General features: G+C 37.2%; 161 protein-coding genes, 1 tRNA gene, 1 pseudogene and 1 riboswitch. Of the genes and pseudogenes, 97 read left to right on the forward strand and 66 right to left on the reverse strand.

What is annotated here, in order from left to right; genetic code table 11:
• Window positions 1-725 (forward strand): HEPN domain-containing protein (locus G7Y57_RS05495; RefSeq protein WP_165021205.1); only part of this gene is annotated, 725 nt, incomplete at its 5' end.
• Window positions 726-741: 16 nt separating this feature from the next.
• On the forward strand, window positions 742-4476 hold the full coding sequence (locus G7Y57_RS05500) for an ATP-binding protein (RefSeq protein WP_165021206.1): 3735 nt from the start codon (window positions 742-744) through the stop codon (window positions 4474-4476).
• 754 nt (window positions 4477-5230) lie between these two features.
• Here the strand turns inward: G7Y57_RS05500 and G7Y57_RS05505 are convergent.
• The 5 genes from G7Y57_RS05505 to G7Y57_RS05525 form a co-directional block, all read right to left on the reverse strand.
• Complete coding sequence (locus tag G7Y57_RS05505) at window positions 5231-6028, reverse strand: hypothetical protein (RefSeq protein WP_165021207.1); 798 nt, start codon at window positions 6026-6028, stop codon at window positions 5231-5233.
• A gap of 6 nt (window positions 6029-6034) precedes the next feature.
• A complete protein-coding gene (locus G7Y57_RS05510) occupies window positions 6035-8083 on the reverse strand; it encodes a DUF3732 domain-containing protein (protein ID WP_165021208.1) in 2049 nt (682 codons plus the stop codon).
• Window positions 8080-8550 carry a three component ABC system middle component gene (locus tag G7Y57_RS05515; RefSeq protein WP_165021209.1) on the reverse strand — a complete coding sequence of 157 codons (471 nt, stop codon included), beginning with the start codon at window positions 8548-8550 and terminating at the stop codon, window positions 8080-8082. Before G7Y57_RS05515 ends, G7Y57_RS05510 begins: the two co-directional genes overlap by 4 nt.
• Window positions 8547-9668, reverse strand: coding sequence for a hypothetical protein (locus G7Y57_RS05520; RefSeq protein ID WP_165021210.1), 1122 nt, complete (start codon window positions 9666-9668; stop codon window positions 8547-8549). Before G7Y57_RS05520 ends, G7Y57_RS05515 begins: the two co-directional genes overlap by 4 nt.
• 597 nt (window positions 9669-10265) lie before the next feature.
• Window positions 10266-11144: a helix-turn-helix domain-containing protein gene (locus G7Y57_RS05525; RefSeq protein WP_165021211.1), complete on the reverse strand. Its 879-nt coding sequence runs from the start codon at window positions 11142-11144 to the stop codon at window positions 10266-10268.
• 200 nt (window positions 11145-11344) lie between these two features.
• Here G7Y57_RS05525 and G7Y57_RS05530 point away from each other — a divergent pair, with 200 nt between their 5' ends.
• The 3 genes from G7Y57_RS05530 (at window position 11345) to G7Y57_RS05540 (ending at window position 15249) form a co-directional block, all read left to right on the forward strand.
• The gene (locus G7Y57_RS05530; RefSeq protein ID WP_165021212.1) at window positions 11345-12649 is read left to right on the forward strand and encodes an FISUMP domain-containing protein; all 1305 of its coding nucleotides are present in this window, start codon (window positions 11345-11347) and stop codon (window positions 12647-12649) included.
• 23 nt (window positions 12650-12672) lie between these two features.
• Window positions 12673-14181: an FISUMP domain-containing protein gene (locus G7Y57_RS05535; RefSeq protein WP_165021213.1), complete on the forward strand. Its 1509-nt coding sequence runs from the start codon at window positions 12673-12675 to the stop codon at window positions 14179-14181.
• A gap of 78 nt (window positions 14182-14259) precedes the next feature.
• Window positions 14260-15249 carry a hypothetical protein gene (locus tag G7Y57_RS05540; protein WP_165021214.1) on the forward strand — a complete coding sequence of 330 codons (990 nt, stop codon included), beginning with the start codon at window positions 14260-14262 and terminating at the stop codon, window positions 15247-15249.
• Window positions 15250-15706: 457 nt separating this feature from the next.
• On the opposite strand, the gene G7Y57_RS05545 is transcribed toward G7Y57_RS05540, so the two are convergent.
• Window positions 15707-16813 carry a transporter substrate-binding domain-containing protein gene (locus G7Y57_RS05545; protein WP_165021215.1) on the reverse strand — a complete coding sequence of 369 codons (1107 nt, stop codon included), beginning with the start codon at window positions 16811-16813 and terminating at the stop codon, window positions 15707-15709.
• Between the two features lie 116 nt (window positions 16814-16929).
• Window positions 16930-17085 (reverse strand): hypothetical protein, encoded by a 156-nt coding sequence (locus G7Y57_RS05550; protein WP_410492639.1) that lies wholly within the window; start codon window positions 17083-17085, stop codon window positions 16930-16932.
• Window positions 17086-17701: 616 nt separating this feature from the next.
• Between G7Y57_RS05550 and G7Y57_RS05555 the strand changes: the two genes are divergently transcribed.
• The 20 genes and pseudogenes from G7Y57_RS05555 to G7Y57_RS05650 all read left to right on the forward strand — a co-directional run bounded on the left by G7Y57_RS05555 (window position 17702) and on the right by G7Y57_RS05650 (window position 39184).
• Window positions 17702-18085: a hypothetical protein gene (locus tag G7Y57_RS05555; protein WP_165021216.1), complete on the forward strand. Its 384-nt coding sequence runs from the start codon at window positions 17702-17704 to the stop codon at window positions 18083-18085.
• 129 nt (window positions 18086-18214) lie between these two features.
• Window positions 18215-18757, forward strand: a complete 543-nt coding sequence (locus G7Y57_RS05560; RefSeq protein WP_165021217.1) for a DUF4255 domain-containing protein — start codon at window positions 18215-18217, stop codon at window positions 18755-18757.
• Entirely contained in the window at window positions 18754-19452 is a 699-nt protein-coding gene (locus G7Y57_RS05565; RefSeq protein WP_165021218.1) for a hypothetical protein, read from the forward strand. The genes G7Y57_RS05560 and G7Y57_RS05565 overlap by 4 nt, the downstream gene beginning before the upstream one ends.
• Window positions 19453-19470: 18 nt before the next feature.
• Window positions 19471-20955 (forward strand): phage tail sheath family protein, encoded by a 1485-nt coding sequence (locus G7Y57_RS05570; RefSeq protein ID WP_165021219.1) that lies wholly within the window; start codon window positions 19471-19473, stop codon window positions 20953-20955.
• Window positions 20956-20984: 29 nt separating this feature from the next.
• Window positions 20985-21437, forward strand: a complete 453-nt coding sequence (locus G7Y57_RS05575; protein WP_165021220.1) for a phage tail protein — start codon at window positions 20985-20987, stop codon at window positions 21435-21437.
• A complete protein-coding gene (locus G7Y57_RS05580; RefSeq protein ID WP_165021221.1) occupies window positions 21430-21957 on the forward strand; it encodes a phage tail protein in 528 nt (175 codons plus the stop codon). The genes G7Y57_RS05575 and G7Y57_RS05580 overlap by 8 nt, the downstream gene beginning before the upstream one ends.
• Before the next feature lie 5 nt (window positions 21958-21962).
• Window positions 21963-22127 carry a DUF5908 family protein gene (locus tag G7Y57_RS05585; protein WP_165021222.1) on the forward strand — a complete coding sequence of 55 codons (165 nt, stop codon included), beginning with the start codon at window positions 21963-21965 and terminating at the stop codon, window positions 22125-22127.
• Entirely contained in the window at window positions 22127-22843 is a 717-nt protein-coding gene (locus G7Y57_RS05590; RefSeq protein ID WP_165021223.1) for a hypothetical protein, read from the forward strand. Before G7Y57_RS05585 ends, G7Y57_RS05590 begins: the two co-directional genes overlap by 1 nt.
• Entirely contained in the window at window positions 22818-24608 is a 1791-nt protein-coding gene (gene vgrG / locus G7Y57_RS05595; RefSeq protein WP_165021224.1) for a type VI secretion system tip protein VgrG, read from the forward strand. The genes G7Y57_RS05590 and vgrG overlap by 26 nt, the downstream gene beginning before the upstream one ends.
• Window positions 24609-24627: 19 nt before the next feature.
• Complete coding sequence (locus G7Y57_RS05600; RefSeq protein WP_165021225.1) at window positions 24628-24930, forward strand: PAAR domain-containing protein; 303 nt, start codon at window positions 24628-24630, stop codon at window positions 24928-24930.
• Window positions 24930-25337, forward strand: coding sequence for a GPW/gp25 family protein (locus G7Y57_RS05605; protein WP_165021226.1), 408 nt, complete (start codon window positions 24930-24932; stop codon window positions 25335-25337). Before G7Y57_RS05600 ends, G7Y57_RS05605 begins: the two co-directional genes overlap by 1 nt.
• Window positions 25338-25343: 6 nt before the next feature.
• Window positions 25344-28433, forward strand: coding sequence for a baseplate J/gp47 family protein (locus tag G7Y57_RS05610; protein WP_165021227.1), 3090 nt, complete (start codon window positions 25344-25346; stop codon window positions 28431-28433).
• A gap of 8 nt (window positions 28434-28441) precedes the next feature.
• Window positions 28442-29164 (forward strand): hypothetical protein, encoded by a 723-nt coding sequence (locus G7Y57_RS05615; protein ID WP_165021228.1) that lies wholly within the window; start codon window positions 28442-28444, stop codon window positions 29162-29164.
• Window positions 29165-29167: 3 nt separating this feature from the next.
• A complete protein-coding gene (locus G7Y57_RS05620) occupies window positions 29168-31003 on the forward strand; it encodes a hypothetical protein (protein ID WP_165021229.1) in 1836 nt (611 codons plus the stop codon).
• 3 nt (window positions 31004-31006) lie between these two features.
• Window positions 31007-33856, forward strand: coding sequence for a contractile injection system tape measure protein (locus G7Y57_RS05625; protein WP_165021230.1), 2850 nt, complete (start codon window positions 31007-31009; stop codon window positions 33854-33856).
• A 41-nt stretch (window positions 33857-33897) separates the two neighbouring features.
• Window positions 33898-34515 (forward strand): annotated as a pseudogene (locus tag G7Y57_RS18175) (DUF4157 domain-containing protein); the annotation flags it as partial.
• An 803-nt stretch (window positions 34516-35318) separates the two neighbouring features.
• Window positions 35319-36614: an AAA family ATPase gene (locus G7Y57_RS05635; RefSeq protein WP_165021232.1), complete on the forward strand. Its 1296-nt coding sequence runs from the start codon at window positions 35319-35321 to the stop codon at window positions 36612-36614.
• 23 nt (window positions 36615-36637) lie between these two features.
• On the forward strand, window positions 36638-37921 hold the full coding sequence (locus G7Y57_RS05640; RefSeq protein WP_165021233.1) for a hypothetical protein: 1284 nt from the start codon (window positions 36638-36640) through the stop codon (window positions 37919-37921).
• Between the two features lie 310 nt (window positions 37922-38231).
• Window positions 38232-38591, forward strand: coding sequence for a hypothetical protein (locus G7Y57_RS05645; protein WP_165021234.1), 360 nt, complete (start codon window positions 38232-38234; stop codon window positions 38589-38591).
• 164 nt (window positions 38592-38755) lie between these two features.
• Complete coding sequence (locus G7Y57_RS05650) at window positions 38756-39184, forward strand: Hsp20/alpha crystallin family protein (RefSeq protein ID WP_165021235.1); 429 nt, start codon at window positions 38756-38758, stop codon at window positions 39182-39184.
• Window positions 39185-39313: 129 nt separating this feature from the next.
• Here G7Y57_RS05650 and G7Y57_RS05655 read toward each other — a convergent pair whose 3' ends face one another.
• Entirely contained in the window at window positions 39314-41755 is a 2442-nt protein-coding gene (locus G7Y57_RS05655; RefSeq protein ID WP_165021236.1) for a glycosyl hydrolase family 95 catalytic domain-containing protein, read from the reverse strand.
• A 213-nt stretch (window positions 41756-41968) separates the two neighbouring features.
• On the opposite strand from G7Y57_RS05655, the gene G7Y57_RS05660 reads away from it, so the two are divergent.
• The gene (locus G7Y57_RS05660) at window positions 41969-45181 is read left to right on the forward strand and encodes a S41 family peptidase (RefSeq protein WP_165021237.1); all 3213 of its coding nucleotides are present in this window, start codon (window positions 41969-41971) and stop codon (window positions 45179-45181) included.
• 91 nt (window positions 45182-45272) lie between these two features.
• On the opposite strand, the gene G7Y57_RS05665 is transcribed toward G7Y57_RS05660, so the two are convergent.
• The 4 genes from G7Y57_RS05665 to G7Y57_RS05680 form a co-directional block, all read right to left on the reverse strand.
• Window positions 45273-47699 carry an AsmA family protein gene (locus G7Y57_RS05665; protein WP_165021238.1) on the reverse strand — a complete coding sequence of 809 codons (2427 nt, stop codon included), beginning with the start codon at window positions 47697-47699 and terminating at the stop codon, window positions 45273-45275.
• Between the two features lie 161 nt (window positions 47700-47860).
• Entirely contained in the window at window positions 47861-49063 is a 1203-nt protein-coding gene (locus G7Y57_RS05670; protein ID WP_165021239.1) for a BamA/TamA family outer membrane protein, read from the reverse strand.
• Between the two features lie 127 nt (window positions 49064-49190).
• Complete coding sequence (locus tag G7Y57_RS05675; RefSeq protein WP_255491348.1) at window positions 49191-50186, reverse strand: DUF5106 domain-containing protein; 996 nt, start codon at window positions 50184-50186, stop codon at window positions 49191-49193.
• 222 nt (window positions 50187-50408) lie between these two features.
• Window positions 50409-50978 (reverse strand): RNA polymerase sigma-70 factor, encoded by a 570-nt coding sequence (locus G7Y57_RS05680; protein ID WP_165021240.1) that lies wholly within the window; start codon window positions 50976-50978, stop codon window positions 50409-50411.
• A gap of 187 nt (window positions 50979-51165) precedes the next feature.
• On the opposite strand from G7Y57_RS05680, the gene G7Y57_RS05685 reads away from it, so the two are divergent.
• The 7 genes from G7Y57_RS05685 (at window position 51166) to G7Y57_RS05715 (ending at window position 65181) form a co-directional block, all read left to right on the forward strand.
• On the forward strand, window positions 51166-52176 hold the full coding sequence (locus tag G7Y57_RS05685; RefSeq protein ID WP_165021241.1) for a FecR family protein: 1011 nt from the start codon (window positions 51166-51168) through the stop codon (window positions 52174-52176).
• A gap of 269 nt (window positions 52177-52445) precedes the next feature.
• Complete coding sequence (locus G7Y57_RS05690; RefSeq protein WP_255491349.1) at window positions 52446-55814, forward strand: SusC/RagA family TonB-linked outer membrane protein; 3369 nt, start codon at window positions 52446-52448, stop codon at window positions 55812-55814.
• Between the two features lie 21 nt (window positions 55815-55835).
• The gene (locus tag G7Y57_RS05695) at window positions 55836-57500 is read left to right on the forward strand and encodes a RagB/SusD family nutrient uptake outer membrane protein (RefSeq protein WP_165021243.1); all 1665 of its coding nucleotides are present in this window, start codon (window positions 55836-55838) and stop codon (window positions 57498-57500) included.
• Between the two features lie 25 nt (window positions 57501-57525).
• On the forward strand, window positions 57526-58881 hold the full coding sequence (locus tag G7Y57_RS05700) for a DUF3863 domain-containing protein (protein ID WP_165021244.1): 1356 nt from the start codon (window positions 57526-57528) through the stop codon (window positions 58879-58881).
• Between the two features lie 116 nt (window positions 58882-58997).
• The gene (locus G7Y57_RS05705) at window positions 58998-60683 is read left to right on the forward strand and encodes a hypothetical protein (RefSeq protein WP_165021245.1); all 1686 of its coding nucleotides are present in this window, start codon (window positions 58998-59000) and stop codon (window positions 60681-60683) included.
• A gap of 11 nt (window positions 60684-60694) precedes the next feature.
• Window positions 60695-62098, forward strand: coding sequence for a DUF3863 domain-containing protein (locus G7Y57_RS05710; protein ID WP_185153923.1), 1404 nt, complete (start codon window positions 60695-60697; stop codon window positions 62096-62098).
• A 383-nt stretch (window positions 62099-62481) separates the two neighbouring features.
• Window positions 62482-65181: a cation-transporting P-type ATPase gene (locus tag G7Y57_RS05715; RefSeq protein WP_165021246.1), complete on the forward strand. Its 2700-nt coding sequence runs from the start codon at window positions 62482-62484 to the stop codon at window positions 65179-65181.
• A gap of 224 nt (window positions 65182-65405) precedes the next feature.
• Here G7Y57_RS05715 and G7Y57_RS05720 read toward each other — a convergent pair whose 3' ends face one another.
• The 10 genes from G7Y57_RS05720 to G7Y57_RS05765 all read right to left on the reverse strand — a co-directional run bounded on the left by G7Y57_RS05720 (window position 65406) and on the right by G7Y57_RS05765 (window position 77879).
• Window positions 65406-66668 (reverse strand): FISUMP domain-containing protein, encoded by a 1263-nt coding sequence (locus tag G7Y57_RS05720; protein ID WP_165021247.1) that lies wholly within the window; start codon window positions 66666-66668, stop codon window positions 65406-65408.
• 492 nt (window positions 66669-67160) lie between these two features.
• On the reverse strand, window positions 67161-68120 hold the full coding sequence (locus G7Y57_RS05725; RefSeq protein ID WP_165021248.1) for a hypothetical protein: 960 nt from the start codon (window positions 68118-68120) through the stop codon (window positions 67161-67163).
• Window positions 68121-68581: 461 nt separating this feature from the next.
• A complete protein-coding gene (locus G7Y57_RS05730; protein ID WP_165021249.1) occupies window positions 68582-69541 on the reverse strand; it encodes a hypothetical protein in 960 nt (319 codons plus the stop codon).
• Window positions 69542-69817: 276 nt separating this feature from the next.
• Window positions 69818-70018 (reverse strand): twin-arginine translocase TatA/TatE family subunit, encoded by a 201-nt coding sequence (tatA, locus tag G7Y57_RS05735; RefSeq protein ID WP_165021250.1) that lies wholly within the window; start codon window positions 70016-70018, stop codon window positions 69818-69820.
• 333 nt (window positions 70019-70351) lie between these two features.
• A complete protein-coding gene (locus tag G7Y57_RS05740; protein ID WP_165021251.1) occupies window positions 70352-71578 on the reverse strand; it encodes an ROK family transcriptional regulator in 1227 nt (408 codons plus the stop codon).
• A 339-nt stretch (window positions 71579-71917) separates the two neighbouring features.
• Window positions 71918-73033 carry an AMP-binding protein gene (locus G7Y57_RS05745; RefSeq protein WP_255491350.1) on the reverse strand — a complete coding sequence of 372 codons (1116 nt, stop codon included), beginning with the start codon at window positions 73031-73033 and terminating at the stop codon, window positions 71918-71920.
• The gene (locus G7Y57_RS05750; protein ID WP_165021252.1) at window positions 73020-74075 is read right to left on the reverse strand and encodes an o-succinylbenzoate synthase; all 1056 of its coding nucleotides are present in this window, start codon (window positions 74073-74075) and stop codon (window positions 73020-73022) included. Before G7Y57_RS05750 ends, G7Y57_RS05745 begins: the two co-directional genes overlap by 14 nt.
• An 11-nt stretch (window positions 74076-74086) precedes the next feature.
• Window positions 74087-74911, reverse strand: coding sequence for a 1,4-dihydroxy-2-naphthoyl-CoA synthase (gene menB / locus G7Y57_RS05755; protein WP_165021253.1), 825 nt, complete (start codon window positions 74909-74911; stop codon window positions 74087-74089).
• Between the two features lie 165 nt (window positions 74912-75076).
• Window positions 75077-76744 (reverse strand): 2-succinyl-5-enolpyruvyl-6-hydroxy-3-cyclohexene-1-carboxylic-acid synthase, encoded by a 1668-nt coding sequence (menD, locus tag G7Y57_RS05760; RefSeq protein WP_165021254.1) that lies wholly within the window; start codon window positions 76742-76744, stop codon window positions 75077-75079.
• Between the two features lie 13 nt (window positions 76745-76757).
• The gene (locus G7Y57_RS05765; RefSeq protein ID WP_165021255.1) at window positions 76758-77879 is read right to left on the reverse strand and encodes an isochorismate synthase; all 1122 of its coding nucleotides are present in this window, start codon (window positions 77877-77879) and stop codon (window positions 76758-76760) included.
• Between the two features lie 420 nt (window positions 77880-78299).
• Between G7Y57_RS05765 and G7Y57_RS05770 the strand changes: the two genes are divergently transcribed.
• From G7Y57_RS05770 to G7Y57_RS05845, 16 genes are all read left to right on the forward strand, one after another.
• A complete protein-coding gene (locus tag G7Y57_RS05770; RefSeq protein WP_165021256.1) occupies window positions 78300-78995 on the forward strand; it encodes an ABC transporter ATP-binding protein in 696 nt (231 codons plus the stop codon).
• Between the two features lie 5 nt (window positions 78996-79000).
• Entirely contained in the window at window positions 79001-80248 is a 1248-nt protein-coding gene (locus G7Y57_RS05775) for an ABC transporter permease (protein WP_165021257.1), read from the forward strand.
• A 30-nt stretch (window positions 80249-80278) separates the two neighbouring features.
• Window positions 80279-81547: an ABC transporter permease gene (locus G7Y57_RS05780; protein ID WP_165021258.1), complete on the forward strand. Its 1269-nt coding sequence runs from the start codon at window positions 80279-80281 to the stop codon at window positions 81545-81547.
• A 42-nt stretch (window positions 81548-81589) separates the two neighbouring features.
• Entirely contained in the window at window positions 81590-82717 is a 1128-nt protein-coding gene (locus tag G7Y57_RS05785; protein WP_165021259.1) for an efflux RND transporter periplasmic adaptor subunit, read from the forward strand.
• 14 nt (window positions 82718-82731) lie between these two features.
• Window positions 82732-84069, forward strand: a complete 1338-nt coding sequence (locus G7Y57_RS05790; RefSeq protein ID WP_165021260.1) for a TolC family protein — start codon at window positions 82732-82734, stop codon at window positions 84067-84069.
• Between the two features lie 353 nt (window positions 84070-84422).
• Complete coding sequence (locus G7Y57_RS05795) at window positions 84423-86582, forward strand: elongation factor G (protein WP_165021261.1); 2160 nt, start codon at window positions 84423-84425, stop codon at window positions 86580-86582.
• Between the two features lie 448 nt (window positions 86583-87030).
• Entirely contained in the window at window positions 87031-88416 is a 1386-nt protein-coding gene (locus G7Y57_RS05800) for an aspartate ammonia-lyase (RefSeq protein WP_165021262.1), read from the forward strand.
• A gap of 119 nt (window positions 88417-88535) precedes the next feature.
• A complete protein-coding gene (locus tag G7Y57_RS18180; protein ID WP_165021263.1) occupies window positions 88536-89012 on the forward strand; it encodes a DUF6769 family protein in 477 nt (158 codons plus the stop codon).
• Window positions 89013-89136: 124 nt separating this feature from the next.
• On the forward strand, window positions 89137-89556 hold the full coding sequence (locus G7Y57_RS05810; RefSeq protein ID WP_165021264.1) for a Fur family transcriptional regulator: 420 nt from the start codon (window positions 89137-89139) through the stop codon (window positions 89554-89556).
• 51 nt (window positions 89557-89607) lie between these two features.
• The gene (locus G7Y57_RS05815; protein WP_165021265.1) at window positions 89608-90837 is read left to right on the forward strand and encodes an efflux RND transporter periplasmic adaptor subunit; all 1230 of its coding nucleotides are present in this window, start codon (window positions 89608-89610) and stop codon (window positions 90835-90837) included.
• A 15-nt stretch (window positions 90838-90852) separates the two neighbouring features.
• Window positions 90853-93969: an efflux RND transporter permease subunit gene (locus G7Y57_RS05820; protein WP_165021266.1), complete on the forward strand. Its 3117-nt coding sequence runs from the start codon at window positions 90853-90855 to the stop codon at window positions 93967-93969.
• Window positions 93970-93974: 5 nt separating this feature from the next.
• Entirely contained in the window at window positions 93975-95153 is a 1179-nt protein-coding gene (locus G7Y57_RS05825; RefSeq protein ID WP_165021267.1) for a TolC family protein, read from the forward strand.
• Between the two features lie 143 nt (window positions 95154-95296).
• Window positions 95297-97276: a DUF3857 domain-containing protein gene (locus G7Y57_RS05830; protein WP_165021268.1), complete on the forward strand. Its 1980-nt coding sequence runs from the start codon at window positions 95297-95299 to the stop codon at window positions 97274-97276.
• 22 nt (window positions 97277-97298) lie between these two features.
• Window positions 97299-99206 (forward strand): DUF3857 domain-containing protein, encoded by a 1908-nt coding sequence (locus tag G7Y57_RS05835; protein ID WP_255491351.1) that lies wholly within the window; start codon window positions 97299-97301, stop codon window positions 99204-99206.
• 238 nt (window positions 99207-99444) lie between these two features.
• A complete protein-coding gene (locus tag G7Y57_RS05840) occupies window positions 99445-100326 on the forward strand; it encodes a DMT family transporter (protein WP_165021269.1) in 882 nt (293 codons plus the stop codon).
• A 118-nt stretch (window positions 100327-100444) separates the two neighbouring features.
• Window positions 100445-103105 (forward strand): glycoside hydrolase family 3 C-terminal domain-containing protein, encoded by a 2661-nt coding sequence (locus G7Y57_RS05845; protein ID WP_165021270.1) that lies wholly within the window; start codon window positions 100445-100447, stop codon window positions 103103-103105.
• Window positions 103106-103170: 65 nt separating this feature from the next.
• On the opposite strand, the gene G7Y57_RS05850 is transcribed toward G7Y57_RS05845, so the two are convergent.
• A complete protein-coding gene (locus G7Y57_RS05850; protein ID WP_165021271.1) occupies window positions 103171-103911 on the reverse strand; it encodes a hypothetical protein in 741 nt (246 codons plus the stop codon).
• A 948-nt stretch (window positions 103912-104859) separates the two neighbouring features.
• Between G7Y57_RS05850 and G7Y57_RS05855 the strand changes: the two genes are divergently transcribed.
• The 17 genes from G7Y57_RS05855 (at window position 104860) to G7Y57_RS05935 (ending at window position 119123) form a co-directional block, all read left to right on the forward strand.
• Window positions 104860-105228, forward strand: coding sequence for an NADH-quinone oxidoreductase subunit A (locus G7Y57_RS05855; protein ID WP_165021272.1), 369 nt, complete (start codon window positions 104860-104862; stop codon window positions 105226-105228).
• Between the two features lie 13 nt (window positions 105229-105241).
• Window positions 105242-105796 carry an NADH-quinone oxidoreductase subunit B gene (locus G7Y57_RS05860; RefSeq protein ID WP_165021273.1) on the forward strand — a complete coding sequence of 185 codons (555 nt, stop codon included), beginning with the start codon at window positions 105242-105244 and terminating at the stop codon, window positions 105794-105796.
• Between the two features lie 8 nt (window positions 105797-105804).
• Entirely contained in the window at window positions 105805-106344 is a 540-nt protein-coding gene (locus G7Y57_RS05865) for an NADH-quinone oxidoreductase subunit C (protein WP_165021274.1), read from the forward strand.
• Between the two features lie 13 nt (window positions 106345-106357).
• On the forward strand, window positions 106358-107593 hold the full coding sequence (gene nuoD / locus G7Y57_RS05870; protein WP_165021275.1) for an NADH dehydrogenase (quinone) subunit D: 1236 nt from the start codon (window positions 106358-106360) through the stop codon (window positions 107591-107593).
• A 6-nt stretch (window positions 107594-107599) separates the two neighbouring features.
• Entirely contained in the window at window positions 107600-108124 is a 525-nt protein-coding gene (nuoE, locus tag G7Y57_RS05875) for a complex I 24 kDa subunit family protein (protein WP_165021276.1), read from the forward strand.
• 6 nt (window positions 108125-108130) lie between these two features.
• Window positions 108131-109489 carry an NADH-quinone oxidoreductase subunit NuoF gene (gene nuoF, locus G7Y57_RS05880; protein WP_165021277.1) on the forward strand — a complete coding sequence of 453 codons (1359 nt, stop codon included), beginning with the start codon at window positions 108131-108133 and terminating at the stop codon, window positions 109487-109489.
• A 19-nt stretch (window positions 109490-109508) separates the two neighbouring features.
• A complete protein-coding gene (locus tag G7Y57_RS05885; protein ID WP_165021278.1) occupies window positions 109509-110555 on the forward strand; it encodes a 2Fe-2S iron-sulfur cluster-binding protein in 1047 nt (348 codons plus the stop codon).
• 8 nt (window positions 110556-110563) lie between these two features.
• Complete coding sequence (nuoH, locus tag G7Y57_RS05890; RefSeq protein WP_165021279.1) at window positions 110564-111595, forward strand: NADH-quinone oxidoreductase subunit NuoH; 1032 nt, start codon at window positions 110564-110566, stop codon at window positions 111593-111595.
• Window positions 111596-111610: 15 nt separating this feature from the next.
• On the forward strand, window positions 111611-112147 hold the full coding sequence (locus G7Y57_RS05895) for a NuoI/complex I 23 kDa subunit family protein (protein WP_165021280.1): 537 nt from the start codon (window positions 111611-111613) through the stop codon (window positions 112145-112147).
• A 19-nt stretch (window positions 112148-112166) separates the two neighbouring features.
• A complete protein-coding gene (locus tag G7Y57_RS05900) occupies window positions 112167-112670 on the forward strand; it encodes an NADH-quinone oxidoreductase subunit J (RefSeq protein WP_165021281.1) in 504 nt (167 codons plus the stop codon).
• Between the two features lie 3 nt (window positions 112671-112673).
• Window positions 112674-112997 carry an NADH-quinone oxidoreductase subunit NuoK gene (gene nuoK / locus G7Y57_RS05905; RefSeq protein WP_165021282.1) on the forward strand — a complete coding sequence of 108 codons (324 nt, stop codon included), beginning with the start codon at window positions 112674-112676 and terminating at the stop codon, window positions 112995-112997.
• A gap of 7 nt (window positions 112998-113004) precedes the next feature.
• Window positions 113005-114891, forward strand: coding sequence for an NADH-quinone oxidoreductase subunit L (gene nuoL / locus G7Y57_RS05910; protein WP_165021283.1), 1887 nt, complete (start codon window positions 113005-113007; stop codon window positions 114889-114891).
• A gap of 16 nt (window positions 114892-114907) precedes the next feature.
• The gene (locus G7Y57_RS05915) at window positions 114908-116341 is read left to right on the forward strand and encodes a NuoM family protein (RefSeq protein WP_165021284.1); all 1434 of its coding nucleotides are present in this window, start codon (window positions 114908-114910) and stop codon (window positions 116339-116341) included.
• 17 nt (window positions 116342-116358) lie between these two features.
• On the forward strand, window positions 116359-117747 hold the full coding sequence (locus G7Y57_RS05920; protein WP_165021285.1) for an NADH-quinone oxidoreductase subunit N: 1389 nt from the start codon (window positions 116359-116361) through the stop codon (window positions 117745-117747).
• A gap of 189 nt (window positions 117748-117936) precedes the next feature.
• Window positions 117937-118329: a hypothetical protein gene (locus tag G7Y57_RS05925; protein ID WP_165021286.1), complete on the forward strand. Its 393-nt coding sequence runs from the start codon at window positions 117937-117939 to the stop codon at window positions 118327-118329.
• A gap of 15 nt (window positions 118330-118344) precedes the next feature.
• The gene (locus G7Y57_RS05930; RefSeq protein WP_165021287.1) at window positions 118345-118488 is read left to right on the forward strand and encodes a hypothetical protein; all 144 of its coding nucleotides are present in this window, start codon (window positions 118345-118347) and stop codon (window positions 118486-118488) included.
• A gap of 110 nt (window positions 118489-118598) precedes the next feature.
• The gene (locus G7Y57_RS05935) at window positions 118599-119123 is read left to right on the forward strand and encodes a hypothetical protein (RefSeq protein WP_165021288.1); all 525 of its coding nucleotides are present in this window, start codon (window positions 118599-118601) and stop codon (window positions 119121-119123) included.
• Window positions 119124-119164: 41 nt separating this feature from the next.
• On the opposite strand, the gene G7Y57_RS05940 is transcribed toward G7Y57_RS05935, so the two are convergent.
• On the reverse strand, window positions 119165-120811 hold the full coding sequence (locus G7Y57_RS05940) for an alkaline phosphatase (RefSeq protein ID WP_165021289.1): 1647 nt from the start codon (window positions 120809-120811) through the stop codon (window positions 119165-119167).
• A gap of 133 nt (window positions 120812-120944) precedes the next feature.
• Here G7Y57_RS05940 and surE point away from each other — a divergent pair, with 133 nt between their 5' ends.
• From surE to G7Y57_RS05960, 4 genes are all read left to right on the forward strand, one after another.
• Window positions 120945-121718, forward strand: coding sequence for a 5'/3'-nucleotidase SurE (surE, locus tag G7Y57_RS05945; protein WP_165021290.1), 774 nt, complete (start codon window positions 120945-120947; stop codon window positions 121716-121718).
• A gap of 34 nt (window positions 121719-121752) precedes the next feature.
• Window positions 121753-122889 carry a lipid-A-disaccharide synthase gene (lpxB, locus tag G7Y57_RS05950; RefSeq protein WP_165021291.1) on the forward strand — a complete coding sequence of 379 codons (1137 nt, stop codon included), beginning with the start codon at window positions 121753-121755 and terminating at the stop codon, window positions 122887-122889.
• A gap of 567 nt (window positions 122890-123456) precedes the next feature.
• Window positions 123457-126444: a SusC/RagA family TonB-linked outer membrane protein gene (locus G7Y57_RS05955; protein ID WP_165021292.1), complete on the forward strand. Its 2988-nt coding sequence runs from the start codon at window positions 123457-123459 to the stop codon at window positions 126442-126444.
• Window positions 126445-126455: 11 nt separating this feature from the next.
• Window positions 126456-128153 carry a RagB/SusD family nutrient uptake outer membrane protein gene (locus tag G7Y57_RS05960; protein ID WP_165021293.1) on the forward strand — a complete coding sequence of 566 codons (1698 nt, stop codon included), beginning with the start codon at window positions 126456-126458 and terminating at the stop codon, window positions 128151-128153.
• 131 nt (window positions 128154-128284) lie between these two features.
• Here G7Y57_RS05960 and G7Y57_RS05965 read toward each other — a convergent pair whose 3' ends face one another.
• From G7Y57_RS05965 to recO, 5 genes are all read right to left on the reverse strand, one after another.
• Window positions 128285-129637 carry an FISUMP domain-containing protein gene (locus G7Y57_RS05965; RefSeq protein ID WP_165021294.1) on the reverse strand — a complete coding sequence of 451 codons (1353 nt, stop codon included), beginning with the start codon at window positions 129635-129637 and terminating at the stop codon, window positions 128285-128287.
• 329 nt (window positions 129638-129966) lie between these two features.
• Window positions 129967-131178, reverse strand: a complete 1212-nt coding sequence (locus G7Y57_RS05970; protein ID WP_165021295.1) for a DUF6051 family protein — start codon at window positions 131176-131178, stop codon at window positions 129967-129969.
• Window positions 131179-131221: 43 nt separating this feature from the next.
• Window positions 131222-132487: a DUF2851 family protein gene (locus G7Y57_RS05975; protein WP_165021296.1), complete on the reverse strand. Its 1266-nt coding sequence runs from the start codon at window positions 132485-132487 to the stop codon at window positions 131222-131224.
• A gap of 45 nt (window positions 132488-132532) precedes the next feature.
• Entirely contained in the window at window positions 132533-134326 is a 1794-nt protein-coding gene (locus tag G7Y57_RS05980) for a MutS-related protein (RefSeq protein WP_165021297.1), read from the reverse strand.
• Between the two features lie 16 nt (window positions 134327-134342).
• Complete coding sequence (gene recO / locus G7Y57_RS05985) at window positions 134343-135065, reverse strand: DNA repair protein RecO (protein WP_165021298.1); 723 nt, start codon at window positions 135063-135065, stop codon at window positions 134343-134345.
• Between the two features lie 106 nt (window positions 135066-135171).
• Between recO and G7Y57_RS05990 the strand changes: the two genes are divergently transcribed.
• The 13 genes from G7Y57_RS05990 to G7Y57_RS06050 all read left to right on the forward strand — a co-directional run bounded on the left by G7Y57_RS05990 (window position 135172) and on the right by G7Y57_RS06050 (window position 150424).
• The gene (locus tag G7Y57_RS05990; RefSeq protein WP_165021299.1) at window positions 135172-135804 is read left to right on the forward strand and encodes an HAD family hydrolase; all 633 of its coding nucleotides are present in this window, start codon (window positions 135172-135174) and stop codon (window positions 135802-135804) included.
• Window positions 135805-135816: 12 nt separating this feature from the next.
• A complete protein-coding gene (gene ribF, locus G7Y57_RS05995; RefSeq protein ID WP_165021300.1) occupies window positions 135817-136752 on the forward strand; it encodes a riboflavin biosynthesis protein RibF in 936 nt (311 codons plus the stop codon).
• Window positions 136753-136989: 237 nt separating this feature from the next.
• Window positions 136990-137310: an RNA recognition motif domain-containing protein gene (locus tag G7Y57_RS06000; RefSeq protein WP_165021301.1), complete on the forward strand. Its 321-nt coding sequence runs from the start codon at window positions 136990-136992 to the stop codon at window positions 137308-137310.
• 295 nt (window positions 137311-137605) lie between these two features.
• Window positions 137606-138181, forward strand: coding sequence for a YceD family protein (locus G7Y57_RS06005; RefSeq protein ID WP_165021302.1), 576 nt, complete (start codon window positions 137606-137608; stop codon window positions 138179-138181).
• A gap of 73 nt (window positions 138182-138254) precedes the next feature.
• A complete protein-coding gene (rpmF, locus tag G7Y57_RS06010; protein WP_165021303.1) occupies window positions 138255-138440 on the forward strand; it encodes a 50S ribosomal protein L32 in 186 nt (61 codons plus the stop codon).
• Window positions 138441-138515: 75 nt separating this feature from the next.
• Window positions 138516-139499, forward strand: coding sequence for a beta-ketoacyl-ACP synthase III (locus G7Y57_RS06015; protein ID WP_165021304.1), 984 nt, complete (start codon window positions 138516-138518; stop codon window positions 139497-139499).
• A 133-nt stretch (window positions 139500-139632) separates the two neighbouring features.
• Entirely contained in the window at window positions 139633-141693 is a 2061-nt protein-coding gene (locus G7Y57_RS06020) for an alpha-L-fucosidase (RefSeq protein ID WP_165021305.1), read from the forward strand.
• Between the two features lie 95 nt (window positions 141694-141788).
• Complete coding sequence (locus G7Y57_RS06025) at window positions 141789-142382, forward strand: hypothetical protein (RefSeq protein WP_165021306.1); 594 nt, start codon at window positions 141789-141791, stop codon at window positions 142380-142382.
• Between the two features lie 111 nt (window positions 142383-142493).
• Complete coding sequence (der, locus tag G7Y57_RS06030; RefSeq protein ID WP_165021307.1) at window positions 142494-143807, forward strand: ribosome biogenesis GTPase Der; 1314 nt, start codon at window positions 142494-142496, stop codon at window positions 143805-143807.
• Between the two features lie 153 nt (window positions 143808-143960).
• Window positions 143961-144413, forward strand: coding sequence for an SsrA-binding protein SmpB (gene smpB / locus G7Y57_RS06035; RefSeq protein WP_165021308.1), 453 nt, complete (start codon window positions 143961-143963; stop codon window positions 144411-144413).
• 61 nt (window positions 144414-144474) lie between these two features.
• The gene (locus G7Y57_RS06040; RefSeq protein WP_221412112.1) at window positions 144475-145866 is read left to right on the forward strand and encodes a DUF6056 family protein; all 1392 of its coding nucleotides are present in this window, start codon (window positions 144475-144477) and stop codon (window positions 145864-145866) included.
• A 24-nt stretch (window positions 145867-145890) separates the two neighbouring features.
• Entirely contained in the window at window positions 145891-149583 is a 3693-nt protein-coding gene (gene metH, locus G7Y57_RS06045) for a methionine synthase (RefSeq protein ID WP_165021310.1), read from the forward strand.
• A 7-nt stretch (window positions 149584-149590) separates the two neighbouring features.
• Complete coding sequence (locus G7Y57_RS06050) at window positions 149591-150424, forward strand: metal ABC transporter permease (protein WP_165021311.1); 834 nt, start codon at window positions 149591-149593, stop codon at window positions 150422-150424.
• An 85-nt stretch (window positions 150425-150509) separates the two neighbouring features.
• On the opposite strand, the gene G7Y57_RS06055 is transcribed toward G7Y57_RS06050, so the two are convergent.
• On the reverse strand, window positions 150510-152357 hold the full coding sequence (locus G7Y57_RS06055) for a DUF349 domain-containing protein (protein WP_165021312.1): 1848 nt from the start codon (window positions 152355-152357) through the stop codon (window positions 150510-150512).
• Between the two features lie 125 nt (window positions 152358-152482).
• Window positions 152483-156061: a tetratricopeptide repeat protein gene (locus G7Y57_RS06060; RefSeq protein ID WP_165021313.1), complete on the reverse strand. Its 3579-nt coding sequence runs from the start codon at window positions 156059-156061 to the stop codon at window positions 152483-152485.
• 374 nt (window positions 156062-156435) lie between these two features.
• Here G7Y57_RS06060 and G7Y57_RS06065 point away from each other — a divergent pair, with 374 nt between their 5' ends.
• From G7Y57_RS06065 to G7Y57_RS06080, 4 genes are all read left to right on the forward strand, one after another.
• Window positions 156436-158091, forward strand: coding sequence for an AMP-binding protein (locus tag G7Y57_RS06065; RefSeq protein ID WP_165021314.1), 1656 nt, complete (start codon window positions 156436-156438; stop codon window positions 158089-158091).
• A gap of 9 nt (window positions 158092-158100) precedes the next feature.
• On the forward strand, window positions 158101-158802 hold the full coding sequence (locus G7Y57_RS06070; RefSeq protein ID WP_165021315.1) for a hypothetical protein: 702 nt from the start codon (window positions 158101-158103) through the stop codon (window positions 158800-158802).
• Window positions 158803-158808: 6 nt separating this feature from the next.
• Window positions 158809-160494: an energy-dependent translational throttle protein EttA gene (ettA, locus tag G7Y57_RS06075; protein ID WP_165021316.1), complete on the forward strand. Its 1686-nt coding sequence runs from the start codon at window positions 158809-158811 to the stop codon at window positions 160492-160494.
• A 115-nt stretch (window positions 160495-160609) separates the two neighbouring features.
• On the forward strand, window positions 160610-163174 hold the full coding sequence (locus G7Y57_RS06080; RefSeq protein WP_165021317.1) for a DUF5686 and carboxypeptidase-like regulatory domain-containing protein: 2565 nt from the start codon (window positions 160610-160612) through the stop codon (window positions 163172-163174).
• 40 nt (window positions 163175-163214) lie between these two features.
• Here the strand turns inward: G7Y57_RS06080 and G7Y57_RS06085 are convergent, their stop codons facing one another.
• A complete protein-coding gene (locus tag G7Y57_RS06085) occupies window positions 163215-164168 on the reverse strand; it encodes a diacylglycerol/lipid kinase family protein (RefSeq protein ID WP_165021318.1) in 954 nt (317 codons plus the stop codon).
• 150 nt (window positions 164169-164318) lie between these two features.
• Here G7Y57_RS06085 and G7Y57_RS06090 point away from each other — a divergent pair, with 150 nt between their 5' ends.
• The 3 genes from G7Y57_RS06090 to G7Y57_RS06100 are packed head-to-tail and all read left to right on the forward strand — an operon-like array spanning window position 164319 to window position 166972.
• Window positions 164319-165602, forward strand: coding sequence for a serine dehydratase subunit alpha family protein (locus G7Y57_RS06090; RefSeq protein WP_165021463.1), 1284 nt, complete (start codon window positions 164319-164321; stop codon window positions 165600-165602).
• Window positions 165603-165652: 50 nt separating this feature from the next.
• On the forward strand, window positions 165653-166459 hold the full coding sequence (locus G7Y57_RS06095) for a threonine/serine exporter ThrE family protein (protein WP_255491352.1): 807 nt from the start codon (window positions 165653-165655) through the stop codon (window positions 166457-166459).
• A 6-nt stretch (window positions 166460-166465) separates the two neighbouring features.
• Window positions 166466-166972 (forward strand): threonine/serine exporter family protein, encoded by a 507-nt coding sequence (locus G7Y57_RS06100; protein ID WP_370457672.1) that lies wholly within the window; start codon window positions 166466-166468, stop codon window positions 166970-166972.
• A 67-nt stretch (window positions 166973-167039) separates the two neighbouring features.
• Here G7Y57_RS06100 and G7Y57_RS06105 read toward each other — a convergent pair whose 3' ends face one another.
• From G7Y57_RS06105 to yaaA, 10 genes are all read right to left on the reverse strand, one after another.
• The gene (locus G7Y57_RS06105; protein ID WP_165021319.1) at window positions 167040-168257 is read right to left on the reverse strand and encodes a 3-phosphoshikimate 1-carboxyvinyltransferase; all 1218 of its coding nucleotides are present in this window, start codon (window positions 168255-168257) and stop codon (window positions 167040-167042) included.
• Window positions 168258-168404: 147 nt separating this feature from the next.
• On the reverse strand, window positions 168405-171044 hold the full coding sequence (ppc, locus tag G7Y57_RS06110; protein WP_165021320.1) for a phosphoenolpyruvate carboxylase: 2640 nt from the start codon (window positions 171042-171044) through the stop codon (window positions 168405-168407).
• A 121-nt stretch (window positions 171045-171165) separates the two neighbouring features.
• Window positions 171166-172896: a phosphoenolpyruvate carboxykinase gene (locus tag G7Y57_RS06115; protein WP_165021321.1), complete on the reverse strand. Its 1731-nt coding sequence runs from the start codon at window positions 172894-172896 to the stop codon at window positions 171166-171168.
• A gap of 258 nt (window positions 172897-173154) precedes the next feature.
• A complete protein-coding gene (locus G7Y57_RS06120) occupies window positions 173155-173385 on the reverse strand; it encodes a cysteine-rich CWC family protein (RefSeq protein WP_165021322.1) in 231 nt (76 codons plus the stop codon).
• 294 nt (window positions 173386-173679) lie between these two features.
• Window positions 173680-173957: riboswitch (cobalamin riboswitch) on the reverse strand.
• A gap of 102 nt (window positions 173958-174059) precedes the next feature.
• Complete coding sequence (locus tag G7Y57_RS06125; protein ID WP_165021323.1) at window positions 174060-174488, reverse strand: RNA-binding S4 domain-containing protein; 429 nt, start codon at window positions 174486-174488, stop codon at window positions 174060-174062.
• A gap of 12 nt (window positions 174489-174500) precedes the next feature.
• Window positions 174501-175064, reverse strand: coding sequence for an aminoacyl-tRNA hydrolase (gene pth, locus G7Y57_RS06130; RefSeq protein WP_165021324.1), 564 nt, complete (start codon window positions 175062-175064; stop codon window positions 174501-174503).
• A gap of 21 nt (window positions 175065-175085) precedes the next feature.
• Window positions 175086-175664, reverse strand: coding sequence for a 50S ribosomal protein L25/general stress protein Ctc (locus tag G7Y57_RS06135; RefSeq protein ID WP_165021325.1), 579 nt, complete (start codon window positions 175662-175664; stop codon window positions 175086-175088).
• Window positions 175665-175774: 110 nt separating this feature from the next.
• Entirely contained in the window at window positions 175775-177544 is a 1770-nt protein-coding gene (locus G7Y57_RS06140; RefSeq protein WP_165021326.1) for an alpha-L-rhamnosidase C-terminal domain-containing protein, read from the reverse strand.
• A gap of 186 nt (window positions 177545-177730) precedes the next feature.
• Window positions 177731-178477, reverse strand: coding sequence for a 2,3-diphosphoglycerate-dependent phosphoglycerate mutase (gene gpmA, locus G7Y57_RS06145; RefSeq protein ID WP_165021327.1), 747 nt, complete (start codon window positions 178475-178477; stop codon window positions 177731-177733).
• A 76-nt stretch (window positions 178478-178553) separates the two neighbouring features.
• The gene (yaaA, locus tag G7Y57_RS06150) at window positions 178554-179315 is read right to left on the reverse strand and encodes a peroxide stress protein YaaA (protein WP_165021328.1); all 762 of its coding nucleotides are present in this window, start codon (window positions 179313-179315) and stop codon (window positions 178554-178556) included.
• A gap of 150 nt (window positions 179316-179465) precedes the next feature.
• Here yaaA and G7Y57_RS06155 point away from each other — a divergent pair, with 150 nt between their 5' ends.
• Window positions 179466-181787, forward strand: a complete 2322-nt coding sequence (locus G7Y57_RS06155) for a TonB-dependent receptor (RefSeq protein ID WP_165021329.1) — start codon at window positions 179466-179468, stop codon at window positions 181785-181787.
• 72 nt (window positions 181788-181859) lie between these two features.
• Here G7Y57_RS06155 and tsf read toward each other — a convergent pair whose 3' ends face one another.
• The 11 genes from tsf to G7Y57_RS06210 form a co-directional block, all read right to left on the reverse strand.
• A complete protein-coding gene (tsf, locus tag G7Y57_RS06160; protein ID WP_165021330.1) occupies window positions 181860-182684 on the reverse strand; it encodes a translation elongation factor Ts in 825 nt (274 codons plus the stop codon).
• A gap of 115 nt (window positions 182685-182799) precedes the next feature.
• On the reverse strand, window positions 182800-183648 hold the full coding sequence (gene rpsB, locus G7Y57_RS06165; RefSeq protein ID WP_165021331.1) for a 30S ribosomal protein S2: 849 nt from the start codon (window positions 183646-183648) through the stop codon (window positions 182800-182802).
• 193 nt (window positions 183649-183841) lie between these two features.
• Entirely contained in the window at window positions 183842-184228 is a 387-nt protein-coding gene (gene rpsI, locus G7Y57_RS06170; protein WP_165021332.1) for a 30S ribosomal protein S9, read from the reverse strand.
• 6 nt (window positions 184229-184234) lie between these two features.
• Window positions 184235-184690 carry a 50S ribosomal protein L13 gene (gene rplM / locus G7Y57_RS06175; protein ID WP_165021333.1) on the reverse strand — a complete coding sequence of 152 codons (456 nt, stop codon included), beginning with the start codon at window positions 184688-184690 and terminating at the stop codon, window positions 184235-184237.
• Window positions 184691-184913: 223 nt separating this feature from the next.
• Window positions 184914-186647, reverse strand: coding sequence for an LIC_10190 family membrane protein (locus tag G7Y57_RS06180; RefSeq protein ID WP_165021334.1), 1734 nt, complete (start codon window positions 186645-186647; stop codon window positions 184914-184916).
• 26 nt (window positions 186648-186673) lie between these two features.
• Window positions 186674-187468 carry a thymidylate synthase gene (locus tag G7Y57_RS06185; RefSeq protein WP_165021335.1) on the reverse strand — a complete coding sequence of 265 codons (795 nt, stop codon included), beginning with the start codon at window positions 187466-187468 and terminating at the stop codon, window positions 186674-186676.
• A 102-nt stretch (window positions 187469-187570) separates the two neighbouring features.
• Complete coding sequence (locus tag G7Y57_RS06190; RefSeq protein WP_165021336.1) at window positions 187571-188287, reverse strand: response regulator transcription factor; 717 nt, start codon at window positions 188285-188287, stop codon at window positions 187571-187573.
• 43 nt (window positions 188288-188330) lie between these two features.
• The gene (locus G7Y57_RS06195; RefSeq protein ID WP_165021337.1) at window positions 188331-189908 is read right to left on the reverse strand and encodes a sensor histidine kinase; all 1578 of its coding nucleotides are present in this window, start codon (window positions 189906-189908) and stop codon (window positions 188331-188333) included.
• A 155-nt stretch (window positions 189909-190063) separates the two neighbouring features.
• Entirely contained in the window at window positions 190064-197506 is a 7443-nt protein-coding gene (sprA, locus tag G7Y57_RS06200) for a cell surface protein SprA (protein ID WP_255491354.1), read from the reverse strand.
• 72 nt (window positions 197507-197578) lie between these two features.
• Window positions 197579-198160: a Holliday junction branch migration protein RuvA gene (gene ruvA, locus G7Y57_RS06205; RefSeq protein WP_165021339.1), complete on the reverse strand. Its 582-nt coding sequence runs from the start codon at window positions 198158-198160 to the stop codon at window positions 197579-197581.
• Between the two features lie 312 nt (window positions 198161-198472).
• Entirely contained in the window at window positions 198473-200065 is a 1593-nt protein-coding gene (locus G7Y57_RS06210; RefSeq protein ID WP_165021340.1) for a 6-pyruvoyl-tetrahydropterin synthase-related protein, read from the reverse strand.
• Window positions 200066-200447: 382 nt separating this feature from the next.
• Between G7Y57_RS06210 and G7Y57_RS06215 the strand changes: the two genes are divergently transcribed.
• The 3 genes from G7Y57_RS06215 (at window position 200448) to G7Y57_RS06225 (ending at window position 204651) form a co-directional block, all read left to right on the forward strand.
• The gene (locus G7Y57_RS06215) at window positions 200448-201626 is read left to right on the forward strand and encodes a glycoside hydrolase family 172 protein (protein WP_165021341.1); all 1179 of its coding nucleotides are present in this window, start codon (window positions 200448-200450) and stop codon (window positions 201624-201626) included.
• A 257-nt stretch (window positions 201627-201883) separates the two neighbouring features.
• Window positions 201884-202522, forward strand: a complete 639-nt coding sequence (locus G7Y57_RS06220; protein WP_165021342.1) for a nitroreductase family protein — start codon at window positions 201884-201886, stop codon at window positions 202520-202522.
• A gap of 32 nt (window positions 202523-202554) precedes the next feature.
• Window positions 202555-204651: a M3 family metallopeptidase gene (locus G7Y57_RS06225; protein ID WP_165021343.1), complete on the forward strand. Its 2097-nt coding sequence runs from the start codon at window positions 202555-202557 to the stop codon at window positions 204649-204651.
• Between the two features lie 76 nt (window positions 204652-204727).
• On the opposite strand, the gene G7Y57_RS06230 is transcribed toward G7Y57_RS06225, so the two are convergent.
• The 3 genes from G7Y57_RS06230 to G7Y57_RS06240 are packed head-to-tail and all read right to left on the reverse strand — an operon-like array spanning window position 204728 to window position 209260.
• Window positions 204728-205921 carry a pyridoxal phosphate-dependent aminotransferase gene (locus G7Y57_RS06230; protein ID WP_165021344.1) on the reverse strand — a complete coding sequence of 398 codons (1194 nt, stop codon included), beginning with the start codon at window positions 205919-205921 and terminating at the stop codon, window positions 204728-204730.
• A 35-nt stretch (window positions 205922-205956) separates the two neighbouring features.
• A complete protein-coding gene (locus G7Y57_RS06235; protein WP_165021345.1) occupies window positions 205957-207174 on the reverse strand; it encodes a bifunctional 3,4-dihydroxy-2-butanone-4-phosphate synthase/GTP cyclohydrolase II in 1218 nt (405 codons plus the stop codon).
• Between the two features lie 34 nt (window positions 207175-207208).
• Complete coding sequence (locus tag G7Y57_RS06240) at window positions 207209-209260, reverse strand: LptF/LptG family permease (RefSeq protein ID WP_165021346.1); 2052 nt, start codon at window positions 209258-209260, stop codon at window positions 207209-207211.
• A gap of 216 nt (window positions 209261-209476) precedes the next feature.
• On the opposite strand from G7Y57_RS06240, the gene G7Y57_RS06245 reads away from it, so the two are divergent.
• Window positions 209477-209550: transfer RNA gene (locus G7Y57_RS06245), tRNA-Met, on the forward strand.
• Window positions 209551-209626: 76 nt separating this feature from the next.
• Here the strand turns inward: G7Y57_RS06245 and ccsA are convergent.
• The 4 genes from ccsA to G7Y57_RS06265 all read right to left on the reverse strand — a co-directional run bounded on the left by ccsA (window position 209627) and on the right by G7Y57_RS06265 (window position 216032).
• The gene (gene ccsA / locus G7Y57_RS06250) at window positions 209627-211966 is read right to left on the reverse strand and encodes a cytochrome c biogenesis protein CcsA (RefSeq protein WP_165021347.1); all 2340 of its coding nucleotides are present in this window, start codon (window positions 211964-211966) and stop codon (window positions 209627-209629) included.
• A gap of 107 nt (window positions 211967-212073) precedes the next feature.
• Complete coding sequence (locus tag G7Y57_RS06255; RefSeq protein ID WP_165021348.1) at window positions 212074-213006, reverse strand: sugar phosphate isomerase/epimerase family protein; 933 nt, start codon at window positions 213004-213006, stop codon at window positions 212074-212076.
• A gap of 8 nt (window positions 213007-213014) precedes the next feature.
• A complete protein-coding gene (locus G7Y57_RS06260; RefSeq protein WP_165021349.1) occupies window positions 213015-214397 on the reverse strand; it encodes a Gfo/Idh/MocA family oxidoreductase in 1383 nt (460 codons plus the stop codon).
• Between the two features lie 51 nt (window positions 214398-214448).
• The gene (locus G7Y57_RS06265) at window positions 214449-216032 is read right to left on the reverse strand and encodes an SUMF1/EgtB/PvdO family nonheme iron enzyme (protein WP_165021350.1); all 1584 of its coding nucleotides are present in this window, start codon (window positions 216030-216032) and stop codon (window positions 214449-214451) included.
• 208 nt (window positions 216033-216240) lie between these two features.
• Between G7Y57_RS06265 and G7Y57_RS06270 the strand changes: the two genes are divergently transcribed.
• Both G7Y57_RS06270 and G7Y57_RS06275 read left to right on the forward strand, forming a co-directional pair.
• On the forward strand, window positions 216241-217230 hold the full coding sequence (locus G7Y57_RS06270; RefSeq protein ID WP_165021351.1) for an FAD:protein FMN transferase: 990 nt from the start codon (window positions 216241-216243) through the stop codon (window positions 217228-217230).
• A 179-nt stretch (window positions 217231-217409) separates the two neighbouring features.
• A complete protein-coding gene (locus G7Y57_RS06275) occupies window positions 217410-218543 on the forward strand; it encodes an ABC transporter substrate-binding protein (protein WP_165021352.1) in 1134 nt (377 codons plus the stop codon).
• Between the two features lie 4 nt (window positions 218544-218547).
• Here G7Y57_RS06275 and G7Y57_RS06280 read toward each other — a convergent pair whose 3' ends face one another.
• The 6 genes from G7Y57_RS06280 to G7Y57_RS06305 all read right to left on the reverse strand — a co-directional run bounded on the left by G7Y57_RS06280 (window position 218548) and on the right by G7Y57_RS06305 (window position 230660).
• Window positions 218548-220740 carry an alpha-galactosidase gene (locus tag G7Y57_RS06280; protein ID WP_185153924.1) on the reverse strand — a complete coding sequence of 731 codons (2193 nt, stop codon included), beginning with the start codon at window positions 220738-220740 and terminating at the stop codon, window positions 218548-218550.
• A 201-nt stretch (window positions 220741-220941) separates the two neighbouring features.
• The gene (locus G7Y57_RS06285; RefSeq protein ID WP_165021353.1) at window positions 220942-223161 is read right to left on the reverse strand and encodes a glycoside hydrolase family 3 C-terminal domain-containing protein; all 2220 of its coding nucleotides are present in this window, start codon (window positions 223159-223161) and stop codon (window positions 220942-220944) included.
• A 171-nt stretch (window positions 223162-223332) separates the two neighbouring features.
• The gene (locus G7Y57_RS06290) at window positions 223333-224658 is read right to left on the reverse strand and encodes a DUF5125 domain-containing protein (protein WP_165021354.1); all 1326 of its coding nucleotides are present in this window, start codon (window positions 224656-224658) and stop codon (window positions 223333-223335) included.
• A 15-nt stretch (window positions 224659-224673) separates the two neighbouring features.
• The gene (locus G7Y57_RS06295; RefSeq protein ID WP_165021355.1) at window positions 224674-226164 is read right to left on the reverse strand and encodes a glycoside hydrolase family 30 protein; all 1491 of its coding nucleotides are present in this window, start codon (window positions 226162-226164) and stop codon (window positions 224674-224676) included.
• Between the two features lie 30 nt (window positions 226165-226194).
• Window positions 226195-227721, reverse strand: a complete 1527-nt coding sequence (locus G7Y57_RS06300; RefSeq protein WP_165021356.1) for a RagB/SusD family nutrient uptake outer membrane protein — start codon at window positions 227719-227721, stop codon at window positions 226195-226197.
• A gap of 11 nt (window positions 227722-227732) precedes the next feature.
• On the reverse strand, window positions 227733-230660 hold the full coding sequence (locus G7Y57_RS06305; RefSeq protein ID WP_410492640.1) for a SusC/RagA family TonB-linked outer membrane protein: 2928 nt from the start codon (window positions 230658-230660) through the stop codon (window positions 227733-227735).
• Between the last annotated feature and the right edge of the window lie 26 nt (window positions 230661-230686).

Here is a 230686-nt window from a genome sequence, read left to right on the forward strand (position 1 = left end):
AACTACAGTTTTATGTAAGCGATTACGATATATTGGTTGTCACAAGCGGAGTATCGGATGGAGGAGCAATCAGGTCACTCAGTAATGTAGAAGATTTGTATTATGACAGGGCAAAAGACCCTGACAGGCAGCCTCCCGTTCAGTTTATCAGCGAAGATATGAAAAAGCTGAACAAGTACCTGAATGAAGGCAGGTATTTCTATACACAAATAAAACAAGAGGGTATTATATTATATGATAGTGGCAAACACAAATTAGCACGAAGACGCAAACTCAGCTTTGAAGAAATAAAGCAACAAGCACAAGAATATTTTGATGATAAGTTTAATTACGCAAACGATTTCTTAGAAGGAGCTAAATTTTATTATGAAAAAGAGAAATATAAATTAGCATCATTCAACTTACATCAAACTTGTGAAAATCTTATCTATGCTATTCGTTTAGTTTTTACATTAGAAAACCCCAAACAACATAATCTCACTAAATTACTGAACTCCGTTAAGAAATATTCTAACGAGTTTATCAAAGTCTTTCCACAGGATACAGCAGAAGAGAAACGTCTTTTTGAACTTATCAAAGCGGCTTATGTAAACGGACGCTACGACCCTGATTTTGTTGTAACAAAAGAGGATATTGATGCGTTGATTCCGAAAGTGGAATTATTGAGGGATATTACGAAGAGGATATGTGAGGAGAAGATCGGGGAATATGGGGAGAGGGAGTGATTAAAAAGATAATACTATGATAAAAATCAGTAAAATAGGGCGTGCTTTAATAGATATAAATGATGCTGTATTTCAAGAACTTTGTAATAAGTTCTTATTTTATAAATATGATTATAAAAATATTAATCAGAAAGGCTCAGTTATTGGAAAAGAGAAAACAAGAAAAGGTACACCAGATACTATTTTCATTGACAAAGAAGACAAATATATTTTTGCTGAATATACTACCAAAGAAAGAATTGGAAAATCGAAATCTTTTTTTGAAAAAATAGAAAGCGATATTAAGGATTGCTTTAACATAGAAAAGGCTAAAATAAGTAATGATAGAGTTTCAAAAGTAATTAGTTGTCACACAGAAAAGCTTGAATTGTCAGAAATTGAGAAGCTCACGCAATTATGTAAATCCTATAATGAAAATTGCGTTTTTGAGCAGTATGGGATTGATGATTTATCAATACAACTAGAAGTATATCCTTCTCTTTTGGAAACATATTTAGATATAAAGGTTGGGACTGGACAAATAATGAAACTTCCTGAATATATTAATTATTATGAAAAACCAGATTTACGTATTGCAACACCTCTTAGCAATACATTTTATGGAAGAGAAAAGGAGTTTGAAGAAGGATTGTCTTTTTTGAATGATAAGAATTTATTGCTTGTGACAGGGGCTTCTGGTATCGGGAAAACAAAATTTGCGATAGAGCTATGTAGAAAGTTTATTTCAAATAATCTTCCATACAGTTTGTTATGTTTTGCCAATAAAAATATAGAGGCTTATGAGGATATACAAACTCATTTATCAGTAGACAAAGACTATATTATTTTAGTAGATGATGCCAATAGAGCGATGGGTAATTATAACTTCATATTGCTTTTATTGAGGTCAGACAGAACAGGTAGAATAAAAATAGTCACAACAGTTAGAGACTATGCAAAAGACATGATTGAAAGGGTATCAGGGGAGTATAATTTCAACACTTTAGCTTTAGATATTGTTTCTAATGAAGATATAACAACGATATTGAAATCTAAAGACTTCAATATACAGAACCAAAATTACTTAGACAAAATCATATTGATTGCAAGAGGAAACTTGAGATTGGCGATTATGTGTGCGATTATTGCTAAAAAAGAAAACACCCTATCTTCATTGGATGATGTTAGTCAGTTATATGAACATTATTTCAATGATATCTACCAAAAGATTATAGCAAAGGATAAATACAATTCATTGAAAGTATTAGGTATTATTTCTTTTTTTAGAATCATATCAAAAGAAAGAACTGAACTAAATAATCGAATATTTGCTACTTTCTCTATTAATGAAGATTTGTTTTGGGAACAATGTCAAGAACTAAACCAACTAGAGATAGTTGATTTGTATGAAAATGAAATAGTCAAAATATCAGACCAAATACTATCTACTTATTTATGTTATAAGATATTTTTTGACGAAAAAATACTAGATTTTGGACTTCTGATTAGAGATTTCATAGATAATGAGACTAAATTTTATGAAGCTATCAATCCTTTGATAGTTGCATTTAACCACAAAAACATAACTGATAGACTAACCTTTATTTTAGAAAGAGACTGGGATATAATTACTAAAGAGAGTAATCACAACCATATAATCAAAATAGGGAAAATATTTTGGTTCTGTTTAGGTAATAGGCTATTATCGCATTTTTATGATTATATAACTCTTATACCAGAACCTGAAAATAGTGAATTTATAGTGGACTATAAGCATAATGATATGGCTTTAAACAGTAGTTCTGATATACTGTCTATTTTATCCAACTTTAAATGTTTTTACGATGATAGAGCTAAGTCCGCACTCGAATTGATGTTTTTCTTTGTAGAAAAGAAGCCTGAACAGTCTCAAAGATTATCTTACTTGTTGAAAGAATATTGGATGATTACTAGATATGATTATGATATTGAATTGTATGCCCAACATCAACTAATAGATTTTCTAATAAGTAAAATAAATGAGAAAAAAGATATTGACCTTTATACTAGATTTTTCTTTAAAATAGCATCAGACTTGTTGGAAACGACATTCCATGAAAATGCTTCTAGAGGAAATCAAATAACAATGTACACAATCAATATATCCTTAACTGATGATATTAAAAGATTAAGAGAAAAGATATGGGAGTTTTTATGGTCTCTTTATCCAAATGAAAAAGAAGCATTTCATAAATTGCTCTATAATTTGGGAAGAGCGAGTCATGGAGAAGCAAATGATGTCTGGGCTTTTGACTATGAGATATTAAGTTCTTATTTGAGTAAGCTAGACTATACTGATTACAGAGCATGTGAAGCTACAGCTTGGCTCTTAAAAGAACTTACATGGAATAACATTGAATATGATAAATCGATTGAAGAAATAGCTACTAATAAGCTGTTTGAATTAAACAAACTACTAACTGAAAGACAGGAAAGGGAAGATTGGCGAGAAGAAGAAGGTATAAAAAGAAAAGAGTTATTAGATTATTTAAAAGACTATAAATACGAAGATTATATTCGCTTGTTTGAGGATGTTGAGATATTAAAATCATTGGATAAGGAGAAGAACAATGATTACTTTTTTCCTTTATCTATCATCTTTTCTGGTATAATAACTAAGGATAATAATTTGTTTGTTGAAGTATTAATCTATTATATAGAGCATTATTCAACAGGTCTGTGGAGTAATAGTTTATTGGAAAATTATTTCGCATCAAAGCCAACAAATAATGATATATTATTTACTTATTTAGCGAGAAGTGATAATGAAAGAGCAAAGATTTGGTTATTAGAATATCATTATGCGATACCTAAAGACTCTTTGAGTAAAACTAGTAATGAATTGCTGATAAACTTGTATACAGTCCTATCTACAGTAAAATCTACAATATCAAATATTGATAAACTTGTTGAAAAATATCAGCTATATGAGCCTAAGAATATGATATGTAATAAAATATTGAATATTCTTATTGATAATCCCTTTCTACAGATAAGAAGAGAAGAATCACTTATTTATTTACTTGATGAAACAAGCGATTATTCAAATTGTCAAACTATCTATATAAGAAATAAAAATGATGATAGATATTTTGATTTCAAACAAGAATTATTTTTAAGACTATTAAAGCAAGATTCAAATTTCTTCATTAAATATTTAGACTCCATATACCATAAAAGTAAAACACGTTATGACTATGCGTCTGAGAGTTTTGAAAAATTATGGCAGTTAGATAATCATGAAGAAATAATTTTACTCGGAATTAATTATTTCAAAACAAAAAATATAGGCTTATTCTCAAGAGATATCCCAACAATGTTTTTTAAACAGTTGGGAGAGTATAATAGTCGTGCAATATCTCTTATTGAAGGAATGATTAATGATTACTATACTGATATTGATTACATGGAAATCATATTTAATATTATATCTCATTCTTTTACTCAATATCGGAATCAATTTTTGAAGCAACTGCTTCAATTAACTCAAGATTATGGGACTTTTAAAGCAATAGACTTATTTCCTCGTAGTATGACTGCTACCGGTAGTTGGATTCCAATATATGAAAGAAGAATGAAAGATTGGGAGGGTATTTTAGTGGCTGTAAAATCATTAGATATGGGTATTAAACTAATAAAGCATATTAAGGATGTTGAAGATGAAATATCTTCTTGTAAGAAGATAATAAAATATGAAGCAAAAAGAGATTTCATGGAACAATTTGACTCTTAAAAGAGATTTTATATATACATAAATACTTTGAAGGATAATAATGTAAAAATCAATTAAGGAAACTCTCTCTATTTTCAATTTGCAACCAAAGTCGAATTGAATACATTGATTTCCTTTTCCCATCCGATATACAAAATAATAATCAACAATAAACCATAAGGCTTATAAGAGAAATCTTCCTTTGTTTATTCTTTCTTTATAAAGGGCGTATATCAGATGTAAAACGAAGAAAATATGAAAGTTTGGCTTATCCTTAATTTAAGTGATAAAAATACAACTATCTTTGATGCTATCAAATGATATTATCAACATGAAGCCACCGTATAAAATAACAGCTTATATTCTGGAGAAGATAGCTTCTATTTCGTAGAAAATAGGAGAAGTAAAAATCGCATCTCTATAATAACACCTCCCGAGCTGAGAAAACTTAACCGTATCAAGGCTATCCAATTTTCTTTAGAAATAGAGGGTAATGCTCTCACGGTTGAACAGGTAACTGCTATAATTCATAATAAAATAGTTGTACCACCAGAAAAAGTTATATCAGAGGTTAAAAAATGCAGTTCACGCATATCAATAGCTGAATATATACAAACCTTATAGTTTGACTTCTCTATGCGAGGTTGGCAACAATATCAAGTATTTGATTGTCTGGCAATCGACACCTTGGTTAAAAATCATAAAACCAGATATTTAAAGCAAGTGACAGAAGGAATATATTAGAGAATATGGGTGAAGGGAGAATGATACAATTTTATTTTAGAACATCTTTAAAACAATAATAATCTCTATATTGATCGGAAGTTTCTTTAAAAAAATTACGTAGATTATACTCTACTTGTGCCCATGTATAATGGGTTTCTCCTTTAATAATGTGATTGAAGAATTGTTCTGTAACTATTTTATTGAAATGTTTAGGATCTCTATCAGGGTTAAATGTAGCATCAAATGTTCGTTCAGCACTAAAGCACCAAAATGTTTTGCTTCCTGAATTTTCCCCATCTATCTCAATATCTAAAGCCTTCATTCCTTCTACAATATCAAGCATATTTGTATAGCTTGAATAAAAAGCACTAAACCCTCTTGCAACCTCATCCTCTGTAATATCTCTATGGGCACCGATGAAAGCTCTGTATGGAGCTCTCTTTTCAGGTTCAATACAACTTAGAATAGCAACGCCTTTACACATTGCCATAACAATAATTAAAAGATGACTCATCTTTATATTAATAGGGCGTATACTATTGAAGAATTGTGTCCATTTTAGACATTCTCCTGAGGCAAGATGGATTCCATCCTCAGAACCATGTGTTTCTAAATGAAGAGTGAATATCTCCCCTTTAGACATTTGTTTTTGTATAAGATTCAGAGTATTTGTAAATTCTCGAATTGTTTTAACATTGTAAAATTTCACAAAAGAATCTGCATGCATATATTTATTATATTGTAAGATATCATTATTCAACTCATCTCCAGTTTTTCTTTCACTATCCTTAAGAGATTGAATAACAATAATTCCTTTAAGAGTTATTTCTGTATCTGGTGCATTCATTTTAAATTATATTTCTTTGTTTTGATGAACATTCTTATCTAATAGCTCTTCTCTTATAAAACCTTCATTCTTTTTCCTCCAACGATGCCTCACATAGTTTTCGAATGAATACCCATCATCTAACGTTAGCTTATCTGCATGATCAGATATAATGATTTGTGGCTTAAAACCGTAATCCTTGTATACTCCTTCGATAAAATAAATTATTTGCTGGAATAAATTGGTTACTGACTGTAAATCAATATCAAGTTTTTCGACTTCCCCTTTCATTTCTTTTAAGGTTTTAGGATCAAATCTTTCTTCACTAATATCAACAATTGAAGGAAAATAAACTTGCGTTGGTTGATCTAGGAATAAAATCGTTGGGACTAAAGCATTATCTCCTAACGAAGAAAAATATTTCAATAAACTCAAGAATAAGCAAATATGCGAATACAACCAATTAGCACCGCTCCCCATCGACCTTAAATAGATTTTCTTTTTCTCTTTTCCTCTTATTCTTAAATGATATAATTCAAAAGTATTTATGTCAAAATGTAAATTAATACGCTGATAGGCTTCTTCAAAGTCTAACTCTAATCCTATTGTATTCATAGAATCATTAATAAATCTTTCAGCCTCTTTTAATTTCTCTTCTACATCATAATCTTTGGTCAACCTATCTTCCAACTCCTGAATATCATTTTTTATTTGTGCAATATTCAGATCAGAGAAAGTAGTCTTTTTGCCTAGAGACCACTTTAATTCATTTTCTATAGCTAATAAAACTCTAAGAGACTGTTCTTCTAGAGATTTATTTTGTTCTAATTCTTTATTGACTTCTAGTATCTTTGCTATTTCCTGTGATACCATTTTTAGCTCTTGGTTCTTTTCTTTTATTTCCTCTTCTAATTTTCTTTTTTCAGGTAAGAAAGAAGCTAACATTTGAGGAGTCTTTCTTAATTCTGTATTTAACCACTCAATAGCATCTGATAGTTTATTAATTTCATTTCCTATTTGAATGTTACTTTGTTGGCAAAAAGGACATAGTGAATCATCTTCAATAGCATCAGACACAGGTTTTAAATTATCTATAGTATGAGTATATCTATTAACATATTCAATCGAAGAGTTTACTTGTTCTAATTTTAAACTAATTTGTCTTCTTTCTGCAATAAGTACATTTTTTCTCTTATCTAGTTTATTAAACTGTCTTTTATACTCTTCGGAGGCTTCATCTACATTGAGGTTACGGTCTTGTAGTTGGTCTAGATAATTTCTAGGAGCATTTAGCATATTTGATGCCGATACGCCTTGGAAAAGTTTAATTCCACTTATCATATGATACTCCTCCAAGAGTTTTTGAAGTTCAGAAGATTTTATACGTTTATCCTCTTCAAATTGACTCAATTGCCTATTTATACGCTCTTCTTCTAATTTCTTTTTTTCTAATTCTTGTTTTAAAATATAGTATTCTTGATCGACAAATCCTGCGAAAATTTTAAATTCATCAATAGTCCTTTCTCGTTTTTCTTTTTCATCAAATCTATAAAATAATGAATGCTTATTAGCAATAAGATTTTGATGTTGAAGCATAAAAGAAACCATATTTCGAAAAGAAGGTCTTCCTTTTCTTGACCTATACTTCAAAGCTTCTTCACTTTCGTCTGTTTCAGAAATATCTATTCCCCAAAAATGTCCAAGAGTTTCTTTAAAGGTATCTTGATGCAAAAAATAGTCATTGCTAAAATACTCTAAAGTGAGTTCTTCTATTTTTGGAAAGTTCGGATCAACTCTATAAAATAGAGATGTACTTTTATCTTCTTGTCTACGAGCTAGTACTAATCCTGTATCTTTTGCCTCAAATACAATAAAATATAATTCTGCATTATCTGTAATTATACCTTCAGGAATTGTATTATCTGAATTTCCTGTACAGTAATCGAATATTTCAATAATAGCACTTTTACCTGTAGAAGAACGACCTGTTATAATATTCAATCCTTCGTCTAGACTAATACTATGACAATTGTTGAATTTGTCTAAAATTCCAATATATTTAATATATCCTTTCATAAGTATTTAATTCCAAATTGTATATAGATATTTAGTACATCTAAAGTGAAAATTTTATGAAGTCTTGATGCCAATCTCATACTATTATTTAAAGATGGATCAATGATATTTGTAGTTTCATTATTTGCGACTTTTACCTTAACACTTAAATCATCATCTATTTCTATAAAATTACAATCTATAGCATATTGTAGACAGTTGTTTGTTATATGCTTATAATATTCAAAGTTTTCTTGAAACCCTGCCATAATTTTTTTGTTCGTTGTAATTCTTGTTAATCTTGAGTTAGAATTGAATTCTAATAACTCCTTTAGGCATTCTTGATTAAAAACGATGGGGAAAATAAGATAAGCCAGAAGTATATTCTTCTCTCTCTTTTTTAGGTTTGTATAAAACGAAAGCAATATTGGAGTTAAGGAAAATACATTATTATGAATAGTTGAAATGCTATCAATAAATTTAATCATACTTCATTCTTTTTTAATAACCAAACAAATTCATCTTCTTCATCTGCAATCATATGTATAACTCCTGTATAAAAGTCTTGTGGAACGGTATTAAAGATGTGAAATTTACCGCTATCTAAAGATGTAATTTCATCATAAAAATCCTTGGACGCTTCTATTTGATTTTCCAATGCAACTTTACGAGATGCTTGCCTATATTTAGTTCCATGCTTTCTTTTAATATCTTCCCCATAATTTTTTAAGGAGTTGCTAATAGTAGGAGAAAAACGAAACTCTTTCAAAACCAACTCTCTTGTTTCTGCAAAATCTGTTATCGCTTCAATCAAGATATCATCATAATTAATTTTTCTTATCTTTTCCACGAAAGGATTTTCTAAATATTCCTCATATTTGATATTATTGAGTTTGACTTTCTCAGGGAATACTTTAGTTGTTTCGGTAAGCACTGACGTAAGATTGATACATTCTTCACGAAAACCTTCATAGCTTATTTCCCATTTATTATCAATAATTTCAGGGCTTAGAATATAGCCAAATAGAGTATGTATATATTGGTCTGCTCTTATTGGTCGAAGATGAGTTGTATTTCTATTTTTTATTTGCTTATAATATTCTTTATCATCAATTGCATTATGATCAATATAAAATCTTTCCAGTATTTTAATAAGCTTTTTACGCCTTGAGTTATCAAATATGAAGTCTAGAAAAGCTTTGGTTTCTTTGGATCGCGTGCTTGTCTTCGAATATTCATTATTAATTTTCAATAATATTGCGAGTTTGTCTGCTCCCTTTTTATTATTCCAAGCGTACCAAACAGAATCAGCCCTAACTTTCTGTGTTGTAAGCAAAATGAGAGATTTAAACTTGTCAATATCAAAATCATCATTGATCCAATTATTTAGAGTTTTCCATATATTATGATCTAACTTGGTTAGGTAACTATTATAAAATTTTGATTCAATTTGCTCAGAACCTTCCCCTAATACTGAAACATCACCATATGTCTCAATATAAACAGATTGTCCTTCTTGAAGCTCAAAGCATTTATCTAGAGCTACGAGAAATTGATATATAATCCCTTTTACTGTTGAGGTTGAATCATTGCTCTGTTTTGCCATAGTTCAAAATACTTATGACTATTTTTGTTAAAATCTGTATAAACAAAGATAATATATTTTTAATCAAATATTTATGAGTTTATTAAAAAAAAATATTGAGTTGGTGGTATTTTGATAAATTCTAGGTACATTTGCATTAATAAGGAATTGAACTTTCGTCCAAAAGGAACTTGAACCTAGCAAGGTGGACAATAGTTGTTAAATGTGTTGACAAGTGCTTAAACGCATTGACATATAAGGGGTTTACTAATCCCTCCAGCTCCACTGAAAGACAATATAAAATGTATCTTACTCCTGTAAACTAGACGTTTACAGGAATATTTTTTTTATATGGTGTTAAAAAAAACATGATTTCAGGCATGTTTAACGTACATAATCGCTGACAAAAATTTCTAGAAGCATCTGTCAGCGATTTGTCAGTCACGATAAATGTATCTTATTGAATATAAGGTAAATGCTGCATGTGTTTTTATATTAATCATTGCGCATTGTTTTACCTTCCCAAAAATGGAGTAAACAAATCAGAAAAGGAGTGGATTTATAATTTTGTTGCTATTGGAGGACAATTCGGGCTTAATAAAGTTATCCATATTTTAATTATAGGCCTCGGTATTCTAAAGGTGTCATTCCTGTTACTTTTTTAAAGAAGCGCCCAAAATAAGTTGGGCTTGCAAAGTTCAACTCTTCAGAAAGTTCCAAAACAGTTAAGCTGGTAGATCTCAATAACATCTTGGCATTAAGGATAAATACTTCTTCAATCCAAGAATTGGCTGTCCGTCCTGTTACCTTTCTCACAACGTCGGACAAGTATTTTGGTGTAATGCACATTTCATTAGCATAAAATGACACGAATCGTTCTTTGCTTTGCCCCCTTAATAGCAGCAGCATGAATTGCTCAGTAACTTCCTCTGCTCTCGATTTCTTACTCCTTGTAGATATATTTTCATCCTCCATATACATAGATGCGAGCTCTACGAGCAGAGCATAAAGAAGCCCTTGTATGGTTTCTTTTAAATAAAGAAGGTTTTGATTGCTGAAAGTCTCAGCTATAAATGAGTGATATCTCAATAAGTTTTGAATATTACTTTCTGATGTATGTAAAACAGGATTTAAAGCAACTTTACGGAGCATATCCATATTTTTCGGAAAAGGGAAATCTGAAATAAAATCAAAAGAAAAGGAAAATACTTCTAATAGTAAGTCGTCGGTATTACTTAAACTTTCAATAATTTGTTTAGGTAGTATCGTCAGAATTGAGTTTTCGTCAACCGTATACTCCTTATAATTAACTCTAACCTGTGTTGTCCCGCGTTTACAAATACAGAAAGTGATTCCATCAATAACAAAAGGTACATTAAATGAAATCATATCATCCATGGGACCTTTTTGGGTGTTAGAAATGATGAAGTCATTAATAATATAAGGAGATTTTAATCTCACATTTTCAATTTCTAATAAGGTTGGTTTCTTATTCATCTTCTCATAATTTAAACTGAATAGTACACTCTGATTTTCGCATAAGCCTCCTCCTTATGCAAAAATAGGAAAAAATGAACATATCTCTAGCTTATAAGATACTATAAGATCGGTTATAATCCAAGATATTTGTGCCGTTAATTGAAAACTGGAATATGAAAAGCCACGAATTTTTATTAACAACTAAAATGTTTAAACTCATGAAAAGAGAATTCATGATCAGCTTATACTTTATTTTAAGCATAAATTTAATGCAGGCTCAAGTAACAATAGGCTCTGGAATCGCTCCGAATAGAGGTGTACTTCTTGACTTAAAAGAAAATGACACAGCAAATGGGGGGACTTCGGCTAGTAAAGGTTTATTATTGCCACGTGTAAGTATAATAAACTTAACCCCGACCAATGATTCTGAATTGGCTAAGTCAATAGGGAATACAACCGATGAGGGCTATGAAATGAATACTCATACTGGGTTAGTAGTGTATAATACCAATACAATAGAAACTACAACAAGACGAATTTGCCCAGGTGTCCATTATTGGAATGGAGAAAAATGGATATCAATTAAAGTATATCCGGAGATGGAAACTAAAAAAGAACTTGAAGGTAAAATAAAAAAGGTTTATAATAAATTCAACGGACCTACTGATCCAATGTGGACTCAACTGGGGAAAAATCCACAAGACTACCCAATAGGAGCTACATCTAGCATAACAATGAAAGATGCCGATCTAAATATCTATAATACACAGCGCTACTATGTAGGATATGTAACAGAAGTTGGTATGTTTAAGACCTCAACCAATGTGTCTTGTACAGATGTTCCCAAATGGATTCTTGTTTCTAAGAAAGAAGAAATTATTAATCCTTCTTTTTTAGATGGTGTGTGGACTGTAAACAACGTATATTCTACCCAAAAAGCCACAGGAGGAGCTTTTTCTTCGGGGCGATTAGCACGGTTGAATCCGGCTTATTACAATAGCACTAATGGAGCTATTGAAGTAAGTCCTAATGCTATGCCATCAGGTACAATTAAGTATGGTGCAAATGTATCAGGAGTAAGTAAGAACATGACATCATCGCCTATTACATTTGCCAAAGAGTTTGGACTAATGTATTCTTGGGCGGATGCGATGGAAGTGTGCTCTTCAGGTTGGCATCTACCAAGTAATTACGAATGGGATGGAGTTGTCTTGGCTCATGGGGGAAATCTAGTTGCCAGTAGTGGTATGCGTAAAAATAGTAAATATTGGTACACATCTACTGATAGTTCTACAATCCAGTGGGGAGCAAATGATTTAGCAGCAGCAAATTTAGGATTTTTGGCTGTACCTTCTGGTTTCATTGATAGTACGGGAAAAGCAGCCAAAGGATTTGGTTATGCAGGGCATTGGTGGGCATCGTCAGATACAGGGAGCACTTGGTATATGCTTTCTGATGAAACTCAAATATTTGGATCTATCAATTCAGGGTACTATCAATCTGTCCGCTGTGTGAAAGACTAATTTTTCAAACAACATTCTTCTACATGATGAAAATTCAAATAATATGCCTCGCATTTTTTCTTATGTTATTCTCTAATATGATTTATGGACAAGTGACCATCGGTTCGGGCGAACCTCCTGCTAGTGGATCACTGCTAGATTTGAAGCAAGAGGGTGAAACAACAAAAGGATTAGGGCTACCTCGTGTAGTATTGACAGAATTGGAACCAGAGCAAGGAAAGCTTTCAGAATCTATAAATGGAGGCACAGGCGATTGGGATGAAGCTGGGCATATAGGCTTATTAGTATATCATGTAACTTCCACAGTTGACATATGTGAAAGTATACCCGCTGGTATATATGTATGGAATGGCAAAAAATGGCAAAAACTAGGTTTGAAAAAAGAAATATTGAGACCAGTAAAAGAGTTGCCTATTACCTCAAAAAAAGGCTTAGATCAGCCTAACTCTTATATTGTAACAGAGCCTAGTATCTTGAGAATACCTATTGATAAAGCGGTAAAGGTTTGGGATGGTTCTTCTTGGAAAACAGCAGGGACTGACAGCCCAGCAAATACACCATTGCTTCCTACAAGGAATTTCTCTTCAAATCTTAGTGCAGAATTGATCTGGACTGATAACCAATGTGGAAGGGTGATTCTCAATGCTCCAAAGCTAGAAGTAAAAGATAATCTGATAGAAGTATGGATAGGAGACGAAAAAGGAAATGCTTTAATAGCATTAAAAGATGGCAACGATATTGTTTGGAGTTGGCATATTTGGGCTACTGATATGCCTACATCTACCGACTATGTACACAACACGGGAAAGCAAACAAATCGATGGATGGATAGAAATCTAGGGGCTACTTCGGCTATGTCACAAGACATCAATAGTCTTGGACTGCTCTATCAATGGGGACGCAAAGACCCTTTTGTAAGTGGTAGAGCTTACGAAGGGAATCAATGGAGGAGTGTTAAAAAGACAATTTATGCAGTTGATGGATCAGTCAAAAATGAAGATACACCACAAGCAGTAGTAAGTTCTGAAACCACAAATTTGACAAGTAGTATCAGCAATCCACTAAGGTTTATAACTGGAGGGTCAATCTCTGGTGACTGGTACTCTACAACAAACCTAAGATGGGATACGCGCTGGGGCAATAAGTCTACAGTTCTCACTACTCAAAAATCGGTGACTGACCCATGTCCTGACGGTTGGCGTGTACCTAGCTTCAACGGATTGAGCGACAGTGACTCTCCATGGACAAAAATTAATATTAATACGACTAAACCAACTGACTATATAGCTACAACCCTTGATAAAGGATATTATTTTATAGAGTCTTCCTACTTTCTTGGTTGGTATCCTATTTCAGGTTATCGAGGGGATAGTGCAGGTTCTTTGCACAATGTGGGTTATGGTGGTTATCATTGGTCTGCTTCTCCTTCCAATAATGGGGCTCGTAGTCTAGGTTTCAATAAAGACAATATTACCCCATGGAATAATAACACTCGTGCCAACGGATTCTCTGTTCGTTGTGTGCAAGAGTAAAAGAAGATTTCTTTGGCCCATTTTGGGTGCTATATTGTTCTACCTACTTTTGTGTGTTTTTTTTAAGATAATATAATAATGACGAATTATAACGATAAGATAATTAGGATAATCAAAGAGATTATTCCAGAAGGTACTAGCATACCTTGCGTTTTGACAGATACTTTATTATTAGGAAAAGAAAGCGTCTATAGGAGAATTAGGGGTGAGGTGTGTTTTACTTTGGAAGAAGTTGTTAAGCTTGCGAATAAATTTCAGTTTTCTCTAGACAAAGCATTAGATATTACTCGGAAAGAAACTTCTTATTTTAGTTTAACTCTACCCAATTCTACTGTCAAAATAGAAGGTTATGGAGATCGATTATCTTCATTTATAAGTTTTTTCAAGAAAATGAAAAAAGACCCTAACTCAATGGCTAGATATGCATCTAACACTTTGCCATATTCTTTCTATTTTACGCATGAGAATTTGGCTAGATTTTTATATTTTAAATGGTTATATCAGTCAGGAGAGGATTTATCACATATGACTGTAAAAGATATTGTTATCCCTAAACATGTACTAGATCTTCAAACACAGTTTGTTGTGGAAACCAAGTGTTTGAGTAATTCTGTTTTCATTCTTGATCGTAATGTTTTTTCTTCCATAAAGTACGATATAGAGTGTTTTTATGGTTTACATTTAATTGACTCGGAAGATATAAAGCTAATTCAGAATGAATTATTTTCAATTTTGGATGATTTGGAATTGATGGCAAATAATGGCGCATATAATACGGGAGCCAAAGTAGAAATATATCTATCAAATATAGACTTAGAAGCAACGTATAGCCATTTTGAATATGTAGATGAACAATGTGCACATTTGATATTGTATGGCATAAGTGGCGTAGATACTGAATCGACTGATGTTTGTGAAAAACAGAAGATTTGGATAGACTCTTTAAAAAAGAATTCAACCTTGATTTCAGAGAGTGGAAAGATGCAAAGATATGGTTATCTCCATAGCCAAAGAAATGAGGTCCATTCTCTCAGCGATTATTTCGTTAAATGTACATCTTCAAACTGAGGTTCGCTAGCTATATGTTTCCAAAAAGAGTTCTCGTATCGACTGCTTTTGTTTTTCTTTATGTCTTTCTCTAATTTTAGTAATATTTTCTGCTGATCTGCCATGTCTGTATCTCTTTTGATGAAATTACAACCCGCAAAGGTAGATACATAGCTGTGCTAAAAAACTGTATTCTTTCTGTTATCAGCTACCGCAATTAATAGCTTCTCTACATCGTTAGCCTTGCAATAGAATGAACCTATAATCATGGAAAAAGACAGCTTTCCGGTATCACGATAGGTTTGTAAAGTACGCTCAGTAATATTCAGATATGATACACAAAACTCTACAAAATTGATATAAGTAAAAATGAAGCCACACTCTGCACCGGAAATATTGCTAATGATTATATTTATGTCGTATTATCATAAAAATGGTACAAAGTTAAGATAATTTTGTGGCATTTGTTAATTAAGATTTACTCATTAATTACCCCCAGATACCGATCTTTCAATTCCTTTATCTTTCCTAAATCATAGAGTTTGATCAACTCTACTGATATACGATCCATTAAGTCGCTATGTTTTTTGTTTGCAGCAAAAGCATATTTGTCGGGATGAAAAAGATTCCCTGCTACTTTTATATTTTTCCCGCCATTTGTATGCACCCAATATTCCAATACAGGGGCATCGCCTACAACAGCATGCACTTTGTCATTGACTAAGCCTTCGGCCGCATCCATAATATTATCATAGGGAAGAGTGCGAATGCTCATGGTTGCCAGATATTGTTCTTCGACTCCTCCAACTTCAACACCAACTAATTTTCCCGGTAAGTCATATAAGGTACTGATTTCGGAGGTGAGAGTTATTTTTGTCATGCTGCTAGTTATAGTAGAAGTAACATAGGCTACTAATCCTATCCCAAAAAGCATCCATATCACAGACATCACATGGCCTATCCAGCCTAACTCTTTGGCTTCTAATGCCCCGGTCTTTACCGCAACCATCAAGGTATAAAGGCTTAAGGCGATTCCATCACTCCATTTTTTCGGATAACTCGGATCCTTGTAACGAAAAAAAACTGTCAGCAAAAAAGTAATAATCACAATTATTAGAATTATCCACAGATAAGAATGCAATTGCCCGTTTCTTTTCATTTCATCCCACAATGTCCCTTTTTGATCATCTTTCACCATAATACGAAGACCGGCGTCGTACCAGGGGAAAGAAAATTTTATGATCTGAGCTCTATCATAAGTAACAGTCAAATTAGTAACAGCAATTTCAATTTCTCCTGATTGTAGCGCTTTGATAAGACTTTCTAACGAATTATACACTACATATTCTGTTGATAAATGCAGTTGATTTTCAACCATTTCCCATAAATCGATAGCCATACCCGAATACCAGCCATCTTCTTCGACCATAACAAAAGGAGGACTTATGAAAATACCCACCCTGACTCGTTGTAAAGTAACTTCATTCAAAACCTGACCTTTAGCTTGTATACCAATAAACAAGAAAATCGTTAGTAGAAATCTTCGGCTGAATCTTCTACATTTTAAATTCCAATACTTATCCATAGCTATTGCATACGTGTTAAATTTTAGTACTAAACCATTTACACGACAGATACGAGATTAAAAATATAAATCAGAGATATACTTTTGACAACACTTTATGACGAAAGATGATCGCTTCACTTTTCATCGATTATCGTACCATACTCTCTTATTTTCCTATTATAAATCTGCTTCGTTATATCTTGTAGTAATTCCACTTTCGGAACCAACGCATCAATATCCTCTTTGGTAACTAGAAAATCGGGATTGTGGCGAGTTTCGACATAAGCCACTTTAATGAGATTGAATAAGCGTTTTTCTTCGGCTTGAGGTAAGCGTTTTTGAATCAGCTTTCCAATGCAATTCAGGTCTGCTTGTTTCTCTTTGGTAAATATGCAATAGACTTTCTCATCGAATATATTTTATCTCACGAAGATATAAAGATAAGTAAAATATAAATTCATTTTTCGTGTTTAATTTTTGCTTTTTATTTTCGTAAATGATTAGGTATAAATAATCTATATGTTATTAATTAATGTTGTTACATCACTCTATTTGTAATAAATCTTATGATTTATTTTAGAGAACCCAAACTGGCCAAAGTGCCGACAGGTTTCCAAGATCCGTGGTGTGATATTTAAAAACAGGCAGTTGTTAGATTATTCTCAGAGGAAATTAAAGATCATAATATTAAATATTGGGGCTGTATATTGTTATGCTTTTTAAATTTTTTTTGTAATAATCTATTAATGATTACAAATACTATTGCTTTTTGATATAATTTTATTAGCTATATTGATACAGATATATTTTGTAAAAATCTCATCATTTACGTAGCGCTATTCTTTACAGAACATATTCTTTTATTAGAACCTGGAAGATTAAATTAATTTCAAAAATAATAAAGATATGCCTCAGAATAAATTCGCTTTAGCTCGTTATTGTATGATTGACAGCCTGCTTAATAAACATGAGTATGTAAAGACTATATATATAGTAGAGATTTGTCGGCGAAAATTGAAGTGTGGTGTCACACAACGTACGATCCAGAAGGATATAGATGCGATGAAAAATGATCCTTTTCTTGGATATTTTGCACCAATAGAATATTGCAGTCGGAGGAAGGCTTACTATTACAAGGAAGCCGATTTTCGACTTTCTCCGCACAGCTTTTCTAATAAAGAAATTTATCTGATGCAAAATCTATTGATATTGATGCAAAATTTTATTTTGGACGATGACTATGAATCGCTTAAAAATATTGTTGCTAAAATAAAAATGTTTAATTGCTAGATTTTATCCGATGGCGAAATAAAATTTCGCTATACCTCTCTATATTTGATTTTTAATAGGGGAAGCTTATACTTTCTTCTATTGCCCTTCTATTGTATCAGGATATAAAATGAAAAACAATACCGGCTTATGATAGCTAGAACATTATCAGCTTTATCTTCTTTCTCGTCAGATTACCTAAAGAGAACTTTCGGCATAGATGAAGATATTGTTTGTTTACAACCATTAGTCAATTTATCCCAATCATCACCGGATAATAGAATTCATCTGTCACTAGTCAATGTCGAGAGAGAGACTGCTGCAGGAATTCAATTTAACAAAACTTCGGTTTCCGGTTCATATACTCAGAAGGGAGCCCCGTCGTGGATGTTGAATCTTTATATAATGTTTGCTGCGGTATTTTCTGAAAAACAATATGAAGAATCATTGCAATTACTATCCGGGTTATTTACTTTTTTGCAGACTAACAGCAAATTCGCTATCCCTCAGACAAATGTTACTTTTAATATAGAACCTGTTAATTTGTCTTTTAACGAATTATCTAATTTATGGAGTATCAATGGCAGCAACTATTTTCCTTCCGTATTGTGTAAAGTGAGAGTATTGGATATCGACTCGGAAGAAATAAAACACTTACAACGCGTTATAAGTCAAAAAGAAGTTAATACATGAATAGCATTGAAAGATATTACATATGGTTCACTATTCATATAACCCATGAATATTATGATAACGAGAATTGTCCGATAGTGTTGGCACCATCTCGGGAAACCATACTTTTTTTCAGACGAAACAGAATAATCTATAAGATGACGGAGCAAAACAAATGGATATTGTTGGCACAATCTGAGGATTTTATTATGGATACTACTGATACATTGTGCTTTGAAATGATCCCTCAGGACAATATATTTTACTATGTAACCGAATTGCCACAGCAAGCAGGAACTGAAAATTATATATTGGAGAAAAATTCAGTTGTGGGGAAATGGATGAATGTACTGATACCATCTGGCAGTATAAACGAAGAAATAGATATAAAGCTGGAATCCAAATTGAAATATTGGGAGTTTATAATCATTCCCCGATATACCGCTAATAATGCAAACCTCAGAATAGAAGAAAAACGTGATAGGATTAAATTTGGAGATATAGAGGAAACTCAGTTCCCTCGTGTGGGAAAGGCTTTCAGAGTATCTACTGTTGAGAAAAATAAGGCAAAGGAGACACAGGATTATGTTATCCGGCTCTATGAAATCAGGAGCAATGGGGAACGCCTCTTAAGCGGAAATATACCCCGACCTCGCCCTGATGAACCCTCCATAACGCAGCCTAGAGACACCGTGACGACATATTTTTATATATAAACCAATAAACTTCAATTTATGAGTGCAATGAAAACACCGGGGGTATATATCGTTGAAAAAAACGCATTCCCCAATTCTGTCGTGGAAGTGGCAACCGCCGTACCTGCTTTTATCGGCTATACCGAAAAAGCAGCCAATGGTAACAAATCTTTGTTGAATAAGCCTTGGAGAGTAACATCCATGGCCGAGTTCAGATCTTATTTCGGAGAGGCTCCCAAACCTAAGTTTGAGCTAGCCGAAGGGATAGGTTCTTCTGTCATTAATTTTAATAGCAAGAGTTACTTGCTGAAAAGAACAGATAGCTATATACTCTATTACAGTATGTTGCTGTTCTACGCAAATGGAGGAGGCCCTTGTTATATCGTGTCGGTTGGTGATTATTCTTCCGACATAGAAAAAGACAAACTTGAACAAGGTATAAATCCGTTGATCAAGGAGCAGGAACCCACGATGGTGGTCATACCTGAAGCCATAGTTTTGCAAGCAGACGATTGCTACGCACTCCAAACTGCAATATTAAGGCATTGCGGATATGAAATGAGAAACCGCTTTGCGGTATTAGATGTACATAATGGATATAAGGACAGGAAAGATCCCGATGGAGATGTAGTTGCAAAATTCAGGGAAAATATAGGAAGTGAGTTTCTTGATTTCGGTGCCGCCTATTACCCGTGGCTGAACACTTCCATAGTACAGGAAAATGAACTTAACTATGAAAACCTCGATATAGCAAATCTGCAAACTTTACTGACTGAAGAACTTGATAATTCGGCTTTCGATGAAGAAAAGAAGAAGCAGATAAAAGAGTATATCGATGGACTGAAAGACGGTCTTACCGATGTGGAACGCAGCACCTTACATAAGATATTGTCGCAGCTAAGTTTCTTATACAGAGATATTATGAAGGAAATGCGAATCTCGTTGAATCTTCTCCCTGTATCAGCAGCCATGGCCGGAACTTATACGATGGTAGACAATACTAAGGGTGTTTGGAAAGCACCTGCCAATGTCGGAATAGCCACAGCAATAAGCCCTACTGTGAATATTTCACACGAAGAACAGGAAGACCTTAATGTTCCTTTGAGCGGTAAGTCTGTAAATGCTATCCGCACCTTCATCGGAGAGGGAATTAAAGTATGGGGCGCAAGGACGCTGGACGGAAATTCTCTCGACTGGAGATATATCAATGTACGCCGTACAATGATAATGTTGCAGGAATCTGTTAAGAATGCCGCGCGTGCGTATGTATTCGACCCCAATGAAGCAAATACATGGATCAATGTGAAAAGCATGATATCAAACTTCCTCAATGGAATATGGAAGCGTGGAGGATTGGCCGGGGCGGTGCCCGATGATGCTTATAGTGTACATATCGGTCTCGGTGATACAATGACTCCGGAAGACATATTGGAAGGCATTATGCGGATTACCGTTCTCGTGGCTATCACACGTCCTGCGGAATTCATAGAAATCACATTCCAACAACAAATGCAAAAAAGTTAATCAGTAAAAACAATTAAAATCAGAATATTATGGCAGGAGAAGCACAAGATAATGTATGGCCTTTACCCAAGTTTTACTTTGCAGTAGAAGTGGCCGATCTACCGGAAGCCTCGTTTCAGGAAGTTTCAGGGTTAGATATAGAAGCACAGATAATCGAATACCGTCATGGAAACAGTCCCGAATTTTCTACAATAAAAATGCCCGGCATTAAAAAATATGGAAATGTGACATTGAAGAAAGGAATATTCAAAGGCGATAATAAGTTCTGGGCTTGGTTCAACAAAATTAAGATGAACACGATAGAACGTCAGCCTGTAACAATAAAACTATTGGATGAAGGCGGTAATCCCACAATGGTCTGGACACTGAAAAATGCCTGGCCAACCAAGATCACGGGAACCGATATGAAATCTGACGGTAACGAAGTAGCAGTAGAAACTTTGGAAATCGCCCATGAAGGCTTAGAAATAGCAAATGGCTGATGCAATTGATGTAAACTGGGCCATTCCGACATCTTTTTATTTTCAGATTACTATCGGCGAAGATGAAATAGCATTTAAGGAAGTATCAGGATTGTCGACGGAAATGGAACTGGAAACTATACAGGAAGGCGGCGTGAATGAATATGAGCACCGCCTTCCGAAACAAATCAAACATGGAAATCTTATTTTGAAAAGAGCCCTTATGCCGATTTCAAATAACACGACAGTAGAATGGATAGGTAAAATTCTGAACGAAGGCTCTTTTTTTGATATTACAGGTAGGACTATTCCTCTGACCAGAACGATTCATGTTAGCTTGTTGTCGGTTGAAAGAGAAGAGGTCAAGAAAGATGGGAAAGTAATTGGGATAAAAGATAAAGCTATCCCTATTTACAAATGGGAATGTGCAAATGCATATCCGATAAAATGGGAAGTGGACGCTCTGGATGCGGAAAAGAATTCTGTCTTGATCGAATCGCTTGAATTTGCATACTCGACTCTTAAACGACTAGATAAATAGATACTATGGCGATTGTAATAAAAGAAATAAATGTGAAAACTACCATAGAACGTAGTCCGAACATAAATAAAGGTGTGGATACGAAGGATATCTACCAGTTGAAACGGGAAATATTGAGGGAAGTAAAAGACATTGTTAAACGGGAAGTAAAACGTAATAATGAACGCTGATGGCTGGACTCGAAAAAATGGTTCTAACAGGCTATGAAAAGTCTGATTATAAGGGAGGTTATAAAGAATTTACCGCTCAGATCAATCCCGCTTCTATCTCTTGGTCAAAAGAGATCGCTTACGAAAAGGATGAAGTCATAGGTTCGGGTAGCAACGAGATTAAGTATAAAGGACATCAGGAAGATAAACTATCATTTAAAATTGTACTTGATAATACCGGTGCTTTGTTTAATCCTAAACAGACGACAGTACAAACAATATTGGGCTCTCTGAAAACAATACCTTTTATGATTAATCAGCTAGAGCACGCCTTGTATACCATCGATTCGGAGAGCCATGAACCCAGATATGTAATAATAATTTGGGGAGCTTTCTGTTTTGAAGGGCGTGCTACCTCATTGAGTTATGATTATACACTTTTCTCTCCCGAAGGAATGCCTTTAAGAGTAACTGCTTCACTTTCCTTCTCGAGCCACCTGAACAAGTCGATCTCGAATAAGAAAGAGAATAAGAAATCTCCGGATCTGACAAGGGTGATAACGCTCAAAGCCGGAGAAAGTATTGCCGGCTGGTGCAATAAAATATACAACGACCCTTCTTTTTGCAGCGATGTAGCAAGATGTAACGGATTAAGTAGTTTCAGAAATATAGAACCCGGGATATCATTGATATTCCCACCACTTAACAGGAATGGCAGAATCACCGATAAAAGATAGTCAAGGACCGGTTTCATTTACCATATACAGTGAAGGTAATAAGATCAGCGATAATTTTGGACTCATATCTATCTGGGTACGGAAAGAAGTTAATAGGATAGGCAAAGCTACACTGGTTTTTGAAGCCGGAAATGTGGCAACCCAGACTATGGAAGAAAGCGAAGACGATACATTTGCTCCGGGAAGTGTTATCCGCATCGAAACGGGATATCAGGGAACAGAGAATATAATATTTGAAGGAATAGTGACCTCACATAATGTTGTGGTAACAAGAAACGAAAGCGCCGTGTTGGAGATAGAATGTCGTGATTTTGCTTTTCCCGCTACACTTGGCAGAAAGAACAGATTGTTCGAGAAGTTGAAAGACAATCAGGTTATTTCTAATATTTTGGCAGAATACTCCACGCTTTCTATGAGCGTAGATTCCACAAATACAAAGCATAACGAGCTTGTACAGTATTATTGTACCGATTGGGATTTTATTTTGTCCCGAGCAGATGCCAATGGCCTTGTCGTTATAACAGAGGGTAAAGATATTTCAGTGAAAAAGCCCAATGTAAGTGGTTCTGCTGTCTTGAAAATTACATACGGTACAGACCTGATTGAGTTTAATGGTCGTTTGCAGACTGTATCTCAAATGACTGGGTTAGCTGCTATGGCATGGGATAGTACAACACAGAAAATAATAAAGGTGAGTGGTACAAGTCCTTCTTTGAATCAGCAGGGAGATAGTACACCCAAAAAACTTGCGGAAGCGGTAGGCATAGAGGATTGGAATTTGCAGACAGGAGGTTGTACGGATGAAAGTGAACTGCAATCGTGGGCTGATGCCCTTTTGCTCAGAACAGGGCTGGCTCGTATACAAGGAGACTTTAAATTTCAGGGAAGTGCGAAAGCTGTCCCGGGATGTATAATAGATATTGACGGATTAGGCAACCGTTTTAATGGTAGTGTCTATGTTGGTTCTGTCGAACATGAAATAAAAGATGGCAATTGGTTTACAAGTGCAGGTATCGGCATTTCTCCCGTGAATATCACTGAAGAAAGTAATGTGGTATCGCCCCTTGTTTCAGGCTTGATGCCGGGAATTAATGGGCTGCATATAGGAAAGGTAACAAAGCTGGATGAAGATCCGACCACGGAAAATAAAATACAGATAGAATTTCCATTATTGAATGGAGAAAAAAACACTATCTGGGCACGTTTATCGAACGTTTGGGCAAGTAATCAGTATGGAACATTCTTTATTCCTGAAATAGGGGATGAGGTAATTCTGGGATTTCTTAACAATGACCCACGTTATCCTGTCGTATTGGGAAGCCTTTACAGTAGCAAACAGCCTCCTCCATATAAGATAGAAGCAGATAATAAAATAAAGGCAATCGTTACCAAGTCTAAATTGAAAATCACATTCGAAGAAGAAAAGAAAATAATTACGATAGAGACACCCGGACAAAATATTATTGAAATCAATGATGATGCGAAAACGATAAAACTGACCGATCAGAACAAGAACAAGATAGAAATGACATCCGATGGTATTTTAATTGATTCGGCAAAAGAGATACAATTGAAGGCCAAAACGAATATAAATATCGAAGCTGGGGGCAATTTGAGTCTGAAAGCAAAATCAAATGCTACAATGGAAGGACTCAAAATAGAAGTTAAGGCGCAGACAGAATTTACAGCTAAAGGAAACGCCAAGGCAGAGTTGTCAGCCTCAGGGCAGACTGTGGTAAAAGGAGCTATGGTGATGATTAATTAACTATAAAAACAAAAAAGATATGCCTCTAGCAGCAAGAATAACAGATATGCACACATGTCCGATGCAAACTCCGGCTTTTCCATCTCCTATTCCTCATGTAGGAGGACCTGTTATCGGTCCGGGTGCGCCGACAGTATTGATAGGAAAACTACCTGCCGCAGTAGTTGGGGATAGTTGTGTTTGCGTGGGACCGCCCGATTCTATAGTAAAAGGATCGTCAACAGTGATGATATGCGGAAAACCCGCTGTGCGTATGGGGGATACTACTGCCCATGGTGGCAGTATAGTTTTAGGTTGTCCTACTGTAATGATAGGTGGATAATGATGAAAGATAAACCATATTTAGGCATAGGGTGGTCTTTTCCTGTTTCTTTCAATAAAAGGGAAGGTGTGTCGATGTCATATGGTGACAGTGACATCAGGGAGAGCCTCAAGATATTGCTGTCAACTATACCCGGCGAACTTATTTTCCGACCCGAATATGGATGCAATATCAGGCAATGGACATTTTCGAGAATGAACCTTTCGGAGAAGACCCGTATTGTTAATACGATCGAAATGGCTATACTAGAGGGCGAACCGAGAATAATGCTAGAGTCAGTAGATGTGAGCATAAAAGACGAACGTGAAGGTATATTGTGGATAAGCATCGATTATCTGGTCAGTCAGACAAACAGCCGAAGCAATATGGTCTACCCCTTCTATATAAAGGAAGGAACCAACTTATAGAATAATATGAGCAGCAGAGACGGTTTGAGTAGAGACGAGAGGATGAGAAGGATAACTTCGGTCAACCCTTTTGCTGTTATTGACAACAGCAAAGATTCTTTGTTGAACCAAACCTTAGAAATAGCCCGTTTTATCAGATACTACGATCCTCAAAATGTACATGCCGGCTATTTTGATGAATTGCTGAATGAAATAAAGATGCTGGCAGAATCGGATAGCAAGCCATACTTCGATGGTAGCATGGAACCGTCACAAGCTTTGCTTTATACTTTTCTCGAACAGCTTCATGGAACGACTGAGCTATTCAATGAAAGGTGGAGCAATCTTGCCCGATGGTATCTGAATGATTTTTTAGGCGTTTTGCCTTTATCTACAACGCCGGATAATGTATGGCTCTCCTTTCTTAAGGACAGTTCTACATCCGTGATTCTGAAAAAAGGTACGGGGTTTAGTTTCAAAAGCAATGATAAGAACTTGTTTACTTATCGGCTAACAGAAGATTTGGAAGTACACGATATCGAACTTGTTAATGCCTATTCATTATTCTTCGAGAGGAATAAGAATATTTTGCCTGCGGCACATCTCGGTTTCATAACCTCACTAAAGATTAAAGACTTGTTGAATGATAAGTCGTCGCGTGAAATGATGTTCGGAGATGATAAAAATCCCGTGTATGCTAAAGCGTTAGGCTTAATAATATCAAGCTCTTCATTATTGCTTAGAGAAGGTAAAAGGTATGTGACCATAACATTCAGTCCTGAGGATGAGAAATGGTTAGAACAACAGGAAAAGATACTAAAGAATCTACAACCTAATCTCGGAGACTGGACAGAAGAAAAAATATTATTTGAGTTATTCAATAATGTCTTTTATGTGACTATCAGCACCGCCGATCGTTGGTTAGAGATAGCAAATTATACAGTGAAGAAAGATGGCAAAAATATAGTATTTAAATTTATTCTGTCGGAAGATTTTCCTGCAACAAAAGGGTGTGAACAGGGCATTCATCACTTTCAATCAAAATATCCCGCGCTAAGGATATATCCAAATTTCGACGCATGGCTTTACCCTTATTCATGGCTCGAGAATTTTTTATTAGACAAGATTATAATAGATACTTCGGTAGAGGGTGCGAGCAATGTTTTGGTTTATAATGAACTAGGACGTGTGGATAACTCCAAGCCTTTTATACCGTTTGGGGTGAATACCGAGCGGGGGGCATGGTTTGTTATAGGGAATTATGAAATGAGTCTGAAAGATGTACAGGCTGTAGATTTACATATAAACTGGCTGCAACTGCCCGAAGATGAGAGAGGGTTGTATGGTTATTACAGAGCTTATGATGATGAGATTGACAATCGTTCTTTCAGATTGAAGGCTGATTATCTTGCCGATTATAAGTGGTATGAAATTCCGGCAACAAGACCATTTTATCTTTTTTCGAGTGTAAAAAGGGATGTGGTTGGTGATCCTTTACCCGATGTTAAGTTATCACTAGAGAATGTGTTGTCCGGGATCGACGTTCAACGAATGCCCATGTCTGTTTATGAAGAAGAAACATATGATTATGATATAAAATCACGGTCGGGTTTTATTCGTTTCGTAATGGATGAGCCTTCAATTGGTTTTGGCGAAAAGCGTTACAGGCACTTGTTTACAGAGCAGATGATAAAAAACGCTCTTCGTAAAAAAAAGGAAGAAACGATAAATCCGCCACTAAATCCATTGATAGAAAAAATAAAACTGGATTATCGTTCTCGGGATGTTATCGATCTCAAGAAGCATAATGCTACCAATAATACTGATGTTTTTCAGCTCTATCCTCTAGGATATATATCTGCATTATCGGATGGCAAGTACCGTTCTGTCCCTTTTGTTTATAATCTGGATACCGATGCGAGTGTATTGCTATCTTTCCGGAATGTAAAGGGAGGAGAGGTTGTCACCATCTTTCTTGACTTCTTGCCTGTCAGTAAAGAATGCACAAGGGAAAATATCCCTCAGATTGTATGGTATTGGGGTAACGGATATAATTGGTACGAAGTTTCTCCCAATACGATATTATCAGACCAGACACAAAATATGTTTACTACCGGACATATAAAGATACGGATGCCGGTTGATGTGGATGACTTTTTGCTTGATAGTAATGACCTTTTGTGGCTAAGAGCGGGTGTAAGAAAATACGAAGAAAATATATCAGAGCTTAGAACGATTCATATTAATGTAGTCAAACTGGAGTTAGATACCAGTCTTGAGGATAAATCAGAAGTAAATGACTACGAGAATGAGGGATATGAATTGGTTCCCGAGGCAAAACTACCGGGAATAAAATCCTTTCAGCAAATCTCTCCCTTTTATAGTGGCAGAGATAAAGAGAATGAAACGGATATGCAGATCCGTATATCGGAATACGTTACCCATCGGGGAAAGGCCGTTACCGCAAGAGATTATGAGCGAATTGTATTACAGGCCTTTCCTGATATAGTGAAAGTCAAATGTCTACCCAACTTTGACTGCAAACATAACCGTAAAGGGGTGGTTACATTAGTTGTCATCCCAAAACTCGAAAAATCCGACAACAGAATATACAAGCCGTTAACTTCATCATATTTTATGCTCGAAATAGAAGAATATATATTAAATCATGTTTCCTCATATGTAAAAGATATTGATGTTGTAAACCCTGTCTATGAGGAACTGATGGTGAGATGCGACATCTCATTTTATGAAGATTACTCGTTGGCTATTTGTCAGACACGGCTGAATGAGATTTTAAACCTTATGATAGCACCGTGGCAGGCGAATAAGGAATTACCAGTGTTCGGATATTCTATCAATATGAAGAAAATGTATGACGATATCAAAGTGCAGGACTTTGTGAAAGATATAAACAGATTGTCAATTTTAAGAATAGTAAACGAAAATGATTCTTATAGTTTATATGAATATGGTAAAGGTAATGATATGGTTGTACCTCAGTTCCCTCATGTAATATTCATTCCTGCGGAGAATCATATAATAGGATCGGGCATGTTACCCGAGTTTGGCATAAACGATATGTCCATAGACAAAACATTTATAATCGGAGTATAAAACAATATATGGCCAGAAGAAACAGACAGACTCTCAAGAAGAGTTTCAGTAACGGACAAAAACCTACAGAAAAGGATTTTGAAAATCTGATAGACTCTACCCTGAATATTCTTGATGACGGATTTTCCAAAAGTCCGGAGTCAGGGATCGAGCTGGCTCCTTTAGTCGGGGAGAAGAGGGTTATCATGTCTGTATTCCGCGAGTCAGGCGATCCTAAGCCTGAGTGGGAATTTTCTGTTGGGATATCGGGTGAGTTGAAAATATGTCGTTATGGAGAAGATTCATCTGTACCTCTTATCATACTCAATACAAACGGGAGTGTAGAGATCGGTCATAAGGAAGATATACACCTGAATGGAATGATTAATATTCCCGGACGGAAGGGTACTTTTGCTCAGGGACATGTTCCTGCTGATGGCAAGTGGCACGACATCACAGAAGATATAGAAGGCGTATGTGCTTTGGAAGTCGTTGCTGCCAGTGGGAGGAGGCATACCGGTAAGCATGCCATACTTGTGGCAATGGCGACCCATTGTTTTGGAAATAAGCCGAAAATTAAAAAGATCAGATCTCATTATGGCATATTCGGTAATAAACTTAATCTGAGATGGGTGAGGAACGAACTGAAAAGTAAATTACAGGTGAAAAGTATATTCTATTATGGGGACGACATTCAGATTTATTATCAGATAAGTAATCTTTGGGATAATCCTTTAATGGAAAACATATAAGTGATGTTTATAGAAAGACGGGATAAGAATACTAATTATTACAAGGTGTTGCAAAGTCGGACATTGGATTTGCTTCAGCACCTGAGTGGTAATGTCTGGACTGATTTCAATGTCCATGATCCCGGTGTTACTATTGCCGACATATTCAATTATGGATTGTATGAGTTGCATTATATGTTTCAATTCCCTTTCGAAACTTATCTGAGTATAGAAGAGAGGAAAGAATTGGCATATCACAGAAAAGGATTTTTTTCCTCCGGATATATTTTTAGCCATAGTATTGTAACAGTTTCAGATTATGAAAGGCTCATAACCGATAGTATAACAGAAGTAGAAGCATGTAGAATTTCTCTGAATGATGATATGTTTTACCATATAGAGGTACAATTGACAGTAGATGCCGATAAGGAGCAAGTCAGTAATAGTATAGAGAGGTTATACCATAGCAACAGAAATTTATGTGAAAATTTGGGTGAAATATTAATTGTTAGCCATATTGGAAGCCCCGAAGCTGATAAATTTGAGAATCATCCTCAAACGTTAGGACTAAGACGACCAGACTCTCATCATCCGAAAATGCCCCAAAACTATTATTCTATTCAGAATCATTTTCCTGAATGTTATGGTATCAGTGAGAGGGGTTTTCCCAGTGGAGTAACAGAGGAGTATAAGGCAAAGGTGTCACAGCTGAAAGCTTACCTGTTGATATTCGATTATCTGTTAGCCGATACAGAAAATCAGGCGAAGAATATCGGTGTATTACTCGATTTGTCAAAGAAAATTCCCGATAAAGAGACTTTGTCAATCAATATAAGGAATGTAGAAGAGCTTGTGGATAAGAAACGTATGGAAGCGAGTAATATACATTCCGATGTATTCTGGCATATTCAGAAATCACGTTTTCTGGATGCTCTTGATTCGATCTACGGAGAAGATACAAGGAAGATTTACAACGACATGGATTTGCCATGTCAAAATGAGAAACGTGCCGATATTATATCTGCTTTTCCCGAACTGAACAAGAACCGCTTCCGGTCATTCAATATATTTGATGGGTCTGATAAGATTACTGGTATAAGACAGACCATTGCGGCAATGTTAGGATATGATGCAAAGGAGGAAATCCCCTTATCCAACTTCTTTGCACATTATCGCCTAAGGTTGCTTGAAGACAGCATATTCTTTACAAAGTATAAATACAAACTAAGTGTAGATATTGTTGAAGAAACTTCTGTAGACGAAATAGAAAAGGTTCAGGAACGAGATATGCTATACAAAGAAGAGGACTATAAAGAACTGTCTATGCGGATAAGTATCTTGTGGCATAATCTTCTTTATGAAGCATTTCTGGTATATGGCTCCAATATAGATAATTACAGATTAGTACATCAGCGAGAAAAAGGCTATCTGTTGATTTTTAAGGTTCCAAAAAAGAATGACTGGTTTGTTATCAGCCCCTTTTATGAAAAAGAGGCCCTTATAAAAACAGCAAATCTTTTTTGTCAGTTTATAAGACATTTGAATGTAAAAAGCCAAACTTTCTACCTGATTGAACATATTCTGTTAAATGATGACATAAAGGGAACTCCTGATTATAACAAGTTGACTATTGTGATCCCTCGTTGGGCGAAAGCCATTTACAGTAAGGCGAAGTACGAAGAACTGTTGAGAAACCGTCTTCCTGCACATATTCAGGTTGAGTTCGGGTGGTTTGCAGTCGGTAAGATGTACAGGTTCGAAGAAGTGTATTATAAATGGCGAAAAGCTATATCCGATAAAAACCAATCGGATATAGTGAGGTTTTCCAAAGTTATAAAGAGTATTCTCGATAAAAAGTAAAATATGAATACCATTGGTACAATAGCATTTGATTTCAGAATGGAGAATGAAGAATTCGCCCGTTCCCTATATGCCAGATGGGATAGTTTTTTTGCTATCAATTTTGAGCAGATTGCCGATAGGTTGCTAATGAAATATGATATGGATGCTACCATAGTTCATATAAATAAACTTGATATAGACTTAGGATGTATAGCGGAAGATGAATTTGAAGAATACTTTCCCCGCATATTGGAAGAAAGGTTAGAGGAAACTTTGATTCAAATGCTGCATGATCCACACCATACGAAAATTTCATCTCTGGCGGAAAAGGATTATCTGTTCGAAATATTGTGTAAGTTTCTGCTTCATGGTTCATTACCGTGGAATGTGGAAAATGAATACAGAGATATAAATCATCTGTTTCTGACCGTATTGCAAAATGAGAGTAAGCGACTGAAAGCCTTTTTGCAGACATATGGACATTATACGAGCTTGCAGGAGCGTTTGGTTTACCAATTGAATGATCCCGGGCTGGAACACGGAGTGAGGTTGTTGGCTCCAGGTGATAGTGTATTTATATGTTCCTATATAAATCTGCTCAAAATCAAATATCGGACATTGGATAATTCTGTCTTGCGTGAATCCGACCACAGAAATGCGACATGGTTAGTTGTTTATGCTTATCTACTTACAAACCGCAGCTCCTATTTCAATAAGAAAAGTTTTATAGTTGCCACAATAGAGCAATTAGCTGCTCGCTTTATCCTGTCGTATGATTATCTTCTTACAGTCGTCGTATCTGAATTGGATATGTGGGCGACAAAGCAATCTATGCCTTCGGGATTGTTTCTGATTTTAGATCAGTTGAGGAAAGAACTTTCAGAAAAGAATTTGGAAAAGTCGCTGATGGATGCCGGCAAACTATATCGGTTGTTATCACTGGAGTTAAGCAATAATAAGAATATCTTGACAGAAGATACCCTGAATATGTTGTTGACGACATTAGCCAATCCGGAGACCTGCCGTCGGTTTTTGCAACAGATGAGAGAAGATCAGATTCTCGGTTTAGTTCCGGTAGTCATACCTGATAACAGTCGATTTGTTATAGAGTATGCGCAATCCTTAGACAGACAACATGAACATGGGGCACTGCAAGGGAGAGCCGGAAGTGAATTTCGTTTGTTGAAATGGCAGATAATCTTCCCTGTATTATTTGAGAACAGGGGAGTTTCGTTTAACCAAAAGTATTTTGTGCGGGGGGTATTAACCCGTGTTGCAGCTCATTACAATATTGAAGTATCAGATATATTAAAATATATATGTTCACATCTTAGCGAATTGGTTTTCAGTACTAACCTCAACACGATTTTTCAAAACCTATTGGCTGAACATCTCATTGGAGAAAATAATAATGAAGTATCTTCTTCTATGGATTCGGTTGTTCGGTCGATAAATGATATTATAAGAAACAGAGTATTAACCAGTGTTATGGCTGTGGCAAATCTGATGTCTCAATTATCAGACTCTAGTAACCGTCGGAAAGTTGTAGAAATATTGTCAGAAGAAGAGCACCATTATCTAGTCTCTCTGATCATTCCTTCCGAAAGTCATTTTATTATACTATATACAATAATATTGGACAGACAGCGGAATAATAATGTGTTGGAAGGTAAGGCGGGTAGCGGATTCAGTAAAATAAAATGGAAATTTATTTATGATGTGCTGATTGCCTCCCGTAATCAGGTTTTTAACAAAAAGTACTTTGTTGACAGGACATTGAATAAGATTGCGGCACATTATAATGTCACTATACGAGATCTGCTAGATTATTTCTATAAGGAGAAAGTGTTGGAAAATATTTCTCTCCCTTTCGATTTAGTCAGGGTTTTTAAAGAGTTGGCGATTGATTATAAGTTAAATGGTTCAGACAATAGAAAAAAGGAGATAAAAGAGAAAGAGAAGAGGAATGCTGAATTTCTGGAAGGCAGAAAGATACTAGAATTATATTTTGGTAGCGACATTTCATATAAAGAAGAGTTGAATGAATTGGCTAAGCAATATGATTTTGTCTTATTCATTCGCAGAGCTTTGCATAGTATTCAAATCTTGCAGCATTATCTGGAATCGGAATTAAATATTTCTGTTGATAGGAGAGACATAATCAGCTATCTAACCGATATATCTAAAAAAAAGGCATCATTGAGTTTAAAAGATATTGTTGCTTATGTTATCAATATTATAATCTGCAAATTGGCTAACAGCCAGCAAGTCTTGCTTATACAAAAAATAGAAAGTTTGGCGAAATCAGATGATTTATTAGCCGGACAATCCGAACTCATTAATTATAAAAATGACATTATGGAAAAGAATGATTTAATCGACGTTAATAATGCGGGTATAGTTATACTGTATCCATACTTGCCCCGTCTTTTTTCAATGCTGTCGCTTACAGAGCAGGGTAATTTTAAAGATAAAAATACCCGTATAAAGGCCATATTCCTCCTGCACTATGCTGTTTGGGAAAGAGAAGAGGCCAGTGAACTAGAACTCGCAATGAATAAGTTATTTGTGGGAATGGAAATCAGTGACCCAGTACCTCAGAAGGTTGAACTGACCGCTCAGGAAAAAGAAACTGTGACATCGATGCTGAACGGAGTATTACAAAATTGGCGGAAACTGCAACATTCATCTATCATGGCATTACGCGAAACCTTTTTAAGGAGAAATGGACGACTGGAAGAAAAAGATGATGTGTTCCATCTTACCGTGGAGGAAAAAGCATACGATATACTTATGGACAGTATACCGTGGAATTTCAGAATGGTTAAAATGCCTTGGATGAAGAAGCCTGTTATAGTAAAATGGAGATAGGTAATGAATGGGGAAAACGATAATATTAAAATCCGATTGACATGAAAACATATTCCAGACAACCAGAAACAAAATCCGATATTGCACAGCCGAAAGCCTCACAACAGGCTTCGGCACATGACGTCTTGCAAGCCTATAAAGGTAAGATCGTGCAACGGCAGGAGATAGATGAAGATGAACTTCTGCAAGGAAAGTTCGGTGATGCCATACAACGAGAAGAGTTTGGCGAAGACGAACTGCTGCAAGGTAAATTCGATACTGCTCAACGTGAAGGAATAGACGAAGACGAGTTGTTGCAGGGAAAGTTTGATGCCTCCTCTACCGTACAGAAGGAGGAGGCTACTCAATCCTCAACTGAAAACAGGACAGGTATGCCCGACAATTTGAAGTCAGGTATCGAATCCCTTTCGGGCTTCAGTATGGATGATGTGCGAGTACATTACAATTCCTCAAAGCCTGCGCAATTGCAAGCTCTCGCCTATGCACAGGGTACGGACATTCACGTAGCACCCGGACAGGAACAACACTTGCCCCATGAGGCATGGCATGTAGTGCAGCAAAAGCAAGGACGTGTAGAGCCTACTATGCAATTGCAAGGGGTGAATGTGAATGATAATGAGGGACTGGAGAAGGAGGCAGATGTGATGGGGGGAAAGGCTGGAGAAAGGAGTGTAGTAGATTCCCAGAGTCATGTATTAAAGAAAGTAACCTCTCATATTGTACAATGTATATCAGAAGAAGAGATAAGAGGGCGTGCATATTATTTGTGGGAAAAAAGGAAAAGAATTAATCCAGATTATAATAATCCTCAAAAAGATTATTATGATGCTAAATATGAACTAGAAACAAAAGATAAATTTAAAGAACTAGTAGACGGAAAAGATTATTTAAAAGCTATCGAGTTATTAAACAACACATATTTTAATGGAGACAAAGATTATAAATTGGAGGTAGAAAATCATATCAAACGAAGTAGGCATGCTGCAACTAGTGGAAAAGGTAATAACGTAAAGATTAAATTTAATATTCCCTATATAGAGCAAATGGCTGATGGTTCACATGAGAAGTTTACTAAAATTATAGGGACTCTTAGGCATGAGCGAGAACATTTTAAACAAAGACAAGATGAAGATTATACTACAAATACGACAAAAGAAGAAAGAGAATTTTTAGCTTATTCCGAGGAGTTATTATTTTCTACTGAATTGCCGGAATTGCATGGAGAGTTACGAAAGAAAACATATAAGAAAGCGAAAAATCAATATGAAAAATTAACTCCAGATTTACAAGCAAAATATACTCTTCGAAAAAATGAAATAGATAGCCTACCTCATTAATTATAGTACAACTTTTTTAATGTAAGTTTTAGTTTGTCAGTAATTTATAAAGAAAAGTATAATGGGCGTAAATTACAGATCTACATAAGAATTAGCGATAATAACAAAAACAAATATGTAAGAAAATGTTTATATATTTCTCCTACCTCCTCCATACCACCCTTTCCCACTTTCTAGGGCAGGAGAGCAACTATACCCATATTCAAGATATACCATTACCGGAAAGCGATTGGTTATCTTCCCTTATCGGTGAGCAGGAGATGTCATTCGATGAGCAAGTAGTGTTATTACTGGCTTTGATGCCGCATACCAGTCCGCAAACGCTTGACCCGCTTTTCTTACAAAATAAAAAGCTGGATCGTCCATATACCGAATTCGGCGGATGGAGAGGCACATCGCATCAGGGATTTTTACCTACAGGCGAAACCGCAGCCTTTATCCTTTCGGTGGATAATACTGATAAACGACAGGATGTTATCAGACTGTTCGAAAGAGATCATTGGTTTCATACAAAGAGCATTCTTCATCTTGAAGGACAAGGCAGAGGTGAACCATTCCTAAGCGGGCGTTTGATAGTATCCGATGAGTTTCTGGCAAAGGTATTACATGACAACAAGTATTGTCCTGATTATAGTTCCGATTTTCCTGCAAAACGGGTAACAACAACATTGGAACGGGGCGATTTGGTCTTGCCTTATAATTTGCAGGAGGATTTGAACGATATATCACTTTGGCTACAAAACGAACAGAAAATCCGTTCACTTTGGCAACTCGATAAGATAATTAAGCAAGGTTATCGCTGTCTATTTTATGGCCCTCCGGGTACAGGAAAGACTCTGACAGCATCGCTCTTAGGTAAACAACATGGTATGGAGGTGTACCGTATCGACTTATCGCAGGTCGTATCTAAATATATAGGCGAAACCGAAAAGAACCTTGCCAATATATTCGACAGGGCGGAACATCAAAACTGGATACTATTCTTCGATGAGGCCGATGCCCTTTTCGGTAAGCGAACCGATACCAATACGTCGAACGATCGTCATGCCAATCAGGAAGTTGCCTATCTGTTGCAGCGGGTAGAGGATTTTCCGGGAATGGTAATACTTGCCACCAATCTGAAAGAAAATATAGATGAGGCCTTCTTCCGACGGTTTCAATCCGTACTGTATTTTCCTATGCCTGACGAAAGATTGCGCTATCAGCTTTGGAAACAAATGATACCTGTTGAATGGCTTAGTGATGATGAGTTGTTGCATGTAGCTGCCGAATATAAATTGTCGGGAGGAAGTATGGTGAATGTAATACAAAATTGTGCCATAAGATTATATAGCATGTTATCGCCACTTTTGACAAAAGAAATTCTGGAACAGGCTATTGCTAAAGAAGAGTCGAAAGACGGTAAAATGATTAACAAATGAGTGAAACTATCAACTGAAATCAAATGTGTAGGAATATTATACTTTTTTCGATAACATTCTTCTTTGTTGTGCAAATACAGTTATTAGCACAGGATTCCTCATATGTAGCTTATGAAGATGATCTCTATAAATTAGAAGTTATTATTCAACACGATACTGTTATCGTTCAGGATACTTTATTCATTTCACACTTAAATGATATTACGCACATCTTCGGTATGTCGTTCGAAGAATATTCTAAACGTTTACTTGAATCGGTGGAACAAAAGGATTCAACCGGCAGATTATCGCTCGAAAGAATTTACCTCAATTATCTTCTCCCGATGTATTACCCAAGCTATATAAAACATAGATATATAGCACGTAATTATTCTGTTGAGATGACAGATAATTATTTGAAAATGGATATAGAGAATTTGTCTAAGCCTTTATTTCCTTTACAAGATTCATTGGAAATGGATGTTATGCTGATGTGCAGAGGGGATGTGAATACCGATAATTTTCTCAAATCACCATATTATAGTTCTTCATGTCTTGAGCAACTGTTTTTGTCCATAAATGAAACAAGATTAACTAACATAAAAGGAGTAACTCTTTATTTCCCCGATTTTTCATTTAAGGAGAAAAGGGCAATGGCTCAATTTATTAAATCGGCAAGCCTCATTATAGATAGTTGTAATGTAAAGTCTATTCGCAACCTTAAGTTATATGCCACATTTGATAAAGATAACGGTAAAGATAATTATACTTATTTATTGGGACTGACTCAAATGGTAGATACTGTATTACTTGTAAATACCAAATCCGTAAATTGGACAAGAGATTCTGTGTTGACTATTAGTAAGATAAATGCAGAAAACGCGTCATGGTGGTCTAAAGTTGAAAACCAGTTTTATTTAGCCCGGTTTAAACTAAAATCGTTTCCTCAAATTAATAAAGATGAAGAGTTAACATCAGAAAATCTTCGTAAGCTTATAAATGCGGATTATCCTCATAATGATTGGGAAAACTATTTTTTTGCGCTCATTGCTATTCTCTTAGTCGTCATTATTGTTTTCATCCTATATCGATTTAATATACGTTTCTCTTATTTTCTGAATAATAACATGACATATTTCTTTTCATTGATAATTATGTTGATTTTAGAAATTTATCTGTTATTTGTATGTATGGTCGAGGCTATGTCGAATGAGAATGTATTTACATTTGGAGGGGACGACAAGAATACATTCCTGCTGCTACCCTTTTTATTTATTTTTATAGTCCCAATGCTAAATATCTTAAGCAAGAGACGGGAGAAACCATAGAGTGATCGCATATTTTTTTTATTGTAAATTAAAAAGGAGAATTACTTAGTATAAAAATAACCGAATGCTGCCGAATCAATTGACAAAGCTACTAGGCTCATTTGATATGTAGGAACCTGATTTTAACGATAAACTTGTATTTTGTTCTGTAAGCTAGATATTTATGATTGACTGCTTGGGGATTTGTCCAAATAAAAGAATTTTAGTCTTATAAATTATATCGATTTCTTTTGTTTTTTAATAAATGAAAAAGTAGTTCTTCCAGTAACTATTCATATATTTGGAGTTCACCATTTATAAAAAAATCAATATGATTTATGCAATAATTTTAATCGTGTTAGGGCTTATAGCTATTATATTCAACAAAAGGCCAATAACTAAAAAGGCAGCCATTGCTAAAGCGTGGTTAGCTCCATTGTTTATCATCTGGGGAACTGTAGGAATTGTAATTCTGAGTACCATACGATATAGTGTAATTTATGAGAATGCCACCTATTGGTATTTCCTTATTTTAGGTAGTTCGATAGAAATACTTATAGCCATGTTCTTTATTTACAGGTATATTAAACTGAAAAAGAATCCTCTACCAGACGATAGATTGTTTTTACTTCAAAGTATCTTAGGTATTGCTGCAATTCTAGTTGGAGTCGCAACTATTCTAGTTAAATAATTATATAGCTAAGTGTTGATTAAAACCAATGCAGCAATGAAAAAATGTCATATTTGATAAGAAAAATTGACAGTGTTTTTTTGCTGATTGGTGTGGCACATTCTTTGAAGTAATGACAGTGTAAGTTTAACTGTTTAATCATTTAATTAATGGAGGATTAGATTATGAATATTATTAGAAGAAACCCAAATTGGTTACCTGATGTGTTCAATGACTTATTCAATAACGATTGGATGCCAAGAACAAATGCTACTGCACCTGCTATTAATATTAGTGAATCGAAAGATGATTACAAAATAGAGGTAGCAGCACCCGGAATGACTAAAGATGATTTCTGTATTCGCTTTGATGAAGAAAATAATCTGGTTATTTCAATGGAGAAGAAAGTAGAACACACAGAAGACAACAAAGAATCTCGTTACCTAAGGCGTGAGTTTTCATATAGTAAGTTTGAACAACGAATGGTTCTTCCAAACAATGTAGAGAAAGATAAGATACACGCTAAAATGGAAAATGGTGTACTGGGCATTTCTATTCCTAAGATTAAGGAAGATAAGATTAAAGACAGTATGAAATTGATTGAAATAGAATAACAGTATTGCCACAGACGAATAATATTAAAATAGAAAAAGCTATCCATTGGATAGCTTTTTCTATTTTAATTAAAAATGTGTATTATCTCTCCTATATTGATTCTCGCTTATCAAGAAGGGTGAGGTTCGTTATCGTTTATCTCTGACAAATGTATATTTCTGCCCTGCCTGAGTCGGCACATCATATTCATATACTTTATTCAAATATGGATGTTGAGGCTTTATTTCTTTAGAGATTAAAGGTTCTTTTATATTCGCTATTGCATATAGGGGATTTGGATTCACTTCTTTTGCATCGATGAGTCCTGCACCTGTTAAAGGTACATATGAACGTAATCGCATATTGCCACCTAACTTGGATAATATACTCACCTTGTCTATTTCTCCGTTATTCCATTCCATAGATATTTCAAAACCTCCGCGTGCCATTATTCCTTTTACACTACCTTGTTTCCATATTTTGGGTAAAGACGGTAACAAGTGAATAGCTCCATCGTGACTTTGTAACAACATTTCGGCTATTCCTGCTGTGAATCCGAAATTTCCATCAATTTGGAAGGGTGGATGTGCATCGAACAGATTAGGATAGGTTCGCCCATTGTCATTTCCGGTTTCCACAAGCGAAAGCATGTTAGCGATTATTTTGTAAGAATGGTTACCATCTAGTAAACGTGCCCAGAAGTTTATTTTCCAACCTATCGACCATCCTGTTGCCATATCACCGCGGTATAGCAACGAGTTCTTAGCTGCCTGAAAGAGTTCGGGGTGCGAGTATGGCGAGATCTGATTGCTCGGATATAAACCATATAAATGTGATACATGGCGATGATCGTTTTTCGGATCGTCCAGATCAGCAAGCCACTCTTGTAATTGGTTGTGTTTCCCTATTTGCATAGGGGCGAGGCGGGCAATCATATCTTCGAGTCGTTTATTGTATGCATCATCATTTGTTTGTAATGCTATGGATGCGTTCAGCGCATTATTCAGCACATCGAATACAATTTGATTATCCATCGTAGAACCTGCCGTTATACTGGTTTCTTTTCCCGGAGGTCCTTGTTCGGGCGATGTAGAAGGAGCTGATACCATCCACCCGTATATAGGGTGTTCTACTAAAAAATCGAGAAAGAAGTCGGCCGAACCTTTCAATACAGGATAGACTTCTTGTAAGAATACTTTATCTCCTGTATATAAATAGTGTTGCCACATATGTTGGCTGAGCCATGCTCCGCCATTAGGCCACATTCCATAGAACGGTCCGTCGACAGGAGCCGTGATACGCCATATATCGGTATTATGATGTGTTACCCATCCATTAGCATTGTACATTGTTTTGGCTGTTTCTTTTCCTGTTTCGGATAATTCTTTCAGCATTTCGAATAAAGGGTAATGTGTTTCGCTGAGGTTGGTTACTTCTGCAGGCCAGTAGTTCATTTCAGTGTTGATATTGATCGTGTATTTGCTATCCCATGGTGGAATAAGCTGATCGTTCCAGATACCTTGCAGAGTAGCGGGCTGACCACCGGGTTGTGATGAACTGATGAGCAGGTAGCGTCCAAATTGAAACAACAGCGTTACAAGGCTCTGATCTTTTCCATCTTTGAAATTCCTGACGCGTACATCAGTTTCTTCGTTCTCTCTTGTAGATGTACCCAGATTAAGTTCTACACGGTTGAATTGCTTTTGATAATAGCTGATGTGTTCAGCCAAGGCCGTTTCGTAACTTTTGGATAATGCTGATTTTAAAATACTTTCGGCTTTCACTGTCTCATTACCACTTACATTGTTATAATTGATAAAGTTAGATGCGATAGATATATAGATTGTAACAGAATTGGCATTCTCTACTGTAAGTGCATCTTCACTTGCTTTGATAGTTCCTCCATCAGCTTTTATACTGGTCTGATTCTCGAAGCGGACAACTCCTTTTATTCCCTCGTGATCACTTCCCATACCTTTTAATATCAGCATATTTTCTTTTGCCGTGAGTGTGTGGTTGGGCATAATTGATTCGTAGGTAGCCGTGAAATTGATACTGTTAGCCTTGTCTGCTGTGATACGCATAATAATCACGTCGTCGGTAAAAGAAGTAAATGTTTCCCTGACGAAGGTGATACCATCTACTATATATGAAGTATTAGCTACAGCTGTTTTCAGATCGAGGCTACGATTGTAGTTCGAATAATTATCATGTCCTTTGAAATCTAAGAAAAGGTTCCCTACAAGCTGATAAGGCATACCATTATGAGGTGTGCGTATATTCTTTTCGAGTATATCTTCGGCTTCTTTTTCTTTTCCGTCGAATATCAGTTTTCGTACCTGAGGAAGGACTTTTAACATGCTGGGACTATCATTGCGATGAGGACCTCCGGCCCATACTGTTTCTTCGTTTAGTTGTATCTGTTCTCTCGACGGATTACCGTAGACCATTGCCCCCAGCCGGGAATTTCCTAGTGGTAATGCTTCTACCCATTCTTTGGCAGGACGCTTGTACCATAATTTCAGATCATCGGCTTTGCATGTGAATATGCTCAGTAAGAGAATAGCAAAGAGTAAAATATATTTTTTCATAGTATATAGTGTATAATGTGTATTTCCTTTTAAGAAAAAGAAATATATGAATGGCAATATTAGTAAAAAAAGTAGTTCAGACGAAGTGAGGCGGATATCTTTATAAAGAATTGTCGGACAATCATTAAAAAGTAGGAAAAATAATCTTTCTTTCGGGTCAAACATTTTAACTTTGTTTTCATCTGAATAATTAACTGTTACCTTTTTATGATTATGAGAAAGAATGTAATCTTATTTCTATTTGCAGCGGTATTTTCTTTGCCGCAGATATTCGCTCAGGAGGCACGGCTACTACGTTTCCCATCTACCAATGGGCAGGAGGTCGTTTTCTCTTATGCAGGCGACTTGTATAAAGTTCCTGTCAGTGGGGGAGAAGCCCAACGTCTGACATCGCATGTCGGTTACGAAATGTTTCCTAAATTCTCGCCCGATGGTAAAACAATTGCTTTCACAGGGCAGTATGATGGTAATACCGAAGTGTTTACAATCCCATCTGTGGGAGGTGAGCCGCTCCGTGTGACGTATACTCCTACAAATAGCAGGGACGATCTTGGCGATAGGATGGGGCCTAACAATATTGTAATGACTTGGACTCCCGATGGTAAGAATATAGTTTACCGTAATCGTATAGGTAGTGGTTTTATCGGACGTTTATATACCGTTAGCAACGAAGGCGGATTGTCTGATGTGATTCCATTGCCCGAAGGAGGCTTTTGCAGCTATTCGCCCGATGGCAAGAAGCTGGCATACAATCGTGTGATGCGTGAGTTCCGTACATGGAAATACTATAAAGGAGGGATGGCCGATGATATCTGGATATACGATCCCGCAAGCAAATCAGTAGAAAATATAACTAATAACGATGCACAGGATATTATGCCGATGTGGATTGGTGATGATATCTATTTCATTTCTGATCGTGACCGTACGATGAATATATTTGCTTATAATACAAAAACGAAGCAAACAATTAAAGTTACTAATTTCACAGATTACGATGTGAAATTTCCGAGCCATCACGGAAATACTATTGTATTCGAGAATGGAGGATATTTATACAAACTGGATGTGGCAAACAAACAACCTGTGAAAATCAATATCTCTTTGACCTCCGACAATATTTATGCACGAAGCGACATCAAAAACGGCGACAAGTATGTTACAAGTGCAAGCGTATCGCCCGATGGTGAACGCCTTGTTATTACAGCTCGTGGTGAAGTGTTCAATCTTCCTGCTGATAAAGGCGTGACTAAAAATATGACACGTTCGCCGGGAGCGCATGATCGTAATGCACAATGGTCGCCCGATGGAAAATCGATTGTTTATATTTCGGATGCCACAGGAGAAACTGAATTGTATATGCAAGATGCAACCGGTTCGGAACCTGTACAACTGACAAAAAATAATGATACTTATATTCGTGGTTTCGAATGGAGTCCCGACTCTAAATCTATTGTCTATACCGATCGTAAAAACAGGATTAATCAATTGAATTTAGCGACTAAGCAAAAAACTGTGCTACTGACTGATCCTGTAGGTGAAATACGAGGTGTAGCTTTTTCGCCCGATAGTAAGTGGTTGACATATAATCGTATGGAGTCGAATAATTTTGACGTAGTGTATGTCTTTAATATTGCAGAGAAAAAAGAGACTGCGATAACTGATAAGTGGTACGAATCGTATAGCCCCGTTTTTAGTAAAGATGGTAAATATTTGATATTTGCTTCTGCTCGCGATTTTAATCCTATATATGGATCGAAAGAATGGAATCATGTTTATCCAAATTCAGGTGGTGTTTATATGGCTCTTTTATCGAAAGCTACACCATCACCATTTTTGGAAAAGGATGCTGAAGTCAAAATAGGAAGTGATGCTAAGAAACCCGAAACAGAGAAGAAAGATTCGACATCTGTTACAAAGATTGATTTTGACGGTATAGGAGATCGAATTATAAAGTTACCGATAGGACAAGCTAATTATTGGAATTTCTATTCGGATGGTGCAAAAATATATTATTCTAAAGGTCAGGATGCTTGTGTGTTTGATTTGAAAACCCAAAAAGAAGAAACTATTGCCGAAGGTGCATCAATGTTTGTAGGTAATAGTGATAAGAAAGCTCTATTTACGAAAAACAAACAATTCTTTGTAGCCAATATTCCGGGAGGAAAAACAGAACTGAAAGATCCTGTTAATCTTTCCAATATGAAAATTACGACTGATTATCCACAGGAATGGACTCAGATATTTAATGAGGCATGGCGTGTATACCGTGATGGATTTTATGTTGAAAACATGCACGGTGTAGATTGGAAAGCAATGAAAGAAAAGTATTCGGTACTTCTTCCATACGTGAAAAACCGTCTCGATCTTAATTATGTGATAGGTGAAATGATTGGTGAACTGAACTGCGGTCATGCTTATGTGAATCCGGGGGAATTAGATCGTCCTGAGCGTATCAATATGGGGCTGCTAGGCGCAGAGGTTTCGAGAGATAAAAGTGGTTTTTTCCGCATAGAAAAGATTCTTCAAGGTGCATCATGGAGCAAGAATCTCCGTTCTCCGCTTACAGATGCAGGTATAGAAGCTAAGGCAGGCGATTTTATTGTCGCTATCGATGGAGTTCCTACCAATACAGTAAAAGATATGTATTCATTGCTGGTAGGTAAAGCGGGAGTACCTACTGAAATATCATTGAATAGCAAAAATCAACTGGCAGGTGCACGCAAAATAGTGATTAGCCCACTGGATGAAGAAGATTCTTTGTATCAATACGAATGGGTACAAAATAATTTGAAGAAGGTTGAGAAAGCATCGAATGGTAAAATAGGCTATATCTATATCCCGGATATGGGTGTTGATGGATTAAATGAATTCGCACGTTATTTCTACCCTCAATTAGATAAAGAGGGGCTGATAATAGATGATAGAGCTAATGGTGGTGGCAATGTTTCACCAATGATATTGGAGCGCCTGTCTCGTGAGCCTTACCGCTTGACTATGCGTCGTGGTTCGACTCGTGTAGGTACTGTTCCCGATGCTGTGCAAGTAGGTCCGAAAGTATGTTTGATTAACAAATATTCTGCATCAGACGGAGACTTGTTCCCTTGGGGATTCCGTGCTTTAGGCTTAGGTAAGCTAATCGGAACACGTACATGGGGTGGAATTGTTGGTATATCGGGTTCCTTGCCGTTTATTGATGGAACGGATATACGTGTGCCTTTCTTCACGAGCTATGATGCTAAAACAGGACAATGGATTATCGAGAATCATGGTGTTGATCCTGATATTGAAATCGATAACGATCCTGTTAAAGAATGGAATGGCGAAGATCAGCAATTAGACAGAGCGATCGAAGAAGTGATGAAAGATCTTAAAAATAGAGAGCCTCTTAAACCTGTTCCTGCTCCTAGAGTTTGGAACAAGTAAAATTATATAAGAGTAAATAAAACAGGGCTTGTGGATTTATTTCCACAAGCCCTGTTTCAAAAAATGCCTTTGAAAAACAATAGTAAGACTTTTATTTTTTCTTCTTTAGCAGGTTCTTTGCTAAACCTGTTCCTGCATTAACTGCTGCTTGACCTAGAATACCTCCGCCTATAAGCTGACCGGGAATAGAGGTTGCAGAATTTACAAGCATCGATTTGGGATCGATCATAAACTTAGGATTATCAGTTGTGCCTTTAACAGTCATAGCTATGTTATTTATTAATCCCACTCTCAATGGTCCGGGAAAATATAACGAAACTTTGTAATCGATACTCTTGTCTAAACCTGTACTTCCTCCAAGATTTAATTTGGTTCCAAGTATTTTAACATCAAAAGGTTTAGTCGTCAATTTGCCATCCTGAACAGTGAATTCCACTATCACATTTTTAGCTATAAAAGAACTGAGGGATTCTAGTTTGACTTTAGCGGCTAATTCATCTAGGATTTTAATACCACCTTTTACTTTTATAACGTCAGTTTTCATTGTGCCACTTCCTTTTATATTAGCCAGTGTTTGATCTTGATTCTGATCTATAATTGTCGTGAAGCTCATCTTCATGGAATAAGTTCCTATTATTTTTTCAAATACAGGAGCAAACTTACCGATAGCTTTTACTGATTGGAATGTCTCAAAGAATGACATCTTATTCATATCCAAGGCCATATTTAATAATGGCTTGGACGGATTTTGTGCCGTATTATACGATCCGTTTGCTTTACAATATCCTCCTAAAGTATTTGCTGTGACATTCTTCATTGTTATTACCCCACTTTTTATTGTAATGTTTCCATCCAGATTGGTGATATCTGTTTTCTCGTATGTGACTTGTTTTAGAGACGCAGTTAAAGCCAAATCTAAATTCTTAGGAACGACAAAGGGTTTTGACGATTTCTTAGACCTATTGCCTGTAAAGTCGTTCACATTGAAATGAGCTGATTTAATATCTAACTGACCTTTCAATGTTTTATCTGCAACAATATAGCCTAAGAGATTCTCTAAACGACCTTTTATCGAAAGATCATTATTGCCGATTCTGATATTGAAAGAGGAGAGATTTACAAGTTGATGATTCAGTTTTGCAGCAGCATTCTTGATTTGGATAGTCGGTTGTTTCTCTCTTTTGAATAATATATTACTCAGATTTAATTGACCTGCTATTTTAATTTTATCATATTCATCTTTTTCTATATTCGATAAGTTAGCTGCCATATCTAAATCAGCATCAATCTTTCCGCCGATTTCTAAACCCTTATCAAGAGGATATATCTCTTTAATCAAATCCAGATCAAGTATACCCTTTAAATATACTTTCATGTGAAGATCGCTAACAGGTGTCTGTACACTCAAGTTCGATTTGAAAGTATTACCTCCTATGTTGAAGTTGAACCTACTAACATTTACTTTTGTGCTATCTAATGAACCACCTTCATTTTCCATTAGAAAATCAATATTAATATTGTCTACCGATTTGGGTAAAGACGAATATTTAAACATACCATTATGGACGAAAAGCTTAAGGCTGAAAGCCGGATATATTTCATCTTGCATCAATCCTTTTACATAGCCATCTATCGATACTGCACCCGATGCTTCCAAATCTTCGAAATCTTTAGTGTAAATTGAAGGTACGACAGATAGTATATCTTTGAAATCGGTATCTAGAGCTGTTAATTTAAAATCGAAGTTTATTCCCTTTTTTTCAACTAAAGTGAATGACCCATCAATATGAGTTTTTACTTCATTCAATTGTACATCACTTTTGGTAAGGGTAAACTTTTTATTCTTAAGATCGGCAGAAAAAGAAGAATTAGTTGTAAACTTTAATTTATCCAGATAAGGAACATCTTTTATGAAAAGTGAAAATTCATCGATTACAGAAGTCGTTTTTATACTGCTCTCATCACCTGCAAAATCGGCAGAAATAGTTCCGTTCCATCCTGTAATGATAGTCTTTACATGTGATATCTGATCTTCGTAAACAGCATTACATCCTGTTAGCAATATGTTTTGTATTTGAAGTTTGAAAGGTTTACTATCATTAGAAATATTTACTTTACTGGAATCTTTCTTGACTATATCCCAATTGCTTTGTCCGCTAGGTAATATTTTAGTATAAACCGAAGAACTATCTAATTTCAGCTGGCTTATATTATATCTGCTGCGAATCAAATTGATAAGACTCATCGATATTTCGACGGATTTTGCTTGAATGAGCGTATCACCTTCAAAATTGTCAATTCCGCTAAGTACAACATCATAGAGGGAAAGTGTAGCATGGGGGAAATTAGAGATGAGGTTCAGTCGTAAGTCCCTTATCTCAAGTTTTGCATTCAATTGCTCATCTGCTTTTTTTATAGCGGCTTTCTTTATTATTCCACTAAATAAAAATGGTAGTGCAATCAATATAACTACAAGAATAAGGATAACAATTCCACTAATTTTTAAGCCCTTTTTCATTGTGATATGAGATTCATTGATGTAATCTTAGATATTGCAACCATCGAAGATTCCATAAAATTATCATTCTATAAATCTATCTAAATTTAAAACGGATTAAGGTGTGAAATGTTCAGTTGAATTAGACTGTTACGGGCAATACTTATATGATAAGTTCAGCATTAAAATGCTTCGTTCAACGATATAAATAATCCTTGCGATCCATTAGTAGCCCATGCATAGTCGAGATTGACATTCGAACGGCTTCTCTTATTGATCATAACACGTAAACCGATGCCATAAGCTAAATTTACATGTTGGAAAAGATCGACATTTTCGGTACGGCTGCTGGCGGTAGCTGTGTTGGCGAAAATGACACCTCCGAGTGTATCACTGTTTTTTTGTAAAGGGAAGCGGTATTCTACTTCAGTATAGACTAAATCCTCTCCTCTGAACCGTCCCGATGTATATCCTCTACCTGAGCGGCTGAATTTATCCCAACCGATAGCCGGTAAGTTCATATAAGGTACATCGCCACTTGTTACAAACCATCCGTAAGTCCAGATACCGATAAGATGTCGTGGACGTTCTTCCGACAGATTGAAATAGTCACGGTATTCTAACCATAATGTACTTGAACTTTTTGTACTTCCTATCATTTTAGGATTTGCTCTCCAACTGGCAAAGGCATATCTGCCGGAATAAGGATTAGCAACATTATCTCGGCTATCGAACATTGCGTTGAGCGATACTCCCGATACGGTATTCCGATCGGGGCTAAAGCCTTTTAACGTATTATATCGATAATGATTTGTTATGTCCTGAGGTTCTTTATCTAAATTGAGTAAATGGTCGTTTATATTATAGATAACATCTAGATGATAGCCCAAACCATAAAAGAAGCGGGTGTCCTCATGTTTTTTCAAAAGGGTGAGGTATGCTCTGATAAAATCGTATTCCATCATTTCTTGTCTTCTGAGATAGTGAGTTTCCGAGAAATCATAATCATCATTATTTACTAGAGGATGAACCGATCTGTTATTTGTACCTAAACCATAAGTCGGTTGCGAAGTAATCTGATATCTCAGATCGGCTAACAGATTCCATTTATCACCTTCGAGAAATGTATTTCCCCGTACGCTGAAGAAGAGCTGTTTATTTGTTGTATACACCAAAGAGGCGACAGCAGACGACATACTCGTATTTTGCCTATCGCCCATGTACCATGTGAAACCGGGTGAGAATCCGAATGCAAAACCCACAGTAGGATTTGTAGCTACGACGGGAAAAGGGATGATATTTATTTTTTTCTCTTGACCCTTGGCGCAAAGAGCTATTAACGAAAATATAACGAGTAGTAAGAGTGCTATTAATATCTTTTTCATTCTATATTGTGTAATACCCCTTGTGATAATTTAGATGAAGGGTCTACTAGAATGTTAACAAAGCTAGTGTTGAATAGTTCATTATTTAAGGAACATAAGAGTAAACAATACTGAGTACTGAAGCAGCTTATTTTAATATATAGGATGGTGTATTGGTCTCATTCAGATATTTCTCAATTTCTTGTATATTAGCATCTTTCAATATGATCTTTTTGTCTTTATCCAGTAAGTAAAGTGTTGGAATAGCTTTTAAGTCATATTGTTTCTTATTCATTACAATTTGCTCTTTATCATAGCTGTTTACCCAATTTGACGGTATGTCATTCAGGTGCTTTTCCCAGATTTCCAAATCCTTATCGGGATAGAGTGCTAAAATTGCTAGTGATTTATCTTCCAATTTATTATTGAGTGTGGGAGATGCTTTTATGTAAGATATAATCTCGGCACAAGCATGGCAATCGGGATTATAGAATAAGACAATCGTATAATTGCCTTCGATGTTGTACAATGTACCCTTCTTCCCTGACTGTAGTGTATAGCTTATATCTGTTGCTTTTTCTCCGATTCTGTTTTTATACATCATATCCAAATCGAACTTTATTCGTTCCTTATCACTATCATTGGTTTTAGAATCTGTCACTATATATTCGGCAACCGGAATATATAGTTCCTCATTCCTCAATGGTGAATTAGGATCGTAGAGATATTTTTCGGATAGCTCTTTGAAATAAGAATACATTCTGCCTGTTTCTTCTTTTTCTGCTTCACCTAATAATTTTTGAATGGATGTGGCAGCGATATTTCTTTCCGTCAGAGGTAATACCTCTATATAATTGACAAATGCCTGTTCTGTAATTTGGGGTAAATTCGTATAAACTGTATCCGAGAAATCGAAATTATCCCAGTAATGAGCCACAAGAAAATCGCCTCTGTCTTTTGGCGTTGTAATATTTGCAGGTATAGAGATCATCACGAACTCTCTTTTCTTCTCTCCTTCGGATGATGCCTCTCCTTCTTTGGTATGTCCGCTACTGCATTTAAAGAAGCAGAAAGTCATAAATAAGAATATTAGTAATGGATAAATTATCCAAATAAGGATGCGCGAAATACTTATATTTTTCATAATTTAAACTATTGAAAACGTATATTTTATATTGTTAATGTCATGATCTCAAAAGCGGGCTATTTTGCTCTTTAATGCAATGCCTTCATATCCATAACAATATCATTTCACTATTTGTTCTCTCGCTAACATTAGAACATGGATGAAAGGGTAACTATATCTAATGAGAAAATGACCAGAATGGATGATGAAAATTGTCATATTTTATATCTCTGCTAGCATTCAGAATATTCCTAGAAACATAATAGGCAAATACTCTTTCAATTCTACTCGGAGTATTTTCAGCGCCTGACCTATACGGTAGGCAACTGTTTTAGTTGACACACCCATTTTTTCTGCAATTTCTTTATATGTTAAATCATGATAGCGATTCATTTCGAAAGCTTCCCTATAATCTTTAGGTAAATTCTTGATTGTTTGATCTAATGTTCTTAATAAATCGGTATGAGTGTAGAAGTCAGGATCTTCGAACTGTTCGATAAATTTAGAATATAAATCACTGTGTACTTGTTGCTTAATTTGCAAGTGGGAAATTCTGTTCAGACATTTATTCTTTACTATTGTGAATAATAAAGACTTCAGTGATTTGTCCGAATCTAAAGAATATCTATTCTCCCATAACCACATCATCGTCTCCTGTATCACATCCTCACATTCATTTATTGGAATAAAATTGGACGCAAAGGCATATAAAGCAGCATAATGCTGTTTAAATACGATATCAAAAGTGGCCTCGTCTCCCGATTTCAGGAGAAGAGTGGTTTCGTTGTACACATCCTGTTTAAGCGACATGGGTGTTTTTCAATTTAGGTAGTACAATAATACTATTTAGCAATGATATTCACAAAATATAGAAGCATCTTAACTAACCAAACTAAGAAAAATGCAAGAAAATTGAATAAATCTTTAGTACATCTTCTTTCTGAAATGTATTATATATAGAATGTGTATAAATGCACAATAATTAAGATAATAAATAATGACCGAAGATACTATAATCCGCTATCTATTGAACGAAACAACCAATGAGGAAAATATCAATACTCAACATTGGATGGAAGAGTCGGATGAAAATAGAAAAACTGTAGAGCAACTTTATTTTGTATTAGAAGCAAATAAAAGGTTGAGAATAATGAATTCTGTCGATACCGATCGGGCACTAGATACATTCAAAAAGAATAGGAAGATAAAGGAGCAAAAGAATAAGAACCAACGCATATTACAGACATTTCAGCGTATAGCTGCCGTCTTGCTATTGCCGATGATATGTCTTTCTTCCTATTTATATTTCTCTCATAGTAAAGTCGCACCATATATTGAAATGGTGGAAATGAAAACGAATGCCGGAATGGTATCTTCATTTAGCTTACCCGATGGTTCTAAAGTCTGGCTCAATTCAAACTCCAGTCTTCGCTATCCATCTACTTTCGATGCTCGGAGCAGGGAAGTGGAAATCGATGGACAAGCATATTTCGAAGTTGTGAAGAACAGCAAGCAACCATTTATTGTAAAAGCTCTCGATAATAATTTAAAAGTGGAGGTACTGGGTACTACATTCGATGTACAGGCTTATAAGAAAGACGGGATAGTAGAAACAACCCTTGTTACAGGTAGTGTTCAGTTGGATATTGCCGGAAGGCGAACGAAAACAGTGATACTCCCTTCCGAAAAAGCCGTTTATTCCCTTCATACGAACCAATTGCATATAACCACAGTCGATACCGATCGTGAGATAGACTGGATGTATAATCGTCTGGTTTTCAAAGAAACGCCAATGGCGGAAGTGTTGGCGCATTTAGCTCGTTTTTACAATATTGAATTTGAAGTTAAAAACAGGATTATCAATACCTATACTTTTACGGGAACATTCGAAGATAAACCTTTATATCAAGTACTCGATTACATGAAAATATCATCTAACATCAATTATAAGATAACATATCCGAAAGATGAGAAGGGAACTAAATCTATTATTGTATTAAGTAAATAGAAACCAAATAAATTATCTGACACATCCGACCTTAAATAAAAAACACTATTAACCTAAATCTAATTACAATGCCTATGAGAAGATAACCGTTCGAAAATCTAATAAAAAACACGGAAGCATGTTACGAGCATGTTTCCGTGCAAAACAAATCGAAAAACAATTTATTTTTTATTTAAAAGCAAAACAAAAATATGAGAAAAATTTATCATCTCCAACAGACTTGGAGGTATTGTCACCTTTCTTGCAAGTTTGATAAAATCCCTCTTACTATGAAATTATTAACTGTTTTACTGATTCTATCGGTGAATGTTGCTTTGGCATCCAGTTCGTATGCACAGCAAGCAACATTATCTCTTGATATTAAAAACCAAAGAGTAGCCGATATTCTGGATGAAATTGAGAAGCAATCCGATTTTCATTTTTATTACAATAGCAGATTAGTTGATGTAGAGCGAAAAGTCTCTATAAAAGCAAATAAAAAAGCTGTGCTCCCCATCTTAAGTGAAATATTCGCTGATTCTGATGTTGATTACAAAGTTTTGGATAAAGATGTAATTCTTACCGAAAAAAATAAATCAACGAATGGAAGTCAGGGTGTTACTCAACAACAAAATACTGTTTCCGGAGTGGTCAGAGATCAGACGGGAGAAACGATACTGGGAGTAAGTGTCGCTCTGAAGGGCACTTCTGTGGGTACGATAACAGATGTCGATGGAGCATATTCTATTAATGTGCCAAATCAGGATGCGATACTGGTTTTTACTTTTATTGGCTATTTGAGGCAAGAAGAAGTAGTGGGTTCCAGAAAGACGCTGAATATATCCATGAAAGAGGATATAAAGGAAATGGATGAAGTAGTTGTTATCGGTTACGGTACAGTGAAAAGAGCAAATCTGGCAGGAGCCGTTTCAACAACAGATTCCAGAACTTTTCAATCGCGACCTGTTCAAAATGCAGCTAATGCCCTTCAGGGCGAAATGCCGGGACTTACAGTTATTCGTACAAGTGGAGCGCCGGGAAGTAGCCCAACTATCCGCATACGTGATATGTCGTCTATCAATGGAGGGTCTCCGTTAATATTGATAGACGGAGCCGAAGGTGACCTGAATATGATAAACGCAGCCGATATCGACAATATATCGGTACTTAAAGACGGTACAGCCGCAATATATGGTGCGCGCGCTGCTGACGGTGTGATCTTGGTAACGACTAAAAATGCAAATAAAAATCAAAAACTGAAAGTTACACTCGACGCATTTTATTCTGTGAAAAAACCGGCTTTGTTGAAAAAGGCGGCCAGTCTTTACCAACATGCAGTTATGGGACTGGAGATTACAGATGGTTCCTTTCCTATAGAGTATACTCAGGACGAACTACAGCTGATACTTGATGGTAGTGACAAAGTACTTCCAACATCCAACTGGGGAAGATGGTCCGGATATCCTAAGTTTTATAAAGACCAGGACTGGAATGATATTATGATAGGAAACGGTAACCTTCAGAACTACAATGTCAGCCTTTCGGGTGGTGGTGAAAAGTACTCATACCTAATCTCTTTAGGACACCAAAACGAAGAAGGTTTACTTAAGTTTGGAACCGACAACGACAAGCGGTACTTTGTCAGAACGAAATCTAATATACAGATAGTTAAAAATTTGGATTATGATCTCAACCTATCGTACGAAGCTAGTAGTAGAAATTACTCATCAGGTATTAGTGAAGGACAAAATATATGGGAGTTAATATATAAAACCCGTAGCTGGGCTCCTTTGTATAATCCGGCAGGAAACTTTTATACATTCGAGGGCTTTGATAATCCCGCACAAGTGTTGGAAGATGGCGGATTATCGAATATAACAACCGGTAATTTTACTATAAACAACCAATTACGCTGGAAGGTTATAGATGGACTTAATCTGATCGGTCGTGCTGTGGTTCGTAAGAATGACTCTGACAAATATTCTGCTATGAAAATGCTTTACAGTTATAATTGGGATGACGTAAACCATAGAACAGCAAGAAAACCGAATAGCGCCGAACGCAGTTACTCAAAGACTTTGTATAAAAACTTCACTTTATATGGAGAATACAAAAAAACACTTGGAAAACATGACCTTGGTGTTATGGTAGGAGCTGCAAATGAATCGTCCGACTTTGATAAATTCTGGGCTAAACGTATCAACTTCGACCAACAGGAATCAATGCCCATAAATCTGGGGAGTCCTGAAGATCAGGATGCTTCGAGTGAAGGAAATGCATGGACTATCAATTCATTCTTTTCGAGGGTAAATTATGGATTTGCCAATAAATATATAATAGAAGGAACCTTGCGTGCCGATGGTTGTTCCCGATTCGATCCGGATTCCCGATGGGGTTATTTTCCCGGAGCAAGTGCAGTTTGGCGTGTCGGAGAAGAATCATTCATGAAAGATCTGAAACTTTTTGATGACTTGAAATTTAGAGCCTCTTATGGAGAAATGGGAAATCAGTCAGGTATAAGTTTTTACGATTATATCGAGCTGATCAATATAAGCAGAAGCTATTACCCGTTCGGTAACGGACAAAGAGGGCAAATGGCGCAACAATCCAATCTGGTTTCAAGTTCACGTACATGGGAAACGATCGCTTCAAAGAATCTGGGTATAGACTTCAGTGTTTTGGATAACAGATTATACGGATCGTTTGATTATTTCTGGAAAAAAAATAAAAACATGCTAATCCCTATAACCTATCCTTCTATGTTAGGAATTTCTGCTCCTGCAACAAATAGCGGAGAACTGAAAATTAACGGTTGGGAAGTTACGTTGGGTTGGAGAGATCAGATAGGTGACTTCAGTTATTCGGTAAGAGCCAATGTGAGTGATGCAAGAAACGAAGTATCGAAAAGGATCGGAAACTCGTTGATCGGACTTGGAATGAATCGTACTCCGGTAGGTTACCCTATGGATTCGTACTTCGGATATGTATTTGATGGGATTATCCAAAATGAACAACAGCTAAATGAATATAAATCACGTTTTCCGAAAAATGACCTTGTACAAAGCAAAATAGCCGTAGGGGATGCGATGTATAAAGATTTGGATGGCGATGGTAATCTTACAGTTCTTGGTGATGGTACAGAAGGAGCAGGCGACATGGTTTATCTGGGAAATACCAATCCAAGATATAATTTCGGTTTCAATCTGAATGCAGAATATAAAGGATTCGATTTCGGAGCATTTATACAAGGAGTTGGAAAACGGACTATGTTTTTGGAAGGTGAAGCCAGCAAGCCTTTTGCTGCACCATGGTATCAGTCGGCAGAGTACTGGTATGGAAAGACTTGGACTTCTGAAAGAACAGATGCCAAATATCCGGCTATAACTAATGATGGTAAAAAAGATTACAATTATTATGTGTCTACCAATACGAAACACAATGTGGCCTATGTGCGCCTGAAAAACTTACAATTCGGCTATACCATTCCTAAGAAGCATCTTCAAAAGTTTAAACTCGAGAAGATCAGGGTCTATTTCAGTGGTGAAGATCTCTTCGAAATTCACAATGCACCCGGCGGATGGGATCCGGAAGAAGGTGGTGGTTATGTGAGTTATCCATTTGCCCGTAACTATTCATTAGGTGTAAATATTGTTTTCTAATTTTTCCTAAAGTATATAAACATGAAAAAATATATATTAACAATTTCTACGATTATTGTCACTCTGTTGACAATATCAAGTTGTCAGGACATTGATTTGTATCCGAAAGATGATTTGACGGATACTCAGTTTTGGAAAACCCCCAACGATTATATGAAAGCTGTAAATCTTTTATATGACAGGATGGAAACTTTCGGTACAAAAGATACCGACAGCGATATTGCTTACGGGCAGTTGGGAAATACGGTGAGTAATGGTACACTGGTAGCTCCCAACTCTGATGGAGATTGGGACGATCGCTTTGTAGATTTACGCAACTGTAATAAAATTATAGAAAAAAGTGAGTCGTACGAAGGTAATTTCTCCGAAATAGAACGCTATGTAGCCGAAGCCCGATTCTTTAGAGCTTATACTCATTGGCGATTGATGAAGAAATTTAACGATGTTCCTATTGTTACAAAAGTTTTGAGTACCGAATCAGCCGAACTGTATGGCACAAGAGAACCACAGGCAAAGGTAGAAGATTTCATACTCTTCGAATTGGAGGAAATTTACACTAAATTGCCACTACAAAGCAAACTTACAGCAGATGAGAACGGACGTATTACGCAAGGTACTGCATTGGCTCTGAAAGCAAGAGTGGCATTGTTTGCAGGTACGTGGGCTAAATATCATAAGCACAGAACCGATTATCAGCAATTGCTCGATCAGGCAATAGCGGCAGCCGAGCTTGTAAGAAAAAGCAATGAATACTCTCTATTCGAAAAAGCAGGAGATGAAAGCTATCGTCGTTTGTTTATTGAGGAGGGAGATAATGCACCCGAAGCGATATTGTCGAGCCGTTATTACAAAGATATCCGTATGCATTCGACAGCACATGGTGTCTACTGGGGACAAAGAGGCACTCCTACCAAAAAACTCGCCGATATGTACCTATGTAAAAGTACCGGCTTACCTATCGACAAGCCAGGTTCGGGATTTCAGGGTTATAAAAAAATGGCTGATGAGTTTGAAAATCGAGATCCACGTATGAGCCAGACATTCTTAATCCCCGGAACAACATATCTAAGCCCTCAGGATGGGCAGTTGGTGAGTGTTCCCCAATTCAATACACGACCTGAAACTCGTACCGGATATAAGCTTTGGAAGTTTATGGGAGAAGAGAGAACAGGTGTAAACGATTCATCTTACGACTATCATATCATTCGCTATCCTGAAGTCTTACTTATTTTAGTAGAAGCAACCTACGAAAGAAATGGGTCTGTCAGTGATGAAATACTGAAAAATACGATTAATGTAATCCGTTCACGGGTGAGTGTCGAAATGCCTCCGTTAACCAATAAATTCGTGCAAGATAACGGGTTGAATATGCAAACAGAAATCCGTAGAGAACGTGCCGTAGAACTTGCTTTCGAAGGATTCAGACGCGACGATATAAGACGTTGGAAAACAGGTGAAGTAGAATTGCCGGGAGCATTGAAAGGTATAAAATATAAAGGAACTGAATATGAAGATCTAAGTGTTTTAGATAAAGAAAATCCGGGCATAGTGGATGAAAATGGCTTTTTAATAATAGAAGCCGAAGCCAACCGCTTCTTCACTGCTCCGAAGCACTATTATTATTCATTGCCGTTAAATGAATTATTCCTTAATCCTAACCTGTTGCCGAATAATCCGGGGTGGTAATTTATATTCATTTTAATATAATGTGATGAGAAAAAAGATTCTTAATGTTATAGTTGCAATACTCTTTGTATCTGGTGGCTTTACCCCATTTATACATGGACAAGGCAATATAAAACCGGCACCTAAAGAGTTGATGGGTAACCGATTTCTGACACTGAATACTGTGATTCGGGTGAATCAGATCGAAGTTGCCAGAGATAAGAGCGTTGGAGAAGATGAACGTTCTATGCATACCCCCGAGCGCGTAGTGGCATTCAGAGAAGCTGTTTCTTCAGAATTTCCTGATGCCAGAATTACATGGTCGTTCAGTTGGTTGGCACTACATGATGATTCTGATAATTATAAGAAGATTCGTGAGTTGGTAGTTGGATATCATCATAAATATGGAGATGACATAACCTTTATTCCCGGAGCTTATTTCGCCAATGCTTATAATACCAGAGAGCAGGTAAATAAAGATTTGCATGAAGGTTTAGCCAAAGTGAGCGAGATGGTCGGCAATGGTTTTCGCCCAAAAAGCATTGTTGCCGGATTTTTGGCCGCCGAGAATCAGCAATATCTGGCCGAAAAGGAAGACATTCATGTGTGTCAGGGAAATATATGGAGCCAGTTTTCTATCGATAATCAGGATGGAGATGGAGCAGTGTCTTACCCGTTTTATCCATCGAAGGAACACTTCTGTAAACCGGCACAAGGTAAGAGCGATTTTATCGATTGTGTAAATCTCGATGGATGGACAATGGATTTCTTATCCGCTCGCAGAGATGGATTTGCCGGAGGTTTTAATAGCCGTATGGGCGTTGGCCCGATCGAAACTATTCATGCCTACGGAAAGTTGGTTGGACTTACAGAAATGATGCATACAACAGCCATGCACTACGATCGGGGATTTGAACTGAATGGCTTTGCATGGGTTACCAACTGTTGGGAATTGTCTCTTCCGTTCAGCGTAGCAGGAATAAGTGACTGGTTGAATGAGATAAAAAGAAGTTGGCCCGATGTGAAATTTATCACACAAGGCGAATTCGGCTTACTGTGGAGAGAACATTACAAGGAAAACTCCTTCGATTATCGTTTCGAACAAAAAGGCTCCGGCATCGGAGGATCGGATGCCAATCTGAAAATACGGTGGTTTATGAATAAAGATTTCCGTCTGGCATTGACCAAAGATTGGCAAAAAAACAGAACCGAAAATGTAATTGATTTTACCCGTTACGATTTGAAGGCAGAAGAGCCTATGGAAATGACGCGTAAATGGAGTTTGTTAGGTGAAATCAATCAAAAACAAACCCGTCCGCAGGATAGGCCTAAACCAATAGATAAACTTTCTCCTGAAGGAATTTTCTTAATTAAAAAACATTACCCATATTTGTTTTACTAAATCAAGAAGCGATTTCTGAGATATAATAAATAATATCAACCGGTTATTTATGTTTCGATGTAAATGACCGGTTATTTTAAATATTAACCGCAATTTTCAACTAATCAATTATTACTATGAATTTATCAAAAATGATGTCTGCCGTACTGCTTTTATGCATAATATGCATAGGGTGTTCAGCTAATTCGAATAAAACAGAAGAAAAAGAGACATCGGACAGCCCACGAATAATTAATATTATCAACTTTATTCGTCAGACAGATTATCGTGTTGAGAATGCCGATAGCCTTCTTTTCGAGACAGTACAAGAGCAAGTGAAACTCTTGAATAGGTACAATTTGCCGGGAACATTCCTATTGCAATACGATGCCTTAATCAATCCTCTATATCAGGATTTGCTTAAAAAAGAATTAAATGCTGATTCTGAAATTGGCGGTTGGTGGGAGATAACTCAGCCACATGTCGAAGCAGCCGGAATAAAATGGCGTGGTGAACACTCGTGGGTGTCTCATGCAAATATTGCTTTCACTACGGGATATAGTCCTCAGGAAAGAGAGAAACTAGTAGATGTGTATATGGCTAAGTTCAAAGAGATATTCGGAAAATACCCGACAGCCGTTGGCTCTTGGTTTATAGATTCCCATACGTTGGCCTATATGCACGATAAATATAAAATTGTAGCGTCATGTAATTGCAAAGACCAGATAGGAACAGACGGATATACCCTTTGGGGTGGTTATTGGAATCAGGCTTATTATCCGAGCAAATTGAATGCTTATATGCCTGCGCAAACAGCCAAAAATCAAATTCCCGTTCCAATATTCCGTATGCTGGGTAGCGATCCTATCTATCAATACGATCAAGGCTTAGGTGGAAACAGACAAGGTGTTATATCGCTGGAACCTGTATATCGCGATTCGGGTATGGATAAAAACTGGGTCGAATATTTCTTAGAATCCATTGTGAATCAACCATCGCTTGCTTTCAACTATGCCCAAGCCGGACAAGAAAATTCTTTCACATGGAAAGGAATGCAAAAAGGTTTGGAAATGCAGATTCCTATATTCGACTCGTTAAGAAAATTGAATAAGATTAAGGTCGAAACTTTAACTCAATCAGGAACTTGGTTTAAAGAGCAATTTGATGTTACGCCTGCAACAGCCGTAACTACACTAACCGATATTCGCAACGAAGGGAATAAGTCGGTGTGGTTCAATAGCCGTTATTATCGTACCAATTTGCTATGGGAGGGTACATCGTTCCGATTCAGAGATATTCACCTCTTTGACGAAAGATTTGAATCTCAATACCTTAACAAAGCAGGAGAAGGCGGACAATTTTTCTATTTTACACTTCCTATTGTCGATGGATTCATGTGGAGTACCAAAGATAAGAAATCAGGGTTGCGAGTTATGCAATTAGAGAAAGATGGCACAAAGAAAGAGGTATTATTCAAAAATCCTATTGTAACGGAATTGGCTAAGGATGTGCTGCAAGTAGAATGTGATGATGCCGGTGGGAACACCTTCAAAATTATATTTTATGAAAATCGGTTCGAAGTCTCTTGCAAACCATCATTAGCAGATTTCTCATGGGTACTTGAACTTACAGCTGCTCCTGGCGCAGAATTACCGTTTCAATCTATCGAAGGAAAACAGATTAAAGCAGAATTTCGTGGTTTTAAATATGGTATAACCTGTAAAGAAGGTAAGGCTGAAAAATCAGATAAAGTATCTGATTATGTTTTCAGGCTAATTCCTGCAAATAATAAATTAGTACTTGATTGTACGAACAGTTTATAAAAGAAAATGATATGTTAAAGAAAATAATTCTTTCTCTGATAATAGCGTTTAGCTCTATGAATTTGCTGAATGCGGCAGAACCTGTTTTGCCGGTTATGGCTGCACCAATCACATTGAATGGCAACAGATTTGTAACTCTATGTATAATGATACGCACCACGCCTTGGGAAGTATCGAGAGATGTGAAAATTCATCCACGTGATGAAGGGGACTGGCATACACTTGATGGAGTACGCTCGTTAAGAGAGGCTTTTGCTAAAAACAATCCTGATGGGCGTCTGACATGGGGATTCACGATGAATGCCTTGGAAGATCAACGCCAAAACTATAAGGAGATTCGTGAGTATGTAGTAGAATGTCAGAAGAAATATGGCGATGAAGTGTCTTATTTTCCCGGCTATTTTCCGGCTATGTATTTGCCTCGCGAAAGGGTAAACAAAGAAATGTCGGAAGCAATACAGATCATATCCAAATTAGTTGGGAATGGTTATCGTCCGCAATCTATAATCGGTGGATTCTTATCGGCTGATAATTTGAAATATCTTGCGGAAAAAGAAAATATACATACCGCTCACGCAGTTATTTGGAGCCAGCACAATATCGATGGAGGAGGGGCAGATGGTTCGCCGTCATATCCTTTCTATCCATCTACGGAGCATTTTTGTAAGCCTGCTCAAGGAAAGGCTGACTTCATCGATTGTGTGAATCTCGATGGATGGACAATGGATTTTCTTTGTGCACGCCGCAGTGGTGCAACAGGTCATGGAATCGAAGGCTTTAATAGTCGTCGTGGAGTTGGTCCTATCGAAACCTATAAAGGTTGGGGGCTCGATTTAGGACATCGCGAAGTGATGCACACGCAGTCCATTCATTTCGACAGAGGATTTGAACTGAACGGCTTTGGATGGGTAACCAATATTTGGGAGGCGCAAATGGTACACGAATTCGGAAAAGAATTTATCTGCAAGGCTCTCGAAATGTGGGTGACTGATACGAAGAAACGTTGGCCCGATACTCATTTTCTGACCTTTGGCGAGTTTGGAACAATCTGGAGAGAGCAAAACAAATCGAATGATGATTGGAATTACAGGTTCGAAGAACGTGGATCGGGATTAGGAGACTCATATAATAATCTCGAAATCAAATGGTTTATGAATAAAGAGTTTCGATTGGCTTTATTGCGTGATTGGCATAGAAGAACGCCAATGCAGGTAATCGATTTCACTCGTTATGATCTTCCTGCAAAAGAACCGGCAGATCCCACACCTCAAAAACCTGCTAAAGATTGGAGCCTGATGAACAGAATAAACCAAAAGGGATTGAGACCACAGGATACTCCGAGAGAACTTAAGGAACTGGATAAAGATGATCAGGATTTGATTCGGAAACATTATCCGGAATTATTTCAAGATTGAAAATAAAATCGACAGTACTTTTTCATATTTAGGTTAAGGTAATTGTATGTATCCGATTACACTGGAATACAATCGTCTTGTTCCGCTTCGAATGGTTAATCGAAGCGGAACTTTTTTTGTTTGTTGATGATTGATTAAATTGTCCGGATTATTAAATAGCATCTCTGTCATCCCGACACGCAGTGAGGGATCTCCTTACGAATAAAACTCTTACTTAACAGATTTCTCACATACGTTCGAAATGACAGAGAGTATATATATGACAAATAAAGATGCTTTCAATCTGATAGTTGAAAAAATAGAATCCATCAGAAAATATTTTAAACAATAGCTATTTTGAATTTGTTGTAATATTAAATTTAACAATTACCGGAAAAAAACTTATGAGGAAAGACTATTTACATACTACAAAAGAATGGTATTCTATCGAAACCGAAAGAGTTTTACAGAAGCTCGAGTCTGATAACACAAAAGGCCTGTCGCAGGATGAGGCTGCACAGCGTCTTACGCAATTTGGTGAGAATATACTTCCCGAAAAGAAAAAAGTGAGTAAACTTATTCGCTTCTTGAAACACTTTAACGATATATTAATCTATATCCTTTTCATTGCAGCTATTGTAACGGCACTGTTGGGTCACTATGTAGATACTGTTGTTATTTTATTGGTTGCCGTGGTAAATGCTTCAATCGGCTATTTTCAGGAAAATAAAGCGGAGAAGGCATTAGAAGATATAAAGAAGATGCTGTCTCTTAAAGCGCAGGTGATTAGAAATGGTACACGTACCGAAATCGATGCTTCTCATTTAACCGTTGGTGATATTGTGTTGCTTGGACCCGGCGATAAAGTTCCGGGTGATTTACGGTTAATTAAAGCCGATAATCTACGAATAGAAGAGTCTCCACTAACAGGTGAATCTGTTCCATCCGAAAAGAAAACAGATGCCTTGCCGCTTGATACGATGCTTGGCGATCGTATTAACATGGCATTCTCGAGTACAACTGTTAGTGCAGGTACAGGTGTCGGTGTGGTCGTAGCTATTGGGCAGGATACCGAGATTGGTAAGATCAATCAGATGATGTCGGATGTTGAAGAAATAACAACTCCGCTGCTTAAGCAAACAGCTAAGTTTGGTAAGACTGTATCTATCGTAATTGTAGTGATTGCCGTTCTTATTTATATATTCGGTCACTTCTTCCGTCATTACGATTCTACTGAATTGCTGATGTCTGTTATCGGACTTGCGGTTGCAGCCATCCCCGAAGGTCTGCCGGCTATTCTTTCTATTATACTTGCCATCGGTGTACAGAATATGGCGAAACGAAATGCTATTGTGCGTACGTTACCATCTGTTGAAACGCTGGGTGCGGTATCGGTGATATGTTCCGATAAAACAGGAACATTGACAAAGAACGAAATGACTGTGAAAACCGTAGAAATACGCGATGGTGATTTTATCGTTACAGGAACAGGATATGCGCCCACAGGCGATGTGTTAAATGGAGATCAGAAAGTAGATTTCAGAACGGAGCCTATTTTGCATGAGCTGATAAACTGTTTCAAAATATGTAACGAAGCATCGTTAGGTCAGGACGAAGAAGATCATTGGTTTGTGAAAGGTGACCCCACAGAAGGCGCTTTAATCACCCTATATGAAAAGGCGGATATAGAGCATATCCCTGTAGAACGTATCTCGACTATTCCGTTCGATTCGGAATATAAATATATGGCTACATTGATAGAAGGAGACAATCATAATATTATTTATATAAAAGGTGCTCCCGATCGTCTGCTCGATATGGCCGAAAAGGAGAAAACGAAAGCAGGAGAAAAAGACTTCGACCGTCACTATTGGGATGGTAAGATAATTGAGCTTGCCCAAAAAGGACAGCGTATAATAGGTGCTGCTTATAAGGTAATAGCCAAAAATATAACTACTATCGAGCACGAAGATATTCAGGATGGTATCGTATTTCTTGGTCTTGCAGGGATAATCGACCCTCCGCGCGAAGAAGCCATCGAAGCTATCAGATTGTGTACGGATGCTGGTATTACTGTCAAAATGATAACCGGTGACCATATAGATACAGCAAAAACTATCGGTCGCGAAATGGGTATCGGTGACGGTACAAAAGCGTTGCAGGGTAAAGACCTCGAAAATATGACCGATGCAGAGCTTGAAGTGGCTTCTCAGGAATACAATATATTTGCCCGTACAAGCCCCGAACATAAATTGAAACTGGTAAAGGCGCTCCAAGCCAGAGGTGTAATCTGTGCCATGACAGGTGATGGTGTAAACGATGCCCCTGCACTTAAGAAAGCCGATGTCGGGATAGCTATGGGTATTAAAGGTACGGAGGTAACTAAAGATGCTGCGGAAATGGTGTTGGCTGACGACAATTTCAGTACAATAGTTGCCGCTGTGGAAGAAGGGCGCAGGGTGTACGACAATCTTAAGAAAACAATTCTGTTTATATTGCCAACCAATGGTGCGGAAAGCTTCCTGATCATTGCCAGTATATTGTTCGGTACACTGATGCCACTGACACCGCTACAAATCTTGTGGGTTAATATGGTGACTTCTGTAACCGTATCGCTGGCTTTGGCATTCGAGAAACTGGAAGCGGGTGCAATGAAACGTCCTCCACGTTCGCCGCAAACGCCATTGCTTAGTGGTTACTTTATCTGGCGGATATTGTTTGTATCTGTTCTGATCGGTGGCGGAACTCTATGGATGAATATAAACCTGTTGGCAAATGGAGTAAGCGAAGAGATGGTGAGAACAATAACATTGCAGACTATCGTTATCTCTCAGATGTTCCACTTATTCAACAGCAGAAGTATCAGAGGGTTTGCATTCAACAAAGATTTCTTTGCAAACAAGGCTGTCTTTGTAGTGTCGGGTTTATTAATTCTTTTGCAATTGGGAATAACTTACCTGCCATTTATGAATAACGTATTTGGAACTACGCCATTAGCATTAGGCGACTGGGTATATCCGTTTATCCTCGGATTCGTTGTATTTGTAGTGGTTGAGATAGAGAAAGGCATAATGAGACAGATAGATAAGGCGAAGATAAAGTGATATTTCACACTCTCTGTCATCCCGATACGCAGTGAGGGATCTGTTATGAAATAAGCCGTTAGCTAATAGCTATTGGTTAATAACCTCAAGAGATAATAGATCCCTCACTGCGTATCGGGATGACAGAGAGCATAACAGAATCGGATATGCTATAACAAGTTATAGAGCTTGGAACCATTACCTGGAAATGGAAAAGCCCGATGATAAGTCGGGCTTTCACTTTATTAATTGTCATTCTTTTTACATCTTACCGAAAGATATACTTTCTTATTTCTATTGATATTATATGCTGCAGAACTTTCACTGTTTGTTACAAAGTCATGAGCACCTGAATTGTCAACCGGGCTGTTAGACCAGAATGAAGCTGTCCTGCCATAGCCCGTTGTTTCACCGTTTGAAGTAATGGTGGGGCTAGTATCCTTACTATAACTACTACCGGCCAATAAAATAGCAAAACCTCCCTGCTTTTTACTTTTAGAATATCCTTGAGTATTTAACTTATATCTGTCGTCTGACTGGATAGACGTATACGCGTTATCTACAAGTGCAAATGGTTCGCAGGGATCTTTTATAACCCTGCCTACAGGTATTAATCGGGAGTTGTTATCTCCCGGTAGCAGAATGGTGCCTCCGATATCAGCCATTTTACTATAGAGGGATGAGTTGGTTTGTAATTCATTGTGTAATAATATCCATTCCTTTTCCGATGGTAGATGCCATCCGTATGGACAAATACCTTGTCTGCGGGGACCTTCTGCATTATTTCCTGTTTCATTCGTAGTAGTATTTGCTTTAGAGTTTGTAGCAGCAGCCCAGTTGTATAACAAACCCAGCGATGGATTTGAAATAAACAGCGAAGAATTCTCTGGGTCGGTATTACCAACTTCAGCAGGGTAACCATATAGTGGTTTCACTAAGTCGGGACTGTAATCGGGTCCGGTAAGAATTGTTACAATTGCTTCGTCGGAACGGAGTGGATCATATCTTTTTGCACGAAGGTTTTCAAGCATCCATGTACCGGCTGTAGCACCGAATGAGCGATATAGGAATCTGTTGCCATCCTGATCGGTTCCAATAGAAACATCGGGAGACATTTCATCTGTTTTTTCACCCAAATATTGCCACAATTTGCCGTCCCATATATAAAGGCCTTCATATAGGCCTTCGGTGGGACATGGGTTTTCTTTGACATTAAAAACCATTAAGCCTGTGTACTCTAGTTCTTCGTTTGCGGCTACGCTGGGTATGTCTGCTTTTAGATCGGTGAGGGTTGTTAATTCTACTCGAGGCATAATTATTCCTTTTGTAGAGTTAGATTTACCGTCCGATCTGGAATCGGTGGTTTCAAATTCTTTTATCTGAAGTAGAGCCCCGGCAATGGGTGCTTCGGTGGAGCCAATAGTGACTTGTGCATTGGCTATAATACTAATGAAAATAAGTAGTAGAAATGCACCGTAAAGTTTTAAATTAATTTTTTGTAGTGTCATAGGTTTTGTTTTGAACTTTAGTTAGTACTTTTTGCATCTTACGGATATAGGGTTATCTTTCAGATTGTTTTGATGTTTAGCTTCGACTTTGTTTTTCCCGAAAAGCTGAAATTGTGGATATTATTCAGGTTTTTTACCCCGGAGAAGAATCTCCGATGCAGAAATGCTGTTTAGGCCTATGGTCGCTAGAACTCAGGGCGGAGGGAAAACGAGTATAGACACCATGAAAATGGAGTAAAGTTTTTTTTGGTCTTCTGATTGCGTCATAATACTTTATTTTAAAATGGTTAATTTCTAAGTCTTATGTTTATGCGCAAAAAGTAATAGTAGCTTTCTTGTGTAAAAAGTATTTATTGTTCAGTAAAGTTTATTATAAGATTCAGTATTCGAAATCGATGCATGTATGTTAATGGTGCATCTCGTAGCTTGTTTTTGGTGTTTAAAAAATTATAGCATCACTGTTTTTTTATTGCTCGGTTTTATCATACACTATTATAGTATTGAATTAATTAATTGTTTTTGGTTGTTGAAGAATATTTGCCTCGGAATACCCCCACTCTGAGTTATTAGTGTAGAGAATCGCTTTAGAGATTCAATCCAGTCTTTGTGGCATTGATGTATGTATCCATTCTGAGAATCGATAGTACCAATCGAATATAGGTTTATGACGGATAGTCCTACATCGCCTTCGAAGTGAGAATAAGATGCGTCAAAGTCAATATCAGATAGATATAATGAGATTCGATTGGTGGAATTGTAAATACCTGTCGCAGCAGTTAATTCGAGAGTAGATAATAATTGTAATAATTCGCTTTTCAGGATATTGATCTCTTCGGTAGTAATGAGATTGAGTTTGGAAAAATATTCTATTTCTCGGGCAAAAGATATAAATACATTTTTGTCGAAAATGAAATACGATTCAGGCATAAAATGTATTTCACTTATAAATCTTTGTTGTGTATCCAGAACTTTCTGTGGAATAATAAATTCAGAGAATGGCATAATATTCTCAATCGGTTGAGTTTGATACAGCCATCGGTATAATTTAAATTTGGATATTCCGGGAAAGGGTATTGAAAAAGTATAAGGGATATATCTGCAAGCAGAAATAACTCTTGAGTTTTTGCTGCTTTTCATTTTTTTGAAAAGATTGGCATATGTATCTAATACTTCGCAATATTTTTCTGTCAGATTATTGGATTGTAGTAATCTTAAGCCGAAGACAGCCCTGTCCATATCTTTCATTCCTACAATGAAATCTAAGGATATACCTAAAGTTTTAGATATTACGGCAGCTTCTTCTAATGTAAATTGGACATGTCCTCTAAGTCTACGGTAAATGGCTTCTTTTCCCAAAGGTAGAATGTCAGAAAGTGCATTTGCAATATTTGCTTCCGGTGGTAGAATGTTTGCAAGCGCAGAGATCAGTTCCTTATTTATACTTTTTTTCATTAATTAAAATATCGTACTTAGTTTATCGAAAATTCAATGTTAATTTGATATCGTATTACTGTTTCATATGTTATTTTGAATCTTTTTTGTTAAACAAAGATATATTATGAGACTCTGCTTACGATTACTGTTACGGTGGATTCTGAATTGATATTATTTCTATTTAAACATACACTGTGTATGTGTAGTCTACAATAGAGTAAAATTGGGTGTTTTGTTTTGTTATTGGCTCTATTAGGGTGGTTAAATATTGGTGTGTTTCTTTTTTAGGGTATAGGTGTTCGTCTAACAGACTAAAACGCCTTTATTATAGCTTGATATCTTTTTTAGTGTTGAGGATAAAAGCTTGTATTTTAGAATTATATATTAAGCACATACAAGATGCTAGTTTATTCTTTTGTTCTTCGCCATAGGCGAAGAACAAAAGCCTTTGGAGTAATTGCCTATTTGCGGATATCAGGTTATAATATGTTGTTTATTAGTTCTTTTTGTATTTTGAAAAATGATTTTCTTTCTTTTTCTCCACTTTGAGTTATCAATGTCGAAAATCTTCTTAAAGATTCGATCCATTCTTTATGAGATTGGCATACATATGGGTTTTCAGAATCGATGACCCCGATCGAATATAGACTCAATAAAGATAATTCAATATCGTCTCCTCTAAAGTATGCATACGAAGCATCGAAATCTACATCAGACAGATATAGCGATATACTTTTGCCAGTACTATAGGTTCCGGTGGCGGCCGTTAATTCAATTACGCTTAGTAATTCGAAAATTTCACTTTTCAAATCTTGTACTTCTGTATCGGAAATAAGATTTTGTTTTGCAAAATAGTTTATTTCTCTGGCGAAAGAAGTAAACATATTTCGATCGAAGATGAAATAAGAGTATGTAATGAAACGAATTTCATCGATGAATCTTTTTTGAGTATCTATCACTTTTTGTGGTACTATCAGTTCCGAAAAGGGGATAGTGTTTGTTATCGCCTGAGTCTGATATATCCATCGGTATAATTTAAACTTAGATAGATTACTGAACGGTAATACAAATGAGTATGGAATAATTCTGAAAGCTGCTATAACTTTGGAATGGCAATCCTTCAATTTCAGAAATATGCGGGTATACATATTGAGTACTTCACAATATTTATCTATCAGATTTTCTGATTGTAAGAGGCGCAATCCGAAAACGGCACGGTCTTTATCTTTTATCCCGGCAATCTCATCTAAAGAGATGCCTAATTCTTTTGATATTATCACAGCTTCATCTAACGTAAATTGTACATGCCCTCTGAGTCTGCGGTAAACAGCCTCTTTTCCTAAGGGAAGGATATCTAATAATGCATTTGCTATATTTTTATTGGGGGGAAGTGTATTCTCCAGGGCTGAAATTAACCCGTCATGCATATTTTTTATCATTGACTTTAATTTTATATTGATTCTATTACTTGTCTCAATATTGTATAACAATCAAAATCGAAAATCAGCGAGGAAAATATCTGTTTTTTTGCAATAATTATATATAAGTCTATTAATTAGATGATTATGTAAAATAGTTTGTTGTGTTCTTTTGTGTTAACTACCTGTGTTCGTGTCCGTTTTAAATTCAGTTATCAGGGTAATATATACAAAGCACACTCCATACTAAATTGCATGAAGCGTGCTTCTATTTATGCGAAAAGAAATGTATCTGGATTATTTGTTAGAGTCTTTATCGTCTCCGGTTATGTCATCTTCAAGACCTTTTACTCCGTCTTTGAAGTTTCTAACACCTTTGCCTAGCCCTTTCATTAGTTCTGGGATTTTCTTTCCTCCAAATAGGAGAAGAACTACAATGGCAATTATTATAATCTCTCCGGTTCCGAGATTTCCTAAAAATAAGATTGTATTGGTCATAGCATTTAAATATTAATTATTCTGTTTATATCTAATTATAAATTAGTTGGATGTCAATATATATATAGAATAGTCTATAAAGTAAAAGAACATATTTAATGTCGAACACTAAAGCTATAAATGTCAATCATTATCGTACTTGTATAGACAATAAAATAGGTTTAAGACTTTAGCTTGATGCTAAGGTAATGAGAATAAAATTATTTTCATTCATATTGCAATATTTTTCAGATCTTCTAACATTTCTTATTAACTAAAATAAAAAATCCTCTCTCATATTTTAATATATGGAGAGGATTTTATGAGAGATATTTCTAACTCGTTATTTGTCTCTTATTCAAGAGATGATAACATCTTTTCTTTAACGATCTGGCACGCACCGATTACACCGGCTTTGTTGCCTAATACAGATCTTTTCAGTTTCATGTCTCTGTTTACCAAACCAAGAGAATGCTTGCGTAAAGCTGCTTGGATAGGAAGCAAGACAAAATCGCCAAGTTTGGCAAAGTCTCCACCTATAATCAATAGATCCGGGTTGAAGATATTTAAAAGAACCGATAGATATCTTCCGATTACTTCACTTTGTTGTGTGATCAGCTCTATACATAGACTATCTTCTTGGACAAGAGCCCCCGATATGATAGAATGATGCTGAACCATTGGCGAAGCTTCTTCAAGCTCCACAAGCGATTTCTTACCATCAGCTAGTGCTTTCTTAAATTGAGATATGAGTGCCCATCCAGAAACTTCTGTCTCCAAGCAACCTATTTTACCACAGTGGCAAAGTATCTCATTGTCGAAGATAGAGCTATGTCCGAATTCTCCGGAGTAACCCGACTTACCATAATAGAGGCGGCCATTGGTTACAATACCAATACCTACACCCCAACTGTAGTTAAGGAAAAGAACATTTTCTTCGTTTTCTACTACGCCTTCCATATATTCACCGAAAGCCATAGCGCGCGTATCGTTCTCTAGAAATACAGGTAGACCGATTTGTTCGGCTACTATTTCTGTTAATGGGCGATTCTCGTTGAAGAAATAGTTGTAACTATATCCTTCCATTGAGTTTATACGTCCCGAGAGGTTGATACAAGTCCCTACAATTTTCGATTTGTCAGCAGGGCTGTCATCAATAAATTTGTTGATAATAGCACAGAATTTTAATAAAGATTCATGTGTATTCTCAAGTAGGAAGGGTACTTGCAGATCAAGACTAACAAATTCATTTTTCAGATTTTGAAGTCCGATCGCCATAGATGATCTTCCCATTTCGATACCGAGAAAAAATGCGCTAGAAGGTGCTATGCTGTAGAGCGATGGGCGCCTTCCGCCATTGTTTGCAACTTTCCCCATATCCATAATGAACCCGTCAGCAAGTAGTTCATTTACGGCTTTGGTGATAGTTGGAATACTCGATTGTAATTCGGCACTCAATTCGGCGATTGTTGCATCGCCAATTGACAATAAGCACTTCACAATAGATTGTTTAAGTGTGTGCCATTTGACCCCAGATAAGCTGTTGTCAGAACTGTTTACTAGTAAATCCTTTAGCGTCATGATGTTTTTATTTAATACAAGTGTAAAATTAAAAGAAAAAAATATCTAACTGAAATACTCATAATGTTGATTATCTTCATATTCATTTTTACAATTATTCTCATTTAGATTCTCTTTTTCGTCGTCTAATAAGTTGGTGTCTAAATTGTTTATAATATATTTCTAGGTGTTTTTTTGCATTTCAAGGCGAAGATAAAAAAAAATAATGATATTAGTTATTATTACTATATTCTTTATAAGTTTTATTTTTGTAATATAACAAATATATACATATTAAAATTATTTTTCATGCAATCCGTAGTTATTAAAGTAATCGTTTCGTTTTGTTTTTTATTAAAATTACTCTTCTCTTTTGATCTCTTCTTTTATTTTTATCTCTACCAGTTGCTTTAATTCTTGGCGACTTATTTTTCCTGTTTCTGTCAGTGGGATAGCCTTTATTATTATTGTTTTTTTCGGTAAATAATATGGTGGTAGCGCTTTAGCTACTAGTTTTTCGTCTATTGCACTTTCTATAACTAAAACTATTGCTTCACCGAATTTAGGGTCTGGAATAGAAGTGATAGCAAAAGGGCAATCAATAACAGGTTTGAGTAAATTTTCGACTTCTTCTATCTGAATTTTTATTCCGCCACTATTTATAATATTGTCTTTTCGTCCAATAATTTGAAAACTTCCATCTTTATGAATTTTTGCAATATCATTTGTGTAAAGTCGTTCATTACTAACTAATGGCGCATTAATGATCAGTGCATTGTCTTCCGAAAGCGATATATTAACCGAACTGAATGGCGAATAATACTCTGAAGCCTCATTACCATTGATACGTCTTAGAGCAATATGAGAGAGTGTTTCTGTCATGCCATAAGTCGAGTATATCTTGTTGGGTAGCGGCTTGAGTAATTCTTGCAGTTGATTATCTATCGCTCCTCCTCCTATAATGAGATTATCTATCTGAGATAATCGCTCCGCTTCAATACTATCTTGTAAGCTATTATATACTTGAAGAGGAATCATTGCTGCAAATTTGAGATGCATATCAATATCTCTAAGTGGATTGCCTGAAGGGGCAATAGGGTAGAGGTTTAATTCCGCTATAAGTGCCCGAACCACCAACATTTTACCGGCGATATAATTTAGAGACATGCAAAGTAATGCTGTATCGTTTTTTTGCAGTCCGAGAAATGTACAGGTTAGTTTTGCACTTTGCATCATCTTTTCTTTTTCAACCAGCATTTCCTTGGGGGTGCCGGTAGAGCCTGATGTCTGTACTTTCAGATGTGGAGAGTCAGAAAACCAATCTTGCAGAAACAGATATAAGTCATGATGAAATTCGGATTGTTTCGCTAAAGCAGATTCCTTCCCTTTATTGAATTCTTGCGGGTAATATGTTTTACCTTCGATGGTAATCGTTTGTTTTTGTCTTTCTAACTGATACATATTACAGGATGTCATTTAGTGAGAAATGTACTTCATTGGAATTAAACCACAAACAATCTTTCTTAATTTCCAAAGGTAAATCTATATTATTAGTGTAAAGTCCACCTGTTCCCAAACCTTGTGGTAACGGATTTTTGAATGTCGCACACCATTGAGCTATGGCGTTCAATCCTATATTTGATTCTAAGGCTGATGTTATCCACCAATCGATATTCATCTCTTTTGCCAATTCTATCCATTCGGTTGCTCCACTTATGCCTCCGTGAAGTGTCGGTTTGAGAATAATATATTGAGGATTTATAGCCTGTAATAGTTTTTTCTTCTCTTCGGGTTGATTGATCCCGATCAGTTCTTCGTCCAATGCTATCGGCAATGGAGTTTCTTTCACTAGCTTGGCCATCTCATCCCATTGTCCTGCGCGGATAGGCTGTTCTATGGAGTGTAAATCAAGGTCGGCTAATCGCTTCAGTTTATCAACTGCATCGTTAGGTGAAAAGGCTCCGTTTGCATCGACACGTAATGTAATGTCTTTCGAAGAGAAATGCTTACGGATATATTGAAGTAGTTTTAATTCGTCTTCGAAATTGATAGCACCTATTTTCAACTTTATGCAGCGAAATCCTTGTCGCATTTTAGCCTCGATTTGCTCCAGCATAAACTTATATTCACCCATCCATATTAAACCATTGATAGGAATACCTTTCTCTCCATTCGAATATGGTGTATCCCATAACTTAAAGCTTTTCTTCTGATAATGGAGCATAGCTGTTTCTAGCCCGAATAGGATAGATGGGTAGAGGCGTAGTGCTTCTTTGTCTAGCTGTCCTGTATCTTCCAGTTTTGCGCAAAAAGACTTTAATCGTTGTTCATAATTTTCGTCGTAATCGCAGCTTAGATCATGTAAAGGGGCACATTCGCCTATTCCCCAACGTTCGGGGTCAGACATGGAAGAGATAACCACATACCATATTTTATGATTGTGATATACTCCCCGAGAAGTGCCCGCCGGACGCTTAAACTGTAAGGTATAAGGTATTATCTTTATTTTCAATTCCACTATTCAGCTAATCACGGAAATTTAGGAAATTTCTTAAAGTCGGGTTTACGTTTTTCCAAAAATGCATGTTTACCTTCCTGAGCTTCATCTGTCAGATAATAAAGGAGGGTAGCATTTCCTGCAAGTTCCTGTATTCCAGCTTGCCCATCCAGTTCGGCATTCAATCCCATTTTTATCATACGCAATGCCATTGGGCTATGTTGCATCATTTCGTGTGCCCATTTCACTGTTTCGTCTTCCAGTTGATCGAATGGAACTACAGTATTTACAAGTCCCATTTCAAGAGCTTCTTGTGCCGAATATTGGCGGCAAAGGAACCATATTTCACGGGCTTTCTTTTGTCCTACTATACGTGCCAGATAAGAAGATCCGAATCCTGCGTCGAAGCTACCGACTTTTGGCCCGGTTTGTCCGAAAATGGCATTTTCGGAAGCGATCGACAAGTCGCATATCACTTGCAATACATGCCCGCCACCGATAGCAAAACCGTTTACCATGGCAATCACCGGCTTAGGCATCGAGCGTATTTGTTTTTGTACCTCAAGAACTTGTAAACGGGGTACACCATCTTTGCCGATATATCCGCCTTTACCTTTTACATTCTGGTCGCCACCTGCACAGAATGCTTTATCGCCTGCACCTGTGAGTACTACGACATAGATATCTTGATTCTCGTGGCAGATGCGAAGTGCATCGCTTATCTCCATAGTAGTTGTAGGAGTAAAAGCATTGCGATAGCGAGGGCGATTGATAGTTATACGTCCAATACCTTCGAAATAATCAAATAGAATTTCTTCGTATTCTTTAATGGTTTGCCATTCTCTTATTGTTGCCATATTATTTTATGTTTTTATTTGTTTCTTGTCTAACTGTTTCAAGATGTTAAAAGGTAACAAAAGTAACACTTTTTACCTTGTTTTTGATTGTAACCCTTTTTCTCTTTCGATTCATATAACTCATTGATAGTATATAGATAAACATAGAATTACTTCAGATGCTTTTTATATATTCTTTAATTGATGATAATACTCCTGAAACGTTTTCTTACTAACCTCCATTTCAGTGGAAACTTCAAGTAATATTGATTGCTCTGTTTTTTCGTTTGCAAATATATCGAGAGATTTATTTAATTCTTCTCGATTTTTAGCCGATAAATAATGTAATCCTGCTGCTTCGCCCCATGTCTTTGCATTCGTAGTATGTTCCGCAGCCACATATTCTTTCAATGAAGCTGATTTATTCAATTCTGGCAATAAATGGAAAATACCTCCGCCACCATTATTAATAAGCAGGATGCGTAGGTTTTTTATATGTTGAATATTCCATAAAGCACTTAGACTGTAAAAGAAACTCAGATCACCAATAATAAGATATACCAAGCCGTCATATACAGATGCAAAGCCTATAGTTGTAGGCAATGTGCTTTCTATACCGTTTGTTCCACGATTGCAGAATACACTTGTCGATTTATCTAATGTATATAGTTGCACATTGCGGACTGTCGAGCTATTAGCAAGATGCAATGCTGCGTTCTTGGGTAGTATTTTCAAAAACTCACCTGTGACTGATATATCCGAAAAAGGCGTATCAGCTTTTGGTTCTTTTATTTTAGAAGATGTGCTTTTCCATAATTCTGAAAATGAGCTCTCGCTGTTCGCATTTATCTGTTCGGATAGTTCGGCGAAGAAACTCAGCGTATCGGATTCTATAAGATCGGTCAATGATTGGTACAAATCTACAACTTCGCCTGAAGACGATAAATGCCAATGGTTTTTTGGCTTATGCTCTCTTAAGAAATGCTTTATGCGCTTAGATGTGATATGTCCGCCTAAAGTGATTAATAAGTCAGGGGCAAAATCTATTTTTTGATCATCGGATAAAGTATATAATAGTGCATCGAAATTTGTTATAAACGAAGATGATGCACAATTTGACAAATGCTCTGTAAGTATGATGCAATCATTTGCTAAAGCTAATTTTTCTAGTGCAGCAATGGTCTCCGGCGATTTAAACATTTGCCCTACTATAATCATCCGTTTAGTAAGCGAGTCCCATTTCTTGGCAAAGGGCCTTACATTCACTGTTTTTGTCAGTTGCGGATAGTCGATTTTCCTTACACTCGGCAACTCCTTTTCCGAATAATCGAATAAGGGTTCCGATATGGGTATATTTATATGAATGGGTCCTGCTGCGTTGGTAGTACAGGCTATAAGCGATTCGTTGATAAGCCGATTAAAGAACCATTCGTCTTTCTCATTATTTATTTCTGGCAAATGAACCGATTTTTTTACCAATGAGCCAAAAGTTCCCGCTTGCGGCAAAGTTTGTCCATCCATTTGTCCGATCCATTCGGGCGATCTGTCAGCCGAAATAACAATCAAAGGCAATTGCTGATAATATGCTTCTGCCACCGCCGGAGCATAATTAAGTACAGCTGTTCCCGATGTACAACAGATTGCAACAGGTGTTTGTGTTGCCTGTATTATTCCCAGTGCATAAAAAGCTGCATTACGTTCGTCTACAATTATATGACATTCGAAAAATGGATTCTGTGAAAAAGTCTGCATCAATGGAGCATTTCGCGATCCTGGAGAAACAACAATATGTTTTATCCCATACGCTTTAAGTAGTGCAACCGTTTGTAATACATTTTTTTTGACTGAATACATAATCTTACCTTTTTTATAGATCCAATGGAGTTTCTTCAATAATTGAGAGTATAGTCTGCATTTTATTCTCTGTCTCTTCCCATTCCGATTCTAAATCAGACGATGGCAGTATACCACCTCCGGCAAATAGAAGTGACGATTTTTTATTGACTTTTGTGCAACGGAGATTCACATACATATCTGTTTTATTGTCTACATCCAGACAGCCTAAAAATCCTGAGTAATATTGTCTGTCGTATCCTTCATTTTCAAGAATAAACCTGAAAGCTTCTTCTTTCGGAAAACCACATACAGCAGGACTGGGATGTAATAGTTCTAATAAATTGCCTATTTTCATAAGATCCGGCATCTTAAATGAAAATTCAGTTTTGAGATGTATGATATTGCCTGCCTGCAAATTTGTTGGTTCGCTTTGAATGAAAGGCAATTCTGCCTTTTGCAATTGTAGTTGCATATAGTTAACCACAATTTCTTGTTCCATGCGATTTTTCTCGTCCCATTCGGAAGTGGTAGAAGATACGTTTTTTGTTCCCGCCAGAGCCACAGTTTTCCAGTTATCGCCTTGTCCTGATATTAGTAATTCGGGCGAACTGCCAAGCCAAGTTCCTGTTTCGGGTGTATGGCATAAATAGACAAAACTTTCGGGATACTTATCACATGCCCGATCGAACGATACCCCTGCCGAAAATGATTCGTCATTTTCATGGTCGCATGTCCGCGAAAGTACTAACTTTTCGAAAGAATTACTGTTGACAGCCGAATGAAATTTCGTATATATATCTTTATAAGTATCAAAAGAATTTACAGGCGAATAATCATTGGATTCATTATGCAGAGAGCCTTCTATGTTATTCGTATCCAAGAACTGGAAAATAATCTCTTCCCCTTTAAGCGTAATGTCGGGTTCAATAAGTATAATTGGCGATTGTTCTGAAATGTGGAAAGGGGCAATAACAAATCCCTTTTTTGTATTTAAGTCTGATAGCCTTCGAAGCAGATGTCTGCGTGGCGAGTTCTGTATTATAAAATTTACTGTATAGTCACCCGGTAAGCGATATAAAGCAAAACTAACATTCTTATCAATCAGAGAATCAAAAATCCGATATTCGAAATGTTGATTATGACTAAATTTCATTTTTATAGTAGGATCAATTAATTTATTTTCTTTTGCATAACAAAAATAGGCTAAATAAAAGGTTATTGCCCTATTTTGCCCTGCCTTTTTTGTCTTGAATAACTTATTTTAAAGAAGAAAGCCGTGCGAAGAAAAATATCTATACGCAGTATGTAATTTTGTATACTATATATCCGTTAATGTATACTATTTTATTGCTCTGATTATAAAAAGACTACTTTCGTAAATATTCGTAAGAAAAAGGCAGAATCTGCTACTTATTTGTTTCATAATGTGTGATAAAATGTTAAAAAACGAAATAGCTGTAACTTTTTTAAACTTAAGACGACATATATGTATACAAGTTTGATTTGTGAATAAAATATAAGATTAAATTTGTACGTTAATACTATTGTGATTTAAATTAATTATGAGAAGCTTGTGATAAAGATTAGAGACTTAAACAAAACCTATTATAGCGGAGCTCCATTACATGTACTGAAAGGTATCAACATGGATATTGATAAAGGCGAATTTCTCTCAATCATGGGAGCATCGGGTTCCGGAAAATCAACTTTGCTTAATATACTCGGTATATTAGATAATTACGATACAGGAGAATATTATCTGGATGATGTGCTTATTAAGAATCTTAGTGAAAATAAAGCCGCCGATCTGCGTAACCGCAAGATAGGATTTATCTTCCAGTCCTTTAACCTTATTTCGTTCAAGAATGCGATGGAAAATGTTGCGTTGCCTCTTTATTATCAGGGAGTAAGTAGGAAAAAACGTAATATTCTGGCGCTCGAATATCTGGATAAAATGGGAATAAAAAGTCATGCTGAGCATATGCCAAATGAACTGTCGGGAGGACAAAAGCAGCGTGTAGCTATTGCTCGCGCACTGATTGCCCAGCCACAAATAATACTGGCAGATGAGCCTACCGGTGCATTAGACAGTAAAACTTCGTATGAAGTAATGAACCTTCTTCGCGAAATAAATACAACCGATAATATTACAATGATAATCGTTACCCACGAACAAGCTGTTGCCGATGCTACAGATCGTGTTATACATATCAAAGATGGTATAATAGGGTCGATAGAAATCAATAAGGAACCAGTAATAGAAATGTAATTCATATGTTTGATTTCGATTCGTTAAGAGAGATTATATCTACTATAAGCAAGAATAAAATGCGGACCGTCCTTACAGGATTTGCTGTAGCATGGGGTATTTTTATGCTTATTATTTTGCTGGCTTCCGGTAATGGCCTGAGGAATGGTGTTACATCCAATTTTTCGAACAGAGCAAAAAATACGGTTTCTCTATGGCCGGGCTGGACATCGATGCCATATAATGGACTACCATCTAACAGGCAAATCAAGTTCGATCATAGAGATTATGATTTGATAAGAAATAAAATACCTAATGTAGAATATGTATCGGCGAGAGTATCTCAAAATGTAACTTTATCGTACGAAAAAGAATATGGGAACTGGAATCTCGATGGAGTATCTCCGGATGCAGCCTATATTAGTAACATTGATGTAACAAGTGGTAACGGGCGATTTATAAACCAACTCGACGTTGATAATAAACGCAAAGTGGTTGTTATCAATTCCGAAATAAAGAATATCCTGTTCAAAGATCAAGATCCTTTAGGTAAGTATGTAATTGCAAACAATGTAGCATTTCAGGTAGTGGGTATCTATGAAGATCAGGTCGGGCGAAACAGTCCACCGGCATACATTCCATTTACAACAGCGCAAGCGCTCTATAGTAAGGGTTATGGTTTCCGTCAGATGGAGTTTACGGTGACTGGTCTGAAAACATTAGAAGCCAATGAGGCATTCAATGAGTACATACGTCAACGGATGGGTAAACTGCATGGCTTTAATCCACAAGACAGATCGGCTATTTATATATGGAATACGGCAGAAGACGCTATCGAATCTGATCAGATATTTTCGGCTATCACCTTTTTTATTATCATAATTGGTGTAGCCTCATTGATGGCAGGTATAGTAGGCGTGGGAAATATTATGTTGATTACAGTCAAAGAACGTACCCGTGAAATCGGAATACGGAAAGCTATTGGTGCAACTCCGACTTCTATCTTGCGATTAATTATTTTCGAGTCGATACTGATCACCACAGTTGCCGGTTATATCGGTATCGTATTGGGTGTCGGGCTTACCGAGGCTATCAGTAATTCGCTGGCTAATGCTCCGAGCGATGGACCGACAATATTCCTTAATCCGACGGTAGATTTGGGTACTGTGATATATGCCACCTTGTTTCTTGTCGTTTGCGGTGTTGTTGCTGGCTTAATACCGGCAATCAAAGCGACGCGTGTCAGTCCGATAGAAGCTATGAGAGCAGAATAAACCGAATAACAATAAGATATAATATAGAATATGTTTGATTTAGACAATTGGCAGGAAATATGGTCTACAATAACCCGAAATAAACTTCGTAGCTTTCTTACAGGCTTCGGTGTATTTTGGGGGATATTTATGCTCATTATACTTATTGGGGTAGGTAATGGTTTTAAAGATGGTATGTTACAGAATGTGAATGGATTTGCATCTAACTCCTGCTTCTTTTTTACTAATCTTACTAGCGAGGCATATAAAGGGTTCCGTAAAGGGCGTCATTGGGATATGACAAACAGAGACCTTGTCATTATTCGCCAGAAAGCGAAATCGGTAGACCTGATTTCACCCATGTTGTTTGGTGGAGGTACAGATAAGAATGCAGTGAGAGGTACAAAATCGGGAACATACGGTACGCGAGGAGTGTATCCGGCTCATTTTCAGATAGAGCAACAGCACATATTACATGGTCGTCTGTTTAATACGCTCGATGTCGATAACTATCGCAAGGTATGTGTAATCGGTAAAGTAGTATATGAAACATTGTTTCAACCGGGTGAAGATCCGATAGGGCAATATATAAGAGTAAATGGTATTTATTTTCAAGTAATTGGAGTAATTCGCCCTAAATCAAGAGCTTCGGTCGGTGGAAATGTTGAAGAATCTATTTTTATGCCGTTTACTACTATGCAGCGTGCTTTTAATCAGGGAGATGTGATACATTTTCTCGGATGTACGGCAAAACCCGGATACCCTGCATCTGTAACCGAAGAAGAAGTGAAAAGTATAATTAAGGCCACTCATGATATATCGCCTACCGACGAAAAGGCAATGAGAAGTTTTAATATAGAAAAAGAGTTTCAGATATTTCAGAATTTATTTTTAGGTGTCGATTTCCTTATCTGGATTGTCGGACTCGGTGCTCTCTTTTCGGGCATAATAGGTATCAGTAATATTATGCTGGTAACGGTTCGGGAGCGAACAAGGGAAATCGGTGTCCGTCGTGCATTAGGTGCGCGACCGTTTACCATAGTAAAACAAATATTGAGTGAAAGCTTTCTATTGACGGCAATTGCCGGCTTTGGAGGTTTCTTTGTCGGAGTGGTAATATTGGAAATAGTAAGAGCGGCAATGCTTGCCAATACACAAGTGCCGGAGGGCGAAGGGTCGTTTTTTGTGCCTCCTTTCGTTTCATTCGAGACAGGATTGTTGGCAATGGGAGTACTTATTGTGTCGGGTGTTGTAGCAGGACTAATGCCTGCGATGAGAGCCTTGAAAATAAAAGCTATTGATGCTATTAGAGAAGAGTAAGACAAATTAAATATATAGGAAATTATAAACAGAACAAATAATATGAAGAAGATTCTTAAAATTGCATTGCTTGTGATAATAGTGCTTATTGTTTTAGGTACGTTCTACATGCTCTGGCAGAAGTCGCAGCCCAAAAAGGTTGTTTATGAAATTATTACAGTAGATACAGGTAATGTGGAAAATACCTCTGTAGCAACAGGGAAAGTTTCTCCCCGCGATGAGGTGTTGATTAAACCTCAGATATCCGGTATTATATCAGAATTGCTGAAAGAAGCCGGAGATTATGTAAAAGCAGGCGAAGTTATTGCAACCGTAAAGGTTATACCTGAAATGGCATCTTTAAACTCGGCCGAATCGCGAGTGACTATTGCTGAGATCAATCTGACACAAGTTAAGGCAGAATTTGAGCGTCAAACACAATTGTTCACAAAAGGTGTGATTGCGAAAGAAGAAATGGATAAGGCCGAAGCCGATTATAAAAAGGCTAAGGAAGAACTTGACAACTCGAAAGATAACTTAGACATTGTAAAGAGTGGTATCTCGAAAAAGACAGCCCAATATAGTAATACACAGATCAGATCTACTATTACCGGGATGATTCTTGATGTTCCTGTCAAAGTTGGTAACTCTGTTATCCAGTCGAATACATTTAACGATGGAACTACAATTGCAACTGTTGCCGATATGAACGACATGATATTTATCGGTAAAATAGATGAAACAGAGGTTGGACGTGTTCACGCCGGAATGCCAATGAAATTATCGATAGGAGCAATTGAAAACCAAAAATTCGATGCTACACTCGAATATATAGCACCGAAAGGAACCGAAGAAAACGGAGCTATCCTTTTTGAAATAAAAGCAGCAGCAAGACTTTCCGATTCGGTTGTAGTTCGTGCCGGATATAGTGCCAATGCCGAGATTGTATTAGCTAAGGCCGAAAGTGTTTTATCTATTCCAGAAAGTACAATCGAATTTAGCAACGATTCCTCATTTGTGTATATACTCAAAGATACTCTCGATCAGAAACAAAACTTCGAGAAGAAACATATCACAATCGGATTATCGGATGGTATAAAAGTTGAAGTGAAATCGGGACTAAATAAAGGAGACAAGATCAGAGGCAATGAAGTTTCTGACAAGCCGAATAAAGAAGGTAAAGAACAATGATAAATAATAAAGCTATGAAAAAATATATAGTATCATGTTGTTTTTTATTACTTACACTGGGTCTTCAGGCTCAGAATAAGTGGACTCTGCGAGAGTGTATCGATTATGCTATCGAAAACAACATTGAAATCAAGCAGCAATATTTAAGTGTAAAGAATTCGGAGGTCGATTTAAGTACCAGTAAAAATAGTCGTTTGCCAGATTTGTCGGGAAGTGCCGGACAAAATTTCAACTTTGGTCGGACAGCATCAGCCGCAACAGGTGTTTATGAGGCGAATTCGGCTTCTACCACAAATTTTGGTCTGTCATCCAGCACTCCGATATTCACCGGATTTCGTATTCCGAATGAAATAAAGATGTATGAGCTTAACTTGCTGGCTGCTACCGAAGGCTTAAAGAAAGCAAAAGAGAATCTTGAATTACAGGTTACTTCATTGTTTTTGGATGTACTGTTCAAAAAAGAAATTCTCAAAGTTTATCAAGAGCAAATTAAACTTAGTAAGGTACAAGTAGAACGTACACAAGCTTTGGTTGATGCTGGTAAAGTTCCTGCGTCGCAGCTATATGATATAAAAGCCCAGTTGGCTAAAGATGAGTTGAATGCTACAGTTGCAGAAAATGATTTGGATCTTTCGTCACTGAATCTGGCACAGGCATTAAATCTTCTTGATGCTAAAGATTTTGATGTGGCAGAACCTATTCTGGGAGATGTGATAGGTGATAATATATCAAGTATTCTTCCTGCCGATCAGATTTATCAGGTGGCAGTGGTTAGCAGACCTCATGTGAAAGAAGCTGAATACAAAGTAGAAAGTAGTAAAAGAAACCTCAAAGTAGCTCAATCGGGATACTGGCCGACTATCGATTTAGGCCTTTCATACAATAATGGTTTCGATCATATATATAAGAGTGAATATGATAATAAGAGTATTTCTGAACAGTTGAAAAATAACTCACGCGAGGTAATTGGTCTAACATTGAGAGTTCCTCTTTTCAATCGTTTCCAAACTCGCAATCAGGTGAGAGGGGCGCGTATTAATATCGAGAATAGAGAATTAGAACTTGATAATGTGAAACTGGCTTTGTTTAAAGAAATACAACAAGCGTATCAGAGTGCTGTAGCTGCTCAATCTAAATTCTCGTCGACAGAGATTGCTTTGGAGGCTTCGCAAGAGTCGTTTAATTATGCCCAGGAACGCTACGATATAGGAAAATCTACGGTGTTCGAGTTTGCCGATGCACAGACTAAATTGTTGACTAGCCGATCGGAGCAAATTCAGGCAAAATATGATTTTCTTTTCCGTGCCAAGATATTAGATTTTTATAGAGGTACAAAGATTGATATAAAATAACCACAGATATCTAAATGATATACGGAGTCCTGAAGAATATAATTTTTCAGGACTTTTTTATCGATAAAATTTACTAAAAACTCTCTTTTTTTACTGTTTATTCATTTTCATGTATGAATAACATGAGAAATCTTTGTTATATCATCAGAACATTTTACTATTTTTGGAAAGATACCATTTTTTTTACGCACGAGAAATCGATAGGTCAGGTGATTCTGATCTTTACAAGATAAGTATGGTAAACTATTAAATATGCTGTATTTTCAGTTATAGTACACATCAATAGTTATACTTACTAAAGAAATAAAATAGGTCGGCGACCTAAAGTATTAATCTTTATAAATTTTTGTGCCATGAAAACTTACCAGACAAGTGAAATCAAGAACATTGCTATTCTTGGTAGTTCGGGAGCGGGCAAAACCACTCTCACCGAAGCCATGCTTTTCGAAGCGGGGGTAATAAAACGTAGAGGTCGTGTCGAAGACGGCAATACAGTTTCTGATTATTTCCCGGTGGAGAAGGAGTATGGTTATTCTGTTTTTTCTAGCATAATATCCGTTGAGTGGATGAATCGCAAGCTCAATTTTATTGACTGTCCCGGTTCCGACGATTTTGCGGGTAATGTTGTTACCTCACTCAATGTGACAGATACCGCTTTGGTGGTTCTCAATGCACAATATGGATTAGAGGTTGGTACAATCAATCAGTTGCGTTACACCAGTCAATTACAAAAACCTGTCATATTCGTTGTTAATCAACTGGATCACGCCAAAGCCGATTTCGATAATGTGGTGTCTCAATTGAAAGCCGATTATGGAGAGAAGGCAGTATTAGTTCAATATCCGGTTAATTGCGGCGAAGGATTTAATGCTGTTGTAGATGTGTTAAAGAATAAAATGTACCGATGGAAACCTGAAGGCGGTGTTCCTGAAGTACTCGAAATACCTGAAGAGGAAAAAGAAAAAGCAAGCGAATTGCATCAAAAGTTAGTTGAGGCAGCTGCCGAAAATGAAGAATCTCTGATGGAGAAATTCTTCGATCAGGGAACACTTACCGAAGAAGAGATGCGGATGGGTATTCGCTGGGGATTGGTGCATAGAGATTTATTTCCGGTATTCTGTGTGTCAGCGGCGAATGATATGTGCGTGAGACGTACATTAGAATTCTTAGGGAATGTTGTTCCCTATGTAAGAGACTTGCCTTGTCCCGTAAATACAGATGGTGAAGAGATAAAACCGGAGGTAGACAAGCCGACAAGTCTGTTTTTCTTTAAAACAACAGTAGAGCCTCATGTCGGAGAAGTTTCTTACTTCAAAGTAATGAGTGGCAAAGTACACGAAGGCGATGATTTTGTTAATGCCGACAGAGGTTCGAAAGAACGTATCGGTCAATTGTTTTGTGCTGCCGGACAACAACGTGCCAAAGTAGAGGAACTGGTTGCAGGAGATATCGGCGCAACAGTTAAATTAAAAGATGTAAGGACAGGAAATACTTTAAATGTAAAAGGAGTAGATAATAAATTTAATTTTATAAAATACCCTGAACCAAAATATCGTCGTGCTATAAAAGCCGAGAACGAAAAAGATACGGAGAAACTCAGTGAAGCATTGCAGCGCATGCATGAGGAAGACCCTACATGGTTGATCGAAAATTCGAAAGAATTGAAGCAATTAATTGTTTCGGGACAAGGGGAATTTCATCTTAAAACACTGAAGTGGAGACTTGAAAATAACGATAAAATAGCTATAATATATTCCGAGCCGAAGATTCCATATAGAGAAACGATAACCAAAGCTGCCAGAGCCGACTATCGTCACAAAAAACAATCGGGTGGTGCCGGACAATTTGGCGAGGTTCACATGATAGTAGAACCATATGTGGAAGGTGTGCCTGTTCCTGAGATTTACAGGTTCAACGGACAAGAATTTAAAGTACAGACTCGTGATGTCCAAACTTACGATCTGGACTGGGGCGGTAAGCTTGTTTTTGTAAATAGTATCGTCGGTGGATCTATCGATACCCGCTTCTTGCCGGCCATTGTAAAAGGTATTATGGCACGTTTGGAGCAAGGGCCATTAACAGGCTCTTATGCCCGCGATGTACGTGTTGTTGTTTATGACGGAAAGATGCACCCTGTAGATTCCAATGAAATTTCGTTTATGCTGGCAGGGCGAAATGCGTTCAGCGAAGCTTTCAAAAATGCAGGTCCTAAGATTCTCGAACCTATCTATGATGTAACCGTATCTGTCCCTTCCGATAGAATGGGCGATGTAATGGGTGACCTCCAAAACCGCCGTGCTATGATTATGGGTATGGAAAGCGATAGAGGTATCGAAATATTGAAGGCTAAAGTACCATTGAAAGAAATGGGAAGTTATTCAATTTCGCTCAGTTCGTTGACAGGAGGTCGAGCTTCTTTCACTATGAAGTTTGCAAGTTATGAACTTGTGCCTACCGATGTACAAGAAAAATTGCTGAAAGATTATGCATCAACACAAAAAGATGAAGATTAATTGCGAATTATAACCTCAAAAGGAGCTATTCGAAAGAGTAGCTCCTTTTTTTTTGTTTTAGTGACATAAATCTTATTTAATGTGAGTTCGATATGTGAAAAGGAATAATAACTAATAAAATTCTGGAGAGACTCTGTCATCCCGAACTGATAGGAGGGATCTACTTCTCTTGAGGTTATTAGCCAATAGCTATTAGCTACCGGCTTATTTCATAATAGATCCCTCACTACATTTCTGGATGACACAATGGACGAAAGACAGATACTAATTCATAACTATATGATGTTTATATCGAACCACGTTATTTGCATGAAATTGTACCTAACCTCTATATAAAGATAAAATATGTGATATTATAATATGAAACTCTTTTGTTTCGTTAAAACATTTAGTACATTCGATAATAAATACTAACTATTTTCTAAATATTTACTTTCATATTGTTAACATGGATAGAATTGAAACTGATTTAATAGGAGACCTGCCTATTCCTAGCGATGCTTACTATGGTATTCACACTCAAAGGGCTGTTCACAATTTTCAGATTACAGGAATAAAACTTACCAGTTTTCCCGAGTTTATTAAAGCATTAGCTTACGTAAAGTGGGCTGCCGCAGAAACAAATTGTCGCTTAGGTGTATTGGACAAAAGAATAGCAGAGGCTATAATAGAAGCATGTAAAAAACTTATAGGAGGAGAATATCAGGATCAATTTTTAAGTGATATGTTACAAGGAGGTGCAGGTACCTCTACCAACATGAATATAAATGAGGTAGTAGCTAATATTGCACTCGAAATGATGGGGCATAATAAAGGGGAATATCAATATTGTTCTCCTTACGATCATGTAAATCTCTCTCAATCTACTAATGATGCCTATCCTACAGGTGTTAAATTAGGAATTCTTTTTTACAATCAGAATATAGTGCAATCGTTGAGTGAACTTGTAGGTTCATTAAAGAGGAAAGGACAAGAATTAGCACATGTGATAACAATGGGGCGAACCCATCTTCAAGATGCCATTCCTCTAACTCTAGGACAGGTATTCGATGCCTATGCAGCTACGTTAGATAAAGAGATCGATTCTTTAAATCAAAGTGCAAATCAGAGTTTGGAAATAAATATGGGGGCTACTGCTGTTGGTACAGGACTTAATGCTGTTCCGGGCTATGCTAAACTTTGTGCCGAGAATCTGTCGAAAATAACTAAGTTCGATTTTACGCCTGCTACAAATTTGGTGGAGGCAACATCCAGCACTTCGAGCTTTGTTGCTTATTCTTCGGCCTTGAAAAAATTATCGACAAAGTTATCGAAAATGGCAAACGACTTAAGATTGCTGACTTCGGGTCCTCGTTGTGGATTTTATGAAATCAATTTACCTCCAATGCAAGCCGGATCATCTATTATGCCCGGTAAAGTGAATCCAGTTATACCCGAGGTTGTATCGCAGACATGCTTTAAGGTGATAGCGAACGATTTTGCTGTGACAATGGCCGCTGAAGCAGGGCAATTACAATTGAATGTGATGGAACCTGTGATCACATATACTCTTTTTGAATCGGTAAAACTTCTGTCGAATGCAATGGTATGTTTCAGAAAGAACTGTATAGACGGTATCACTGCAAATGAGGAACATTGCAAAAATTTAGTGATGAACAGCATCGGTATCGTAACAGCACTGAATCCGTATATCGGTTACGAAAACAGTACTGCGATAGCCAAAGAAGCACTTGAAACAGGGCAGAGCGTTTATAGTTTGATATTAAAGAAAAATGTATTATCTAAAGATGAACTGGATAGAATATTAAACCCTGAAAATATGATCGGAGCTTGATAGTAAATCATACATAAATAATTAAATAAAAGCGTTAGGATAATTATTATTTTAACGCTTTTGTTTTCTTGTGTGTGCAAAGTTTGAAGTTTTAAATTAAAAATTCCTATATTTGCCGGATGAAGGTTAAGAAGCATATATCTCTGATTCTCCTGCTATTTGCTAATATATTGTTATTGGCACATGGAGTCTTGCCTCATTACCATCATGACGGAATTGTATGTATGGTCCGTAGCGAAGCCTGTCAAACAATTCATAATAACGAGAAACATAGTGATCATAGTGAATGTGATCATAGCAATTGCGAATGCTGTGGTGGTGTGCATGATAAACACCATTCGCACGACAATTCAGAAGATTGTGATTTGAAGACTGTCGTTTTACGTCAGGCGAATAACCACGAAAATGATACTGTCCAACCGATTAGTATTTCGTCTTTATTTTATATTGCTTATACGCTAAATATATTTTATCTTGATGCTCCAACCGTTGGACTTCATCTACAGGAAAAACCATATTTAGAAACTTATACCTCACCCTTTGTCGGCTCTATACGTAGCCTAAGGGCTCCTCCCTTTATTTCTACTTTAAGCTGATAAATACTCCGTTTGTTCGAGTATTTATTATCATGTAATGACTGTCATTTAGTTATAGCAGACGTTTGTTGTCTTTCTTAGACGGTAAATATGAAAGTTTGCGATATTAAAGTATTGAAATATAATGGATAACTACATAGAACGGCTTCAAGAAAGAGGCATTAATATTACAGCTGTAAGACTGCTCATTTTTAAAGAAATGATGAATTTTTCGCATGCATTTTGTCTTGCGGATTTAGAAACTACACTCGATACTGTCGATAAGTCTACCTTATTCAGAACCATCACTTTGTTTCATGAGAAACGATTGATACACAGTATAGACGATGGTTCCGGCTCTATCAAATATTCGGTTTGCAGCCGCTATTGCGATTGCTCGGTAGAGCAGCAGCATACACATTTCTACTGCGAAAAGTGTAAAACGACATTCTGTCTCGACAATGCTTCTATACCCGAAGTAAATATCCCTCAAAACTTTATTCTTCACAGTGCAAATTTTGTACTGAAAGGCTTATGCAGTCACTGTTCTAAAATTGCAACCTAGTTGCGTTCGTTAACCAATAACTTTGTATTAAAATTAAAACACGTACATAGAATGAAAAAACAACTTATTTATTTAGTTTGTCTGTTTGTCTTTGCTTGGGGGTGCAATTCCAACAAAGCAGATGAACACGCCGGACACAATCACGATAAAGAATCGCATGAAGGTCATAATCATGAAAAAGAAGGTCACACTCACGGCGAAGAAGGACATGATTGTGATCATGATCATGGCGAGAAAGACAAAACCGCAGAAAATCATAGCGATGAGATTATCTTTACTCCCGAACAGGCTAAAGCCGTAGGCTTGGAAGTAATAACAGTAAAACCGGATCGTTTTCATCAGGTGATAAAAACCAGCGGACAAATACTTTCGGCTCAGGGAGATGAGGTAACAGTATCTGCCACAACAAATGGTATAGTATCGTTCAATAAAGCATCGTTGAATGACGGTTTATCTGTAAAGGCCGGCGAATCGTTGCTTAGTATATCATCCAGAAATATTGTGGATGGTGATCCTGTTCTTAAAGCTAAATCGGCATATGAGATTGCACAACTCGAGTATCAACGGGCGGAAGCGCTGATAGCTGATAAGCTGATATCGCAGAAAGAATTTAACGAACTGAAACTCAATTATGAGAATACCAAAACAGCTTATGGCAACTTTGCTACTCATCAGGGAGCAAAAGGAGTTGGGATATCCTCGCCTATCGGTGGTTTTGTTAAATCAAAATTGGTAACCGAAGGTCAGTATGTAGAAGTAGGTCAGCCATTAGTGACTGTCACACAAAACCGTAAGCTACAGTTGCGAGCCGATGTTTCGGAGCGCTACTATAAAGATTTAGGAAATATAACCACAGCTAATTTCAAAACACCTTACGATAAAGCGATTCATCGCCTTTCCGATCTGAACGGAAGACTGGTTTCTTATGGCCGCTCTGCAAATACACAAGAATATTATGTACCCGTCAATTTTGAATTTGACAATATCGGTCAGATAATATCGGGATCGTATGTTGAGGTATTTCTCATATCCGGAGTAAAGCAACAAGTAATTTCCATACCTGTTTCTTCTCTTACCGAAGATCAAGGTATTTACTTTGTATATATCCAATTGGATGAAGAAGGATATAAAAAGCAAGAAGTGAAACTCGGTGCCAGCGATGGTGACCGTGTAGAAATTCTTTCGGGTTTGAAAGAAGGAGATATTGTTGTCAGTAAAGGAGCTTATCATGTTAAACTGGCATCGGCATCAGCTGCTATACCACACGGTCATGAGCATTAACAAGGAGGAAATAATATGTTAAATAGAATAATACATTTTTCGTTAAACAACCGTTTGGTCGTCCTTATTGGTGCGGTACTTCTTTTGGTTGGAGGACTGTATACTGCCAAGAATATGGAAGTAGATGTGTTTCCCGATTTGAATGCACCGACAGTTGTTATCATGACCGAAGCCAACGGCATGGCAGCGGAGGAGGTGGAACGGATTGTTTCTTTTCCTATCGAAACTGCGGTAAACGGAGCAACTGATGTTCGCCGTGTCCGTTCGTCTTCCATCACAGGATTTTCTGTCGTGTGGGTCGAGTTTGACTGGGGAACAGATATATATAAAGCGCGCCAGATAGTAACCGAAAAACTGGCGACAATAAGCGGTACTTTGCCCGGCAACGTGGGACAACCGACATTAGGACCACAATCGTCTATAATGGGTGAGATTATGATTATCGGGCTTACTGCCGATTCAACGTCTTTACTCGATTTACGCACATTGGCCGACTGGACTATTCGCCCACGTTTACTGTCAACCGGAGGTGTGGCGCAAGTAACCGTAATTGGTGGGGATATCAAAGAATATCAGATATTACTTGATCCCGGTCGTATGAAACATTACGGTGTGAGTCTCGATGAGGTTTTGCAATCGGTTCGGAATATGAATCAGAATGCTGCGGGAGGAGTCTTGTACGAATATGGTAACGAATATATTGTTCGTGGCATCATGCAAAGTACAGATGTAGACCAATTGGGAACAGGAGTCATAAAGAAGGCGGGAGAAAATCCGATTCTTATCCGCGACATAGCCGAAATCAAAATTGGAGCGAAAGCACCTAAATTGGGTGTGGCATCCGAACGAGGAAAAGAAGCTGTATTAATGACTGTAACCAAACAGCCTAATACAAATACGATAGAACTTAGTGAAAAGCTGGATGCATCTCTTGTCGATCTTCAAAAAAGTTTACCGGCAGACGTGCAAATATCGTCTGACATTTTCCGTCAGGAACGGTTTATAGAAAACTCAATAGGCAATGTTCAAAAATCGCTGTACGAAGGATCGATATTTGTTGTAATTGTCTTGTTCCTTTTCTTAATGAACGGGCGCACAACATTTATATCTCTATTGGCACTTCCTCTATCTTTACTTACTTCTATTCTTGCCCTTAAGGCTATGGGATTAACCATTAATACCATGAGTCTCGGGGGAATGGCTATCGCTATTGGTTCACTGGTGGACGATGCTATAATAGATGTCGAAAATGTGTTTAAACATCTGCGAGAGAACAGGCAGAAGCCGATAGCTGAACAAAAGAAAGTTCTGGATGTCGTTTTCGAAGCATCGAAAGAGGTGCGCATGCCGATTCTTAATTCAACATTAATTATTGTTACTTGTTTCATTCCGTTATTCTTTTTGAGTGGGATGGAAGGGCGAATGCTTGCTCCGCTTGGTATTGCCTTTATAGTTGCATTGTTTGCTTCTACTATTATTGCACTTACGGTTACCCCTGTACTATGTAGCTATTTGCTTGGTAAGAACAAAGGGAATAAAGAAGATAAAGAGCCGGTCTTTGTTGTCAAATTGAAAGTGATATATGAAAAAAGTTTGCATTGGGCTTTGATTCATCAAAAGAAAGTACTAGCTGTAACAGGTCTGTTATTAGCTTCGGCGATTATTATATTCTTTACATTGGGGCGTAACTTCTTACCTCCATTCAACGAAGGATCATTTACTATCACAGTCAATACATTGCCCGGAATATCGATTGAGGAATCTGATAAAATAGGCAGACAAGCCGAACTGATGTTGCTGACTGTACCCGAGATTCAGACGGTAGGACGTAAAACAGGTCGTGCGGAGTTGGACGAACATTCATTTGGCGTAAACTCTTCCGAGATAGAAGCACCTTTCATATTGAAAGATCGCTCCAAAGATGAAATGCTTGTCGAAATACGTGAAAAGCTAAATGCAATTCCGGGAGTAAGTATTGAGATTGGACAACCCATATCACATCGCATCGACCATATGCTGTCGGGAACGAAAGCCAATATCGCTATTAAGTTATTTGGTACGGACTTGAATCAACTCTTTGCATTGGGTAATCAAATAAAATCATCGATAGAAGGTATCGAAGGCCTTGCCGACTTGAATGTAGAGCAACAAGTCGAACGTCCGCAATTAAAGATTATACCTAAACGCGAAATGCTTGCCAAATATGGTATTACATTACCCGAGTTTTCGGAGTTTGTAACAGCCATGCTTGCCGGAGAAATTGTTTCACAGGTGTATGACAATGGTAAAACATTCGATCTGACACTTAAAGTAGATGATAATTTTAAAGATGAGGCAGATAAAATACGTAATCTGATGATTGATGCAAATGGCAAAAAGGTTCCATTTGAATATGTCGCTGAAATAACTTCGTCTACAGGGCCTAATGCTATCAACCGAGAGAATGCTCAGCGTAAAATAGTTGTATCGGCGAATGTTGCTGGACGTGATCTGCGTGGAGTTGTCGATGATATTCAAAATAATATAGATGCTAATATCATATTGCCTGAGGGATATCACATTGAATATGGCGGTCAGTTCGAAAGCGAGAAATCGGCTTCTCAAACCTTATTAATTACGTCTGTGTTCGCTATATTGATAATCTTTTTGCTGTTATTCAATCAGTTCCGCAATGTGGCGCAGTCGGCAGTAGTGTTAATTAACTTACCATTGGCTCTCATTGGTGGGGTATATGTAATCTTCTTGACTACGGGCGAGATAAGCATACCTGCCATCATTGGTTTTATATCGTTATTTGGTATTGCAACGCGTAATGGAATCCTGCTAATGTCTCACTATAACGACTTAAGTGCTAAAGGGTTTTCGATAGAAAAAAGTATTTTGCAAGGTTCGCTCGATCGACTGAATCCTATTTTGATGACTGCATTATCATCCGGATTAGCTCTGGTTCCATTGGCTATACAAGGTGACTTGCCCGGAAATGAGATACAAAGCCCCATGGCAAAGGTTATTCTGGGAGGATTATTAACGTCTACTTTATTGAATATGTACATTGTTCCGATAATTTATAGGATGTTGAAAAACCGCAAACCGCAGGTAGAAGAAACTTTAGTTCAACAAGAAATTAAATGAAAGTTATGAAACGAATAATATTTAGTATTATCCTGTCTTTTACTGTATTGACAATCGATGCCCAATCAGGTTTTGAGCAGGTTTTGAACAGCATAGAAGCCAATAATACAACTTTGAAAGCTCTTAGAGAACAGGCTAATGCCGATAAAATAGGAAATAAGACTGGTCTTACTATTGCCAACCCCGAAGTTGAATTTGGATATCTTTGGGGTAGCCCGGGAGATACCGGTAATAGAACGGATCTGAATGTAACCCAGTCTTTCGATTTTCCGACAGCCTATCGTCATAAATCACAATTAGCACAAGGGAAGAATCGGCAAGTGGATTTGAACTATGATCAACAGCGCAGAGAAGTGTTACAAGAGGCACGCCTGCTCTGCGTCGAGTTGACTTATCAGATTAAAATAAATAAATTACTGACCGAACGTCTGAAGTATGCGAAAGAGTTATCAGCCGGTTATCAGACTATGTTTGATGAAGGAGATATCAATGTTCTGGAGCGTAATAAAACGAAGCTTAATTTATTGAGTGCAGAGAAGGCTTTACAAATAAATGAAGTTGAGATCAATACTATTAAATCCGAATTACGGCGGATGAATGGAGGAATATCTATTGAAAATAGTCTGGATGCTTATCCTCAGTTTGCTTTCCCTTTGAACTTCGATGAGTGGTTCGTTAATGTAAAAGAGAATAATTCCTTACTTCAGTTAGCGGAGCAAGAGGTCGTCTTAAGTCGTAAGCAAGAGCAATTGACACGTGCACTCAATATGCCTAAGTTTAATGCCGGATATACTAGTGAACGAATTTTGGGAACAGTATTGCAAGGGTTTACTATAGGGGTTTCTATCCCTTTGTGGGAAGGAAAAAATACAGTGAAGCACCAGAAGGCTCAAACTATAGCCTTGCAAATGCAGCAAGAAGATTACAAATTACAGTTTCGTAATAAATTGAAAAATGAATATGAGAAAGCATATAAACTATCTCTCTTTCTGAAAGAGTATGAGAATGCTTTGTCAATAACCAATAATCACGAGTTACTTGCACGGGCATTCGATAGGGGGCAGCTTTCCCTTATCAATTATTTACTGGAAGTATCTGTGTATTACGAAACAGTTGATAAGTACCTCGAAACCGAGCGGGATTACCACCTAGCGGTGATCGAACTCTTGCAGTGGGAGAGATAAGTTGTTAATTTTTAAGGGAAAAGGCTGATGATTTTATCATCGGTCTTTTTTGTATAATATGGTGTATTATGTAATATTTATAGTATTATTTGGATAGAACGATTATTTAGTTAATTTTGCAAATATTAACGAACACCAAATCTATGAAAAAAACACTTACCATCGTAGCCGTTTTCTTATTGTTAGCGACTTTATATTCGAATGCACAATCGAAATATGGGGATGTAACCATTGATGAGCTGGATATGGCTGTATATCCTCAGGATACAACTGCTGCTGCTCTTATTCTATTGAAAGAGGGTAACTTAGATTTTATTTATGATGATGAAGCAGGTTTTCAATATCAGTATACACTAAAGATGAAGATAAAGATATTGAAGAATGAGGGGTTAGGGTGGTGCGATCAGGAAATCCCATATTATGAAGCAGACAGATTAAATAAGGAACGCATAACTCACTTATCTGGTACTACATACAATGCTGATAATAGAAAGATTATTAAGACAAAATTGTCAAAGGAGTTTATTTTTGATGAAAGCATAAATGAGAAGAATAAACTGAAGAAGTTTACCTTGTCGGGTGCAAAAGTAGGTTCTGTGATTGAATTTAAATATACAATTGTTTCGGACTATTATTATGATTTGCGGGAATTTTATTTTCAAAGTTCTATTCCAACACAGCAAGTTAGCTTTGAGGTTATAACTCCTGAGTATCTCTATTATAACTTAAATATGCAAGGTTACGAAAAAATAGATGCTACAAATACAATGGTTAATGCAAACTACAATATTCGTTACAAGGACGATAATGGTCGTATGCAGAGCACTATGCACACTTGTAATGCAAAAAAAACTGTTTTCAGAGGCAATAATATAAAGGCATTGAAAAATGAAAGTTATGTTTGGACATTAGGGGATTATATATCAAAAGTAACATTTGAACTAAGTAATACGAAATTTCCGAATAGCATGACAAAATCGTATACAACAACGTGGGCTAATGTAGATAAAGACATCCTTGATGCAGGTGTTTTCGGTGGTAATCTTAAGAAAACAGGTCTTTTTAAAAATGATATTTCAACAAAAGAAATAAATATTGAGAATGCGAAAGAAATACTCAATATGATTAAATATAAAGTGAAATGGAATGAGAAAAATGCATTTTATCCTTCCGATTTGGGTGATGTGTTAAAGAAAGGTTTAGGAAATAGTGCTGATATGAACTTCTTGCTTATCAATGCCTTGAAGTCTGGTGGCTTTGATGCCTATCCTGTTGTGCTTAGTACGAGGAGCAACGGACGATTGCCTGTAACTCATCCTAGTATTTCAGCATTGAATTATACAATTGTAGGTGTTAAGATAGATACCATGATGTATTATACTGATGCATCTGCTAAATTTGGAGATTGGAACCTTTTACCTCAAAAATGTATGGTTCCTCAGGCTCGTGCATTGCTTCAACAAGGGGGCGATTGGGTCGATTTATCTGCGGTTTCAATAGGAATGATGGCAATAACTAACGATTATAAATTTGAGGGAGGTGAGTATAAAGGGCGAATATCTATAACCCGAAGAGGAAATGATGCGCTCTCTTTCAGAGACCATTATGCGGACTATAAAGATAATAATGAATATTTGGAAAAGTTAACCGGACAATTGGCTTGCGAGGTTGTCGATTTTGAGATATCAGGAGCTGATAATGCTGCGGGTGATGTCAAGGAGATTTTTATTGTAAAACCGGATGTCACTTTAGGAGACGAATTTCTTTATATAAACCCATTTTTAATAAAGCATTTTTCGGAGAATCCATTTAAAGATGAAAATCGGACTGTTCCTGTTAATTTTAATTATTTGCAAAATTATAGGCAGATAGTTAATATTATGATTCCTGAAGGTTATGCTGTAGAGGAGACTATCCAATCGGAGAAAATTCTATTAGATGAGAATGAGTCTATGGTTCTGACTTGTCGCGTGGGACAAACTCAAAATAGCATCCAGATGAACTATCAGTTTCAATTAAAATCGTTACAGTTTTTACAAACTGACTATGAATTGTTACGCAATTTCTTTGCCAAAATAGTGCTTAAAAATTCGGAGCAAATTGTATTAAAAAAGATAAGCTGACAATTTATTTATGAATTATTGAATGAGAAATATAAAAATATATTTGGTGTTTGTTACTGTTTGCTTAATGAATAGCTTCATCTATGCGAATGATTATCCGGTATCTGCAATTGCCGATAGTCTGAAAATTGATGCTGTTGCAGTTGTCCGGGATTATTCGATTGTTTTTACCCAGTCTAATCTGAATAATGCTACTTATACTGTTACTGAAGTGACAACGATTTTGAATAAACAAGGAGATTATTATGCACATTTTAGGACCTATGGAGATAAATCAAGAGAGTTGAGCAGTTTTTCCGGAATTGTGAGGGATGCATCAGGTAAGATTATTCGGAAAATCAAGAAAGGAGATCTAATCGTATCCTCTATATCGGAGGGCTCTACAATGGCTTCAGATAGTTATAGTATTTCATATGAATGCCAACACCCTTCTTACCCGTTTACAGTAGAGTATTCGTATCAGGTAAAGATAAAGAATGGGGTCATTTCTTATCCGTCTTTTAGTCCTGTCGGCTTTCAGGAATCGCTTGAGAGGGCTGAGTTTAAATTGGAATTACCATTGGATATTAATTTGCGAAAAAAATCGAATTATGCATGTAATATTCAGAATGAAAAGATAGTAGATAAGAATATATATTCACTTTCGTTAATTGGATTGAAAGCGAGAAAATATGAAGTATTGGCACCTTCGTTCCGTGAAATCTTGCCACGAGTGTTATTTGCTCCGTCTGATTTTTGTTATGATTCTCATTGTGGTAATATGTCGACATGGGGTAGTTATGCCGAATGGGTGTCTAAGCTATTGAAAGATAGAGATATCTTGTCAGCCGATTTGGTAGCTAAGCTACAAGCAATGACAAAAGACGCTAAAGATGACAGGGAGAAAGTGAGAATTATTTACGAATATATGCAAAACCATTCCCGCTATGTGAGTATTCAGATGGGTATAGGAGGATTACAGCCGGCTGCTGCCATGCATGTGGCTAAAAATGGGTTTGGAGACTGTAAGGGCTTGTCAAATTTGATGAAAGCAATGCTAAAAGCAGTTGATATACCATCAAATTATTGTGAGATAAGTATGACGGAAAGAGAACTTTATTCTGACTTTGCAAATGTGAGTCAGACAGATCATGCAATCTTGCTTGTTCCATTGAAGGGAGATAGTATATGGCTTGAGTGTACTTCACAAACCTTACCTTTTGGATTTATTCATGATGATATTGCAGGACATACAGCTCTTGTTATTTCCGAAGATGGTACGGAAAGTAAGTTGTGTAGGCTTCCTGTCTATACTGATAAACAAAATAATAAGGAAACTATTCTAGTTGTTGATATTCACGAAGATGGTCAGGCTACAGGGCATATCTCTTTTGTCGAGCATTTGCATGGATATGTGTCTGCAATACCTGTATTCAATTCTAAAGATCGGGATAAGATGATTAAATATATTAATACCTATTTAAAACTACCCCATATTGAGTTTAGTGGAATTACCGCAACAGAAAATAAGGCATCATTACCTTCATGCCGGCTAGATGCTGCTTTCCAAGCTCCTGATTATGGCAATAAAACAGGAAATCGTTTATTCCTGCCTTTATGTCCTTTGCATAAAGGAACCCTGAATATGTTTTCGGCAGAGAGCCGGACTTGGGATATAGTCATGCAGAATGGTTTTAGCGAGACTGATTCTATTGTATTTAACTTGCCTGAATCGTATACGCTGGAAACCTTACCTAAAGATGTTGACATAAATACGCCTTTTGGTTCGCTCAAAACTAAAACCGAACAAAAAGATAATCAAATTATTTATACACAATACCTGGATATTTACTCGACAAGACATTCTAAAGAATCTTATAAGGAAGTAAAAGATTTTTTTGCTCAAATATCAACTACGATAAAAAGAAAACTAGTACTCCGAAAAATATAGTTTTTGTTCTTTTGCATAAAGTTCAATGTATTATTGTTTTATATTCAGAGCAGTAGTGTATTTCATTTCACTTGGTGCAGAGAAACTTTGTATTTTGATATTTCGTTTTACTTTGATGATTTTCTCGAAAATAAAATGGTTGCAGCCGTCCAAATATTCTGCTACCACTAGAAGTGGATTTTCGTTTGTATATCTTTGTCAGACTATTTATAAATAAATTCTGCAATAATTATAAGTAATGGCAATAGATCGTGTCTTTTGGTATCATTTCATGGCTGTAATAACAGTTTGTATATGGGGCGTAACATTCGTTTCAACCAAAGTCTTAATTGGCTATGGCTTGTCTCCCATCGAGATATTCTTTTTTCGCTTTGTTTTGGCATATATATGCATTTGTTTTGTCTCTCCACGTAAATTGTTTGCAAATAGCTTTAAAGACGAGTTGTGGATGGTGGGTGCAGGGCTTAGCGGAGGGTCGTTGTACTTTATCACCGAAAATACAGCATTGGGTTTGACATTAGCTTCGAATGTTTCTTTAATTATTTGTACAACGCCCATTTTGACCGCCTTTCTTTTTTATTTTGTAAATAAAGAAGAAAAACTAAAGAGAAATCTGTTAATTGGGTCATTTATTGCTTTGGCAGGAGTGGCTCTGGTTGTATTCAATGGCCGCTTTAACTTCGAAGTTAATCCATTGGGAGATATTCTTACATTTGTTGCAGCCCTCATGTGGGCATTTTATTGTCTCATACTAAGGCGTATGAATACAAAATACTCTATTTTATTCTTTACCCGTAAAGTGTTTTTCTATGGCGTAATTACCTCATTGCCTATGTTCATTATTAGTCCTCTTAATTTCAATTTAGATATCTTGCTGAAACCGGTTGTGTTTTCAAATTTGCTTTTTCTCGGTGTAGTAGCTTCTATGCTATGTTTTATTATGTGGAACAATATTGTCAAAAGAATAGGCGCTTTACGTGCTACAAATTATCTTTATATTGTCCCCCTTGTTACAATGATTACCTCAGCATTGGTTATTGACGAACAAATCACAATTATTACACTTGTCGGCTCTTGCCTTATTTTATTTGGAGTCTACTTAGTGGAAAGAAGTAGATAGGCGGAGCTTACGTTTCTGTAAACTGATGAAAAAATGCCTTTATTTATTAAATGAGTGATAGTTAATATTATCTTTTTTATTACCTTAGTCAAGTTAAATCTTAAATTTCTCAATTAGTATGAAGACTATCACTTACTATTCTAAATTAATTCTTATAGCTTGTGTCTTTTTGTCCACAGCATTATTAGTAAAGGGGCAAGAAGGAGTAGAACCATATAAAAATGTATCTCTTAACTTCGATGAAAGGGCGGATGACTTGTTATCCCGATTGACACTCGAAGAAAAAGCTTTGATGCTTCGTTACGATTCGCCCGAAATTAAGCGTTTAGGTATCCCTGCCCATAACTTTTGGAATGAGTGTTTGCACGGTGTTGCGCGTTCGGGAGTCGCTACTGTTTTTCCTCAGGCCATAGGCATGGCTGCCATGTGGGATAAAGAAGAAATGTTTAGTATTGCAGATGCGATCTCAGACGAAGCTAGAGCAAAGCATCACGCGTATGCATTGCAAGGTAAGAGAGGCATATATCAAGGTCTGACATTTTGGACACCCAATATAAATATATTTCGCGATCCGCGCTGGGGCAGAGGTATGGAAACTTATGGTGAAGATCCCTATCTGACAGGCGAATTAGCAGTTCCTTTTATCAAAGGATTGCAAGGTGACGATTCGAGATATTTAAAACTCGTGGCTACAGCCAAGCACTTTGCTGTGCATAGTGGTCCCGAATCGACTCGTCATTCTTTCGATGTGTGGCCTAGCGATTATGACTTGGCAGAAACATATCTTCCTCATTTCAGAAAAACAGTAGAACATGCTAATGTTTATTCTGTGATGTGTGCTTATCAGCGCTTGAAGGGTGCTCCTTGTTGTGGAAGTAAATTTCTGGAAGGTTTGTTGCGTGAGCAATGGGGTTTTGAAGGTTATATCGTTTCCGATTGTGGAGCGATAGCTGACTTCTATAAAAAGGAAGCACACAATCTTGTTGCTACACCCGAAGAGGCTGCAGCGATGGCCATACAAGCAGGTACTGATTTGAATTGCGGCGATGTATATAGAAATTTAGTTAGTTCAGTAAAGCAAGGTTTCCTCACAGAAGCAGAATTAGATGTATCGGTGAAAAGAATTATTCTTGCCCGGATGAAATTAGGACAGTTTGATCCACAGGAAATGGTTGAGTATTCAAAAATTCCATATAGTGTAGTCGATAGCAAAGAGCATAAACAACTGGCTTTAGATGCTGCTCATAAATCAATCGTTTTATTGAAGAACGAAAAAAATACACTTCCTTTTAATAAAGGTGTCAAAAAGGTTGCGGTAATTGGCCCTAATGCCGATGCAAAGGATGTATTGTTGGCAAACTACTATGGTTATCCGACTGAACCTAAAACAGTATTAGCAGGACTAAAAGATAAATTGCCCAATTCGCAAGTCGATTTTGCGCAAGGATGTCCTTTAGCTCCTAAATTACCTTATTTCGATATTGTTCCATCCGATTATCTATATACTGATGGTACTAAAAAACAAAATGGCTTAAAGGCTGAATATTTTCCTAATCTGAATTGGGAAGGGACTCCGGCTCATACACAGATAGATAAGACTGTGAATTTTGCATGGTGGACTACTCCTCCATTCGCAGATTTGAAATATGATCATTTTTCTGTTAGATGGAGTGGAGTCATTGTTCCACCCGTTACCGGAGAGTATGCCATTGCAGGAGAAGGGCTTTTGGGTTTCGACCTTTATTTAGATGGTGCTAAACTATTATCGTGCAGAGGAGATCATGAATTGCAAAAAGCTTATGAGTATGTTCATTTAGAGGCTGGCAAATCTTATGATGTCAAGATCGATTATGTACAAAACAATACAGAATATCCGGCTATGAGTTTCTTATGGGAAAAACCTAATGACAATCTGAAACAAGAAGCACTAAATCTGGCGAAGTCATCTGATATAGTTGTTCTGTGTATGGGATTAGGACCAACACTAGAGGGAGAAGAAATGCGGGTTAAAGTTGACGGCTTTGATAGAGGAGACCGTTTAGATATTAAATTACCTGCTATTCAAACCGAATTGATAAAAGAAATATATGCGCTGGGTAAACCTACTGTTTTAGTCTTATTAAATGGAAGTGCATTAGCATTTAATTGGGAGGCTGAAAATCTGCCAGCAATAGTAGAAGCTTGGTATCCGGGCCAGAGTGGGGGAGCAGCTATCGCTGATGTGTTGTTTGGTGATTATAATCCTGCAGGGCGTTTGCCAGTAACATTTTATAGGAGCATAGATCAGATACCGGCATTCGATGATTACAATATGGCTGGAAAAACATATCGTTATTTTGAAGGAGAGCCACTTTATGAATTCGGATATGGGTTGAGTTATACTAAATTTGAATATAAAATGTTAGCATCTTCGCAATCTGTAACGGCAGGCGATGATGTCTTGTTTTCAGTAGAGGTAAAGAATACCGGAAAAGTAGATGGTGATGAGGTGGTTCAGCTTTATGTTTCGCTATCCGATAATAATCTTAAGAATTCTATTCGTTCGTTACAAGGATTTAAACGTATTCATCTTAAAGCAGGAGAATCGGAGGTAGTTGATTTTGTATTGACGCCTGATCAGATGGCTGGTCGAGACAGTCATGGCATACCGATAGTTGCTGCCGGTAATGCGTTGGTTTCCATTGGTGGTAAGCAACCGGATGCAAAAGCAATTGCTTCGAAACAAGTAATCCAAAAAGAGATTAAAATTGTAGGTCCTTCTTTTTATATCCAAGAATAAGAAGCGATTACAAGCGAAAAGAGCTCCTGTTTTAACTTAAAACAGGAGCTCTTTTTGTATATGATTTATCTGGTTGCTATCCCAAATCTTAATGAAAAACTTAGAGCAAATACCGCACCTCGACCTCTGTCTTCAAATGCACTATTTTTAAATCTGAAATTGTTGGTAGCTTCAGTTTGACCAAAAGGTGTTTGCCATGATAAAGAAGCATATACAGCAGCATCCAGCGGATATTTGTCGGCTAATAACCATACCCATCCTTTTCCAACACCATATTCGGCAATCGAGAGTTCGTCGTATCTTCTATACCTTACCATTAAGGCCATATAATTTTTAGAACTGTGAGCAAAATATATTCTGGGTGCAGCTAAGAGACTGTATCCAAATTTTGTGTTTTTGAAATTCCTATTATTTTCTGCACTTATAGGAAAGGTGCTGATTTCATTTTCATAAGGTAGTATTAGACCTACACCAGCCTCTACTGCAAATAAACTCGAAAACCGATGCTCATATATAATAGGTAAATCACCATCTATTATAGATAAAATATCTGTTTTAATAATACTTGTCGGATATCCTTTTATGCCATCAACATTACTTTTGCTGAAAGACTCATAAGAGTATGTAGGATAAGAACTGAGTGTGAAATCGTAGTCTTCTTGCGCTTTTGCTTCTTCATTAGCAACTAATAATAGAGTTACTCCTAATAGTATAGTTCTGAAGTGTCTTCTATTTATAGAAGGAGGGATAAGTATCTTTTTATGAAAGATTTCCCGAATATTTATTTTTTTTATGATTGACTTCATTGTGGTATCATTTTTGAACGTTGCAATTATTGCCTATTTTCATGTTATAACGTGTTATAAATATGCCTTGTTTATATTAATTAGCTTAATTTGTATTAATTATACATTGCTAAGACTTGTGTTAATTAATGCTAATTAATGTGTATTATAGAAAAAATTGATGGCATATAAGTGAACTTTTTTCAATATTGTCTTCGAATTTTAAGTGAAGTAATCCAGACTTTTTGTTATTGTTTTATTTTTTAATAAAGATTACTGTAAAAGCGATTTAATTGAACGATTTACAACTCGATATAGTTAGATCAAACTTGTTCAATAAGGCGTTGGTTAAAAGTCAATATAGACTATATATGTTTTTAGTGATTACAAAGTTAACGTTTTCCTGTTTTTTTATCTTAAAAAAATCCAGAGGATTCAAATGTCTATTTTTAAATCATTGTCATATTTTTACGACATGAATGAAATTAAAATCACGAAAATCTTATAGTCTTAAAAGTATAAATAAACGCAATTGTATGCAACTGAAAATGCAGCAAGACCGTAAATGCATTTTCAAGATCGTAAAAAAAACTACTGCAATTTCGTCAATAGAGATACATTATCATAAAAACCCAACCATTGATTAAAGTTATCTCAATTTTTGCTGTTTTTTGAAAGAAAGATTATTGTGAAAGCAATATAATTGAAAGCTATCCAACTTGAAATAGTTGTTTCAAATTTATTAATGGTTTTACTCATTTTGTGAGCTTAAAAAGATACCTCTGTGTTAAATAACACAGAGTGTAACCTACACTTTACAAAATGATATAATAATGTTTTATAATAGCTTTTTTTATTTTTTATTCTATAATTATATGCATTTTTGGCTGGTTTTTGATAAATAAATGACGTATATTTGTGTTCTTAAACATGTATTTACTGTCAACTAAGAAAAGTCAAAACTAAATTATGGAGTCAAACCTATATGATTTTATACCTATCTTAATGCAAATAGCCTTTTCGGCTATATTTGTTGTTGCAACAATTTTTGCTTCGAACTTTCTTGGGCCGAAACGAAGATCTTCTATAAAAAATTCGAATTTTGAGTGCGGTCTCGATCCTATCGGAAACGCACGTTCACCTTTTGCTGTAAAGTATTTTCTAGTCGCAATTCTTTTTGTGCTTTTCGATATCGAAATTATATTTATGTACCCTTGGGCTGTCAATTTCAAAGCAATCGGGATAGATGGTCTTATTAAAATGGGAACTTTCATCGGATTGTTATTGGTGGGCTATCTCTATATAGTGAAGAGAAAAGCTTTAGAGTGGGAAAAATAAAAAGAAAAGAACCATGAGTGAATCATCATCAAATATAAATATTGTTCCTGCCCCAGAAGGGTATACAGGACATGGCTTTTTCGCTACAAAGTTCGATTATGCAATCGGTTTAGCCCGTGCTAATTCTTTGTGGCCTTTGCCTTTTGCCACATCATGTTGTGGTATAGAGTTTATGGCAACGATGGCTTCCACGTATGATATGGGGCGTTTCGGTGCCGAGCGTAATAGCTTTTCGCCACGTCAGGCTGATATGCTATTGGTAATGGGGACTATTTCTAAAAAAATGGGTCCTATTTTGCGTCATGTCTACGAGCAGATGGCAGAACCTAAATGGGTTATTGCTGTCGGTGCATGTGCTTCGTCCGGTGGTATATTCGATACATATTCGGTATTGCAGGGTATCGATAAGATTATTCCTGTAGATGTATATGTTCCCGGATGCCCTCCTCGTCCCGAGCAAATTCTAGACGGTTTGATGCAATTGCAGGAGATCGTTAAGCACGAATCTATTCACAGAAGAGGTTCGGAAAGATATGAGAAACTTCTACAATCTTATAAATTTGAATAATTAGTCAGATGGCATTAGAAACGATAGATATTCAAAATAAAATAGAAGAGAAATTTGGTCCCGATGTTTCAAAATTTCGTATGGAACAAGATATCTTAACCTTCGAAGCAGCTCCGGCGGTGATAAAGGAAGTTATCCGTTTTATGCATAAGGACGAAGTATTGCGATTTAACTTCTTGACCGATCTTTGCGGAGTACATTATCCCGACAATGAAAAACAATCTCAATTTGTGGTTGTTTATTTATTACACAACTGGCTAGATAATGTACGGGTGAGGGTGAAAACTTTCCTTGCAGCCGATAAGGTAGAGGTGGACTCAATTACTGATGTTTTTGAAGCAGCCAACTGGATGGAAAGAGAAACATACGATTTCTATGGGGTGAATTTTATTGGCCATCCTAACCTAAAACGTATATTGAACGATGATGGAATGACATCATTCCCAATGCGCAAAGAATATCCGTTGGAAGATTCGGGCAGAACAGATAAAGATGACCGCTTCTTTGGACGAACTCCTAATAATTATCAACCCGAAAGTAATAAATAAAAGAGGACAGATAATGTCAGATCAACTAATAAATCCGGAACATCGCTTTGCGAAAATTGTAAAAGAGCAGGTCTTTGAAGACGGACAGGAATTGTCGGTACTCAACTTTGGACCTACGCATCCGTCTACACATGGTGTGTTTCAGAATATTTTACTGATGAATGGCGAACGCATTGTGGATGCAGATACTACCATTGGTTATATTCACAGGGCTTTCGAGAAAATTGCAGAAAACAGGACTTTTTACCAGATCACAACTTTGACCGATCGTATGAACTACTGTTCGTCGCCGATCAATAATATGGCATGGTGGATGACTGTCGAAAAAGCTCTTGGAGTTGAAGTTCCTAAACGTGCACAATATATGCGCGTTATAGTAATGGAGCTGGCTCGTATTACCGATCACCTTATTTGTAATTCAATCTTAGGTGTCGATCTAGGAGCGTATACTCCATTTTTATACGTAATGAAATACCGTGAACTTGCTTACGAAATATACGAAGAGATTTGCGGAGCACGTCTAACTACCAATATGGGACGTATCGGTGGATTCGAAAGAGATTGGAGCGAGGCTGCATGGCGTAAGCTCGACGAATTTTTGGAAGGTTTCCCTAAAGCTTGGGATCAACTCGAACGCTTGTTTATGCGTAACCGTATATTTATGGATCGTATTATTGGCGTTGGTGCTATCTCGGCAGAGAAAGCAATGAACTATGGCTTTACCGGTCCTAACTTACGTGCAACGGGTATCGATTACGATGTGCGTGTAGCACAACCATACAGTTCTTACGAAGATTTTGATTTCATAGTGCCCGTAGGACAATCGGGTGATACATATGATCGTTTCTGTGTTCGTGCAGCAGAGGTCAAAGAAAGTTTGAAGATTATCCGTCAGGCTCGCGATAATATGCCGTCCGGCTCTTATCATGCCGATGTTCCTGACTATTACCTTCCTCCTAAAAATGAAGTATATACCGAAATGGAGGCTCTTATCAGTCATTTCAAGATTGTGATGGGCGAGATTCCGGTTCCTATTGCTGAAACTTATCATGCAGTAGAAGGTGCAAATGGCGAATTGGGTATGTATCTGATTACAGATGGCTCTCGTACACCATTCCGTGTGCATTTTCGCCGTCCTTGTTTTATTTACTATCAGGCATTCCCCGAAATGATTAAAGGTGGAATGTTTTCGGATGCTGTTGCAACCTTATCCAGTATAAATGTTATTGCAGGAGAATTAGACGCTTAATATCAAATGGAAAAAAGAGTATATTATCAAGAAATCAATATAACAGAGGAACTTTCGGCTCGTATCAATGAGTTGGTTAGTCATTATCCTGCTGATAAAAAGAAATCGGCATTGATTCCTGTTTTGCATGTGGTGCAAGATGCTCACGAAAATTGGCTGAGTATACCACTAATGGATAAAGTAGCTGAAATCTTAGGAATTACACCTATCGAGGTATACGAAGTTGTTACTTTTTATACCATGTTCAATCAAAAACCGGTAGGTAAATATATGTTTGAGTTTTGTCGTACATCATGTTGTGCCATACTTGGTGGTGACGATATGATGGAATATGCCTGCCAGAAATTAGGTGTAAAAGAGGGTGAAACGACTCCCGATGGACTATTTAGTGTTGCAGGTGTGGAATGTCTGGGCGCATGCGGTTATGGACCGATGCTTCAGTTAGGCGATTTCTATCACGAGAAACTGACAAAAGAAAAAATTGATGCTTTAATCGAAGATTGTAAGCAAGGTAAAATAAACCTTTATTAATTTGCGATGGCTAGAAAGATATTATTAGAAAAGATCGACATACCCGGAATAAAGGACTATGAAGTCTATCGCAAAAACGGAGGTTATGCAGCGGTAGAAAAGGCCTTGAAATCGATGACGCCCGATGAAGTGACCGAGCATGTGAAAACATCAGGTCTGCGAGGTCGCGGAGGTGCGGGATTTCCTATGGGATTGAAATGGAGTTTTATCGATAAAAAATCGGGTAAGCCTCGTCATTTGGTTGTAAATGCAGACGAATCGGAACCGGGTACTTTCAAAGACCGTTTTCTGATGGAATATATTCCTCATTTACTGATCGAGGGAGCTATTGTATCGAGTTATGCATTAGAAGCTAATTTGTCATATATATATATTCGTGGTGAATATATGTGGGTGTACAAGATTTTAGAAAAAGCTATAAAAGAAGCCTATGCCAACGGATGGCTGGGTAAAAATATATTAGGAACAGGTTATTCTCTCGACTTACATGTTCACTGCGGTGCAGGAGCATACATTTGTGGAGAAGAAACTGCACTTATCGAATCATTGGAAGGTAAACGGGGCAACCCTCGTATCAAACCGCCATTTCCTGCTGTAAGCGGTCTTTGGAATGAACCCACAGTGGTAAACAATGTGGAGTCTATTTCGGCTGTGCCATGGGTCGTAAACAATGGTGGAGATGAGTATGCAAAAATAGGTTTGGGCAAGTCGACAGGAACTAAATTAATTTCAGCATCGGGACATATTAAAAATCCGGGTGTATATGAGATAGAGTTAGGTTTATCTGTCGAAGAATTTATGACCTCAGACGAATATCTTGGTGGAATGATAGATGATCGTCCTCTGAAAGCGTTCATACCCGGAGGTTCATCCGTGCCTATCCTGCCAGCTCAATATATTTTCAAAACGGCTAACAATGAAGATCGTTTAATGACATACGAGTCGTTGGCAGATGGTGGATTCACAACCGGATCGTCTTTAGGTTCAGGTGGATTTATTGTTTACAACGATACTGCGTGTATTGTGCGTAATACATGGAACTTCTCCCGATTTTATCATCACGAGAGTTGCGGACAATGTTCGCCATGCCGTGAAGGTACAGGCTGGATGGAAAAAATTCTTCACCGTATCGAAACCGGTACAGGGCGTGAAGAAGACATTGAATTATTGTGGAGTATTCAAGCAAAAATAGAAGGTAATACAATCTGTCCGTTGGGTGATGCTGCTGCTTGGCCTGTTGCCGCTGCTATCCGTCATTTCCGCGAAGAGTTTGAATACCATGTGCGTTTCCCTGAAAAAATAAAAAACAGGGATCACTTTGTAAATGAACCAATGGAAAAGGTTCGTCATTTGATTTCAAAATAAATAGTAAAAAGTTTCTTCTATGAAAATTACAATAGATGGACACGATATAGATGTAGAAGCAGGAACAACCATCCTGCAAGCTGCTCGCATGATTGGAGGTGAATGTGTTCCTCCGACTATGTGCTACTATTCCAAACTTAAAGATTGTGGAGGAAAGTGTCGTTGTTGTCTGGTGGAGGTTACCAAAGGCAGTGAAAGGGACCCGCGTCCTATGCCAAAACTTCAGCCGTCATGCGTTACACCTGTACAGGAGGGAATGGAAGTGCTAAGTGCCAAATCGCCTAAAGCGCTCGAAGCACGTAAGGCTGTTACCGAATTCTTGCTAATTAACCACCCGCTCGATTGCCCTGTTTGCGATCAAGCAGGCGAATGTGATTTGCAGAATCTGGCATTTAATAACGGTGCATATAAATCACGTTATATCGAAGAGAAAAGAACATTCGAACCCGAAGATATAGGTCCTCACATTCAATTGCACATGAATCGCTGCGTTCTTTGCTATCGCTGTGTGAAACTGGCGGAACAATTGACTGATGGTCGTGTACACGGTGTTCTTAATAGGGGCGATCATGCACAAATATCGACTTATGTTTCTCAGGTTATCGATAACGATTTCTCAGGAAACATGGTAGATGTATGTCCGGTGGGAGCATTAACTGATAAAACATATCGTTTCGAATCGCGTGTATGGTTCAATAAACCGTTCAATGCGCATCGCGATTGTCCGAAATGTTCGGGTAAAGTAGTCCTTTGGATGTTCGGAGATACTATTCAACGAGTGAATGCACCAAAAGACGAGTTTCACGAAGTTGAAGACTTCATCTGCAACGAATGTCGATTCGATCACAAAAATGTGAATGACTGGATTATAGACGGACCTCGTAAGTTTGAGAAATTCTCAGTTATCAATATAAATAACTACACCAAGAAATTGGATAAGGTTGAAATAATAGCAGACGATCTTATACTTGAGGGTAGAAAGCAAGATCAGGAGAAAATCAGTATGTCTGAATTTCCTTATGATGAAGCAGAATTGGAAGCAATTAAGAAAACAAAAGAAGAATAAACCCAACTATGGAGATTGCACTTATATTAGAGAAATTAATCTTTATCGTTATTGTCTTTGCTGTTACGATGTTTTTCGCATTGTATTCTACATACGCAGAGCGTAAAGTAGCAGGCTTTTTACAAGACCGCTATGGACCCAATCGCGCAGGTATATTTGGTCTTTTGCAACCTATATGTGATGGTGCGAAACTTTTCTCGAAAGAGGAATTTATGCCTGATACGCCAAATAAAATACTGTTTGTTGTAGGGCCGGCAGTTGCAATGACAGTCTCATTGCTAGGTACTGCTGTTATACCTTGGGCAGAGCAGTTTGTTATTGGCGATATTACAATTCAAGGACAAATTGCAGATGTTAATGTTGCCATTCTTTACATTGTGGCAGTATTGTCGACCGCTGTATATGGTATTATAATAGGAGCATGGGCTTCTAACAATAAATATTCGTTGATGGGTGCTATTCGTGCCGGAGCACAAATGATCTCGTACGAAATAGCAATGGGGCTATCTATCATCGCTCTGATTATGATGACAGGTACTTTAAGCCTTAGGGAGATCACAATGCAACAGCATGAAATGGACTGGAATATTATTTATCAGCCATTGACATTCCTTATCTTTTTGATTTGTGCCTTTGCCGAATGTAATCGTACACCTTTTGACTTGGCCGAATGCGAATCGGAATTGGTAAATGGTCACCATGTCGAATATTCATCTATGAAGATGGGATTCTATATGTTCTCTGAATATGTGAGCATGTTCTTCTCATCCGCACTTATATCTGTACTGTTCTTTGGCGGATATAACTATTGGGGAATGGATTGGGTTGCCGAAAACTGGGGTGCAAATCTTGCTAATATATTTGCCATCATTACTCTTTTGGGCAAGACCACATTCTTTATATTCTTCTTTATGTGGGTGCGCTGGACAATACCACGTTTCAGATATGACCAGTTGATGAACCTTGGATGGAGAATATTATTCCCATTAGCATTGGCTAACATCTTGCTGAATGGTATTTTAATCCTGATTTTCAAATAAAAAAATCGAATTGCAATGTCAATAGAAAATATGTCATTATCGGGAAGAAAAGAAGTTGTTTCGAATAAAGAAATGACCTTCATGGAGCGTATTTATCTGCCTGCTATCATAAAAGGTATGTGGATAACAATTAAGCACTTCTTTACGAAAAAAGATACAATACAATATCCCGAACAACAGCGCGAATTTAGCCCTGTATATCGTGGACAGCATGTCTTGATGAGAGACGAAGAGGGACGCGAACGTTGTACAGCCTGCGGCTTGTGCGCACTAGCCTGCCCTGCGGAAGCCATAACAATGAAAGCAGCCGAACGTAAAAAAGGAGAAGAGAACCTGTACCGTGAAGAAAAATATGCAGCGGTATACGAAATTAATATGTTACGTTGTATTTTCTGCGGTTTATGCGAAGATGCTTGCCCCAAAGAGGCGATCTATCTGACCAAATCGAAAAAGCTTGTGAAACCGAAATTGGAGCGAATAGATTTGATTTACGGAAAAGACAAACTTGTTATATCGGTTGAAGATGCCCGCGCAAGAAAATACGATAACTAAAAAGATATTTTAGAATAAGATGATTACAGTAATTTTTTATATTCTTGCAGCAATAACACTTGGCACGGCAGCTCTGACTGTTTTGTCGAAGAATCCTGTGCATAGTGCTGTGTATATGATTATCTGCTTTTTCTCCGTATCGGGTCATTTACTGATGCTTAATGCTCAGTTTCTGGCGGTGGTAAATATTGTGGTGTATGCAGGTGCTATCATTGTATTGTTATTGTTTACACTGATGTTGATGAATCTGAGTGAACAACATGAACCGAAAAAGAAAATAGCGAGTCGCGTGGCGGCTACCGTTTCGTCATGTTTAGCTGCTCTTGTATTGTTAGCCGTTTTTGTAAAAGCAAATCCGGTGATAGAAACGTACAAGGCAGAAGGGGTAGACTATCAGTCTATACAAGTTATAGGTCAGGTATTACTTGATGAATATATGGTGCCGTTCGAGTTTGTTTCTATCTTGCTTATCACAGCAATGATAGGTGCGGTACTGATATCTAAAAAAGAGAAAAAAGCTTAAGCTATGCTGAATAATATATTAGAACAAGTAGGGATCAACAATTATATATACCTCGCCATCTTATTGTTTTGCGTGGGGATGCTTGGTCTTCTTTATCGTCGCAGTACGATTGTGATGCTAATGTCGGTAGAATTGATGCTTGCAGCAGGTAATTTGTTGCTGGCCGCATTTTCGGTTTACCATCAAGATACCAGTGGACAGGTGTTCGTGCTTTTCTCGCTGGCGGTGGCAGCAGCCGAAGTTGCAGTAGGTTTGGCCATTTTAGTCTCAATCTATAGAAATATCGGATCTATTGATATCGATAAATTAAAAAACCTGAAAGGATAATTTTTGGATGGAAACAGTATTGGTATTATTACTTTTGATTAGTCCGCTTATTGGTTTCACAATCAATTTGTGTGTAGGTAAAAAGATTGGGCGATCGTTACCCGGGTTTATAGCCACAGGTGCGGTATTAGTAAGTTTCGTTATTTCGCTGATTTACTTCCTTCAAATTCTTTCTACGGGAGAAGCAGTTCATGTACATCTTTTCGAATGGATGGCATTTGGCGATTTCGCTATAAATTTCGATCTGGTACTCGATCAGTTATCATTGCTTTGGTTGTTGTTTCTGACAGGCATCGGAGCGTTGATTCATATATATTCGATAGGTTATATGCACGACGACGAGAATATCGATCGTTTCTTTGCATATCTTAATCTCTTTATCTTCTTTATGATCCTGTTGGTTATAGGCGGTAATCTGCTTGTGATGTTTATAGGCTGGGAGGGTGTAGGATTATGTTCATACCTGTTAATCGGATTCTGGTATAAGAACCAGAAATTCAATGACGCTGCTAAGAAAGCATTCATCATGAACAGAATAGGAGATTTAGGTTTCTTGATTGGTATCTTTACTTTAGCCTATCTATTCAAAACAGTAGATTTCGAGGCTTTGAAACAAGCGGTTTCTACAACCACTAATCCGGAAGTTTCAACCTTGCTGGGTGTTGCAACATTTTGTTTATTCGTAGGAGCAATGGGTAAGAGCGCTCAGATTCCTTTATATACTTGGTTGCCCGATGCGATGGCTGGCCCGACTCCGGTTTCGGCATTGATTCATGCGGCAACGATGGTTACCGGTGGTATCTTTATGATAACACGTTTAAATTTCATATTCGATTTGACTCCGGATATTCAATACTTTATTGCGATTATAGGTGCTATAACAGCATTATTTGCCGCAACAATCGGTATCATGCAAAATGATATAAAGAAAGTATTGGCTTATTCAACAGTATCGCAACTAGGTCTTATGTTTATTGCCATAGGCTGTGGAGCATACCATGTCGCTGTATTTCATGTAATAACTCATGCTTTCTTTAAAGCCTGTTTATTCCTTGGTTCGGGTTCGGTTATCCATGCTATGGGTGGCGAACAGGACATACGCAAGATGGGTGGATTGAAAAATGTTATGGGAATAACTTATATTACTTTTCTTGTCTCTACTTTCTCAATATCGGGTATACCTCCATTGGCAGGTTTCGTTTCGAAAGACGAGATAATGATGGTTGCATTCGAGAATAGTCCTTTCTTGTGGGCAATAGCAGCATTAGCTTCATTGCTTACGGCTTTCTATATGTTCCGTGTAATGTTCCTTACATTTCACAAAGATTTCAGAGGAACAGAAGAGCAAAAACATCATTTGCACGAATCACCTAAAACGATGACTGCACCGCTTATTATTCTTGCAATACTAGCATTCGTTGGTGGAGTGATTAGTTTGCCGTTAGGACTTAGCTGGCTGAATAATTTCTTGACACCTGTTTTGCCGGGTATCGCTGTACAAGAGCATATGCCTGCTGGAGAGCAACTGGCTATGATGGCAATATCAACAGTAATTGCATTCATCGGATTAGGTTTTGCTTACTATCGATATATTAAGAAATCCGTTGTACCGGGCGAAGATGATAAATTGACAGGATTTGCCAAAGTGGTCTATAATAAATACTATATCGACGAAATATACAGTACTGTATTTGTGAAACCAATGTATGTCTTGGGTAACCTCTTCCGTAATTATATAGAAAGAGCTATCTCGGGTACTATTAATAGCTTAGGGAATTTAGCTGAACTGGCTTCTGTTCCTGCGAGAAAAATGCAGAATGGAAGTTTAGGTCTTTACCTCTTCTGCTTTGTAATAGGATTCTGTTCGATCATTGTATTTTTATTTTTTGTATAATAATTTTTAACTAGATATGAATATCGCTATCATATTAATCATTCTGCTGGCAGGAGCAATAATTACTTATTTCTCAGGAAATAGGTTTGCATCGAAAGTAGCTATTTTATTCAGTGTTTTTGCTGCAGTCTTTACAATTGCTTTTCTCCTTAAATACGGTGTAGCCGGAACGAGTTACAGTACGGAATGGATTACAAATCCACTAGTCTCTTTCTCTTTGAAGGCTGACGGGCTGGCTATTGCAATGCTTTTGCTGACTACAATATTGATTCCTATAATACTGATAACGACATCGTCGGCAGATATAAAGAATGAAAAGCTATTTTATAGTTTGATTCTATTCATGGCTTTTGCTATGGTGGGAGCTTTCCTAAGTAGCGATGCTCTTTTATATTACATATTCTGGGAAATATCACTTATTCCCATCTTTTTCATTATCGTTCTATGGGGTAATGGTGAATTAGCTAAACGTCGTAAAGCTGCAATGACTTTTTTCTTATACACATTTGCGGGATCGTTGTTTATGTTGGCAGCTATTATTTATATATATACCAAAGTTGGTAGTTTTCAATTAGAAGCATTCTACAATGCAAATCTGAATGAAACCGAGCAGCTATGGATTTTCCTTGCATTTTTCTTAGCATACGCGATTAAAATACCTATTTTTCCATTCCATACATGGCAGGCTAATGTTTATCAGAAAGCACCTGCTGCCGGAACAATGTTATTAGCCGGACTTATGTCGAAAATGGGAGCATATAGCGTTATCCGCTGGCAATTGCCTGTAACGCCACATGCGTCACATCAATTGCAAACACTTGTGGTTGTATTGTGTATTGTAGGGGTCATATATGGAGCGATTATTGCCATACGACAAGATAATTTGAAACGCTTTTTTGCTTATGCATCGCTGTCTCATGTGGGATTTGTAGCAGCCGGAGCATATTCATTGACATACGATGGTTTACAAGGAGCAGTAATGCTTATCCTAGCACATGGATTTGGTATTGTAGGACTATTCCTTGCCGCAGATATAATTCATAAACGTACAAATACTGCATTGATAAGTCAGATGGGTGGAATAAAAGGTAAAGCACCTAAATTTACAATAGCATTTTTCCTTTGTATATTAGCATCTATCTCGATACCTCTATCATTTAACTTTGTAGGTGAGTTTACCATAATGTATGGTCTTTATCAGGTAAATATCTGGTATGCTGTGCTGATTGGTACATCTATGTTCTTAGGGGCGTTCTTTATGTTGCGTATGTACCAATATGTGATGTTGAGCGAAACAACAAAGACTCCGTTCAGAGACTTGACTATAAGTGAAGGTATTGTATTCGGGTTGTTGATAGCAGTAATAATATTCTTCGGAATATATTCGAAACCTGTGGCAGAGCTGGTATCGCCAAGCTTACAGGAAATTGTAACGTATATTAATAGATAATTTAGCTAAATAAGATAATGAGTACATTGGTAGCTATCTCGGGACTGGGTATTGTATGCCTTCTGTTAGAGATTTTAAATCTAAGAAAAATCCTTGTGCCTGTAGTCCTTCTGGGGTTAGTAGGTATATTAGGTATGACTATTACCGAATTTTATTTGGGAGAGCCGTTTATTGGATCCGACAAATATAATATGATTGTTAGTACAGGCTATTCGCAAGGTTTTTCTATATTATTTATCATTCTCGCAATCTTCATAATTGTGATGAGTCCTAAATTTTATCAGGAGAAAATAACTAAGATAGCCGACTATGTAGCTATTAAGGTATTTCTTTTAGCCGGAGCAGTTGCTATGGTTTCGTTCGGAAACATGGCAATGTTCTTTCTTGGAATAGAAGTATTGTCAATTGCCGCCTATGTATTGGCTTCTAGTGAACCGAAAAACCTAAGAAGTAACGAAGCAGGTATGAAGTACTTTATAATGGGTGCATTCGCTTCTAGTTTCATTTTATTCGGTATTGCTTTGGTATATGGGGCTATCGGGTCTTTCGATCCGAGTGTAATCGGTAGTGCTGTGGCTTCTCAAAATGGAATCTTACCTTTCTGGTTCGATCTTGGTTTTGCAATGATTATCGTTGGCCTGTTATTTAAGGCTTCTATTGCTCCTTTCCATTTTTGGGCACCGGACGTATATGAAGGTTCACCGACACTCGTAACAGCATTGATGAGTACCTTAGTTAAGGTGGCGGCAATAGCTACTCTGTGTAAGATTGTAATTGTTATGACGCCTGGCATCACACCTATGTTCCAGGTTGTGATTATAATTCTCTCGATATTGTCGATGACTGTTGGTAATATAACAGCGTTAAGACAGACTAATATTAAGCGTATGATGGCTTATTCGGGTATTTCCCATGCCGGATTCATGATTATGGGATTGTTAGCCGTAGGCGGTCCGAGTAATAGTGTCTTGTATTATGCTGCTGCCTATTCTTTGGCTGGTGTTGCTGCTTTCGCAGTTATTATGGCTGTGTGTAGAGGTAAGGATAATGAAGATATATCTAACTTTAAAGGATTGGCAAAGCGTCAGCCATTGTTAACAGCTGCAATGATTGGAGCACTGCTATCTCTAGGTGGTATACCTATGTTTGCAGGCTTTTTTGCCAAGTTATTCATGTTTAGCGAAATGTTACAAGCAGGACATTTGATCCTTGTAATATTCGGTATCTTGAATTCTATTGTTGCAGTATATTATTACTTTGGTATTGTGAATGTAATGTTTGTAAGAGAGAATGAAAATGAACCATTAAAAGTTCCTGCAGAATATAAATTTGTAGCGGTAGCAGCTATTTTGCTGAATTTACTACTTGGTATCTTCCCTTCTATTATAATGGGATTGAAACTGTAAAGAATAAAGAAATAAAATAGAAAAAAGGAGTAAATATATAATTTACTCTTTTTTTTATTGCTTTGCCGAAAATTTCACTGGTTGAGTATCTTTTTTAATACTTAACTTTTATAGTTTTGTGAGAAGAAATATTAAAAGCCTTGTATTTTAAGCAGGCTTTTATTTCCTTTGGATAAAAGATGAAATAGTATGAGAAAGTATATACTTTTGTTATTGTTTGCTGTATCGACTTTGGCAAACGCTCAGGTGGTGAAGAAAGTTACAGTAGGAGATAAGACAATCGAAATATATCGATTGGACGACAACCAACGAAGTAAGCTCGGAACACTGAAGTATGCGAAGGACAAGAAAAAAAATGCGCAATATATGGAGGAGGTAAGCGATTCTTATTCCAAACTGGAAAAGAATCTTAATCTCTTGTCGAGAAATATTGATCTTTGCAACGACAAAATATTAAATGATACCTATAGTTTTTTACGAATCATAGACTACAGACTCGGGTCTGATGCTCCTAACAATAAAGAATTGTTGGCTGAATTTAATTGTTATGCGAAGTATTATTCAGAATCGAAAGGGCGATAAATCTGAAAAAGGAGTATGAAAATAAGAAAACTCAGAGGAGATGAGTCCATACCTTACGATTTATTATTGCTGGCCGACCCATCGCTGGAAATGATAGATCGTATTGAGAATGGTATACAATGTAAGCATATGCTGGTCTTAACGAAAGAACTTTTTTAGTTTTATCTATATGTAATATTTAGTTATTATTAATATTTATAATTGACAGATCAACCCAAGAGTTTTCTACCTTTGCGACTTATTCAAAACATTATAAAGAACAAACATTTATGAACAGGATTAAACTATTAATCACCTTATTTTTTTGCGTATCAGCCTTAGCATTTTCAAAATCAGATAAGATAAACGACGAGAGTAATAAATTTGAGTTACCTATGATCTATGTAACCAATAATACAGTTCAATTTATAGCTGACGATCTCGACCGATATGTAGGAAATCGTAAGAATGGTGTATCGTTTCCTGTTCTGAAAATGGTTTTTTCGAAACAAGATGAAGCTTTATTTATTCATGTAGTTGCTATCGATAATACATGGTGCAACTTGTTTAATAAAGAAGACAAGATGCTTGGCTATTTTATCTCGGGTAGCAGATTAATACTTGTGTCTGTTCATGGTGATAATGTTGATCTGGAAGACTTCTTTGTAGTGTCTGAAAAGATGCGTAATTTTAGCGCCGGAGATCCGACACTTGCTTCAAAAAAGCCTAATCCGTATTGGAAATATAAATATAAAGGAAAAGAAACGGCAATAATAGATTCGGGTAATATGACCATATTAGAAAAAAGGAACTGATAAATCAGTTCCTTTTTTTATGTCATTATTCAGTTTCTTATTTATAGTTTACCGGCTAGACTGCGAGGGATATAGAATGTTTCGTTTTTATCTATATATACCGTTACAGATCTTAGGCTGATCGGTTGATCATTGAGATAGGCAACCGATTTGAAAGCAGGAACAGTCAATGTAACTTTACCTTTCTTTACCTTCAATACAGGCATATCACCGGTTTTATCAATTGTACATTCCAATCCTTTAAATACATCTGTATGTTTTGCAAATATTTCATTTGTCATATCGGGTAGAGATGTAGTTAAGCCCAATGCATCAAACAGATACTTATTAATTTCTACGTTTGTATTCATCCCAACAGGAATATCTCCTTGCGGATGATAGGCAGCTAAGAAAACTTCTTCGCCTGTGTGTCCGCCACTCGTAAATCCGAAATAGGTATGTGCATCCATTATCTTAGCTATAGACGATGCCATATTCACACTATTACTGACCTTCATATAGTCACCTTCTTTATAATTTTGAGAGCTAACAAGTAGCTCGTATTCTTCATTAGAAAGCTCTATTCCTGTATATTCTTTAAAAACAGATCTGAAATTTTCGGGAGCTGTGTTTAATAGTATTTGCTCTAAAGCTCCGGATGTTCTTTTGTATTTAGATACATTTCCGAATAAGTCTTCTAAAGTTGCTTTATCGTAACTTTTCAAATCTCTGCGACCAATTGTAAATCCGCTGTTTCCATGATCGGGAAGAATGATAACAGTCGTTTCACCATTTTTCTTAGCAAAGTCCATAACGGCTGCAACAGCTTTATCGAAAGCCAGATATTCGGTGATGCATCCTATAGCGTCGTTGCCATGAGCAGCCCAGTCAATTTTGCTGCCTTCGACCATCAGAAAGAATCCTCTTTCGTCTTGAGACAGTCTGTCTAAAGCCTTTTGAGTCATTTCCACTAAAGATGGTATTTTGGTATCGTCACGGTCAAGATCGTAAGGAAGATCTTTTTCACAAAATAAAGACCATACTTTCTCTTTACCGTTAAAATTGCGGAATGCTTTTATATCATCTTGAATAAGGGTTGTCCCAGTATTTTTCAAATGTTGTTTTATGTCGTCTGTTAGAATAGAATTTCCACCGCCAAACATTACATCCAGATTATTGTAGGCCATTTGTGAGCCTATATATTTGTAGTTTCCTCTGTCATAGTAGTGTGCGGAACAATCTGCAGGAGTAGCATGAGGAAACTCTACGGTTACAACAAGACCGGTCGATTTGTTTTGCTGATATTTTGCAGCCTCCAATATCGTTGGTAATGGCTGATAAGCCATGCTCGGGTCTACAGGTATTAAATCGTTTTCGAGATCGGCCACCGGATAAATAGATACATTTCCTGTGCGTTGTGGCATCCCTGTCATGTAGCACGATGTAGTTGGTGCAGAGTCTCCGATAGGAGCATTGGATGAGTGGGTCTTCACTGTTCCACATATATATGGATCGATTGCCAGATTATTACCTCCCAGTTTATTGTATATCTGATACCATCGAGCCGCTGAAACTACACCGATAGATGTGCCGTCGGGTATCATTACAATTACATTTTTAGTTGGTCTTACGGGCTTGCGGTATTGCTGTTGTGCCCAGGTGGTCGAAAAAATAAGCAGGAGTATAATACTCAAACAAGTCTTTTTCATATTAAAATATTTTTGGTTGTTTATTTCTCTCAAAGTTACTAAATATTAAGTTTACTCAACAAAAGTACCAATAGAGATTTGAAAATATTGGCGTATCTTTGTTTCTTAACAAAATAAAAACAAAGTAATAAATATGACAAAGCAAAAACCTCTGATATTGGTAACAAACGATGATGGTTATCAGGCAAAAGGTATAAAAGCATTAACTAACAGTTTAAAAGGATTAGGTGAAATAGTAGTTGTAGCTCCGGATGGCCCACGCTCGGGTATGTCGAGCGCCATAACATCCTTATATCCCATCCGTATTCATTTACTGCAAGAAGAGACTGATTTTAAAATCTATTCGTGTACAGGAACACCTGTCGATTGTATTAAACTTGCAGTAAGCGAAGTGTTGGATCGTAAACCCGACTTGGTGGTAACAGGTATCAATCATGGTTCGAATGCTTCGGTTGCCGTTCTTTATTCGGGAACAATGGGAGCCGCGATGGAAGGTTGTGTATTCAAAATACCATCTATCGGCTTTTCTCTTTTAGACCATTCTATGCATGCTGATTTTTCTACATCTGAAAAGATTACACGACTGTTGAGCGAAAAGGTATTGGCAGAAGGACTTCCAAAGGGTACATGCCTGAATGTGAATATTCCAAATACAAAAGACCTGAAAGGGATTAAAATATGTCGTCAGACATCGGGCAACTGGACAAACGAATTCCAAAAGTCTAAAGACGGATCGTATAAAGATGTGTACTGGTTGACAGGTGAATTTGCAAACGATGAACCGAACGATGAGAATACGGACGAACATGTTTTAGCAAGAGATTATGTTTCAGTAGTTCCGGTAAAGATCGATATGACAGATCATAACTATATTAGTACTATAAAATCGTGGGAGAGTTTAATTTAAGTCTGTAGACTTTTTCATTACTAAATATGACAATATGAAATATTTTCTAGTTGCAGGAGAAGCCTCAGGAGATTTGCATGGTTCGAATCTTATGGCTGCATTGAAAGAGCAAGACCCTGATGCTGAATTTTGTTTTTTTGGTGGCGATCTGATGCAGGCACAGGGTGACAGACTCATAAAACACTATCGGGAGATGGCCTTTATGGGTGTAATACCCGTTTTGCTAAATCTGAGGACTATACTCCGCAATATGAAAATATGTCAGGAGGAAATTGTTAAATTTCAACCCGATGTGCTTATTCTGATTGATTATCCGGGTTTCAATCTGAAAATAGCCAAATATATAAAGACTCATACTAAAATACCTGTTTATTATTATATTTCACCTAAAGTGTGGGCATGGAAAGAATATAGGGTGAAGTCCTTTAAGAAGTATGTCGATGAAATGTTCTCAATTTTACCATTCGAGGTAGAGTTTTTTAAAAAGCATAATTACGATATTAACTACGTCGGTAATCCTACAGTAGACGCTGTCGCTCACTTCAATGCAGAAAATGAGTCGGATACATATGAGCGGTTTATAGCAGATAATATGTTGCCAAGTAAGCCTGTTATAGCCTTGTTGGCAGGAAGCCGAAAGCAGGAAATAAAAGATAATTTGCCCTCTATGTTAGAAGCGATTAAAGGCTTTTCCGAATATCAGGCCGTTATAGCAGGAGCACCGGGTATCGATCCTGATTATTATAAAGAATACATAGGAGATAAGCATTGTAAAATTGTATTTGATCAGACTTATCGCCTGCTAAGCCATTCTACCATGGCACTTGTTACATCCGGCACAGCTACTCTTGAAACAGCTCTATTTCGCGTGCCACAGGTTGTTTGCTATAAGACCCCGATTCCACCTGTTGTATATTGGGTATTTAAGAACTTATTGCATACTAAATATATTTCGCTTGTAAATTTAATTGCTGACAAAACTGTTGTACAAGAACTATTCGCTAAGTTTTTTTCTGTCGAAGCTATTCGTAACGAAGCCGATAAAATTCTCCATAATGAAGAATATCGCAATAATATGTTAGCTGGTTACGGTGATGTAATTAGTTTAACAGGTAAACCCGGTGCTTCGCAACACGCAGCGCAGTTGATGATTAGCAAGTTAAGATATTAAATTCTTTTATTTTTCATTTCGTGTTTTGTTTTATTAAAATTTATTTACATTTGTCATCGAAATAACCGTTTAATTAACCTTTTGATTTAAATATTAACTCTCGTTTTCTTTTTTTTGCAAAAGAATAATATCTATTTATTGTAATTTATACTATGTCTTACAGATCGAAGAATACCACTGGCTTCTGATGCATTGCAATAATTTAACCTTAATTTTCTGTATAAAATCTACTATGAAATGATATCTCTATTTTCAATAAAAATTATCTTTATCACCCTTATATTTAACAATATATATTTGGGCAGTAACGCTTATTTATTAGAGAGAGAGAGAGAGAGAGAGAGAGAGAGAGAGAGAGAGCACACACACAACATTCGCGCGCGCAATTTAGCATATACTTATTTTACACTATTACAAAGTTTCGTAAAAAGTACAAATTTACGAACAAATTATATAAGGGATATACATACTCCGGTTTTCGGGTCTGTATATCCCTTCTTTGCTATGCCTATTATTAGGATTTATCCATATATTTTTTAAACTAATCACTAACCTTAATTTGAGAAAATGAAAAAAAGTAAGTACTACATGTGTGAAGGTAGGTCTTCTAAGCGGAGTATTCTTCTGTTCTTAGCAACAGGATTACTCTGTTTTCTACCGGTTTTTCTCTTTGCACAGACAGAGAGAATAGTAACAGGGACAGTTACTGACACCTCTAACGAACCTCTTGTTGGTGTTACAATTAGTGTAAAGGGTTCGACAGTCGGAGCCCATACCGATAATGATGGGAATTTTTCTATAAATGCAGATGCAGGGGCTACATTAGTGGCGTCGTATGTTGGATTTTTAAGACAAGAAATTTCTGTTGGTAATAGAAGTAAGATCAACATTACCTTAGAAGAGGATAACCAATTATTAAGAGAGGTTGTGGTAATTGGCTACGGAACGATGGAGAAACGGGCTGTAACGAGTTCTATTTCGTCTATAAGTGGTAAAGATCTAGTCTTGGGAATGGGGGGAGCTACAGTTGGAACAGCGCTTCAAGGTCGGATTGCCGGATTGACCATATCGGGTAATTCGAGTCCTAACGCTACTAACGATTTCCAATTACGGGGAGTTGCTTCTGTTAATTCCAGCAAAGGGCCGTTAGTTGTTATCGACGGAATTCCCGGGGGAGACATCCGTTCCCTTAATCAGGAAGATATCGAGTCTATCGATGTTCTGAAAGATGCATCTGCCGGAGCTATTTATGGAACACGTGCTGCTGGTGGTGTAATCCTTATTACAACAAAGCAAGCAAATGATGGTCCTATCAAACTCACCTATACAGGAGAATTTTCGACAGAAACAGTGAGAGCCAGGCCTCAGGTGTTATCTGCGAGCGAATTTGTAGAGCATGGATTAAGTCAGGACAATTTTGGTCATGATACCGACTGGTATGACGAGTTACTCCGTGATAATCCGTTTTCGCAAAGACATCTGATCAATTTATCCGGTGGAAGCAAAGCTGCCCGTATCTATACAACTTTTATGATGCAAGATCAAAAAGGTATAGTTATTGGTGATGGACGAAAGGATTATTCGGGAAGAATGAACGTTAATTTCAGTCTGCTGGATGGAAAATTAGAGATAAAAACGCATGCCGAATACCATGAGGCTGACAGAGATCAGCGTGCAAATGGAGGTCTTTTTAACATGGCTCTGAAGTTGAATCCGACTCAGGCAGCTTATGATGCAAGCAATCCAACAGGCTACAATGTCTGGACAGGCGGTTGGGAGTATTTTAATCCTGTTGCCGATGTGAATCTAAGAGAGAATAGAGGGAAAGATAAATGGTTGTTGGCAGATGCTACAGTTAAAGTAAATATAAACACTGATTTGTATGCACAAGCTACTATTGGATACCAAGGCAAACAATGGCAAAATTATCAATTTGTATCGGCTAATCATAAATCTTCTTTAGATAATACACGTAGGGGCGAAGCTTTTCACGAATTTAGTAAGACTGACGATATCATATTCGAATCTATTCTTAGCTATAATAAAGCATTTGGTAATAATGTGATAAGCGCTGTGGGGGGTTATAGCTTTTTCGAAACAAACGGCGAAAAATTCAATATGAGAAACTTCGATTTTCCGGTTGATGGGCTAGGTCCCTGGGATATTGGCAAAGGAACATACCTGAGTGAAGGTAGAGCTACAATGAGCTCTAATAAGAGTGCAAGAGAGCGTTTAATTGCATTCTTAGGTCGGGTTAACTATAGCTTTAAAGACAGGTATATGGCTACAGCCAGTCTTCGTCACGAAGGTTCTTCTAAATTCGGTAAGAATAATAAATGGGGTAATTTTTATTCTCTATCAGGTGGATGGCGTTTTTCTGAAGAATCATTCTTGAAAGATATCGAAGTAATAAACGATTTGAAATTCAGGGTTGGATATGGTGTCACCGGAAATAATGGTTTTGAAGCAGGAAAATCGACCAAAATGTATGCTTCGGATGATAATTGGTGGATGACAAATAACGTTTGGAATTATGCCTATGGTTCTAAACATAATGTGAATTATGATTTGCACTGGGAGGAAAAGAAAGAGCTGAATTTTGGTCTGGACTACTCTCTGTTGGATAATCGCCTTTTTGGTAAACTCGATATTTATAACCGTAAGGTAGAAGGTATGATTTATGATGTTTTCGTACCGGTACCTCCGTCAGTTCACGATAGAACCACGATGAATGCCGGTAATTTAGAAAATAGTGGATGGGAGTTCGAAATAGGAGCTATACCTTTCAAAACAAAAGATTTTGAATATACTACCACCATGCGTTTTTCTCATAATGAATCTAAAATTACATCATTATGGGGAAGTAATACATACGAAGATCGTCTGGGATTTCCGGGTCCTGGTAGTCCGGGTACTGCAATTCGTTTGCAGGCAGGAAAAAATATCGGAGAATATTATATCTGGCGATATGCGGGTATAGATGATAACGGTAATTGGCTATTGTATGACAAAAATAATAACGTAATCCCTGCCGCCGATAAAAAAAATGAAGATAAAGCGTTTGTCGGTAATGCTATGCCTAAACTCATTATCGCATGGGATCATACCATCAATTATAAAAATTGGGATTTTTCGATTTTCCTACGCAGTTGGATAGATTACGATGTATTCAATACGATTAATATGTATTACGGATTGTCGAATGTCGAAGGACAAAATGTACTTAAAGATGCTTATTCGAAGTATGCACATATTAAAGGCGAAAAAGAGCTTTGTGATTTTTGGCTCGAAGATGGAACATTTCTCAAAATCGATGCGATAAATATTGGTTATAACCTTAATCTGAAAAAATACCATAAATATCTGGACAAAGCCAGATTATATCTGACGGTACGTGACGTGGCAACATTTACAAACTATTCGGGATTGAATCCGGAAGTAAACATCAATGGGCTGGAACCGGGTTTCGAATGGTTCAATAATTTTAAAGATGGTGTGACCGGTATTTATCCACAGACCCGTCGTTTTACTTTAGGTGTTCAACTAACTTTCTAATCATAGTTATCATGAAAAAAAATAAATTTAAATATATAAAAGCTCTCTGTCTCGGTAGCCTTTTGTTTATTATATCGGGCTGTACGGATTTAGATGAAAAATGGTATAGTGAGGCTACTCCCGATAAGTATTTTACATCTAAACAGAGTGTGTTAACCGTATTATATCGTCCGTTTACACATTTCCGTTGGTTTGTGGAGAACGATAGATGGAGATTGCAGGAGCTTACCGCTGATGGTTTTGCTATTACCACTAAGGGGCCTCACTGGTACAACGGTGGAATATATCAACGTTTTATTCATCATGCATGGACACCTAATGATGGTGAAATATGGGAAACATGGAGAGGCGGTACAATGGGTATAGCTTTAGCTATGGAGACTAAAGAAGATTTAAACACATTTGTTGATTATGAAGCTTTAGGTTTTACTCAGGCAGAGAAAGATGCTCATCAGATGCAGCTTCAAACATTGATTGCTTATTTGTATATGAGAACCTTAGATTATTTTGGAGGCATGCCTATATTTACCTCTACTACACAAGAAAATGTTCCTCGTAGCACAGATAAGGAGACTTTTGCTCATATAGAAACGTTGCTGAAAGAAGCAATTCCTCAGCTTGAGAAGAAAACCGAAATAGGTAAGCCGGAGGATGGTTCTATAAAACAAGCGGCGGCAGTGATGATGCTGGCACAGTTGTATTTTAATGCAGAAGCTTATATTGGAGAAAGCCGATTTGCCGAATGCGCCAAATTATCTCAAGAACTAATAGATGGAGTGTATGGAGCTTATGACCTCGATCCTACCTGGCATGGACCTCATGGCTTTGATAATGACAAATCTCCTGAAATGATATGGTGTACTCCTTCTCAGAATGCTAAATTAACCTTCAACTGGTTCTGGTCTGCATTTTACCACTACGAATCTTATAAATATTTTGATATAGAAGGAGGAGCCGATAATGGTACGCATTTGCAACCATCTCGTAAACCAACAGGCGAAATTTATACTGAATATAAATTAGGTAAGCCGTATGAGAAGTTTAATGATAAAGACTTACGTAAACAACCTTATTTATATTTGGGAAACAAACAGTATAAAGGTATGTTCCTTGTAGGTACACAAACAAATCCTGTGACAGGAGTATCGTCTCGTGGAACACAAGAGTACAAAGATCAGATAATAACATTCGTAGATCAGGTTGCTCAGTTCCGAAAAGTAGGGACAGATTACCCCAACGTAGCCAGTTTGCCCTCTAATATTGCTTCGGGTGAAGAGAATACAGGTATTCGTTTAGTAAAAGTTCCTCAACCGAATCTTGCGGAAAAAACAATTCGCTGGAATCCGGATAATCCGTTGGCTCGTTTAGCGGAAGTATACTATATGTTAGCCGAATGTAAAATGAGGGCTGGCGACAAGGCCGGTGCAGCCACTTTGATAAATAAAGTCAGGGCACGTAACTTTGAAAATAGAATAGACCCTGATCCGGTAACTTCAGCCAATCTTGATGAATACAGAATATTGGATGAATGGATGGTCGAATTTTTAGGAGAAGGCCGTCGTCGTACCGATTTGATTCGTTGGAATAAATTTCTAACTGAAAAATGGTGGGATCATGAAGCGTCGAATGACAAAAATCTGAATCGTTTCCCTGTTCCGGCTAGGGCCTTATCGGGTAGTAATCTATTGGAGCAAAATCCGGGTTATTGATAAATAGCAAAATACCATTGTTTGCATTTCGTTTTTATTGAGAGACAACTGTGTGAAAAGAGCAAAAGATAAATTTATCTTTTGCTCTTTCTTATTATATATTCATTAATGATGTTGCTACTTGCTGTGAATCAATTTTTCTTGCACCTGACTGAGATCAAGAAATTGTGAGTGAGGCCACTGCGATACCCCGCAGTATTGGAATAGTAAAGATGCCTATACCAACTCGAAGTAGCATAACGGATGCTGCTAGACCACCAAAAGCCAGATATGCCAAACTGACCCGCTGCATTGTGGTTAATGTTACCCGAAAGAAGGCCGTTAAAACCACCCTGTGCTGCGGTTTTGGATGTGCCACTTGTGGCAGTACCACTAGTAGGTGCAATGGATTTCATAGCAGTACCATGTGTTGTGCCACGCCATGTAGTAGGTGTATAGTCTATTATACCGGCGCTGCCGATAGTCGGCGTAGTGCTAAACATCGAAGTATTCATAATAATCGCATTCTCCAGATTAGTCCACTCACGGTCGCTGGGCAAATGCCAACCGGATGGGCAAACACCTTGAACTTGTGTGCCTTCGTCCAAACCTCCTTCACTAACAACAGGATCCGCTGCTTGCTTGCCATTAGTGGCTGCTAACCAGGTGTAAAGCAAGCCTAATGTGCCTTTATTGTTGGAATCTTTATTAGGATAGCCCCAGGCGACAAGGTCGAAAGAGTCATTAGGATTATAATCTTCAGTCAGGTTCAAAGCTAAATCGCCGTTGTCGCGAACAGGGTCTATAACTGTCGCACGTAAATTATCATTCGTCCAAATCCCGTCCTCAAAATAATTGCCTGTTTCCTCTTTAGTGAAAGTAGGACCATAGACAGGAGTACTGCTGCACGAATAATTTTCTTGTACCTCATAAGTCTTCGTGCGGTTAGCCAAGCCAACATAAAAGCGCGTATAATTGTAGGTTTGTGGTGTATCGCCTGCACGGCTGTCGGTAAAGGAGCCGATATAGCCCAATGAGTATTGACTCCTATTCTTATCTGCAGGCCAGTTCGTAGCGGAATTCGGATCAAGAAAGGTAAAGCTATGCAACACATCTGACACGAGAGTCCGACGATCGGCCGAAGTAGGGTAAGCGGGTAAAGGTTCCCATTTATTTCCTGTCCATATATGTAGCCCGGGGCATATACGATTGACTGTCTCCTGAGTATTTACATTATAAACCAGTAAACCAACATGGGTTGTTTTTAGTGTAGCATAATCAGTTTCACTACCTGTGAGCATCGGATAAAGATTCGATAAATCGGTAAGTAATACGCGAGGCATAGATATACCTCTGCTAGACATACCATCAGGACTTTCTTTCAGATCGAGTAGAGCGCCCGGCAAAGGGGCTTCGTTCCTACCGATTGTTACTTGGGCATACATATGCCATGATAGGCAAAGCATTGTTGTCAGGGAATAAAATAGTTTTGTCTTCTTTTTCATGTCGTTTTGTAAGTATTTTATAATGAGCAAAATATAGTTATAGTAAGGTAGTGTCGCTACGTAAATGTTAAGCCAATTAAGGAAGTAATGGCTTTGGGTATTGTTATAAAAAGGCTATTAACTACCGGTTTTTGACAAGTAGCATAAGAATTAAAGGTATGCTTAGTTTGATATGTTCGTATCAAAAGATGAGAATGTATTTGAAAAGTTTGCTTTACAGATCCTTAACTTCGGTAAATGTAAATATATATATTTGATTTACCTATAGCTAAGTGTAAAAAAAAGTAGTAGTTGAATCTATAAAATTCAGCTACTACTTTTTTATCCGGTTATTTCAAAAAGTCAGATATCTTATCAAATGTTATTCGGAATTGTTCGTCCACTTCATCGGCTATTCTCGGTAATGCAGGGAATGGATCTTCATGCGTGTATTTATAGGGGAAATCTAGTATGTCAACTTTGATCGGAATATTACGACATACGCCTTGAAGTGTATTGATAACCTCATAAGGAGGTACTACTTCGTCTTTAGCTAGAGTAATGGCATAAAACTGATCGCTCATCCTCATATACGTTTCTTCTCTGTATTCGGTCAATGTTCTGTAATTCAGCATACATCTGAAGTTAATGCCTTCGGGCTGAGCGTTCAGATAATAGCGTAGTACTTCGTCACGTTTCATATGGCTCTCAAGATGTTCTACCACAAAAGAATAAAGACTGACATTGGCCTCACTGTCTAATATGAATTTCGATACAGGAGATAGCCTGTTGAACACCGCTCCACCACAGAATGTAGCGTATTTCGATTTGGAAAAATATCCATTCTTGTTGCTCATCATTAGTATTTCGCCAAGGAACGTTCCTATTGAGTAAGAGCAAAAATCAATTGTCGCATCAGCACTGATAGCGGGATGTTTACCTGCTTTGAAATGCTCTACAAAATCAATAACATCGTAATAGCTTTGCAATCCCGACCAGATAAAACGTTGTGGTTTGTTGTGCAATCGGGTACTGATAGCCACATTAGAAAGGCTCGAACAAATAATATCGGGGTGGCGTTCTTTGCGTTTTTGGCTGACATGATACATTTCACGCGAGTCGCTCCAGATAGCAGGAGCCCGATTCATGTGAAAGGCGATGGGGAATAGTATAATTGTTTTGCCTGTTTTATTGGCTATGTATTTTGCCCATGGAAGGTATTTAGACCAGTACTTTTCGTTAAAACCATGAAACATGAAAATAACCTTGTTCGTTTTCACTTCATGTTTAGGCATAATCATGTGATAGCGAAACTTAATGTTCTCCAGTATTTCGGTATCTTTTTTATTCAATATCTCTTGAATAATATCCGGCTCGTAATCTTCCGGTACGCTAGGTATATATTCGTAGTCATCATTATTACCCGAACCACCTGGAAGTAAAAATCTGTAATTCGATTCGAACGTGAAATTTCGGATAACGGTCTGATTATCTATTTCAATCTCGTTGTCCGTATAATTCTCAATTTTCTTTAAATGATTAAAAAGATCTATGTATTTCATTGTTCTGGTTGTTTAAGAAATATAAACTATTTTAATGTTATACTTATTTCATCGTTAATAACTGATGTCCTACACGGCAAAAGAGACATTTGCGAAGCTCACAGTATTCTCTTTTAAGTTGAATAATAGCTTGCGAATCGGCAGCGTTTTTCAATGGAACTTTCAATTTCGAAAAACGTTTGGTTATGCTATTAAGTTCAGGCTTTATCGTCTCCAGAAAAAGCAATGCGCGCTCGCAATGCTCCTCGCTATTAATTGCTTTTCCGTAAGCGAATAGGATAGGAGCTACGGTATTAATAAGAATAATATCGAGCGATGCGTCACCCAGATATTTAGATTTACGCTCCGAAGTTACCCCAAACTGATAATGTGTTTGCCAATACTCGGATGCATTAACATGAAACATTAACCTTATGCGCCCTATATCCTGACAAGAAATTATTTTTGAAAACAAACCGTGTGAACTGTGCAATAATGCCGCCAATTGAGCTATCCGTATTTGCGGAAAAGCGGTCGGTCGTGTTCTTAATTTCTTGAAGATGTATAAATCTAACGGTTCTAATTCATATTTATTTCTTAAGAATTCATATTCTTTTTGCAGTAGTACGAAATAATCGTCTTTCTTCTCTATGTCGTCGAACATGCCCGCTTGACCAAACAAGAGAGCTTCTATTTGTATCAGATTATCGCCTTGTTTTTGTATGTATTTTAAGGGCAGACTTTGAGCTAGTCGTTCGAATGAATCGGAATTAAGACCAAATCCGAAGTTACGCGAAAGTAGTATGTAAAATACATCATCCCACGAATTGTTGAACTGTTTTAATAAATCGGATATATGATTAGATTTTCGTTCCAGCCGTTCGATAAGTAGCGAATTCATCCACGAATTCATATGAAATGGTGGGGTTGAACCTATATAGTTGCAGCAAGCAATATCAGTATTGGAATGTATAAGGAAAGAGTAATTCTCGTCGATATGTTTTGGATATGTAATTTCGCATTGAGGAACTTCTTGCTGTAACTCATTATAAACAGCACAATCCACTTTTTCTACAATGTGAAGTATGACCGAATTGTAGCTTTTATTCGTTTGATGTTTGTGCTTTGTCCAATCGGAAGAAGAACGATGTATCTCTATATTGCCAGCCCATAGTTTATCGCCTATTTTTATTTTTGCATTGAAAAAGTCGGGGCCTTCATTTGTGTTTGATAAGCCGACATCAATTACCTCAATGGGTGTTCCCGTCGTTGTTTTGAGATCTTTTTGAAAGAGTCTGAATTTCCAGACGTAATGTAGTATATCTTCCATAATATGATTGTGTAACTTTATTGCTCTATCAAAGATAATAAATATTTAGAGACCTGTAATCCCCATTTTTTTCATAAGAAAGCAGGCATTCATATTCTGTGCTACACCTTCGCGAATTTTATAAGTAAACGATAGATGCTCATTTTTTATGTCGGCTTCGAATCTGTAATTTTTGACTGCATCGGGATATTCCTTTTCCAGATTACCTAATATTAAATCGTGAGTCGCTATTATTCCGTTTCCTGATAGTGATACCAATTGCTTCATCAGAGCAATAGATCCCTTTTGTTTATCTTCCGAATTTGTTCCTTTCAATATTTCGTCGAGGATGATAAATAGTTGTTCACCACTTTGCAGACGGTCTATTATCATCTTGAGACGTTTCAATTCGGCAAAAAAGTACGATTCATTATCTGCCAGCGAATCGGATGTGCGCAGATTTGTTACAAGTCTGAATGGATAAAATTTTAGCGAGGTTGCATACACCGGTGCTCCTATGCAAGCCAATGTATGGTTGAGTCCTACGGTACGCAGATAAGTACTCTTTCCTGCCATATTTGCGCCTGTAACAACAAGGAAGAATGGATGAGTGCCTATCTGTACGTCGTTTCGAACACAGATTTCCCGATTGATCATCGGATGCCCCAAGTCTTTAGCCTCGAACATAAATCTATCGGCTACTTCAGGATAAGTATAATCAGGATGGTTGTATGCAAACATAGCAAGTGAGACAAGACTATCGAATTGTGCAATGGCGTCGAACCATTCAGTTATATCATTTTCGTGTTGCGATATCCATTTTTCTATTTTGATGTCGTATTTTATACACCACATCATGGCCGGATTGAGGAGCGATATTCCGGGGAAAGTGAATGATTGATATAAGTTGTTACTGTAACTTCTTAGTTGAGATATTGCAGATGATGCTGTTTCATTCTTTTTTGTTTGCTGTTGTATAGCTTTAAGTAACTCGCTGTTGAACGATTCGGTCTCAATAATTTGGAATAACTCGGAATATGTTTGTAAGCTATCTAGTTTTTTCTCAAGACTTTCAATTTTACTTTTAAGATATTTCAAAGGAGCAGCGCCGATAGAAATTAAGATACCCCAATAGATAAGAAATATTATAGTTTGCATAATTTCCAGCCCATATAGTGCGATCCCAATAATAGCAAGGCTCGGCATTACGTATGGCATGAATCGCCAGAGAGTTTGGGAGAACGACTTCGCTTCTGCAAACTGTGTCGAAAAGTTTTTAACGTCCAGATCATCAGTTTCACTCATTTGTCCGATCGCTCTGAAATGAGCAATTAACTGAGGCTTGCTGCATAGCTCTTTTATCGCCTCTTGTCGAGCTGTAATATCTTTTTTCTTTTCGGATGGAAATAGAATTGTAGTAGCTAATTTGTCTTTGCCACATGAAGTTACAGTTCTGTTAATGGATTGGAAAATAGAATGATTGCCAAATATATCCAGATCGAGGCTGTAACTGTGGCTTGCATCGCTTTTTTCGGCAGCACCATCGAAAGCGGAAAAATCATAATCGATCCCTTTTAATTCGTTTTCGGCATTTTCGATTAGTAGTTCACTATATCTCTTTTGAATAAATAATTTATTATGATACTTCAATAACAGTAAGAATATGATGAATGATAATCCTATTGTTGTTAATACTACAGATGTGTTGCTCCATAGCACATAGCAGATCGCAATACAAGCTAAAACAATAACAAGCCTGATTGTGCCTACTTGAAATATTGTTGTTTTCTTTTGGGCTAACTTTACTCTTTCCGCTACAATTAATGTACTATATGATTCTTTTACTTGCTCTAAGGTCATAATTATATATAATAATTTAAAATAGTTCATGAAGCACATCCAACGATTTCAGTTGAGGGAAATCTTGTAGATGCAATCGGTAATATTCCAGTATTTTGTTGATAACAATAATCCTGTCTTGACGGGAGAATATAAATTTATGCATATTCTCATACGATATACGATCCAGACGAGCTAATGCCCGGCTATCGTATCTGTTCAGAAAATGATTGTGCAAAGGTTGATGTGTAACAAACTCTCCATTCATCATATCGAAAATGCTATTTACAGTGTAGTCGTGCAAGTTAGGGTAAAAGCCTAAAAAGCGACTTAACTTTAGCATAAATACAAGGTGAAAATTGGCGATGCTTTTGTCAGTCATTTCAAGTATCTGAACCGATTGGTCGAGAAAATTGAATAACAATTGGCTGTCATTGGCATCCTTTAGTACACGGGTTAGAAATTCTGAGAGAAAGAAAGTCATCGATGTTTTTGCCATGTTACCCGATATGTCGTATAGGTGTAAAGTAGAGCGAGCCTCTCCGATACGGTGTATATCGCGCGAAGCCTGATGATCTACTTCCAGTTCGAGTATAGCGAGCGGGGAGAAGAGGGATTTGGATACTTTTGTATTCCTGCTTTTAGCCTTCGATACCATATACGTAACCCGTCCAAACATTTCGGTAAATATTTGGACGAGCATATACTTGTCGTTATAATTAATGGTACTGAGGACTACTCCTCTCGTTTTATGTAGCACAAATAATCAATTTTATGAAAGGCAAAAATACGAATACTAAAATAAATCTTATCCTTTATTCTGGAATAATTAATTAACTTCGTAATTCAAAAACAAATAAGAAAATATGGAGACCAGTATTAAAAACATTTTATTCGATTTTGGCGGAGTAATAGTTAGTTTGAACAAGAATAATGCGTTAAACCGATTTCGCGAAATTGGTTTCTCTAATATAGATGAGTATATAAACGAGTTTCGTCAAAAAGGTATTTTTCTCGAATACGAAGAAGGAAAAATCAATGCAGAGGAATTCTATAAAGAATTTCGTAGGTTAGCGGGTAAAGAAGATATATCGAACGAGGACATCGATTCGGCGTGGTTAGCTTTTTTGGTTGGTATACCCGAATATAAATTTCAATTGCTGAAAGATCTTCGCAAAAAATATAATGTTTACCTGCTAAGTAATACCAATCCGTCTGTAATGAGTTGGGCTCAATCGAAAGACTTCTCTCCCGAAGGATTACCTATTCAGGATTTTTTCGACAAATGTTATTTATCATTTGAAATTGGTTGTGCAAAGCCGGATAAAGAAATCTATGAATTTATAATAAAAGATTCAGGCATGAACCCTGCCGAAACATTATTCTTCGATGATGGAGCAGCAAATATCGAAGTGGCTAAGAAACTAGGGTTTGAGACCTACCTAACCAATCAGGACGAAGACTTGAGAAAAGTATTCGAACGCAGAGAACTACTTTAAGATAGTATTGCAGTGCAATTAATAGACAAAGATCATATAATAGAACATAAGCCATTGGTCGCTACTATTGGCTTCTTTGACGGTGTGCATATTGGACACCGATTTCTTATCGAACAAGTTAAACAGGAAGCTATTGAGCGTTCGTTACCATCAGCTGTAATAACCTTTCCTGTTCATCCACGTAAGGTTATGCAGGCCGATTATCAACCTGCGTTACTTTGTGGTTATAAGGAGAAGCTAGAACGGTTGGAGACTACCAGTGTCGACTATTGTGTGGCACTCGAATTCTCGAATGAGATTTCCCGAATGCCCGCCCGCCAGTTTATGCTTGAAGTATTAAAGAATAAATTGAATATAGATACCTTATTGATTGGTTATGACCACCGTTTTGGGCATAATCGTACAGACGGGTTCGAAGACTATAAGCGTTATGGCAATGAGATTGGGATACATGTTGTTCAGGCACAAGAGTTGCCGGGAGAACATGTCAGTTCATCCCGTATTCGCCATTTGCTGGCAGAGGGTGATGTTGAAAAAGCAACACAATTGTTATCTTATAATTATACAATTTCGGGGAAGATAGTCGAAGGTTTCAAAGTCGGGCGTACTATCGGGTTTCCTACAGCGAATATTCAAGTGTGGGAAAAATATAAGGTTATTCCTGCTTTTGGTGTATATGCAGTTTATGCTCACGTAGAGGGCAAGCGATACGATGCTATGTTATATATAGGGCAGAGACCTACCTTACAGAACGGACAGGATATAAGCGTAGAAGTAAATTTATTCGACTTCGATGGCGATTTGTATAATAAAGAGTTGACAGCCGAATTTCTTGAATTTGTGCGCCCTGATGAAAAGTTCTCGGGTATAGATTCTTTGAAAAAACAAATTGCAAAAGACAAGGATACAGTTATCAATATATTGAAAATCATTGGAAAAAGCCATTGAGAGAGTCCTGTTTACCCCATAATGTGCAAAAAAGTGTATATAAATGAAAAAATAATCAGTTAAAAAACTTATTTACTGATTTTTATTTTTACATTTGCTCCTGCATAAGAGTTTTATATTAATAGTGTAGTTTATATTTTTCTTTTCAAGTCAGTTCTTGCTAAGTTTTTTATACAATTCAATTAATCTATTCTTACTGCAAAGAGTATTTTATTATAATTTTTATTTTTTTTACAAATGAACATTTTTATTGCAGGGTTGAGCTATAGCATCAACGACAACGACTTAAGAGATCTATTTAGCGAATACGGAGAAATTTCTTCTGCAAAAGTTATCATGGACAAACAAACTAGCCGTTCAAAAGGTTATGGTTTTGTTGAAATCGAAGATAACGCAGCTGGACAAAAAGCTATCGATGAATTAAATGGAGCTGAGTATGACGGAAGAACTATTTCTGTATCTGAGGCACGTCCTCGCACAGAAGGTGACCGTCCACGTAGAAACTTCGACAACAACAGAGGTGGAAACGGTGGTGGCTTCAGAAGACGTGAATATTAATCCGTTTTTTGATAAGATAAAAGATGAGGCGTGCAGTATTGCACGCCTCATTTGTTTTATACCTTTTCCTGTTTTTTCTGTTAATTAAAAATAGAAGACGTAAAGTATCTTTTTTGTTAAAAAACATTCTCCATATTATTCTAACCAACCTTCCATGTGGTACTTAGGGAAGTTAAGAATAGATATTCGCTCTTAATTCCTTTGTTTCTCAAGAATTAGATGTAAAATATTTATTTATTCAAAAAAACTTTTTACCTTTGCAGCCATTCTTTTTGAGTATTACTATAATTGAGACGTGGGAAAATTTAGCCTGTATAACATACCCCTGAGATCTTTATCGGAAGGGAAACATGAGTTCAAATATCACTTGGATAACAAGTATTTTGAGCTTATTGATGGTACTGTCGAGATACGAAAAGGTAATCTGGATGTGGTTTTGATGTTGAAAAACACAGCATCCACATTCGAACTTAATTTCGAGACTAATGGGTCTGTACAAGTGCCTTGCGACAGATGTTTAGATGATATCTCTATGGAGGTGTCTACTAAAAATAAGTTGATCGTGAAGTTTGGAGCAGAGTATACCGAAGAAAGCGACGAAATAGTTGTGATCCCGGAAGAAGATGGCGAGATCAATATTGCATGGTTCTTATTTGAATTCATAGCATTGAGCTTACCAATGAAGCATGTGCATCCGGCAGGTCAATGTAACAAAGGAATGTCGAGTAAGTTGAACAAACATAGAGCGACCCTTGCAGACGATAGTGATGATGACGATGAGGAAGAAGACGATACTTCTCTTGAAGGCGATGATTCATCATTCTCTGATCCACGTTGGGATTCTCTTAAAGATGTCGCTGCAGACGAATAATAAAGAATAATTAAAAGAAGATTTTATACTTCTTATTAGATAATAATAATCATAACTAAATAATAAAAAAGAAATGGCACATCCGAAACGAAAACAGTCAAAATCTAGAACAGCTAAAAGAAGAACTCATGACAAAGCAGTAGCTCCTACATTAGCAGCATGTTCTAACTGTGGTTCATGGCATGTATTCCATACTGTTTGTCCTGAATGTGGATACTACAGAGGAAAATTAGCTATCGAGAAAGAAGCTGCGGTTTAATCAGCCCAAAACTTATAAGCCCTAATTCTTTTAGGGCATTTTTTTGTATTTATATTAAAATAAAACGAGAATAAGATGATTCGAGCTGCAATTACCGGCATTGGAGCATACGTTCCAGAAGATATTCTTACTAATGAGGAATTATCTAAAATAGTTGATACAAACGACGAATGGATAATGTCGCGTGTAGGCATTAAGGAACGCCGTGTATTAAAGGGTGAAGGTAGAGGTACTTCTGTAATGGGAGCAGAGGCGGTAAAAGAATTGTTGAGAAAGACTAACACTACACCTGAAGAGGTTGAGGTAATTATCTTTGCAACAACTACCCCCGATTATGTATTTCCATGTACAGCGGCTATGACAGCAGAAGCTTGTGGTATTAAAAATGCTCTGGGTTTTGATGTTCAAGCTGCTTGTTCGGGTTTTATTTATGCTCTTGAAGTAGGATCTAATTTTATTAAATCGGGAAAATATAAGAAAGTAATTGTAGTAGCAGGAGATAAAATGACTTCTATTACCAATTACAAAGACCGCACTACATGTCCTTTGTTTGGAGATGCAGTGGGTGCCGTAATGCTGGAGCCTACCGAAGAAGAATATGGTGTTATGGATTCTATCCTTCATGTCGATGGTATAGGTATTCCTCACCTTCATTTAAGAGGTGGTGGTTCTGCTTATCCGGCATCGCACGAAACGGTAGACAAAGATATGCACTATGTGTATCAAGAAGGTCAGGTTGTATTTAAACATGCAGTATCTCGTATGGCAGATGTATCTGTTGAGATAATGCAGCGCAATAATTTGACTAAAGAAGATGTAGCATGGTTGGTTCCTCACCAAGCGAATATCCGTATCATCGAGGCTGTAGGTAAAAGAATGGGTCTTTCGGATGATAAGGTTATGATCAATATCCAAAAATATGGTAACACAAGTGCAGGTACTATTCCGCTATGTTTGCACGAATGGGAATCTAAGCTTAAAAAAGGAGATAATATAATTCTAGCTGCTTTTGGTGCCGGATTTACGTGGGGTGCCGTATATTTGAAATGGGCATATTAATTAAAATTTAGACCATATATACAGAAAAGGATAGTCAAACGACTATCCTTTTTTTTATTGTTAATCTTAAAACTATTTATTATCAAAATTTAAATTATTACCTTTAAGCCATTCTAACCAATAACCCTTAATAATGAAAAACACTCAAACCTATCTTTTAGTTATAGCATTAGCTATAGGTTTTTTTGTCTCTTGTAAGAATGTGGAACCACCACAGCCGTATGGAGCTATTGCCACAGAGCATCAGTTGAAGTGGCAAGAATTAGAATATTATATGTTTATCCATTTTGGACCTAATACGTTTACGGATGTAGAATGGGGAGATGGTAAGGAAGATCCGAAAGTCTTTAATCCAACCAATGTAGATTGTCGTCAATGGGCTGCAACGGCTAAAGCTGCAGGGATGAAAGGCATAATTATAACAGCAAAGCATCACGATGGTTTCTGTCTGTGGCCAAGCAATTACAGTACGCATACAGTGCGTGAGAGTTTATGGAAAGATGGAAAAGGAGATATACTGAAAGAGTTGTCGGAAGCCTGTAAAGAATACGGCTTGAAATTCGGAGTTTATCTTTCTCCTTGGGATCAGAATCATCCTGCTTATGGTACTCCCGAATATAATCAAATATTTGCTAATACACTGAATGAAGTACTTACCGGGTATGGCGAAGTTTTTGAGCAGTGGTTCGACGGAGCTAACGGTGGGGCTGGGCATCCCGGTAAAGAGCAGATTTACGATTGGGATATGTTCCATGATGTAGTTTATAAAAACCAACCCCAAGCTATTATATTCAGTGATGTCGGTCCAGGTTGTCGCTGGATGGGTAACGAGCGTGGTGTTGCCGGGGAAACCAATTGGTCTACTATGGATATAGAAGGCTTTGAACCGGGGGCAAAAGCACCCTCAACCGATATACTTAATATGGGGCAACCTAATGGTAAAGCATGGGTTCCTGCAGAGACAGATGTCTCTATTCGTCCGGGATGGTTTTATAGTCCGTCTACAGATGATAAGGTGAAAACAGTCGAGCAACTTATGGATATATATTACACTTCGGTTGGGCGTAACTCTAATTTATTACTGAATGTTCCGCCGGATCGTACCGGACGTATTCACCCGAATGACTCTATACGTTTAATGGAATTTAGAAAAGCCATAGAAGAATCTTTTGGTCAAAACCTTATAGAAGGAGTTTCTGTCGATGCTACTAATGTCCGTGGCGGTTCATCCTCTTATGCAGCAGCTAATTTGACTGACGGGAAAAGTGATACTTATTGGGCAGCCGATGACGGTGTTTTATCTGCGTCGTTGACTCTCGATTTTAAGAAAGACATTGCATTTAATCGTATTATGCTACAAGAATATATCGCATTAGGGCAGCGAGTGTCTGAGTTTAATATTGAATATTGGGATCAGGAAAAAAATGATTGGGTGGTACTAACAAAAGCAACAACTATCGGTTATAAACGTATCCTTCGATTTCCTGCTGTTACCACGACAAAAGTGAGAGTAAATATAACAAATGCACTAGCTTGCCCCGTATTGAGTAATATTGAAATATACAAAGCTCCGGAACAACTCACAGCACCATCTATCAAAAGAGATAAAGAAGGCTTGGTTACAATACAGTGTGTGAATAATGACCCTGTGATTTATTATACTCTCGATGGAACAGAACCAACACTGTCTTCACCAAAATATAATGGTGGGTTTCCGTTGCCTGATGGTGGTATTGTAAAAGCTATCGCTGTTGTAGATAATGGAAATAAAAAAAGTGAGGTAGTAGTATTGAGTTACGATATTGCTCCTATAGGCTGGATTGTATTATCACCTTCCGGAGCAGAAAAAGCAATAGATGGCGATACACAGACGTATGCTGCGATAGATAAAAATCAGTTATTGGTGATTGATATGAAAAAAGCTCATTTGTTGAAAGGGTTTTCTTACACACCTGTTGGTAGAACAGAAGCCGCCAATATATCGAGATATAACTTCTATATTAGTGAGGATGGTAAAACTTGGACGAAAGTTGTCAATAATGCTATTTTTAATAATGTAAAGAATAATCCGATAAAACAAGATGTAATACTAGATAAGCCTTTAAAGGCAGGTTATATCAAAATAGAACCTACAGAGTTGACAAATAAGGGTGATAAATATCTTGTCGCAGAAATAGGCCTGATAACAAGATAAAGCAAGAAGAGACAAAATAAGATGAAAGAGGAAGCCGTTTATTATATAAGGCTTCCTCTTTTTTATTTATCTTTACACCCATAATAAACAATAATATGAAGAACTTTAAATATTTAATATTTGTCTTTTCTCTTTTTTTGTTAAGTTGCGGTAGCGATGATGGCAAAAGTAGTGTGATGAGATGGACAGGTGAAAATAATATCTCTGATTTTAAGAGATATGTGGGTACTCCAGATGGAGGAAGGGAGTTTGTTATAGAAGGTGTTGATGGTAACGGAAACCCTATCAATGTGGATAGTGTGAAAAATGCTGAAGTTCGGAGAAGGTTCAACGATAGCTATAAGGATGGGCTATTTACATATATGACTGTCGAATTTAATAATGATATAATAACATACGTAGACTCCATGAAAATAGTTTCAACTTATCAATTTAAAAATGACTCTTTATTTGTTCTCAGGTCTGATAAGAAGTTAATCTATGTAGCAACAGGAAATACAGATAGTTTATATCGGGTGGAGGGTCTGTTGTATTATCAGCTTTCGGATAAAGAGCCTCAGATTATTTCTTCTGACAAAAGTGTTGATTTGGAAACAGCGTTGAAATCTGCTGGTTATTCAAGTTTGCAAGAAATGAAAAATCCACTGGATACCATAATCTGGTGTAATGTTAAATATATATTTAAATAAAATAAAAACACTTATTATATTCGGCTTGCATTAATGTAAGCCGTTGTAGTTTAAAGATAATCCGTAGAAAATACGTACCTTTGCCTAAATTTAGAATACACGTACAGAATTATGGGAAATTTAGTAGCCATTGTTGGGCGTCCCAATGTTGGGAAATCGACTTTATTTAATCGTTTGACCCAAACTCGTCAGGCCATTGTTGATGAAACATCGGGAACGACACGCGACCGCCAATATGGAAAAGTAGAATGGGGTGGACACGAATTTTCGCTTGTGGATACAGGTGGATGGGTTGTCAACTCGGGTGATATATTTGAAGAAGAGATAAACAAGCAGGTATCTATTGCTATAGAAGAAGCTGATGTTATATTGTTTGTCCTTGATGTAATGAATGGTTTGACAGATTTGGATATGAGTGTCGCTAATATTTTGCGTCGTTCTAAAAAGCCTGTTATAATTGTATCGAATAAAGCTGATAATTTCAATTTGCATCTCAATTCAGCAGAATTTTATTCAATAGGATTGGGAGACCCTATCAATATTTCGGCTATTAATGGTGCCGGAACAGGTGATCTGTTAGATATCATTGTTTCGAAGTTTACGAAACAGTCTGAAGAAGAACCTCTTGAAGAGATTCCTCGTATAGCAATTGTTGGTCGTCCTAATGCGGGAAAATCATCAATGATCAATGCTTTGATCGGAGAGGAAAGAAATATAGTAACCAATGTTGCCGGAACAACGCGCGATTCGATCTATACGCGATTCGATAAGTTCAATATGGACTTCTATCTGGTAGATACAGCAGGTATTCGTAAAAAAGGAAAGGTAACGGAAGATCTTGAGTATTATTCGGTAATACGTTCTATTAAGGCAATCGAAAACTCAGATGTATGTATTCTTATGGTCGATGCTACGCAAGGAATCGAGAGTCAGGATATGAATATATTTTCGTTGATACAAAAAAATAGAAAAGGTCTTGTTGTTTGCGTTAATAAGTGGGATTTAGTTGAAAATAAAGAGCAAGTTGTAGTTAAAACTTTCGAGAAAGCAATTCGCGATCGTTTGGCTCCTTTTGTCGATTTTCCGATTATATTTACATCAGCTCTGACAAAACAACGTATATTGAAGGTTTTGGAGACTGCTAAAGAAGTTTATGAGCGTAAAAAGACGAGAATACCTACCAATAAACTGAATGAAATCTTATTGCCAATTATTGAGCATACACCACCTCCTTCTAATAAAGGGAAGTATGTTAAGATAAAATACATAACTCAATTACCTAATACGCAAGTTCCTACGTTTGTATTTTTCTGTAACCTGCCACAGTGGGTAAAGGAGCCTTACAGACGTTTCTTGGAAAATCGTATTCGCGATCATTGGGATTTATCGGGTACGGCTATAAATATTATTATCAGAGAAAAATAATAAATACTTATATACAAGATAAAAGGGATTTCTTAAAGAGATCCCTTTCTTATTTTTATATGCTCGATATACCGCTAAAAAGACAATGTATTGCTATAAAATGCTTATTTTTGTAAATTAGGATTATACATTAACGATTTTGAAAAATTGATTATGAGTCAATCGACAATCAACATAAAAAACAAGCGGGCAACATTCGATTATGAATTGCTCGAATCTTTTACGGCAGGACTTGTACTTACCGGAACAGAGATTAAATCTATACGCTTGGGTAAAGCCAGTCTTGTAGATACTTATTGTATATTGGAAAAAGGTGAATTGTGGGTACGTAATATGAATATTACGGAATATTTTTATGGTTCATATAACAATCATGCTGTTCGTCGTGATCGTAAGCTTTTGCTGAATAAAAAGGAACTACGCAAGATAGAACGGATGGTAAAAGAAACCGGGTTTACCATTGTACCTACACGTATCTTTATTAATGATAGAGGCTTGGCTAAAATAAATATTGCTGTAGCAAAAGGGAAAAAAACGTATGATAAGCGTCAAACTCTTAGAGAAAAGGACGATAAACGTATGATGGATAGAGCGATGAAGAATTAAGTGTTAAAAATTAAAAAACACAGATAGTACCCGATTAGAGAATAAAGTCATCATAAATAAAATGAATGTAGTCTTGCAGTGTTGTAATAATTTGTATAACAAATTCTGTTCCGAAAAAATACAGAAGTGGCTGTTGCTGGTGACTGCATGCCTCGTTTTTATTTTTGTTTTTGTATTGAATACGCTGTATCCAATGTACTTTGATGATCGGATTTATAGTATTCTTAAACATGGGGATACTCTGATATTTCCCGAAACTTTTATTGATATTCTAAAATACCAATATCATCACTATTTTGAATGGGGTGGTAGGACAGTTGCGCATACTATCCTCCAGATACTACTTTTATTTGATCCTTTATGGCAAGATATTATAAACAGTATAGTGTTTGTTTCTTTTGTCTTTTTATTGTATAAAATTTCTAATAAGAATAGAAGTAATAATCTTTTTGTATTCTTACTGATAGGCTTGTCAATATTTTATTTCACACCTCGCTTTACGACAGATGTTTTATGGATGAGTGGCACAGCCAACTATTTATGGACTACATTCATCATTTTTCTGTTTATTTATCCTTATTATATATATTCGATAGATAAAGAAACCAAAGAGAATGTATCTAAAACAATTTTCTTTTTACTGGGAGGTGTTATAGCCGGATGGACAAATGAAAATATGGGATCAACAATGGTCTTGATATTGGTAGCTTATTGTTTTTACTATAAAAGGAATAAACTGAAGATTCCCAGATGGGCTATCTCGGGAATAATTGGAGCTTGTATTGGGTGTACTTTAATGATATTAGCTCCCGGCAATTTGGTGCGTGCAGCATTAGAGCCTAAAATGATGGGTATGGATGCCTATAATCAATTACCCTTCTTTGATAGAATATTTACTAAAGTTGGTGTTTTATTATCAACTCATTACATAGAGTATATACTCCCGTTGATAATTATATATTTAATATTGCTTATATTGTTTCTGTACAAAGAGAAGGAGAACAAAAACAGGAAAGCAGTGTTGTTTAATTCAGTATTGTTTTTTATAGCAGGAGAAGTAGCTTTATTTGTTACGATATTATCACCCATGTTTCCCATAAGAGCATATTTTGGAATTATTATTTTTAAGATAATATCAATATCTGTTTTGTATGCAAATATTTCGCTGAAGAGTGTTTTTTTTAGATTATCAAATATATTATTGTTTACTATACTGATTCTTGCTTGTTCATTGTCATATTATAGAACATATAATGCGTTGAGTTTATTTTCACGAACATATAATCAACGCGAAAAATCTATCATAGAACAAAAAGAAAAAGGGATTGAGGATATAGTTGTAACTACCAATAAGATCGCTTTAGATTATCAGTTTGAATATTTAGAGAATGTTATTCACTGGAGTGAATATTATCAAGTTCGTTCGATAAAATTAAGGTATGAAAACGAATAAATTGAGGTGTAAATTAAGATTATAATGAGCAGAATACAAGATATATTAAAAGAGAGAATTCTCATATTAGATGGTGCTATGGGCACCATGATACAACGTTACCAGCTAGTCGAAGAAGACTTCCGTGGCGAACGCTTCAAGGATTCAGCTACTTTGCTGAAGGGCAATAATGACTTACTTTGTCTTACGCGTCCTGATGTGATAGAGACAATCCATAGAGAATATTTGGATGCCGGAGCAGATATTATTGAAACTAATACTTTCAATGCGACTTCTATTTCGTTAGACGATTATCACATGGCTCATCTGGTACGGGAAATAAACGTTGCAGCAGCTAAACTAGCTCGTAAAGCTGCGAATGATTATACAAATAAAAATCCCGATAAACCTCGTTTCGTTGCCGGATCGATAGGACCGACAAATAAAACAGCTTCGATGAGTCCTAAGGTAGAAAATCCTATTTATAGAGCTGTTACATTCGACGATTTGCATCAGGCATATAAAGAGCAAATAGAAGGCTTGGTAGATGGCGGTGTAGACTTGCTGCTTATCGAAACTATATTCGATACACTAAATGCTAAAGCTGCACTCTTTGCTGCCGATGAGGTTCGTAAAGATCGCAATATAGATTTGCCTATAATGATTTCGGTAACCCTTACCGATAGGGGAGGGCGTACGCTATCCGGCCAGACAATAGGTGGATTTTTAGCTTCGATAAGTCACATTGATTATCTGTCTGCCGGATTGAACTGTTCGTTTGGTGCCTCCGATATGAAACCGTTCTTGAAAGAATTAGGACGTCTTGCTCCTAACTTTATATCGGCACATCCTAATGCCGGTTTGCCAAATCAATTCGGAGAATATGATGAAACTCCCGAGAAAATGGCGATGCAAATAAGAGAATATATTGACGAGGGATTGGTAAATATAGTAGGTGGATGTTGCGGTACTACCCCCGACCATATTGCTACTTATGTAGATATGGTAAGAGGAGCAGAGCCGCATAGACCGGCTCCCAAACCTAAATATATGTGGCTTTCGGGGTTGGAGCTACTAGAAGCAACACCCGAAATCAACTTTATAAATATTGGTGAGCGTTGTAATGTAGCTGGTTCCCGCAAATTTCTTCGTTTAATCAAAGAAGAGAATTACGAAGAAGCTTTGACCATTGCCCATAAACAGGTAGAAGATGGTGCACAGATTCTCGATGTAAACATGGATGAAGGATTGCTCGATGGAGAGAAAGAAATGACTACTTTCCTCAATCTTGTGGCTTCTGATCCCGATGTGTCGCGTATTCCTGTAATGATAGATTCATCTAAATGGTCGGTAATCGAAGCAGGATTGAAATGTGTACAGGGTAAAGCAGTCGTTAACTCGATCTCGCTTAAAGGTGGTGAAGAAGAATTTATGCGTCAGGCACGTTTGGTTCGCCAATATGGGGCAGCTGTTATTATAATGGCTTTCGACGAACAAGGACAAGCTGACCGTTTCGAGCGTAGAATAGAAATTTGTAAGCGAGCTTATGATCTGTTGGTGAATGATGGATTTAATTCAAACGATATAATATTCGACCCTAATATTTTAGCTATTGCCACTGGTATAGAAGAACACCGTGGTTATGCTGTTGATTTTCTGAATACAATCGATTGGATAAAAGCGAATTTGCCTAATGCTAAAATAAGCGGAGGAGTAAGTAATCTTTCATTCTCATTCCGTGGAAATGACTATATACGGGAGGTGATGCATTCCATATTCTTGTATTACGCTATTCAGCGAGGAATGGATATGGGAATCGTTAACCCGGGACAATCGGTTATTTATGAAGATATCCCGACCGATTTAAGAAACTTAGTAGAAGATGTTATCTTTAATCGCAGACCTGAGTCTACGGATGAACTTATCGAATACGCCGAAAGAGTCAAGAATGAAAAAAACGGCGAAACGGAACAAAAAGTAGAAGAATGGCGTTCGTACGAACTAGACGAGCGTATTAAGTATTCGTTAGTAAAAGGTATCAGTGATTATCTGGATGAAGATTTAGAAGAGGCGCTCAGGGTATATCCTATGGCAGTCGATATAATAGACAAGCCTTTGATGGCTGGAATGAACAAAGTAGGAGAATTGTTCGGTTCGGGTAAGATGTTCTTACCACAAGTGGTGAAAACTGCCCGTACAATGAAGCGTGCAGTCGCTATCCTTCAACCGACATTGGAAGCACAAAAAGCGTCTTCTGCCGGAAGTAATAAAGCAGGTAAATTACTCATCGCAACAGTAAAAGGCGATGTGCATGATATTGGTAAAAATATCGTTTCTATTATTCTTGCGTGTAATAATTACGAGATTATCGATCTTGGAGTAATGACTCCGCCTGAAGTGATTATTCAAAAAATAAAAGAGGAAAATCCTGATATTGTTTGCCTAAGTGGACTTATAACCCCATCGCTCGAAGAAATGAGTATTGTAGCTCACGAAATGGATAAGGCTGGTTTTACGATGCCTCTTATGATTGGTGGTGCTACTACATCTAAATTGCATACAGCAATTAAGATTGAGCCTAAATACAACAATGGAGCAGTAGTATATGTAAAAGATGCTTCGCAAGCTCCGTCTGCAGTAGCAAAACTGATTAATCCATCCACAAGGGTAGAATACATAAGCGAAGTGCGACAAGAATATTCTTCGTTGAGAGACTCGGCTGGAGATAAGAAAATTGATCTATTGCCTTTTGCTAAGGTTGAACATAAAGGGATGAAAGTCGATTGGGTTACTTATAAGACTCCGACACCGAATGTCGAGGGTCGACAGGTATTGAAAAATATTACAATCGATGAGATTGTTCCGTATGTGGATTGGAAATTCTTCTTTCACTCATGGAATTTATCAGCACGTTATGCCACTATCGAAAATGTAGATGATTGCCCTTCGTGTCAGGCCGCGTGGCTTGCCACTTTCCCCGAGAGAGAGAGGGAAAAAGCGAATGAAGGTGCTCAATTATATAGGGATGCACGTTTGTTATTAGATCAGTTGATCTTCGATAAAGCAGATTATATTCGTGCTGTATTCGGTATTTTTGAAGCATATAGCGATAATGAATCTTTGTATATCAACAATGTGTGCTTCCCGATGCTTCGTCAACAAAAGAAGAATGATAAAGATGAATATCTATCTCTTTGCGATTTTGTTGCTCCCAAATCTTCAGGTAAGAAAGATTATGTAGGAGGCTTTACGGTAACAGCGGGAGCAGGTTCGGATGAGCTGTTGAATAAGTACGAGAAGGAAGGCGATGAATACCGTGTTCTTCTGCTTAAGTCAGTACTGGACCGTTTGGCAGAAGCTACAACAGAGTGGCTACATGCCAAAATAAGAAAAGAATATTGGGGTTTTGCTCCCGAAGAAAACCTAAGTGTAAATGATATGTTCACACTTAAATATCAAGGTATTCGTCCCGCAGTAGGTTATCCGTCAATACCCGATCAGTCTATTAACTTTTTGTTGAATGATAATTTATTACAATCAACCGAGATAGGAGTGGAGCTGACCGAAAATGGTGTTATGTTACCCAATGCTTCGGTGAGTGGTATAATTATTTCACATCCTCAGTCGAAATATTTTAATATAGGTAATATCCTGGAGGATCAGGCAGAAGCCTATATTGCCCGACGAGGTGAAGATGAAGGTCTTATTCGTAAATTTCTAAGTGCAAATCTTATTTAATATATAGATGGAATTTTTTGACTTACTGTCATATCCTTTCTTTCAAAATGCCTTGTTAGGTAGCCTTTTGGCGAGTATAGCATGTGGTATTATAGGCACGTACGTTGTTGTCCGCCGTTTGGTTTTTGTAAGTGGCGGTATTACGCATGCATCGATGGGTGGATTGGGGATAGGCTTCTTTTTCGGATGGAATCCTATTCTGTCGGCATTGATATTTTCTATCCTGTCTGCCTTTGGTATGGAATGGTTATCGTCCAGACAAGGCGTGCGCGAAGATTCGGCTATCGGAACATTCTGGTCGTTGGGTATGGCTATCGGTATTATTTTTATTTATCTTAAGCCGGGTTTTGCCCCTAATTTATCCGATTACCTTTTTGGAAACATATTGACGATAACATCTCTTGATATTATCTATCTGGCAATACTTTCGGTTATTTTACTCGTTGTTTTTGCTTTGTTCAGAAGGGAGATTATGTATGCGGCTTTCGATCCCGATTTTGCTAAGACACGTAATTTACCGGTCAATACGATTAAATACATTATGATGATGTTTATCGCTGTCACTATTGTATTATCTATCCGTTTGGTTGGTATCGTTCTTTTAATATCTATACTGACTGTACCTCAGATGACGGCTAATTTGTTTACATCCAACTTCGGTAAGATCGTTTTATTATCTGTTCTCATTGGATTCGTTGGTTGTATCTTAGGCTTATTCCTTTCGGTTGTTTTAGACGTACCATCGGGAGTGTTTATCATCTTTGTTCAGATAATTATATTCTTACTGTTGAGAGGAGTGATACGGCTTACTCAAAAGTCTAAACAAAGAGTAGGAGCATAGATGTAATAATTTACCGAATAGCTTTAAAATAAAAAACGCCTTACTCCGAAGAGTAGGGCGTTTCTATTATTATTAGTCCGTTTGACTATTCCATTTCTTTTAGTTTTTCATCAAGAGCTTCCACTTTCTTAGCAATCAAATCCATTTCGTTCTTAAGGTTCTCAATCCGGTGATTTACATCTTTCAGTAAACTGTTCGCACCCTTAGATGATATAGATAAGAAACTGATATTGTTTTCATAAGTTTGAAGGTCCGATTTCAACTTATTATACTGATGCGATAGATAATCTCTTTCTTTATACAGCACTTTACGTGGATTGTCGTGCTTAGAAATATCTTTCATATTCGATTTGAAAGCTTCCATTCTACGTTCTGCCTTATCCATTTTCAAGCGGTCGTAATGAGCATCTACAGCCTGATGAAATTCTTTGTAAACTTTGTCTTTCTCTTTAAACGGAACAAATCCTATCTTATGCCATTCTTCCGATAATTCGCGAACTTTAGCAATCGCTTCAGAAGCCTCTAAAGAGTGTTCTATATTATTTATTTTCTCAATAATTTCTTTTTTAGCTGCCAGATTTTCTACCTCTTCTCCTTTGCTTGAAGAATCATTCTTTTTCTTTTGCTCAAAGAAGTAATCACAAGCCGATACAAATTCTTTCCATATAGCATCGGAGTATTTACGGGAAACAGTACCGATAGTTTTCCATTCTTTTTGAATAGAAATTAGTTCTTCCGCTGCTTTTTTCCATTCCACACTATCCTTTAATGCTTTGGCACGTTCACACAGGGCACGTTTCTTTTCAAGATTGGAATCCATATCCTCTTTAATACCTTTAAAGAATACACTTTTCTTTTCGAAGAAGGTATCGCATAAAGCTCTGAATTCTTCAAATATCTGCGTGTTTACTTTTTTAGGAACAAATCCGATAGTCTTCCACTTTGCCTGCAATTCTATTACTTCCTTACTTTTTTCGTCCCATTCTTTAAATGAAACTAAAGTAGAATAGTCGATCGCTTTTAAAGCATCGCATATAGCGGTTTTCTGAATAAGATTTTCTTCTTCTTTTCCTTTTAGGCCTTCAAAGTGAGATTGATATAATTTATTAATGGCTGTCGATGCATCTTTGAAGCGAGTCCATAACTCTTCACGTAATTCTTTTGCCACAGGACCAATTTCGCGCCATTGATCGTGGAAGTTTTGCAATTGGTGAAAAGCAGAAACAGCATCAGCATCTTCAGCTAATTTTTCTACCGATTCACAAAGTGTTTTTTTAAGTTCCAGATTTTTCTTAAAATCATAATCACGAAACTCATTATTTATTTTTATCAGATCGTAAAACTTCTCTGAATATATCTGATACGATTTCCACAATTCTTTAACCTTAGCTTGTGGTACCAATGATATTTCATTCCATTGTTGTTGAAGATCTTTAAATTCTTTATACAGTTTATTGAAATCTTCCGAACTTTCGGTCAAGTTCTTTATTCCTTCTATTATCTGTAATTTTTTATTATAGTTCTCTTCTTTTTGTCTTTCTTCGTTAGCTACCTGACCAGCTCTTTTTTCTTTGATCTCTGCTAAAAATGTTTTTACAACATCTTCACTCGGATCATTTTCGGGAATAAAAGATTCAGCATCATTACCGGCTTCTACGTGAGCTGCCTTCGCTGCTTCAATCTCCGCTGACCTAAGCTTGTAATAAGCTTGTTTCAAAGCTTCTACTTCTGTACGGTGAGGCACTTCTGTTTGAGCTGATAAGTTCTTCAGTTTTTCGATAATCTCTTCTTTTGTCAAAGCCTGATTCTTTGGCACAGAAGCCTCTGTAGTAATTTCCGGTTGCGTTGTCGTTGTCTCTTCTATCGTTTCAGTATTAGTAACATCGTCAGAGATATTTTCTACAGGCAGTTCCGGATTTAGGTTCTCATTCATAATTATTATTGTTTTAGGATGGAAGTTGCTCCCAAGTTTTTCACTATTACAAACTTAATGTTTTTTTTTGTTAACCATGACTATAAATATCAATCTTTTTACCGATTCGGGTATAAAACTGAAAATTATTTTCGGTTTTTCTCTTGCTGTTTACGTCTTTCCTCCGCTTCTTTTTCTTTCTGCTTACGGAGCTGTTCTCTGGCTTTCTCTTTTTCTTTACGCTCTTTTTCGAGCTCACGACGACGTTCCTCTTGCAAACGAATCTTTTCTTTACGCTCTGCTTCCCGTTGTTTAATGGCGTCTTGTTTTTCCTTTGCGATAGCCTTCGCCGTATTTTCTTTTTCCAGTTCGGCAGCTCTTTGTTGTTGAAGTTTCAATTTTTCAGCATTTTGGATAGAATCCTGAATTGCTTTTTCGGCACTATTAATTGAATCTTGTTTCGCTTTTTCAATAGCTTTCAATTCTTTTTGACGGGCTTTTTCAATTCTTTGTTCTTCTTTTAATGCTGCTTTTTCTTCCTTCGTTAGTTTTTCTTTATTCTTGAATTTACCAAATAGGTTTTTGATACCGTCTACCGGGTTATTTACAATATCTTCAACCGATTCTAGCGCATCATTTATTTTCCCTGCTGCCTCCAACTGATCTTTAGTCAATAAGTCATCGGCATTTATATCTGTTTTATTTTTCTCCTCGTCTTTCTTTTGAGGTTGTTTATTATCTACTGGTTTTTCTTTGTTATTATCAGGAACGACTTTTATGTCTCCGCTGCTCAGTTTTTCTTCTATTGGTTCTACCAACGGTTTATCTGCCGGATACTCAAATTCATCATCTTCTGTTTCAATCATCTGTATTTCATGCGTTTTCCAGTAATTGATCAGATTAGGAAGCTGTTCACCGAAATGTTCAGCGAAGAATGTGATATATGCATCTAACCCTAGGCGTGGAAGCATGGTCGTATAATTCTCTACGGATATAGGAATCGCTACAATCGATGTGTCCATGTGATGGAAAAGTCCATCTTCTTCGAATGCTCTGTTTATATAAGAACGTATATTCGAGAATTTCTCAAAGCCTCTTATTTGAAGAGTTTCTGTTACTTTATCTGTCTCAAAATTCAGATCGAATGTCTGGATAACATAATTAGAGAAATTATAATCCGCTACCTGATATAGTAATTCATTTCGGTCTATTGAATTAGCTTTAAATCTAAGCAATAATAAATACTGTGTATTCAAAGAATCGGAATATTCTATTGTTTTACCATCTTCTCCTACCATCGTGCTGTCACTAAGGAACGCACGGCTCCAGTCCAGACTTCTTATCGGCGAACCGTTTGATAATAGTATTTGTCCATCTTTTATTCGACTGAGTATTTCTGTAGCCAATGGGGTGACATCAGCCTTAGGATATTTATCTATTAATTCTTTCAGATTATTACCTAAGTTGACAGCATCACGAGTTTGAGCATACGACAATGCATTCAAGAACGCAAACTTAGGCATAAGATCTCCAAACGGATACTTGTCCTGTATCGTATTATAGTTATCCCTTACTGTTTTAGTGTCAGTAGACAAATAAGCCTGATATGTAGCTTCATAAAGCGAATCTTGCAATGATGCCATGTGTCTGAAATTCCATTCATAATCAGGATCGGATAAAGGTCTTGCATACACTCCTTGCGGGAATTCAGTTAACAGTCGGGAGCGGTACGATGCCATCATATCGTGATTGCCTTGCTGCATATAAATAAGGAATAGCTGATAATAAATTTCTTCCAGATTAGGTGTATTCGGGAAACGCCTGATATCTGTTGTGAATGCATCGATTGCCAGATCCAAATCGCCCAATTTATATTTATATATCTTACCCATATTGAAAAGTGCATTCTCAATAAGGTCGTTCGATTCTTTTATAGCCTTTTCTGTGAAAGGAAGTTGCTGTAAATAATATTCAACCGAATAGATGTCTTGGTTTGTAGCCTTTGTCTCAATATTACTATTGCTATTGTCTTCTATCACCTTTGGCTGATCATCTACCGGTGCATCCTCGTCAGGTTCGTCCATATCAGCAAAAGATGACGCCGCTTTATTGCGCCTGCGCCAATCATCTTCCAGCTTACGATTGCCCCATTGATTTTGAAAAGCTATTTTACCTTGTTCCACTGTTTGCGGATTGTAGAAATAGAAAGATGTAACATCACCCTGCTGACCAAAATTGGCAGCTTGCTGCTGTTGTGCAGGAGGTGTCGGATTATTGTTTTGGAATAAACTTTCCCGTTCGAGATCATCCCAACTCGAAATTCGTTCATTGCGTTCTTCTTGGAGTTTTTCCAGTTCCTCAGCTTTTATCTTTTCGGCCTCAGATTTCTTCAGGCCTTCTATTTTTTTGTTGATTATGTCCAGGCGTTCCGTTTCGGGCAATTGAGCAAGGTGTTGAAGGCTGTCTTGTTCGTGTAATACTTTTGCGTGTACTACCAATTCGTCTAATACAGATGAACGAAGTGCTACTCTAGCATAATCAGAATGTGTTTTTTTCAATTGACTCAAAGCATCTGCATAAAATGGCTGTGCTGAAATAAATTCCCGCTGATTATAATACAGATCGCCCAGTGTAACCTGAGCAATCGCTTTGTCGTATCCGTTGCGCTTACTTTTTTCTATTGCTTTTCGGTAATTTTCTATTGCTTTTGTGGTATCCTGCTGTTGCAAATAAGTATTACCTATAGTAAAGTATATTTGATCGAGATAATCTTCATTTTTTGAACTCCTTGCCATTTTGTCCAATCGGGCTACCGTTTCTTTCGTACTTAGCTCAGATAGTTCCATTTGACGAAGTTCTGCATTGAATACATATCTGTATGGTGTACTTAACCCTTTTACAGATCGGAAAGCCAGATTTGCATTAGTTTTATCTCCTAACTTGGTATAGATTTGTCCCAAAAGATACCTCATTCTCATTTTTTGAGTGCGGTCTCTTTCTTTGTCAATAGCATAAATCAGATGAGGGATAGCCTCTTCAAATTCATTATTGCGAACCAAATAATTTGCTTTTACCGCTGCATATAGTCCTCTGTGTTTCTCGGGAGGTCCGCCTGCGAGTTCCATTTTATGTAATACATTTGCCGCTTCATACATCCAGCCCATCTCGGTATATGCGCGGGCTATCCACAAACGGCATTCACTTACAATCTCAGGATTTGTACTATATATTTTAGTGATATACAGAAAGGTAGTGATAGAACGTAAATAATCTCCATCCTGAAATTCGGCTTTAGCTAATAGCAGCCATGTGTTTTGTAGAAATGGATTGAATTCTTTTTGTTGTAACCATGCCTGGTAACGGACATCATTCCGACGATTAGGATTTCGAGACGGTTTCGTCTTTATAGAGTGGAGCTTTATTGCGGTAGTCGTTTTATCAATTGTAGTAGTAAAACTGCCGGAACCTTCTTGTTTCGTTGTATCCGAATTGTCGGGGAATATATTGAGTATCTGCGATAAATTATCGTTTCTGCTGTTGTTTTTTGCTTTGAGTGCTTCTTTATACGCCTCTTCGGCATTGAAGTGTATATTGTAACGTGTATTGATGGAATGGTATGCACGTGTAACAGTCGTATTCTTTTTGTTTGAACACGACGAATATAGAAAAACGAACAATACGCTGATTATGAGTAATAGCGCATTTATTTTTTTATGATGTAACACCTATAATCAAGCAGATAATATATATAATATAAAACACAAAAATAACTAATTTATTGCTTCTTACTCATATCGTAACTAAAAAGGTGCAAATTAGTTGAATTAATTCAATAAATTCGGAATGGTTTAATTTATAATATCTATTTTTAGCTGTTAGAGAGGCTTTTGCTCATTCTAAACTTCAAATCTGAAAATTTTAGACAAATTCTTAGATTTTACTTACATTTGTACACTTTAGTTTGTTATAAATGTAAGTCAAGAGTAAAAGGCTTTTCATTGCTTCTGTAAGTGACTGTATTTCTATTTACACTTATTTGAATATAGTTTACTTGAAGAGGAGGTATTGTATTAACAAACTGTTTAATAACGTATTCAATATGAATGACAATAAATTTCTGACACTCATCAAAGATGGGATTATCGATAATTGGGACAGGCCTGCGCTAACTGATTATAATGGAGATACATATTTGTATAAAGATTTTGCCCGCGAAATAGCAAAGTTACATATACTGTTCGATACTCTTGATATTAAAAAAGGAGACAAAATTGCTGTTTGTGGACGTAACTCTGCAAATTGGGCAATATCTTTTTTTGCATCACTTGGTTATGGAGCTATTATAACAACTATTCTACATGAGTTTAGTGGCGAAAGTGTTCATAATATAGTGAATCATTCCGATGCTAAAATACTCTTTGTCGGTGAATCGGTGTGGGCAAAACTCGATCCGGTAGAAATGCCTGCGCTCGAGACTATTATGATGATTGACGACTTTGAAGTACTAAAGGCACGTAATAAAGAATTTCTTGCTACTTATGCTGAATGGGAAATAGTATTTAAGGAGAAGTACCCAAATGGATATTCTAAATCTAATGTGACCTTTCACGATGAGGAACCTGAAGAAATGGCTGTGTTGAACTATACATCAGGCACAACAAGTAGTCCTAAAGGTGTGATGATACCTTATCGTAGCCTATGGTCTAATACTCGCTACGCAATAGATAATATCCAATTTGTAAAGGCAGGAGACGGCATTGTGTGTATGTTGCCTATGGCACATATGTATGGACTAGCTTTCGAAGTACTATTGTCGATAGCTAAAGGGTCTCATATTCACTTCTTAACACGTGTGCCTTCGCCGCAGATTATACTGGATGCTTTTTCGAAAGTGAATCCTACTCTCGTTTTAGCTGTACCATTGATTATCGAAAAGATAATTCAAAATAAAGTATTCGTCGAATTGAATAAGCAGCCTGTAAAAACGTTGCGGAAGATACCATTTTTCAGAAAGAAAATATATGCAAAAGTAGCAGAAAAACTTATGCCTATATTCGGGAACAAATTAGAGGAAGTTGTTATCGGTGGAGCTGCTCTTAATAAAGAGGTAGGGCAATTTTTGTCTGATATTAAGTTTCCATATACAGTGGGCTATGGCATGACAGAATGCGGTCCGTTGATTACTTACGAATATTGGAAGACATACAAGCCGGGATCTTGTGGACGTGCAGTAGACAGGATGAAAGTGTGGGTGGACTCGCCTAATCCGCAAACAGAGATAGGCGAAATAGTAGTAAGAGGAGAGAATGTAATGCTTGGCTACTATAAAAATCCTGATGCAACAAAAGCTGTGTTAGATAGTAATGGTTGGCTAAAAACAGGTGATATTGGTATAGTTGATAATGAGGGGTTTGTATATATAAAAGGACGCAGCAAAACAATGATTCTTAGTTCGTCGGGACAAAATATATATCCGGAAGAAATAGAAGACTTTTTTAATAACTCTCCTTATGTAGGCGAATCGCTCATAATAGAAGAAAACGGTAAATTAATAGCTCTTATTTATCCTGATAAAGACTATATGACAAGGAATGATTTGAAAGAGAAGGATTATTCCAATATCTTTGTGTCCGAATTGAAAACAATAAACAAGCGATTGCCTAATTATAGTCAGGTAACGAATTTCAGATTACAAGATCAGGAATTTGAAAAGACACCAAAACGAAGTATCAAACGCTTTTTATATCAAAAATAATATTTAATTATGCTCTTATCATATCGCTTTTCGGAGTTAGAATCAATTAAACTAAATCAGTTATTTAACAATCAAAATGCCAAACTAGTCGTAACAGAAGCATATGGAAATACCATGTGGGGAATTATTTCTATGACGACCGTTAGAGTCGATGTTATTAATGAAGCAACAGGTAAGAAAATGTCTAAAAGCCAATGGGATAACGAAACTCTGAAATTAGTCGCTCAAAAGAAATCAGAGCATCAACCGTCATTTTTTCAGCGGGGAGGTAAACTTATTTTAATTGTAGTTATCATTTTATCTGTTTTAGGATATGTTTTTGCTCAAATGGTTTTTGACCACAAGAAGACAGGTACAGATGCAGTAGAAAACTATGCGAAAGCTTATGATAAAGAAATCCAAGCATCGTGGATAAATTCATTAGTTGAAGGAGATTTCGTACTAGCAAATAAAGAATATAGCGATCCTGTACAAGTTTACAGGGTAAAGAGCTTCACCGATAGTACAGTAGTACTAGAGGCACTCGATCAATTTATACCTCTTGGTGAGTATGAAGAATTAGATAAATTGAATAATTTAACACTAGGACATACAACAGTATTGGAAGAAGTGGTAATGGAGCGTAAATCTTTCAGAGATGGTATTTTATATGACTTGTCAGTAGATTCTAGCCTAAGCAATAAATATATAAAACAAATTAAGAAAAAATAAGGAAATATGTCGGACGATAAGAAAATTATATTTTCGATGGTTGGGGTAAGCAAAACTTATCCTCCACAAAAACAAGTATTAAAAAACATCTATCTCTCATTTTTCTATGGTGCTAAAATCGGTATCATAGGTTTGAATGGTTCAGGAAAATCGAGCCTCCTGAAAATTATTGCCGGAATAGAAAAAGAATTTCAAGGCGAAGTTGTATCTGATAAAACATTTTCGGTAGGTTATCTGGAGCAAGATCCGAAATTAGATCCGACAAAAACAGTAAAAGAAATTGTACAGGAAGGTGTACAACCAATCATGGATACCCTCAAAGAATATGAGGAAATAAATGAATTGTTCGGATTGCCCGAAAACTATGAAGATGCTGACAAGATGGACAAACTCCTTGCCCGTCAGGCAGAACTTCAAGACAAAATAGACGCTACCGATGCTTGGAACATAGATAGTAAACTGGAGCGTGCGATGGATGCCCTCCGTTGTCCGCCGGAAGATCAATTAGCTGCAAATCTATCGGGAGGGGAAGCTCGTCGTGTTGCATTATGTCGCTTATTGCTTCAAGAACCGGATGTATTGTTGCTCGATGAGCCGACTAACCACTTGGATGCTGAATCGATTGACTGGTTAGAGCAACATTTACAACAATATGCGGGAACAGTTATCTGTATTACGCATGACCGTTATTTCCTTGATCATGTGGCAGGATGGATTCTTGAACTAGACAGAGGTGAAGGTATTCCTTGGAAAGGAAACTATACTTCGTGGCTGGAGCAAAAGACCAAGCGTATGGAGCAGGAAGAAAAGCAAGCCAGCAAACGCCGCAAGACACTCGAACGCGAGCTGGATTGGGTGAGAATGGCTCCTAAAGCCCGTCAGGCAAAAGGTCGTGCTCGTCTGAATGAGTATGAAAAATTATTGAACTCCGATCAAAAAGAACGTGAAGAGAAACTCGAGATATTTATCCCTAACGGTCCTCGTTTGGGTAATAAGGTAATCGAAGCACATGGTGTTAGTAAAGCCTTTGGAGATAAATTACTGTTCGATAATTTAGAATTTATGCTTCCACCATCGGGTATTGTTGGTATTATTGGGCCGAATGGAGCCGGTAAAACAACCTTGTTCCGCCTTATACAAGGATTGGAAACTGCCGATAAAGGAACCTTTGAGGTGGGCGAAACTGTAAAGATTGGTTATGTAGATCAATCGCATACTGATATTGATCCTAACAAAACAGTATATCAGGTAATATCGGGAGGTACTGAATTTGTACGTGTCGGTGGAAAAGAAATTAACGCTCGTGCTTATCTTTCCCGCTTCAACTTTGCAGGTGGAGATCAGGAAAAACTTTGTGGTGTACTATCTGGTGGTGAACGTAATCGCTTACATTTGGCTTTAACTCTGAAATCGGAGGCAAATGTGCTCTTACTCGATGAGCCGACCAATGATATTGACGTAAATACACTACGTGCTTTGGAAGAAGGTCTTGAAAATTTCGCAGGATGTGCTGTTGTGATTTCGCATGACCGTTGGTTCTTAGATCGTATTTGTACACATATACTGGCATTCGAAGGAAACTCGGAAGTATTCTATTTCGAAGGTGGCTATAGTGATTACGAAGAAAACAAAAAAGCTCGTTTGGGTAATGTAGAACCGAAGCGTATACGTTATCGCAAATTGATGAATTAATTGATAATAATTCTTTATTGTCAAAACAAATCAAGAGTAAACTCGTTATTTACATGGGGTTTACTCTTGATTTCGTAATAAATGCCTAAGGGCTACAATTACAATAATTTAATTAATGAATAAAACGTTACTATACAATATTATCAATAAAAAAGCTGGTATATTTCTTATATTCTTCTTTACTTCATGCACCTATACCCTTGCACAAAATGTCACATCTATCAGGGGAATTATAAAAGACTCCCTGACTCTCGAAACATTGCCCTTTGTTACTATTCAGTTTGAAAATACTACTAATGGCGTTTTTTCAGATAATGATGGGGAATTTAAATTGAGTAACAGGAATAACAATACTGTTGTCGTAGCTTCTTTTATAGGATATAAAACGAAGAAATTTACAATTCCGGCAGGGAAAGCAACCGTGCAGGATATATTTTTAGAACCCGAAGACTTAGCTTTACAGGAAGTAATTGTACGTCCTAAAAAAGAAAAATATTCCAAAAAAGATAATCCTGCTGTCGAATTAATCAAGAAGGTTATAGCACATAAGCATGATAATAATATAACATCAGAAGAATATTATCAGTACAATGAGTATGAGCGGATATTCTTTGCTCTGAACGATTTTAAACCTGAACAATCTCAATTCAAAAGATATAAGTTTTTACCCAATTATATTGATACATCTATTATTGATAATAAACCGATCTTACCATTTTCTTTGCGTGAAAAAACATCGGAAAACCATTATCGTAAAGAACCGAAGACAAATAAGAAAATAGTCAAAGGATATCACATAGAGGGAATAGACAAAGTAATAGACACAGAGGGTATAGATGCTATTATAGCCGAGACATTCAAAGATGTATCGATCTATGATAATTCTATAACTCTTCTCTATCATAGTTTTATTAGCCCATTGAGTGAACATAGTTCCGTTAATTTCTACAAATGGTATCTGAACGATACTGTTTATATTGACGGGCAAAAGGTTATAAACCTGTCTTTTGCCCCATTCAATTCGAGAGATATAGGATTCACCGGAACGCTTTATATTACAGCAGACAGTACCTATGCCGTGAAAAGAGCTATATTGAGAACCCCTAAAAAAATGAATATCAACTTTGTGGAGGAGTTGGTTATTGAACACGATTTTATACAGACGGAATCTGGTAAATGGGTGCCACACGAACAACGTATGGCAATGGACTTATCGATGCTTGATGCAGTAAAATTCTATGTAGACAAGACCCAGACACTAAGTGATTTCGAATTTGGGGTAGCACCGGATTCGGTATATAATTTAGAAGCGCCTGTTAGCTTCGAAAAAGATTATCTGAAACGCCCAAAAGAATTCTGGTCAGAAAATCGTCCGGAGAATCATCAGAAAGATTATCGTATGGATATGATGATGGATGACATGAACAAAGTTTTTCTATTCAGAGTATTGTTGAATGCTGGTAATATAATCTCGACGGGCTATGTACAAACATCAAAAGTCCCCGAGCTTAATAAAATTGAGATAGGAACTGTACCAACTCTTTATAGTTATAATCCGGTTGAGGGTAATCGTTTTCGTTTAACAGCAACAACTACAAAATACTTTCATCCCAATTTATTTTTGTATGGCTATGGAGCTTATGGAACACGCGACGGTCGATTCAAATATTATGGTGAAGCTACATGGGCGTTCAATGAAGTGGAAAAACATAAAAATGAATATCCACAGAATAATCTGACAGTTGCTTATAAATATGATATGAATAATCTTGGTCAGCGATTTTTACAGGCTGAACGAGATAATATATTAATGTCCATCAGACCGTCTAGAAATGAGAAATTGACTTATAACAGGCAAATGCAGGTATCTTATAATAGAGAATATCACAATGGTTTTTCATTCAATTTATCAACTCAATTATCAGACGAGAGTCCGGCAGGGAATCTATTATTTGAGAAGATCGACGAATTGGGCAATAAATACTCTGTAAGCAATATTCAGATAACGGAAACATCCCTTGCATTACGTTATGCTCCAAATGAAAAGTTCTTTCAACAACGAAGAAAGAGGTTTGCGATTCCTTCGGAGAAATTCGTAATAAATTTGTCACATGCTATTGCTTTGAAAGATGTTTTAGGTGGTCAATACGATTATAATAAAACATCATTCTCTATTCTTAAAGAAAAATGGGTTTCTCCATTTGGAAAACTCACCTTCTCTGCTCAAGCCGAGAAAATATGGGGCGAAATACCTTTTCCTTTATTGATTACACCAAGTGCCAACAACTCGTATACAATACAAAAAGGAAGTTTTTATATGATCAATCCTTTAGAATTTGTTCACGATTCTCAGGTTACATGGGAGGTTTATTACCACATGGGTGGATGGCTTTTCAATCGTATACCTTTTATTAAGGTACTCAAATGGAGAGAAGTCGCAGGATTTCGTGGATTCTATGGCGAATTAAGCAAAAGAAATAACCCTACATACAATCACGACTTGCTGATATTACCTCAAACAACTTATACAACGAGTAATACGCCATATATGGAGTATAATGTGGGTATAGAGAATATTTTTAAATTTTTCCGTATCGATTATGTCCGCCGTCTTAACTATTTGGATCATCCGGATATCAGTAAAGATGGATTTCGTATATCATTCGATATGACTTTCTAAGAATACTAAAGGGACACTTAATTTAAGTGTCCCTTTTATTTTATTTTGATATCGATCGCAATATATTTAATATTATTTCTTGCGGATCTAGTGGGTGTTTCTTAGGTGGATTCTTTGGTACTAATACGCTCAAGCCTTTAGGGATAATGATGACATGTATCTCTTTTCCCATTTGTATCGGATCACCGTCTATATGCATTATTCCTTCTTTTTCTCGTTTGATCGTAGCTTCTTTAGTTAGAAGTTCTATCATTTTCTTATTGTCGTCCAGATTACGAGTGAAAAGTTGGACTGTAGTTTGCGGAACATCGAGGATTGTTAGTGGTTTCAATATCGATATATTCATCAAGCCGTCCTGTATGTCGGCATGAGGGGCTATATGTGCATTATAGCCATATTGAGAGGCGTTGGCACATGTCACTACAAACGCTTTATCTTTGATTGTACCTTCGGGACAAATTATTTCGTAAGTTTCAGATTTCTGTTCTATAAAAGATTCGAACATATTCTTTACATACATAAGTGAACCTCTACTCTTTTTTCCTGATACCTTCTCTGCTACAACAGCATCGAATCCGACACCGCATGTGCAGAAAAATATGTGTCCGTTAGCCTTGCCATAATCGATAGAAACTACATTCTCTTCCATAATAACAGCCAGAGCTTTCTTTGCATCAGTTGGTATGTTTAACTCGCGTCCTAAGCCGTTGCCCGATCCCATAGGGATAATTCCTAATGCAATATCAGACCCGATAAGCGTGCGTGCTACTTCATTTACGGTGCCATCGCCACCTGCTGCAATCACGTAATCTACCTTGTCTTTAATTGCTTGACTGGCTATTTCTGAACCATGGCCTGCATAGCCTGTTATAAAGATATGAACGTCAAATTTATGAGGATCCAAAGCTTGAGCTATCTTAGTTGGTAGTCCTTGTTTCGACGACGTTCCCGAAACAGGATTTATGATAACATATATTTTCTTTTTTTTGTTCATAATGTAAAGCAGCTCATTCGTTTTATAAGGCAAAAATAGGGTTTTAACAGTAATAGACAAAGATAATCTGTCAATAAAATTTATATATTGACTAAAGAAAAAAAAGAAGGTCTATCTTTGTACTTGGAATCAATAAAAGTACTAAATAATATGCTAAGTTGTTCGGAAGAAAAACAAATAATAGACCTTATCAAAAAAGAAGTTGTTCCGGCTATTGGTTGTACTGAACCCACGGCTGTATCGCTATGTGTAGCCAAAGCAGCAGAGACTCTAGGCGAGCGTCCCGAAAAGATAAGTGTGCTATTAAGTGCAAATATTCTTAAGAATGCGATGGGGGTAGGCATCCCCGGTACAAAGATGGTTGGTTTACCAATAGCTATTGCATTAGGTGCCTTAGTGGGTAAAAGTGAATACGGATTGCAGGTACTCAAAGATTTGACCAGCGATAAACTGGAAGAGGGAAAACAATACATAGCTGACAAAAAGATCGAAATAGGACTAAAAGATGGCGTATGTGACAAGTTGTATATCGAAGTTCACTGTATGAGTGGGAACGACAGTTCAACTGTTATTATAAAAACGACTCATACCAATTTTTCTTATATCGAAAAAAATAAAGAGGTATTATACAGTCAGGAAAATGATATATGCGAGCAGCATTGCAATGACGAAATCGTATTAGCCTTTGGCAAAGTTTATGATTTTGCAATGAATGTTCCCATAGACGATATTCGCTTTATCTTGAAAGCTGCTGAATTGAACCGTGCTGCATCAAAGTTGTCATCCGAAGGTAGTTATGGTCATAATGTGGCAAAAACGGTAACAGGTACTCTTGGTAAACAGATTTTTGGAGATACGATGTTATCTCACATGCTTTCATATACGGCTGCTGCCTGCGATGCTCGTATGGATGGTGCAATGATTCCTGTGATGAGTAACTCGGGTAGCGGAAATCAAGGTATTACAGCAACATTACCTGTATTGGCTTATGCGGAAGATATAAAAGCGGAAGAAGGGCAGTTAATCAGGGCATTAATATTAAGCCACTTGACGGTAGTGTATATAAAACAAAAACTAGGTCGTTTGTCTGCTCTGTGCGGATGTGTAGCTGCTGCTACGGGTGCTAGTTGTGGTATAACTTATCTGATGGGTGGAGATTATAATCAGATTACTTTTGCCGTGAAAAATATGGTAGGTAATATTACCGGAATGATCTGCGACGGGGCTAAACCCAGTTGTGCCCTTAAAATATCGAGTGGAGTATCTACAGCTGTTCTTTCGGCTATTATGGCTATAGAGAATAAGGTGGTTACTTCTATCGAAGGAATTGTAGATAATGATGTGGATAAGACCATTGAGAATCTGACTAGTATCGGTGCTATCGGTATGCAGGAAACGGATAAGCTCGTATTGCAGATTATGACAAATAAATAAACAAAGAAAAGATATATAGCGTTATAGTTATCTATCATTTAGATATGACCATGCCAGTGGATAAAAATAAAGAAATAGTGCAAGAACATATACCGGCTCAACGTTTTGCTGATCTGATACTCGATATGGGAACATTCCTTCTCTCGTCGGGTGCTCATTGTGGCCGAATCAATAGTAACATTAATAGACTGGCTAATACATGGGGGTTCGAGATTAACATGGACCCTACATTCAAAGGATTGTTGGTAAAAGTAAAAGATAAAAATAATCCGGAGAATACAGTCACGTCTTATAAGACATCACCTATTTACAGTGTCCATCTGGCCGTGCTTACAAACATATCTCACTTATCGTGGAAGGTTCAGGATGAAAATCTATCGATAGAGGAGACTGAAAAAGAATTTGCAGCCATAAAGGCGAAGCCTAATTACAAAAGCTGGCAAGTCGCAATAGCTGTCGGTTTTTCGTGTGCAGGGCTGTGCATGTTTTCTTCCGGAGATATATACAATGCATTGATCGCATTCGTTGCGGCAGCAGTAGGTTCTACTTTCCGGGTGAAAGTTGCCAGTATGAATTTTAATGCAATGATTTCGATAAGTATAGCTGCATTTATCACAACCCTAATTACGGGATTGGGAACGCTTTTTAATATAGGCGCTCATCCTGAAGCCGCAATGGCAACAGCAGTGTTGTATCTTATACCGGGTGTGCCTCTGATCAATTGCGTGATAGATTTGATAGAAGGATATTTGCCTGCGGCAATCAACAGAGCATTGTTCGGTGGATTTATACTCTTATGTATAGCGGCTGGAATGACCTTGTGTATCACCCTTATAGGTATTAATAATTTCAATTAAGAACTGATGGAACTTTCGATATTTACAGTATTACGTGATTTTGGAATTGCCTTCGTCGTAGGTTTTTGTTGGGCTATTTTATTTGGCTCACCTAAGCGTATTCTATGGGTTGCCGGATTGTTGGGCGGTATGGGGCATTGCGTCCGTTTTATACTTACTCAGCTCGATTTCGGCTTGATTACAGCTACTCTTGCAGGTTCTGTGGCAGTAGGGTTGGTCGGTATATTTGTGGCTCACAAAGTGGATAATCCACCCGTAGTCTTTACTATGCCTGCATGTATTACGATGATTCCCGGCATGTTCGCTTACAAAACAATGTTAGCAGGGATAAAAATAACTGATTTATCTATTGTCGAAAATGATCCGCATATTTTGGTAGATATGGCTCATAACCTTATGCTGACCATGTCTTTATTGTTCACATTGGCAATAGGAATCTGTATTGGAGCTTTGCTGTTCCGTAAGCCTAGCGTAAGAGATATCTCATTAAAAGATATGATAAAAAAGAGCTAATTATATATTTTATAGAATAAAAAAGGCCTGCTTTCTAAAAGCAGGCCTTTTTTGTTATTTTGTTTCTTTATTCTATCGTATAACCTGATAGTTTAAGATCGTCCCAAAAATTTGGATATGATTTAGATACTACACCAGGTTCATTTATTTTCAGACGATCAAGCTTTATTGCTGCAGGAGCAAACGCCATTGCCATACGATGATCTTCATATGTTTTAATAATTGGATCTTCTTCAGGTATACAACGTTCTCCGTTCCATTCAAGAATGCTATTTTCACTGTCTGTCAACACATATCCTAGTTTCTTCATTTCGGCTTTCAAGGCTTCTATTCTATCAGTCTCTTTTATTTTAAGCGTTTGTAGTCCTGCAAATAAAAATGGAATATCCATCATGCAGCAAGTGACTACAAATGTTTGAGCCAAATCGGGTTCATTGATGAAGTTATGAAAGAACTTCTTTGTTATTCTATTTGTCTTGGTCAGTATAACACCATCATCAGTATATTTTGTTTCAATACCAAGATCTAAGAATAACTCAGCAACTTTAGAATCGCCTTGCATGCTGTTTTTGAACAGGCCTTTCAATTCTATCCTAGCATCATCAGCCAATGCAGCCATAGAGTACCAGTAAGACGCAGCCGACCAGTCCGATTCAACCATATAAGGTACCGGTTTATATTCTTCGGGGTATATCCTTATTGTTTTATCTTCCCAGTGAGCTTTCACTCCATATTGAGCCATCATACCCAATGTGAGTTTAATGTATGGTATCGATATAATATCACCTTCAAGATGTATAATAAGCCCTTTAGACATTGTAGGGGCTATCATCAAAAGGGCTGATATAAATTGGGAACTGACTCCGCCCGAAAGGCGAATTTCGCCACCATCTAAAGCGCTGCCTTTTATTTTGAGAGGAGGATATCCTTTCTTTCCTAAATATTCGATGCGTGCACCCAACGATGTTAATGCATCTACAAGAATATGTATAGGACGCTCGCGCATTCTTTCTGTACCCGTTATAATCCATTCGCCTGGGAAATGGGATAGAAATGCTGTCAGAAAACGCATCGAAGTTCCGGCTGCTTTTACATCAATAAGATTGCTCTCTGAGTTGAAGGCGGCAATCATTACTTTAGTATCATCACAATCCGATAGATTTTCGATTTTTTTATCACTTAAGCTTAGGGCGTTTAAGATTAAAGCTCTATTGCTAATGCTTTTAGAGGCCGGAAGCTTTATTGTGGAGTTTATGGCTTTTGGAGCCTTTATTTCATATTGCATAATAGATTATCCAGTTTATTTCTGTACGAAATTAGAGAAAAACTCATAGAAATCAAATTCATTAAACATAGATTAAGGATTTAACCATGCTAACAATAAAAAATGATTGCTATGAGCTTTATTCTTATAATTAGTGTTAATTTACAATCACCCTGTGTTCCGCATTCCTGCTGCAATACCCGATATAGTAATCATCAGAGCCAATTCGAGTTGAGGCGAATGATTCTCATCTTTACGGCAACGATGTAATAGTTCTACTTGTAACAGATTCAACGGGTTAGTATAAATATTACGCATTGCAATATTTTCAGCAACCGAAGGCAGACTCTCCATTAGGTATTCATCATCAGATATGGCAAGAATTGTTTTTATATCTTCCTGCAACTGTGTTCTGAGTTTCTTACCCAATTCAAGTGATTTAGAATCGTCTACTAATCTTTGATCGTAATATTCAGATATGCGGGAATCGGCTTTAGCGAATACCATTTCGAGCATGCTTATACGTGTTCCGAAGAAAGGCCAGTCTTTATACATTTTCTTCAATGTATCTGCTTTACCTTCGTTGATAGCATGTTGTAAAGCAGCTCCTGCTCCTAACCAAGCCGGCATCATCAGTCTGTTCTGAGTCCAGCCGAATATCCAAGGTATGGCGCGTAAACTCTCTACACCGCCATTCGGACGGCGTTTAGCAGGACGAGAGCCTAGGGGTAGTTTGCCTAACTCTGATTCGGGTGTAGCGCTATAAAAATACGGAATGAAATCAGGATCTCTACGTACTACTCCTTGGTATTGCTCGCACGATATACCGGATAGCTGATCCATCAGTTCTCTCCACTCTTGTTTAGGAGCAGGAGGGGGTAGAAGATTAGCTTCCAGAATGGCATCGGTGTATAGAGATAGTGTTTTGATAGCAAGGTCGGGTAAACCCAATTTGAAGCGGATCATTTCACCTTGTTCCGTTACGCGAAGCCCACCTTTTAATGAGCCCGGAGGTTGCGAAAATAAAGCGACTTTAGCAGGGCCACCACCACGACCGACTGTACCACCGCGACCATGAAATAGCGTAAGAGTAATACCGGCTTCTTCGCAGGTTTTGATCAGCGCTTCCTGTGCGCTGTATTGTGCCCATCCCGCAGCTAGTGCTCCGGCATCTTTAGCTGAGTCGGAGTAACCGATCATTATCATCTGTTTGTTTTCGATGATACCTTTATACCAACTTACATTAAACAGATCCTGCATTATTTTATTTGCATTATTCAAGTCGTTCAGAGTCTCGAATAATGGGGTTACAGGTATTGTATATGGGCAATCAGCTTCTTTTAGCAATAAGTATACTGCAAGAATATCGGACGGTGTACGTGTCATCGAAATCACGTATGTAGGAATTGCTCCTTTAGGTGTTTGCGCGATGACTTTGCATGTGTCCAATACCTCTTTGGTTTCAGGGCTGGGTTCCCAGTTGTGAGGGATCAACGGACGTTTAGAGTTTAGTTCCTTTATCAGGAAGATTTGTTTCTCGTCTTCTGTCCACGCCATGTAATCTCCTAATCCAAGATAGCGGGTCAATTCAGAAAGTGCTTCCGAATGGTTGGTGCTCTCCTGACGAATATCTATTTGAACCAAAGTCAGTCCAAAGCAACGTACCCGACGAAGCGTGTCTAAAAGTTTATCATCGGCTATGATCTGCATATTACATGCCACTAACGATTTGTAGCATGCGTATAATGGTTCCCATAGTTGCTCGTTATGTATAAGAATATCGTCTGTCAGCTCGGGATTCTTCCCTTCGATAGAAGCGTCCAGATACAGAACTGTTTTCTTTAGTTTTGTACGTAGACGTTTCATCAACTCACGATAAGGTTCTTGTATCTCGTTGTCTTGTATATATTCTCTGAATTCGTCAGTACATACCGACATGGAGAGTTCTTTCACAAGAATTTCAGTATCATTTAAGAAAAGCTTTGCTGCTCTTTTTCTGCTATCTAGTAATACATCTCTTGTAACAGTAGAAGTTACGTTCGGATTACCATCACGGTCTCCACCCATCCACGAAGAAAAGTGTATCGGGCGCGCGTCGATCGGAAATCTGAACGACATTGTTTTCTGCATTTGCTCTTCTAGCTCTCGCAGGTAGCTAGGTACAGCTTCCCATAGACTATTTTCTACAACTTCATACCCCCATTTTGCTTCCTCATTAGGAGTCGGACGGCGTTGGCGTATTTCGTCGGTATACCAGTATTGAGCTATCAATTGTTTTAATCGACGCAATATCTGAGTCTTTTGATAATCCGCTAAATCGTCATGGTCTAATTGGGCAAGACAGGCATCTACTTGGTTCAAGTTATTGATAAGAGATCGTCTGTTTATTTCAGTAGGGTGCGCAGTCAATACCAAGTCGATAGATATTTTTTCTATCGATTCTCTGATTTGCTCATCACTTAAATTAGCTGCTTTCAATTTCTCATAAATAGCAGGGAATTCTACCGGATTCTCAGCTCCCTGAGCATGAGGCGATACGCTATCATACTGTTCTGCAGTATTGGTCAGATTCAGAAATTGATTGAAAGATCTGGCTACCGGTAAAAATTCTTCATCTTTCAGATTTTGAAGTGTTTTTACCAATTCTTTATGCGATTCTACATCGCCTCCATGTGATGCTTTTGATAGACGTCTGATTTTTTCTATCAATGCTAACATCTCCTCCCCTTGGGCCGTTGCTATTGTTTTACCAAGTAGATTGCCAAGTAGTTTGATGTTTTCGTGCATCAACGTTTTTCCATTGCTCATAGGCTTGTTTTTTATTAGTTCACTATGATTCATAGTCTTGTTCTAAACATTAATATGCGGGTAAATGTTCGATGGATTTATAGTGTCTTCCTCTACACCACTTACATTTACCCTATATATTTTATTTGTTTATCAATGTAAATAGCTCTTCGGCAGCTTCGCGAGGACCATCTTTTGCACGGCCGTCGATAGCTAATGAAGTGTGAATTTCTCCGATTTTAACACCATTTTTGTGCATGTCGGTGAAATATTGATGAATAAGTTTCTGTGCAACTTCTTTCTCCTGTACCGGTCCGAATGGATTGGCGAAATACGATTTCACGAGGCCTTTTTCGGTTGTGGTTCCTTTTGCTTTACGGGCGCCATCTTCAAATACTTTTATTGCATCCGGTAGATTGGTGAAGAAACTGATTTTATCAATCGATTCAGCATAGTTATTTGCGTAAAGGAAGTAATCTACTTTATATCCTCTCGAAATAATATCGTAAGTAGCTGCCGGTATTGTTACACGCGCATTTATTTTATCGGGATTGGTATAGATACCTCTGTCTAATTGTGCAAAAGCATAAGCAGGATCAAGATCATCTACACGTACAAATGCACCGATCTCAGTACCGTAGCCTTTAATCGTACCATCTTCTTCTTTCTTCAGATAACCCATGTCATCGAATATGATACGCATGTGGCGTATATAACTTTCGTTCAAAGAGCGGAAGGCTTCCAGACTTTCCGATTTTCCAGCGCCACTATCTCCCATAATGATGATGTTCGCCTCTTTACCGTTCTTCAATGCTATATTTACCATAGCACCATGAATAGGAAGACGATCGTTTTCCATTTGCTTGATGTTGTGCAATGTAAGCAACATCTTTTTCATGTATCCAAAATAATCGATTTCGTCGCAGTGGTTAGCATATCCTATCAGAATGTCATTCTTTTTATCTTTATAGTAGAATGTTCGTTTCTCATCATGTCCGTCAGGATATCCGAACAGGTATATCATATCGGGTTTTTTACCAATATATTCGCTTTCTTTAGCTAATTCGAACAGATTGGATAAGCTGAATCCGTGAGACATGAAATCCTTGTGGAAATAAACGAATGTGAGCATATTACCTACTTTGGCAGGGAACAAGAACCAGTCGCTTTCATTTAGAACAATATTCTCTAACGGATTTTCTTTATGCTCCTGAAAGATACCATCGCGAGTATTTCTTTTTGTGTAAGAAATAAACGGAGGGTTGAATACTACCGATGTGATAAACGGTATTGTAGTTAACCCATTGTATTCAATAGGGCAGTTCCACGATATGTCGCTAAGGGTAAGTCCTGCATTTGCACCGGCTATTAATTGGCGGTATACATGATGTTGATAGCCCATAACAGTTTCTTCAACACGTCTGTATAGTGATAGTACCAATTCGTTAAATAATTCGTTTGCCTGAATGAAACGAACACTTTGCAATCCATCACCAATAATGCTATTGTGTACTATGGTATAACGTTCGAGTTTGCGCCAGAATGTATATAAAAGTTCTATCAGTTCTATGAATAAGTCTTTATCTTCGAAAAAGATATTGTATTTATTATCAACCCTCATTACTTCTTCGGTGTCGCAAACCGAAAGAAGCTTAAATACTTCGATCAACGTTTTAGCAAATACATCATCAGTCTTGAATGTTTTGATATAAAAATCGTAGATGATCACATCTTCTTTTTTCAATTTCTTAATAAAAGTTTCTATAACTTTATTAAACCCGTAACTGCAAAGTATTTTTTGACGAGAGTCGCAATATTTCAATGTGAAATTGATAATTGCCTTACCTTCACTTAGAGTAAATTCTTGTAACATAGTGTTTTTATTACTTGTTTATTATATATATTATTCTTTTTTATTCCGCATTAAGAACCTCTTGCATAACTACCGATTATGCAAGAGATCATTAATTAGATCCAAGAAGGAATAAAGCTTCTATTCAGATCATGTTTTCTAGCATCAAATTTAATCAAACTTACCTATACATCTTAACTAATTATTGACTTATTTTTAAGGATTATGTGAATAAAAACTAAGTTTTTCGTATATCTCTGTTTTATAGACGGATATTGCTTAGCCGATTTTTGCTTTATTTATTTTTTCAAGATATGCTGGATTAATAACGCAAGCATTAAAGTATGCATTTGTTTCTTTCAGGCACTCGGGGCATAAACAGTTGTCATAATTGTCTTTTATGTAATCTCTTACTCCGCTATTCAAGCTTATTCTTGAGCATTGGCACAACTCTATTCTGTCTTCTCTACAAGCGAATGCAGTAGAGCATTTCTGGCATATTTTTTTCATAATCTGAATTTTTTAATTAAACATTCTCTTTGATGATCTCTATTGTATTTTAGGAATCTCTTTCTTTGATTATTATATTATCATTTGTCAATCTCTTTCCCTTAAAAGGAGGGGAGAATAGAGCTAGACTAAACTGGATGATATCTTTATCGAAAGATATTGCATACAGCGTCTATATCTGAAAAATCATATATGCCTGATGGCTGCGCTTGTAATGAAACAAGCATCTATGAATTTTCTCTAATAATGTAAAATAATAATTTAACTTACTATCTCTGTCCTTTATCGCGAAAGACGAAATCTATGTTTATTGGCAGGTCTTCTGACTCACTCTTGTTTTGTACTACCTTCCCATCATATCAGTTATCAATTATCAGTTATCAGTTATCAACTAAATTATTGTTTACTGTTTACTGTTTACTGTTCACTGTTTCTGACAGTGGTTGGGGCTTTGTACAAACACTATTGTAGAGTTTACAGCAGCGCGACTGTTCAGGACTTACACCTGATTCCCTTTTCATTACTCATCCGAAGATTGCGGATTATGTAACACCAATTCAAAAGCAAAGTTATTTAATAAAAAATAATATGCAATATTTTTTAGAAAAAGTTATTGACAAAGAAAAATGCCTTACAGTTTATCTGCAAGGCATTAATTATTGGGGTTGTATTTGTTATTCATTATCCAGATCCCATTCGTCAAAAAATGAGTAGTCGTCGGAGAATTGTTCCAATTCGCGACGGTCTTTTTTTGTGGGTCTGCCTGTGCCTCGGGCACGGTCTACAAAGCCGCTGGCTTTTGACAATTCGAGTATCTCCAGTTGAGAGGCAGGTGTTACATCCTTCATGAATCCGGAAACAAGTTTTGCTCCCATTCTTCTTTCTGTAAGATCAAGCACCTCGAATGAGTAGGTAATAGGCTGTTTGCGTATCTCAATGATGTCGCCGACCTTAACCATACGCGATGGTTTAATGTTCATGCCTTTCATCGTGATGCGTCCTTTTTTACACGCTTCGATAGCAATGGTACGTGTTTTGAACAGGCGTACAGCCCACAGCCATTTATCTATTCTTACTTCGCTTTTTCCTTCTTTTTCAGCCATGTCAATCAATCTTTATTTTTTATTATATTGATTCATCGTATTTTGGAGTCCAGCCAGACAGAAGCTCTTTATTATTTCCTCGCAGGTTGTAAATCTCTCTTTCAGGGCATCTTCTTCCTCTTTCGAGAATCGGCTGAGTACATAGTCTACCTGTGCTCCTTTGTTAAAGTCGCTGCCTATACCGAATCTTAAGCGGGCATAATTCTGAGTGCCAAGAGTTGTCTGGATGTGTTTTAATCCATTATGTCCGGCATCACTGCCTTTTCCTTTGAGGCGTAATGAGCCGAATGGTAACGCAAGGTCATCCACTATAACAAGTAGATTCTCGATTGGAATCTTTTCTTGTTGCATCCAATAACGAATGGCATTACCGCTGAGGTTCATGTAAGTTGAAGGTTTTAGCAGGATGAGTGTTCTTCCTTTGACTTTCAATTCGGCAACCTCGCCGTAACGCTTGTCTGTAAAAACAATATTGGACGCTTCAGCTAAAGCGTCCAATATTCTGAATCCTATATTGTGGCGGGTATAGTGGTATTCGCTACCAATATTACCTAAGCCGGCAATTAAGTATTTCATTTGATTATTTTTCTAAATCAATTAGCCATTTTTAGCTGCAAGACCTCTTGCTGCACGAGTCAATTGAACACGACATACAACTGCATTGCTGGCATTCAATAGCTCTAGGTTGTCGAAGCTTAGTTCGCCAACTTGTACCGATTTTCCTAGTGCAAGCGGTGTTACGTCAACATGCAGTTTTTCAGGAATATCTTTGTAGAGAGCTTTAACTTTCAGTTTACGTAAGTCAAGAGATAGTTTACCCCCTGCTCTAACACCTTCTGCAAGTCCGTCAAGAACAACAGGAACTTCGATAGTTACCGGTTTGTTATCAAAGATGTGAAGGAAGTCAAGGTGAAGGATTGCATCAGTCACCGGATGTATTTGTACATCTTTAAGGATAGCTTTGTAGCTTGTTCCGTCAAGATTAAGATCGATAAGGAAAATCTCCGGAGTATAGATCAATTTACGAACATCGCTGTTTGTAACTGAAAAGTGAATAGCTTTAGCATCTTCTCCACCATATATAATAGCAGGGATTTTGTCTTCTTTACGGAAAGCTTTAGTAGCTTTTTTACCTAGGTCGTTTCTTAGAGAACCTGTTAATTCAAATGTTTTCATCTTTTAATTTTAAATGTGTTACTCAAATCAAGGATTGCTTCCTTATTCCCATCACACGGGCTTATAATTAAGCGGTGCAAAGATAGACGTATTATTTTTATTTTCCTAATTTATTTAATGATTTTGACTCCTTTAGGTGCATCGATTTTAGATGTTATTTTTCCATTTACATCTTTTGTATGTTTCACTTTTACAAGCCCGTAAGGTGTAGGGAAGGAGCCTTCTGCAAATTCGAGATTGCCCAAATGAGGTTCTATCCTTATTGTTTTACAGCCAGCTTCGATCACTTGGATACCTAGTACATGTTCTGTTAACCATGCGGTCGGACCTGAGGCCCATCCATGACAAAGGCTATGGCGTAAGCCGACATAACAGTAATTTCCATAATCTCCGTGTATATCTTTTTTGCCTGCTTGTACCGGCGCATCTATCGGAGAAGCGTTCTCAAGCCAATCAATATTAAAGTCTTCCCAGAATGTTGTAGCACCAATGCTTAGCATGCCACCCCAATATTGGCGGATATAGTCAATAGCTTCATCGTAATTGTCGGCTTTTGCCATTGCTTGTAGCATATAATACCCATAGAATGTGGAGAAATCGTGCACGCCATTATTGGTTACAACACTATTTCCTTGTGTAGGGGTAATTAAATCTACAATCGATAATAAGGCTGCTGCTTGTTTCGAATTATTTGTTTCGGGTATATGTTTCTTTAACTTGTTAATAGCTTCTTCGCATTCTTTAGCAGTTTCCTTTTCATTTAGAATAAGGCACATATCTTTACCGGCAGACAAAGACCATACCATTAATGCCTGTAAGCCACCGTGTATAGCTTCTTGATTTTCGCTTGAAGGCCAATCCATAAAACGCCAGCCGTTCAACTTTTCGACACCTTCTTCATCGATCATAGAGCATAATTGACGAAGAAGTGGTATAAGATATGCTCTCTGCTCTTTCAGATATTTCAAATCGGCATGATGCATATACCAGTCTTTGTGCATGATAACCCACCACATCGAATATGAACTGATGCCATTAATCCAGTTGGACAAAGGGGTTAAATCTCTATTCAAATCTAACGATTTGGGTACAACATCGTTGTATCCGAATACTGCATTTATTGTAGATACTTCGGGATGCATATCTCCTGCCCAAACCAAGCGATCGCGTTTTATACCATCCCATAGATAGTCCTGCATATTCAGGTGAACGGTGTATGCTCCTGTTAACCATATATTATTCAATAAGTCGTCACTGCTATTGAAAGAACCCAGATAAGGAATGTCCTGATAGATAAGTATAGCTCTTGCTTCTTTTAATTGTAACTCAGCTTTATTTTCAACCAAATCGATACGAACAAATCTAAATCCCGAATTCCCTATTTCGATATTCCCTAGTAATGGAACGTCTATAATCCGATCTCTGATGGCATGGTCGTTAGTGGCTCCTTTTTCTCCAATATCGCTCATTACTTCACTAACGGATTCACCTAAGCGAACACGCATTTTGATCGGTTTTCCGGTACTGGTTCTACCAGTGATAAATTGCATGCCACCATGTATTTCTTTGCCAAAATCTAAAACAATAGCAGGGTGATCTGTGCTGTCACTTTTTAGAATACATGTCGGGTTATTTGATAAGTCTGCTTGGCCGTTCCCTTCCCGCAATAAAAGATCTTCGTTCTGAATAGATGCTCCTCCGTCTGATTTCATCCATACTATTCGGGTCGGAGATATATACGAGCGGGTGAGAGAAGATGGTTGTGCTTTATCACTTTGGCTGTTAGTAAATACGGGAGGGAGTTTTTGTGAGTATATATTGGTAGAAGAAAATAACAAAAGTAAAACAAATGTTATTCTAATCGATGTACGTATTTTCATGATACTGATTTTAAATGGGGTTAGCAACTGATTAATCACAACAAAAGTAATATATAATGCAGTTTTGTTACTGTATTAATTGATATTAGTAGTTGAAAAAATGACACATGGATGATACGAATGTAGAGTAAGAACATAAAAAAAGGTTGTCCCATCGGGCAACCTTTTTCATATAGAATAAAATTCTTATTTTTTCTTTCCTTGATTTGCAACAGCATCCATCAGAGCTTTGATTTCTTCAGGATCGCCCAAGAAATAATCTTTAACAAGATTGTTGTTTTCGTCAAATTCGAATACGTAAGGAACTGCCGTTGGCAAGTTCAACGAAACGATATCTTCATCAGAGATGTTCTTTAAATGTTTGATGATACCACGAAGGCTGTTACCGTGAGCAGCAACAATAATTTCGTTGTGATCTTTCAATGAAGGGAAAATAGTATCGTTCCAGTATGGAAGTATTCTATCCACAGTGTCTTTCAATGCTTCTGTAAGAGGAAGATCTTTTTTGTCGACACCTTTATATCTAGGGTCTAGATAAGGTGAACGAGGGTCGTTAGCATCAAGCGGAGTAGGAGGTACATCGTAGCTACGTCTCCAGATAAGAACTTGCTCGTCACCGTATTTCTCAGCGGTTTCAGCTTTGTTCAATCCTTGAAGCATACCATAATGTTTCTCGTTCAAACGCCAAGATTTTTCAACAGGAACCCAATCTAAATCCATTTGGTCTAAGATTGTATTCAATGTTTTATTAGCTCTTTTCAAGTAAGAAGTATATGCTTTTTCGAATTTGAAACCTTCTTTTTTAAGCAATTTACCTGCTTTGATAGCTTCTTGTACACCATTTTCAGTTAAGTCTACATCAGTCCAACCTGTAAAACGGTTCTCTTTGTTCCAAGTGCTTTCACCGTGGCGAATTAATACTACTTTTTTCATTTTCTATTTTATATTAAAATTGTTATTCTTTCTGCTATACAAAGTTATTCAAATTTGATGAAAAAACAAGACCTGTTTAACGAATAAATATCCATTCCTTGTCGCTTGATAGTTGTGGTGCAAACGAATATCCTTCCGTGTCGAATGCTTTCAGATGCTCTATGTCGGTCAACTTATTTTGAACGATGAATCGTGCCATCATGCCCCGTGCTTTTTTCGCATATACTATTACCTGCTTATATTTATTTCCATCATGTTCTTTAAATAAAGGTGTTATGATTCTGCAACCTTTAGGTAGTTTCTTACGATCCACTGCTTTTGTATATTCGTTCGATGACAGATTAACCCATATATTATCGTCAGCTAAAAGTTGTTTACTCATATATTGAGTAATTGTATCGGACCAATAGTTATATAATGTTTTCCCTTTTGGGTTATCGAGCGGGCTTTGTAACTCCAGTCGATAAGGTTTTATTATATCGAGTGGGCGCAAGACTCCATACAGTCCAGATAAAATAAGCAAGTGTTTTTGTGCAAAGTCAAAATCATTAGTAGTTAAGGTTTCGGGTTCCAAACCCTGATATGCTATTCCGTTGTAAGCGAATGCTGCTTGTTTCTTTGGTGTTTTTGCCAGATCGAATGAGTGTATATACTGATATACATCCATTGTTTGTTTCGGATTTATTTTCATTAAATCCGAAATGTCTTCTCTTGATAAATCTTTCAAAATATCGTTTAGTTCGTGCGCTTTCTTTACAAAAAGAGGTTGAGAACTCTCTTTGATAGAGACAGGAGATTTGAAATCCAATATTTTAGCAGGCGAAAGAGTAATTATCATATTTGTTTTTATTGTAAATATACAAAAATAAATAGCAGGTTGATAGCTGTTTAACACGATATGCAGAGTGCGAATAATAAATAGTGTCGTTTTCGTGTAACGAAATCTGCGCCTGTTGCGTCATATATGTAAATTCTAAAATATTACATTATGAAATTCGCCTTACTAACCCTAATTATCCTATTCTATGTGCAATTTGCATTTGCACAGTCTAAAATATCAGGAACAGCAGTTGATCTATCAACATCGAGTCCTATCGAATTTACGAACATTGCTCTGTTACATAAAGATTCGACATTCGTAAAAGGAATAGCTTCCGATGAAAAAGGATACTTCGTTTTTGATAACATTCCCGATGGAGATTATCTATTGACAGCTTCTTATGTAGGATATGAAAAGAAATGTATTCCCGTATCTAAATCCGGAAAAGATGTAAATGTTGGTAATGTTACCTTACAAACATCAGATGTATCGCTTGGTGATGTGACAGTAAATGGAAATTCGGTGATAAGGAAAGTAGACCGACAAGTTATTATGCCAACCGAAGCGCAGTTGAAAGTATCTACGAATGGTGTGAATCTGCTTCAAAATTTACAACTTCCCCGTTTATATATTGATCCTGTAAATAATAAAATAAATATTTCGGGGGGAGGAGAGGTGCAGCTTCGTATCAATGGCGTTCTTGCGCAAATTAATGATATTGTATCTATTCGCCCTGAGGATATTATCCGTATTGAATTTCACGATGATCCCGGATTACGTTACGGTGGGGGAGTTGCGGCTGTTATAGATTATATTACCCGTAGAAAAGAGTCGGGAGGCAATATTTCTACTAATCTGATGAATGGTATAAGTGACGTAGGTTTTGCCGAAGATCATTTTTCTGCTAAAGCCAATCACAAGAAATCAGAGTTTACTATGAATGCTTTCTATAATTATCGTGCTATCCATTGGACAAGAGAGAATGACGAAACATTTGTATTTCCGGATAAGCCTGCTTTACAACGGTTAGAAGAAGGGCTTCCTACAAAGTTTAAAGATAAAACATTGAATACACTTTTGAATTATAGCCTTGTAGAGCAAGATAAGTATTACTTTAATGCTGCTTTTAGATATAATTGGGACGATACACCACATTCGTTTACCAATAAAGTGGGTCAGATACATACATCGAATAATCCCGATCCTCTTACTATTAGCGATCAGTCTTCATCAACAGCAAATGCACCTTCACTCGATCTGTACTATCAACGTAATTTGAAGAATGATCAATTAATCATCTTTAATGTGGTGGGTACTTATATCGATTCTAAGAATACAAGGTTTTATCAGGAGCATCGCAATGAAGATCTTATTACAGATATTTTTTCAAATGTTGTAGGAGATAAGTATTCTTTGATTGCCGAGGGTATTTATGAGAAATCGTATAAAGAGTCTAAATTATCGACTGGTATAAGGCATAGTCAAAGTTATACCGATAACAAGTATTCGGGCACAGCTGATGCAGAGGTGAGCATGAATTTTGCCGAGAGTTTCGCATACGTTGAATACCAGTTTAAGAAAAAGAAATTTAGTTATACTTTAGGTTTAGGCGGTTCACGTATCTATTATAAGCAGGCAGATAATGATGTTACTACATATTTCCTGCGCCCCACATTACGTGTGGCATATAATATCAACGATAAGACCTTTATTCGTTACAATGGTTATATTTCGAGTTATGCACCCTCTTTATCAGATATGAATAATGTTGAGCAGGCTATAGATTCATTACAAATCCGTCGTGGTAATCCTAACCTCAAGTCTGTTTGGTATTTGTCTAATAATCTTACGATAGGCTACAATAAGGGTATCTTTGGTGTAGAGCTATTTGCCAACTACAATTACGACCACCAGCCGGTAATGAGTGAAGTGTTATTTGAGAGCGGCAAGTTTATTCAAACGAATGAGAATCAGAGAAGCTTTCATCGTTTGAGTACGGAAGTTACATTTAAGCTTCGTCCGTTGAAAGATTATATATCATTGGCGATAACTCCGGGCGTAAGACGATTTATAAGCAACGGCAATAATTATACACATACTTATACAAATTCGTATTTTAGGGCATCCCTCACCGCCAATTATAAGAACTGGGTGTTAAATGCGGAGATGAGAACCAGACAAGATTGGTTTTGGGGGGAATCTCTCAATGGAGGAGAACGTATTCATATATTGACTGCTGGTTATAATAAACCGAATTGGTCTTTAATGTTAGGTGCAATTAATCCGTTTGAGAAAACTTATTCGACGAAGAGTGTCAATTATTCAGCGCTAACACCTAGTGTATCACAGGTAGCAACTGATAATATTGCTCCAATGTTCTTTGTCAGTTTCTCTTGTAATATCAACTTTGGGCGTCAATTCAAATCTGCTAATAAACGATTGAATAATGATGATTCGGATTCGGGAATAATGTCAGGAACAAAGAAGTAAGACTTATATATATAACGAAAAAGCCTGCTATAGTAATTATAGCAGGCTTTTATATTATAGAATCTTAGGTTCTTATTCAGCGTTCAATGTGAAACGTTTGAAAGCAACAACAGTCAAATCTTTATCTTGAGCTGCAAGATATTGAGCGATTGTTTGTTTAGGGTTCTTTACAAAATCTTGTTGAAGAAGAGTAAATTCTTTGTAGAATTTAGTTAATGCACCTTCAGCAATTCTTTCAAGCAAGTTTTCTGGTTTACCAGCTTCGCGAGCTTTTTCTTTTGCAAGGTTTAATTCTCTTTCTTTGATTTCTTCCGATACTTCGTCTGATGTTAATCCTACCGGATTCATTGCAGCAATTTGCATCGCGATATCTTTTCCTACTTGCTCATCAACATTAGGTTTGTTGAATCCTACGATTGTAGCAAGTTTGTTACCTGGATGAACGTAAGCAACTACAGATGGAGCAGTGATTTGTTCGTAAGCACCGATTTCCATTTTTTCGCCTGTAATACCCATTCTGTCTACTATCAGGTCTGCAATGTTGCGACCCTCAAGTTGTATAGCATTCAATGCATCTACATCAGCAGGCTTGTTAGCCATTACAGCGTCAAGAATAGAAGTAGTTAATCCTACGAATTCAGAGTTTATAGCAACGAAGTCAGTTTCGCATTTCAAAGCTACAATAGCTGCATAATCGCCATTTGCAGCTGCAAGAACACATCCTTCAGATGCTTCACGATCACCACGTTTTGCAGCGAAAGCTTGTCCTTTTTTACGAATTATTTCGATTGCTTTATCAAAATCACCTTCTGCTTCATTCAAAGCACTTTTACAATCCATCATTCCAGCACCTGTTCTTTTTCTCAGGTTTTGGATATCAGCCATAGTAACTGCCATATCTTTTTATATTTTAAAGTTTATAATTATACGTCTTGAAAAAAGAAAAGCCAAGAATTAATCTTCTAAGAATAAATAACTCTTAGGAGATTAACTCTTAGCTTTTCAATTATTATTATTCTTCGTCTTCTTTAGCAAATTTACTTGCTACAGCAGCGTTGATTGCTTCTTCATCTTCTTTAGCTACACGCTCTTTCTTTGCACCTGTTCTAGCTTTACGCTCTCTTTTAGGTGCATCGTCTTGCGATTCAGCTGCGTTAGAATCTGCTTTCTCGATTTTTCTTTCTTCCAATCCTTCTTTGATAGAATCGCAAAGGCTTGAAATGATTATTTCGATAGATTTAGATGCATCGTCATTCGCAGGAATTACGAAGTCAATACCGCTTGGATCAGAGTTTGTATCTACCATAGCAAATACAGGTATACCAAGGCGATTAGCTTCTCTTACAGCGATGTGTTCTTTCATGATGTCTACTACAAATAGAGCAGATGGAAGACGTGTAAGATCTTGGATAGAACCTAAAGTTTTTTCCAATTTAGCACGTTGACGAGTAACTTGAAGTTTTTCTCTTTTAGATAGAGTATCGAATGTACCGTCTTTAATCATTTTGTCGATAGTTGACATTTTCTTTACAGCCTTACGGATTGTAGGGAAGTTTGTCAACATACCACCTGGCCAGCGTTCGCAAACGTAAGGCATGTTTACAGATAGTGCTAATTCTGATACTACGTGTTTTGCTTGTTTCTTAGTTGCAACAAACAATATCTTTTTTCCTGATTTTGCAATCTGTCTTAGTGCAGCAGCTGCATCTTCAGTTTTTGCGATTGTCTTATAAAGATCAATAATATGAATGCCATTACGCTCCATGAAAATATAAGGAGCCATAGCCGGATTCCACTTTCTTTTTAAGTGACCAAAGTGTACACCTGCGTCTAATAATTGATCGAATTCTAATTTTGCCATTTTTAGTTTTTTAATTCGTTTACTTTCTTTTTCTGTTCACGAATTGTCGGGTAGCTCTTTTATTTAGAAGTCCCGGCAATTTAGATACTAAACGTAACTTTTGCGATGAGCGCCGACTCATCATTATTTATTACCAATCTAAAATCTTTAAGCAACAAGTGCCATCGACTGTTGACCGGATAAAATATCCAAATTAACGTTTTGAGAATTGAAATTTCTTTCTTGCTCCAGGTTGTCCCGGTTTTTTACGTTCAACAACACGAGGGTCGCGAGTCATAAATCCTTCAGCTCTTAGAGCAGGCTTATCTTCAGCATTGATCTTAACCAAAGCACGAGCGATACCAAGGCGAGCAGCTTCTGCTTGTCCTTTATATCCACCACCTTTTAGGTTAATTTTGATGTCGTATTTTTCAAGAACAGCTAATGTATTTAGCGGTTGCTTTACTACATACTGAAGAATAGTTGAAGGGAAGTAATTGTCAAGCTCACGTTTGTTGATAACAATTTTTCCGGTTCCTTCGCTTACGAATACGCGAGCTACAGCAGCTTTACGTCTTCCTATTGCATTTACTACTTCCATTAATGATTATTTAAGAGAGTTAATATCTATTACTTTTGGTTGTTGAGCCTCGTGTTTGTGCTCTGTTCCTGCATAAACATGAAGATTTCTAAGAAGAGCAGCACCAAGACGATTCTTAGGCAACATCCCTTTTACAACTTTTTCCATCAAGCGATCAGCTCCCTTTTCTAACAATACGGCAGGAGTCATAGATCTTTGACCTCCAGGATATCCTGTATATCTAAGATATTCACGATCTGTCCATTTGTTACCAGTTAGAACAACTTTTTCTGCGTTGATGATAACTACATTATCTCCACAGTCTACGTGTGGTGTGTAGTTTGGTTTATACTTCCCTCTCAGAAGTTTTGCCACTTTAGATGCTAGGCGTCCTAAAGTCTGGCCCGATGCGTCAATCACAACCCACTCTTTGGTTACGGTTGCTTTGTTCGCTGAAATGGTCTTATAACTTAAAGTATCCACTTACTTAAAAATTAATTTGGTTAATGACTTTTTTTGGTTCACTCATCTATATCTTTCTGTTTTAAACTAAGGGGTATGAACAGAGCGATAATGTTTTATAAACCAAATGTTTACGTTTTATTTCGTAATAATCGGCTCGCAAAATTACAATTTTTTGGCGAATTAACAAAGAATAATAGCTAAAATGTAATATAAATCTGCCTTTTGGGTTTTTATGTGTCTATTAATCTTTACATTCAACTTTTAATCTGAAGCCATCTTGTAGCGAATGGCCTCGTGCTTCTAGGCACTTGTAGTTGCATAACTTGCCTGCATCTCCCATTTCCGTTGAGGCTGGGAGCATGTCGTATGTGTGATAGGATGAACTTATGTATATAATGATACCGTTGTTTAGTGAGTAAGGTTTGAAATGTGTATTTCTGTTAATTCCGAGATAAATATCATAAGGATATGGGCGGTATATTATACTGGAAAACGGTCGCTCTCTATTTGTTTCCACTTCGGTAAGTGTTGTATACTTGTCTTGTGTGCGTTTGGCAGACCATCCTGCAGATAAAATAAGGAATAACGATATAATACATACGCTTAGTTTTGGTGTCTGAATATCACGTTTGTTTGTTAGGAAGAAACTTGCACCTCCGGTCATGATGGCGGCAGCTAGTATTCCATGTGCGAATCTGGCATCCGGGCCGTTCATAAACCATGTTATCAGAATTATGCAGATTACCCCAAAAACAATGTAGGCAGATATTTCGATTTGTTTCCTTCTTATCCATAAGTTTATGCTGGCTGTTATAAGCGATATTGTAGTCAGAATATAAATAAAAGTAGTTAAAAGATTTATCCATAGAGGGTCTCTGGACTTAGCAGCGGGATGTAGAATTACGGCATTGAAGAAGTGATCGCCTATGTGTTTTATGTATTCTTGTTGTTTTATTCCAATGTGTGCAGGTATTTTCCAATCGAAAGAGAATAAATCGATTCCAGAAAAAGGATATATAAGATATCCGGACAGGATGACGTTTCTTATCAGCCAAGGAGTGACTATGAGTAAGGTTATCGCCAGAGCAAAAAATAACGGGCGATAATTCCTTTCTTTTACTAGGCGAAATAATATGTATCCGCTTATTAGAATAAAAGGAGCAATGGATAATTTACAGGTGATTGCAAATATGGGCGCAGCCAGTCCAAGTAAATAATTCTTTTTTATAAAATCGGGATAGAGTATAATTTTAGCAATTAGATAATATGCGATAAGATTAGGCAATATATCGGTTGATGTATCGAGCAGAAATTTTATATTTACAAAATAGAACAAAACAAAAGAAAAGAGTAAAATAGTTCTTTTGATTTCATATTTAGATGTGAAAAGCTCATGAAAAATCCAAAAGACGAAAAAGATCAGCACGCACGATTGAAGGGGATATATAGCTTCACCAAATAAGAACCTAAAGGTGAACATTGCGCTAATTAATAAATAGTTAGAGTTGAAAGCAAACCGATCGTCCAAGTTGCCCAGTCCGGGAACAACCGAATATTGTTCGTTCCACCGTATATTCTGATGGTGATAAAATACAGAGTCGAACACTCCTTCGACCCAGAGTGATGAGCACAATATAATCATTATTGCTAGTATTATAATGCCCAATTCTAACTTAGATAATTCCTTTATTTGCGACTTAAATTTTTTTATCTGTTTTTGTAGATATTTCCTTCTTACAAACCAATAGGCAATACTAATACCTGTACTTACGAAAAGAAAATAATGATTAGACGGTAGCCACAATGACCATACAGATAGCGGAATAATAAGTAGTGATAAGCCGAGTAAAAGTTTATCGATTAAATTATATTGTTCCGACTGTTTGCAAAGTTTATTATATATTGAGAGAAATATCTCACCCCATGTTACCAGTACAAAGGATATTGTAATCCAAGCTAAAATAAATGCTATCATCTTAATGTTTACCTCTTAATAGACCTTTATACAGCAACTTCCCCTTTTATGTGTGGGTGTGGATCATATCCTTCGAGAGTAAAATCTTCATATTTAAAATCAAAAATGCTTTTCACATCAGGATTTAAAATCATTTCAGGAAGTGGGCGTAATTCACGAGATAATTGTAATTCTACTTGTTCCAGATGATTAGTATATATGTGCGCATCGCCTAAGGTATGTACAAACTCGCCGGCTTGTAATCCTGTCACTTGTGCCATCATTTTAAGTAACAGAGCATATGATGCAATATTGAATGGTACACCTAGAAATATATCGGCACTACGTTGATAGAGTTGTAAACTAAGTTTTCCATCAGCTACATAGAACTGAAAGAAAGCATGACATGGAGGAAGCTTCATATTCGGTATATCAGCAACATTCCATGCATTTACAATTATTCGTCGCGAGTCGGGATTGTTCTTAATGGTGTTTACAACCTCTGTTATCTGATCTATATGACCGCCATTATAGTCGGGCCACGATCTCCACTGATAACCGTAGATATGACCGAGATCCCCATTTTCATCAGCCCATTCGTTCCATATACGTACACCATTATCTTGCAGGTATTTTATATTCGTATCTCCTGCCAAAAACCATAGGAGTTCATATATAATAGACTTCAGATGTAATTTTTTTGTTGTAATAACAGGAAATCCATCAGCTAAATTATATCTGCTCTGATGCCCGAAAACACTAATGGTGCCTGTACCTGTTCTGTCGCTTTTTTCTGTTCCTTCAGCTAAAACTCGCTTAAGAAGGTCGTGATATTGTTTCATATATTTTATTGCTATTTTTCTAGCTTCAAAGGTATATAAAAAAAACGAAAGCTATACTTTTTGATTCAAGTATAGCTTTCTATCTGTTGTTCGGATTTAGCTTTATTCAGCGCCCTCAGCTTCTTCACTTACAGGAGCGATAAGTTTGTAACCTTTACCATGTATGTTAATGATTTCGATACTAGGTGCCGGCTTCAACAGTTTACGCAACTTAGTGATATATACGTCCATGCTTCGTGCATTGAAATAGTTGTCATCTACCCATATTTGCTTAAGGGCATGATTACGTTCCAATATATCGTTAGCATGAGCACATAAAAGGCCAAGAAGTTCAGCTTCTTTAGTAGTCAATTTAGTGCTTTCGCCGTTGATAGTCAAAATTTGTTTTTGAGTATCGAACTGCATATTGCTAAACTGATACACTTGTTGTTCCTTAGTTCTTTTTCCTTTTACGCGACGGAAAATAGCCTCGATACGAAGAACAAGCTCTTCCATGCTGAATGGTTTTGTTATATAATCATCAGCACCTGCTTTGAATCCTTCTAAGATATCGTCTTTCATATTCTTGGCAGTCAAAAATATAATAGGAATCTCTGTATTTATAGCTCTGATCTCTTTAACTAAGGTAATACCGTCTTTTTTAGGCATCATTACATCTAAGATACACAGATCATATTTTTCTTTTACAAATCCTTTATATCCGACTTCGCCATCAATGAATAGATCAGTATCATATCCTTTCGCTTGAAGATATTCTCTTAGCAACATACCAAGATTTTCGTCGTCTTCACATAAAAATAATTTCAATTTTTCTTCCATAACATCTCTTTATTTGCGTTTTTTTAAATCAGTAATTAATTAGTCATTTTTCTTTTATAGTAGGTAAGTTTATTATAAATTTAGTTCCTTTATTTAAATCACTTTCTGCTTTTATAGAGCCTTTATGTTCTTCGATTATTTTCTTAACATATGCCAACCCTAGCCCAAAGCCTTTTACATCGTGGCGATTACCGGTTGATACACGATAGAAGCGATCGAAAATCTTTTTTACATATTCTTTTTTTATTCCTATTCCGTTGTCTTCTACGGATATTAATAGCTTATTATTGCTGTTCCATGTTCTTATCATTAGCTCTAATGGCTGATCCTCCCTCCTGTATTTTACTGCATTGTCGAGTAGATTAAACAGAACATTTGTAAAATGCATCTTGTCTGCATATATTGCCGATTCGGTAGCTTGTAGATCAATATCGAGATTTCCGCCGAATTTTTCCACTTTTAACTGAAATGTATTCGCTACGGTTACTACGATATCGTTAGCATCTAGTTCTTTAAGTTTTAAAGTTGCTTTTTGTTTCTCAAAAAGAGACATTTGAAGCACCTTTTCCACTTGGAAGCTCAGCCGTTCGGTCTCATCATTTATCACACCCGATATATGTTTAAAAACCTCAGGTGATTTGGTTATCGATCCGTCTTTTAGCATTTGCGCAGCGAGCGATATCGTCGACACCGGAGTCTTTAACTCATGAGTCATATTATTCATGAAATCGTTCTTCATTTCAGATAAGCGCTTCTGACGGAAGGTGATAAAGATAATAATTATAAATGTAACAAGTAATATGAAGGTAAATAAAAGTGCTGGTACCAGGAATGAAACCTCGCTAAAGAGGTAGTCTCCCTTGGTCGGGAAATAGACCTTAAGATAGGTTAGCTTATCCGGCGAATCGTTTGGAAACAGAACTTGTGTATATACCGCATTCTTATCCTGATCCGAGAATCGTGCCTGCCTATAAATAGGTTTATCGTTCTTATCTACTATTTCATATTGAAATGGCAACTCTATGCCATTATGCTTTATTTCGTTTCTTATATTGTTTTCGAGTGTTTTGAAATTGATCCTCTCTTCGATGGGAACATTGCTTGATGTATTCAATATTTTGTTGATAACATCATTTAAGTTCTCCCTCTCGTTGAGATATCTTTTCTTCTGCTCTTCCTGCATATCAACAAACGTTTTGGATATAGCATTTGTTCCGCTTTTGTTTGGCGATTGAAATACAGGTTTAGTCGGTTTGGTTTGTATGGTTTGCGATAGATTGTATTCTACTTGCAATTCCATACCATCAGGGGCAGTCACTTTTCCGTTTACCTTCTGATTATAAGTTACAATTTCTTCTTCCAACTGGTTACTCCGAGATAGAGATCTGTTGTAAGCCGACTGATTTTTTTGCTTTTCAAGGAACGCTTCATCGAGATATTTCTTTGTTTGATCAAGTTCCAGATTTCTCGATATCTGGTACAAGCTTCTGTTTATTGCTTCATCAAATTGATCACTCCTCAGTCTAACCGATGTGCGGAGATACGTAATCTGTAAGTATAATAAACCGAAGAACGCAATAGCCATTATAATTGCAAGTATCCATATTGTTGATTTCTTCATTTTTTAATAGCCTTTATAACCTACTACCGATGAGATGGATATACCTCTCATTACAGTAATTAGATATTTAACAATTGAATGTGGATTTTTGTTTAACATTTGAGAAAATAAACTTAAAATAATAATTATTCTTACGCAAGTATATTAAGATTTTTTTATTGTATTAGAGTAAACTTAAGACTAATGCCAAAGTTAGTATTTGTTGTCGGATATCCTGTAGAAGAAATAAGAGGATTATTCATTATTCTATCAAAAAACGCTCTTAGAGTCAGTGAACGGCTCAATGTGTAGTCTGCCGATAGCTTTAGTGTAACTGTTGTGGTACCGCTGGTGGCTTGAGTAAATTGCTCTTGGATGTTTCTTATCAGAGCTTGGCTGGTTTTGTGCGATACGTCCGCTTTTATGTTAAGATCGTTGTTGAAATCTTTTGAACTTTTAGACGTAAGCCCTATAACACGGTTAAATTCGTCGATGCGATAGCCAAAGCCCACAACGATCTCCTTCTGGATTGATTCTATTATTTGGTATGATGCCATATTCAGGTTGAGAGTCCGCATGTTATTAAATTGAGAATTGATAGACATATTATTATTCAATATCCCTTCTACACCAAAGAGAGGATTGAATATTTCGGATATTCCTACCGACGCAATATTATAGGGCGACGAAGGTACGGGATTTCCTGTTAATACATCACGAATAAAGCCTAAATCGTCATCCACTTGTTGCCATGTAGCAAAAGAGTTGAAGCTGCCTACCTGATAGAAACAAGAATATGAATGATTGAAGCGTATCGATCTGAATTTTTCTTTAATGGCAGGTATTTCAGATAGCCCGTCATACGATATCGTCCAGTTTGGTAACATGGATAACAATGATGGAAATGCAGATAGTGTAACACTATTTGCATTCTGGCCTGTATATGCTGCAAGAAATGCAGGGATAAGCACATCACCCGAATTAATATTAACAAGATTATTTTCTGCTGAGTATTTTTCTCCTATAAATCCGGGTTTGTCGGTCATAAAGCCTCCGGTAGGATAGGGTAAGCCGTCATATTTTGATTCTAATCTGTTTCTTATAATAGTTCTATTTGCCAAAAATCTGTCGAAAGCATCTGATTGATAGCCGTTTTTAGCACTACTGTTTCTCAATGTAGTTGAAAGCCCGATTGTTGTCATCGAAAAGCTGCCACCTAGTGTGCGTGGTGAACCTTCGAACATATACAGTATTTCCGAACGCTCGTTATTTTCACGATTAGCATTCAGTTCAATTTTCATGCCTTTAAATGGCTCAAGTTGAGCTCTTATTTCCAGTTTGTTCGAATTGTTGTAAACCGCAGGAAGAATATTGTCGCTATTTATTACGAGCCATTCGCGATCTAAAGATTTTTTAATGAAATCGTCTCCACCTTCAAAACCAAATGCGAAACCTAGACCGGGAGCTAATCCATATTCTGTATTTTTCTGACCAAAAGCATCGCCCACATGAGGACTATAGCCGGATATAAATGTTTCTTTGCGTCTCGAATAGTTAATACCTATAGAACGGAACGACATCAGACCCCGTGCAGAATATTCGGCAATATCTTTCCAAATTCCCTCTCCCGGTTCTTTTATTTTATTTACAATATTAATCTGGACAGTTGCCGAATCTTTATTATTTATTCGTATCGAATTTTCATCAATCTTCTTGAATTTGATATTATAAGGACGACCGTCTTTTTTGGCTACTAGTTCAATATTTTTTGTCCCTAACCCGTGGGTAATAGTAATAGTCGTATCGGTTCTTAGTGTTACCTCTTGGGTGAATCGTCGCCTTTGGGCTTCTTTATTTTGTTCTCGCCGTTGCTGGCTGGGAGATTGGGCTCTCCTTCTACTATCAAATCGCTCATTTACTCTCTTCAAAAATCCCGATTTGTTGTATAAACTTACCAAGTTGAACCGATTGTTGATATCAATAGTTATATTATTATTAATCGTATTTCCTATCTCTACACTATCTATATCTGCTCCACGATCCCATTGATATGCACTTGTATATGTCAGATTGGTTGTAACCCAATCCATAGCAGGTATATTTCGGAATGGAAGCTGATAGGTAACTCTCGCTATTTGTTTATATGACAGAGGGTTTCCGAGGTCTCTTATACTCTGCATAACAGAGTCTTTCCATATATCGTAATCGTCTCTGTTGAGCCTTTTATTTACCTGTAAATATGGTTCTTCTATTTCGGCTCTCGTTCCCGATTGGAATGCTACCTTAAGATTACGGGTAAGATCCCAATTGATGTTGAAATCCCGATCCCAGTAGAAGGATTGACTCCACGCCAGAAACTGGTTCTGATTTGCATTTTCGCCTATAGTATAGTTGTCGACATCACGTAAAAGTGTTTCCGTATAATAGCGTGTCATATTAGAATTGAAAGCAATATTGCTAGGCAGATAATTGAATCCAATCGATTTTGCAAACTTGGCAGATCCCGATTTACTTTTCGAATTTTTGAATGGTTCCCAAGTTTTCATCAGAGGAGAGTATGAATAAGCAAACGTTGCTTTATAATTCTTACTCACATCATAAACTGTAGTGGGGTTCTTAAATTCCGTTTGATTGAAGGTATATCCCAGACTAAAGTTTGCAGGGTCGTATGGCATGGGAGTCTTACTCTGTATATTTACTCTGATATTATTCAGGCTGACGCTTCGGGTTGTTGTTTTCTCTTGAGACAAACTTTTTATGGAGTCTTTTTCTATCTTGCTATCAACTATACTTAGCGACTCTTTCAATGTTACGTCCTGATCGAACGGATCATATTTCGGGGTTGTAGTCTGATTAGAATAAGCATAATAAAAGGGTATACTCACCTTCGCTTTTTCAGGTAAGAATCTGCCTAGTTCTACATTGGCTGTTACATCGTACATGTAATAATCGTCGAGTCGCCTTTCCATTAAACTTTGATCTAATGCTCCAAAGCCGACAGTCTCTTTTCTTCCCGAGAGATTAATTGTTCCTAAATCGGAAAGTGCTATATTGAGATTTCCTTGGGCTGCCCATCCGCCTTCTTCATTGAAGTCCGTTAGTCGGAGCTCATTGACCCATACTTCTCCCGATTTATTGAGACGTGAATTGTTACGTACACCAATCATTATAATTTGTACATCCGACAGAGAGGGATTACCTATAATGCTGACTCTATTGTTAGGTTTGTCCGGATCATAATCCGAGTAAACTTTGGTGAATGAAATGTTTGATCCTTCTTTTCGTTTTTCTTTATTTCGTTTCAGCTTTAAATCTTTAAGTATATCCAGTTTGAAATCGAACATATTATCTTGAGGCCAGACTGCATATTGGTCAGTAATACTGTTAGAGCGATAGTCACTGCTCGGAGGAGTGATTGTAAGTGGTATTTCATACTCATAGTAATTATTCTTGTAGTCGGTACCTAAACGAATAAATACGGTCAATTCACCATAGGCGAGCGTATTATCTCCAACGAGAGCTTCAGCGTGAGTAAACAGTTGTAATCTTTTATGACGTCTGAAGTCGTATGATGCTTTTTTATATACAGCGCGAGCATCGCCTGATTCCAAATCTAAAATCTGAAGGGATAGTGCCTGTTCGTTTTCTCTGGTCAATTGTGTTTGGTCGGGATCGAGTTCGCGTGTAAGTCCCGGAGGCAAAACGTAATTAACGGGTTTCCTGTCGGAGTTTTCCTCGATATTGACAGTAGAAATAACTACCGCACCATTACCTTCGGGTATATCGTTTTTATTCAATGTTTGTTCATAGATGCGCCAATCACCACGGACAAGTTGAAATGTTCCGAAGCGAAGGAACGTTGTCTGATCGAAACCTGTTAAGAACATGCGCATAAAACGGATGCTTCGGAAGTCTGGTATATTTCCTATTTTCTTATCGTATTGTCGAACAGGGACTTTAAATTGATACCAGGTTACAGTACCCGGTGTGCCGTTGCGCAGAGGCACTGTGACTTCGCGGCTATTTATGATATGATTTTTTCCCACTTTCATCGAATCGGGTGTCAATCGAAGCTTGTATTGAAAATAGGTTTCGTTTCCATTCATGGTGTTATCCTGATCGATATCTTCCACATCGGGTAATACACGTGCTGATGTAGCAAAACTCTCATCCGATCCGCTGGTAGTAGGGGAGTTTCCTTCTGTTCCGTTATAAAATTTATATCGGTCGATGATACTTACTTCATCCCGATCGTAATCAGAACTACGGTAGAAATGATACTTATCTTTCGATGGGCTGTTTAGAGGTGAAAATTGATCGTTTTGCATTGCTTCCAATGCCGAAGGTGAAAGTTTACTTCTTAAGGCTTCCAGATAATCGCGATAAGCTCCGAATGTTGTTTCTTCTTCTGCACTTAATCCGTTCAATCCGACGTCTTGTTTTTTACGTCCGCTGTCACCTGCGCTGTCATCAAAAGCGTAAACGGTAGATTGCCGTGTTGGCACTTTACCCCATGCAGTGGTTGTGTATGCCGTAGGATCGTCATTGATAGGCAGACCATTTTCGTAGAACTTTTTACCATCTTTTAGAACGTCTTCCGATATCTCACCCAAGTTTATATATAAGTCTCCTCCATTGTTTTTCACGGCGGCGGTATCGTTATATACAAAAGGATCCATCAACCAAAATTCGATATATTCGATATTAGCTGACTCAAAATCCCGAACATCCATTTTACGAGTAATACCTGCCCAACGTTTTTTCGGATTTAATAAATTTCCATCCGAATTTATATTTGTTGCGTCTAAGTTATATTGCCCCCTTTCATTCGGGTAATAAGATAGATTTAGCGTCGGAATTGTTGCAGCCTCGTTAAATGGTACGTCTCTGTTTGGGTATATTTCGCTTAGATATATTTCGCGTACAAAATGATCAGATAGTTGATCTTTATCATTTTTGATATGCAGAGGTGTAAGTGACGAGTTTCTACGTGTAAATATACCATCAATCATATACCAAGACATCATGGCTCTATTCATGCCATATCGGACATCATCGTTGAGCAAAGCTTCGGGGAATAGCGCGTCTCCTGATTTGTCGGCAGGGGTCGATGCCAATGTCCATCCAAAGGGGCTTTTGATATCTATTCTGGATTCGGATGTTTCGAAATCATCGAGATAGGAGTGCGCTCCGAGATCTCTATTTTCGTAATGCCCTGCGATCATTTGTGCAAATTCGCCATTAAATGTTATCTGAGAAGGCTGGGTTGCATTAACGAACGGTAGTTTGTCTACAAGATTAGTCAGCCATTGCGATTCAGTTCTATAAGATGTATTTAGTCCCCATAATGTATTTTTGACCGACTCATTACCGAGTTCCGTTTTCATTGTTAATGGCCTTTCCGAAAGGTGCATAATAGTACCGCCTACATTGAAATTTTTAGATATGTCGTAGCTTAAGTTCAGACCCAAGAGTGTTTTCCGCTCCATGCTGAATGTACGGTCTTCGAGTGAAATCTGTATTGGTGTATTTGTATCTAATATATTCTGATTGATGATGGTTACTATCCCCGACATGTAATCTACGATATAATCGACCCCCTCCGTTAGCGTAACAGTACCGGCAGTAACCTTGACTGAGCCTTGCGGTACATTTGTTGCATTCAGGTTTATGTCTGAATTAGATGCAGAACCTCTGTAAGAACCGGATATTTTGAACTTGTTTTTTTCGGCAATCTGTTGAGCTATCGTTTTCGTCGAGTCATATAATTCTTGGTAAACATATCTGTCGGCAATTGCAGGGTTATTTATTTCTTTTCTTAAATGTGAACCAAATGGTTCGACAACAGGGAAATATATTCGTCCATTTTCCGATCGTATAGTGAATCCGTCTATATAATCGAAAATTCCGTCGGGGTTGCGGTTGTCTCGAACATCGAGCCTATCCAGATTCATGACTCTCAACAATAATTGATTCCGAATATCGCCTTCCGGTAAATAATTGATAAATGTTCCTATCGAATCGGATTGATACGATATGTTCATTCTGAATTTATCCTTTTGGATGTTGGTTGCTCCGATGCTATAGACGTTTTTCATCATCAGATCCCATGTATAAGTCTGTGGTCCAAATCCTACAGGCTTCAATAACTTAAGGAATAGTGCCCCAGATCGCGGGTTACTGGCATCGTACCGGTCTACTATATCTGTTGCAAATTCTCCTACCTGATAAACATTACCGTTCATTTTGTACTCGAAGGCTACAGCCAGAACTTCGTCCGGTTGCAATGCCGATGATAAAGAGACATATCCTAATTGGGGATTAAATGTGTATTCGGATTCGTTTAAGAGTCGTGCACTTTCTACTTGTTCATAATCTAATCCACTTTCTATGAATCCGTTGAATATAGCATTGACTTGACTGATATTACGTGCTGCCGAATAGGGGGCAGTGGTAACGGTTGAGTATAGATTATTAGCTCCATTATCAGGTACGTCAGGTGCTCCGATTGTTGGAGTCCATCTTGTAGGATTTTTTATTACTTTGTGTTCAGCAATATCAGCAAAACCAACGATGTTACGCGCTTGAGTGAAATCACTTCGCTTGTTGGTAACCCAAACTTCGAGGTGTGTAATTGTTATCGGCGATAACACAAAAGGAATCTTGCTCATCGCTTTATCATAGTTATCCCGGAAATAATGTGCTAAAAAGAAATGGCGGCTTTCATCGTATTGGTCTACATTAAACTCAAAACTATTTGTTTGCACACCACCGTTTGCACTGATCGATTTTGATTGTGATTCTTGTTGTGAGACAAGTGTATTTACGCGTAATTTTCCGAATTGAAGTTCTGTTTGTATCCCGAATAATGCAGTGTTGCCTCCAATAAGGGAATTTGTTGTGGCCATACTTACATTCCCAGCTTCGATGTGTTTTATTATTTCATCCTCTTTACCATCGTAACCAAGCTTTATTCTTTTAGAGTCGAAATCAAACATCGACTTTGTATCGTAGTTCATGCCGAAATTTACTTTTTCACCTACAGATGCCGATACATTCATCTGTATATCTTCTTTGAAATCGAAAGCTGTTCTGCTCCTGTTTCGCTCTGCTAATGTAGGATTATCATTGTAAGTATGCCTAAAGCCCATCGATGTTTCTACATAGCCTTGCGTCTTTATCTTTACTCCTCCCGGACCGAATAATCTTTCAGCAGGACCAATATTTATTTTTATGTCTTTTAATGAAAATTCTCCATCATCAACGCTTTTGCCGTCTTCGCTAAGCGCATTCTTCCTTCTGAAATAATCTGCCATAGACTGTTTCAAGCTATGATTCATATATTCGTCGGCACTTAACGAAAAAGGAGTCGATATAATTTGATCCCCTACTTTGGTGCGGATAATGTAATATTTTGAATCTATATCGTAATCGACACGAGTTTGGACATTCGATGGATCTTTGAGATCGATAGGAGACTTATTATTGAGATCGTCGTACGTAGATATCTGAGTTTTTTTTACAGGGAATCGTGGTGCAGTATCGTTTGATGGGATGGCGAAAGGTTCTTCGGATAGCAATAAAGAAGTATCCACCCTGCCGGAAATGCCGGAGAGCAAACTAATAGAGCTTATTGAGAGCGTAATTATAAGTAAATATTTAATGTACCTTTTCAACCCAATAAACGGTGATTATAGCATTTTTAATGCCAGCTTGATAACTTGTTCTACACTACTATCTGATTTATCTTTTAATATCTTAACCACAACCTTTTGAGATGCCTGTTGTGAAAAACCTAGCATAACCAGAGCTGCGATGGCTTCTTCGCTGACCGGGCTCGAAGATGCATACATGGCAACTTGGTCTGTTCCGGTTGTTTTTATTTTGTCTTTCAAATCAATAATTACACGTTGAGCCGTTTTCATCCCGATTCCTTTTACCATTTTCAGCATATCGGCATTACCCGATGCTATTACTGAGGTAAGTTCTTGTGGATTCATTGACGACAAAATCATCCGTGCGGTGCTTGCCCCTATACCCGATACACTGATTAGGAGGGTAAATAATTCGCGTTCATGCTTCTCGAAGAAACCGAACAGTTGGTAGGCATCTTCTCTGATAGCCTCATGAATGTACAGTTTTGCATTTTTTTGGCCCGAAAGGCAGGTATATGTATTGAGAGATATATTGATGAAATAACCAATACCGTATGCCTCCAAACTCACAGATGCAGGCGTTAGCTCCGCAACTTCTCCTTTTATATAATCAATCATGGTGAATCTAAATCTTAAACCTAATTTATTACTTTTGAACACAAAGATAAAGCTATCACTGTATGGGTTAGTGTAGCTTTAATTATTTATTGTTCTTAATTATAACGCCTAAATACTAAAAAAAGTATAATAATTAATGTAAAAGTACGGATATTATAGCTTTTATTCAATATTTTATAACACTTAATGAGTTTTATAAGTTGTAGTGCTATTCCTTCTTCTTTTTGGAAGGGTTGTTTATGATTAGATGTATTAGGATAATATATCAATATCATAGTGCTTTTTTGAGAAAGATAGCTTATTCTGTCTTTTTTATCGCCTTTTATAAACTGTCCATCCAATAAGAATTAAGAAACTTAATGTGGAAACGATAGTACTGATAGTCTGTATTAGTGTGCCTTTGTACGATCCTTTTATTTTTTGACTGGTTGCATTAGGGGATATTTCTATTTGTACCAACCCATTGTTGCTTTGGCTGATAGGTAAATATGCTCCGTTTTGTTTTTCAAATCTATATCCCTTGTAATATAATAGGGGTAATTCTATAAAATCTTTGTTTGTATTTGTAATAGAAAAGCTTATATCTCCTCTGTTTTTTATGTAATTATTTATTTCAGTATCAGCGTTAAGAACTTTTGGGAATGAATTAGACTCTTGAAAAATATAATTTAAGTCATTTAAATTGCTTGGCACATATTCCGAACCCACATATCTAAATGTTTTGGCATTATAGCGATAATCGAGCTTCTCAAAATCTTTTTTGTATTCGGTATATTGATCACTTTCGGATTTTATAATGAACAAACTGGTGATTATAATAAATCCGACTATAACATATGAGCGGTGGTAAGATAAATTAAGATTGTCGATAACAGTACCTATGTAAATAGAGGACCCAATTGAAAAACATAAAACGGATAAAGAATATATTCTCCATGTAAATTGCAGCGAATTTAGAAAAATGAAGGGAGGAAAATTCCAAGGAACACCTTTTAATGTCATTAAAATAAAAAATATACCTATACCTGTTAGTATGTCTGCTAGGCGGATAATTTTGCTGTTTCCTTTAATATATAAGCGCATAGCTAAAGAAAATGTAATAATTACCCCTATGGAAAATTCGGGTATAGTATCGAGAGCAGTTGTACCTCTATACATAAATTCGATCAACTTAGAAAATGTATATATACCTTGCAGTTGAGGTAGTATGACACCTGAGGTTTGGAAATAATACGTGTTGGCGAAATATTGCTCTAAAAAAGGGAATAAAAATATGGCACTAAGTAAAATAGTTGCGACACTAGCATATAACAGATACAGGAGTCTTTTAGGTTCTTTTATAATTTTTTTTATATACAACAATCCTATAAGGCTTAAGAATACAGTAATCAAAAGAGTAGATAACATGTGAGTGAAGAGAACCAGAGTGTATCCGATGCTCAATATAGCCCATCTTTTTACATTTCCTATTATTATTTCATAGAAGCCCCAAAAAACAATTGGGACGAATGCGAAAGCCAGAGGTTCCGAAATAGAAGCATTTATTAATAAACGATAGCGGAAATAAGCACTAAACCCGAATAAAATGGCTGCAATGAGAGCCATTATGTGATTGGATGTTATTTTCCTCATTACTATATACATGAAAGTAGCAGATAAGAACATGGTTGTGAATATGAGTGCTTTGTATCCTATATAGATATTTGATATGAGTGCTATGAGAGCAAAAGGTATCAGCGTGATATCACAATAAAAGGCTTTTAGAAAATAGCCAAAGCCATTGAGACCATTATAATTTATGTACCAAGGGTAATTGCCATTTTCGATAGCCAGCATTAGTTCAGTAAACCGTTCTAAATGAAAGGGAGTATCTTTTGCTAAATGTAATTGGGAAATGTATGTCATTGTAAAAAAAGACATTGCAAAAAATATGATAATGGCTATATAAGAATCAATTTTGCTTGAATGTTTTAGAGAAAAATTGAGGCTATTGTTCATCGATTTTTGAATTATTGCAAATTTACTTAAAGGTTGTTTGAAAAATTATTTTGCGATATTTGATATTAGATACCACATAGTAGTTTTTAATTATAACGCTCAAATACTGAAAAAGTATAATAAAAAATGTAAAAGTACAGATAATCTAAGTTTTATTCAATATTTTATAACGCTTAATGAGCTTGGCTGTTTTATGCATGCTGCGAATAATAAATAAAAGGCTCATCTGCTTGTGATTATATTTCGTTTATTTGATGGGTTCGAGCATGTTAACTTAAATATATATATTATGAAAAAAATCTTTTTAACAATTCTGATTGTTTTTTGCGTACTATCACTGCATGCGCAAAATCATCCTTTTAATGGTTTGGATATGAATATGGGAACCCTTTCCCGTCTGTCGGATGCGAAGACAAGGTCTATCAGTCCTGAAAATTTCACAGGCGAAAAAGGTAAGGGAGGGAAGGCCGATCCTGTAAAGGATAAAGACGAAAGGAATAAGGCTAACTCGTGGGCAGCAGCACAAGATTTGGGCATAGGATGGAAAGTTAATCCCTTTATCATCGTCAATCCGGGTGAAACTATGACTATTGCAGAGATTGAAGGCCCGGGTGCTATCCAACAAATGTGGATGACTCCTACGGGTAACTGGCGCTTTTCTATCTTACGTATCTATTGGGACGACGAAAAAGAACCTTCGGTTGAATGTCCTATAGGTGATTTTTTCGCAAGTGCTTACAATCAGTATGCACAATTATCATCTTTGGCGATATGTGTCAATCCGGGCAGCGCTTTTAATTGCTACTGGAAAATGCCATTCAGAAAAAAAGCCCGCATAACATTGGAGAACATAAACCATAAAGAAGAAATGCGTCTTTACTATCAAATAAATTATACATTAACAGATGTGCCTGAAGACGAAGGATATTTTCATGCTCAGTTCAGACGTTCTAACCCCACACAAGGCTCGTTGCATACTCTCGTAGATGGAATAAAAGGAAAAGGACACTATGTAGGCACTTATATGGCATGGCGTGTGAATGACAATTGCTGGTGGGGCGAAGGTGAAATCAAGTTTTATATGGATGGTGATAAAGAGTATCCTACTATCTGCGGAACAGGCGCAGAAGATTATTTCTGTGGATCGTACAATTTCGAAAATAGAAAGACCCGCCAGTATCAAGAATTTACAACGCCTTATGCAGGGATGCATCAGGTAATACGTCCCGATGGGTTATATAATGCAGTTACAGCATTCGGTTTGTATCGTTGGCACATACTCGATCCGATACGCTTCGATAAAGATCTGAAAGTGACTATTCAGGATTTGGGATGGAGGCACGATTTCAGATATAATAATCAGAAATCGGATATCTCGTCAGTATCTTTCTGGTATCAGTCAGAACCACATGCGAAATTCCCTAAATTGCCAAGTAAAGACGATTTAGAAATACCTACATGGCATTAATCGTTTGATAATGCAGATAGATGCTACAAGAGGGTATGTCACAAGCAACTTTTTGTATGATTCTGTCATCCTGAATGGAGAGAAGGATCTCTCAATGAAGAGTCAGGATTCTTCACTCCGTTCGGAATGACAAAAAGGTGTAATACTTTTACAATGTATTTTTACTAATGATACACCCTTTTCTAATTTTATAAGTGACATAATTATTTAGATTACTTTCTTATCTTTGTTTTTTACAATAATTCAATATTATTAATATGAAAATAAAGAAAGTAGCCAATCCAGCTAATAGTGTGATGGAGAAGCGTACATCTATAAGAAAGTATGATACTTCGGTTAAGATTAAGAGGGAGGAAATGTATAGCATCTTACAGGATGCAATGACTGCTCCTTCATCATTTAATCTTCAACCTTGGCGTTTTGTTGTCATCGATTCGCCTGCGGGCAAGGAACTAATAAAGCCATATATGCTTTTTAATCAGGAGCAAGCGGCAACAGCATCTGCTGTAATTGCAGTTTTCGGAGATATGCATAATTTCTCTTATGCAGATGAAATTCTGACTGCCAATGTAGATAAAAATCTAATGACAGAAGAGTATAAAGACCAGATGATGGGTATGATGACTAGTTATAGAGCAGACATAACGGACGAGTCTATAAAGAATTCATTGTTGATTGATTGTGGATTTGTAACAATGCAACTAATGCTTGCAGCCAAAGGATATGGCTACGATACGAACCCTATTGGAGGATATAAAAGGAAAGAGTTGACAGAAGCTTTGGGCTTAGACATAAAACGTTATATCCCGGTTCTACTTTTATCGATAGGTAAGGCAGCCGAAGAAGGCAACAATTCTATCCGCTTTTCAGTGGAAGAAATAACTCAATGGAAATAATATAGTTATATAAATTAAAATCTAAATATTGTATGAAAAAAATCTTTTTTTCCATTCTATTATTTATAACAGTAATAACAACAATGCAAGCACAAAATCCGTTCTTTTCGGCATATAAAACGCCTCATGGAACACCTCCTTTCGATAAAATAAAGAATGCTCATTACGAGCCGGCTGTAGATAAAGGTATAAAAGACCACGCTGCCGAAATCGATAAGATTGTAATGATCAAAGCAGTTCCAACATTCGAAAATACAATTCTGCCTTTCGAAAAATCAGGCGACCTTCTGACTCGTGTAGCATCAGTCTTTTTCAATATGCTTAGTGCCGAGAGTGACGATGAGATGCTTGAAATAGCACAGCGTATTCAACCTAAACTATCAGCTCACAGTAATGACGTAAATCTGAATGAAGGCTTGTTCCAGAAAATAAAAGTTGTTTATGATAAACGTTTAGATTCTGGTCTTAATCCTGAACAAATCCGATTAGTGGAGAAAATCTATCAGGGTTTCGAAAGTAGGGGAGCGACCTTGACAGGCAAAGACAGAGATACATACAAAGAGCTTTCATCCAGATTAAACCAGTTGACTCTGGACTTCGGGCAAAATGCTCTTAAAGAATCTAATAAATTTGAAATGATAATCACAGACGAAGCTGATTTGGCAGGATTGCCTCAGAGCGTTAAAGATGCAGCGGTGGTTAAGGCGAAATCGAAGGATAAAGAGGGCTGGATGTTCGATCTGTCTGCACCAAGCTATATTGCATTTATGAAGTATTCTTCGCGTCGCGATCTTCGTCAAAAATTATATATGGCTTACGCAACTAAATGCGTATCAGGCGGAGAATTCGATAATCAGGAAAATGTAAAAGAAATCGCTAAAACCCGTATGCAGATTGCGAACTTGCTAGGCTATCCGGACTATGCAACATTTGTACTACGCGACAAGATGGCGAAAGACAAAGAGCATGTTTTCGACCTGTTGAATAAGCTTTACGATGCGTATGCTACTGCTGCTCATAGTGATGTGAAGCAAGTGGAAGGCTATGCGGTAGGATTTGAAGGAAAAGCAATTGACTTTCAACCTTGGGACTGGTCATACTATTCTGAAAAACTACAAGATACAAAATACAGTGTAAACGATGAAATGGTACGTCCTTACTTCGAATTGGAGAATGTAAAGAAAGGCGTATTTGGACTTGCTACCAGCTTGTATGGAATAACTTTTAAGAAAAACACTCAAATACCGGTTTATCATTCAGAAGTTGAGGCTTTCGATGTAGTAGACGATAAAGGAAATTTTGTTGCTGTCTTATTTACCGATTTTCATCCGCGCGAAGGTAAAAGACAGGGTGCATGGATGACCGAGTTTAAAGGTCAGTACAAAGAGAAAGACGGAAAAGATTCTCGTCCGCATGTGTCTATTGTGATGAATTTTACCCGCCCTACTGAAACAGAACCGGCACTTCTTACTTTCGATGAGGTAGAAACTTTCCTTCATGAGTTTGGTCATGCATTACATGGAATGTTGACAGAATGTACTTACGAAACACTTTCGGGTACTAATGTCGAGCATGATTTTGTAGAATTACCATCGCAAATAATGGAGAACTGGTTAACCGAGAAAGAATATCTAGATGGTTTTGCTATTCATTATAAAACAGGAGAGAAGATTCCTGCCGATTTAGTTCAAAAACTTGTAGATGCAGCTAATTATAATGCCGGCTACGGGTGCTACCGCCAATTATCATTCGGATTTTTAGATATGGCTTGGCATACGCTTAATCAACCTTACACAGGTGATGTAATAGCTTTTGAACGTAATGCAATGGACAAAACAGCTTTATTGCCTACCGTAGACGGTGCTTGTATGTCTACTTCGTTCGGTCATATATTTTCGGGTGGTTATGCTGCCGGATATTATGGCTATAAATGGGCAGAGGTATTGGATGCCGATGCTTTCGCCTTGTTTAAAGAAACAGGTATCTTTAATAAAGAAACCGCTCGATCCTTTCAGGAGAATATATTGCAAAAAGGTAATACTGCCGATCCGATGAGTTTGTATGTCAAATTCAGAGGGCAAGAGCCTACTATCGATGCTTTATTGGAGAGAAATGGTGTGAAGAAGTAATATACGATATATCAAGAAGAAAGCCGCTTAGAACTAACTAAGCGGCTTTCTTTATAAATAGGGCTAATGATTCGGCTTATTTCAATTTTACCAACGTTTCTTTCACACGTCTCATTGCTTCGATGATATTCTCGTCGGAAGTAGCGTACGAGAAACGAATATAGTTCGGTGCTTCAAATGCTAAACCACCTACAGAAGCTACATGCCCTTCTTCTAATAAGAACATAGCTAAGTCGGCAGAAGTATTGATTATTCTCCCGTTGTATGACTTACCGAAATAGTAGCTGCACTCTGGAAATAAGTAAAATGCACCTTCGGGTTTATTTACTTTAAATCCTTCTATTTCAGAAGCCAATTTCACGATCAGGTCGCGGCGGCGCATAAATGCGAGGCGCATATCTTCTACACATGTCTGATCTCCAAGATAAGCTGCTTCTGCTGCTTTCTGAGCGATCGATGATGCTCCCGATGTGTATTGACCTTGCAACTTGTTACAAGCCGAAGCTATCCATTGTGGAGCAGCCATCCAGCCAAGTCTCCATCCCGTCATAGCATATGCTTTAGATACACCGTTGATGATCACTACACGATCTCTTACATTCTCAAACTGGGCAATACTTTCGTGTTTGCCTATATAGCTTATATGTTCGTATATTTCATCAGAGATGATTATAATATTCGGATGTTTTGCCAATATATTTGCCAGACCCTCTAACTCTGTTTTAGAATAAATACTTCCTGTAGGGTTAGATGGCGAGCAAATTATGATAGCTCTTGTTTTAGGCGTGATTGCAGCTTCCAGTTGAGCCGGAGTTATTTTAAAATCCTGTTCTATTCCTGTTTTAATAACAATACTTTTACCTTCGGCTAGTTTCACCATTTCGATGTAGCTTACCCAGCATGGAGCAGGAATAATAACTTCATCGTCCGGATTCACAACACTTAGTACGGCATTGCAAACCGCTTGTTTCGCTCCGTTCGAACAAATAATTTGCTCGGGTTTGAAACTAAGTCCGTTTTCTGTTTCCAGTTTCTTGCATACTGCTTGGCGCAATGAAAGATATCCGGGAACAGGTGAGTAAGTCGAAAAATTATCGTCGATAGCCTTCTTTGCAGCACTCTTAATATGATCGGGGGTGTTGAAATCGGGTTCACCTACACTAAGGTTGATCACATCGATGCCTTGTGCTTTTAATTCGTTGCTTTTTTGAGACATCGCTAACGTCTCAGAGATTGCCAGGCTCGCTATACGGGTTGAAACTTGTGTCATTTCCAGTGATTATTATTGTTAATCTATATATTTATTCAGTCTATATTGTGCAAATCATGTCCCATACGTTCTTTCTTTGTTTTCATGTAGAAAGAATTATATTTATTGGGTACTATTTCGATTGGGACATTCTCCACAACTTCCAAGTTGAAAGATTCCAGCCCTTTACGTTTTATCGGATTGTTTGTCAGTAATCTCATTTTACGAACGCCTATTTCGCGAAGGATAGCCGCTCCAACACCGTAGTCGCGCTCGTCGGCATTGAATCCGAGATGAAGATTTGCATCCACAGTGTCGTAGCCTTCTTCTTGCAGTTTATATGCTTGCATTTTAGCCATTAGACCAATGCCTCTTCCTTCTTGGTTGAGATAAACTATAACTCCTTTTCCGGCCTTTTGTACCATCTCCATCGATTTGTGCAGTTGGTCGCCGCATTCGCAACGCTTCGAAGCAAATATATCACCAGTCATACACGATGAATGAACACGTACCAATATCGGCTCATCTTTCTCCCAAGTTCCTTTTATCAAGGCTATATGTTCTAGTCCGTTCGATTTTTGTTTGAAAGGAATCAGATGAAAATGCCCGTGTTCGGTTGGCATGTCTACTTCCGTCCCTTTTTCTATAATCGATTCTCTTTCAAGTCTATATTTTATTAGATCTGCAACAGAGATAAGCTTCAGGTTAAATTCGTCCGCAAATTTTTTCAAATCTGGTAAGCGAGCCATTTCTCCATCTTCTTTTTTTATCTCGATAAGTGCGCCTGCCGGATATAGTCCAGCCAAACGAGCTAGATCGACCGCTGCTTCGGTATGACCAACACGGCTTAACACACCTTTTTCACGAGCACGAAGAGGGAATATATGTCCCGGACGACCAAAATCTTCGGGTTTCGTTTCGGATTTGGCTAAAGCGAGAATAGTCTGCGCTCTGTCGTATGCTGATATACCTGTTGTGCAGCCATTGATAAGTAAATCTATCGATACCGTGAATGGAGTGGCATGTGTCGATGTATTGCTTGTTACCATCATTGGTAGATCCAATTCGTCGCAACGCTCTCCTGTAAGAGGAGCGCAGATAAGACCTCTGGCATGCGTTTCCATAAAGTTTATTTTCTCAGGCGTGATAGCTTCTGCTGCAATGATAAGATCGCCTTCATTCTCACGATCTTCATCATCTACTACAACTACAAATTCACCATTTCTTATAGCGTCTATGGCTTCTTCGATTGTATCCAGTTTTATTTTATCCATGATTAATTATTATTTATATTTTACCTTAAAGGTATCACCATTTTATGCTATTTATGTCTTCTTTCATTCCTTTTTTCAATAAAAAATATCCTACAGGGTAGAAGAGATATGCTATAACCAAGATACCGGGCTGACTTTTCTTTACTTTCCTGTCGATAGCTCTATAATAGTCAAAGTAATGAATTAATGATTTAATATAGAATATGAAATACGCTACAGATAGAATTATAGCAGTCCATTCAATAATATCCCATCCTGTTATAACCACAACTATCGATAGAATTATTTCGGATATATACAGAAGAAGGGTAATCAGAGAGCTTTTTAGAAAATAATTTAATTTTTCTATTGCATCATTGTAATCCAGATTCTTCGTTTTGATATCAAAGAATTTGGCTCCTCGTTCTTTCAGTATACTTAATACAGCCTCTAGTGTATTCTGATCGTAGCCATACTGTTGGTGATTTTTGGCTATATCTTTTAGTCTTGATTCGTCGAGCGATTTTAGATTCTCAAGTATTTCGGGATCTGTATTCAATTCCGACAAAGCAGGGATCTTGCTAACATCTATTTCGTTTTCGGCATTAGTCTCTACTTTTGGTTTTATACGAAGTGCTGCACGTATAAATTTGCCATAGGCTTCTGTGTTAAACAATGCAGAATCGTTCATCGCCTTATAGGTCAGGAATACTCCTAATGGGAATAAAACAAACGAACTGAGCCAAATACCTTGCCATACTTCCCACACACCATCCCTTGCCATTTTGTAGCCTATGTTGTTGATAATGTAGTAAAAAATAAATAACAAGACAGAGACAACTACCGGCATCCCTAGCCCTCCTTTTCTAATAATAGCCCCAAGTGGTGCCCCAATAAAGAAAAAGACAAGGCAGGCAAACGAAAGGGTGAATTTTTGATGCCATTCTATCTGATGGTATCGTATTTTCTTTTGTAAGTCAATCTTTGCCATCGATTGAAATAGGTATGTATTTTTTGTGTTTTCAGCTTCGCTCGATGCGGTACTTGTAAAACGAATCATATCGACGTCTTTGTAAGTACTTAATAGTGAATCGAAGTTTATTTTATCCGTTGTTTCTTCTTTCTTTTCTTCTATCGGCTGCCCAACTACGTCCCTATTTGCAGTTGGTGGCATTTGGTTTTGTCTATAAGACAGATAAATTTGCTCTGTCATAGTCTTTCTATCTATAACATTCAGACTATCTAGCTGTGTGCTCATCGAGTCGATAGAGTGGCTTAGCTGTGCAATGTTTTTAGATATCTGGGTGCCTTCTAAAGCCGATTCCTCCATACGGTTGAAATCAGTATTGAAGAGGATGATAACTTCTTTCTTTTTGAAATTTTCACGGAGATATGGTCTGAACTTATTATCTCTCGCTTTATTTCTGTCCATTCCGGGCTGTTGGAAATTAGAGAACTGTTGCCCGTCATATAAATTGAGAACAAGGAAGTCTTTGGTCGATGATGTTCGCATTTGTGCAGAATCACAAACATATACAGCCATGTTGTCGAATCCTTCGGACGTGTTATAGATCATTACATCATATAAAACTTTTGTCTCAGGATTTTTTTTCTTAACGAACAGGCTATAATTGCTTATGCCACTATAAAACGACCCTTCCGGGATTTCAAGTTCGGGCGATTTTTGCTTTATAGATATAAGTAACGATCTTGATTTTACGTTGATACGAGGCATTGCTTCGTCTTGAAAGAAGAATGCTCCGACAGCAACAAACCCTATAAATACAATCAGAGGTCTCATGATCTTGAGAAGGGACACTCCTGCGGCTTTAATCGCGAGCAACTCCATCCGTTCACCAAGATTACCGAAGGCCATAAGAGAGGCTAGTAATATGGATAGAGGTAATGCTAAAGGAATAAGGCTTAAGGATACATAAAAGAATAATTCGCCCAGAATAAGATTATCAAGTCCTTTACCAACAAGGTCTTCGACGTATTTCCATATGAACTGCATCAATACAATAAACAGACAGATGACAAACGTCATCATAAAGACGGGGAAGAATGTCTGAAGTATAAAGGAATATAGCCGTTTTAATCTTAGCATTAACTATCTCTCATTTTGCAAGTACAAAAGTAGTAAAAAGAAGAATGTGAAGGCTCATTAATTAGGTGAAAGATGCTGGACTTAAATTTTATTAGTAGTTTTTACTGTGATAAAAAGGAATTTATGATGTGATTAGTAAATATTTTCTCTTTTTTTGCATGTAGGTCTTGTTTTATCAAAAATAATCTTCTACTTTTGTCACCGCTAATGCAGATTGGCGAGATAGCTCAGATGGTTAGAGCGCATGATTCATAATCATGAGGTCCGGGGTTCAATTCCCCGTCTCGCTACACAAAGAAAAGCGGTTACTATTCGAATAGTAACCGCTTTTCTTTTATGCTTTTATCAAGCTACAAATTATTTTCATTACCCGTAAGAATGCATCCCGCTCAGATAATAGTTCACACCGAAATAAGTCATAAGCACTGTTAGAAAAGCGATGGCAGATAAGAGATTAAATAACCACAATTTATTCCATTGTTTAATTAAACGCAGGTGGGTAACTATGGCATAAACGACAATAGTTATCAATGCCCATGTTTCTTTAGGATCCCATCCCCAATAGCGTCCCCACGATTCGTTTGCCCATACGGCGCCAAGAAATGTGCCGATTGTCATAAGTGCGATGCCTATTAGAAGAGACATTTCGTTTACAATACTAAACTCTTGGATATTATTAGATAAAACGGATGATTTATTCTTTTTCTGGATTAACAGCATAACCGTGTTGGTTATTCCTAATAGAAAACTGATGCCGAAAAATCCATAAGCAGCAACAATAACAGCTACATGTATCATCAGCCACGGTGACTTAAGTACAGGAACTAAAGGGCTGATTTGCGGATCCATCCAGTTAAGTCCCGAAACAAAAAGAATAATTCCTCCGAACAAAGTCGCCAATGCAAATATTATTGGATTCTGGCGAACGAAAACCAATCCGCCCAGTACACATATCGAAGACACATATATCATTGTTTCATACGAATTGCTCCAGGGTGCATAGCCTGCAATATACCATCGCATACCCATACCGAAAATATGGAAAAGTAAACAAATAGAAATAGCAGCAGTCAAGAATCGAGTAGTCCATATTACCCATTTCTGTTTTCTGAAGAATGATGTAAACGATATGGCTAACAGGATTCCGCCTAATATCAGATAAAACTTTTTGCAGAGGCGGAAAATATCGAGATTATTATAAGTTACTTCCGCTTTTATTTTCTTTTGGTTGATTTCTAATGTATTGCTTTTTTCCTGTTGATAAATATTGATTTTGACAAGCATTTCTTCTGCTTTTTCCCAATCTCCTGTTTGTAGACCTGTCTGAACATTCTTAAGATACTGTGTCATCGCATTTGAAACGAAGACAGAGTCTTTCGTCGGGAATTCAGAAAGATCATCACCCGGCGAATACCATTTGTGATTAGGATCATTTTCTTTTGGGAATATATTCAGCATTTTGAAATTAACCAACTGATGAAAAATATTTACACGCTCGTCTAGTTTTATCAAGTCTTTATCAAACTTATTACGCATGTTCTGCGGCTTGTTGAATGCTTCTTCCAACTTGTCTTGCAGCTTATAGTTACCGTTTTCGTCAAATAATTCGATATAGGCGAGTTCTTTCTCTGTCAGCTTATAGTAAGCAGCTATATCATTATTTTTGTTTGAAATAAATGGAACATGTATCCACATTTCGGAGAAGGTCAGTAAACTGATAAGAAACTGATCGGAGTTGAGTTCGCCCATCGTATTTGAACTATGCAGTTTACGAAGAATTTCGGACGAAAAAGTATTTATCGGTTCCATACGTCCGTCACGCGATTGCATAGGCAACGCTCCGAACAGGGCTGCATGTTCGACACTTGCTTTATTCTTTTGAAGTGCATCTACAATATTAGATGAGTCTTTATGTGTATTTGCTGATAATGAAATAGTAGATAGTATTAATATCAAAAATAGTTGTGCAGGAGTGTTCTTTAATTGTTTTAAACGCCGGCTTAATTGGCGAAGTCGGGAATCTTTTCTAACAAAGCAAAGAATAAAACCGACCACCAGCATGCAGTAGCCCGTGTAAGTGATGTTACGCCCTGCAACATCTTTATTGACAGATAATACAGTTCCCTTTTCATCGGTATCGTACGAAGCCTGAAAAAGACGGTATCCCTTTATATCGAGAATGTTATTCATCGATACCTTTCTTTCTTCCGATTTGCCATCTACGTGTATTATAAGTGTGCTTTCGAAAGAGGATGGACTTGAAGAACCGGGGTAGCGTGTTAATGTAAATTTTTTAAGTTCGAGACTGAATGGTAGTGTATGAAAATTGTCACCTCTGTTAGTCTGAATAAGCATGCGGTCGCTCGTCTCATTTTCGCGAATATGGATAGTTCCCTCTTCACTGAATAGGTGGGTTGTAAGCGCACCTGCAAGAATTATAATAAAGGCAGCATGAGTAACTATAAACCCCCAGCTACTTGTTTTATAAAGCCTGTATTTTATGGTTACAGATACAAGATTTATAACTAAAAAGAATTGTAATAAAAGAAAAAGCGGAGAGTAATAAAACATCATCTTTGCAGCAAGCGTGCCGAAATGTTTTTCGAAAAGGGTGGCAAATGCTAGCCCTACAGCATAGATAAGAAGCAGGACGATCGATGTTTTATATGAAGATATTATCCGCGAGATAACTGCTTTTATTTCCATTCAGTTCTATGTTGAATATGAGGATATTAATTATAAATGTAAAGAGTGAAGGATATTTTAGCATCACTTCACTCATTTACATATCTATTTTATACTTGAAATTGTATTTATGCTTTTTCCCACTGATCGCGAAGTAATTTCACCGAAGCTGGAAGTACTATATTACGATCGCCTTGACAACCACATTCGTAGCTTACATATTTATCGTATCCAAGCATTTTGAGTCCTTTGAATCCGTTAATATAGTTATCGGCTTCACCATCTTCACCCGGCATACTCCGACGCTTACGGCTGGCTACATGTACATGCTGCAAGTATTCTCCTCCCGAAAGGAAAGCTCCCATATCGCATGTTTCTTCTGCTGTCATGTGCCAGAAGTCACCCATGCAGCGCACACCCGGATTATTAATATCGCGGCATATCGACGCAGCATCTGCAACCTGACGCAAATAGAAGGCCTCTTGTCTGTTCAATGGTTCGAAAATGACAGTTGTACCATGCTGAACGGCAAATGTACCCATTTCGTTAAATTGCTCGCACAGGAAATTACGGGTTTCCATTGTGTGAGGAAGGGCTGGAACTTGTCCATTAAATCCGGGAACAATAATAACACCAGTCGAACCAAGTTCACCGGCAGCCACTATTATTTCTTTCATCGTATCCATACATTGTTTTCTGATAGCAGGATCGGTAGAAAGTATAAAGCCTTTGAATCCGGCACAAATGGCACTAACTTTAATGTTACGACCATTAAGAGCTTGTTTGATTTCTTTCACACGACCGCCAAGACCACCACCATTGGGTTCGAAACCTACAATGCCTAGTTTTTCCATGTAATCGAACTTTTCGTTCAGACTTTCACCGGGAGCAGTACCTTCCTGAAAAGAAAGGTTTAATTGCGCCTTGGTGTTTTTGCCAATTGCATTTTTATCATTAGCCGCAGTATTGCATGAGCTAATTGCTGCTGCCGTTCCACTCAATGTTAAGAGTGCGGCACCTGATAAAGATCTTTTTAGAAAATTTCTTCTGTCTAGTGTCATATTCTGTATTATTTATTATCGAGTGGTTTTCCCGGAACAGGCACTACGAATGTTTTCATATCCATTTTACCCATATTCAAATCTTTCGGAGTATAGTCAAGTGGAGAAGCGGTCATTCCCTCCCAAGTCGTTTCAGCACCGGTGTAAGCCGATTCGCGTCCCATAATTGCCGCCATATTCGATACAGCAGTTTCCGATGCCTGGTCGATAGGTTTATTGCTGCGGATATGGTTGATAAGATTTACATGCTCGAGCACATACGGATTAGTTTGCTTGAAGTTCAATTTTTCAGCCTCGGCATCAAATTTCCAAACTACATTACCTGCTAAATCTTTGATCACAGTCTCGTTGTTAGCTGTAGACCAAGAACCTTTTGTTCCTTGTATAAACTCACTTACATTGTTGGCACAACCATCTATCTGGCGGGACATGCTATGCAGGTGAACTCCGTTTTCCATCTCGAAATCGATACTGAAATTATCGTATTGGTCTCCTGTAACGCGGCGTTGGCGAGAACCAAAACCGGTAGCTTTAAGAGGTTTCAATCCGCTGAACCATGTAAATACATCGATATTGTGTACATGTTGTTCTACGATATGGTCGCCCGAAAGCCATTTCCAGTTTACCCAGTCTTTTATCATCCATTCGCAATCGCTCCATCCACTTTGGCGTTCTTTGTACCAAAGCATCGATTGATTCCAATAAACTACACCACCGGTAATTTCACCGATAGTTCCATCCATAATTTTTTTGTATGATTCTACATAATTACGTTGGTGATGACGTTGCGTACCTGTTACCACACATAGGTTTTTAGCTTGAGCTTGTTTAGAAGTAACCATAATAGTACGATAGCCTACAGGGTCTACGCAAATCGGCTTTTCTAAGAAAGAATGTTTGTTCTTTTCCGTCGCATATTGAAAATGTATAGGGCGAAATACCGGCGGAGTTGCAATAAGTACAACATCTACTCCGCTGTCGATAACTTGTTTATAGGCATCTAGTCCTACGAAACGCATATTTTCAGGAATATCAATCCCTTTTTCTTTTTTGAGGTTATCGGCTAAGCCATCTACACGGTCTTTAAATGTATCAGCTAGGGCAACAATGGTAACACCATTGCCTGCACTTAAGAAATCGAATGCAGCACCAGAGCCACGTCCGCCACAGCCAATCACACCGGCTTTGAGTTCTTTACCATCTTTGGCTATGTCCATTAAATCGGGAAGGTAATATGTTCCTGCTTCCTTCAATGGTTGAAGTTTGATCTCGGTTTTACCACCACATGATGTTAACAGGGCAGCACCACCTGTTCCCATTGTTCCTAACACTCCTACAAGTGCAGAATTCTTTAAGAAAGATCTTCTGCTGATTTTGTTTTCCTTTTTCATTTATAATTATATTTTGAAATTTTAATTTTATCAATTTATTAAACTACAAACTTAGATATTAGATTCACATACTACCCGAAAACCGATACCACGAATATCGGAATACCACCAGATACTTTTAGGTTGTTGAGGATCTGTTTTCAGCCATGTGTCGTGTTTAGTATAATCTCGGGCTGCACTTCGTACATCGGCAGCATCGGATGTGTAGTTTCCTCCGCGCACAACCCATTCTGTACCTTCTGTACTAATAGGATTAGTTACATTTTCTCCTCCTTTGCTGTAAGCTTGAGGATCATATTTATCAGCACAATATTCCATTACGTTGCCCAGCATGTTTTTTAACCCGAATGGGTTTGCTTTGACTGTCGATGGTTCTTGTGTTTTATTTTTGCTGTTTTTACTATAGATTACAAACGAAGATATACCTTCTGTGTCCGCATCAAAGAACTTACGCCAGAATCCCTGATCGGAAAAATCTTTTGGATTGCCGGGGAAGAAATACGGAGTTTCGGTGCCACCACGTGCCGCATATTCCCACTCGGCTTCGGTAGGTAGCCTGTATTTTTTGCCTGTTTTCTTTGATAGCCATTGGCAGAATGTTTCGGCTGCATAATGTGTCATTGTAATAGCAGGACGATCGCCTCCGCCCCAACCTTGGTCGGGGAATCCGAACGGTGGAGTAGGCCCCGATATAGCATCTACATTCGGGTTGTTATTATTTGCAAATACCATTTCGGGAGGGGTACGACCTTCACTCATCGTATTGGCATAGAATGCCCAATACAAATCCCATGTAATCTCAACTTCTGCCATATAGAATGGGCTTAGAGTTACATTACGCACAGGCGCTTCATCTTCCTTATGGAAAGGTTCTTTATCGGTGCTGCCCATTTTGAACGAACCGCCATTGATAGCCACCATCTTGAACGATAATGGTGTACCCGGTATTTGTTCGTCAAAATTTTCAAATTTAGTAATTGGAGTAGCAGTCTTAAAGTATGCGCTTGTATCCGGAGCTGCACTATTCGACGATCCGCCAAATCCGGGTACGCCGGCCATTTTTCCGTGCACATAGTTTGGGTTATGATGTCCTACATCCAGATGGCAACTGATACATTGCAGGTTTAGCTTTTTCTCATTTTCTTCGTAATATAAATGTGCTGTGATAGCGTCGTCCGAAATTCCTTGGGGAAACAAATTCTGATGGCATTCTTTACATGATTCATTTGGAATATATGTAACTGCATAATCCAGTTCAGACATTCTTTCCCAATCGAAATCCGTACTGTCTTTCGTAAGGTATCCCCATACATCTCTTATCCCTAATTTAGCTTTTGCTGTATAGTGATCCCAAGTATGGCTTTTGGGGGGGAGATGGCAATCGACACAATGTACTTTTACACCACTTCCATTGTTTACATGCGAAGATAATTTCCAGCTTTCTTCAACGTGTGGATGTACATGGCACATCATACACGATTCGTCAGTAGAAAAATAAACGGAAGTTTGATACAGCGATACAACGATAGTTATACCTAAGAATAATCCTAAAAATAGATAGAATGATTTACGTTTAAAAAATTTCTTTTTACTCTTCTTTTCAGAAGAATCTTTAGTAGTTCTTTTGAGATTCATTATGTGTTTTTAGTACTTAGAAATATTAGATCGAACAATTAGTACAAATAACGGTAATAAAATTAACATCACTAATTCTTTTCTTGAAAAAAAAGTGCTTCTTTTCTTAAGAAATGTTTAATATGTGTAATTTTGATTTTTGTTGCATTGTAATCATTAGAATGCAATTTTGAATAAAAACCATTTAGAGAAACAACAATTGAAGATTATGCGCTATATTATTATACTTATATCTATTTTTTATCTGACTAGCTGCGACTCGAAAAAAGAGTTAAGTTATATTGAAGATAAAGGCGATATTTTCCATACGACCTATTCTATTAAATACGAATATACGCACTCTGTGAAAAATGAGATAGAGGCTGAGCTTCTTAAATTTGATGATTCATTGAATCCATTTAAACCATCATCTATTATTACTAAAGTAAATAATAACGAAGATGTGGTTCTAGATTCTCTTTTTATCAATGTCTTTAAACGTGCGCAGGAAGTATCGGAGGTTTCGGGCGGATTATTTGATATAACCGTATCGCCGCTTATCAATGCGTGGGGTTTTGGCTTTAAAAATATGGATAATGTAACCCCTCAGATGATCGATAGTTTGAAACAACTGGTGGGGCATGATAAGATAATGTTGCGCGATGGGAAAATAGTGAAATCCGATCCGCGTATACAGATCAATACATCGGCTATTGCTAAAGGCTATTCATCAGATATAGTTGCTTCGCTTCTCGATTCGTATGGTATAAAGAATTATATGATAGAGATAGGAGGAGAGATACGGACAAAAGGAATAAATGCTAAAGGTGGGTGCTGGCATATTGGTATCAGTAAGCCTATCGATAAGAATGTTTTCGATTATCAAAAATTGCAGACAATAATTCAGCTTTGTGACAAATCGATGGCAACATCCGGCAATTATAGAAACTACTATATTAAAGACGGAAAGAAATACGCTCACACCATCAACCCAAAAACCGGTTATCCTTCGGAAACAAATATTCTTAGTGCTACTGTAATAGCAGACGATTGTATGACAGCCGATGCTTATGCAACTGTATTTATGCTGGCAGATACTGCTGTCACAAGGAAAATAGCACAGAAAGAAAAATTATCGTATCTATTAATATTGGGAGCAAGTGATAGTTCGTTTGTGATAGCTAAATCACTGGATTTTGATAGTTATGTTATAGAGTGATTTTGCTTTTTATAATGAATAATTATGTATCAAGCCAGTGGATATAACTTCTACATGTTTATCTATATAAGATTAAAACATTAAAGTTAATTGATAAAGGTTACAGAAAGGTGACAAGCAAAAACAAGGCGAAATGTGTTACCTTTGTTACCTTTTAACAATTAGTAATCAATAAATATATGAGAATCAATAAAATATTATTCACACTACTTTTCCTTTCTCTAATGCTTGGTGCTTGTAAGAAGCAATCATCTACTGTTATAGACAACAAGCAGATAGCTGATTATGATGTGAAATATGCAAAAGGCTTCACCGTAAATAAGATGCAGGGTTATACTATCGTTGAGGTACGTAACCCATGGGATACAACGCTTCTCTTGCAGAAATATATTTTGGTAGATAGAGATAAGGAAATCCCGGCTAATCTTCCGCAAGGAACTCTTATTAAAATTCCAGTGCAAAGTGCTATAACCAGTTCGACTATACATTGTTCGACTCTAAAAGAAATTGGCGCTCTGGATATAGTAAGAGGTGTTTGCGAGTTGCAATATATCAAGCTCGATGAGATACAAAACGGAGTAAAGAACGGAGCGATAAAGGACTTAGGCTTGGTCAATAAAGTAGATATCGAAACGATAATCATGCTCGAACCCGAAGTCATTTTCACTTCACCAATCAGTGGTCAGAGCTATGGAAATATAGAGAAGGCGAAAGCTCCCCTTATCGAAACGATCGATTATACAGAACCAGATCCTCTGGGGCGTGCCGAATGGATTCGATTTTATTCTCTTTTCACAGGAACAGAAAGTCTTGCAGATTCGCTATTTGATATAACAGTAAAGAATTATAATGAAGTAAAAGCCATCGTTGCAAATGTGACGACACGTCCGACTGTATTTACCGATATGAAATATCAAAGCAACTGGAATCAGCCGGGAGGTAAAAGTTATATGGCTAATATGCTGGCTGATGCAGGGGCCGATTATGTATGGAAAGACGATAGTTCGACCGGATTTCTGCCATTATCGTTTGAAGCCGTATTAGATAAAGCGGGAGAGGCAGATCTTTGGCTTATAAAATACTTTGCACCCGAAACCATGACATATGAGAGTTTGAAGAATGAATTTAAGTCGTATTCGTATTTCAACGCCTTCAAGACACGAAATGTATTTGCTTGTAACACACAGTTCTCTCCTTACTACGAAGATTTACCTATACATCCTGATTGGATATTGAAGGATATGGCTTATGTGTTTCATCCCGACTTATTTCCCGATTATCAGCCGAAATATTATAGTAAGGTTAGAGAGTGATAAGTCACTCTCTGATTACAAACCATGTATAAGAATCCGGTTCTATGCTAAAGGTTAAATCGGCAGAAAAGTCACGATTCAATTTATAATTCCTCGGACTGCTATCTTTCTCACTTATAGTTGCGTTATCGGTTAAACCTGTATAGTAAAGAGGAAGTTTAATCGTTCGGGTTATCTTTTCTTTAGTGGGATTGTAAAGCATAACGAATCCTCTTTCTTTCAGATTCGGGTCAGCATGCAATATTCCATCCCAGTCGCGACCGTCGGCTCTGCGTAAGTGTATAATATCGGCATTGAGTATATCCCTGTATTTCTTATACCAGTCTATTACAGCGATTACAGTTTGTTTTGTCTCTTCGGTATCGTATAGGCGAGGGCCTCTGTAACATGCCTGTATTCCTGCACCATAATATTGTATCATCAAGGCTCTGTAATCGTTAAGATGGTCATTCAGTGGCTCTAAAACTGCATCTGCTTTCCCTCCGTGATAAGCAGTGAGAGGAACAAATCCCCATCCCATCGAAGGTGTCTTGTCCCAAGTACCGTCAAATATATTCTGGCGGTTGAGTATTCGTTGCTGTTCGCGGGATAAAGCGAAATTAACCTCTCTGTATCCCAGTGCTATTTTGTTTGCCCCATCGAGGAAATACCAGTCGGGTGCATTTACATACACACCATTCTCGTTCATCCAGTGAAAAAGGCTCTTTTGCATGTTCATCTGAGCCCATTGCGAATCATCTAAGCCCTTGTGACCGGGATGTGTTGTAGAAGCGCATACATCGCCCGGATAAGGTCCGTCCATTTCGAGTATATCGAAGCCTGTATTTTTGAAGAAGTCGATAATTGCCTGATAGTATTTTTGACCCCATTCGCTGGCAAAGCAAGGTGCATTACCGAAAAATGCGCCGCCCGGTTTTCCTGTCTCTGCGCTGATAACGTCGGTCTCAGGCGCTATGGTTCTTGAACTGAAGAGCGTATATCCTCCGATTTTCACACCCTTGCTATGTGCATAATCCGCTATCGCTTTCCAACGATTATGATTTTCAGTGGTATTTTCTTCGATGTTCAGATTGCTTCCGAAACTCAAAATAAGAGCTTCGTATCCTGTCGCTGCACATTGATCGATGGCAGTATATACTTGTTTGTCGTCTTTACTCACAAGGTGCATAAATATTGGGTTGCTTGTGGTCCATGGAGCAATAGTCCGATACATCTTTTTAATAGCTAATCCTCTGCGTTCTCTGTCGTAGCTATCCATTAGTAACTCATTCGTACGAAGGGATTTAAATGTTTCGTTAGGTAATAAAGTGACATCACTTACTTTTTCAGGGTATACTTCAAGCAGGCAGGGTGTATTGAAATCGTAGTTAACCTGCGATGTATAACTTTTGTCTATTTTCCAATGCGTTGTCTGATCGCTAAGAGGATATTGCATCGAGTTGTTGTATGCGTAATTTGTCTCGATATAAATACCTGCAGGCTTCTTCATTTGTTCGGGTTTGCCTACTACTGCACTTTCTTCTTCGACAACGGCTAGAATTTCGTTAATTACCCTATTAATAGTTACAGATCCGGTGGTATTATTTTTTATTTCGACAGATTTATTAATAAGGGGGATGCCATCATACAGTTCGTATCGAACATATACATCTATACCTTTTAATTCATTTAATGATGATTGATATTTAAAAGATAGAACTTTGCCTGTCGGGGCTTGTTTATTTGCTGTCCAAAAGTCGGTTTTCCAATCGAGGATCAACTTAATATCGTCAATGTTATAAGATACATAATTGAAGACAGAATCACCTTTTTTGAAGCTTTCGATCCATTGGGGTAGAAGATAAGCATTTTCTGTTTGCCCATATAGACCACCTACATAATAGTCTTTACCATTTATATTTACCATCGCTTCAGGTTTTACAGCCCTTAGCAATTGTTGCCCGTTGATGAGGTTTTTATAATCTATACATGCTACATCGGGGGCAATGCGAAAAGAACGTTTTACAAGTCCGTTATATAGAATAATATCTTTACCATTATGACTTTGATAGATCTCGGCTTTGGCACTTTTGTTATTTAATAACCAGTCAGTGGTCGCATTTTTGTTATCATATTCTGTATTCCAACGAGGTAATTGTTGGGCAAAAGAATTAGCAAAGAATAAACATAATAGTGGTAAAAGAATTAAGTTTTTCATAGTAAATCCGGTTTTTAGTATTAGCAGTTTACAAATATACAATTTGTAAATTATTTATTATTGTAAAAAGTTTGGAGAATGGTGAACTAATAAAAAGACAGGACCAATATAACACTATTAGTCCTGTCCGAATTTACTTTTCTTATGCTTCAATTGCAGCATAAAGAGAACGAATAACTTGTTTAAAACAATCTTTATATATTATTTCAAGTCAAAAGCGACTTTACTCTTAATATCTGTAGACGAAGCACCTACTAAAGCCTCAAATTTACCTGATTCGGCAACCCAATCGTGTTTGTCGGCATCGAAGAAGCTAAGAGCAGCTTTGTCGATAGTGAATGTCACTGTCTTTTCTTCACCAGCTTTTAAACTGATCTTATCAAAAGCTTTCAGTTCTTTTACAGGGCGGGGCAGTGATGATTTCAGATCACTGATGTATAGTTGAACGATTTCTTGCCCGTCTCTGTTTCCAGTGTTTTTTACCTTCACAGAGAAAGTAATCTTATCGCTTTCTGCCATTTCTTTTTTGTCAGCTGATACTTTACCATATTGGAAAGTGGTATAGCTTAGACCGTGTCCGAAACTGAACAGAGGTTTGATCTTCTCTTTGTCCACCCAACGATAACCGACGAAGATACCTTCGTTGTATGTTATTTCGCCATTGCCCGGGTACTCACCTAATGTGTGAGCTCCATTGTCTTTTAAGCTGACAGGGAATGTAAACGGAAGTTTGCCCGAAGGGTTTACATCGCCTACTAATACAGAGGCAATTGCATTTCCTGCTTCTGTCCCTAAATACCAAGCTTGAACAATTGAAGGTACTTCATTAACCCAAGGCATTGCCACTGCGTTACCCGAAATGTTTACAAAAACAAGGTTCTTATTAACTTTAGCCAATTCAGCTATCACTTTGTCCTGACCATAAGGTAGTCCCAACGATGCGCGGTCATTACCTTCGCAGTCTTGCCCGTCATTTTTGTTTAAGCCTCCAATAAAAATAACTACATCAGCATCTTTAGCTACTTTGCATGCTTCGGCAATTAATTCATCGGCAGAACGATTGTCTGTAATATTTTGACCTGTACCTAACCCATCTTGTCCGCCTGATGTTTCACCTACATATCCGCGTGCATATATTACTTCAGCCTCACTTCCTACACGTTTTTTAATTCCGTCCAAAGGCGAAACTTCATATTTAGCTTTTAGTGAAGAACTCCCTCCTCCAACGGTCATTATCTTGATTGCATTTTCACCTATTACAGCTATTTTTTTAGTCTTACTCAAATCGATAGGTAAGACATTATTCTTATTTTGCAATAAGACAATACCATCTTGTGCAATTTTACGTCCGGCTAATGCGTGTTCTTCTGTTGCGAACGATCCCCAAGGACGTGTTGTATTCATCGTAGTGCGGAATACCATGCGAAGTATGTTACGTACTTTCTTATCTACTTCTTCCTCCTTCACTTCACCCGATTGGAGAAGTTTGAGAAATGGTTTTGCTAAGAAATAATTGTCGTAAGCATTCGAAGCGCCCATTGTCAACCCATCTGTCCACGAACCGAATTCCATATCCAGTCCATGATAGATTGCTTGTTTGGTATCGTTTACGCCGCCCCAGTCTGATACAACTACTCCGTCGAAACCCCACTCACCACGAAGAATATCATTCAATAGATATTCGTTTTGGCATGCCCATTGATCTTTGTACTTATTATAAGCACCCATTATAGCCCATGCTTTACCTTCCTGAACTGATGCTTTGAAAGCAGGTAGATATATTTCGTACAAAGTGCGGTCATCTACATTTACATTTACTGTATGACGATCTATTTCCTGATTGTTCAATGCGAAATGTTTTACACATGCAGCTACACCATTCGACTGTACGCCTTGTATATAGGGTACAACCATGCGCGAAGCAAGCATAGGGTCTTCACCCATATATTCGAAATTGCGACCATTTAACGGTGTGCGGTAGATATTAACACCGGGTCCTAGTAATACATTTTTATTACGATAGCGTGCCTCTTCTCCTATTACTTTTCCATAAAGAGCCGACATATCTGTACTCCACGAGGCTGCAAGGCATGTTAGTGCAGGGAATGCAATACATGAGTCATTGGTCCATCCGGCCTGATCCCATTCGTCCCAAAGCACTTCCGCACGGATGCCGTGAGGTCCGTCGGTCATCCAATTTTCGGGAATTCCTAAACGGGCTACACCTGCAGAACTGAATTTTGACTGAGCATGACATAGAGCGACCTTTTCTTCTAATGTCATCCGAGAAAGGGCATCTTCTATTCGCTGTTCTATTGGTTTTGTATCATCTAAATAAACAGGTAATTTATTTTGTGCCGTAGTATTGACACAGATGCCTATTGAAAATAGAACCAGAAGTGATTTAATTGGTTTAAGCATAATTTATTATTTGATTATTTAATTACCGAAGTGTTTGTAATATAACTATTCTCCATGTTTTATAGAAAATAACGTGAGCTCAAAATTAGCTTTATTTGATGAGATTTATTCAAATAATTGCTACAATCGAACTCACGTCGAAAAGTATTTATACTCAAACTCTATGGCATATTATTTTTTCACAACAGTTAATACTGCTTGGTCATTTCCTTGACTTAAGTCTACCGTGAAAACATAGATAGCCCCACTTTCAAGAGATTTACCTTCTACAATACCTAAATTGCCGGAGTCTCTTCCATTATCTCCATCTCCGATAAATATAATATCGCTGGTTGTGGTAAGTGTCGTATTTGAAAACTCACCACCCCATCCTTTTTGATGGAAGAACTTGAAATTAATATCGTCGGCGTTCACAGTCTTACCTGCTTCAAGAACGACCTGATATTTTTTATTGCCCATTGGCGCGAAACATAAGGCTCCATCAGGATTCCATCCCACAACATTACTACTTACTGATGGTTTGCCTATACCGTCGCCGATTATCCAGATTGCTCCTGTTCCATCAGCTCCAAGAGTAGCTAAATTGCTACCATTGAGCGCTTCAATGATAAAATATTGATTGCTGGAGTTTGCAGTTATTCTATAATTGCCGCTCATGGCTGCGAATGTAAGATTACCATCTGCATCTTTGTTGAAAAAAGCAGGATCTATCCACCAGTTATTTATATTACTGAAACCTGTAAATGTGATTTTTTGTTCTTTTGTTAGGTTTAAATCAATTTTGAAATTATTATCATCTACCTGTTGCATTATTTCTCCGTTTACTTTATATATAAGGAATGGAGAAGCCTCATAATTGTAGGTATTTAAGATGATTGAATATTCACCTGCATTTATGTTCGAGAATGGAATTTCGTTTGTCGACCCTAATGTAATGGTATTATCTTCCCATCCAAAAGTAAGTTCATTACCATATGTACCTACTTTAGGGGTTTTGATATAACCATTAACTTTTTGAGGAAAATTGTCGGTTACTTTATATTGGTACAGTCCAATCCTTTCCATACGGTAATTTCCATTTGCAGTAACAAGTGTCAGATATGGATAATCGGGACGAGAAAGAGGCAAGTCATACGATTCTTCCGTAATGGTAAAATTAATATTTTGCAGAATTAGTTTCAATGTAGCTGTCCCATTTGGAGTATTGGCATTATATGGTATATATATCTTGCCTGAATATTCTCCGTTTGTTTTTGTGCGGATAACTGTTTCAGAAACTTTCTCTTCATCAAAAAACAATTGGGCTTTTACTGTTGATAATGGGATTTCTGCATCTGAGACATCAATAGTGAACTCCAGACTGTCGCCAAACATGGCACTACCGAATTGTGTTTTAGTATTCAGAACAGGGTTGCCTGGATTATCATCATCGTCACTACACGAATTAAACGTGATAATGGCTGATAGGATTAATATGATATATAAATATTTTTTCATAATACGGATATTAAATTATTTTTTCCATTGGTAAGAGACTACAGCTTTAGCCGGTACATCATAGCTGAAATTATTTGTACCGTCATTCAAGACTATCGCTTTCGATTCATTCGTATTGTTGAGTAAAACAAAAGCGTAGGTTCCGTCTGTATTTTCGAAAGCAGTATATGTTATGCCGGAAGCTGTAAAGCCACTAGTGCCGATACGTGTCGCTCCGGGTTTTACTACTGAAGAAAGGTGACCAACAATATAATAATGAGAATTTCGTGTGATTGTCTTATAATCTGATCTGTCTATATCGACAGCACCGTAACATGTTTGGCAACCGCCGTCACGATTAGGTCCTCGCTCACTATCCAGCATCAGGTTCCATACTATTACAGCTTTACACCAGTTGTTGATAGTGCCTAATGCTACCTCTTCCATATCATCCATTAATCGTTTTGTCAGATTATGTCCATCATTCCATGTGCCAATGGATGTTTCTGTAAAGATTAATTCTTTGTCAGGGCGTTTATTGTAAACATCTAGAAGCTCAGCTTTATCACCACCGTAGTTATGGAATGCTGCACCTGTTATAAATTTGGCTGCTGCTGCATCGTCATAAATTTTGATGGGATAATCGTTTTGATCTGCCATGTTATCATAATTATAATTATGATCGAATACATATATTTTTGTATCAAGACCTGCAGCTACTAATTTAGGACCTAGGGCATCTCTAACGAAAGCTTTTTGTTCTTCCCATCCCATGAAAAGAGAGGCAGAGTTCCCCCTGTTTAAAGGCTCATTCTGAGGAGTGACAGCATCTACATTGATTCCGTTTGCAGCCATTGCTTGTATCCATTTCACAAAATATGTACCATAGTCCTGATAATATTTAGGATTGAGTTGTCCGCTTGTCCATGAGTTATATGGTTGAAGATCTGTCAGATTATTTACCTTCATCCAACGAGGTGGAGTCCAGGGAGAGCCTATTATCTTCAAATTCGGATTAATTGCCAATATTTCTTTCAGAATAGGAATAACGTATTCATTCTCCTCATTTTGTAAAGCGAAGTTTTCTATTCCTTTAGTATCACAGCAAGTGTATTCACTTAACGAGAAATCGGAGCATCCGATTGCAATACGTATATAGCTTTGGCCCATACCCTCTGTTTCGGAAAAAGTCTCTTTCAGAAATTTAGTTCTGTCAGCCTGAGCCATTTTCAATAAATTGAAACATGTAGAGCCTGTTATTGCTGCACCAAAACCGTCCATTGTTTGATAACGCTTTGTTGGGTCTAGTGTTATTATTGATGGAGACATGCTCGGTTTGTTGTTAAAACTGGCAGTCTTTTTGGCAAAATCGAGCGATCTGCTGTTTGTCGTAACATAGATTGTTACATCTCCTTTGCCGGGTACTTCGGGTGTGACTACAGGCGCTTCCGTTGGAGATTCTTTACCACAAGCTGTCGCAACACATGCCCAGCACAGAAGAATGGGTAATATCGTTTTTAATTTCATGTTATTTCTCATTATATAAATTATTTAGGCTTAATAACCAGGGTTTTGAACTAGATTAGGATTTTGGTCGATTGAGCCTTGTGGAATCGGCAGTCTGTACGAATTCTGATCGAAAGGATACATTTGAGGTTTTCGACCCGAATCTTTTGCATATACAGCATTCATCACTTCTTCAACCTTACCTAGTCTAACTAAGTCGTACCAGCGTTGACCTTCGAATGCCAATTCTAAACGACGTTCTTTTAGCAGGGCATTTTCCATTGAGCTTTTGCTGCTTTTATCAGATGAAGAAAGTTTAGCTATCCCTGCACGTGTGCGGATTCTATCTATAATAGTTGCTGCACCGGCTAAGTCCGGACCGTCTTTCATAATTAAAGCTTCGGCTTTTAGTAGCAGAACATCTGCATACCTGTATTTGATAATACTGCTATATGCCGAACGACATTTATACATAAAAGGATAGTTGTCTGACGGATAATAGTTACTCCATGTACACTTATAATATACAATAGACTCTTTATAGCGTATTAAGTCTCCCTCGTTCTCGAATGCCTTGATAAGATCGCGCGAAGGGGTTACCCATTTAGCCCACGTAAAATTATTATTCCAATTTACAAGGTCTCTACCGAACATCCATGTACACCAGTTTCCACTTCCGGAGAAGAATTGTGCTTCTAAAATAGACTCTTTTGTATTTCTGGCTTTGGTATCGGTATTGGTTTCGTTCATGCCAAACAGATCACTAAAATCAGTTACTAAATCTACACCATCCGCTGCAACCTGATCGCAATATTGAATCACTTTGGTATAATCTCTAAGTGGTTTTTCGGCATAAACTTTAGCTAATATTGTGCGTGCTACAGTTTTGGTGAAGATAGTTTTATCTGCAGCATTGTAATCGGGGGCTGCCGCAATAGATTCTAATAAATCTGTTTCTATTTGTTTGTAGGCCTCATCTTCTGTACTCTGCGACGGGAAATATTGTGGATAAACACCTTCTATTGATTCTGAAGTAATATCTTCCGCCTCTGTTATGATAACGGGAATACTGCCCCATAGTCGTACCATATCGAAGAGAATCATTGCTCTGAAAATCCTAGCTTCTGCTTTGTATTGTGCTCTTTCCGAGGATGTCAGTGAATTATCCTGAACATCATCAATGTTACATATTAGCTTATTTGCACGGGCTATATCTTCCAAATATCTGTTCCAGTCGCGTTCGATTATAGAATTAGAGCCTTCTATACTATTGGTTTCGAAAGGCATAACTTCAGCACCGGTTACTCCTGCATACGCATTGTCCGCGTGAGAGTCCGATATAATGAGAAAGTCGTTATACCAATGCTCTTGGCGATCACGCATTCGCTGATATATTGTTACAAGATGGCTTTCTACTGCGGCTTTATCTTTAAAGGCCACTTTTTCTCCACTTTCAGTCACACCTTCAGTTACGTCCGAGTATGTATCAATAGGGTCGTAGTCCAATGAGCATGAAGTATTAGTGAGTATCAGGCACGAACTACATGCCAGTCCTAGAAATATATATTTTAGTTTCATATAGGTTTATTTTAAAATTCGAAATTAATACCAAACACATACGATTTACTATGAGGATAAGTACCCCAGTCTATGCCTTGTACTGCTCCATTATTTCCCCATTGGTTCACCTCCGGATCCATTCCCGAATAATTAGTCCATGTTGCCAGATTGCTTAATGTAAAGTATGGCTGTAGACGGTTTATTCCGATCTTCTTAAGAACTTCTCCTGTGAAATTGTAAGAGAACGAGATGTCTTTAAGGCGTAGATAACTACCGTCTTCGATGAAATAAGTCGAGTTTTTCATATCGAAGCCCGCTTTAGGTACATCGGTTATCTGACCGGGTATTTTCCAACGGTCCAGTACGCGTGTAGATTGGTTTTTACCATCATACATACCTTCTGTTTCAATTCTTGAAGCATTGAAGACATCGTTGCCGTACGATCCTTGAATGAATATACTCAGGTTGAAGTTTTTCCATGAGAAAGTATTTGTAATACCATAGGTGAAATCAGGATTAGGATCTCCAATGTATGTTCTGTCTGTCGAAGATATTTTACCATCCCCGTTCAAATCCCGATACATCAATTCTCCATTTTCCGGATTTACGCCATCGCTGATATAACCGTAAAAACCACCCAGAGATCTTCCCGGTTCGTTGCGTACTACTGTTTCATTTATAACATCGCTTGTTCTGGCATCGTTATATATTTGCTGTAATTCGAGACTCTTCAATTTATTCTTGTTGAATGAAATATTAAAATCAGTATTCCATGAAAATACACCTTCCAAATTTCGACTACTTACAGTCGCTTCGAAGCCTCGATTTGTCATTTCCCCTTCATTACGAGTAATATTGTTGGCTGCTGCTGCACCCGATGGTAATGATACACTCATCAACATATCACTTGTCAATTTATAATAATAGTCAAGATTTATTGTAAGTCGGTTTCTGAATGCTGTAAAGTCGATACCCAGATTGGTTTGTGTTGTTGTTTCCCACCTTAAGTCGGGAGTTCTCAAGTTAGCTTGGCTAATGGTTGGAAGAGAATTTTCTTGTCCTGTAACAAACCACTCTACTCGGGTTATGTTGTAGCGTTGTAAATAAGCATAGTCGCCTATACCCGATTGGTTACCTGTTTTACCCCAGCCTCCACGAATCTTCAAATCGTCGAGCCAGTCAAGTCCTTGCATAAAATCTTCGGAAGATATACGCCATGCTGCCGATATGGATGGGAATGTACCCCAGCGATGATCGGGGTGCAATTTTGAAGACCCATCTTTTCTTACATTTGCTGTAATGAGGTATTTACTATCGTAATTGTAAGATATACGTCCTAAATAAGACATGATACCCCATTTGGACGCGCCTGATCCGGTATTGTTCCATGCTATTCTGTTAGCGGCATTTAATGTCTGGATTTGATCGTTACGAAAGTGAGAGCCGTTAATCCAACTATTACTATAATCGGAGTCAGTCCACGATGTACCCGCCATTACTTCGAATGCATGCTTGTTGATTGTTTTGTTATATGTTGCTACATTTTCAAAAGTCAATACAGTATTCATGTTCCGGTTGTCAGAAGCTTCTCCGAATTGATTTCGCCCCCAAGCTGTAGAAATAGGATCTAAAAACGTTGTATTTATAGCATTTCGACGGTCAAGAGTAAATGATGATTTCAAATTTAATTCGGGCATAAATGTTATTATCGCATTACCGGATGCTAATAATCTATTTTCTTTGTTTTTATTATTTTTACTTCTTTCCATATTTTCCAATGGATTGGTAATATTTCCAATACCATAGAAATTGTTGTAATATTGATTTGGATTCTCCGGATCCCAAACCGGAGCATAAGCCGGTGTATTAATTACAGATAGGACAACTCCACCACGATTTGCACCAAGACCTGTTGTTAATCCATTACTTATATTATCCGAATAAGAAATGTTTGCGTTGAGGGTAAGCCATTTGCGAACCTTACTGTCGATGTTTGCTCTAAAACTATAACGTTTATAGTAAGCTGTATTCAATACTCCTTTTTCGTTGAGGTATCCACCCGATATGAAGTATTTTAATCTTTCTGTTCCATCAGAAATGGAAACTTGGTAGTTCTCCATTCGACCTGTCGAGTAAGCTTCGTCGAACCAGTTTGTTTGGTCAGTCAGGTCTTCAGGTAAAGATATCAGTCCTATTTCGTTTTGTAATTCTCTATATTGAGAGGTATTGAGAGGTTTGATCTTGTTTGTTACTTTACTTGCACTGAATTGTGTGTTAACTGTTATTTTAGCGCCATCGGCAGCAGATCCCGCTTTAGTTGTAATTACTATAACCCCGTTCGCTGCACGTGAACCATAGATTGCGGCAGAAGAGGCATCTTTTAGTATTTGTAGGCTTGCTATGTCATTTGGAGATAAGAAATTCAGATTGTCAACAGGTACTCCGTCTACTACATATAGCGGGTCATTACTTCCGTTGAATGAGGTAGTACCACGAACACGGATCGACATTTCGCCACCGGGAGCACCATTGGGTTGTATGACTGAAACACCCGCTGCTCGACCTTGTATTACCTGAGCTGTAGATACAATAGGGCGTTGGTCGAGGTCTTGTGTCGTAACACTCGATATGGCAGTCGTAACATCTTTACGTTTAACTGTTCCATATCCGATTACAACAACTTCATCTAACAGCCTGTTTGATTCATTTAGTTTTACATTCATTTTTTCGGTAGTTGCACGAATTTCAATGGGATCAAATCCCACATAAGAGATAACGATAAGTGCACCTTGAGGTACGTTGGTTAGAGTGAAATTACCATCCATGTCGGTTACAGTACCATTGGTTGTCCCTTTCTGAACGATTGAGACTCCAATAAGGGTTTCCCCGGAAGCGGCGTCGGTTACAGTTCCTTCAACCTGCATATTATTTTGGGCATAAATAGGTACTGAGACCATGCATGCAAATAATAGGCATAAAGTGT

It is taken from the genome of Dysgonomonas sp. ZJ279, from assembly GCF_011039205.1.
Taxonomy (GTDB): Bacteria; Bacteroidota; Bacteroidia; order Bacteroidales; family Dysgonomonadaceae; genus Dysgonomonas.

Excerpts from the sequence above, each read along its gene's own strand:
- G7Y57_RS05655 (WP_165021236.1), bottom strand. The coding sequence starts at position 41,755 with ATGAAAAAATATATTTTACTCTTTGCTATTCTCTTACTGAGCATATTC.
- G7Y57_RS05585 (WP_165021222.1), top strand. The coding sequence starts at position 21,963 with ATGGCGATTGTAATAAAAGAAATAAATGTGAAAACTACCATAGAACGT.
- G7Y57_RS06025 (WP_165021306.1), top strand. The coding sequence starts at position 141,789 with ATGAAGAACTTTAAATATTTAATATTTGTCTTTTCTCTTTTTTTGTTA.
- G7Y57_RS05785 (WP_165021259.1), top strand. The coding sequence starts at position 81,590 with ATGAAGAAGATTCTTAAAATTGCATTGCTTGTGATAATAGTGCTTATT.
- nuoL (WP_165021283.1), top strand. The coding sequence starts at position 113,005 with ATGGAAACAGTATTGGTATTATTACTTTTGATTAGTCCGCTTATTGGT.
- G7Y57_RS06265 (WP_165021350.1), bottom strand. The coding sequence starts at position 216,032 with ATGAATCTCAAAAGAACTACTAAAGATTCTTCTGAAAAGAAGAGTAAA.
- menB (WP_165021253.1), bottom strand. The coding sequence starts at position 74,911 with ATGGCAACAATAAGAGAATGGCAAACCATTAAAGAATACGAAGAAATT.
- lpxB (WP_165021291.1), top strand. The coding sequence starts at position 121,753 with ATGAAATATTTTCTAGTTGCAGGAGAAGCCTCAGGAGATTTGCATGGT.
- G7Y57_RS05970 (WP_165021295.1), bottom strand. The coding sequence starts at position 131,178 with ATGAAATACATAGATCTTTTTAATCATTTAAAGAAAATTGAGAATTAT.
- G7Y57_RS06240 (WP_165021346.1), bottom strand. The coding sequence starts at position 209,260 with ATGCTAAGATTAAAACGGCTATATTCCTTTATACTTCAGACATTCTTC.
- G7Y57_RS06180 (WP_165021334.1), bottom strand. The coding sequence starts at position 186,647 with ATGATAGCATTTATTTTAGCTTGGATTACAATATCCTTTGTACTGGTA.
- G7Y57_RS06050 (WP_165021311.1), top strand. The coding sequence starts at position 149,591 with ATGGAATTTTTTGACTTACTGTCATATCCTTTCTTTCAAAATGCCTTG.
- G7Y57_RS05990 (WP_165021299.1), top strand. The coding sequence starts at position 135,172 with ATGGAGACCAGTATTAAAAACATTTTATTCGATTTTGGCGGAGTAATA.
- ppc (WP_165021320.1), bottom strand. The coding sequence starts at position 171,044 with ATGAGCAATGGAAAAACGTTGATGCACGAAAACATCAAACTACTTGGC.
- G7Y57_RS06225 (WP_165021343.1), top strand. The coding sequence starts at position 202,555 with ATGAAAAAAATCTTTTTTTCCATTCTATTATTTATAACAGTAATAACA.
- G7Y57_RS18180 (WP_165021263.1), top strand. The coding sequence starts at position 88,536 with ATGAAGGTTAAGAAGCATATATCTCTGATTCTCCTGCTATTTGCTAAT.
- G7Y57_RS06100 (WP_370457672.1), top strand. The coding sequence starts at position 166,466 with ATGGAACTTTCGATATTTACAGTATTACGTGATTTTGGAATTGCCTTC.
- G7Y57_RS05855 (WP_165021272.1), top strand. The coding sequence starts at position 104,860 with ATGGAGTCAAACCTATATGATTTTATACCTATCTTAATGCAAATAGCC.
- G7Y57_RS05695 (WP_165021243.1), top strand. The coding sequence starts at position 55,836 with ATGAAAAAATATATATTAACAATTTCTACGATTATTGTCACTCTGTTG.
- G7Y57_RS05900 (WP_165021281.1), top strand. The coding sequence starts at position 112,167 with ATGATTACAGTAATTTTTTATATTCTTGCAGCAATAACACTTGGCACG.
- G7Y57_RS05555 (WP_165021216.1), top strand. The coding sequence starts at position 17,702 with ATGCCTCAGAATAAATTCGCTTTAGCTCGTTATTGTATGATTGACAGC.
- G7Y57_RS06000 (WP_165021301.1), top strand. The coding sequence starts at position 136,990 with ATGAACATTTTTATTGCAGGGTTGAGCTATAGCATCAACGACAACGAC.
- G7Y57_RS05635 (WP_165021232.1), top strand. The coding sequence starts at position 35,319 with ATGTTTATATATTTCTCCTACCTCCTCCATACCACCCTTTCCCACTTT.
- G7Y57_RS05925 (WP_165021286.1), top strand. The coding sequence starts at position 117,937 with ATGAGAAAGTATATACTTTTGTTATTGTTTGCTGTATCGACTTTGGCA.
- G7Y57_RS05725 (WP_165021248.1), bottom strand. The coding sequence starts at position 68,120 with ATGAAAAAAAGTATAAATAAGGAACTGATCTCTGCGCTTGCAAACATT.
- G7Y57_RS05745 (WP_255491350.1), bottom strand. The coding sequence starts at position 73,033 with ATGACATCCTGTAATATGTATCAGTTAGAAAGACAAAAACAAACGATT.
- G7Y57_RS05730 (WP_165021249.1), bottom strand. The coding sequence starts at position 69,541 with ATGATAAAAAATATGCATGACGGGTTAATTTCAGCCCTGGAGAATACA.
- G7Y57_RS05835 (WP_255491351.1), top strand. The coding sequence starts at position 97,299 with ATGAGAAATATAAAAATATATTTGGTGTTTGTTACTGTTTGCTTAATG.
- G7Y57_RS06120 (WP_165021322.1), bottom strand. The coding sequence starts at position 173,385 with ATGAAAAAAATATGCCAGAAATGCTCTACTGCATTCGCTTGTAGAGAA.
- G7Y57_RS05795 (WP_165021261.1), top strand. The coding sequence starts at position 84,423 with ATGAAAACTTACCAGACAAGTGAAATCAAGAACATTGCTATTCTTGGT.
- G7Y57_RS06015 (WP_165021304.1), top strand. The coding sequence starts at position 138,516 with ATGATTCGAGCTGCAATTACCGGCATTGGAGCATACGTTCCAGAAGAT.
- G7Y57_RS06095 (WP_255491352.1), top strand. The coding sequence starts at position 165,653 with ATGCCAGTGGATAAAAATAAAGAAATAGTGCAAGAACATATACCGGCT.
- G7Y57_RS05615 (WP_165021228.1), top strand. The coding sequence starts at position 28,442 with ATGGCCAGAAGAAACAGACAGACTCTCAAGAAGAGTTTCAGTAACGGA.
- smpB (WP_165021308.1), top strand. The coding sequence starts at position 143,961 with ATGAGTCAATCGACAATCAACATAAAAAACAAGCGGGCAACATTCGAT.
- G7Y57_RS05570 (WP_165021219.1), top strand. The coding sequence starts at position 19,471 with ATGAGTGCAATGAAAACACCGGGGGTATATATCGTTGAAAAAAACGCA.
- G7Y57_RS05650 (WP_165021235.1), top strand. The coding sequence starts at position 38,756 with ATGAATATTATTAGAAGAAACCCAAATTGGTTACCTGATGTGTTCAAT.
- G7Y57_RS05930 (WP_165021287.1), top strand. The coding sequence starts at position 118,345 with ATGAAAATAAGAAAACTCAGAGGAGATGAGTCCATACCTTACGATTTA.
- G7Y57_RS05920 (WP_165021285.1), top strand. The coding sequence starts at position 116,359 with ATGAGTACATTGGTAGCTATCTCGGGACTGGGTATTGTATGCCTTCTG.
- G7Y57_RS05830 (WP_165021268.1), top strand. The coding sequence starts at position 95,297 with ATGAAAAAAACACTTACCATCGTAGCCGTTTTCTTATTGTTAGCGACT.
- G7Y57_RS06270 (WP_165021351.1), top strand. The coding sequence starts at position 216,241 with ATGCGCTATATTATTATACTTATATCTATTTTTTATCTGACTAGCTGC.
- G7Y57_RS05665 (WP_165021238.1), bottom strand. The coding sequence starts at position 47,699 with ATGAAAAAGGGCTTAAAAATTAGTGGAATTGTTATCCTTATTCTTGTA.
- G7Y57_RS05700 (WP_165021244.1), top strand. The coding sequence starts at position 57,526 with ATGAGAAAAAAGATTCTTAATGTTATAGTTGCAATACTCTTTGTATCT.
- G7Y57_RS05515 (WP_165021209.1), bottom strand. The coding sequence starts at position 8,550 with ATGATTAAATTTATTGATAGCATTTCAACTATTCATAATAATGTATTT.
- G7Y57_RS05530 (WP_165021212.1), top strand. The coding sequence starts at position 11,345 with ATGAAAAGAGAATTCATGATCAGCTTATACTTTATTTTAAGCATAAAT.
- G7Y57_RS05685 (WP_165021241.1), top strand. The coding sequence starts at position 51,166 with ATGACCGAAGATACTATAATCCGCTATCTATTGAACGAAACAACCAAT.
- rpsI (WP_165021332.1), bottom strand. The coding sequence starts at position 184,228 with ATGGAAGTAGTAAATGCAATAGGAAGACGTAAAGCTGCTGTAGCTCGC.
- G7Y57_RS05590 (WP_165021223.1), top strand. The coding sequence starts at position 22,127 with ATGGCTGGACTCGAAAAAATGGTTCTAACAGGCTATGAAAAGTCTGAT.
- G7Y57_RS05510 (WP_165021208.1), bottom strand. The coding sequence starts at position 8,083 with ATGAAAGGATATATTAAATATATTGGAATTTTAGACAAATTCAACAAT.
- G7Y57_RS05815 (WP_165021265.1), top strand. The coding sequence starts at position 89,608 with ATGAAAAAACAACTTATTTATTTAGTTTGTCTGTTTGTCTTTGCTTGG.
- G7Y57_RS06305 (WP_410492640.1), bottom strand. The coding sequence starts at position 230,660 with ATGGTCTCAGTACCTATTTATGCCCAAAATAATATGCAGGTTGAAGGA.
- G7Y57_RS06070 (WP_165021315.1), top strand. The coding sequence starts at position 158,101 with ATGCTCTTATCATATCGCTTTTCGGAGTTAGAATCAATTAAACTAAAT.
- G7Y57_RS05940 (WP_165021289.1), bottom strand. The coding sequence starts at position 120,811 with ATGAAAAAGACTTGTTTGAGTATTATACTCCTGCTTATTTTTTCGACC.
- nuoF (WP_165021277.1), top strand. The coding sequence starts at position 108,131 with ATGGCTAGAAAGATATTATTAGAAAAGATCGACATACCCGGAATAAAG.
- G7Y57_RS05790 (WP_165021260.1), top strand. The coding sequence starts at position 82,732 with ATGAAAAAATATATAGTATCATGTTGTTTTTTATTACTTACACTGGGT.
- G7Y57_RS06285 (WP_165021353.1), bottom strand. The coding sequence starts at position 223,161 with ATGCTTAAACCAATTAAATCACTTCTGGTTCTATTTTCAATAGGCATC.
- G7Y57_RS06140 (WP_165021326.1), bottom strand. The coding sequence starts at position 177,544 with ATGAAAATACGTACATCGATTAGAATAACATTTGTTTTACTTTTGTTA.
- G7Y57_RS05575 (WP_165021220.1), top strand. The coding sequence starts at position 20,985 with ATGGCAGGAGAAGCACAAGATAATGTATGGCCTTTACCCAAGTTTTAC.
- G7Y57_RS05560 (WP_165021217.1), top strand. The coding sequence starts at position 18,215 with ATGATAGCTAGAACATTATCAGCTTTATCTTCTTTCTCGTCAGATTAC.
- G7Y57_RS05765 (WP_165021255.1), bottom strand. The coding sequence starts at position 77,879 with ATGAAATTTAGTCATAATCAACATTTCGAATATCGGATTTTTGATTCT.
- G7Y57_RS06080 (WP_165021317.1), top strand. The coding sequence starts at position 160,610 with ATGAATAAAACGTTACTATACAATATTATCAATAAAAAAGCTGGTATA.
- G7Y57_RS06195 (WP_165021337.1), bottom strand. The coding sequence starts at position 189,908 with ATGAAGAAATCAACAATATGGATACTTGCAATTATAATGGCTATTGCG.
- G7Y57_RS06135 (WP_165021325.1), bottom strand. The coding sequence starts at position 175,664 with ATGAAAACATTTGAATTAACAGGTTCTCTAAGAAACGACCTAGGTAAA.
- G7Y57_RS05850 (WP_165021271.1), bottom strand. The coding sequence starts at position 103,911 with ATGAAGTCAATCATAAAAAAAATAAATATTCGGGAAATCTTTCATAAA.
- G7Y57_RS05610 (WP_165021227.1), top strand. The coding sequence starts at position 25,344 with ATGAGCAGCAGAGACGGTTTGAGTAGAGACGAGAGGATGAGAAGGATA.
- G7Y57_RS05625 (WP_165021230.1), top strand. The coding sequence starts at position 31,007 with ATGAATACCATTGGTACAATAGCATTTGATTTCAGAATGGAGAATGAA.
- G7Y57_RS06295 (WP_165021355.1), bottom strand. The coding sequence starts at position 226,164 with ATGAAATTAAAAACGATATTACCCATTCTTCTGTGCTGGGCATGTGTT.
- G7Y57_RS05800 (WP_165021262.1), top strand. The coding sequence starts at position 87,031 with ATGGATAGAATTGAAACTGATTTAATAGGAGACCTGCCTATTCCTAGC.
- nuoK (WP_165021282.1), top strand. The coding sequence starts at position 112,674 with ATGCTGAATAATATATTAGAACAAGTAGGGATCAACAATTATATATAC.
- G7Y57_RS06115 (WP_165021321.1), bottom strand. The coding sequence starts at position 172,896 with ATGTTACAAGAATTTACTCTAAGTGAAGGTAAGGCAATTATCAATTTC.
- G7Y57_RS05865 (WP_165021274.1), top strand. The coding sequence starts at position 105,805 with ATGGCATTAGAAACGATAGATATTCAAAATAAAATAGAAGAGAAATTT.
- G7Y57_RS05820 (WP_165021266.1), top strand. The coding sequence starts at position 90,853 with ATGTTAAATAGAATAATACATTTTTCGTTAAACAACCGTTTGGTCGTC.
- G7Y57_RS05810 (WP_165021264.1), top strand. The coding sequence starts at position 89,137 with ATGGATAACTACATAGAACGGCTTCAAGAAAGAGGCATTAATATTACA.
- G7Y57_RS06260 (WP_165021349.1), bottom strand. The coding sequence starts at position 214,397 with ATGAAAAAGGAAAACAAAATCAGCAGAAGATCTTTCTTAAAGAATTCT.
- nuoH (WP_165021279.1), top strand. The coding sequence starts at position 110,564 with ATGGAGATTGCACTTATATTAGAGAAATTAATCTTTATCGTTATTGTC.
- G7Y57_RS05960 (WP_165021293.1), top strand. The coding sequence starts at position 126,456 with ATGAAAAAAAATAAATTTAAATATATAAAAGCTCTCTGTCTCGGTAGC.
- tsf (WP_165021330.1), bottom strand. The coding sequence starts at position 182,684 with ATGGCAGTTACTATGGCTGATATCCAAAACCTGAGAAAAAGAACAGGT.
- G7Y57_RS06220 (WP_165021342.1), top strand. The coding sequence starts at position 201,884 with ATGAAAATAAAGAAAGTAGCCAATCCAGCTAATAGTGTGATGGAGAAG.
- G7Y57_RS05600 (WP_165021225.1), top strand. The coding sequence starts at position 24,628 with ATGCCTCTAGCAGCAAGAATAACAGATATGCACACATGTCCGATGCAA.
- nuoE (WP_165021276.1), top strand. The coding sequence starts at position 107,600 with ATGGAAAAAAGAGTATATTATCAAGAAATCAATATAACAGAGGAACTT.
- G7Y57_RS05660 (WP_165021237.1), top strand. The coding sequence starts at position 41,969 with ATGAGAAAGAATGTAATCTTATTTCTATTTGCAGCGGTATTTTCTTTG.
- G7Y57_RS06215 (WP_165021341.1), top strand. The coding sequence starts at position 200,448 with ATGAAAAAAATCTTTTTAACAATTCTGATTGTTTTTTGCGTACTATCA.
- metH (WP_165021310.1), top strand. The coding sequence starts at position 145,891 with ATGAGCAGAATACAAGATATATTAAAAGAGAGAATTCTCATATTAGAT.
- G7Y57_RS05645 (WP_165021234.1), top strand. The coding sequence starts at position 38,232 with ATGATTTATGCAATAATTTTAATCGTGTTAGGGCTTATAGCTATTATA.
- G7Y57_RS05705 (WP_165021245.1), top strand. The coding sequence starts at position 58,998 with ATGAATTTATCAAAAATGATGTCTGCCGTACTGCTTTTATGCATAATA.
- G7Y57_RS05525 (WP_165021211.1), bottom strand. The coding sequence starts at position 11,144 with ATGAATAAGAAACCAACCTTATTAGAAATTGAAAATGTGAGATTAAAA.
- G7Y57_RS06255 (WP_165021348.1), bottom strand. The coding sequence starts at position 213,006 with ATGACACTAGACAGAAGAAATTTTCTAAAAAGATCTTTATCAGGTGCC.
- G7Y57_RS05710 (WP_185153923.1), top strand. The coding sequence starts at position 60,695 with ATGTTAAAGAAAATAATTCTTTCTCTGATAATAGCGTTTAGCTCTATG.
- G7Y57_RS05740 (WP_165021251.1), bottom strand. The coding sequence starts at position 71,578 with ATGACGCTAAAGGATTTACTAGTAAACAGTTCTGACAACAGCTTATCT.
- G7Y57_RS06155 (WP_165021329.1), top strand. The coding sequence starts at position 179,466 with ATGAAATTCGCCTTACTAACCCTAATTATCCTATTCTATGTGCAATTT.
- G7Y57_RS05780 (WP_165021258.1), top strand. The coding sequence starts at position 80,279 with ATGTTTGATTTAGACAATTGGCAGGAAATATGGTCTACAATAACCCGA.
- G7Y57_RS05935 (WP_165021288.1), top strand. The coding sequence starts at position 118,599 with ATGAACAGGATTAAACTATTAATCACCTTATTTTTTTGCGTATCAGCC.
- yaaA (WP_165021328.1), bottom strand. The coding sequence starts at position 179,315 with ATGATAATTACTCTTTCGCCTGCTAAAATATTGGATTTCAAATCTCCT.
- G7Y57_RS05565 (WP_165021218.1), top strand. The coding sequence starts at position 18,754 with ATGAATAGCATTGAAAGATATTACATATGGTTCACTATTCATATAACC.
- vgrG (WP_165021224.1), top strand. The coding sequence starts at position 22,818 with ATGGCAGAATCACCGATAAAAGATAGTCAAGGACCGGTTTCATTTACC.
- pth (WP_165021324.1), bottom strand. The coding sequence starts at position 175,064 with ATGAAATACTTAATTGCCGGCTTAGGTAATATTGGTAGCGAATACCAC.
- G7Y57_RS06065 (WP_165021314.1), top strand. The coding sequence starts at position 156,436 with ATGAATGACAATAAATTTCTGACACTCATCAAAGATGGGATTATCGAT.
- menD (WP_165021254.1), bottom strand. The coding sequence starts at position 76,744 with ATGTATTCAGTCAAAAAAAATGTATTACAAACGGTTGCACTACTTAAA.
- G7Y57_RS05860 (WP_165021273.1), top strand. The coding sequence starts at position 105,242 with ATGAGTGAATCATCATCAAATATAAATATTGTTCCTGCCCCAGAAGGG.
- G7Y57_RS06085 (WP_165021318.1), bottom strand. The coding sequence starts at position 164,168 with ATGAACAAAAAAAAGAAAATATATGTTATCATAAATCCTGTTTCGGGA.
- G7Y57_RS06040 (WP_221412112.1), top strand. The coding sequence starts at position 144,475 with ATGAATGTAGTCTTGCAGTGTTGTAATAATTTGTATAACAAATTCTGT.
- G7Y57_RS05840 (WP_165021269.1), top strand. The coding sequence starts at position 99,445 with ATGGCAATAGATCGTGTCTTTTGGTATCATTTCATGGCTGTAATAACA.
- G7Y57_RS05540 (WP_165021214.1), top strand. The coding sequence starts at position 14,260 with ATGACGAATTATAACGATAAGATAATTAGGATAATCAAAGAGATTATT.
- G7Y57_RS06055 (WP_165021312.1), bottom strand. The coding sequence starts at position 152,357 with ATGAATGAGAACCTAAATCCGGAACTGCCTGTAGAAAATATCTCTGAC.
- G7Y57_RS05675 (WP_255491348.1), bottom strand. The coding sequence starts at position 50,186 with ATGAAAAATATAAGTATTTCGCGCATCCTTATTTGGATAATTTATCCA.
- rpsB (WP_165021331.1), bottom strand. The coding sequence starts at position 183,648 with ATGGCAAAATTAGAATTCGATCAATTATTAGACGCAGGTGTACACTTT.
- G7Y57_RS05775 (WP_165021257.1), top strand. The coding sequence starts at position 79,001 with ATGTTTGATTTCGATTCGTTAAGAGAGATTATATCTACTATAAGCAAG.
- G7Y57_RS05825 (WP_165021267.1), top strand. The coding sequence starts at position 93,975 with ATGAAACGAATAATATTTAGTATTATCCTGTCTTTTACTGTATTGACA.
- G7Y57_RS05620 (WP_165021229.1), top strand. The coding sequence starts at position 29,168 with ATGTTTATAGAAAGACGGGATAAGAATACTAATTATTACAAGGTGTTG.
- nuoD (WP_165021275.1), top strand. The coding sequence starts at position 106,358 with ATGTCAGATCAACTAATAAATCCGGAACATCGCTTTGCGAAAATTGTA.
- G7Y57_RS05580 (WP_165021221.1), top strand. The coding sequence starts at position 21,430 with ATGGCTGATGCAATTGATGTAAACTGGGCCATTCCGACATCTTTTTAT.
- ruvA (WP_165021339.1), bottom strand. The coding sequence starts at position 198,160 with ATGATTGATTATATAAAAGGAGAAGTTGCGGAGCTAACGCCTGCATCT.
- G7Y57_RS06275 (WP_165021352.1), top strand. The coding sequence starts at position 217,410 with ATGAGAATCAATAAAATATTATTCACACTACTTTTCCTTTCTCTAATG.
- G7Y57_RS05520 (WP_165021210.1), bottom strand. The coding sequence starts at position 9,668 with ATGGCAAAACAGAGCAATGATTCAACCTCAACAGTAAAAGGGATTATA.
- G7Y57_RS06020 (WP_165021305.1), top strand. The coding sequence starts at position 139,633 with ATGAAAAACACTCAAACCTATCTTTTAGTTATAGCATTAGCTATAGGT.
- G7Y57_RS05640 (WP_165021233.1), top strand. The coding sequence starts at position 36,638 with ATGTGTAGGAATATTATACTTTTTTCGATAACATTCTTCTTTGTTGTG.
- G7Y57_RS05605 (WP_165021226.1), top strand. The coding sequence starts at position 24,930 with ATGATGAAAGATAAACCATATTTAGGCATAGGGTGGTCTTTTCCTGTT.
- G7Y57_RS06190 (WP_165021336.1), bottom strand. The coding sequence starts at position 188,287 with ATGGAAGAAAAATTGAAATTATTTTTATGTGAAGACGACGAAAATCTT.
- G7Y57_RS05895 (WP_165021280.1), top strand. The coding sequence starts at position 111,611 with ATGTCAATAGAAAATATGTCATTATCGGGAAGAAAAGAAGTTGTTTCG.
- G7Y57_RS05715 (WP_165021246.1), top strand. The coding sequence starts at position 62,482 with ATGAGGAAAGACTATTTACATACTACAAAAGAATGGTATTCTATCGAA.
- G7Y57_RS05720 (WP_165021247.1), bottom strand. The coding sequence starts at position 66,668 with ATGACACTACAAAAAATTAATTTAAAACTTTACGGTGCATTTCTACTA.
- G7Y57_RS05915 (WP_165021284.1), top strand. The coding sequence starts at position 114,908 with ATGAATATCGCTATCATATTAATCATTCTGCTGGCAGGAGCAATAATT.
- ettA (WP_165021316.1), top strand. The coding sequence starts at position 158,809 with ATGTCGGACGATAAGAAAATTATATTTTCGATGGTTGGGGTAAGCAAA.
- G7Y57_RS05545 (WP_165021215.1), bottom strand. The coding sequence starts at position 16,813 with ATGGATAAGTATTGGAATTTAAAATGTAGAAGATTCAGCCGAAGATTT.
- ccsA (WP_165021347.1), bottom strand. The coding sequence starts at position 211,966 with ATGGAAATAAAAGCAGTTATCTCGCGGATAATATCTTCATATAAAACA.
- G7Y57_RS06185 (WP_165021335.1), bottom strand. The coding sequence starts at position 187,468 with ATGAAACAATATCACGACCTTCTTAAGCGAGTTTTAGCTGAAGGAACA.
- G7Y57_RS06210 (WP_165021340.1), bottom strand. The coding sequence starts at position 200,065 with ATGACATACATTTCCCAATTACATTTAGCAAAAGATACTCCCTTTCAT.
- der (WP_165021307.1), top strand. The coding sequence starts at position 142,494 with ATGGGAAATTTAGTAGCCATTGTTGGGCGTCCCAATGTTGGGAAATCG.
- G7Y57_RS05965 (WP_165021294.1), bottom strand. The coding sequence starts at position 129,637 with ATGAAAAAGAAGACAAAACTATTTTATTCCCTGACAACAATGCTTTGC.
- G7Y57_RS06300 (WP_165021356.1), bottom strand. The coding sequence starts at position 227,721 with ATGAAACTAAAATATATATTTCTAGGACTGGCATGTAGTTCGTGCCTG.
- G7Y57_RS05680 (WP_165021240.1), bottom strand. The coding sequence starts at position 50,978 with ATGTCGCTTAAACAGGATGTGTACAACGAAACCACTCTTCTCCTGAAA.
- G7Y57_RS05845 (WP_165021270.1), top strand. The coding sequence starts at position 100,445 with ATGAAGACTATCACTTACTATTCTAAATTAATTCTTATAGCTTGTGTC.
- gpmA (WP_165021327.1), bottom strand. The coding sequence starts at position 178,477 with ATGAAAAAAGTAGTATTAATTCGCCACGGTGAAAGCACTTGGAACAAA.
- rpmF (WP_165021303.1), top strand. The coding sequence starts at position 138,255 with ATGGCACATCCGAAACGAAAACAGTCAAAATCTAGAACAGCTAAAAGA.
- G7Y57_RS05980 (WP_165021297.1), bottom strand. The coding sequence starts at position 134,326 with ATGACCTTAGAGCAAGTAAAAGAATCATATAGTACATTAATTGTAGCG.
- G7Y57_RS05500 (WP_165021206.1), top strand. The coding sequence starts at position 742 with ATGATAAAAATCAGTAAAATAGGGCGTGCTTTAATAGATATAAATGAT.
- G7Y57_RS06235 (WP_165021345.1), bottom strand. The coding sequence starts at position 207,174 with ATGGATAAAATAAAACTGGATACAATCGAAGAAGCCATAGACGCTATA.
- G7Y57_RS06105 (WP_165021319.1), bottom strand. The coding sequence starts at position 168,257 with ATGCAATATGAAATAAAGGCTCCAAAAGCCATAAACTCCACAATAAAG.
- G7Y57_RS05535 (WP_165021213.1), top strand. The coding sequence starts at position 12,673 with ATGATGAAAATTCAAATAATATGCCTCGCATTTTTTCTTATGTTATTC.
- G7Y57_RS05690 (WP_255491349.1), top strand. The coding sequence starts at position 52,446 with ATGAAATTATTAACTGTTTTACTGATTCTATCGGTGAATGTTGCTTTG.
- G7Y57_RS06125 (WP_165021323.1), bottom strand. The coding sequence starts at position 174,488 with ATGGCTGAAAAAGAAGGAAAAAGCGAAGTAAGAATAGATAAATGGCTG.
- surE (WP_165021290.1), top strand. The coding sequence starts at position 120,945 with ATGACAAAGCAAAAACCTCTGATATTGGTAACAAACGATGATGGTTAT.
- G7Y57_RS05885 (WP_165021278.1), top strand. The coding sequence starts at position 109,509 with ATGAAAATTACAATAGATGGACACGATATAGATGTAGAAGCAGGAACA.
- G7Y57_RS05670 (WP_165021239.1), bottom strand. The coding sequence starts at position 49,063 with ATGAAAAAGATATTAATAGCACTCTTACTACTCGTTATATTTTCGTTA.
- G7Y57_RS05975 (WP_165021296.1), bottom strand. The coding sequence starts at position 132,487 with ATGGAAGATATACTACATTACGTCTGGAAATTCAGACTCTTTCAAAAA.
- G7Y57_RS06280 (WP_185153924.1), bottom strand. The coding sequence starts at position 220,740 with ATGAAAAACTTAATTCTTTTACCACTATTATGTTTATTCTTTGCTAAT.
- G7Y57_RS05505 (WP_165021207.1), bottom strand. The coding sequence starts at position 6,028 with ATGAATGCACCAGATACAGAAATAACTCTTAAAGGAATTATTGTTATT.
- G7Y57_RS06230 (WP_165021344.1), bottom strand. The coding sequence starts at position 205,921 with ATGACACAAGTTTCAACCCGTATAGCGAGCCTGGCAATCTCTGAGACG.
- tatA (WP_165021250.1), bottom strand. The coding sequence starts at position 70,018 with ATGACCAATACAATCTTATTTTTAGGAAATCTCGGAACCGGAGAGATT.
- G7Y57_RS06290 (WP_165021354.1), bottom strand. The coding sequence starts at position 224,658 with ATGAAAAAATATTTATATATCATATTAATCCTATCAGCCATTATCACG.
- G7Y57_RS05955 (WP_165021292.1), top strand. The coding sequence starts at position 123,457 with ATGAAAAAAAGTAAGTACTACATGTGTGAAGGTAGGTCTTCTAAGCGG.
- G7Y57_RS06090 (WP_165021463.1), top strand. The coding sequence starts at position 164,319 with ATGCTAAGTTGTTCGGAAGAAAAACAAATAATAGACCTTATCAAAAAA.